We start from the raw sequence: 230686 nt of genomic DNA, 5'->3' as shown, positions 1-230686 counted from the left end.
AACCTGACCACGTCGAACGCGATGACGATAGGTTCAGGCAGGACGGCTTTCATCGACACGAGCGGTAATAGCGCGACGCTTTCCGGTGTGCTGTCGGGCAGTGGCGCGCTTAACAAGACTGGCAGCGGTACGCTCATTCTTTCCGGCACGAACACCTATACTGGCGGCACCACCATTGCGGGTGGCACGCTCCAGATCGCGGCGAACAGCGGCCTTGGAGGCATCGGGTCGCTCACGCTTTCTGGGGGCACGCTGGCGGTTACGGGAACCTTCACCACTTCGCGCGTCACCACCCTGTCCGGAAGCGGCGGTGCCTTCGCGCCGGCATCGGGTGCCACCCTGACATGGAACGGAAAAATCAGCGGATCCGGCGGTCTGACCATGTCAGGGGCCGGGACCCTGGTTCTCGGCGGGGTCAATGACTATACCGGCGGCACGACCATCAATTCCGGCACCGTAAGCATCAACGCAGAATCTCGCCTGGGCAATACGAGCGGCGTCCTGACCATGGCAGGCGGCACGCTGGTCACTTCTTCGATAACAATTGCGCGCGCCATCTCCCTCACCGGCGCCGCGACCATCAGTCCTTCGGGGACGACGACCATTTCGAGCGGGATGACTGGATCGGGCGGGCTCACCAAGAGCGGCGCCGGCACTTTGATCCTCACGGGCGCCAACACCCATTCGGGCGGCACGACCATATCGTCAGGCACGCTCCAGATCGGGAATGCCGGAGCGACCGGCAGCTTGACCGGTAACGTCACGAACAACGCGATGCTCACCTTCTCCCGCAGTGATGCCCTCACCTTTGGCGGCACCATATCCGGCAGCGGTGTCGTCTCCAAGGTGGGCGGCGGCACCCTCACACTGTCGGGGAACAACACCTATAGTGGAGGGACTACCGTCTCGGCAGGAACCCTTGCGGTGTCCGCCGACGCTAATCTCGGCGACACCTCGGGAAGCCTCACCATCAGTGGGACCAGCACCAGCCTCGCCACTACGGCGAGCTTTAGTTCCGGCCGTGCCGTCAACCTCGCAAACGGCTTCATCAGGCCAGCCGCAGGCACCACGCTCACGCTGTCGGGGGTGCTCTCCGGTACCCTTCTCAGAATGGGCGGCGGCGGCACGCTTATTTTGTCCGGGAGCAACAACTATACCGGAGGCACTACGATATCCAACGGCACGCTTGAGGTCTCCGCCGAAACCAACCTCGGTACAGGCACCGCCATCTCCTTCACGAACGGCACGCTGGCGACCACTGGAACGTTCTCGTCTGCCCGCACCGTATTTCTGAACGGCGCCGGCACTTTCGCTCCGTCCGCCGGTACCACGCTCACCCTCTCCGGCGTGATCTCGGGCAGCGAAGCGCTGACGCAAGCGGGGGCCGGCACACTGGTGCTATCCGGCACAAATACCAATACGGGCGGCACGACGGTTTCCGCCGGTACACTCGATGTCACCGGTAGCCTGGTCGGCACTGTCGACGTGCGGGATGGTGCGACGCTCAAGGGTTCGGGCAGCATTGCAGGTGTGGTGACGGTGCGCGATGGCGGCTCGCTGTCGGGGACACAGGGCGCCGGGCTCACCATGGGTGGGCTCACCCTTTCGTCGGGTTCCGGTCTCAATATAACTTTGGGGGCAAGCGCGGCAGGCGGCGTTTTCACCGTGAACGGCGATCTCACGCTCGATGGGACGCTGAACGTAAGCAAGGGCACCGATTTCGGCGCCGGCGTCTACAGCATCATCGGGTATACGGGCACGCTCACCAATAATGGCCTGGCGCTGACTTCACTTGGAAGTGGCTTCACAGGCCTGGTGCAAACGTCACAATCGGGCATTGTCAACCTTGTCGTGGATGGATCCGATAGCTCGATACAGTTCTGGAACGGCGTTACCACCGAGCCCACGCAGGCGGTCGAAGGCGGCGACGGCACCTGGACGGCAGGCCTGGACAATACCAACTGGACGACGATGTCGGGAACGATCCCGCTGGCTGCACAAGGCGGGTTCGCCATTTTCCAGGGAACAGCGGGCACGGTCAGCGTCGACAATGACGCCGGCGACGTCACGGCCACAGGCCTGCAATTCGTCACCTCCGGCTACAGCGTGACCGGCGATGCGCTGACATTCACCGGTGCGGATCCCGCGACCATCCGTGTTGGTGACGGTACAGCGGCGAGCGCTACGATGGTCGCGACGATTTCGAGCATGCTGGCCGGCACGGCGGGCATCGAAAAGACCGACTACGGCACGCTCGTGCTTTCGGGCGCCAACGCTTATAGCGGCGGCACGACGATCTCGGGCGGCACGCTGAAAATCGGTGCGGACAGCGCGCTTGGCGCCACCGGCGGCGGCCTCACCATAGCAACGGGCGTGCTTGCGACGACGGCATCCTTCACCTCCTCCCGCTCGGTCAGCCTCACCGGCAATGCCGCCATCGACACGGCAGATGCCACGACCCTGACCCTTGCAGGGGTCATCTCCGGCGACGGCAGCCTTACCAAGGCCGGTAACGGCACGCTGATCCTCACCGGAAACAACAGCTTTTCGGGCACCACGACCATCTCGGCCGGCACGCTGCAGATCGGCAATGGCGGCACCACGGGCTCGCTCAGCGGCAACATCATCAACAATGCCAACCTTGTATACAGCCGCTCCGATGCCTATACGGTCCCAGGCTCGATTACCGGAAGCGGCATGCTGACTCTGAGCGGTGGCGGCACTGCGACGTTCACATCATCGGTCGCGGCAGACGTGACGCTCGAGCACACGAAAGCCGTGCTGGCGCAGGGCTCCAGTTCCGCGGTCGAGTTTGTCGTCGGCAATGGCGGCGTGCTGGGTGGCTCGGCCACAATCGGCGGGCTGGTCGTCAACGCCGGTGGTACGGTTGCGCCGGGCTATTCGCCCGGCACCTTGACCGTCAACGGCCCGGTGACCTTCAATACCGGCTCGGTTTATTCGGTGGATGTGATGCCTGACGGCAGGCATGACCGGATCATCGCTTCGGGCGATGTGACGATTTCCTCGGGCGCGCGGGTCGAGATTGTCGCAGGCGGTGGCCTCTATGATCGCAACAGCCGCCTCACCATCCTTACCACCACAGGCAACCGGTCGGGCACGTTTGGCGGCGTGGTGTCGAACTTAGCCTTCCTGCTGCCCACCCTGCGCTATGACGACAAGAACGTCTTTCTCGACCTCGTCTATTCCGGCACCAGTATCGCTACCTATGCCCAGACGCGTAACCAGGCCAGTGTCGCGACCGCGATACAGGCGCTGGGCGGCGGCAACGCGCTCTTTGACGCCATGACGCGGCTGTCCGAAGATGCCGTGGCCCCGGCGCTCGACCTGCTCTCCGGTGAGATCTATCCGAGCATTAATTCCCTGATCGGGCAGCAAGGCTCCAATCTGCGTCAGACGATCGGTGCGCGTCTCGACCAGGACGGCAGCGGTGCCCTCGCTTCGGCGGCCGGTTCGACGGGTCCCGCAACGGTGTCGCTTGGTCAGGCCTCTTCCTCGTCGGTGTGGGTGCAGGGCTATGGCGGCTGGGACCAGATTCGCGGCAATGGCAATGCGTCGCCCCTGTCATCGACGGTAGGGGGGATCTTCGTCGGCGTCGATACCGCCATCACCGACAGCCTGCGCGCGGGTGTGGTCGGCGGCTACAGCAGCGCGCAGCTCAAGGTGGACGAACGGTCATCGTTCGGAACCATGGCCAGTGTCGATCTGGGTGCCTATCTCGATGCGCAGTTCGGCGCTCTCGGCTTGCGCGGTGGTGCCGCCTATGGCTGGCACGACATCGATGTGGAGCGCCGTATCGACTTCCCCGGCTTTTCCGACCAGCAGAGCGCCGGCTACGGCCTCAATGCCCTGCAGATTTTTGGCGAAGCCGGCTTCCGTCTCGATTTCGACGGCTACGAGCTCGAGCCGTTCGGGGGTCTGGCCTATGTCAACGTCTCCAGCGGGTCGGCCATCGAGAGTGGGGGCGGGGCGGCCGGCCTCAGTGTCGATATCGCGGGGCAGCAGACGGTCTACACGACCCTGGGCACGCGTTTTGCGACGACCATCGATCTGGACGGCGCCACCTTGACGCCGAGCCTCACCGTGGGCTGGCAGCATGTCGTTGGCGACACTGCACCCTCGGCAACCATGCAATCGGGCTCTAATCAATTCACCATCGAAGGTGTGCCGGCCGCCAAGGACATGCTGATCCTCGGCACGGGGCTTTCGCTCGGCTTCTCCGACGGCCTGTCGCTCGACGTCAATTATGCCGGCAGGTTCGCCGAGGGAGCCAGCCAGAACGCGGTCACTGCCCGGCTGCGGGGTGAATTCTGACGTTATGGGCAGGCAGGTCTTCAGTTGCGCCGACGCAGCCGTCGCAGAATGCTCCCTTCGGGCCCATGAGTTTTCTACAAACACGAAAGTACTGGAACTATGTCCGTAAGTTTGAAGCGGTTCTGCACGCTCTTTCTGAGCGTGGTGCTGGCCGGAAGCGGTGCACCGTCCCTGGCGCAGGACGCTACAATCGTGCAGCCGGGCGAAACCACCGCCAGCTATCAGGACTGGCTGATGCGCTGCGTCGCACAGGCTGACCAGAACCGTGCTTGCGAGGTGGTGCAGACGCTCCAGATCGAGGGGCAGGGCGTGGTGGCAACCATCTCGGTCGGCCGAGCGACGACGGATTCTCCCATGCTCATCGTTATCCAGGTCCCTCAGGGGGTCTGGCTACCCAGCGATATCACGCTCAAAATTGCGGAGGACAGCGAGCCGCTGCTGCTCGAATACCGGCGGTGTCTCCAAGTCTGCATTGCCCAGGCAACGCTCGACGCCACCGTGCTGGACAGCATGAAGGCAGCCGTGGAAGCGGGCAGCTTCACCTTCCAGGACGGTGCGCAACGCGAGGTATCGCTGCCCATTTCCTTCAGCGGCTTCAGCGCCGCACTCGACGCCAGTATCCAACCCTGAAGCCAAGCCCGCAATAGTTGCGTCAAGGCACGGTCATTGTCCAGTTGACCGCTCCTGAGGGCGACAAACACCAGCATGGAACAATTGCGGACCGGACTGACAAGCAGCATATCAGGCAGGTTTACGGTTGAAGATCAGCGGCTTGAGCCCCCAGAGCAAGACCAGCAGCGCAATGGCCAGCACCGTGGCGCTGATCGGGCGGCTGAGGAAGGTGCCGAAATCGCCGCGTGACAGCAGCATGGCGCGGCGGAAATGCTCTTCCATCATCGGCCCGAGGACAAAGCCGAGCAGCATCGGCGCGGCTGGATAGCCTCCGACGCGCAGGGCATAGCCGAGGGCGCCGAACATGACGACAAGCATGACGTCGAAAGAAGAATTGCTCACCGTATAGGTCCCGATGCAGATGAACATCAGAACGGCCGGGAACAGCCAGTTATAGGGGACCATCAGCAGGCGCACCCACACCCCGATCAGCGGCACGTTGAGGATGACGAGCAGGACATTGCCGATCCAGAAGCTCATGACGAGCCCCCAGAACAAGGACGGCTGTTCGGTCATCAGCTGCGGACCCGGCGCGATGCCATGGATCATCAGCGCACCCAGCATCAGAGCCATGGTGGCGCTGCCGGGAATGCCGAGGGCGAGCGTGGGAATGAACGAGGTCTGGTCGGCGGCATTGTTGGCCGCCTCGGGCGCCATTATGCCTTCGATCTCACCGGTGCCGAATTTCTCCGGCGTCTTGGACACGCGCTTTTCGACGGCATAGGCCATGAAGGCGGCAATGGACGAGCCCGTGCCCGGCAGGGTGCCGAAGAAGGCGCCGATCGACGAGCCCCGGATCATCGGCAGCCATGAGCGACGCACATCTTCCCTGGTCGGTTTCATGGCCGAGAACTTGACCGAGTTGGGATCGACCTGCTTGCCATCGACCTTGCCGACGCTGGCAATGACTTCGGATACGCCGAACAGGCCCATGGCCAGGGCAACGAGATTGATGCCGTCGGCAAGGTCGAGAATGCCGAAATCGAAGCGTCGTGTGCCGGTATAGATGTCGCTGCCGACAAGGCCGAACAGGATGCCGAGCGCCACCATGATCAGGCCCTTGATGATCGAGCCGTTGGACACATTGCAGGCCGCGATGAGCCCGAGCAGCATCAGGGAGAAATATTCCGCCGACGAAAAGCTGAGCGCATAGGCGCTGATGGTTCCGGCAAAGCCCATGAGCAGGATGATGCCGAACGAGCCGCCGAAGAACGAGGCCACTGTGGTCATCAGCAGGGCAATGCCGCCGCGCCCCTGCTTGGTCATCGGATAACCATCGAGGCAGGTCACGGCATTGGTGGCAGAACCCGGCACATTGAGCAGGATCGAGGCGGTGCTGCCACCATAGGAAGTGCCGTACCAGATGCCGGCGAGCATGATCAGCGCAGCTGTCGGCTCCAGCTGAAAGGTCAGCGGAAAGAGCATGGAAATGGCGGCGACCACGCCGATGCCGGGAATGACGCCGAGCAGCGTGCCGAGAAACACACCGACAAAGCACCAGAGCAAATTGTACCAGGAGAGCGCTGTCTGCAGCCCGAGGAAGATGTTGTCGAAATAGGACATCAGAAGGGCCAGTCGATGATCTTGAAGTGCATACCCAGCCCAACCCGGAAGATCAGGAAGGCAATGGCGCACAGGACGATGCTGAGGATGACCGCCGTCAGCGGCCGCGCGCCTTTGTCGGCAAAGGCGGAAATACCCACCACGCCGATGACGGCGGGGATGAAGCCTGCGGTACGGATCAGCAGGGAGAAGACAATGACCGCCAGGAGACTGAAAAGCGCCGCACGCCACTGGATTTGAGAGAGATCGATGCGCGGCAGATCCGACTTGAACCAGCCGGTCAGCGCTTGTGCAAAGCCGAGGCCGACGATCAGGATGCCGAGCGCCATCGGGAACATGCCCGGGCCCATGCGTTGCAAGGTGCCGATTGTGTAATTCTGGGAGGCATAAAACGCCACGATCGCGCCGAAGATGGCGATCAGGAGACCGGGCACGATTTCCGAATAATTGCGGTCTACCATGCCGCTCTCCTTAGAAATTGCTTGGGGCGCAGATGCGCTGAGGGCCGCGCGGGATAGCGCGGCCCTGCAAAAGTTCAATCAGTCGACAGTGGCGCCCGAGGCCTCGATCACCGCAGCCCAGGTTTCGAGTTCTTCGGCATGATACTGCGCGAACTCTTCGCTGGTGCCGCCCAGGGGCGTGCTGCCGTCAGCCATCAGCAGCTGGCGCAGCGTCTCGTCCTCGAGCGCTTCGTTGAGGGCTGCGTTCAGCGCCGTGACGATTTCCTCCGGCATTCCAGCCGGACCGACAACAGCCTTCCAGTCGGCCGCATTGAAGCCGTCAAAGCCGAACGAGGCGACGGTGGGAACATCGGGAAGCACTGCGTTTGGCTCCGCTGAAGTAACGGCAAGCGGGCGCACGCTGCCGGCACGCACATGCGGCAGAACGCTTGGCACACTGCCGATATAGATATCGACGACGCCACTCATCACGTCAGAAATTGCCTGTGCAATGCCTGGGTAAGGAACGTGGGTGAGCTCCAGTTCACCTTCGGTGGCAAGCAGTTCGAGCGACAAATGCGCGACCGTACCGGCACCTGGCGTTCCATAGAGGATGGCGCCAGGATTTTCGCGCGCGGCTTCGATGACCTCGCCCAGGCTCTGGTAAGGCGAGCCGGGAAACGTGACGATCGCCATTGGCTGAGTGGTGTAAAGACCAATGTGGGTGAAATCGTTGAGCGCGTCGTAGGGAATATCCGCATAAAGGGATGGATTGACGGCCAGGTTCGAAGTCTGGCCCATGCCGATATTCAGACCATCCGGGGCCGATCTGGCGACTTGTGCCATGCCGATATTGCCGCCGGCACCGGGCTGATTCTGGACGATGATCGACAACCCCGTATTGGCGATTATCTTATCAACCAACTGGCGCGCCGGAATATCTGTGCCGCCGCCGGGTGGGAAAGGCACGGTGAATGTAATCGTATCGGTGGTGTAGTTCTGCGCCAGCGCAATGCCGGGCACCGCGAACGCGCCTGCAAGCGCCAGGGACGCCAGGGCCGGCCTTGAAAAGAGCTTCATGTGATCTTCCTCCTATGATGATTTGGTGTTTTGGCCTTGGTTTCAGCGCCGAACCGACTGCCCTTCCGAGCCGAGAATTTTCGAAATCGCATCGGCCGCCGCAAAAAGGCGTGGCAGATGGGTCTGCGCGGCTTCGTCGGTGAAGCGGACGAGAGGGCCGGTCAGCGCCAGTGAACCGAACAGCGTGTTGCCGGCACCGAAAAGTGGCACGGCAATGCTGGCCACGTCGGGGGTGCGTTCGCCCCGGGTCAGGTGGTAGCCGCGCTCGCGGATGGATTGACATAGCTCGCCCACATGGCCGCCGAAGGCCATGATCACCCATCCGGCCGCGCCCTTGTCCAGAGACATGGCGTCACCGGGCCGGGCGCTGTGACGGATGGACTGAGCCGAGTCCTTGCGCACCAGGCACACGCGGGTGTCGCCTTCGCGGACATAGATGGCGGCACTTTCGCCCGTATCGTCGCTGAGCTTGATCAGCTCCGGCGCAACGAATTTTTCTGGAACGAAGGACGCCGTATAACGCGCGCCGAGCTGGGCGAGCTTGGGGCCCAGGCGCCAGGACGAGTCCTCGCATTGCACGAGCATGCGGTTGCCGGCCAGCGTGCGGGCGATCCGCAGCGCCGTCGACTTGTCCAGCGATGTGCGCCGCGCCAACTCGGTCAGGGTCAAGCTTGCGTCTTCCTCTCCGAATGCACTGAGCAGGGCGACGGCGCGATCAACGGCCGCTACCGCAGTGGAATTGCCAGGCATTTACATCCTCCCGAAAAGCGTAGTCGTTGTACTTAGTACAATCACTTTTCATATAGTACAATACACGCTAGATGGTGCTCGTCAACACGACGGCATGGACAGGAGGACGGCGTGACGGAACAGCAGCCGCAAATTGGAACACGATGGACAGTGTTGGTCACCGGCGCAAAGCTGGTGGACGAAGCCGAAAATCTATTGGCGGCAAAGGGTTGCTTGACGGTCTATGTCGACGGTTATGCGGGCCCCGAGGCGCTGCGCGAGGCTGCCCGAACTCATCAGGTCGACGCAATTCTTGTCCGTCAGGGCAAGATTGACCGCAGCGTGATCGAGGCTTCCGACAGTCTCAAGGTCATCGCCAAGCATGGCTCGGGCGTCGACAATATCGATCTGGCTGCAGCCGGTGACAGATCGATTCCCGTCCTCCGCGCGCTCTCGGCCAATGCCCAATCTGTGGCTGAACTGGCGGTGTCGCTTACGGTGTCGCTGCTCAAGGATGTCACGGTTCTCGACCGCGCGGTGAAGGGCGGTCGCTGGCCCAAGACCAGTTATGTCGGCCGCGATCTCGCCGGCACCTCGTTCGGTGTCGTCGGCTATGGCGATATCGGCCGGCGTGCCGCTGGCCTTGCCCGTGCACTCGGCATGAAGGCCATGGCTTTCGAGCCCGGCGGCCATGCTGTCGGAGAGGGCGTGGAGCGGGTGGACGCTCTCGATGCACTGCTCGAACGGGCCGATGTCGTCAGCCTGCACTGTCCGCTGACCGAGCGCACACGCAATCTTATCGGCCAGCGCGAGCTGGACCTCATCGGTCCAGCTGGTTTCCTCGTCAACACGGCGCGCGGCGGCCTCATCGACGAAATGGCGCTGCACCATGCCCTGAGCAATGGGCATATTACAGGCGCGGCGCTCGATAGCTTCTCGCAGGAGCCGCCGCCTCCCGATCACCCCCTTTTCGGCCTTACGAACCTGATCGCGACGCCCCATGTCGGCGGCGCCAGCCGTTCGGCGCTGCGTAACATGGCGGTCCAGAGCGCGACCAACATCATCACCATGCTCGAGCAGGGCACCTTTGACAGCGCCGCGCAGGCCAAGCCCTCGCTGGCCAGCACGTCCGTCAACGCCTGACCCAACCCGGAAAGTTAGCCATGACCCAGTTTCGCGTTCTCAATCGCACCCGCCAAGCCTCCGCCGAATGGACAGAGCGCTTCCGCACCCTGCCGGTCGCCAATATCAGCGACGTCATGCAGCGCATGGTGGCCGGCGGACCCAACCTGCGTCCGTACTATGCCGGCGAGCGTCTCTGTGGGCCGGCCATTACCGTGAAGTCCCGGCCGGGCGACAACCTCATGGTGCACGCCGCGCTCGACCTGGCCCAGCCGGGCGACGTCATCGTGGTCGATGCCGGCGGCGACCTCACCAATGCCATTATCGGCGAGCTGATGGTGGCCTATGCCGCGTACAAGAAGCTGGGCGGCATTGTCATCTACGGGGCCATTCGCGACAGCGCCGAACTCAGTGCCGGCAGCTTTCCGGTCTTTGCCTCGGGCGTCACCCACCGCGGCCCCTATAAGGACGGCCCCGGTGAGGTCAACGCGCCAATCGCCCTCGAAGGCATGGTTATCGCTCCCGGAGACCTTATCTGTGGCGATCCCGATGGCGTCGTGTCGGTGCCATTCGAAGACCTCGATCGCGTTCATGCCGCCGCAAAGGCAAAGCACGAGGCCGAAACCAGCCAGATGGAGGCCATCCGCGAAGGCCGCAATGACCGCACCTGGGTTGCAGCTCAACTGCAGAAAATGGGATGCGCGATGCCCTAATTGAGCTCGCTACCCCTGGAGCGACCGTATTGGAAAGGATGTGCTGGGCGGTACTCTGGCGCAGCCCGGCCAGTCAGCGCGCGCTTGTCCTGAGCACCAAGGCTGCCGTCGGAATCTTCGACCGCCTAGACCCCCATATTGCGCGTATCGGAATATGGCGGCAATCGGGTTTTTGATTTGTCTTGGCGAAGATATCTGTGCCTGTGCTTTAGAGTTTTCGGTTTTCGGATGCAGGCGGGATAATTTTATCCCGCCTTAAATCACTGAATAATATAATTAAAATCTGAAGCCGTGCGTTGGCACGGGAACGAGTCCATTAGCCATGGGTTGTGAATTTAGTTCATACAAGCTAAATAACATCCCATGATTTATGGCAATTCAGTGCTTTACGATGCCGACGCTCTTCGCCGCAGCGCCGCCAGGTCTTCTGTCGTCCGCCTTCGCGCTCCACACGCTTCCGATGGCGCGGCAATCTGGTCGCTGATCCAGGCTCAGTCTTCGCTGGACGACAATTCTCTCTACTGCAATTTGCTGCAGGCCACGCACTTTGCCGGCACCTGCGCGCTGGCGGAACAGGACGACAGGATTGTCGGTTGGGTCTCCGGCTATATCCCGCCGAAACAGCCGGACACGCTATTCATCTGGCAGGTCTGCGTCGATCCCGCAGCTCAGGGGCAGGGTCTGGGGCGCAAGTTGGTCGCCGACATATTGTCCCGCCCCGACTGCCGCCACGTGACGATGCTGGAATGCACCATTACCGAGGACAACGAGGCCTCCTGGGCCCTGTTCAGCTCGATTGCCCGGCGCCTTGGCGCGCAATTGCAGCAAGTCGAGCATTTCTCCCGCGACGATCACTTTGCCGGGCAGCACGACAGTGAATTCGCTGTCCGCATCGGCCCCTTTGATCCGGAGAGCTTCACCCGCCTGACCGGCCGCTGAACGCCTCACCCCCCAATTTCGACCGCAGCTTTCGAGGAGATAATCCGTGACCATTCAAGCCACGATCACGCCCTTTAACACGTTTGAGCGCGTCGAAAGCCGTGTGCGGTCCTATTCGCGCAGCTTTCCAAAACTGTTCGACAAAGCCAAGGGCGCAACCATCTACGACATGCAGGGCAAGGCCTATACCGACTTCCTGGCTGGATGTTCGACGCTCAATTACGGGCACAATGACAAGGACCTCAAAGCCGCGCTGATCGAATATATTTCCAACGACGGCATCGCGCATGGCCTCGACATGTTCACCGACGCCAAGGAGCATTTCCTTGCGACATTCGAGCGGCTGATCCTGCGGCCGCGCGGCATGAAGCATCAGCTCCAGTTTACCGGACCAACCGGCGCCAACGCCGTCGAAGCCGCCATGAAGCTGGCGCGCAAGGTCACCGGCCGCACCAATATCATCGCCTTCACCAATGGCTTTCATGGCGTGACCCTTGGGGCGCTGGCCGCAACCGGCAATGGCAAGCATCGGGGCGGCGCTGCGACACCGCTGACGGGCGTTACCCGCGCGGCCTATGACGGCTATCATGGTGCCGACATCAATACGGCCGACCTGCTCGACCGTCAGCTGTCTGACCCCTCCAGCGGGGTCGATGCCCCGGCAGCCATTATCGTGGAAACCGTGCAGGGAGAGGGCGGGCTCAATGCTGCGTCGCCCGGCTGGTTGAAGCAGATCGAGGCCATTGCCAAAAAGCACGGCGCGCTCTTCATCATCGACGATATCCAGGCTGGCTGCGGCCGGACGGGCGGGTTCTTCTCCTTCGACGGCATGGGCCTGTCGCCAGATATCGTCACGATGGCCAAGTCACTCTCCGGCATGGGCCTGCCGCTCGCCGTGACGCTGATCAAGCCCGAGCATGATATCTGGAAGCCGGCCGAGCATAACGGCACGTTCCGCGGCAATAATCATGCCTTCGTTACGGCTGCTGCGGCGCTCGAAAAGTTCTGGTCCGACGACCGTTTCGCCGGCGATGTCGCCGACAAGGCGAACTATCTGGGCCAGCGTCTCGCCGCGATTGCCGACGACCACGGCCTCACCACCAAAGGCCGGGGCATGATGGTTGGCATCGATGCCGGATCGGGTGAAAGAGCCGCCGCGATCTGCAAGATCTGCTTTTCCAAGGGTCTCATCATCGAGACATCGGGCAGCTTCGACGAAGTCGTCAAGGTGCTGTGCCCGCTCACCATTTCTCTCGACCAGCTGACGGCCGGCATCGACATCATGGAGACCGCCTTCGAGGCGGTCTTGGGGTCGCACCGCGCCGCAGCCGAATAGGAGCTTCACAATGATTGTACGCGACCTTGAATCCTCACGCCTGGGCGACCGTCTCGTCAGGTCCAATGGCTGGGACAGCACAAGGCTGCTGCTGGCTGGCGACGATATGGGCTTTTCCTTCCACATCACGCGCATCCATGAGGGTACGAGCCACGAGTTTCACTACAAGCATCACTTCGAGAGCGTCTACTGCATCTCGGGCGAAGGCGAGATCGAGGAACTCGACACCGGCAAAGTGCACCAGATCCGCCCGGGCGTCATGTATGCGCTCAACCTCAACGACCGGCATCGCCTCTCCGCCAGGAGCGAGATGGTGATGGCCTGCTGCTTCAACCCGCCGGTCACCGGAACGGAAGTGCACCGCGAGGACGGCTCCTACGCGCCGATCTCCGAAGACGCTTAAAGCGCGTCCCCATACCCACCAAACTGAAAGGCGAGCATCATGACTCTGTCAGCATTCGACACCGCCAATCACGACGATTATCCCACCCGTCTGCCGGCTGAAAAGTGGCAGGACCGCAAGGATCCGGTAGTCTGGGGTAATTGGACGCCCGAGGCGCCCCTGACCCGGGCGCAGACCGAGAGCTTTGAAAAAAACGGCTATCTGGTTCTCTCCAATGTTTTCTCGGCTGCGGAGGTCTCCGCTCTTCAGGCCGAATCCGCCCGGATGCGGTCGGGTGAGGCGGAGATTTCTGCCGAGAATGTCATCACCGAGCCCGGCTCGGACGAGGTCCGCACCGTATTCCGGCTGGATGAGGAAAATGCCCTGTTCGACCGTCTGGCGCGGGACCGCCGCGTGGCCGGTGCGGTGAGCTTTCTGCTCGATGACGACGTTTATCTCCATCAGTCGCGGCTCAACTACAAGCCGGGCTTTACGGGCAAGGAATTCTACTGGCATTCTGATTTCGAGACTTGGCACGCCGAGGACGGCATGCCGCGCATGCGCGCGATTTCGGCCTCGATCCTGCTCACGGATAATGACGCGCTCAATGGTCCGCTGATGCTGATGCCGGGCACGCACAAGAAGTTCGTCGCCTGCGCCGGCGAAACGCCCGAGGACAATCACAAGACTTCGCTCAAGAAGCAGGAAATCGGCGTGCCCTCGCATGACAGCCTGACCCGCATGGCTCAGGAACATGGTATCGATTACGCCTCGGGTAAGGCAGGCACTGTGGTGCTGTTCGACTGCAACACCGTGCACGGCTCGAACGGCAACATAACCCCGTTCCCGCGGTCGAACGCCTTTTTCGTCTACAATGCCTGGTCGAACCGGGTGGGGCAGCCTTTTGCGGCCAAGAACCCGCGCCCGGCTTTCCTCAGTGCGCGCAATCCCAAGGCGCCGATCGCCATCGAGGCCGGCCCGATCCGCTGAGCCGATATTTCGCCCTGACGAAAAGACTGACGCCGCTCCCTTTGGGGGCGGCTGGAGACCCCATGACGAACGAGACCCCGCGCCACACCGTCGAAAAGATCGGCGGCACATCCATGGCCCGCAGCCAGGAGCTGCTCGATACCGTGCTGATCGGTGATCGCAAGGGTGCTGACCTCTATAACCGCATTTTTGTCGTTTCGGCCTATGGCGGCATGACAGACGAGCTGCTCGAGCACAAGAAATCCGGCAAGCCGGGTGTCTATGCCCTTTTTGCCAGCGCCGAGGGCGGCTGGGTCTGGGGCGATGCGCTGACCGCCGTTGCCGACAAGATGTATGAGCACAATGCCCGCATCTTTGCCGATGAAGGCGCGCGCCAGAGCGCCAATCGTTTTGCCCGCGAGCGGATCGAAGGCGTGCGATCCTGTCTCATCGACCTGTCGCGACTTTGTTCTTTCGGCCATTTCCAGCTTCAGCAGCACTTGCTGACGGTGCGCGAAATGCTTGCCTCCCTGGGCGAAGCGCATTCGGCATTCAATACGAGCCTCCTGCTCAATATTCATGGCGTGCGGGCCCGCATGGTCGATTTGACAGGCTGGCGCGACGAGGGCCAGTTCACCCTCGACGAGGCCATCGAGCGGGCCTTGGCCGATGTGGACCTCGCGACGGAATTGCCCATCGTCACCGGCTATGCGCAGTGCAGCGAAGCGCTGATGGGTACCTATGATCGCGGCTACAGCGAAGTGACGCTGTCGCGCCTGGCGGTGGTCAGCCATGCCCGCGAGGCGGTTATACATAAGGAATTTCACCTTTCGACCGCCGATCCGCGCGTGGTCCCGGCAGAAGCCGTGCGCGTCATCGGGGAAACCAATTACGACGTGGCCGACCAGCTGTCCAATATGGGCATGGAGGCCATCCATCCCCGCGCCGCCAAGAGCCTGCGTCAAGCCGGCATCCCCCTGCGGGTCAAGAATGCCTTCGAGCCGGATCATCCGGGCACTGTCATTCGCTCCGATCTGACCGCGACCGCGCCACAGGTCGAGATCGTCACCGGCCTCAAAAGCGTCTTCGCCTTCGAATTCCACGATCAGGACATGGTGGGGGTCAAGGGCTATGACAGCGAGATCCTTGAGGCGCTCAAGCGCCACAAGGTCTGGATCATTTCCAAAACCTCCAATGCCAATACGATCACCCATTTTCTCAAGGGGTCGATGAAGGCGATCAAGCGGGTCGAAACCGACCTCGCGACGGCTTTCCCCAGCGCGGAGATAACCCTGCGCAAGGTGTCGCTGGTCTCGGCCATCGGTCGCGATATCGGGCACGCCAACATCCTGATGCAGGCCATGCGCGTCCTGTCGGACGCGGGCATTGCCCCGCTGGGCGTGCACGACCTGATGCGCAAGGTGGACCTGCAGGTTGTGGTCGAGCCGGACGATTTCGACGCGACGATCAAGGCCCTCCATCTCGGCCTGATCGAGAACCGGGCGCCTGTAAGCCAGGAGCGCTTGCACGCGGCAGCCTGATTGCTGGGCGTCGGCGTCCTATCGGTTCACAAAGCTCTTGATTGACGAACCGGATCGACCCGGCCAAAGGAGGTCGCGCTCGCCCATGAGGCGATGCTGCCGCCTTTCCCTCGCCGCCTAATGACAGGAGCTGTTGGTGACCGCCATTGCCAAGCCCGCGCCCATACTGGCCGCTTTCTCGATCCTGCTCAGCGTCGCTTTCCTGATCATGGGCAATGGCCTGCAGCTGATGCTGCTGCCGATCCGTGGCGGCATCGAGGGCTTCAGTGCCTTTCAGATCGGCCTGCTCGGGTCGGGCTATTTCTTCGGCTTCGTGCTGGGCTGCACCTTCACGCCCTCCATGATCATGCGCGTCGGCCACATCCGCACCTTCGCCGCGCTCGTGGCCATCGCTTCCGCTGCGGCGCTGGGCTATCCGATGGCTGTGGATGCCAGTATCTGGATCGTCCTGCGCCTGATCACCGGCTTCTGCCTGGCAGGGCTTTATCTCGTGGTGGAAAGCTGGCTCAATGACCAGGCCACCAATGAAACGCGCGGCGCGCTGATCTCCACTTACGTCACGGTGAACTTCACCGTCATCACCGTGGGCCAGATGATGGTGACGTTGTTCCAGCCATCCTCCTTCATCCTCTTTTCCATCGCCTCGGTGCTGGTGTCGCTGGCCGCCGTTCCGATCGTCATGACCCGCTCGAGCCAGCCTCCGCCCATCACGGTGGTGCGTTTCCGGCCCCGGCGCATGTTCCGCCTGTCGCCCACGGGCACCGTGGCAATTTTTCTCATTGGCCTCGCGACCGGCTCGTTCTGGGCGCTGGCGCCTGCCTATGCCAACAGCGTCAGCGGCAATGTCAGCGACGCGGCCTGGTTCATGAGTGCTGCCGTCATCGGCGGCGCGCTGGCGCAGCTCCCGGCCGGCAAAGTGTCCGACCGTATCGATCGCCGCAAGGTTCTAATCGGTCTTGCCCTGCTGTGTTCGGTGGTTGGCGCCGCGCTCTGGGCGACCACGCAGACCAGTCTATCCTGGTTCGCCCTCGGTGCCGCTTTCGGCGCAGGCCTGCTGCCGGCCTATGCCATTGCCGCCGCGCATGTCTTCGACTTTGCCGACCGTTCCGATTATGTGGAAATTTCCGCCGGCCTCCTGCTGCTCAATGGCATCGGCTCGACCATCGGACCGCTCCTGTCCTCGCTCAGCATCGAATTGCTGGGCCAGCCGGGCTTCTTCCTGGCCAATGCGCTGATCCAGATCGCGCTCATGGCCTATGTCGGCTTCAGGCTCAGTCGTCGCGAAGGCCTTCCCGTCGAGGAGAAGCAGACCTTCGATCTGGGCACCAGCGCGGCCGTGTCCGTGGTCGGTGACGAAGATGCGGTGCAACTCAGCGATCTCGTCGTGCAGGAGACCGCCTGACAGTCCGCCCCAATGCGACCCGGGCAGCCCAGTCGCATGCGCCCCAAAGGCATTTGCCGGCAAACGATGGGCAAGGTCATTTCAGTCGTGCTAAGGGGCCCGGATACGGGGAGAGGTGGACGCGCATGGGCAGAGCCAGGATTGCCGTGATCGGCGGTGGACCCGCGGGGTTGATGGCCGCAGAGACCGCTGCCGATGAAGGCGCCGAGGTCGTGGTCTTCGAGGCCATGCCCAGCGTGGGCCGCAAATTATTGATGGCCGGCAAGTCCGGGCTCAACATCACCCATTCCGAGGCGACCGACACCTTGCTGGGCCGCTATGGCCGGGCCAGCGAAAGGCTCGACCAGGCGGTACGGGCATTCGACGGCGCGGCTTTGCGCGACTGGTGCGCAGGGCTGGGCGTCGAAACATTCATAGGCTCGTCCGGTCGGGTCTTTCCAAGGGAAATGAAGGCTTCGCCCTTGCTGCGCGCCTGGCTGGCGCGCCTCGCCGACCAAGGCGTGGCGCTGCGCACTCGACATCGCTGGATCGGGCGTGAGGGCAGCCTTCATGTCTTTGATACCCCTGGTGGCCGTGTGGCCGAGCCGTTCGATGCTGCCGTCCTGGCTCTGGGTGGGGCCAGCTGGCCAAGGCTCGGTTCGGACGGAAAGTGGGTCGGACTGCTGACAGGAGAGGGCGTGCCGGTCTTGCCGTTCCGACCCGCCAATTGTGGTTTCGAAATTGCCTGGAGCCCCGTCTTCGTCGAACGCCATGCGGGCGAACCGGTCAAGGCGGTGCTGGCGACAAGCGATGCAGGGGCGCTTGCCGGGGAATTCGTGGTCACCCGGTGGGGGATTGAGGGAAGCCTGGTCTATGCCCATGCCGCGGCCTTGCGGGACCGGCTGGAGCGCGACGGTCAGGCCGTGCTGATGCTCGATCTGGCGCCGGGGCGGGAGCATGAGCGGCTGGCGCGGGATTTTGCCCGGCAGCCACCCAAGGCCAGTTTTTCCAATCGCCTGCGCAAAGGCGCAGGGCTCGATGGTGTCAAGGTGGGACTGATCCGCGAGTGCGTGCCCGATGCGCCGAGCCTTGATGCCGGCGCCCTGGCGCGCACCGTAAAGGCTCTGCCCCTGAAGGTGACACGGACGCGGCCGATCGAGGAGGCTATTTCGGTGGCTGGCGGCGTCAGCTGGGATGGCGTCGACGACAGGCTAGGCCTGGTCGCTGCGCCGGGCCTTTTCGTGGCCGGTGAGATGCTCGATTGGGAAGCCCCGACAGGGGGATATCTGTTGACTGCCTGCTTTGCGACGGGCCGGGTGGCGGGGCGCGCCGCCGCCGCCTTCGCCGCCCGCCGCTAGGCGAGCGCCGCAGGGCAGGCCGCGTTTCTGCCGCGCCAGTCGATTTCGATAGTGGCATGGGTGATGCCATGGTCGTCAAGCAGAGCATGGCGAACCGCCTCGGTCACGGCGGCGGGGTCGGCGCCCTGCTGCAGGCCAAGATCGAGCGTCGCCATGGTGCGGCCCGAGCTCAGCGACCAGACATGGAGATGGCTGACGTCGGCCAGCCCGGGAATTTTTGCGACAAGGTCGCGTCGCAGCGCTTCGGGTTCGAAGCCGTCGGGCGCGCCTTCCATGAGAATGTTGAAGGTGCGCGTCAGAAGGGCCCAAGCGCTGCGCAGGATCAGCAGGCTTACCAGAACCGACAGGATCGGATCGATCGGCATCCAGCCGGTCAGCCAGATGACCAGCGCCGCCGCAATGGCCCCGACCGATCCCAGGAGATCGCCGAGCACATGCAGCAGCGCGCCCTTGATGTTGACGTGATCGGCATCGGCCGAGGACAGCAGGCGGAACACCACAAGGTTCACCACCAGTCCCAGGATGGCCACGACGAGCATGGGGCCGGCCAGCACCTCATGGGGCGTCAGCAAGCGCTGGACGGCTTCGTAGCCGATCCAGCCTACCAACGCGAACAGGGTCAGCGCATTGATCAGCCCGGCGAGGACTTCGAGCCTGGAATAACCGAAAGAGCGTCGCGCATCCGCCGGACGCCGGCCGAGCCGGAAACCGAGCCAGGCGAGGAAGAGGGCGATTGTGTCCGTCAGCATGTGGCCGGCATCGGCGATCAGTGCCAGCGATCCGGAAAGATACCCGCCCACGAGCTCGGCCAGCATGAAGCCGCCGGTGAGCATGAGCCCGATCAGTACGGCCCGTTCATTGGCCGTGCTGATCTCGGGTGCATGGCTGTCAGCAGGATGGTCATGGCCATGGTCATGCCGATGGTGGGTGTGGTCGTGCTGATGAGCAGGCATGGCGGTCTCGCATTCGACGAAACATATGAACATATATTCATATGTTGTGTCAATCAGCCAGCAGGAAGCCGCTCTTCCCGAGCCCGGACCGGAACGGAGCTGATTGGATCAGCGATGTGGAGAGGGCAGGCCGCTTGTATCGGCACGCGCGTCAGCTCTTGGCATCACCCTCGGACACCGGATCGGTGTCGCTCGTGTCCGGATCTTCCATCGCATGGTCCAGCATGTCGGTGAGCATATTGGCGATGTGCGCGTCGGCGGTTTCGTAGAAGACCTGCTTGTTGCGGCGGGTGCCGCGCACCAGGCGGGCGGCCCGAAGCAGCCGCAGATGGTGGCTGACAAGGGACGGGCTGGCGCCGGTGGCCCTGGCGATGTCGCCGACGGCGATGGGGCCCTCGAGGCAGGTAAGCACGATGCGCAGCCGCGTGGGGTCGCCCAGAAGGCGATAGGTCTCGGCGAGAACCCCTACGATGTCGTCTTCGGGCAGAGGCACGATTGGCGTCCCGTGGCTTGCGTGAGGGTCCTAGGTAAGTGGGTTCGAAGCGGTTGACCAGTCTCAGCGATAGCCTGCTGCCTGCAATTCGAACAGCTCGGCATAGCGGCCCTTGCGCGCCAGGAGCTCCTCATGGGTGCCGGCTTCGAGAATGGCGCCATTGTCGAGCACGAGGATGCGGTCGGCCATGCGCACGGTGGAAAAGCGGTGCGAGATGATCACGGCGCTCTTGCCCTGCGCCAGGCTCTTGAAGCGGGCAAAGACTTCTGCTTCGGCCTTGGCATCGAGGGCGGCGGTCGGCTCGTCCAGGATGATCAGCTCGGCGTCGCGCATATAGGCGCGGGCAATGGCCACCTTCTGCCATTCCCCCCCGGAAAGATCGCGACCCTTCTTGAACAGGCGGCCCAATTGCTGGTCGTAGCCCTGGGGCAGTTTGGCGATCACGCCGTCGGCAAGGCTCTGCTCGGCGGCCTGGTCGATGCGCGCCTGATCCTGACGGGCTTCGATGCGCCCGACCCCGATATTGTCGCGGGCGGTGAAGGAATAGCGGATGAAATCCTGGAAGATGACCCCGACATGGGCATGGATATCGCGCGGGTCCATGTTGCGCAGGTCAATGCCGTCAATGGTGATGCGGCCCTCGCTGGGGTCGTAGAGCCGGGTCAGCAGCTTGGCGATGGTGGTCTTGCCCGCGCCGTTCTCGCCCACCAGGGCCAGGGTTTCGCCGGCCGGCAGGGTGAAGGACAGGTTGCGCACCACCCAGTGATCGGTTTCCGGATAGCGGAAGCCCACATTCTCGAACGCGATGGCTTGCTGCAGGGGCACCGGAAAGGGTTTGGGCGCGGCCGGCGCCAGGATGGTCGGCGCGATTTCGAAGAAGGAGAACAGGTCGTCCAGATACATCGACTGGCCCGCAATCTGGGTGAAGCCGAGCAGGATGCGCTGGAAAAGCCCGTTGAGCCGCAGGAACGAGCCGGAGAGAAAGGCCAGGTCGCCCAGCGTGAAGGCGCCGGTAATGGTACGCCAGACGATATAGGCATAGGCGGCGTAATAGGCGAGGCTGGCGATGGTGGCAAAAAGCGCGCCCCAGCTGGCCCGCAACAGGGCGAGGCGCCGATTTTCGAGGAAAATCTGGTGGGCAAGGGTCCGGAAGCGGGTGATGAGGTAATCGCCCAGCCCGAAGAGCTTGACCTCCTTGGCGGTTTCCGCGCTGGCGCCGATATGGCGGAGATATTCGATCTCGCGCCGCTCCGGCGTGCGCCAGCGGCTGAGCATATAGGCCAGGGTGTTGAACCGGGTCTCGCCCCAGATGGCGGGGATGAAGCTGAGCGGCAGCAGCAGGATCAGCCAGGGCGCGTAGAAGAAGAGGCCGGCAGCAAGCGTCAGGACCGTCAGGATATCCTGGGCCTGCCCGAAGATCTGGCTGAGCAGCGCATTGCGTCCGGCGGCCTGGCGACGGGCGCGTTCCAGCCGGTCCTGATATTCGGCGCTTTCGAAATGCTGCAGGTCGAGCCGTGCGGCATGGGCCATGAGTTCGATGCTGACCTGGTTGGAATGAAGCTCCGACAGGACCGAATCCACCAGCCCGGTGGCGCGGGAGATCACGTCATTGGCCAGCACCAGCGCGAATTCGAGCAGCAGGAGCAGGATGATCGGGGTCAGCAGGCCCGCATTGAACCAGTCCGTGATCTCCGGGCCGGGCGCTGCTATGCCGGTGAGGCGCACGACCTCGTCGACGATCAGCTTGGCCGCATAGAGCACCGCGACCGGCTGCAGCGCGGCCAGAATGCGTAATCCCAGGCTGGCCAGCGTCAGCCAGCGGCTTGTGCGCCATATCTGCGCGACGAGCCGCCCCAGATGCTTGAGGTTCTCGAGGCGCTGCCGCAGGGTCGGGTTTTCGTCGGGGAGGGGCGGTGGGCGGCGCCCGGGGAGATCGGTCATGAGGACCAATGTAGTGCGCCGGGGGCGCGGCGGGAATAGGGCCGATCAGGGCAAGTTGCGCAGGAAGCCGGCAAGATCGCCGGTGATGTGGTGCACGTGCGGGCCGGTGGTGCGCCCCAGCTCCCAGGCATCGACCTGGTCATGGGCAAAGCCTTCGCCTGGCACAACCTGTACGGTTGCCATGCCCAAATCATGGGGCACGACCAGGTTCTTTTCGAGATCGTCGAACATGATGGCGCGTCTGGGGTCGATGTTGTGCAGCGCGAGAAATCCGTCATAGGCGGCCCGGTGGGGCTTGGGCACGAAGGTCATGGCGCGGATGTCGTGCACGTGCTCGAACAGCTCGCTGCCGCCCAGCCGGGCCAGCACGGCGCGGGCATGGCCGGTATCGCCATTGGTGAGGATGAACTTGCGGCCCGGCAGGGCGCGGATGGCCTCGACCAGCGCAGGGTGCGGATCGACCGGTGCATAGTCGATGGCATGTACATCGGTGAGGAAGTGGTCGGGGTTGATCTCGTGCTTGTGCATGAGCCCGTTCAGCGTGGTGCCGAAATCCCGGTAATAGTCCTTCTGCAACGCCCGGGCAGCGGCGAAGTCCAGCCGCGTTATGTCCATCACGTAATTGGTGATGCGGATATCGATCTGCGCGAAGAGGTTGCATTCGCGCGGATAAAGGGTGTTGTCGAGGTCGAACACCCAGTCGGTGATGTGGCTGAGGGAAGTCATGTGCCGATCATGCCCGAAAACTATGAAGGCTTCATCAGCAAAGCGCGGGAGCCGGGGCACGGCTCCCGCACAGGCGCGTTACTGGTTTGCCGTGATGGTCAGGCCAAGCGCCGTGATCAGGCCGGCCGGGTTGGCGCCGGCAGCAGCCAGGACCAGCAGGCTCGTCGGGCTGGGCGGGGCGACATTGACCTCGAAGCTCTGCGGATCGTCGAGGAAGGCGTTGACCGCCGGCACGACCATCTCGGTCAGCTGGGGTATGCCGGCCTGGCCGACCATGGCGGGCACGGCAGGCTTGATCGATTCCACGAACTGGGCACGCTCGACGCCCGACTGGGCGGCAAACATGTCGAGCAGGCGCGGCGCCAGGCCCGCATCGTCATAACGCACATTGGCGCTGACGATGGACAGGGCCTGGGCGAGCTGCATGCCCATCATCATCTGTTCGGCCTGGCCTTCCTCGCTCTCGGGATCGAGGTCGCTGGACTGCATGGCGTAGATCTTGTCCAGAACGTCCAGCGTAAAGCCGCTGATGTCGAAGGTGATGTTGAGCGCGCCGATATCGGCAAAGTCCATCAGGCCTTCATCGATGGTCATGCGGCCATCGGCCATGGTCCAGGTCAGCGACTGGCTGATATTGCCGCTGATATTGGTGAGACCGAGCGCCTCGATGACCGCGCCGGCTTCGGGCTCTTCCTCGCCCACGGTGGACAGGTCGGCCCAGATATTGGCGATCGAGACGCTCGAGACGATGGATTCGAGCGAGTCGTCCTCGGCATAGGTGAAGTCGGAAACAGCTTCCATGCTGTCGATCTTGATGACTTCGGCGCCATCGCGGGAGATGACCAAGGGGCCGGACGCCATGCGACCCACCGTCTGCATCATGGCCTCGGCGCTGGTATCGCCCTCGGGCGGCAGCCAGAGGTCCTGCAGGACCATGCCGGTGACGCTGATATGGCCCACCGGATCGCTGGCGAATTCGGTATCGATGTCCGGGATGGTAAGCTCTTCGGCAGTGAAGGAGCCGTCTTCGAATTCCTCGACGCCGGTGAAAGTGAGGGTGGTGTCGAGCTCGAAAGGCTCTTCGCTCATGCCCTCGAACGAAACGGTCACGCCATCCACGGTGATCGTGGTGCCCTCGGCGGTGGCTGGACCGAAGTCGAACTGGTAGCCCATGGCGCCATAAACCGCCTCGATGCGATTGACGAAGGCCTCGGCGTCGAGCGCCATTGCCGGTTGCATCATGGCCAGGGTTGCCAGGCCGGTTGCCAGCATCAGGCCTTTTGTCTTCGTCTTTCCAAGCATGTCCGTGGTCCCTCAGGATTGAATAATCGTGGCTGGTGCGCCCGCGCCTTCACCAGCAATTTGCGCCTTGTCCAAGCAATTGCAATGGGTTCGCGGCCAAATTGCGTCCCTCGACGATAGAGAGCGTCTATTTCAGCCTAATGTCGGACCGGCTTCAGCGGTTGCGAGGCAATTCGAGAAACTGTCGATAGGCCGGATTTTCCGTTTCGTCCCAATAGGGAAAGCCGATGGCCTCGATATGGGCGAAGAAGTCCGCGCGCGTCGGTTCGGGCACCTCGACGCCCACCAGGACCCGGCCGTAATCGGCGCCGTGATTGCGGTAGTGGAACAGCGAAATGTTCCAGGCATCGTTGAGCCCTTCGAGAAACTTGAGCAGCGCGCCGGGTCGTTCGGGAAACTGGAAACGGAACACCCGCTCGTCATCCATGCCCGCGACCCGACCGCCCACCATGTGGCGGACATGGAGCTTGGCGACCTCGTTGTCGGTCATGTCGGTGACGCTCAGCCCGTTGCCCTCGAGCAGGGTAATGATCTCGTGCTTTTCGGCATCGCCGCGCGCCAGTTTCACACCCACGAAGATATTGGCGCTGCCCCCCGGGGCGTAGCGATAATTGAACTCGGTGATGGCGCGGTTGCCGATGAGCCGGATGAAGGCCCGGTAGGAGCCGGGTTTTTCGGGAATGGTCACGGCCAGCAGCGCCTCCGCCCGCTCGCCGATCTCGGCGCGTTCGGCGACATAGCGCAGCCGGTCGAAATTGACATTGGCGCCTGAATTGATGGCAATGAGGGCGCCTTGTGGCGCATTGCCGGTCTCGATATCACGGCGCAGCCCGGCCAGGGCGAGCGCTCCAGCCGGTTCGGTAATGGCGCGATGATCGTCGAAGATATCCTTGATGGCGGCGCAGATTTCGTCGGCCGTGACGGTCACGATATCGTCCAGCAACTCGCGGCAGAGACGGAAGGTTTCCTCGCCGACCTGGCGCACGGCGACGCCGTCGGCAAATAGACCCACCTGGTCGAGCGGCACCGGCTTTCCGGCTGCGATGGCAGCCTTCATGCTTGCCGCTTCTTCCGGTTCGACACCGATAACGCGGATTTCGGGGCGGAGGAACTTGACGAAGCTGGCAATCCCTGCGGCCAGGCCGCCACCGCCCACCGGCACATAGATGGCTCCGATGGGCTCGGGGTGCTGGCGCATCAGTTCAAGGCCCACCGTGCCTTGGCCGGCAATCACGTCGGGGTCGTCGAAGGGGTGGACGAAGACATAGCCGTGGCGCTCGGCCAGGCCGGCAGCATGGGCGCGGGCAGCGTCGAACCCGTCGCCGAACAGCACCACCTCGCCCCCCAGCCGGCGCACCGCATTGACCTTGATCACCGGGGTGGTCGTGGGCATCACCACCACCGCGCGAATGCCCAGCCGCGTGGCGGAGAGGGCGACGCCCTGGGCATGATTGCCGGCGGATGCGCAGATCACGCCGCGGGCGCGCTCTTCGGCGCTGAGGTGCACGATGCGGTTATGGGCGCCGCGAATCTTGAAGGAGAAGACCGGTTGCAGGTCTTCGCGCTTGACCAGGATGTCCCGACCCAGCCGCTCGGAGAGCAGCGCCATTTTCTCGAGCGGGGTCTGCTCGGCCACTTCATAGACGGAAGAGGTCAGGATCTTGCGGACATAATCGGTCATTGGCACGTCTTCCGGCGGGTATCTTGATCGGTGATGGACGCCGGACGGCTCAAAAAGTCAACCGCAGGGCAGTCTGCAAGACCTCTGGAGAGCAAACCATTTTGTCTCAATCAAGTGATTGATTAAGCCAGGGGCGAGGCGTAAAGGATCGCGCCATGGAACAGGATAGCCAGAAGCGGGAAAGCAGCGACGAGCGGCGCCACGCCATTGCCGATGCCGCCCGGGCGCTCATTGTCGAAAAGGGTCTCGAAGGCCTGCGCATGCGCGACATCGCAGCGCGGGTCGGCATCAATATCGCTACCCTGCATTATCACGTGCCGAGCAAGGAGGCCCTCGTGGCGCTCGTCGCCCAGAGACTCAAGGCCGAATTTGTTGCTCAGGACATGAGCCATCCCCGCGAGGGCAAGAGCGGGCTCGACTTGCTGCGTATGGAGTTCGACGATGCGCTCGAATCCTGGGAGCAGGCGCCCGAGCGGCTGGCCGTCATGGCCGAGCTGACCGAACGGGCGCGGCGCGACCCCGCCATCGCCGCGATCATCCAGCCCATGCGCAGCGGCTGGCTGGCCGACCTGGCCGGTCTGTTTCGCAAGGGCGCCGCCGATGGCTCGCTGCGCGCCGATATCGACGCCTACGCCGCCGCCCGCATCTATGCGGGCATGGTGGCAAGCTGGCGTATTTCCCGACCCGATCGGGAGGACGTGCGGACCGTCTTCGCCGAATTCGAACGTGCCTTCATTGCCCGCCAGATATGATCCCCGGAGACCTCTGATGTCCCAGACTTTTGCGGCCGAAACGGCCAGTCCTCCCGATCCGCGCCGCTGGCTGTCGCTGGCCATCCTGCTGATCGCCAATTTCATGAACTTGATTGACGTCACCATCGTCAATGTGGCGCTGCCGTCGATGCGCGAAAATCTTGGCGCCACCGATAGCCAGATCGAATGGGTGGTGGCCGCCTATGTCCTGGCCTTCGCGCTGGGTCTGCTGCCTTTCGGCCGACTGGGCGACATTTTGGGGCGCACCCGCATGTTCCTCTGGGGCGTTGGTGCGTTCACCGCAGCGTCGGCGCTTTGCGGCCTCGCCCCCAATATCGAGATGCTGATCGCCGCGCGCATCCTGCAGGGCATTGGCGGGGCGATGATGACCCCGCAAGTGCTGGCGATCGCAACGGTGACGTTTCCACCCAATGAGCGCGGACAGGCCTTTTCGCTGTTCGGGCTATCGGCAGGCCTCGCCTCGGTGTGCGGTCCGATCCTGGGTGGCGTGCTCATCGATGCGCAATTGTTCGGCCTCGACTGGCAACCGATCTTTCTCGTCAATATTCCCATCGGCATTGCCGCCATCGTGGCCGGCTCGATGCTGATCCCGCGCCTGCCGGGTCATAAGGATCTCAGCAACGATTACGTGGGGATCGCGCTTTTCGGTCTTGGTATCGTCGCGCTGGTCTTTCCGATCATCGAAGGCCGGGCCTTTGGCTGGCCGGCCTGGAGCTTTGCCATGATGGCGGCGGGCGTGGCGCTGCTCGGTGTCTTTACCGTCTGGCAGAAGCGGCGGGCGCAGGCAGGGCTGCCGCAATTGCTCAATTATGTCCTTCTGGCCAATCGCGACTACATGTTCGGTGCTTTCGTGATCACGGTCTTTGCCTCGGGCATTCCGGGCATGTTCCTCGTCATCTCGCTGCTGCTGCAATCGGGCTTCGGCTTCTCGCCGCTGCATTCGGGGCTGACCAATACCCCGTTCTCGATCGGCGTGCTGATCGCCTCCGTCATCGCCGGGCGGTTCGGCGCCCATTACCTGCGCAGCCGCCTGGCCATGGCCGGGGCCCTTCTGGTGATCGGTATCGGCTGGTTGCACTTTGTCATCGCCGGCGCCGGCGACACCATCGATTCCTGGAGCTTCCTGCCGCCGCTCCTCGCGGCCGGGGTGGGGCTCGGCACCGGCTTCTCGTCGCTGTTCCAGCTGGTTCTGCGCAATGTGCCGCCGCGCGATGCAGGGGCCGGTTCGGGCGCCCTGCAGGCGTTCCAGCAGGTGGGCGGCGCGCTCGGCATCGCGCTTGTGGGGCAGATCTTCTTTTCTCAGCTGGCCGGCAATTTCGCCCATGGCCAGGCGCCCAATGCCGCCTTTGCCGATGCTGCCGCCCTGGCGCTCTGGTATCAGGTGGTCGCCTTCGGCGTTGTCCTGGCCATGGCCTTTTTGTTCAAGCCATCGGGCAGGGCGCCGCAAGGGCAGGGCGCACCAGTCGTGGTGGAAGCCTGATTGTGGACGGGCCGCCCCTTGGGGCGGCCTTGTTCATTGTGCCAGCAATTGCCAGGTCTGAAACACGGCGAGGGAGATGACGAGCCCGCCCACCAGCACCATCAGGCGCTTGGGCGGAATGATCCGCACCACGAAACCGGCCAGCGGAGCAGCCAGAACGCCCCCGACCACCAGGCCCGCCACCGACCAGATGTGGTTGTCGATCCCCTCGGCATCGGCCCAGTGGCCGGTGAGCAGTGCAGTGATGAAGGCGACGGACACGGCCGTCGTCACGAAAAACTCCACCGTATTGACCGTGCCCACGATATAGCGCGGCGCGCCGCCCGAGCCGATCAGGCTGGACGTGACGATGGGTCCCCAGCCGCCGCCGCCTGCCGCATCGACGAACCCGCCGGCCACGCCCAGCGGCAGGACCAGGCCCGTCTTGGGTTCGCGATAGGCACCGCGCATGCGGAAGGCGCGATAGAGAATATAGACGCCGAGCAGCCCGAGATAAATCGTCACGAAGGGGCGCAGCACGGCCCCGTCTATGGCGGTCAGCACATAGGTGCCGAGCACGCCGCCCACGATCCCGGCGGGGGCAAGCCGCCAGAACAGGCGCCAATTGACGTTGCGATGGCTGACATGGCTGGTGGCCGAGGCGGCCGTGGTGAACATTTCGGCGGCGTGCACACTGGCCGACGCGGCTGCCGGGGGGACGCCGAAGGCCAGAAGCATGGTCGAACTGACCACGCCATAGGCCATGCCCAGCGCGCCATCGACGATCTGGGCCAGAAAACCCACCGCCGCGAAGATGAAGAACTCGGTTCCCAAGCGGGGATGTCTCCAGGGTGTACGGCGAGGTCGGCGAGGGCGCGCTCAGCGCTTCAGCGCACGATCAGCGTACCGGCGCCATGTTCGGTGAAGAGCTCGACCAGCACGACATGCGGGGTCTTGCCGTTGAGGATCACGACGCCCTCCACGCCATTGTCGAGCGCTTCGAGGCAGGTTTCCACTTTGGGGATCATGCCGCCCGAAATCGTGCCGTCGGCAATCAGCGCCTTGGCTTCGCGCACGGTCAGTTCGGGCATGAGCTTGCCGTCCTTGTCGAGCACGCCGGGCACGTCGGTGAGGAACAGCAGCCGCTTGGCGCCAAGCGAGCCGGCAATGGCGCCGGCAAAGGTGTCGGCATTGATATTGTAGGTATTGCCGTCATGACCGGGCGCGACCGGGGCGATGACCGGGATCAGCTCGGAGCGGGCCAGAAGGTCGAGAAGGGTGCGGTCGACCTCGACCGGTTCGCCCACAAAGCCCAGATCGAGCACGCGCTCGATATTGGAGCCGGGATCCTTGACGGTCTTTTCGGCCTTCTTGGCGAAGACCATGTTGCCATCCTTGCCGCACAGGCCGATGGCCCATTCGCCCTCGGCATTGATCAGCGCGACGATTTCCTTGTTGATCGAGCCGGCCAGGACCATCTCGACAATTTCCATGGTCCGTTTGTCGGTCACGCGCAGCCCGCCTTCGAACTTGGACTCGATGCCGAGGTTCTTCAGCATCGAGGCGATCTGCGGCCCGCCGCCATGCACCACGATCGGGTTGACCTTGGACTGCTTCAACAGAGCGATGTCGCGGGCAAAGGCCTGGCCGAGCTTGGCGTCGCCCATGGCGTGGCCACCATATTTCACCACGACGGTCTTGCCCTCGTAGCGCTGCATATAGGGCAGGGCCTGGGCCAGGATGCCGGCGTCGTGGCTGAACCGGTCGGTGTTCGGATTGTCATTGGACATGGGTTCGGCGGCTCCTGGTCACGGCATTCGGAGAAAGGGTCTAATCGATTTTGCCGGGGGTTTAAATCGGCATGGCGGAGAAATTTCTGTCCCGGTGCGGCTGTGGCCGGATCAATCGATCAGCAATTCGACCTGGATGCGTTCGTCGAACGACCAGCCGCCCAGCGCCAGAACGCCCCCCTCGGCGTCGCGGACGAGCGGGGCGGTGCGGATGGCTTCGGCAGGTGTGGTGACCTTGAAGCCGAGCACTTCCTCGAGCCGGTGGCGCGGCATGAAATCGGTGGCGCCGGCGACCAGGCCCGTGGCATCGGACAGATTGGCGATGCGGAAGCGCTCGTCCCAGATCAGTGCGCAATTGGGCGGCAGGCCCTGTTCACCCGGCAGCGCCCGTCCCGGCTCGCGCGAAATGCTGAGCGCCTCGCCCTTGATGCGGATGACCGCACCCATCAGCGTGGCGGCACGGGGCAGGCCAGTCTCGGCGATCTGGTCGTAGAGCCGCTCGACCTGACCCAGGGCGCGGGGTTTCTGCCGCCCTCCCACGATATTGAGCACCCTGCCGAGCACGCGCCGGCCGATCGCGGGACTGAGGCCGAGCAGCGCTGCCGAGGGCATGCTGGCCGCACCGAAACCGTCGAGCCGCACCCATTCCTCAAAGGCGGCGTCGGCCATTTGCGAAAGGGCCATGTCCGCTTCCGCCATGCGCGTGGCGAAACGGGCAAGCGTGGCGCTGTCGAGCCCTTCTTCGGCCAGTGTCGGCAAAAGCCGACGCCAGCGCACCCGTTCATAGCCCATGTCGTGATTGGAGGGGTCCTGTGCCGGCGTGAGGCCGGCTCCGGGAAGGAGCGCGGCGAGGCTCGCAGGCTCGACGTCGAGCAGCGGCCGCAGAATCGGAACACCCTTCACCTGCGTCAGGGGCGCCATGGCCCTGAGGCCTTCGACGCCGCTGCCATGGGCGAGGCGCATGAGCACGGTTTCGGCCTGGTCGGCGCGGTGGTGGGCGGTCAGCAGCAGGGTCGCCCGGTCGGCGCGCATGGCTTCCCCGATCAGGCGATAGCGCGCGATGCGCGCCGCCTCCTGGATGCCCGATTGCGGTTTTTCGCCCGCCCAGGCCAGGGCGCGGGCCTCGAGGCCAAGGCTCTTGGCTGCCGCAATCACCATGGCGACTTCCGCCGCGGCTTCTGCACGCAGGCCATGGTCGAGGCTATAGACAATGAGCTGCGGGGGGTCTTGCAGGCCTGTGGCCCAGCGCTGCGCCAAGAGCATGAGCGCCAGGCTGTCGGGCCCGCCGGATACGGCAAGTCCGATGACCTTGTGCCCCGAAGCTGGCGCGAACAGACGCGCCAGAATTTCGGGATCGGTCAGGTCCGGGGTCAGGCCGGTGGACATTCGGCCTTCGTCTTCTCCTCGGCCAGGCGCGCCTGGAAGGCGGGGATCGTCTCGCTATAGCGCCGGTCGATTTCGCCAAAGGTGCGGCAGGCGGTTTCCCGTTCGCCGACGCCAGCCAGCGAAATGCCCAGTTTGAGCAGCAGATCGGGCGCGCGCGGATGATCCTGATATTGCTGATAGGCTTCGACCAGCACATCGGCTGCCTCGGCATAGGCGGATCGCGCCATCAGCGCTTCGCCCAGCCAGTTGGCTGCGTCCGGCACTTGGGGATTGTCCGGATAGAGCTCGATGAACTGTCCGAATTGCTCTTCGGCGAAGTCGTAATCGCCGGACAGCATGGCCTCGTATCCGGCGCGGAACTGCGCGTCGGCATCGGCATTGCCGCTATTGGCGGCGCGCGGATCGTAGCTCAGGTTGATGGGCTGGCCGGTGACGAGGTCGATGCCGCCGCCCTGTCCGGTTCCCACCAGGGGGTCGGACGAGGGGCCCAATGACCCATCGTCGAAGGAAGGGTCGAATTCCTGTTCGCCGGGCAGGGGCTGCACGCCCTGTTCGGGAATGATGGTGGGACGGACGAAATCCTCGTCGGAAAGGGCCGGGTCCTGCGGCAACGCCTCAGGCTGCGTCGCGCCGCCTGGTTGGGTTGCCGCTTCAGTTTTTCCCCCAGCACCGCCTTCCAGCTGCTGGAAGCGGAATTCGCTGTCCTCGGAGAGACGGTTGAGAATTTCCTGCAATTGGGTGAGCTGGAAGGTCAGGCCCTCGACCTGGCCGTTGAGCACGCGGATCTGCTCTTCGAGCTGCTGGATACGCACCATGAGCTGGGCGCTGTCGGCCTGCGCGACAAGAATGCGGCCACCGGTATTGTTGAAGCCGAGCCCGCTCAATTCGCCTGGCGGCATGACGGACTGTGCCTGTGCAGCGCCCACACCGGCACTCAGCCCGAGGCCAAGCGCGCAGAACGCAGCCCGGCTCCACTTTGAAAAACGTCCTAACGTCAACGCATCAACTCCAATGCTGCCTGCCGGCCAAGATGGGTACTTTCCTGTCGGCAATAAAGAGCAATTTTGGTGAAAAGAAAGCGCCCGGGCCATTTTACTGGCTCCGGGCGCTCTGGCCTCCGGATTTACCCGAAGGGATGCCTGCCCGAAGGCAGGCCATGATTGTTACTGGACCACCGTGACCGCGCGGCGGTTCTGGCTCCAGCAGGAGATGTCGTTACAGATCGCCACCGGGCGCTCCTTGCCGAAGGACTGGCTCTGGATGCGCTGGGCATTGACGCCGCGGGAAACGAGATAGTTCACCACCACCGAGGCGCGGCGGGCGCCCAGGGCGATGTTGTATTCACGGGTGCCGCGTTCGTCGGCGTGGCCTTCGATCATGATGCGGTAATTGGCGTACTGGTTCAGCCACTGGGCCTGCTTGTCGAGGGTGGCCTGGGCTTCGCTGGTCAGCGAGCTGGAATCGGTTTCGAAGAAGACGCGGTCGCCGACGGTGACGATGAATTCCTGCTGGCTGCCGGGGGCGCCGCCGCCGGGGCCGGTATTGCCGACGCCGGTAAGACCGACATTATCGCCGGTGGCGCTGCGGGAACAGGCGGCGATGACCACGACGAAAAGCATCATCGCGGCAGCGCGCATAACAGTGTTGATGGGTGCGGGGATGACCACTTGCGGCTCCTGAAAGCTATAATCTTAGGCGCAGCATTTACCGCGCTTAATCTTAAAAGCCGGTTTGCCAACGTGGTTAATCTTTGCCTATTGGGGCGGCCATGTGGCGGAAATCCGGGCTTTTCTGCGACGTTGCCGAATGGTCACACACATTGTGATCGGCCGCGTTAACGTTAAGGAGCCCGCCCCTCGAACTCCTCCCCCTGCGGGCCAGCACATGCCGCGGCGCCACAACAGACAGTCTGGATCGACAATCGGCCCTGCCTGTCGACGAAAGGAGAAGGCGCGGCCTGGCTGCGCCTAGCCTTCGGTCAACTTGAACTCGATGCGTCGATTGCGCCGATAGGCTTCGTCGGTTTCAGCCGGGTCGAGCGGAGCGAATTCGCCGAAACCGGCGGCCACCAGCCGTGCCGGGGGCACGCCCCGCGAGACCAGATACTGCGCCACGGAAATGGCGCGGGCGGCCGACAATTCCCAGTTGGAGGGGAATCGCGCATTGGAAATGGGCCGGCTGTCCGTATGGCCGTCGATGCGCAGCACCCAATTGATATCGGGCGGAATTTCCTGCTCCAGCTGAAGGATGGCCTCGGCCAGCGCGTCGAGCTCGGGCAGGCCGGCCGTGGCGATATCGGCCTGGCCGGGGGCGAAGAGCACTTCGGACTGGAAAACGAAACGGTCGCCCACGACGCGGACATCGGCACGCGTCTCCAGAATCTGGCGGAGCCGGCCGAAGAAGTCGGAGCGGTAGCGCGCAAGATCCTGGACGCGCTGGGCCAGCGCAAGGTTGAGCCGGCGGCCGAGATCGGCAATCTGCGTGCGGCTTTCGCTGTCGCGGGCTTCCGAGGCTTCGAGTGCGGCTTCGAGGGCGCCGATCTGGGTCCGCAGGGCGGCCAATTGCTGGTTCAGCAGCGCGACCTGGGCATTGGCTTCATCGGAAAGCCGTTCGGCGTCGAGCAGATCCGATTGCAGGCCCGCAATGGTGGAATCCCGATCGCCCAGGCCCGCGCCGATTCCGGCCAGCTGGTCCTGCAGACTGGCATTCTCCGCTTCTGCGCCGGCGAGAGTTGCCGTGATATTGGCCAATTGGGCGACAAGGTCGTCCGAACCGGCGCGCTCGAGCTGCAGCAATTCCGTCAATTCGGCAATCTGGCTGTTGAGACGCGCCAGGGCGGTGTCGCGGCCCTGGATTTCCTGGCCGAGGAAGAACTGGGTCAGCATGAACAGCGACAGCATGAAGATGATGACGAGCAACAGGCTCGACAGCGCATCGACGAAGCCAGGCCAGTAATTGGCCTCCTGTCTGCGGCGGGAACGGGCGCCCGGCATGGATCAGTTCCGCCGCTCGTTGTCGGCTTCGTTGAGCATGGCTTCGATCAGGTCGCGCAGCTTCTTGTTGGTCTCGCCCTGTTCGTTAATATGTTTTCGCAGATCGTCCTGCTCGGTGCGGATGTGCTTGACCAGGCCATCGATTCCCCGGGCCAGTTCGGCCATGGCGCGGATGGCGTTCTGGGAGGAATTGATGTTCTGGTTGTTGGCGCCCAGCTTGTCGACCAGCGCCTGGATATCGGGGCCGCCGGCATTTGCCTGCATGGCAGTGACGGGGTGGTCGAGCTCGGTCATGGAGGTCATCCAGTCTTCGAGATCGGTATAGAAGGCATTCTGGGCCTGGCTGGTCTGCAGGTCGAGAAAGCCCAGGACCAGCGAGCCCGAAAGACCGAAGAGCGAGGACGAAAAGGCCGTACCCATGCCGCCCAGCGGAGCCACGAGACCCTCACGCAGATTGGTGAACAGGGTGGTGGTGTCGCCTTGGGTCACGTCCAGCGCGTTGATCACCTGGCTGACCGACGTCACGGTCTCGAGCAGACCATAGAACGTGCCGAGCAGGCCCAGGAACACCAGCAGCCCAGTGAGATAGCGCGAGGTATCCTTGGCCTCATCGAGCCGGTTGCCCACCGAATCGAGGATCGAGCGCATCGAGGATGGGGTGATGATCGCTTCCCCGATCCGTTCGCGCAGCAGGCCCGCGACAGGGGCGAGCAGCACGGGCGGCTGGGAATTGGAGAGCGTTCCGTCCTGGAGCGAATTGACCCATTTGACTTCCGGGAACAGCCGGAAAATCTGCCGGAAGCTGAGGAAGATGCCGATCGCCAGGGTGAAGAAGATCAGCGAATTGATGAAGGGGTTGGCCCAGAAAAAGGTAACGATCGTGGAAAACAGGATTGCCCCGACCAGCGCCACAAGCACCAGAAAGATCAGGATCTTGACGAGATACACCGTGGGGCTGGCGAGGTGATAGGGATCGTAGCCTTGCGTCATCTTTGCCGAACCTTGCCCCTTTGCCACAAATCAACCGCGCGGAGTCTAGAGGCGGCACCAAGGCGTGACAATGGAAAAGGTTAACGCATGGCTGTGACGTGAATGCGGCGATGGCGGACCGAGCGGTCCGCCCCCAAGGCTTGCGTTGCCGCGTCCCCTACTGGATCGGCTTGAGCGTCTTGAGCAGGGCGCCGTGCAGGGCTTCGTTGCCGGCAACGATCTGCCCGTTCCAGATCGAGCCTGGCTGGCCGGCATAGTCGGAGACGAGACCGCCTGCTTCTTTGACCATCAGGAAGCCCGGTGCCACGTCCCAGGGCTTGAGGCCCGCTTCCCAAAGGCCGTCATAGCGGCCAGCGGCGAGCCAGGCCATGTCGAGGCAGATCGAGCCGGAGCGGCGGATGCCGGCCACGGCGGGCGTCACGGCCGCAAGCTGGCGCAATTGCAGGGCGTCGTTGGACGTGCCCTGCGTCTTGATACCGGTGCAGATGACGGCCTCGGACAGGTGGCGGCGATTGGCGACGCGCAGGCGCTTGCGATCGGCCAGCCAGGTGCCGCCGCCCTTTTCGGCGGTGTAGAGCTCATCCATGATCGGATTGTAGATCACCGAGGCCACGATTTCGTCGCCGCGCTGCAGCGCGATGGCCACGGCAAAGAGCGGAATGGAATGGAGGAAATTGGTGGTGCCATCGAGCGGGTCGACGATCCAGGTGTGCTGGCCGTCCGTGCCGGCGACTTCGCCGCCCTCTTCCATCAGGAAGGCATAGGTCGGGCGGGCCTTGCGCAATTCGTCATAGACGATCTGCTCGGCGCGCAGGTCGGCCTTGGAAACGAAATCGGCCGGCCCCTTGCGCGACACCTGCAGGTTCTCGACCTCGTTGAAATCGCGGCTCAGCGACTTGCCGGCCTTGATGGCGGCATTGACCATGACGTTGAGAAGGGCGGAACGCGCCATTGGGAAGTGCTCGCTGGATCATGCGGCCCGCTCGGCGCCGGAACCCGAAGGCCGCCGCCGAAAAGCCCGAGGGCTTGCCGCTAGTTTCAATTGTGGCGGGCTTATTGCCCCAGAAAGGCCCCCGGTTCAAGGGGTTCGCTTCACGGCGCCTCGCTCGATGCGTCGGTCTGGGCGGATGGCTCAGGCTCCTCATCGGGAGCAGACGGGGCATTTTCGGCACTCACCGGGCTGGGCAGGATGTCTGCGCCTGCGGTCGGAGCGGCCTCGTCCGCCGGTGCTGCAGCCACCGTGCTCGGCGGCGCCGATGGCCAGAAGCGGGCGCGTTCCTCGGCGCGGGCCAGCGCATCGGCCGGTATGGACACCAGCAGGCGATCGAGCGCGGCATCGCTCATGCCCTGCCGCCGCGCCAGCGCCCGCCACATGGCTGCGTCTTCGAGGTTGAGCGTCACGCCCTCGCCCACGGCGAGCAGTTTGGCATAGCGGTTCTGCGCCACGGCATTGCCCGCTTCGGCGGCGCGACGATACCATTCGACTGCCGCGCTCAGGTCACGGGTCACGCCCTGTCCCAGATAGAAAAGAGTGGCGTAGTCGATCTGGGCATCGACCAGCCCCTGGTCGGCGGCCAGTGCTATGTAGCGTGCCCCTGCCGCCGGGTCGGGGGAGACACCGGCGCCTTCGAGCAGCATGACGCCGTAATCGTATTGCGCCTCGGGCAGCTCCGCCTCGGCCGCCTCGCGCATCAGGTCGGCGGCGCGGGTCAGGCTGGGCTCGGCATAGATGCCTTCGACATGGAGCAGGGCCATGTTGTACTTGGCCGGGGCATATCCGGCATCGGCGGCGCTGCGGAACAGTTCGGCCGCCCGCTCCCGGCTTTTGGTGACGCCCAGCCCGTTCTGGTAGAGCATGCCCAGTTCGAACGTGGCGAGGCGATCCCCGTTGCGCGAGGCCAGCTGGTACCAGCCGGCAGCGCGCTCGGCATTCTGCCCGACGCCCAGGCCCTTGGCATAAATCTCGGCGATCAGGGTCTGCGCGGCGGCGTCACCCTGCTCGGCGCGGGGCAGGGCCAGTTCCAGCGCCGTCAGGTAATAGCCCATCTGGAAGGCGCCATAGGCATAGTCGACCGGATTGCGCGGCCCGAAAATATCGGCGCTCACCTGGTCGGCGGGTGTCGCCGGATTGACCGGGGCGTCCTGTGCCTGTGTTGGCGCCACGCACAGCAGCAGGGCGGCGAGCCAATATCCCTTGCGGATCATGAGGTCTCCCGTTGGGCGCCGCCGAATGCCCGCAGGGCCTCGGCAGGGTCGGGGCGCGACCAGATGCCGTCCGACAGCGCCAGGAATTCGGCGACGCTGGTGGTCATCAGGCCCGGATCGGCTTCGGGCACGGAATGAACGGCTGGGACTTCGAAGGTTTCGGCCCACCACAGGGCGAGGTCCGCCGCGTCAGCATCGGCCTTGCCACCGAGGGGCCCGAACAGCACGTAGTCGACGTCCAGTTCGCCAAAGCTCATGGCGTCGTGGCGGGAGCGGATATTGCCCACCCCGACGATCCCGTCGGGCTTGAGCGCAGCCACGGCGGCGCGGATCGCTTTAGTACCGCCCTGGGTGACATGCACGCCATCGGCCGAAAGCCGCTGGGCCAGCGCGACATCGTCCTCGATGAGAACGGCGGCGCCGGCGGCCTGGCCGATCTGGACGACGCGCTCGGCAAGGCTGGCATAGCTGGCCTCGTCCATGGTGCCCCGCCGCACCAGCAGGGCCGAGATTTCCGGCCCGCTGAGCACGGCCATGAGCTGGCGCGGAAATTGCGCCGGATCAGGATCGGCAGGAGTAATGAGATAGAGAAGCGGTGCCATGTCGGTCCCGGATTGAAGGCCATGCTCCCTAGGCGACCATTTTGGCAACAAAGGGACAGACCCAAATAGGGCCTGCGTCCGGGCGACGCAATGGTGACATATCACCGAAACGGGCGGCCTCTGCGAACAGATGCGCGCCCGGTTGGATGTCGGATGAGCTAAAGCGACCCTCTCAGGCGGCCCGGTCCACTCCATTGGACCATTCCCCCAGCGCCGCCAGGGAATTCATGTGGGCGCGATGCGCGAAGGCCTCGCGGGCGATCGAGAAGTTCTCGCGCCGCCCGGCCCAGGCGCGCAACGCCACGTTCTGCAGCGCCCGGCCATAGGAGAAGGTGAGCGGCCAGGGCTTGCCGGAAATCTGGTTCATCGCCGACAGGTGCGCCGTCGCCTCTTCGTCGGTCTGCCCGCCGGAGAGGAAGGCGATGCCGGGCACGGCTGCCGGCACGTGCTCCTTGAGCACGGCGACGGTGCGGCGGGCGACTTCGTCGACGCTGGGCCGCTCGCGCGAGTTGAGGCCGGGCAGAACCATGTTAGGCTTGAGCAGCATGCCGGCAAGATCGACGCCGGCCAGGCGCAATTCCTTGAAGACGTTTTCGAGCACGTCCCCGGTTACTTGGGCGCAGCGTTCCATCGAATGGTTGCCCGGCTCGCCGTCACCGACCACTTCCGGCTCGACGATGGGTACGATGCCGGCTTCCTGGCAGAGCATGGCATAGCGCGCCAGGGAATGGGCATTGGCGCGGATATTGTTGCGGGTAGGGGCGATGTCGTTGATGGTGATGACGGCCCGCCACTTGGCAAAGCCAGCGCCGAGTTCTGCATAAGAAGCGAGGCGCTGGCGCAGCCCGTCGAGCCCTTCGGTGATCTTTTCGCCGGCTTCCCCCGGCATGGGGAAGGCGCCGCGATCGACCTTGATGCCGGGGATGACGTCCGCATCGGCGAGGATGGCGCGGAACGGGGTGCCGCTGGCCGCTTCCTGCTTGAGCGTTTCCTCGGTCAGGATCACGCCGGAAATGTATTTCTGCATGGCCTGGGTCGCGCCGAACAGCATTTCGCGGTAATCGCGGCGCAATTCGAGGGTATTGGGCAGGTTGATCTTGTCGAAGCGCTTGCCGATCGTGCCTTCCGACTCATCGGCGGCAAGGATGCCCTGGCCGGGCGTCATCAGCTTCTGGGCAATTGCATTGAGCGACTTGGGCATTGGTCTGGCCTTCGGAAATGAATTGCGCCCAGACTAGACTTTCGTCAGCCCCATTTCGATTAGACGTGCGTTTATGCGACCAAAGACGGGTGCCCGGATCGCCTTTCAGGCGGGAACCTTACCCATCTGGCGGATGCGGACAGAAAAAGGCCGGGTCGCCCCGGCCTTTCCTTTAGTTCTTGAGGGCCTCGACACCCGGCAGCGGCTTGCCTTCCATCCATTCGAGGAAGGCGCCGCCGGCGGTGGAAACATAGGTGAGCTGGTCCTTGACCCCGGCATGGGCGAGGGCGCTCACCGTGTCGCCACCGCCGGCCACCGACACCAGATGGCCGTCATGGGTGCGCTTGGCCACATGCTTGGCGATGGCGACGGTGCCCGCATCGAAGGGCTCCATTTCAAAGGCGCCGACCGGGCCGTTCCAGACCAGGGTATGGGCATCGTCGATGGCGGCGTTGACGCGCTCGATCGAAGACGGACCCATGTCGAGGATCATGCCGTCGGGGTCCACGGCATCCACGCCATAGAGCCGCGTGGGCGAATTGGCCTTGAAGTGCCAGGAAACCACCGCGTCGATCGGCAGGATGATGGCGCAATTGGCCTTTTCGGCCTTGTCCATGATGCGGCGAGCAGTGTCGGCCAGGTCCTTTTCGCACAGCGACTTGCCGACGCCGTGACCTTGCGCGAACAGGAACGTATTGGCCATGCCTCCGCCGATGACGAGGCCATCCACCTTGGTGACAAGATTTTCCAACAGGTCGATCTTGGAGGAGACCTTGGCGCCGCCGACAATGGCCACCACCGGCTTTTTGGGCTTGCCGAGGCCGGCCTCGAGCGCCTTGAGCTCGGCTTCCATGGCCAGGCCGGCCGCGGCGGGCAGCAGGCGCGCCAGCGCCTCGGTCGAGGCATGGGCGCGGTGGGCGGCCGAAAAGGCGTCATTCACATAACAATCGCCCAGGCTTGCCATGCGCTTGGCCAGTTCGATGTCGTTCTCTTCCTCGCCGGGATGGAAACGGGTGTTTTCCAGCACCAGAACCGAGCCGGCAGGCGCGGCGTCGATGGCCTTCTGCGCATCGGAAACATCGACCCAGTCCGTGGCGACGAAGCCGACCGGGTGGCCGGTTTCGTTGGCCACGGCCTCGCAGACCTGCTCGAGCGAAAATTCGGGATCGACCTTGCCCTTGGGCCGGCCGAAATGGCTGAGAAGGATGGCCTTGCCGTCCTTCTTGACGATCTCGCGGATGGTGGGCACCAGGCGTTCGATGCGGGTCGCGTCCGTCACCTTGCCGTCGGCGACAGGCACATTGAGGTCGGCGCGCAGCAGCACGCGCTTATTGGTCAGGTCGAGTTGGTCGAGGGTCTTGAAGCCGTCGCTCATGGTGCTGCCTCCGGGCGTGTCCTTGTGGCCGTGGGGTAGCAGAGTGCCACGACGGGCGGAAGCGGGGGAGCAAAAAATCTCTTTGCCGCCGCGGACCGGGCAAAGTCGATTGGGGAGGCCCGCGCCTTTGCCATGGCGAAAATGTGGCCGTCCGCATGCCCTGGAGGGGGTCGACCATGCCCGAGCCGCCCGACTGAAGGGGCTTAGGGCGGTGGCGGTTTACATTGGGGCCGAGGCGCCTAGACTGGGTTCTCGCCGTCGCGCGCCCATCCCGATGCCGTCCTGCGGCTCCAGGCGCGGCTGATGTTGCCTGCTGTCTTGCGATAGCGGGCGAAACCAAAATCCCTGAAAGGTCTGCCCAAATGGCTATTGCCCAAACCGGCGACATCGTTCGTATCAATTATTCCGGCCGCCTCACTGACGGCACGCAGTTCGACAGTTCCGAAGGCCGCGCACCGCTCGAGGTCACCTTGGGCGCCGGCCAGGTCATTACCGGGCTCGAAAAGCACCTCATCGGCATCGAGCAGGGCACCAAGAGCACGGTGACCATTCCCGCCGATGAGGCCTATGGCCAGCATCGTCCCGAAGCTATCCAGCAACTGGACCGCGCCAAGCTGCCCTCAGGCGTCGACGTCAAGGTCGGCACGCAATTGCAGGCGCGCACCAGCGATGGCGGCATGATCCCCATCACGGTGATCGATCTCGACGAGGCGCGGGTGACGGTGGATGCCAACCATCCGCTGGCTGGGCGCGATCTGGTTTTCGAGGTCGAGGTCCTCGAGATCGTCAAGGCCGCCTGACCCGGGCGGCCGATAGCGGCCGACCCTGCAAGCGAGGGCTTGACCCGGCCCCCGGGACAGGCCCGCATAGGAGAGCGACACGCAATCATGAGGTGAGTCGTGACCCGCTCCGAACTTCTGCTCAATCCCAGCCGCGCGGCCCAGGCGCTTGGTGTTTCCGCCAAGGCCCTGCGCCTTTACGAAGACCACGATCTGATCTGCCCGGTCCGCAACCAGGCCGGATGGCGGTTCTACGGTGCTGCGGAAATGGAGCGAGCCCGGCGGATCGTCGACCTGCGGGGGCTGGGCCTCAGCCTCGGCGATATCGGTCGGGTTCTTGCCGGCGATGCGTTGCCGCTCGATCCGATATTTGCCGCCCACCAGAACCGCCTCGAGGCGCAGATCGTGACCGCGCGGGCCCAGCTCGCCGCGCTCCGGCACTGGCGCGCGCATCTCGTCAGCGGTCGGGAGCCGAACGATCTCGATTACAGCCCGCTTCAGGACCAGAGCCTCTCCGTTTCGCTCGATCTGCCCTGGCCCTGGGCAGGAGAACGGTTCATCATCCCGGCGCTGCCCGCGCTCATATTTCTGACCGGCCCCCTGGGGAGCGGCAAGACCCGGTTGGCGCGGGCGCTGGCCGCCCATATTCCCGGCGCCCGCTTCTGCGGTCTCGATCGGCTGGACGCGGGCGCGACAGAAACCCAGCCCCTTTCAGGACCGGGCCGGGATGCGCTGGACTGGCTTGTGTCCGACGGTGCGCGCGATTGCGCCGCCCTGCGCGCCCTCGTCATTGCTCTCAGCGATCCCCAGCCGACAGCCATCGTGGTTGACTATGTCGAGGATGGGCTGGATGCGGCCAGCCAGGCGGCCCTGGGGGCCTGGCTGCGGCGTTACGACAATGCCGCGCGGCCGGTGATCGCCATGACGCGTTCCAGCGCCGTGTTCGATCCGGACCTGGCGACCGGTCGCGAACTCATCCTCTACTGCCCGGCCAATCACGCGCCGCCTCTTCAGGTCCTGCCGGTGCCCGGCGCGGCCGGATACGAGGCCGTCGCCACGTGCCTCGGCGCGCCCGACGTTCGCGCCCGCAGCGCCGGCATGGCTGTGGTGATGGGCTAGGCGATGCGGGCGAAAAGCCCCGGATAATCGGTCACCAGACCCTCGGCATCGACGCTGATGACCCGTTCGAAATCGGCGGACTGGAAGCGGTACTGGTTCTCATCGAGCCGTGTATAGACCTGTTCGGACCGCCTGAGGCTCAAGTCGGTGGCGTCGATCCAGGCCATGGCGAAGCGGATAGGCTGGTCGGTCCATTCTGCGCGCCAGATGGGCAGGGAATTGGTCATCGGCGTGGGCCAGATATCGACGTCCACGCAGCCGCGCAGCGCCGCGATGGGCTCGGCACGATCATCGGACCAGCCGCCCGCGCCATCGGAAAACAGTTCCAGCACCTTGCCATCCGTCCGTTCGATCCTGACTGTGCGCGTATGGCCGTTCTCGTCGAGCTTGAGCCGGTAGAAAAGCCCGAAATCGGGCCCGACCACAGCGCCGCGAATGCGGGTGTCGCGGCCATTGGCGATGACGTGGCAGTGCTCGATGGTGGCAAGCTCGAGGCCCTGCCAGCGGATGGATCGGTTCATGATCACGACTGCGCTCCCAGACCTGCCACGACAACCCGGGTCCTTCCCGCGAAAGCAGGCCTGCCAATTTATCCCGATCCCCGGGCGCGGAACAGGGGGGCGTCTACACGCCGCCGACGCCCTGGAGAAAGCCGTCAACCGAACAAAAAGGGCGCCCCGCGGGACGCCCTTTTCCAAAAGACATTGATCGCGTCTAGAGCGTCTTGGCCAGGGCCACGGCGGTGTCCGCCATGCGGTTGGAAAAGCCCCATTCATTGTCGTACCAGGACAGGACCGAGACGAAATTGCCGTCCATCACCTTGGTCTGGTCGAGCGCCATGGTGGAGGAATGCGGATCATGGTTGAAGTCGATCGAGACGTTGGGCTGGGTCGTGTAGCCCAGCACGCCCTTGAGCTCGCCATCGGCATATTTGCGAACGGCGGCGTTGATCTCTTCGGCCGTCACGTCGCGCTTGGCGATGAACTTGAAATCGACGCAGGAGACGTTGGGGGTCGGCACGCGGATCGAGACGCCATCCAGCTTGCCCTTGAGCTCGGGGAGCACCAGGCCGATGGCCTTGGCAGCGCCGGTCGAGGTCGGGATCTGGCTGAGCGCAGCCGCGCGGCCGCGATAGAGATCCTTGTGCATGGTGTCGAGCGTCGGCTGGTCACCGGTATAGGAATGGATGGTGGTCATCATTCCCTTTTCGATGCCGAATTCCTTGTGCAGCACATAGGCGAGCGGCGCCAGGCAATTGGTGGTGCACGAAGCGTTCGAGATCACCACGTCGTCCTTGGTCAGGCTCTGGTGATTGATGCCGAAGACGATGGTCTTGTCCGCGCCATCGCCAGGGGCCGAGATGATCACCTTCTTGGCGCCGGCCTTGAGGTGGGCCGAGGCCTTTTCCTTGGACGTGAAGATGCCCGTGCATTCGAGCGCGATGTCGATGTTCATGGCGGCATGCGGCAGGTTGGCCGGGTCGCGCTCGGCGGTCACCTTGATGGGGCCGCGGCCCACATCGATGGTGTCGCCATCGACCGTCACATTGTGCGGAAAACGGCCATGCACGCTGTCGAAGCGCAACAGGTGCGCATTGGTTTCGACCGGGCCGAGATCGTTGATGGCCACGACCTCGATATCGGTGCGGCCGGATTCGATGATGGCGCGCAGGATATTGCGACCGATGCGGCCGAAGCCATTGATGGCGACGCGAACTGCCATGTTAGACGCTCCTAGGAGGGGAGTTACGTAAAGGGAGGCGCGGCTCTCTTACAACTGAGTGGTGACGGCTTCAACAACGGCCTTGGGCGTAATGCCAAAGTGGGCATAGAGCGCGTCGATCGGGCCCGACGCGCCGAAGGAATGCATGCCCACGAAACGCCCCTTGTCGCCCAGAAGCTTGTTCCAGCTCATTTCGATGCCGGCTTCGACCGCAACGCGGGCCTTGGCCGAGCCGATGATCTCGGCCTTGTAGGCGTCGGACTGCTTGGCGAAGAGTTCCATGGACGGCACCGAGACGACGCGGGCTGAAATGCCCTTCTCCGTCAATTCCTTGTGCGCCTCGACGGCAATGGCCACTTCCGAACCGGTGGCGAAGATCACCGCATCGGCATCGGCAGGGCCGACCAGGGTATAGGCGCCCTTGGCGGATCTGTTCTCTGCCGAATAGTCGGTGCGGACGGCCGGCAGGTTCTGGCGGGAAAGCGCCAGGATCGAGGGGTGCTTGGCTTCCATGGCCAATTCCCAGCATTCGGCGGTTTCCATGGCGTCGGCCGGGCGGAAGACCAGAAGGTTGGGAATGGCGCGCAGCGCGGTCAGATGCTCGACAGGCTGGTGGGTCGGCCCGTCTTCGCCCAGACCGATGGAATCGTGGGTCATCACGAAGATCGAGCGCACTTCCATCAGGGCGGCGAGGCGGATGGCCGGGCGGGCATAGTCGGTAAACACCATGAAGGTGCCGCCATAGGGAATGAGGCCCCCATGCAGCGCCACGCCGTTCATCGCCGCGCCCATCTCATGCTCGCGAATGCCGTACATCATGTAGCGGCCCAGGCGATTATCGGCCTGGAAGGGCACGGTTTCGGGCGTGTTGGTGAGGTTCGAATGGGTCAGGTCAGCCGACCCGGCGAGGGTTTCGGGCACGGCCTTGTTGATCACTTCGAGCGCCATCTGGCTTGCCTTGCGGCTCGCGACCTTGGGCTTGTCCTCGGCGAGCTTCTGCTTGTACTCGGCCATGGCCTTGGCGAAATCGGCCGGCAGCTTGCCCGACATGCGGCGGGTGAATTCGTCGCGTTTGTCGGACTTGGCGAGGCGGGCTTCCCATTCGCCGCGTACATTCTGGCTGCGCGTGCCGGCAGCGCGCCAGCTTTCAAGGATATGCGCGGGGATTTCAAAGGCCGGATAGTCGATGCCAAGGGCCTGCTTGGCGCCGGCCAGTTCCTCGGCCCCCAGCGGAGCGCCATGGACCTTTTCGGTACCGGATTTCTTGGGCGCGCCGAAGCCGATCGTCGTCTTGGCGGCGATCAGGGTCGGCTTGTCGGTCGACTTCTTGGCGTCGTTGAGGGCCTTTTCGATGGCGTCCTGGTCATGGCCGTCGATCTCGATCGTGTTCCAGCCGACCGCCTTGAAGCGGGCGATCTGGTCGGTCGAGTCGGCATTGGAGACCTTGCCGTCGATGGTGATGTTGTTGTTGTCCCAGATGACGATCAGCTTGTTGAGCTTGAGGTGACCGGCCAGGGAAATGGCCTCCTGGGAAATGCCTTCCATCAGGCATCCGTCGCCGGCCAGCACATAGGTGTAGTGATCGACGAGGTCAGCGCCGAATTCGGCGGCCAGCTTGGCTTCGGCAACGGCAAAGCCCACCGAATTGCCCAGGCCTGCACCCAGCGGACCGGTCGTGGTCTCGATGCCGGTGGCATGGCCGTATTCGGGGTGGCCGGCGGTCTTGGAGCCGATCTGGCGGAAATTCTTGACCTGGTCGATGGTCATGTCCTCGTAGCCCAGCAAATAGAGCGAGGAATAGAGCAGCATCGAGCCGTGGCCGGCCGAAAGGATGAAGCGGTCGCGATCGGCCCAATGGGGATTGGCGGGATCGAACTTCATTACCTTGGTGAAGAGCACGGTGGCGATGTCGGCGCAGCCCATGGGCAGGCCCGGATGGCCGGAATTGGCTTTTTCCACCGCGTCCATTGACAGGGACCGGATCGCATTGGCCAATTCGTTCTGCTGGGCTGTATTCGTCATGGAGACCGCTCTTTCGGAAAGGCTGGGATTTCAGGGGGAGCAGCGCCGCGTGGCCTCCTCCCAAAGGCGGTTTCGAGGCATAACAGGTTCGGCTTTCCTGTCAATGTCACCCCACCGGTTTGGCGTTCGGTCCGATGCAGGATTTCCGGGGGTTTGCGAGCGGACATGGTTGCATTGGGGCGCAGGCTGGGGCAGGCTGTCGCAGCTGGAATCGATGCGTCTTGAGGACGATAGCGGTCATGAGTGAGACGGAACTTGAAGAGGGGCTGGTTGCTGCCTCTGCCCGCTTCGACCGCGCCCTGGCGCGGCTCGAGACCAGCACCCGCGAATTGTCGGGCCGCCTGTCGCGCCTGCAGCGCATCGAAGTGGATACCCAGCGCCTCGTGCATGAGCGGGCTCGCCTGGCCACCGAGCTCGACAAGACCTCGGCGCGGGCCAAAAGGCTCGACGATAGCGCCCACGAAGTGTCGCGACGCCTGGTCGAGGCCATGGAGACCGTCCGTTCGGTCCTGCAGAAGGCGGAGTAACGAAGTGCCGGAAGTCAATGTCGAGATCAATGGCCGCAAATATCGCATGGCCTGCGAAGAGGGCCAACAGCGGCACCTGATCGGGCTGGCCGATCGGTTCAATGGCCAGGTCGAAGCGCTCAAGGGCGCCGTCGGCGAGATCGGCGACAATCGCCTCACCGTCATGGCCGGCATCGCCGTACTGGACGAACTGAGCGAGGCCGAGCGCCGCATCGCTGCCCTCGAACAGGAAGTCGCAACGCTCACTCAGGCCGGCCAGGAAATTGCCGACGAGCTCGAACAGACCGAGTCGCAGTTTGCCCGCCGGCTGACGGCCGCAGCCAAGGCGCTGGACAGCGTGGCCGACAATCTGGACGATACCGCTCCCTTGCCCTGAGGAGCCACGCCGCGCCTCATCGGATGCCATGAGTCGCATCAACCTTCGGCGACGCTATCCATGAATGCCTGTTCGAGATCGAGCTTTTCGAGCATGTCGCGCACGATGGTGTCGTCGAGTTCGAAATTGTCGCGTGCCGTGACGAGGCGGGTGCGGCGGGTTTCGAGCAGCAGCTTTCCGATCGCCAAGGCTTCGTTCGTCGCCACGCCGGCGGGCTTTTCCATCTTCTGCTCGGCGCGGAAGCGCTGGCGCATGATGGTCACCAGCCGCGCCGATTCCGGGCCGGGATGGCTCTTCGCATAGGCGGCAAGGGCCTCGTCGGTGGCGATCCGCGTCAGTTCCTCGGCGTGAGCGCGCTGTGCTCTGACGAAATGGTCGTGGTCGGGGTCGTCGAGCTTCAGCCAGCCAATCAGCAATGGCAGGGTCAGTCCCTGCACGAGAAGGCTGGTAATGGTGACGAGAAAGGCGATGGAGACGATGGCCTCGCGTCCGGGAAAACCGGCGCCTCCCGCAATGATCAGCGGCGTGCCCGCTGCCGCCGCCAGCGTGACCACGCCGCGCATGCCGGTCCAGCCGAGGACGATATTTTCCTTCCAGCTCAGCGGCGGCTGGATGCGTCTTTGCCCCGCCACGCCTCGCCCCGACTGCGTGAGGCGGCGATGGCGCCAGCGCGCCAGGAGTGCCGAACCGAAAATCCAGGCATAGCGCGTTGCGACCATGGCAGCAAAGATCGCAGCGGTCGCCAGCGCCAGTTCGCCGGCATCGAAGCCGGCTTCGTTGGCGTCGGCGATCACGAAGCGCAATTGCAGGCCGATATAGGCAAAGACAAAGGTTTCGAGCAGCGTATCGACAGTGCGCCAGAAACTGGTTTCCTGCATGCGCTCCTTGTAGCCGGCCTGCACGCCGTGATGACCCATGGCGAAACCTGCCGCCACGACCGCGAGGACTCCCGAGGCATGCAATTCCTCCGCGCTGAGATAGGCCGCGAACGGGATGATCACCGAAAGCGCCGTGGTCAGCGAAGGGCTGGACAGCAGGTGCCGCGCCGCCTGGGCCAGATTGCCGATCAGCAGGCCGATGGCGATGCCCAGCCCGGCGGCATAAAGGAAATAGAGCGGGATGTTGTCGATAAAGGCATGCGTGCCCGAGGCGATGGCCACGAGCACCGCGAAGATGGTGAGGGCGGCGGCGTCGTTGATGAGGCTTTCGCCCTTGAGCACAGTCATCAGCCCCACCGGCAGACCGGCGCGGCGGCCGATGGAGATAGCGGCCACCGCATCGGGCGGGGCGACCACCACCCCCAGGATCAGGGCGGCGATGGGCAACAGGTCGGGCAGGACGCCCAGCGTCGCGCCGCCCACCACGAGGGTGGTGGCAAAGACCAGAAACACGCCCAGGTTGACGATCGAGCCCATGCGCCGGCGGAAATCGGCAAAGGAAAAGTCCCGCGCCGCCGAGAACAGCATAGGCGGCAATACGATGGTGAGGAGGAAGTGCGGGTCGAGCTCGAGCAGCGGAATGCCCGGAATGTAGGAAGCTGCAAGACCCACCATGACAACGACAAGCGCGGGCTGGAAGGCTCGCCGCTCGGCCAGGGCGCTCAGCACCAGGGCAAGTGTCACCACGATCAGGACATAGGCGAACATGGCGATCTACTCGACAAGGCGACCCTGTGGGTCAAAGGGTTGTGCAATCCGCTCATAAGTTGCGCCGGGCTCTTTGCATGGCAAGAGGGAAGTGCCTATATCTGGCGGGCTGCCCGGCGCGTGAGGACTTCACATATCCCCGGGGCCTTAATCGATCCTAAGGGAGCTGTCCCTGACCGGGCCCGTGGGCTCGGACATACGGCGCCCACCTACGTGAGTAGGTTCCCGGGATCGCATGTCCCACGGCCAGGGCGGCACCTGAATTCTGTTTGGCACGAGGGCGCATGGCGGACCTTTCCATCGAAGACGCCAAGGCCGGTTTGCGCAGGCAGGCCCATGCGGCGCGCGCGGCGCTGACGCAAAGCGAGCGCGAGGACGCCGCAGAGGCCGTCGCCGCAGCCTTCTTCGAGAACATCGCCTTTGCCCCCGAGGATGTGATTGCCGGCTATTGGCGCATCCGGGACGAGCTCGATTGCCAGCCTATCCTGATCCGGCTGATGGATGGCGGCCAGACCGTGCTGCTGCCGGTGGTGCAGGGGGAGGATGCCCCGCTCGACCTGCGGGTCTGGGAAGCAGACCAGCCCCTCTACGAAGCCGGTTTCGGCACGCTGGCGCCCTCCGATCTCGCACCCCGGGCAGAGCCCGATCTCGTGCTCGTGCCGCTTCTGGGCTTTGACAGCGCTGGTACCCGCCTCGGCTATGGCGGCGGTTATTACGACCGCACCCTGGCCACGCTCGCGCGCAAGCCGCTTCTGGTCGGGCTGGCCTTTGCCGCCCAGGAACTGGAGCAGGTCCCGCGCGCGCCCCATGACATGCCCCTCGATGCAGTGATCACCGAGCAAGGCGTGCGCTTTTTCGGGACATCTCAATGAGATTGCTGTTTCTGGGCGACGTGATGGGCCGCTCCGGCCGCGATGGCGTGACCGAGCGCCTGCCGGGCCTGATCGCCCAGCATCGGTTCGACTTCGTGGTGGTCAACGGCGAAAATGCCAGCCATGGCAAGGGGCTGATCGAGAGCCACTTCCAGGCATTGCGCGATGCCGGCGCCGATATCGTGACGCTTGGCGACCATGCCTTCGACCAGCGCGAGGCGCTGACCTATATCGAGCGCGAGCCTACCCTCATCCGCCCGATCAATTATCCCCCCGGCACGCCCGGGCGCGGCGCCATGATGGTAGAGGGACGCAACGGGCATCGCGTCCTCGTCGTCAATGCGCTGGGCCGGGTATTCATGCCGCCGATCGACGATCCGTTCCGGGCGGTGGAAGCGGCCATCGCCGATGCACCGCTCGGCGAGGTGGCCGATGCCGTCATCGTCGATTTCCACACCGAGGCGACGTCGGAAATCCAGGCCATGGGCCATTTCCTCGACGGCCGGGCGAGCCTGGTCGTGGGCACCCATACCCATTTGCCCACCGCCGATCATCGCGTGCTCAAAGGCGGTACCGCCTTCATGGCCGATGCCGGCATGTGCGGGGATTTCGACAGTATCATCGGCACCGATACCGACGAGCCGCTCAATCGCTTCCTCACCGGCATTCCCAATGGCCGCTTCAGCCCCGCCGAGGGCGAGGCGACCTTGTGCGGGGTGGCCGTCGAGACCGATCCGCGCACCGGCCTTGCCCTCTACGTGGCCCCGCTGCGCCTCGGCGGGGTCCTGGCCCAGGCCATGCCGGATTTTCCGACGCGCTGATTTTCCGCTTGCTGGCCTGACCGATCTGGGGTCCGATCGCGATGCGGCATCGGCGGCCCTCGTGACCGCTTCGTGCCAACCCGATCCGTTCATCAATCGCCGAGGCGAGAGGGCCCCATGCTCGATCCGATCATCAATTTTCTCAACGAGATCTTCTGGGGCTATGTGCTCATCTATGGCCTTCTGGCCGTCGGCCTGTTCTTCACCATCCGGCTGGGATTCATCCAGTTCGTGCAGTTCGGCGAGATGTTCCGCGCCGTCATCGGCTCCAAGAAAAACGACAGCGCCGGCATCACCCCGTTCCAGGCGCTGTGCACCTCGCTGGCCTCGCGCGTGGGCACCGGCAATCTGGCAGGGGTGGCCGTCGCGCTCTATCTGGGCGGGCCCGGCGCCATCTTCTGGATGTGGATGGTTGCTCTGGTCGGCATGGCCACGGCCTATTCGGAATCGACCCTTGCCCAGCTCTACAAGACGCGCAACGAGAACGGTGAATATCGCGGCGGGCCGGCCTTCTATATCGCGCGTGGACTGGGTGCGCCCTGGGCCGGCGCGGTGTTTTCCGTCTGCCTGATCCTGGCCTTCGGCCTCGTCTTCAACGCGGTGCAGGCCAATTCCATCGCCGATGCCTTTCAGGGCGCGTTCGGCGTCGACAAGCTCTGGGTCGGGCTCGCGCTGGCTGCACTCACGGGCATCGTCATCTTCGGGGGCATTCGCCAGATCGCCCGGGTGGCCGAGATCATCGTGCCCTTCATGGCGGTGGTCTATCTGCTTGTCGCGCTCTATGTCGTCGTCATCAATATCGGCGAGGTGCCGGGCATGCTTGGCCATATCGTGCAGAGCGCCTTCGGGCTCGATGCGGCGGGCGGCGGCATTGCCGGTGCGCTGCTGAACGGGGTCAAGCGCGGTCTGTTTTCCAACGAAGCCGGCATGGGCTCCGCCCCCAATATCGCCGCGGTCGCGACCCCCGATCCGCACCATCCCTCTTCGCAGGGCTTCGTTCAGGCCCTGGGCGTCTTCATCGACACCATCCTGATCTGCACCGCCACCGCGTTGATGATCCTTCTGTCCGGGGTCATGGTGCCGGGCAGCGAATTGACCGGAACCCCGCTGACGCAGGCGGCGATGAGCGTCCATATCGGGGGCGCCGGCCAGTATTTCATCGCCATCGCGATCCTGTTCTTCGCCTTCACCTCGATCATCGGCAATTACTCGTACGCCGAGAACGCCATGGTCTTCCTGCGCCTGGGCAATCGCACCGGCCTGGCGGTGCTGCGCGTGGGGGTCCTGGCCATGGTGGTCTGGGGCGCGTTCGAGAGCGTGGCGACCGTCTTCAACGCGGCCGACGCCTCCATGGGCCTGATGGCCAGCGTCAACCTGATCGCCATCGTGCTGCTTTCGGGCACGGTGGTGAAGCTGACGCGCGACTACCGGGCCCAGCGCAAGGCGGGCAAGGAACCGCTGTTCCATGCCGCCGACTATCCCGAACTTTCCGGCAAGATCGACCAGTCGATCTGGAACAGGCACGATCCGGGTTGATCGCTTGGGGCACGGGGCGAGCCTTGCTCCCGTACCCCGCCCCGGCGGGCGGGGGAGGCCGCCACAGCTTCACAAGCTGCCCTTCTCCCCCTATAAGGCCCCACCATATCCAGAATTCACTAATATCGGAGTGCGCGAATGGCCGGCCATTCACACGCCAAGAACATCATGCACCGCAAGGGCAAGTCGGACGCGATCCGTTCGAAGATCTTCTCCAAGCTCGCCCGCGAAATCACCGTGGCGGCCAAGATGGGCCAGCCCGATCCCGCCTTCAATCCGCGTTTGCGCCTCGCCATCACCAATGCGCGCTCCCAGTCCATGCCCAAGGACAATATCGAGCGGGCCGTGAAGAAGGCCTCGGGCGGCGATGCAGAGAACTATGACGAGATCCGCTACGAGGGCTATGGCCCCGGTGGCGTGGCGGTCATCGTCGAGGCTCTGACCGACAACCGCAACCGCACCGCCTCCAATGTGCGCTCCTATTTCTCCAAGAATGGCGGCGCCCTGGGTGAAACCGGTTCGGTCGGCTTCATGTTCGACCGCGTCGGCGAAATCACCTATCCGGCCAGCGCCGGTACCGAGGACAAGGTGATGGAAGCGGCCATCGAAGCGGGCGCCGACGACGTCGAAAGCGACGAAGACGGCCATTACATCTATACCTCTTTCGAGAGCATGGCCGAAGTCGCCTCCGCGCTCGAAGCGGTGCTGGGCGAAGCGGAATCGGTCAAGGCGATCTGGAAGCCGCAGAACTCGACTCCCATCGACGCCGAAAAAGGCGCGACGCTGATGAAGCTGATCAACACGCTCGAAGAAGACGACGACGTCCAGAATGTCTATTCGAACTTCGACATGAGCGATGAAGACGCGGCCAAGCTGGCCTGATCGCGGCCTTCTGCCGGAAAAAACGACGCAAGGCGGTCCCAACGGGCCGCCTTTTTTGTATCCGCGACGGTTTGGAGAGCGCGGCTCACCCGCACAGCCGGGGTCTCCGGCCAGGGTGTGGTCTAGGCCGCCTCGATGAGGCTGACGCGGTCCCGGCCGGCAGCCTTGGCCTCATAGAGCTGCATATCGGCAAGCCGATAAAGCGCGCGAAAATCGCTTTTGCCGCGAACGATGGTGCCACCGATGCTGATCGAGAGCGGGCAGCCCACCCCGTCGGTAACGAAGGCCAGGCGCGCTACGGCCGCCCGCAAGCGCTCGGCAATGCGGGCAAGGTCCGCCGGGCTTATGGAGGTAAGGAAAATGCCGAATTCCTCGCCACCCAGCCGCCCCACCAGCGCGCGATCGCCCATCGTCTCCCGCAGGGTCCCCGCGATCAATCGCAGCGCATCGTCGCCCCGGTCATGGCCATGATTATCGTTGATGGATTTGAAATGGTCGACGTCCACGACCAGCAGGGCGGCGCTCAACGTCGTGGTTTCGAGGATCCTGGTGACCTTGTGGGTAAAGGCGCCGCGATTGAGGCAGGAGGTCATCCAGTCATAGGTGGCCAGCGTCTGCAATTGCTCATTGGCCACGCGCAATTGCTCGTTGCGGAAGGTGAAGAGGGCAATGGAGGGGCCGCCCAAAAGGATCGGCATTACGATCGAGACCATCAGGCCCTGGATATTGATGCCTTGTGAAAACGTCTCCATGATCACATTGGTGACGATGATCGACATGATGACGGCAATGGCGGTGAGCAGGCTCGTGATGCGGTAGACCCGCATCCATGCCCGTCGGCCGAGCGTCGTGCGCGCTCCATGCATTCTCGATAATTCCCCCGCGTCCAGGAGCAAGCCTAGAGGCGCGTGATGAATAGAGCGTTCCGCAATTGGGTAAATTTTGGGATACTGAGCGTTGTTTCTGCTTTGTTCACTTTGGCCTTGGTAGGTTGCGGCGGGACGGATAGAGGTAGGGCCATGACACAGGCGGTACGAATCATCGGGATCGATCCGGGGCTGCGGCGCTGCGGCTGGGGCATTATCGAAGCCCTGGACAACCGGCTGCGCTTTGTGGCCGGAGGCACGCTGACCCCGCCCGTGGACGGGCCCTTGTCCGATCGTCTGGCGGCCTTGGCCGAGGGGCTCAATGGGGTGCTCGATGCCCATCGCCCGGATGAGGCCGCCGTCGAAGAAACCTTCGTCAATGCCGGGGTTCGGTCGGCACTGATCCTGGGCCAGGCCCGGGGGGTGGTGCTGGTCACCCCGGCCCTGCGCGGCCTGCCGGTGGCCGAATATGCGGCCAATCTGGTCAAGAAATCTGTGGTGGGCACCGGCCACGCAGCCAAGGACCAGGTGGGTTTGATGGTTCGCACGCTCTTGCCGGGTGCGCAGGTCAAGGGCGCCGATGCGGCTGACGCGCTGGCCATCGCCATCTGCCATGCCCACCATCGCATTTCCGCCCGTCGTATGGGAGTTCCGGCATGATCGGCAAGCTCAAGGGCCTCGTGGATTCCTTTGGGGATGACTGGGTTCTGATCGATTGCGGCGGCGTCTGCTACCAGGTGTTCTGTTCCTCGCGCACGTTGCAAAGCCTGCCTCGCGTCGGGGAAGCCGCCGTGGTGTTCATCGAAACCATCGTGCGCGAAGACCTGATCCGCCTTTATGGCTTTTCCGGCGAAGCGGAAAAGAGCTGGTTCACTCTTCTGACCAGCGTGCAGGGCGTCGGTTCGCGCGTGGCGCTGGCCATTCTCTCGGTCATGTCGCCGGCTGAATTGTCGAGCGCAGTGGCGCTTCAGGATAAGGCGATGATCGGCCGGGCCAATGGCGTCGGGCCGAAACTGGCGCTGAGGGTTGTGACCGAGCTCAAGGGCAAGGTGCCGGCGATCGGCGCGGTCGATGCGGGCACGCTCGGCCTCCAGGCCGCGCTGGGCGACGGTGTCGCGGCCGGCAATGTGGCCGATGCGGTTTCCGCACTCACTAATCTGGGCTATTCCAGCGCTCAGGCCTCGGCCGCGGTGGCGCGGGTCGTGGCGCGCGAAGGCGACGATACGGCCACTGAAAAACTCATCCGCCTGGGCCTGAGGGAATTGAGCGCTTGACCGACCTGACTTCCGCTTCCGCCGGCCGTGACGACAATCTCGATGTGTCGCTGCGTCCATCCGGCTTTTCGGACTTCGTGGGCCAGGCTGCAGCGCGGGCCAATCTGGAGGTCTTCATCCAGGCAGCCCGACAGCGCGGCTCGGCGCTGGACCATGTGCTGTTCGTCGGCCCGCCCGGCCTGGGCAAGACCACCCTGGCCCAGATCATCGCCAAGGAACTGGGCGTCGGCTTTCGTGCCACGTCCGGCCCGGTCATTGCCAAGGCGGGTGATCTTGCGGCGCTGCTCACCAATCTCGAAGAGCGCGACGTGCTCTTCATCGATGAAATCCACCGCCTCAACCCGGCCATCGAGGAAGTGCTCTATCCGGCAATGGAGGATTTTCAGCTTGATCTGATCATCGGCGAGGGGCCCGCGGCCCGCTCCGTGCGCATCGATCTGGCCAAGTTCACTCTTGTGGGCGCCACGACCCGTGCGGGCCTTCTGACTACGCCGCTGCGCGACCGCTTTGGCATTCCGGTGCGGCTCAATTTCTACACGCCCGAGGAACTGGTGCAGATCGTGACGCGCGGTGCAAGGCTCCTGGGCATGCCGATGGCGCCCGATGGCGCCATGGAAATCGCCCGGCGGTCGCGTGGCACGCCGCGCATTGCTGGCCGGCTTTTGCGCCGGGTCATCGACTTCGCCATGGTCGATGGTGCCTCCGAGGTCAATCGCGCCGTGGCCGACAAGGCGCTGATCCGGCTCGATGTCGATGCGCGCGGGCTCGACCAGCTCGACCGGCGCTATCTCACCACCATCGCCGATTTCTACAATGGCGGTCCGGTGGGCATCGAGACCATCGCCGCTGCCCTCAGCGAGCCGCGGGACGCGATCGAGGAAATCGTCGAGCCCTATCTCTTGCAGCAGGGCTTCATCCAGCGCACGCCGCGTGGTCGCATGCTCACCGCCATCGCCTTCCAGCATATGGGCAAAAGCGTGCCGCAGGGCTTTGTCGGCATTCAGTCGAGCCTGTTCGAAGAGGGCGAAGAATGAGCCGCCACGTCATCAGCTTTCCCATCGAGGGGCAGCGCTTCAACTACCGCGTGGCCGGTATCGTCATTGTCGACGATCATGTGCTGGTCTGCCGCGAGGATGACGACAACTATACCATGCTGCCCGGCGGCCGGGTCGAGCTGGGCGAGCGGAGCCGTCTGAGCCTGGCGCGGGAAATCGAGGAGGAACTGGCCATGCCCGCCAGCGTGGGTCGCCTGATCGCCACGTCCGAAAGTTTCTACCGGCGCGAGGATCAGGACTTCCACGAGCTGGGCTTTTTCTACACGGTCGAACTTGTCGGGCAGGGGCCCAACGGGCAGTCGCCGTGGCTCGTCCGGCAGGACGAGGGACATGATCTCTCCTTCCACTGGGTGCCGCTGGCCGGGTCGGCGCTCGAGGATGTCAACCTGCTCCCGGCCTGGCTGCCGGATTTCCTGCGCAACATCCCCGACGCGCCCACCCACATCGTCGGCGACACCAGATGAGCGCCCATCGTTTCCCCGTCCGGATCTATTACGAAGACACCGATTTTTCCGGCAATGTCTATCACGCGGCCTATCTCAAGTTCTTCGAACGGGCCCGCACCGAATTCCTGCGCGACGCCGGCATCCATCATTCCGAACTTGCCAGGGACGGCATCGCTTTTGCGGTCCGATCGATGAATATCGACTTCGTCGCCCCGGCCCATATCGACGATATGCTGACCGTCCTCACCGAGCCGCTCGATGCCAGCGGCGCCCGCCTCACCTTGCGGCAGACAATTCTGCGTGAGGAGGTTCTGCTGACCAAGGCTGAGCTGGTCGTGGTTTCCATCAAGACCAGCGGCGGCCCGGCTCGCCTTCCCTTGGCCATAAGGGATCTGGTGCGACACTCAACGCTAACAGTCTGCTAGCGAAGTCCCCGTTTCGGATTCGGTTTGTTAACTCTTTGGTGACCATAAAGGGCACAAAGGGAGATTTGCATCGTGCCGGCCGGTCAACGGCCCGGAATACGGGGCATTTCTCTTAATTTTGACAGATTTGGTCCCCATCGCACCGACGCTGGGGCCACGCATGTAAGCCGGGCCGAGAAGGAATTTTCATGGAAGCCATGGATGCAGTAGGAGCCGCCGCTCCCCATACCGATCTGTCCATCTGGGGCCTGTTTATGATGGCCGACATCGTCGTTAAGTCGGTGATGATCGGGCTGCTCGTCGCATCGGTCTGGTGCTGGGCGATCATCATCGACAAGACGATCAGCTATCGCCGCATGAAGGCGGAGATGAACCGCTTCGAGCGCACGTTCTGGTCCGGCCAGTCGCTGGAAGAGCTTTATCAGCAACAATCGGAAAAGCCATCGGGCGGCCTGGGATCGGTCTTCGTGGCCGCCATGAAGGAATGGAAGCGGAGCCACGAGCAGAACGCCGCGAGCTTTGTGGGCATGCAGCAACGCCTCGACAAGGTGCTCGACGTCGCCATCGCCCGGGAAAGCGAGTTCCTCGAAAAGCGCCTGGGCTTCCTTGCCACGGTGGGCTCGGCAGGTCCGTTTATCGGGCTTTTCGGCACGGTCTGGGGCATCATGAATGCCTTCACCAACATAGCGGCGTCCTCCGACACCAATCTTGCCGTGGTCGCCGGGCCGATCGCCGAAGCCCTGTTCGCGACCGCCATCGGCCTCGTGGCCGCTATTCCAGCGGTTATCGCCTACAACAAGCTCTCTTCCGACGCGAGCAAGATGATCGGCCGGCTCGAAGGCTTCGCGGACGAATTCTCCACCATCCTGTCTCGTCAGCTCGAAGCGCGGAGCCGCTGACATGGGCATGGGTGGTGCAGCGGGCGGAGGAGGCGGTGGCGGTCGTCGCGGCCGTCGACGCAAAAAATCGGGCGTCATAAGCGAAATCAACATCACGCCCATGGTGGACGTCATGCTGGTTCTGCTCATCATCATGATGGTGGCAGCGCCGATGATGACGGCCGGGGTCAGTGTCGACCTGCCGCGCACGGCGGCGGGCGAAATGCCAAGCCAGACGCGGCCGATCACCGTTGCCGTCACGCCCGAAGGCGCGATTTTCGTGGACGAGAATCCGGTGTCGGAAGCCCAGCTGCTGACCAGCGTGTCCGAACTGGCGACCCCCGAGGATCGTATTTTCCTGCGCGGCGACACCACCGCCAATTACGGTACGGTCATGCGCGTCATGGGCATGCTTTCCGCCGCCGGGTATTCCAAGATCGGGCTCGTCACCGAGCGCGAGAGATAGGCCGGGCTGATGCGTACGGGCCTGACGGTTTCGATCTCCGCACACGTTCTGCTGCTGGTTCTGGGTCTGATCAATCTTGGATCGACCGAGCCGCTGCAGACGAGCGTGCAATCCATTTCTGTCGACCTCGTGCCCATCGAGGAATATTCCAATATCCGCATGGGCCAGCTCGACAGCGATGTCGTCGAGACCAATACGCCCTCGGTGGTCGACACGGATACGCCTGCGGAACTGGCCCAGCCTACGGGCAATACGCAAGAGAACCAGGTCACCCCGTCGCCTGCGGATGTCCCCACACCGGCCCCGGTGACGCAAACGGCACCGGCCCCCGAACAGCAACCCGAGCCTGAGCCCGAGCCGACCCCGGAACCAGAGCCTGAACCCGCCCCCGCACCGGAACCCGAGCCGGCGCCGGAGCCCGAGCCTACGCCGGCCCCCACGCCGACACCGATCGCTCCGACCCTGCCCCAGACCCGGCCGGCCGATCTCGTGCCGACACCCGCCCCTGCGCCAGAACCGGAACCTGCGCCGGCCCCGGAACCGGAGCCGACACCCGAGCCGACCCCCGAGCCCACACCGGCCCCGACCCCCGAGCCGGCGGCGGCGCCGCAGGTCAATGTCGCTCTGCCGACAGCGCGTCCAACCGACCTCGCTCAGGTTCGCGAGCAGGCTTTGGCCGCCGAAAGGCGTCGTCGAGAGGAAGCCGAACGCCAGCGTCAGGCGGCGGCTGCTGCGCAACAGACGCGGCCGACGCCGCCGTCGACCGCGCCAAGCGATACGGCTGCCGATCAGATCAACAATATCATCAACAATGCACCCACGACCGGGGGCACGACGGGGCAGGGGGGATCGACCACCCTGGGCGACACTACCGGCACGTCGGCGCGCCTCAGCCAGACCGCGATCGATGGATTGGTGGCGCGGATCAAGAATTGCTGGAACCTCTTGCCCAGCGATTTCAACAGCGGCCTCAACGTGACCCTGCGCGTATCGATGAACCCCGATGGCAGCGTCAACGGCACGCCGCAGGTTGTTTCCGCCGATTCCTCGCCCGCGGGACAGGGCATTGCCCGTGCCGCCCAGCGCGCGGTGATGCAGTGCGGCCCTTATTCGATGCTTTCCGCTGACGCCTATGACCAATGGCGCCAGATCGAAGTGGAACTTAGACCCTGACCTTGAATTTGCCTGTTTGGTGGCCAAGAAACGGCCCGAACGGCGAAACTGGAGACCGAACCGAGATGACTCTTGTGAACCGGCGCACTGCGTTGAAACTGGGACTGGCCGGCAGTGCGCTGCTGGCAACCGCTCCCATGACCCTGGCGCAATTGCGGATCGTGGTGGAGGGCGCCAATTTCCAGCCTCTGCCCATCGCCATTCCCGACTTCGCCTCGTCCGATCCCACTTTTGGGCGGGAAATTGCCGATATCGTGCGCAACAATCTGCGGCGCTCTGGGCTGTTCCTGCCACTTGATCCGGCATCGCTTCCGGTGCGCGTCGGCGATGTGAACGCCACGCCGGACTTCAATGTGTGGCGTACGGCCAATGTCGATGGCGTTGTCATGGGCTCGGTCGAGCGCGGTGGGCAGATTTCCGCTTCGGTGCGCGTCTGGGACACCCAACAGGCCGCGCAAGTGGTCGGCAATAGCTACGCGACCGATCCCAGTTCGGCCCGCCGGATTGCGCACATGGTGTCGGACGCCATTTATTCGCAGCTTTCCGGCGGCTCGGGCTATTTCGACACCCAGGTTATCTATGTGGCCGAAAGCGGCCCCAAGGCGAACCGGACACGGCGACTGGCAATCATGGATCAGGACGGTGCCAATGCGCGCTACCTGACGGATGGCGCCAATATGGCGCTGACTCCCCGCTTTTCTCCGGGTGGCGACCTCGTCACCTATATGAATTTTGCCGACGGCAATCCTCAGGTCTATCTGCTGCAGCTTTCTACTGGTCGTCAGCAGCGCCTGGCAGCGGTTGGCGCCATGACCTTCGCCCCGCGTTTCTCTCCCGATGGCGGCACTGTCGCTTTCTCGGTCGAGCAGGGCGGGGCGACCAATATCTATGCCGTATCGACCAATGGCGGTCAGCCCATGCAGCTGACATCGGGCGCTGCGATCGACACCGGGCCATCCTATTCCTCCGATGGCAGCCGGATCGTGTTCGAAAGCGATCGGGGTGGGTCTCCGCAGATCTATATGATGGGTGCCGGCGGCGGGAACGCCCAGCGGATCAGCTATGGCCAGGGCAGCTATTCTACGCCTGTCTGGTCGCCCACAGGGGACCTGATCGCATTCACCCGCCAGTCCGGCGGCCAGTTTCATATCGGCATCATGAACCCGGATGGATCAGGCGAACGACTGCTGTACTCGGGCTATCATGCAGAGGGCCCGAGCTGGGCGCCAAATGGCCGCGTGATCATGTTCTTCCAAGATCCGGGTGGCAATGACGGCCCGCGTTTGATGAGCGTGGACATCTGGGGACGCAGCGTGCAGACGATCGGCACCGAGACCTATGCATCCGATCCGTCATGGTCGGGTCTGCGGACCTGATTTCATCTGACAGATGCTTTCCTTCACCCCGGCCTCGTCCGGGGTGTTTTTTTTCAGGAACTGCTTCGCTGACGTGGAACTCCCTTCTCGAAAGCGACTTCTTACGTCCTGGTTTCCAGATCGGATCACTGCATCTTTTTGTCGCCACAATCGGTGTTCGCAGAGGTCTCGCGCGGGTTAAGTCATTGGTATATATTGTTAAAATATTTTTTTTGATCTCTTTTTCGTCTTGGTGATCCGAAAAAAGGCCAACCAAACCAGTTTTCGATCCAGCGCGTAATTGCTGTATCCCGCTCTGAACGGGACGAGAATTCAACAGGAAGGAAATTCCAATGACTATTTCTCTTCGCGCACTTTCCGTCGCCGCTGTGCTCGCCTTTGGTTCGATGTCCGGCGCTGCCGTCATCGCTCAGGATGCTCCCATGGTGGGCGGCGCTGCCATGCCCGCAACCAACAACATCATCGAAAATGCCGTGAACTCTGCCGACCACACTACGCTGGTCGCTGCCGTTCAGGCCGCTGACCTGGTCGAGACCCTGTCCGGCCCGGGCCCCTTCACCGTCTTCGCGCCCGTCAACGCTGCCTTTGACGCGCTTCCGGCCGGTACTGTCGACACGCTGCTGCTGCCCGAAAACAAGGACCAGCTCACTGGCGTCCTGACATATCACGTGATTGCTGGTGACATTCACTCGGCCGATCTGGTTCAGATGATCAACGACAATGGCGGCGAGTACAAGGCCGCGACCGTCCAGGGCGGCGAGCTGACCTTCAGCCTCGACGGCGATGCAGTCAAGATCACCGACGCTACCGGCGGCGTTGCCACCGTGACGATCGCTGACGTCGACCAGTCCAACGGCGTCATCCACGTCATCGACAAGGTCCTGCTGCCCTCTTCGTAAGCAGCACTTTTCCGAGGGTCGCAGCTTATCGTTGCACCGAGCGATCCTCACTACGACGTGACCCCATAGACGGTCCCTTGCACTTGTGGTCACGTCGCCTTCCCCAGCGCCGTCCGGTTCTCCCTCCCCGGACGGCGCCGGGTCCTCGTCCAAAGGATAAGGTCCCACCATCATGTACCGTCGCACCCTCATGTTCTCCGCCGCCGCAGCTGGCCTTATGGCAGCCCTTGGCTTTAATCGCCCACAGGCGACAGAAGGCGATTTTCCTTTTACCCTCACAGATGCTGAATGGCAGGCGCGGCTGGAGCCAGCGGCTTACCAGGTGCTGCGTCATGAGGACACGGAACGCCCCTTTACCTCTCCCCTCAATGACGAAAAGCGCCCCGGCATGTTTCATTGTGCAGGGTGCGAAGTTGCCCTGTTCGATGCCGCCACCAAATATGACAGCGGAACGGGGTGGCCGAGTTTCTGGGATTTTGTCCCCGGGGCGATCGGCACCAAGGTCGATACTGCGCTGTTCATGACGCGCATCGAAGTGCATTGCGCCAATTGTGGGGGCCATCAGGGGCACGTATTCGAAGACGGCCCGCAGCCGACCGGTCTGCGCTACTGCATCAATGGTGTCGCTCTTCGTTTCGCTCCGGCTGCCTAGGCCGGTTCGTCGACAGGCAGGCATGCATTGGCAGGCGGTTGCCTGCGTCTAATGTCCTCCGCTAGAAGCTATGCGGAGGTAATCGCCCATGAAGATCACCATCATCGAAGTAGGCCGCGTTCCTGACGCCCTACGCGACCGGTTCGTCCCCTACAGCGATATGTTTCCGCTGATTTTCGAGGGGGATGGCCATAGCTTCACCCACGACGTCGTGAGCGTTGTCAGTGGGCAGCAATTACCCGATCCGACGACCCTGGAAGGTATTGTGATCACCGGCTCATCCGCAGGCGTCTATGAGGATCACGGGTGGCTCGAGCCTCTGCGCACGTTCATTCGCGAAGCTTACGCGGCGCGTGTCCCTATGCTCGGCATTTGCTTTGGTCATCAAATCATGGCCGACGCGCTGGGCGGGCAGGTGCGCAAATCGGAAAAGGGTTGGGGCCTCGGGCGACATACCTATCGTGTCGTCGAGCGCCCCGATTTCATGGTGGATGCACCCCAGACATTGTCCATCGCGTGCTCGCATCAGGATCAGGTGATCGAGCCGCCTGCCGAGGCGGAGGTGATTCTCGCGTCTGACTTCACGCCCAATGCCGGCCTTGCCTATAAATCCGGGCGTGCGCTCAGCTTCCAGCCGCATCCGGAATTTGCCGATGCTTACAGCCTGGCCTTGGCAGAGCTGCGGCGCGGTATTGCCGCCGATGACGTAGTGGAAAAGGCGTTGTCCTCCTTCGACACCAAATCCGACAGCGCCCTCGTCAATTCCTATATAAGGCGGTTCTTCGCCGGCTGAGACGGTTCAGCTCTCGAGCAGAAGCGCGATCTCCGTACGCAATTGCGTTAGGCCAGTCCCTTTCTCACTCGAGGTCTGAATGACGTCGGGATGGGCAGCCGGGCGCTTGGCAATGGTGGCTATGGTGCGAGCGATATTGGTCTCGAGATCCTTGGCGGATGGCTTGTCCACCTTGGTCAGGACAACCTGATAACTGACCGCAGCGCGGTCCAGCTCGTTCATGACGCTGATGTCATTGTCCTTGGGACCATGGCGGCTATCCACCAGTACATAGACGCGGCGCAAGGTGGAGCGGCCGGTCAGATATTGATGGATGAGGTGCGTCCAGGCCTTCACCTTCGGCTCGGGTGCCTTGGCGTAGCCGTAGCCGGGCATGTCGACGATGCGCAGGCTCTCGCTCTGGCTTTCAAAGATATTGAGTTCCTGGGTGCGTCCCGGCGTGTTTGACGTCCGCGCCAGGCCCGACGTACCGCACAGGGCGTTGATCAGGCTGGATTTGCCGACATTGGACCGCCCTGCAAAGGCGATCTCGATCCGGTCCATGGGGGGCAGGTCCGCAATGCGCACGCAGCCCTTCACGAAAACGAAGGGCCGCGCAAAGAGCAAGCGGCCGCGTTCGATGATGTCGGGTGAATAATCCGGCTGGCTCATGTCCTACCCCATAAAGTTGAGGCCCGCCGGGGTGAGCGGCGGGCCCTGAATTTCGCGTATCCGGCTCAGCTCTTGCTGGCGTCGCCCGCTGGCTTGGGCTTGCGGCGGAAGCTGCTGACGATGTTGCCGAACAGGTTCACCTCGACGCCATGGCGCTTCATGATGAACCATTGCTGGGCGATCGAGAGCGTGTTGTTCCATGCCCAGTAGATCACCAGACCCGCCGGGAAAGTGCCCAGCATGAAGGTGAAGATCACCGGCATCCAGTTGAAGATCATCGCCTGGGTCGGATCCGGCGGCGGCGGGTTGAGACGCATCTGGACCCACATCGTGATGCCCATGATGACCGGCCAAATGCCCAGATGCAGGAACGAACCGATGATCGGAACCGCCATCGGGTTCCATGGGATCAGGCCGAACAGGGTGAAGATATTGGTCGGATCGGGCGCGGCCAGATCCTGGATCCATCCGAAGAAGGGCGCATGGCGCATTTCGAGGGAGATGAAGATGACGGTGTAGAGTGCGAAGAACACCGGGATCTGGATAAGGATGGGCCAGCAACCGGAGAGCGGGTTGATCTTCTCCTTGCGGTAGAGCTCCATCATGGCCTGCTGCTGGGCCGGACGGTCGTCCTTGAGCCGCTCCTGAATTGCCTTCATTTCCGGCTGTACGCGACGCATCGCGGCCATGGAGGCATAGGATCGATTGGCCAGGGGGAAGAAAATCGCCTTGACGATGACGGTCACCGCCAAAACGGCCAGGCCGAAATTGCCCAGGATGCCGTAGAGCGTGACCAGCAGCCAGTGCATGGGCTTGGTCAGGAAATGGAACCAGCCCCAGTCAATCAGCAGTTCGAGCCGATCGAAACCATATTGTTCCTGATAGGCGCTGATGACGCGGTCTTCCTTGGCGCCTGCAAAAACATAGGCTTCATGGCTGACCGAACCGCCGGCCGGGACGATGACCGGCTGGGTTTCGACGTAATTGGACTGATAGACGTGAGTGCCCGCAGGAGCGCTGTAGCCGAAGCGCGCATTGATGGCCGTGCCGGCCTTGGGCAGAACAGCGGTTGCCCAGTATTTGTCGGCCATACCAAGCCAGCCGGTGGTCGAGGCGAAATCGACCTGCCGTTCGTTCTGGAGGTCATGATATTTGCGGGCGACGTAATTGTTTGAGCCGAGGACGCCAATCGGACCCTCGTGCTGGATGAAGAAATTCTGTACCCGCGGATCGCCGTGACGCACGACACGCGCATAGGGGAACAGCGCGATATCGCCGGAGCCGCTGTTTTCCACGGTCTGAGTGACGGTGAACATATAGAAGTCATCGACCGCAAAGGTGCGGCGGAAAACAAGGCCCTGACCATTGTCATAGCGCAGTGTCACGGGCGTATCGGCCGTCAGAGTGCCGGCGTCACCCTCGAGCGTCCAGACCGTATTGCTGTCGGGCAGGGCGACTGTGGAGCCAGCGGCGGCCACCCAGCCCTGTTCGATGAAATAGGCATCAGGAAGTCCTGCAGGCTTAAGCAGGGCAATAATGGGCGAGTCAGGCTCTACGGTCTCGCGATATTGCTTGAGTTCGAGATCGTCGATCCGCGCGCCGGTCAGGTTGATCGAGCCTTCCAGGTCGAGCGTCGAAATCTCGACGCGGTCACTGGCGGCAATTGCCGTCTCGCGGTCGGCAAAAGTCTGCGGGCCGGTTGTGGCAGGGGCGGCGGCCCCGTCCTCCGTTCCGGCCTGCGGCACGGCCAACTGCTCGGTTTCGGCCTGCTGGGCCGCGCGCAACTCGGCCTGTCGCTGGGCCTGTTCGAGCTGCGGGCCGGCAACGAAAAACTGCCAGCCAAACAGCACGAGCATGCTGAGCACGACGGCCAGGATCACATTGCGATTGTCAGAATTCATGGTCTTGAGTTCCGTTGGCCGTGGCCGGGACTTTTGCGTTTGTCTTGCGCGTTCTGGTCGTGCACGCGGGCGATGAGGCCGCCGAGATCTGCGACCATTCTGGCGAAGGGCTGGCTCAGGGCCTCCCGTCGCGCCAGAAGGACATAGTCATGTCCGGGCTGAAAGTCACGCGCACAAGCTGCCGCAGCCGCCCGAAGACGCCGTTTCATGCGATTGCGCTCGGGCGAGTTGCCGACTTTCTTGGTGACGGTGAAGCCGATTCCGGGCTCGGGTTCCGCGGAGGGAGCAGCCTGCAGCCCAAACGCAGAGCGCCCGGCGCGATTGCCCCGGGCGGCTCTCAAAAATTGCGAGCGCCGCTTGAGGCGGCGCAATGTCGCTTGAGGCTTGGAAGGATCGGCCGTCATCCGGCCCGCAATCCTTAGGCCGACAGCTTCTTGCGGCCCAGGGCGCGGCGACGGTTCAGGATCGCGCGGCCGTCCTTGGTGGCCATGCGAGCGCGGAAACCGTGACGACGGGCACGCACGAGCTTGGAGGGCTGGTATGTACGCTTCATAACATCAGACCGCGCTTCAGCACGGTTCCTCTTTTTGATACTGCTTACGCAGGAAATGATTGTTGAGGCGCACAAAGTCGTGCCGCCTTCGGGTTGGGGCGTCTATAGGGAAAAGCGCGGTCCAAGTCAACGCGCCATGGCGCCTGAACCTGCCGGTGCACAAAGGTTGTCAAGAACCGCGTTCCCCAGCATAAGTGCTCAACTTCTCCCGGCCCAGGCGAACATGGCTGAGCAATCTCGAACCGATTTGTGCATCATCGGCGCCGGCGCGCTGGGAATCGCTTTGGCGCAGCACGCCAGACGCCTGGGAGCACGCGTCGTTCTGGTCGATCGTGGACCGCCTGAAGCCGGAGACGGTCCCCAGCATGCCATGCGCATGGCAGCGCTACAGGCCAGCGCGTCGCGGGCTCATGCGGTGCGCCAGGCCGTTCAGTTCGGCATGGCCGGCCTTGATCCCAAGGTCAGCATGAAGAACGTTCAGGAGCGCGCCGCGATATTGGCCGATGAGCTGGCGCCGTTGGCGTCGGCCGAGCATCTGGCGGCGTCCGGCATCGAGGTGGTCAGCGGAGCTGCGCGCTTTGCAGACCCGCAAACGCTGATCGTCGGCGACCGACAGATCCGGCCCCGCGCCGTGGTGATCGCGACTGGCGCCGATTGCAAAGTTCCGCCTGTCCCCGGTCTCGACCAGATCGACTATTTCACGCCTGAGACAATTCTGGGCAATAGCCGAAAACTGACTCATCTTCTGGTGGTCGGTGGTGACAGCGATGCTCTCTGCCTGGCGCAGGCCTTTGCCCGGCTTGGGTCACAGGTTACGCTGGTGCCGCAAGGTCCGATTCTCCCAGAACACGACCCTGAGGCGGTCGCCATCCTCCTGTCCATCCTGCGCCAGGAGGGCGTAGTGGTGGAGGAAGGTGCCAATGTCTCACAGTTTCAGCCGCGGACGCAGGGCACAGGCGTGGTGGTCGAGGCCAATAATGGCGCACCGCACAATCTCGATGTCTCGCACGTGCTGATCGCCAATGGCCGGCATGTCAATCTGGACACCCTTTCGCCACAGGCAGCGCGATTGCGGCGCGGCCCGGACGGTCATTATGCGGTCGGCCCGCACGGAGAAACGGGCAACAGGCGGATTCGGGTCGTCGGTGCCGCTGCAGGGGTCGCGCCATTCCACACGGCGCTCCTGCATGGTCGCGCCGTCGTAGAGTTGCTTCTGGCCGGCCGCACGCGGCAATCGTTGCAGTTCAGCCCGCTTGTGGTGATGACCGACCCTCCTATCGCCCAGATCGGTCGCAATCTTCTGCCCGCGCGAGCCAAGGCGCGCGGGCAGCGGCTTTTGCGCGCCAGCATGGCCGAAAACGAGCAGGTTCGAGCCCAAGGCGCGGTGCCTGGTCTGGCCAAGGTTGCTCTTGCCCCCGCCGGGCAGGTCCTGTCGGCAGCCTTCATCGGCTCGGGAGCCTCCGACCTGGCATCGGTCATGGCCTTTGCCATGGAGAGAGACATTCCTTTGGCCGCGCTGTCGCGGCTGACCGTGGTTCGCCCCAGCCTTCTGGCTAGTCTTGTCCAGCTCGCCGACGAGGCAGCGGACGACGAGACGGTCCCCCGCTGGACACAGAGATTTGCCCATCTCGCCCGCAAGCTTTCGTTCACCAGACGGTGATCTGACGGCGCCCGGCCGCGTATCTCTTTCATAGGCGAACTGGATTTGTGCAACCGTATGTTTCTGCGCGGTTTATCCAGTCAGGGGCTGGTGCATCGGGCCCGCCTGATTATGATCGAGGCGAGATGAACCTTCCGTCCCCCGACATCAATACCCGGTTTTCCGGGCTGTCCAGCAAGTTGATCGCGACCATCATCGCAGTCATCATGCTCGTGGAAATCATCATCTATCTCCCGTCCCTTGCCAGTTTTCGCACCACTTGGCTCGAGGACCGGTTGCGCGTGGGTATCGTGGCGGCGCGCGTGCTCGATGCCGTCCCCGATGTCATGGCGCTGCCGCGCGATCTGACCGATCGCCTCCTGCTCTCGGCGGGTGCCGATGCGATCGTCTATCGTCGCGATGGGCAGAGCCAGTTGATCGAGCTGACCGAGCCAGTAACCCCCGAGCGTGCCGTAACCGCAGATCTTCGCCAGCGCGATCTGCCCAGCCAGATTGCGGGCGCCCTCGACACCTTGTTTGCCGGCCCGGGACGCACCTTGCGTATTGTGGGGGAGGGCGACTCGAACGAAAGCCTTGTCGAGCTGCTTATGCCCGAAGATCCGCTCCGTCGGGACATGCTCGACTATTCCCGCAGCATCGTTCTGGTGTCTCTGGGCATCGCAGCGGTCACTGCCTTTGCGCTCTACATGCTGGTCAGCACCTTATTCATCGATCCCGTGCTGCGACTGACGGCCAACATGCTGGCCTTTCGCAAGGCGCCGGAAAATGGTGCCCTGATTCTCAACCCATCGACACGCCGGGACGAAATCGGCATCCTCGAGCGCGAACTGGCCGCCATGGAGAGCGAGCTCTTTGCCTTGCTGCGTCAGCGGCGCCACCTGGCCGACCTCGGGCTGGCCGTCGCCAAGATCAACCACGACCTGCGCAATACGCTCACGGCAGCGCAATTGCTGTCGGACCAGGTGGCCACGCTGGACGATCCCAAGGTCCAGCGTCTGGCGCCGAGATTGGTTCTGACCCTGGACAAGGCCATCGGCTTTGCCCAGTCGGTGCTGGATTACGGGCGCGAATCGGTGTTGCCGCCGCAGATGACACCCGTCCCGCTGCGGGCATTGGTCACCGATGCTGCCTTCGAGGCGAGGGTCACGGACAATCCCTCGCTTGTCTTTGACAATAATGTTGCCGAGGATTTCCAGATCTATGCTGATGCCGGGCAGATCGGGCGGCTTTTGGTAAATCTGCTCAAGAACGGTCGGGAAGCGCTTGAAGGCCTCAATGGCGATGCACCGGACCGTCGCATTACCGTGCAGGCCGAGGCGAAAGGCGGGGAGGCCATGATCTCGGTCATCGACAACGGACCGGGATTGCCGCCGCGCGCGCGCGAAAACCTCTTTGTCGCCTTTGAGGGGTCGGTGCGCTCGGGCGGTACGGGCCTGGGGCTCGCCATTGCCCGCGAGATTGCCGAGGCGCATGGCGGCCGTATCGCCCTCGCCACTGTGGAAAAAGGCACGCGCTTCGACGTGGTGCTGCCGCTTGGTCAGCCTGGTGCATGAGCTTTCTCCGAAAAACGTTCGGCCCCCGCTTGCAATGACCCAAGCACCCATGTATGGGTTGCCGCGCTTTCGGAGATGACGGTCTCACGCCACCCGAAACGCCCGCCGCACAGTCGGCATGCGCGCCCGTAGCTCAGCTGGATAGAGCACCAGACTACGAATCTGGGGGTCAGGAGTTCGAATCTCTTCGGGCGCGCCATTTCCCTTTTTTGACCTTAAAAAACGCGACCCGCTGTTTGTCATTGCGGCTTGAGGCCGAGACAGCCCGACGCAGTGGTCAGTGCTTGCGAATGTTGAACATCTTCAGCGATGATGCGTTATGAGGGGCGGTGCGGATGTGCAGGTCCGCACTTTGCCTTGGAGACATGCGTGGCTGACCGTTCCGTATCGAGCGAACTAACACACTACATCGAGGGTGCGCGTGTCGCACTAGCGCTGGCCGATGTGAGTGAGGACAACAAGCTGCTTTTGGTCAACGACGCCTTTTGCACATTGACCGGTTATGGCCTTGATGAAATTGCCGGTCAGAATTGCCGTTTTCTCCAGGTTTCCCCCCGATATGGGCGCGTGGACAACCGTGAGGCGCGCAACGATCTGCGCCAGTTTCTAGACAATCGCAATCAGCAGTCGGTGCGGACGCCGATCGTCAATTTCACCAAGGAAGACAAGCCGTTCGTCAATTTGCTGTTCATGTCGCGCCTGCGTGACCACAAAGGCGACCAGTGCTTCATATTCGCCTCCCAGTTTGACGTGAGCCGTTCGCATCCGGCGTTACTCGCTCAGTATGACGACGGGCTATCGGGCGCTCTTGCGGGCCTTTCTCCCGTGTTGCAGGAAAGCGGCCTTGTGATCGAGGGATCCCTGGCAACGCTGAGCAATTCTGCGGCCATCATCGCCCAAGCCAAAATGATCCTTGCCCAGTTCGAGGATGTGCGATCTTGAACACCGCCCCGAAGGAGCCTGAGGCAACGTTCCCGAGTCGGGCACGGGTGCCGGTGGTCGGCATCGGCGCATCGGCCGGCGGGCTCGAGGCGCTACGCGACATGTTTGCGGCGGCCGGGGCCACGACAGGGATTTGCTTCGTGGTGGTTCAGCATCTCGACCCCAACCACGAAAGCATGATGGCGCAGCTCATCGACCGGCATACGGATCTGGTCGTCAAGCAATGCGAGGGTGGGGAGAAGGTTGAGGCCGACACGGTCTATATCATTCCTCCCGGCCATGGCCTCGCTATCGAGCAGGGCCGTCTTATTCTCACCGATTTCGAGCAGCCGCGCGGGTTGCGTCGGCCAATCGACGACTTCTTCATCTCGCTGGCCAACGATCAATTGGCCAATGCGGCCTGCGTCATTCTCTCGGGGACCGGTGCCGACGGCACGACTGGCCTGCGCGCCATCAAGGAGCATGGCGGCATCAGCGTGGTGCAGGACCCGTCCACAGCCAAATACGACGGAATGCCGGTATCCGCGGTCGGCACGGGCCTCGTGGATTTCGTTGCGCCCCCCGGCGAGATCATCGATCGTCTTCATGCTTTCTTCAACCGTTATTCGGGAGCCGAGCGACAGGAAGCCTCGGTGGTCGCCGATCATGTCGATGATCTGTGCCAGGTGTTGCGCGCCGCGGTCGGGCACGATTTTTCGGGATATAAGCGCTCTACCCTGGTGCGTCGGGTGGAACGGCGCATGCATGTACTCGGCCTGACCAGTGGCCGGGATTATCTTGAGCGCGCGCGGGCCGACAGAACAGAGTGCGAGGCGTTGTTCCGCGACCTGCTCATCAACGTCACGCGTTTCTTTCGTGACGAGGCTATCTTCAAGGAAGTCGCCGAGCGGGTCATCGGTCCTCTCGTGGAAGAAGACAGCGATGAGGATGGCATTCGCGTCTGGATTCCGGGCTGTTCATCCGGCGAAGAGGCCTATTCCTACGCCATGCTGTTTGCCAACGCGGCCGAGCGGCTCCGCCGCCCGCTGTCATTGCAGATTTTTGCAACCGATATCGATGAGCAGATGCTCCAGATCGCGCGAAATGGGGCCTATCCCATTTCGGCCATGGCCGACATTCCCCTTGCCATGCGGGAGAAATATACGATCCCGCACAATGATCATTTCACGATCGCCCCCCAGATTCGCGACCGCATCCGCTTTTCCAATCACAGCGTGGTCAAGGATCCGCCTTTCTCCAAGATCGACCTGATCTCCTGCCGCAACCTGTTGATCTACTTCAACGACAAGCTGCAGCAATCGGTGCTGCCGCTTCTGCATTATGCGCTGAAGCCGGGTGGGGTCCTCGTGCTCGGGCCGTCCGAAAGCGTCGGGCGGTTCGATCATCTCTTCAACGCCATCAATGCTCCAGCGCGCATCTTCCATCGGTCCAGTACCTCTCCCAGCTATCCGATGGAGCTTCCCGGAGGGCGCAGCGATGCCACAATGCGTCGCTCGGCACGCGAGACGGAGCCCGGACGTCGTGCGGAGAGACAAGAATCGGCCGGGCGACAACGGCTTATGGAGCGCTACCTCCCGGCGAGCCTGGTGGTGGACGGAGAGGGGTTGATCCTTTCGGCTTATGGCCGACTTGGGCGGTTTTTCGACTTTCCCGTCAGCCCCATGGACAGCGTCAGCGCCATGTCGCTGGCCCGACCCGGGCTGCGTCAGGTCATTACGCCGCTTTTGCGACAGGCGAAGGAGACGCGGCGGCGCGTGGTCTCGCGCGATGTCAAGATTCAGGCCGATTTCGGCATCGTCACCGCCGAGGTGGTGTGTGATCCGCTGCCCGACAGAACTTTTCTTTTCGTGTTTCAGGAATCGGCGCCCTTTGCCACGTTCAGCGACGACGAGGCCATGCAGGCCAGCGCCGGGGACGAGCAGCTCGAGGCCATGGAAAGCGAGTTGCGCCAGACGCGGCATCGCCTGCGCGCCGCGGTGGAAGAGCTCGAGACCGCCAATGAGGAACTGAAAAGTTCCAACGAAGAAATGATGTCGATGAACGAGGAGCTCCAGTCCACCAACGAGGAACTGTCCACGGTCAACGACGAACTCAAGACGAAGGTGGATCAGGTCTCGGTCGCAAATGCCGACCTGCGGAATTTCTTCGATTCCACCGATCTGGCGGTGGTGGTGCTTGATCGCGATCTCAACGTTCGCAGCTTCACCAATGCGGCAACGAGCATCTTTCCACTCAAGGACGGCGATAAGGGGCGTGCCTTTGCCGAAGTCGCGAGCCGGCTGTCTTCATCGCAGTATCTTACCGATGCGCAGGAGGTGGCCAAAACGGGCAAACCGGTTCAGCGCCGTGTTTACACCCAGGATCGCTCCCGCACCTTTGCGTTGCGCATCCATCCCTATCGACTGACGGCAACCGAGAACGATGGCGCGATCCTGGTGCTGACAGAGATCAGCGACCTGCTGTCGATGGAGCGCGAACTCGAAAGGGGCCGCGAACGGTTGGACATGGCTGTGCGTACGGCCGGGATCGGGGTATGGGAATATAGTCCGGCTTCTGGCCGTGCCTTTCTCGACAGTGGCGAACAAGCCATTTTCGGAACTGCTGAAGCCGATGCAGAGCTCGACGACCTCATGGCCCGTATCGTGCCTGAGGATCGGCCTATGGTCATCGGCAAGCTCGAGATTGCTGCCGAAGGAAGATCGGACTTCGAGGCGACGTTCCGGCTCAAGGCCGGTGACGGCGCCTATCGCTGGATCCGAGGCTTTGGTCGGCTGGTGGAGGAAGCGGGCACCAGCCGCATGGTGGGTGTCTCGATCGACGTTACCCCTGAATACCAATTGGCCGAAACACGCGACGTGATGTTGCGTGAAATGAACCATAGGGTGAAGAACCTCTTCGCGCTGATCGCGGGCATGGTGCGCATCGCCGCCCGAAATTACGACACCGTCGACTCGATGGCCCAGGATATTGGTTCGCGCATCGCTGCTCTGGGACGCGCCCATTCCCTGTCCACATCAGCCCAAGGCGAACACGCGTCCGGCCTCCAGGAACTGATCGAAGCCACCTTGGCCCCCTATGACGGACATGCCCATGTGGAAGTTTCAGGATCCAAGATCCTCCTGCGCGCAGCCTGCATCTCGTCTTTCGCTTTGATTGTGCATGAATGGGCGACCAATTCGGTGAAATATGGCGTCCTAGGGCCTGAAGCGGGGAACCTTTCCGTGCGATGGGAGGTTATGGGCAATCGACTGGTGATCGTGTGGACGGAACATCGCGCGACGCCTGTACCAAATGTCGAGAATGCCGGGTTTGGGACCATTCTGGTCAGGACATCTGCGCGGCAACTCGCTGGGGATCTGCACACACATGTCGACGGCAATCGGCTTCACCACGAATTGTCCGTCCCGCTAGCGGTTATTGAATTCAATGGATAAACACATTCTGCTGGTCGAAGATGAACTTCTGACCGCAATGGACGTCGAGGACAGCCTTCGAGAAGCGGGCTGGGACGTAGACGGGCCCTTCACCAGTGTCCGCTCGACTTTGTCCTATCTGGAACAGAACCGGCCGGCCTGTGCCGTGCTCGATGTTCGCCTTGATGACGGCGAAGTCTTTCCAGCGGCGGATGTTCTGGTCGAAGCGGGCGTTCCGATCATCTTCCACTCCGGTCATGCAGGCCGGCATAGTCTGTCGTCACGCTATCCAAACGCAGCCTTCTGCGATAAGCCCAGCCTGCCAGAAGCGCTCGTGCGTGCTGTCCGCCGTGCACTGGAGACGGGGAACGAGAACTACGTCGCCGAGGAGCACAAGGTGGCGTCCTCCGCATAAGGCCGCCGCGCCGGAACTAGTCGTGCTGGCTGCACCCGAGCAGAAGTGCATCGTCGAACTCACCGGTGTGCAGAATGGCCTCGATGCGTGCCTGGGCAGGCGCGATGTCGATCTGCTGCCGGGCCAGCCAGGCATCATCGTAATAGGTTCGGACATAACGTTCGCCACTGTCGCAGATCAGCGTCACCACCGAGCCGGCCTGTCCCTGTCGACGCATCTGGCAGGCTGCCCAGAGCACCCCGATGAAGTTCGTACCGGTGGAGGCGCCGACCCGCCGTCCGAGCAGGCGCGACAGCACGCGGCTAGCGGCAATGGATGCGGTGTCGGGCACTTTGAGCATGGCGTCAACGACGTGAGGCATGAAGGAAGCCTCCATGCGGGGCCTGCCGATCCCCTCTATGCCGCTGCCGCGGTCACAGGTGGCGTCTGGATCATTACCGATCCAACCCTCATAGAAGGCCGAGAATTCCGGATCGGGAACGCACAGGCTGGTGTCGAGACCTCGATAAAGGATATAGCGACCGATGGTGGCAGAAGTCCCACCCGTGCCGGGGCTCATTATCACCCATGCGGGCACCGGGTGCCGCTCGAGTGTCATCTGCTGAAAGATAGATTCGGCAATATTGTTATTGCCGCGCCAGTCGGTGGCACGTTCGGCATAGGTGAACTGGTCGAGGTAATGCCCGCCCAGGCTTTTGGCGAGACGCTGGGCCTCTGCGTAGATCGCACCGGGCGCATCGACGAAATGGCAGGTTCCGCCTTGCTGCTCGATGGCATCGATCTTGCTGCGCGTGGTCGAGGACGGCAGCACGGCATAGAACCTGAGACCAAGCAGGCGGGCATAATAGGCCTCGCTTACGGCAGTCGAGCCGGACGAGGCCTCGACCAGGGCGGTCTCTGGACCGATCAGGCCGTTGCAGATCCCGTAGAGAATGAGCGAACGCGCCAGACGATGCTTGAGGCTGCCAGTGGGGTGGCTCGATTCATCCTTGAAATAGAGGTCTACATCGGTGAATGCAGGCAGCGGCAGAGGAAAGAGGTGGGAATCCCCGGAGCGATGCGCGTCAGCCTCCATGGCCTTTATCGCGCGGCAGTGCCATGAGGCTGCCTGTCCTAAAATAGTCCCTTCAATGAGCATCTCATACCCTAAATCTTTTACACTAGGGTACTTCCTTCTAAATTTTCCGTCAAATGGAGAATAATAAGCGCCAGAGCTAGGGTGCTCGCATCCGCAGGGCGCTGCGTGCTGCTTCCAGTCCGCCGACGGCGTCGCCATAGCCTGTCGCCGCGACGGCGGAGAAAATCCGCTCGGCTTCTGCGAAGCGCCTCAGATGATAATAGCTCCAGGCTCGAAGCGTCAGCAGGTCGTTGCGCTCGGCGGCGAAGCGGGCTCTGGCATCGAGCAGGTCGATGGCGCGGGCGTAGTCGCCGATGCCGTAGGCGCTTGTGGCCTTCTGCGTCAGAATGGCAATTTCGAGTTCGGCAGCACGTTGCTGGCTGATCGGTGCCGCTGCGGCAGCCACCGCTGCCTCATTGCCCAGGCCGAGGCGGATAAAGGCAAGGGATTGGCCATAGGCGGCATCCGAGCGGGTGTTTTCGGAGCCCGATTGCAGCGCGCGTGCAAAGTGATCGACGGCTTGGGCAGGGCGGTTGAGGCCCATGAGGCACCAGGCGTGGTTGAGGGCAGCACCGGGCGACAGGCTCGCGGCGGGAACATAGTTCTGACAGGACCGCGCCCCGGAGGATGTCCGGGGCGCCTGAGCAGCGGCTACCGTTTCGGTTTGCGGCGCTGTGGCGGGCCGGCTCGCGGCCTGCACGGGCCTTGCCTCCGCCGGAGTGGGCATGGCCACAGGCGGCGCAGTCGACGTTGTCGCGCGACCAAATTCGGCGATGCGCGCTGATCGCCCGCTCCATTGCGTTCGGATCGTCTCGACGGTTGCGGTGTCGCCCAGAGCGTTGGCGGCGACCATTCGGCCATAGGCAGCCGGTTCCAGGTCGGCCTGCCAGGTCAGCGCCAGCGCGAACCACTCCGAGGCGGTCTGCACCTGCTGGAAGGCGTAGGCGTACCAGCCCAATTCCTGGGCCACATTGGCACTGCGCGCGGCCATGGTTGCATCGACGATCCGCCCCAGAGGCGCCTGTCCGATGTCAATGCGGGGCTCCTGCGATAGCATGGCGGCGGCAACGGCCAAATAGAGTTCGCCGATCGTGTCGTTCTCGCTGCGATAGTCGGCAATGGCCGCCTCGGCAGCCACAGGATCGCGCAATTGCAGTAAGGCGACACCAAGGGCCTCCGCGGACTGCGCCGAACGGTCCGAATCCAGCGCGCTCTGGAACAGGCGTCGGGCTTCGTTGGGCCGGTTGCGGGCCAGCTCGTAATAGCCAAGCAGCCGCAAATCCTCTGCATTGCCGCTGCTGGTGGCATCCTGGCTCAGCAGCGTCACGTCGGCGGGAAGCGGCTGTGCGCCATTTTCCTCGAGAGAAGCGGCGATGGCCCGTCGGGCCAGGTCGACGCGCAAGTCGGCGAATTCATGCACACCTGCCGCGTCGGTCCGCTCCAGCGCCAGAAGAGGCTCAAGATCGGCACGATCGAGAAGTTCGATGGCCTTTTGCAGCGTGGCAAAGCGCTCGGCCTGATCGGTGCAATTGGTCAGAATATAGGTGTAGGCGTCTATAGCCCGCGCCTTGGCGTCGGTGCGAGCGAAGGCTTCGGCCAAGGTCCAGAGATTATCGATGCTCGCGCAAACCAGCAATTGCGGGTTGTTGGCCGCAATTGAGATGACAGTGGCATGTTCACCGACGGAGGCGGCGTTGCGCATGCGGGCAGCTGCCTCTCCCAAAGCCAGGCTCTGGAGAAGATCCGGGGAGGGCACAAAGCCGGGATCGCGCTGCTGGCGTTCGGCAATCAGTGCCCGGGCACCGGCAAAGTCGCCGGCGCTGTAGAGTTCCCACAAGCGGATGATGTCCTCGTCGGGCGCATAATCGTCCGCCAGCGGATCGGCAGGAGGTTGCCAACCCGGATGGAGGGCCTGCAGGCGCTCGATCTCGCGCTGCAGGCGCTCTGTATCGCCTTGGCGAGCAAAATAGCGCAAGGCTGTTTCGTCAACCGCATTGGCCTGTGCCGCTTGTGGCGCGGGAGTGGCGGTCGATGTGTTGGCTGGTGCCGCGGGTTGTTGCTCGGCAGGCGTATCGATCGTTGTCTGGATGGGCATAGGCGCCTGGGCGACCAGCGGCGAGGACCGCTCGGTGGCCTCGATCCGAGCGGTATGGGACGAGCCGGCCACGAAAACGTAGAGAAAACCGCCGATGCCAGCCAGGGCGATAAGAAACGCAATCCGGCTCATGGCTCCTCAACTCCCAGGCATGCGGGCTCGTGCCGACGCAGGTGGTCGAGCAGCAGCAGGTGCAGCGTGGCCGAGTAATAGCTGGTCGCCGCCATCACCCTCAGGTCCTCGGGAATTTCAGTCCCGTCGATCACGCAATCCATGGTCGCCGCGATCAGGCGGTAGCCGGGCTCGGTGATTGGCTCTATGGCTTCGTTCGTCGTCACGTCGATCTTGGCAAGGCCCTCCGGCCCAGCATGGCGCCGAAACGGTTCGAGCAGTTCGAGCGCCAGGTCGGCCCGCATCAAATAGACCGGCACCCGAATACCGTTATAGCCGAATTCTGGCGGAAAACCTTCTGCGGGGCCTTCGCTATCTGCGCCGTCGAGCTGGATCCAGTCGGCAGGAATGCCGGCGGCAGAATTCTGGGCCCGCCGGAGGATATCGAGCCCGGTATCGCTGACCGCCATCCAATCGATCACCGGATCGATTTCTGCGAAGACGGGAAAGGTCTCGAAAATCCAATAGGACGGGTTGAGCACCGGCCCGCCTGCATCAGCGTCGCGCACGAAACCTTCGGCACCCGGCAGGATGGCGGGCATGCCCTCCGCTTCGATCAGCATGGTGCGCCCAATGGTGCGGATAATGGGCAGCGCCAGGTCAGAATAGTGGCCGTCATTCCATGCCCGTGCGCCCAGCAGCAGGCCATAGGCGATGAGCATGTCACCATCGGTGGCATTGTTGCTGTCGGTGACGCGGGGCCGCTTGTCCGGCTCCCAGCGCCAGGCCGACAGGCCATCGGCACGCACCAGCATTTCGGTGGCGGTAAAGCTCCAGATGCGTTCAAAGGTGGGGCGGTCACCCGCGAGGGCAGCGAGCATCAGGCCATAACCTTGGCCTTCGCTATGACTGATATCACCGTTGCCGGTATCGATTACCCTGCCTTCTGCGGACACATAGGCCTCGACATAGCTCCGCCATTCTTCGGGCGTGATGACGGATTGCGCCATTGCCGGCATGGCCCCCAGCAGCCCGATGAAAACAAGTGCGGCCTTGAGCGGCTTCATTGGCGTCGCCCCAATTGTGAAAGCACCGCGGAGGAAGCCAATGTCAAAAGGACAGCTGCTGCGATGATGGCCAACGTGAAGTAGACAATATTGCCCGAGAACCAATTGGCTGCAATCAGGCGCGCATTGGCAAAGGAAAAAGGCTGAGTTTCGGCCAGCATCACCTGCGAAGCGGGCACGACGGTGAGCGCATCGCCGCCGCTTGAGATCGCGCTGATCCGCCCGCCGATTTCTCGCCAGCGCTGGGTGATGATCAATTGCTCGGTGCCGCTGCGCAGGCTGCGCGCATCGTTGGCGGTCAGAATGGTCCAGATGCCGCCTTCGCCCTGGCGCATTTGCGATAGCACGGTCGTATTGGCGGACACCTCGAACAGCGGTTCGGGGCCAGCAAACAGGCGCAGGTCTGAGCGTTGCAGGCCAAAGTAACCCAGCACCGCGTCGACCTGTTCGGCAAACGGCACGTCCTGACGCTCGCCGCTGAAGCGGTCGAGAGCGCTGGTATCGCTCGCGGTCATCGCCGTGGCGATGCCGGTGCGGGTGCTGATCGGCGGGGGCATCTCGCCCAGTGGCATGATCACAAGGCCATCTCGGTCCGGCGTGAGTTCAGTAGCGGGCACGATATCGAGCGGCAGAATCCGGCCCGAGGCAGCGGTAATACGGGCGACGAACATCATGGCTGAAAGCACTGAATCAGCGCTGCCACCAACGACGAGCGGCACGGATTGGGCATCGGCATAAGGCCAGCCCGAGCCTGCAAGGACCTGAAGGTCCGGCACCTGGGCCACCCGCGCATAGTCGGGGAAGCGCAGCTGGGAACTGTTGGACAATACGAAGCGCACCGGCGCCTGGCCGGTCCAGCCGGGGCTGCAGACCGCGTCCGAGGCCGATTGCAGATTGATCGCGATAACCCCTTCGTTGCGTCCGGGGCGCAGGCTGGTCATGGGGATGCGGATGACCGTGTCCCGCAATTGCCCGCCATCGGTCCGCAGCAAGGGCGTTGCCGAAGCGATCTGGCCATTGGTGTAGATGTCGATCTCGCTGTTGGGCAGGATGTCGGACGAATAGGCGGCGTCCAGCACCAGATCGAGCGCACCATAGCGATTGGCGTAGAAGTCTGCCGGCAATTCGAACTGGAAATCAGCGGTGAGCCGGCGCCCGTTGAATTCGGCGGTCTCGGTGCCAAGGGCTGCGAGGGAAACCGTCTGGCTGCCGAGCATGACGGGATGGGGATAGACGAGATCTATGCGTGGCACCGAGGCCAGTGCCGTCTCGCCCGGATGCAGGGCTTCGCTGGCGCGGGTGATCGAGGCCCAGTCCGGGCCGCTGATGACCAGCGTACTGGCGCCGCTTGCCAGGGTCGTCAGCACAGCGATCGGGCCGGCCGAGGCTTGGCCGCGCATGGCATCCAACCCAGCCGGCAGGTCGTCGGCCGGCAGCAGGATCACATCGAGCGTGCCGCTCTGAAAGCCTTCGGACAGCGTCTCGGCTTCTTCGAGCACCAGTTCGGGTACCCGCATGGCCAGCGCCAGATATTGCGCCAGCTTGACGGCGGCTTCCGCTGTTTCCGGATTGGTCAGAGGCGCGCTGATCAGCCGGATATGGGTCTCGCCATCGGCATCGACGCCGATGGCCGGCAAATCGGACAGGCGGGAGAGGCGGGAGAGGTTGTCGCCTTCGAAAAGCAGGCGCACAGCGTTGCTTTCGATCTGGGTCCACAATTCATATGTGGAGTCGATCGAGCAATCGGTGCGGTGCCGCTCGGTCGCGCGGAACTCGATGACATTCGGCCCGGCTTTGAGAATGCCGGCAGGCACCTGGATGGACCGACTGGCCGGTTCGGAGGAGGCGGCGAGCGGCGAACTTGAAATCTCGGTATTGTTGAAGCGCACGCGCAAACTAGAATATTCCGGCGCCACAACCAAGGAGTTGAGAAAGCTGAATTCGAAACGCGCAGGGGCGGCAGCCTGGGCCTCGGTCAGATAGACGATCACCGATTCCCGGCTCTCCTCTCCCTCGAGGCGAATGGCGGAACTGTCGTTGATGTAGCGCGAAAACGGCTGGGACGGCGCTGCGACAATGGCCGGGGTGGGAACCGGACTGGGCGCCGGCGCAGGCTCGGGCGTCGGGATACGCAGGTCGCTTTCCGGCGTCATGTCGAAGGGGGCCGGCTGGGCATGGGCCGAAGCCATGAGTCCGGCCAGGAAAAGCAGCGACAGGCTGGCGCGCTTATTCATGTTCGACAGCCTTTCCGCGACCAAAGCGCAGTAGGTAGCTCAGCCCGCGGGCCGTCTGGTAGGAGGCTATAGCCAGGAAACGCACTGTGCCGCGGATAATGCCGATATTGATCTGGCGACTGCGCTGGCGCTGTTGCCATGTCGCCGAGTTGGCGTAGAGCAGATCCGCGATGAGGCGGTAATCCTGTCCGCGCTCGGGCATATAGCGGCAGCCCAGGACCGCACCTTTGGTTTCGGGGGAAACCGAGCGGATGAAGATGGCCAGTTCGTTGGCACCCGTATCGGAAAGGGGATTGAAGCGCAGCGTGGTGGGTGCACCGCGCGCCAACCCGGCCGAGCCGGCGGCCAGCCGAACGCCCAGTCCCCCGCTCGACACATTGGTGATCGTGCCACGGACCCAAGCGCCGTCCGCTCCGCGCACCTCGCAGCGCCGCTCGATATTCACACGGCGGCTGGCGCGGATTTCGCGCCGTTCGGACACAACACCCAGGGCGCAACCGGCCAGGATCAGGTTGAAGATGTTCCAGCCCCCGACCACCATGGTCACTTCAGCCCGGTACGGCTCGGCCCCGATCTTGTAGATCGTCATGGCCACGGCGAGCAGCAAAAGGAGAAAGATCAGGTAGAATGGCCGGGCCAGTTCGGACAGGCGTGACTTGTCAACGCTTTCATCCTTGGCCGTCACCTTGAAGGTCGGCTTGCTGGGATTGCGCAGCACCGAGAGCAACGCGCCCAAGAGGTGCACGGACTGGATATATTCGTAGAGCTCCGAGATCCACGGCCAACGCCAGCGCCCGAACAACGAATTCTGCAACACCAGGTTCACGAGCACATAGGTGAGCGTATAGGCGGCGAACTCGCCACCCGAAGCGGTGAAGATCTGCAGGTCAAGGAAGAGGTAGCAGAAGGGGGCGAAGAGGAAGATCATCCGCGGCAGCGGAAACAGCCAGAACATGGTGCTGGACATGTAACTCAGCCGCTGCACCAGTTTGAGCCCAGGCTTGAACAGAGGGAAGCTGAACAGCATGATCTGCATCATGCCCTGGGCCCAGCGGGTCCGCTGGCCGATAAAGCTGGCAAAGGTCGCCGGCTGCAATCCGGCCACCAGCGGTTTATCGACATAGATCGAGTTCCAGCCGCGGCTATGCAGTTCGATGGCGGTCTCGCAGTCCTCGGTGATGGACCGGCCAGCAAAGCCCTGGGTGACCTCGAGCGCCTCGCGGCGTAACAGCGCTGCCGACCCGCAGAAGAATGCGGCGTTCCAGCGGTCGAGGCCACGCTGGATAACGCCATAGAACATCTCGTTTTCCGAGGGCATCACCTCGAATGTGCGCAGATTGCGTTCCAGCGGATCTGGATTGAGGAAGAAGTGCGGCGTCTGCACCAGGAACAGCCGTGCGTCGCGGCCGAAATAGGGGACGGTTTCCTGAAGAAAGTCGCGGGCCGGAGCGTGGTCGGCGTCGAAGACGGCGATGAATTCGCCGCTTGAATGGGCAAGTCCGTTGTTGAGATTGCCCGCTTTGGCGTGCTTGTTCTCAGCGCGAGTGAGGTACCGACAGCCTAGTTCGTCGCACAATTGCCGCAGCTGGTTATAGCGATCGAGGGCCTCGGCTGCGTTGTCCGGATCCGGATCGTTGCGCTTGGCCTCGGTGCCCCCATCATCGAGCAGCCAAACGGTGAAGCGATCGGCGGGATAATCCATGGCCTTTGCGGCGGCTAATGTGCCGGCCAGCAAAGCGTAATCCTCGTTATAGGTCGGGATGAAGACGTCAACATGGGGGACCGCTTCATCCGGAGCGAGTCTCATGGAGGGGCGCGGAGGAATGGGTTTGATCACGACGAAGAGGCTGAGGAACAACATCAGGATGCAGTACATCTCGGCGAGGTAGAGGATCAGACCGGGAATGAAGTCAGCCAGCTGGGTGACCGGGGGCAGGGTGCTCGTGGTGCGCCAATAGGCATAGCGCAGCACGATAATGGTGCCCAGCGCGAGCAGCAGCAGGCGCCAATTGCCTTCGAGGCGCAGTAGCTTGATCACCGCCATGAGCAGGATCAGCAGCGCCGCCATCACCAGGTGCACCTGCAGGCTGACCGGGATGGTCAGCAGCACAAAGGTCGTTGCCGACACCAGGAGCCAGATCAGAATGGAAAATGCTTTGGTCAACTTGAACTTCCGCGGCGCGAGCAGCCTAGTTTGATCCACCCGGGGGCGAAGGGACGATGACGGAGCCGGACGACGGGGCGGGAACCTGAGTTCCGCTGCCTGCTGAGCCCGATGCAGTGGGTGACGGGACGATCGGCGCGCCCGGCGGTGGTGCCGCGATGACGGGCGCAGGCGCGGGTGTACTCACCTGCGGCGCTGGGCGAGCCGGGGTCTGATTGCGGACGACTGGCCTGGCGCTGGGAATGACTTCCTCGAAACCAAGCACGCCCACCGGCACGATCGGCGCGGTCAGCGCCCCGACCCGTGCGGCGCCCCGGCCGGGCGGGAAGACACTGACGTCGAGGCGTAGCTGGTACATGATTTCGAGCAATTGCCGCTCGCTGGAATTCTGGCGGCACAATTGCAAACGGATAACGATAGTGCCGCGCTCGGTGGCGCCGGAGGGGCGTAAGGTCGGCTCGATCCGCTGCCAGGCATAAATGCAGGTATCACCATTGGCCGGCTTGCCGATGGCGTAACCGAAGGGACCATAGGCATTCTGGACGTAGTAGGGCGAAACGGCCATCCCGGTATCGGGCCAGGCGGTCAGCGCTTCCTGGGTCAGGTTCACATTGGTGAAGGGGATATCGCGCAGGCGCGCGTCGCTGCCGTCGCCGCCGCGGTCCTGGAACAGGATGACCGAAATCTTGTTCTCCCCGGCCGTGCGGGCCTGGGTCACGAGCGAGATGTCCTGCCGGATGGCATTGGGGAAGGTGGTCGACACGACCTTGGCAATGCCTGGTCCGCCCGGTGGGGGAATGATCACGGCGGCGGCCGGGTTGATGATGCTGGCCTCACGCGTCGGCAAATCACGCGTCGAGGCGCAGCCGGAAAGGAGGCATGCAAAGGCGAGGGCCAATGCAAGGCCCTTTCCCAGCCGTTGGGCCGATGCCGCCGATAAAGTCCTGCCGTGCATGTGACGAGGATCCGGTTACTGCATTAAACTGCTGCAACAACGGCGTTCTGCCTGCTGATTTGCACGTTTTAACCTTGGGTAACGAAAGTAAACCAAAGGCTAATTTTTGTACAAGATACGGTTTAGCACTGATCACAAAGTGGCTCAGTTGATGCCGCGACGACCCGGGCCTCTTCCGACCGCAGTCAGCGGAAGGCCGGGATGACGTGGCGCCCGTAATTGGCGATGATTTCTTCTTCGTCACCACTGTCGAGATAGATGTTGAACTGGGTAACGCCCGCAGCTTTGAGCTGGCGCACCTTGGTGATGTGGTCTTCCGGCTCTCCCAGGACGCAAAAGCTCTCCACGACATCGTCGGTGATGAAGTCGAGATAGGGGTTATCGGCCTGGCCGTGTTTGGAATAATCGTAGCCGCGGCGCTTCTCGATATAGGACGTCAGGCTTGCGGGAACCTTATCACTGTCAGAGCCATACTTCTCGACGATATCGGCAACGTGGTTGCCGACCATGGCGGGAAACCATTTCACCTTTTCGATGGCGCGTTTCTTGTCACCGAAATAGGCGGGCGCTGCAGCCATTGAGCGATAAGCGGACATGTCCCTGCCAGCGGCCGTGCCGGCTTCAATACATTGGTCGGTGAACCATTTGCATAGACCCGGATCGGCGATCTGGAGAACAACGCCGTCCGCACTTTCGCCCGCCGTCTTGAGAGCAAGCGGCCCATAGGCGGCAATCCAGCTGGGCATGTCATGGCCCACGGCCCAGGGGAACTGCACGGCGGCAGGAATTTCGCCATAGGTCACTTCTTCGCCGCGCACCATGGCTTTGGTCTTGTCGATAAATTCGGCGACGCGCTTCAACGTCGCTGGCTTCTTGCCCATGACGCGCATCGAACTGTCGCCACGACCGACGGCAAGATCAAAGCGCCCGCCCGATTGCTTGGACAGCGAGCCGAAAATGGAGGCCGCGACGGACCAGTCGCGCACGTCGGGATTGGTCACGAGCGGTCCGAACCGCATGTCGGTGGTGTGTTCCATGCACATGGCAATGGCGGAATAGCAGTCGCGCCAGAGAATATGGCTGTCATAGAACCAGCAATAGGAGAAGCCGGCAAATTCGGCGGCCCGCACCAGATAGCGCGCCCGTTCGTGCTCGATGAAACCCTTGAAGGTGATACCGAATTCCATGTGTTCCCGCGCTCCCTTGACGGCCAATAAATTTGACCAGCTGATCAAATTTTTAGGGGCGTGGTGAAGATTGTCAATCCGGTTTCGCAGCCGCAGCCTCGTCATAGACGAGGATCGGCCGGCCGGTGATCGGGTCTGCGACCGTCCGGGCGCGGACATTATACGCCGATTCCAGCCAATGCGGCGTCAGGATCTCTTGGGAAGATCCGGAGGCCGCGATTGTGCCACCGGACACAAGGACAAGATGGTCGCAGAAGCGCAATGCCAGGTTGAGATCATGGAGTGCAATAATCACCGTCATCCCGCTTCGCGCCTTCCGTTGCAGCAGGGCGAAAAGCTGGAGCTGGGCACTGATGTCGAGGTGGCTAGTTGGTTCATCGAGCATCAGCAGGCGCGGCTGCTGCGCAAGGGCCCGTGCCAGATGAACGCGCTGCTGTTCGCCTCCGGAAAGCATGTCGAACCGCCTTGACGAGAATGACAAGAGGTCAGTTTGGGCGAGGGCGTCATCGATGATCGCGGCGCCCTCGCCATCCTCCAGCAGAGAGAGGGCCGATTGATGGGGGATGCGCCCCAATCCCACCACGTCCCGTACGCTGAGGCGCTCTTCTGTGAAGGAGGATTGCTCGACCAGGGCCGCGAGGCGGGCCCGGTCGCGCCTGGGCATCGCGAGCAGGTCCTGCCCATCGAACCGAACCGACCCACTGGCAGGAAGCAACCCAAGCAGAGCACCCAGCAAGGTGGACTTGCCCGCGCCGTTAGGCCCGATCAGCCCGGTGATCGCTGCCGATGGAGCTGAAAAGGTGGCTCTTGAAAGGATGGCCCTCCCGCTGCGGGTTATCTCGAGCCCTTCCACTTCCACGCTCATGTTACCCTCCGGTAGCGCAGCAGAACCAGGAGGAAAACCGGAGCCCCCACAAGAGCCGTGATGATGCCGACCGGCAATTCGCGTGGGTCGAACAGGGTGCGGGCGGCTGTATCGGCCCACAGCATGAATATTGCTCCGACCAACATGACATGCGGTAGCAGGCGCCGGTGCTGTGACCCGATCGCCAGCCGCACGGCGTGCGGAACGACCAGTCCGACGAAGCCGATTGCCCCGCCGATCGCGACCATAAGTCCGGTCAGCAAAGCGGTGATGCCCAGCAGCGTCCAGCGCAGCCGAGGCACGTCAATGCCCAGAGCTGCCGCGGCCCTGTCACCGAAAGCGAAGGCGTCAAGCGCCCTGCCGCACACAAGGATGATCGGCGCGCAAACCAGGAGCGCTGCACCAACCAGTGCTGCGTCTCCCCAAAGCGACCCGGATAGCGATCCCAGCAGCCAGGAGAGAATTTCGCGGTAGCTGTCGCCCGTCGCCGACCAGAAGATCAGAAATGAGGTCGCCGCAGAAGCGAGCGCCGAAATGCAGATGCCGGCCAAGATAGCCCGGGACGGAGTTGCGCCGCCAAGTAGGCCTGCAACCAGAAGCGCCAGGCCCAATGCCACCAAGCTGCCCAGAAAGGCGCCAAACGGCATGAAGAGTGTAAAGCCCGCCAGCAGGAACAGCACGGCGCCGAGAGCGGCTCCCGATGACAGACCGAGGAGGTAGGGGTCGGCCAGGGGATTGCGGGTCAATGCCTGCATCACCGTGCCCGATAGTCCAAGTCCTGCGCCCACGGCCATTGCCGTCAGCACCCGAGGAAGGCGCAGTTCCCAGACGATGGCATCGCGCAGCCGCGACACCGGGCTCTCAGCAAGCAAGCCCAGATGATGCAGGATAACCATGCCCACTTCCTGCGGGGTAAGGCTTGCCGGGCCCATCGTCACCGCAGCGACGGCGCTGAGCAGCAGCAGGACACCAAGCCCGGGCAGGACGAGATGCTTCACGATTGAGCGGTGCCGATTGGCATGCGTCTCGGCGCGATTATCTGCCCGTTCCGGCCCCTATTGAAAATACGGTCTTGAATAGAGTCGAACCATGTTTTTTGGTTCGCCCCGCCTTTGCCAATAGACGCGAGCGACCAGATCCTGACGCTTGCCGCTGCGAAACACATCGATACCCAGGACCCTGCGGGCTGCCTCCTCTGGAGATGCTGCGCCCTCGACCATTTCAGACGCGCAGATAAGGTCGGTCCGAAGATCGACCACCTCGAATTGCAAACCCATGCCCCATCCTTCCGAATCGGCGGCCATAAGACACGATCCGGGCCAATGGGACATTTAACTAGTTTAACTCGAGGCTCAGCGCTCAAAGGACAGCTTGGCCAGTTGCGCGGCCATGTCGAGCACTGCCGGGACATTGCGAATGCCTGCTTCCGATGCCGGGAAGGGTATGATGAGGTAGCGCTCGTTGACGACGGCATCGAGCTTGTTGGTGATCGGGTTTTCAGCGAGCAGAGTCTTCTTTTGTTCTGCCGGGTTCCAAGCGGCGTCGACCAACACGATCACGTCGGGATTTTCATCGACGATTGCCTCCCAGCTGGCCGAAGTCCACCCCTCGCCCACCGCGCCATAGATGTTTTCCAGTCCCAGCGCCGACATGATCATATCGGGCGCATTCGTGCCCGCCCCGACGTAAGGCGTCTTGGTGCCCGAAGAATACCAGAGAGCGGTGAGCCCTCGCGGGTCTCGTGTCACACCGTCGAGCAGCGCCTGCTGTTCGGCGATCAGCGCGTTGGCCGTGTCCTCGATGTCGAAGATGGCGCCCATCTCTGCGATCTGCGCAAAGAGGCCGTCAAATGTGAGCTTCGGGGGGGCAATGGAGCGACAGGCGGCCGGCGCGACGTATGTGTCGACGCCCAGTTCGGCCAGGATCGGGCGTTCGCCTGCTCCGTCGGCGGCAAAATTGCTTTCCCAACCGCCATAGATGAAGTCCGGTTCGCTTTCGAGAACCACTTCCTGGCTCGGAAGCTTGTCGGATAGAATTTTCAGGCCTTCACCGGCAGAGGCCAAACTCTCGGGGAGGGGGCCGTCCTGAAAGCCGATGCCGACGATGCGATTGGCGAGCCCGAGGGCTAGAAGCAATTCGGTTGCCGTAGACTTGAGGGTGACGACCCGTTGCGGTGGACCGTCGAATTCGACAACTGTCCCGCAATTGTCCAAAACCAGCGGATAGGGTGTAGCCGCATGGGTGGGCGAGGCTGTCAAAGCCAGCACAAGGGGAATAAAAGCCGCGTATCTCATGGCATCTCATCCTGTTTGACGCTCTTGGCCTTGATCTCGGCCATCGCCGCCTCATAGCCGAGGCGGTAGGCTTCGGCACTGCCGAAACGGAACATGTCATCATCGCCGGTGCGGGTGAGGCTGCGGGCGCCGGGCGCGTCCAGGTCGCGAACAAAGCGCCCCATGCCGCGTACGACCGCCACCGGAATGCCGGTGGTCTTGCCCTTGACCAGATCAGCGGCCCCGGCAATCTCGTCGGCAATCACGGCCTGGGTTACGTGCAGGGGGCGGCCATTGGCGTCATTGGCGCCGCGCAGGTCGTCGGTCAATTGCAACCCGGCCGCGCCAATCGCCATGTCCGTCTGCCCCACGCGCCAGGCGCGACCGATCGTATCGGTAATGATGACGCCGATATTCATGCCAAGCCTTTGCCGAAGGCCGGCGCACAGGGCTCGGGCCGAGGCATCGGGGTCGGCTGGAAGGCGCAGGGCCACGCCTTCGGGAACATTCGACATATCGATGCCGGCGGCCGCCATGACGAGGCCCTGGCGGGTTTCCACGATCTTGAAGTTGCCACCAGGATGGACGCGCTCGGCTACGACGCGGACAGTATCAGCGGCTATTGCCTGCTCGCGCTCGGCGGCCGGCACCTGCATGCCTTCGGATTTGGAGACGATTTTCGAGGTAACGACGAGGATGTCGCCCGATTGCAGGGCCAGATCGGGGTCGGTGGCGGCCTGGGTAGTAACCGCGCCAGCAATTATGGCAACAAGGTCATCACGGGGAGCGATTTCTGGAAGCCCCGTAATGCCCCATACGGAGATGCGAGGGGTCACGGCCTGCACCCCCAGCTATCCCCCCCCTGCCAAGGGGGGAATGGGTCGCGGTATTGGCAAATTCGGGGCGTCGTCATCTATCCCACCAGCTTCCGAAGCCGGGGCAGAATTTCCTGGGCATAGAGGCCCAAGAACCGGCTCTGGTCCGTCCCTGGTGCATGGAAGACCAGATGGTCGAAGCCGTAGTCGATATAGGTCTTGATTGCCGCAACGTGCTCATCGGGATCGGAGGACACGATCCAGCGTTTGGCCACGCGCTCAATCGGCAAGGCGTCGGCCAGGCGTTCCATTTCCTCGGCATCCTGAACAGAGTGCTTTTCTTCTGCAGAAAGGGAAAGCGCCGCCCAATTGCGCGTGTCGTTCAGCGCTCGCTCCGGGTCGGTGTCAAAGGATACCTTGACCTCGATCATGCGCTCGAAGGGCTTGTCCCTGAGGTCGCTTTCGGCCCGGCCGGTTTCGACATTGGGCAGGAGCTGATCCACATAAAGCTCTGCGCCCTTGCCGGACGTGCAGATGAAGCCGTCACCGGCGCGGCCGGCATATTTTGCGTTCAGGGGACCACCGGCGGCAATGTAGATCGGCACGGGCTCGACGGGCTTGTCGTAGATGGTGGCGTTGACCGTCTTGTAATATTGCCCCTCGAAGGAAACGCGGTCCTCTGTCCAGAGCTGGCGAATGAGTTTAACCGCTTCGCGAAGGCGCGCCGATCTCTCCTTGAGCTCAGGCCAATCCATACCGGTGGCCGGGACTTCATTGAGACCTTCGCCCGTGCCGACGCCGAGGATGACACGACCGGGAAACATCGCGCCCATGGTGCCGAAGGCATGGGCGACCACCGTAGGATGAAGGCGGAAGGTAGGGGTGAGAACCGAGGTGCCAAGAATGATCTTTTCGGTACGGGCGAGGACCGCAGACATCCAGCCCGGGGCGAAAGGCGCGTGGCCGTCAGTATGTTTCCAAGGCTGGAAATGGTCGGACACGAAGACCGAGTCGAAGCCGGCCTCTTCGGCCTCGACGGCGAACCGCAGGAGGTCGTTGGGGGCAAACTGCTCCGCCGATGCCTTGTATCCGAAGCGCATGGTTTCCCTCCCGAATGCCGACGATCTATTTTTGATCGTTTGGTCAAAAAACGTCGATAGTCAAGCGGCTTGATGCTAGAAGAGCAAACAGACAATAAGACGAGACCGGGATAAAGCCTATTCCCGACCAAAGACGGCGATGTGAATGAAAGTTATTTTTGATACCGACCCCGGCATCGATGATGCCATGGCTTTGCTCTACCTGAGCAAGCTCCCTGAAATCGAGCTTCTCGGCATCACCACCGTCGTGGGCAATGCGAGCATTGCGGACACTACGCGCAATGCCCTGTTCCTGCGACAGAAATTCGGCCTTGTGGCGCCGGTGGTCAGGGGTGCGGAATTTACCCTCGATGAGGTGGTCAAGGAGGAACCCGCTGCCGTCCATGGTCACAACGGCCTAGGCGACATCGATATTCCTCCAGTCGACGAAGCTGGTCTGCATGCCGGCACGGCCAGCCAGTTCATCATCGATACGGTCAGGGCGCATCCAGGCGAGGTCACGATCATCGCAGTGGGTCGCATGACCAATCTGGCTCTTGCCCTTCGCCAGGCACCGGACGTGGCGACGCTGACCAAGCAGGTCATCATCATGGGTGGCGCCTTCGGCTATCAGGGGCGCAGCGGCAACATCACCCCGCTGGCAGAAGCCAATATTCATGGCGACCCAGTGGGCGCCGATGAGATTTTCATGGCCGAGTGGCCGGTGACCGTGGTGGGGCTCGACGTCACGCACGATATCATCCTCGACAGTGATTATCTCGCGCGCCTGGCGGACGAGGCCGGCGAAAATGCCGAACTGCTGCGCCAGATGTGTGGTCACTACGCCAAGTTCTATATGAACGTTATGGGTCTCTCCGGCGTGGTCGGTCATGATCTTCTGGCGGTGACCTACGCGCTCCACCCAGAATGGTTCGAGGTCCGTCGTGGCGCCATCGCGGTGGTGCGGGAGGGTCTGGCCGTAGGGCAGACAGCGCTCTGGCCCGCCGAGCGCGGAGGCGTGCATTCAGCCTGGGAGGGCCGTCCGCATCACACGATCTGTGTCGGCGTGGATGGGGCGAAAGTGCTGGAGCACTACCATTCTGCTGTGACTCGCGGCTGAGCAAAACCTTCGCTCTTACAGACGCTAGGGGCATTTCGAGGACCTTCGGAATGCCCCATTTTACGCCTAAACAATCCTACTTTACATATAATAGTACTTTATGTAGCGTCCCTTTACCGCCTGAAGCGCAAACGCCGGGCGGCTTTTGGGAGGATTCATCGTGAGCATCATTACCAAGCTCGCCATCGCGGCGAGCCTCGCTACCGCCTTGTCTTCTGTTGCCTTGGCGCAGGACATTTCCGGCAAGGTTGTCGGCTTTTCGCAGATCGGTTCCGAATCGGGCTGGCGTGCCGCTGAAACGTCCGTGACCCGCCAGCAGGCAGAGGAGCGCGGCGTCGATCTCAAATTCGCCGACGCGCAGCAAAAGCAGGAAAACCAGATCAAGGCGATCCGCGGCTTCATTGCTCAGGGCGTCGATGCCATCCTCGTGGCTCCGGTGGTGGCCACGGGCTGGGATGACGTGCTGACAGAGGCCAAGGAAGCTGAAATTCCCGTCGTGCTGCTCGACCGCGGTGTCGATGCGCCGGAAGAACTTTACCTCGCCTCCGTCGCTTCGGACCAGGTGGAAGAGGGTCGCGTGGCCGGCCAGTGGCTGGTGGACAATGTTGCCGGCGCCGACTGCAAGGTGGTCGAATTGCAGGGCACCGTGGGTTCGACCCCGGCGATCAACCGCAAGCAGGGCTTCGAGGAGGCCATTGCCGGCGCCAGTAATATTACCATTGCCCGCAGCCAGACCGGCGATTTCACCCGCTCCAAGGGCAAGGAAGTGATGGAAGGCTTCATCAAGGCGGAGAATGGTGGCGCAGATATCTGCGCGGTCTATGCCCATAATGACGACATGGCCGTTGGCGCCATCCAGGCAATCAAGGATGCCGGCCTCAAGCCCGGTACGGATATCCTCGTGGTCTCGATCGACGCCGTGCCCGATATCTTCACCGCCATTGCCGCTGGCGAAGCCAATGCCACGGTCGAACTGACCCCCAACATGGCCGGTCCGGCATTCGATGTCCTGGCCGCCTACTGGGCCGATGGCACCGAGCCGGAAAAGTTCATCATCACCGAGTCCAAGCTCTATACCTCTGCCGACGATCCGGCCGGTGAATACGAGCGCCGCAAGGACCTGGGGTACTAAGACCGCCCCGTCCGGCTGAACGCCGGATCCGCAACAACGTCACCACCCGGCCTGTCCGGGTGGTCCACCTTCGCAAGTTGGATTGCCGTGAAAACCAGGCAATGACGACGCCTAAAGACTGGTGCAGACTGCTCACAGGCAGGGAGGGGCACATGCCTGACGACGATTATGCACTCGAAGCCCGCGGGATCATCAAGGTCTTCGGCAATCATGTCGCGCTCGACTCCGTCGATTTCGGCCTGCGAGCCGGCGAGGTCCATGCTCTTCTTGGTGAGAATGGCGCAGGCAAGTCGACGCTGATCAAGATCCTGACCGGCGCCTACCAGCCGACGACCGGCCAGGTTCTGGTCGATGGCATCCCGGTGACATTCGACAATCCTCAGGACGCCCAGAAATACGGCATCGGGACGGTCTATCAGGAGGTCAACCTGCTGCCCAACAGGTCGGTGGCGGAAAACCTCTTTCTGGGTCATCAGCCGACGCGGTTCGGTCTGGTCGATCGGCGTCGGATGCAGCGGGAGTCCCGTGTCATTCTCGAGCGCTATGGGCTCGATATCGACCCAGCCAGCGAGCTGGGCGCCTATTCCGTCGCAGTGCAGCAGATCGTCGCGATAGCGAGGGCCGTGGAGCTTTCAGGCAAGGTGCTGATCCTCGATGAACCCACGGCCAGCCTCGATCGCAAGGAAGTCGAGCGCCTCTTCGAGATCATCCGCGGCCTTCGGGCGAAAGGTCTGGCCATCGTCTTCATTACCCATTTCCTGGACCAGGTCTTCGCGTTGGCCGACCGGGTCACCATCCTGCGCAATGGCAGGCTGATCGAGACCCGCGCGCTGGACAATGTCACCCGTACGGATGTGGTCAGGCTGATGCTGGGCAAGGATGTGGCATTTTCCGGCGCCACCGGCGTGCAGGACGCCCGGCCGTTGGGCGAGGTCCTGCTGGATTTCAAAAATTATGGTCGCAAGCGCGGCGTGCAGCCGTTCAACCTCACCATCCACAAGGGCGAAGTGATCGGCGTGGCGGGCCTGCTGGGCTCGGGGCGAACGGAAATGGCCCGCATCATGTTCGGAGCCGATGTCGCCGATGAGGGCGAGGTGACCTTCGCTGGCAAGCCGATCAGCATCACCAGTCCTACCGACGCCATCGCCAGGGGCTTCGGCTTCTGCCCCGAGGATCGCAAGGCCGAGGGCATTTTTGGCGATCTTTCGGTGCGCGAAAACATCATCATCGCCCTCCAGGGCAAACTGGGCTGGTTCAGCGCCCTCAATCGCGACGAGCAGATGGAAATTGCCGGCAAGTTCGGTGAGGCGATGGATATTCGCGCTGCCTCACTCGACATGCCCATCAAGCTTCTCTCGGGCGGAAACCAGCAGAAGGTCATCCTGTCCCGATGGTTGGCCACCGACCCCGCCTTTCTCATTCTCGATGAACCGACGCGGGGGATAGACGTGGGCGCGCACGCCGAAATCGTCAGGACCATCAATCGCCTGCGTGACGAAGGACTGGCGCTTGTGGTGATCTCGTCCGAACTCGACGAGGTCGTGGCCTATTCCACGCGTATCGTCGTGATGCGCGAGCGGGAACTCGTGGCCGAGCTTTCCGGCAAGGACATCAATCCCGGCGTCATCGTGCAGGCGATCGCCAACCACAAAGAGGGCACAGCGTGATGACGCGGCGTGTTCTGGCCCGCATGGCCAATCCTCAGGTCCTGGCCCTAGCCGGCATCCTGCTGATCAACTGGCTGCTTTTTCCGAACTTCTTTCGCATTACCTGGCAGGATGGCCGCCTTTTCGGCAGCCTGATCGACGTGCTCAACAGGGGCGCGCCCGTGGCGATCCTCGCCATCGGCATGGTGGGTGTCATTGCCACAAAGGGTGTCGATCTTTCCGTCGGCGCCGTCATGGCCATGGCCGGCGCCGTGGCCGCGACTCTTGTCGTTGCCGGCTATCCGGCGCCGATCGCCGTCGCGGCCGCCCTTGCCGTCGGGCTGCTCTGCGGCTTGTGGAACGGCTTCCTTGTGGCGGTGCTCGACATTCAGCCCATTGTAGCCACGCTGGTGCTGATGGTGGCCGGGCGCGGCATCGCCCAGCTCATCACCCAAGGCTTCATTGTCACTTTCAACGATCCCTTGCTGATCTTTATCGGCACCGGTTCCTTCCTTGGCCTGCCCATGGCCGCAGTCATCGCCATCGTGCTGCTGATCCTGGTGACGCTCCTGGTGCGCCGCACGGCTTTGGGCCTGTTCATCGAGGCTGTGGGCGTCAATCGCGCCGCGGCGAGCCTGGCCGGCATCCGCAGCCGCATGCTGCTGATCATGGTCTATGGGCTCTCCGGGTTCTGCGCTGCGGTGGCCGGCATCATCGTGGCGGGCGACATTCGGGGGGCCGACGCCAATAATGCCGGGCTCTGGCTCGAGCTCGACGCCATCCTCGCCGTGGTCATCGGCGGCACCTCGCTGCTTGGCGGGCGGTTTTCCGTTCCCCTTGCGGTGATCGGCGCGATCATTATCCAGGCCATGAATACCGGCATCCTGGTTTCGGGGTTTCCTCCCGAGTTCAATCTCATCGTCAAGGCGGCGCTGATCTTCCTTGTGCTCATCATCCAGTCGCCGCTGGCGGGCAGATTGTTCCCCACTCGTCTCCGCCCTGTGGCGCAGGAGGCCCGCAAATGAGCCGCTCGCTCCGTCCGCTTGTGGCGACCGCCATCATTTTCGTCATCGCCTATTCCCTGGCGGTGTTGCAGTTCCCCGGAATGTTCTCGACACGCGTGCTCGGAAACTTCCTCACCGACAATGCCTTTTTGGGAATTGCGGCCGTCGGCATGACTTTTGTGATCCTCTCGGGAGGTATCGATCTTTCCGTCGGAGCAGTGATCGGCTTCACCGGCGTGTTGGTAGCAGTGCTGATCTCCTGGGCGGGTTTTCATCCGCTAGCGGCCTTTGCGATCGCCCTGCTGGTCGCGGCTATCTTTGGCGGTGTCATGGGGTTGGCCATCCATTACCTCCAGGTGCCAGCCTTTATCGTCACCCTGGCCGGCATGTTCCTGGCGCGAGGCGGCGCATCCGTCATCACCCAGGATTCGGTGCCGATCAGCCACGATTTCTATGGCTGGATTTCGAGCCTCATCATTCGCCTTCCCGGGGGCGGGCGGTTGAGCTTCATCGGCCTCACCATGGTGGCTATATTCATCATTGGCGCCTTTGTTGCCCACCGCACCAAGTTTGGCTCCTATGTCTATGCGCTGGGCGGCAACCCTGTCTCGGCTTCGCTCATGGGCGTACCGGTTGCCCGAACAACGGTAGGCGTCTATGTGCTCTCCAGCGTTCTGGCCGCGTTGGCGGGAATCGTCTTTTCGCTTTATACTTCCGCCGGATATCCGCTGGCGGCCGTAGGTGTCGAGCTCGATGCCATCAGCGCCGTAGTCATCGGGGGTACATTGCTGACGGGCGGCTATGGCTTCGTGCTGGGTACGTTCATCGGCGTGATGCTGTTGGGTCTGGTCCAGACGTACATAATATTCGACGGGACCTTGTCGAGCTGGTGGACCAAGATCGTCATCGGCATCCTGCTGTTCCTGTTCATCGTGTTGCAGCGCCTGATCTTTGCAGCGTCGGCGCCCGGAGAAAAGGTGGCCGAGAAGGGCTAGGATGATCGAAACAGGCAGCCTTATCCGGTCCTTGTCCGGGCGGCGTGCTGCGCGGAATTTCCACACCTTCGTCATCAACGAGATCGGCCAGTCCATCGTCGCTGGCCGGTTTCCAATTGGGTCGGTGCTCGCCAGCGATGCGGTGATGATGGAGCAATACGGCGTTTCCCGTACGGTGCTGCGCGAGGCGTTAAAGACTCTCGAAGCAAAGGGCCTCGTCGAAGCCCGGCCAAAAGTGGGAACCAGAGTGTCACCGCGTGGGCGATGGAATTTCTTCGACCCCCAGGTGCTGGCCTGGCATTTTGACGCTCCTGTCGATGCCGAATTCCTGGAGAGCCTGTTTCGCGCACGGGCCGTGCTCGAAGCGCCCATGATCGAACGGGCGGCTCGGCACCGGACGGCCGAGCATGTGCGCCTGCTGAAATATTGGTGCCACCAGATGGAGACGGCCGGTGAATCCATCGAGCAGTTCGGCTTGGCCTGTCTCGAAGTGCACGGCATCCTTGCCGACAGCGCACAGGACATGCTGCTGCGCTCGGTGATCGGGGTGGTCGAATTGACCCTGGCCCTGGCGCTGACGAAAGATGTCGCCATGGCAGGGCCGACCTATCGCACGCGCTCGACTGCGCTTTTCGTCGAGCTCATTACCCTGATCGAAGCCGGCAAGGTTGCCGAGGCGGCAGACGTTTTCACGCAGTGCCGTGAGCTGGATCGCCTCCAGGTCTGTCTGGATACCAAAAACGGTTGAGCCAACGGGGTAATTTTTCCGCACGGCTGGAAAGAGAGCCGGGCTCGTGCTGGAATGGTCCGTCACTTCTGACATGGAACGATCCCTTGCCTTTTCCCGATCTTGTTCATCCCCTTCTTGATGCTTATGAAAGCTCGGTGACTCTGCCCGAGGATTTTTCCGCCTTCTGGGCGTCCACCCTTGCAGAAGCACGTACCTTTTCCACAGAAGTCAGCCTGGTTCCGGCCGATACGACACTGCGGCTGGTGGAGGTCTTTGACGTGACCTTCCCCGGTTTTGGCGGACATCCTGTCAAGGGCTGGCTGGTCCTGCCTCGCGACCATGCGGCGGCCTTGCCCTTGGTAGTGCAGTATGTAGGCTATGGGGGTGGCCGGGGCTTTCCGCATGAGGGTCTGCATTGGGCGGCATCGGGATTTGCCTATTTCCGCATGGATACCCGTGGGCAGGGTTCGGGCTGGAGCACCGGGGCGACACCCGACCCTGTGGGGTCAGCCAGCCAGATCCCCGGTGTGATGACCAAGGGAATTCTCGACCGTCATGACTACTATTACCGCCGGGTGTTTACCGATGGCGTGCGCGCCATCGATGCCCTCGTCGACCTCGACGCCGTCGATGCCGACAGGATCGCCGTTTGCGGCGGCAGCCAGGGCGGCGGTATCGCCCTTGCCGTGGCCGGCATCGACAATCGGGTAAAAGCCGTTATGCCCGACGTGCCGTTCCTGTGCGACTTCCCGCGCGCCGTCCGCGTTGCGGGGCGCGACCCCTATCTCGAGATCGTCCGCTTCCTGGCCCAGCACAGGGAGAAGTCCGAAACGGTCTTTGAGACCCTGCGCTATTTCGATGGCGTCAACTTTGCTCGCCTCTCCAAGGCCGCGGCGCTGTTCTCTGTCGCGCTGATGGACGACATCTGCCCGCCTTCTACCGTTATGGGTGCATTCAAGGCTTTCGCTGGCCAGGAGAAGAGCATGGTGGAATATGAGTTCAACAACCACGAAGGGGGCGGGCCCTTTCAGGAGCAAGAGCAGATGCGCTGGCTGTCGGCGCGCTTTTCTTAACCTATGCATGTGATCGGTGCGGGCGGAACCTCGCACCAACTTCACCGTTTCCCGGCCAGCGTCATCAACCCATTCCGATACCGGAGCTGAGACAATGGCTGACAAGCAACTGGACGATCTTTTCCTCGATACGCTCAAGGACATCTATTACGCCGAGCGCCAGATCCTCAAAGCCCTGCCGAAAATGGCCAAGGCGGCACAGTCGGAAGAACTGAAAGCCGGCTTCGAGCAGCATCGCGCCGAAACCGAAGTCCATGTCGAGCGCCTTGAGCAGGTGTTCGAGATGCTCGGCAAAGCCCCGCGCGGAAAGACTTGTGACGCCATCCTCGGCATCATCGAGGAAGGCAAGGAGATCATGGACGAGTTCAAGGGAACGTCCGCCCTCGATGCAGGCCTCGTTTCCGCAGCGCAGGCCGTAGAGCACTACGAAATGGCCCGTTATGGCACCCTTGCAACGTGGGCCAAGCAGCTTGGGCACAAGGACGCCATGAACCTTTTCCTCGAGACGCTTAAGGAAGAACAGGCGACCGACGAAAAGCTCTCTGGCCTCGCCAAGTCGTCCGTCAATCTCAAGGCCGCCTGATCGGCTTTAGGGCTGCCAGCTCATGCTCAAGAACTCGGCCGTCGCGGAACGCATTAGGGAAACTGCCTATTTCCTTTCGGAACAGGATGGTCACCCTGAGGGCAAGGCCATGGAATATTGGCTACGCGCAAAGGAAATGCATCAGCGCCAGATCGCCTATGACAGTTGGTTGGCCGATGGCGCGCCGGCCGACCGGTCCAATCTGCACTGGATTCAGGCGGAACAAGACCTGGAATGAAAAAACGGGCCCTCGCGGGCCCGTTTTTCACTAAACGAAAGGCTCGGTCAGTCCTTGGCGCGCTCGACGTAGGAATTGTCATCGGTCAGGATGACGATCCGGGTGCCGGCATCGATATGCGGGGGCACCATGACGCGCAGGCCGTTATTCAGCACGGCAGGCTTGTAGGACGACGAGGCCGTCTGACCCTTCACCACAGGCTCGGTCTCGACGATTTCGAAAGTCATGCGCTGGGGCAGCTCCATCGAAAGCGCGATGCCTTCATGGGTCATCAGATGCACCTTCATGCCATCGGCAAGATAAGCCTTCTGGTCGCCGATCACGTCGTCGCCGACGGTGATCTGCTCATAGGTGGCCGGTTCCATGAAATGGTGGCCTTCGCCATCGGAATAGAGATAGTCGTATTCACGATCATCCACGTCGGCCTTTTCGACCATCTCCACGGTGCGCCAGCGACCAATGACTTTCACGCCATCGGAAATGCGGCGCATCGTGACGTTCGTCACCGAATTGCCCTTACCGGGATGGACGTTTTCAGCGGTGAGCACCACGTGGAGGTTGCCGTCCTGCTCGACCACATGGCCTTTGCGCAGCGACGAGGCGATGACCTTGACCATAATTCTTCCTTGTTCGTATCGGCGGCGCGGTTTAGAGGCTGGGCCGTCGTGGCGCCGCAAAATGTACTGTCGAGCGCCCGATAACCTATTCCGCGCCATTTCGCCAGACCGGACCGCAAGAAACCCGCTATGACGGCTCTCCAGACATCGCCCTGGTGGACACCCGATCGCCATGCCGACCGCAGGCCCGCGCTGCTGGCGCGCGCGCGGATCGATGCGGCCATGCGCGTCTGGCTGGCCGAACGGGACTTCATCGTGGTCGACCCTCCCGGTTTGCAGCGTTCGCCGGGCAATGAAACCCACCTTCATGCCTTCGGTACCACGATGATCGGTAACGATGGTCTGGGGCAGGGCATGTATCTGCACACATCGCCTGAATTCACGATGAAGAAACTGCTGGCCGCCGGCGAAGAGCGCATCGCCAGCTTCCAGCATGTGTGGCGCAATCGGGAGCGCAGCGCGCTGCATCATCCCGAATTCACCATGCTCGAGTGGTACCGGGCAAACGAGGCCTACGACGCCGTCATTGCCGACACCTTGGCTCTGATCCGCCTGGCCGCCGAAACGAGCGGCGCCGGAATGTTTTCCTTCCGCGGCCGCGACTGCGATCCCTGTGCGGAGGCGCAAAGGCTCAGCGTCGCCGAAGCGTTCGCCGAATATGCCGACATCGATCTGCTTTCCACCCTCGATGGGGAGGGAATCCCAAACGACGCCGCGCTTGCCGCGCAGATGGCTCGTATCGGCATGGCAGTGCCCTCCGAAACGACCTGGAGCTATCTCTTCACGCAGATCCTCGTGGATAAGGTGGAGCCGCGCCTGGGCAATGGCCGGGTGACGGTGCTCGACCATTATCCGGCCTGCGAGGCAGCTCTGGCCAGAAGGGTCCCTGGCGACCCCAAGGTGTCGGAGCGTTTCGAGGTCTATGCCTGCGGCGTCGAGCTGGCCAATGGCTTTGGTGAACTCACCGATGCTGGTGAACAGCGCAGGCGCTTCGAGGCCGAAATGGCCGAAAAGGCGCGCATCTATAATGAGCGATATCCGATCGACGAGGATTTCCTGGCAGCCCTTGCCCATATGCCGCAAGCGAGCGGGGTGGCCTTGGGTTTTGACCGCCTGGTGATGCTGGCAACCGGCGCGCAACGGATCGAGGCGGTGCTCTGGGCGCCGGTTGCGGAATGAGTGCCATCAAGTCGGTATCCGGCCTGCTCGATGCCGGTCTTATCCAGGAGGCGGCGGGGCTCGACGCCGTCGCTGCCAAATACGCCATTTCCATCACGCCCGCTGTGCTGGCGCTGATCGATCCCAGCGATCCCGACGATCGAATTGCCCGCCAATATGTGCCCACCATCGCCGAACTCGACACCACCCCGGACGAGCGCGCAGACCCCATCGGCGACCTGACACACGCGCCGGTCGAAGGCATAGTGCATCGCTATCCGGACCGGGTGCTGCTCAAGGCGGTCCATGTGTGCCCGGTCTATTGCCGCTTTTGTTTCCGACGCGAAATGGTTGGGCCGCAGGGGCTGGGCACGCTAAGTGCAGCCGAGCTCGACGCCGCAATCGCCTATATCGCGGCACACGCAGAAATCTGGGAGGTTATCCTCACCGGCGGTGATCCGTTGGTCCTGTCGCCGCGGCGTCTGCGGACGATCATGGAGAAGCTGGCCACTATCGACCATGTGAAGGTCTTACGCTTCCATACCCGCGTGCCTGTCGTCGAGCCTGAACGTGTGGATCACGCGATGGTGGATGCCTTGAAGGCCAGCGGCAAGATTACCTATCTTGCAGTTCACGCCAATCATCCGCGGGAACTGACGCCGGTGGCCCGAGCGGGGTTCGATCGATTGATCGCTGGTGGCATCATGCTCATCAGCCAGACTGTCCTCCTCAGGGGCGTCAATGACGATGTGGAGACCCTCGCGACGCTCATGCGCACCTTCGTCGAAAACCGTATCCGTCCCTATTACCTGCACCATCCCGATCTGGCGCCCGGCACCCGCCATTTTCGCGTTTCCATCGAAGAAGGCCAGGCGCTGGTGGGTGCCCTGCGCGGGCGTATTTCCGGTCTCTGCCAGCCGACCTATGTGCTCGACATTCCCGGTGGACACGGCAAGGCCGATATAGGCTCGGCCGCCATTTCAGGAACGGACGGGTGCTTTACGGTGCGGGACTGGCAAGGTGGCGCACACGCCTATCCGCCGAAATGAAGAAGGGCGCCTGAGGCGCCCTTTTCGTCTACTCGACCACCCGCGGATCGACATCTTTCGAATAATCGACGCCGCCGACATTGAAGCCGAAAAGCTTGAGAAATTCCTCGCGATATTTCGTCAGGTCAGCCAGTTCCGAAAGGTTCTGGGTGTCGAGCACGGCCCAGCGCCTTGCAAGTTCGGCCTGCATCGGTGCGGACAATTCCCAGTCGTCGACACGGATGCGGCTCTGCTCATCGAGCGCGATTTCACCCCGCAGCTTCTCGCGGAACAAGCGGTCGATCTGGTGGATCGGGCCCTCGCTCAATCCCATCTCATCCTCGACCTTGATGAGCACCGTCCCGTAAAGCGGCACGACTGGAATAGCTGAGCTTGCCTGGGTAACGACCGCCTTGAGCGCCACGACATTGGCGGCTGCCTCGCCATGAGCGGCGCGAATGGCAGCAGCGGCCCGGTCGAGATCGCCCTTGGCCTTGCCGAGCGTGCCCTTGTGATAGATGGGCCAGGTCAGTTCCGAGCCCAGATAGGTGTAGTTGAGCGTCAGGAAATCATCCGCCAGCACGCCCGCATCGGCCAGAGCGGCGATCCACAATTCCCAATCTTCGCCGCCCATGACCTTCACGGTGGCCTGTGCCTCTTCCTCGGTTGCTGGCTCGACGGTGATTTCGGACACTTCGCCGGTGCCGGTATTGAGCGTCTTGGAGGTGACCTGGCTGCCATAGGGCTTGATGGCCGAGCGATAGGTCACACCATCCTTGGGGTCGGTCCGAACAGGGGAGGCGAGCGAATAGACCACTAGGTCCACCTGGCCCAGATTGTCCTTGATGGCGGCGATGGTTTCGGCCTTGACCGCGTCGGAAAACGCATCGCCTTCAATGGTTATGGCCTTGCGACCGGCAGCGCGGGCGCGGTTTTCAAAGGCACGATTGTTGTACCAGCCTGCCGATGCCGGCTTGGTTTCCCCCGGCTCGCGCTCGAACGACACACCAATCGTGTCGGCGTCAGAACCGAAGGTGGTCACGATACGCGATGCCAAGCCGTAGCCGGTCGAGCACCCCAACACCAGTACACGCTTGCGCGCAGAGGGGATCGCCCCCTTGATCACCACATGGTCGATCTGGCGCTGAACGTTGGTCGCGCAGCCGGTTGGATGGGCGGTGGTGCAGATGAAGCCACGAATCTTTGGCTCGATGATCATGGGATTTTCTCCTCGTGTTCTTTTTGCCAATAGCCCGGATGCCCGCCAAATTCCAGCGCGCAGCATTTCTTTCGTCGCGGACTTGACGCGTTCTGTTTCTAGCTTATATGGTTCGTTGGTCAAGTAATGAACCATTGAGGCCGAGAGTGTTTGGCGATCATGCTCCAATCTATCGGCAAATCGGGGACCGGATCCGAGCCGATATCGTGACGGGAACGCTCGCGGCGGATCAGCAGGTCATGTCGACCAATCAATATGCCGCCTTTTACGGCATCAATCCGGCGACGGCGGCCAAGGCCTTCCAGGACCTGATCGAGGAGGGGCTGCTGTACAAGCGGCGGGGGATCGGAATGTTCGTTACCGCCGATGCCCGGGAGCGGCTCCTTATGCAAAGGCGCGAGCGCTTCTTTGCCGAGCATGTCGCGCCCCTGATCGCCGAGGCAAAGGCGCTCGGGATTTCGCTCGATCAGGTTGTCGACGACATCCGCAACGCCGTTGGAAAATACGACCAGAACCCGGAGAAGGATACACAATGAGCCCTCTTCTCACGATTAGCGACCTCGCCGTCCGCTATGGAAACGACGTCGCCATTGATGGCCTTTCCTTGACGTTGGAAGGTCATGGCATTCACGGCCTGTTGGGCCGAAATGGGTCGGGTAAGTCGTCGCTTCTGTCGGTTATCGCCGGTTTGCGCAAGGCAACCGCCGGCACGGTCATGCTCGATGGGCAGCCGGTTTTCGAGAATGAGGCCGCCACGACACGGATTTGTCTCATTCGCGAAAGCGGCGATACGGTCGAGGATAGTGAAACCATCGCCACGGCGCTGCGCTATGCTGCCGATATGCGCCCTCACTGGGATCAGGCTTATGCAGAGCGTCTTCTGGGCACATTCGGTCTTGAACGCAAAAGTCGTGTCGGCAAGCTCTCGCGCGGGCAAAGATCGGCGCTCGGCTGCGTGCTTGGTCTGGCCGCCAGATCGCCAGTCACCTTGTTCGACGAGGTTTATCTCGGTCTCGATGCCCCCTCGCGCTACGCCTTCTACGAGGCATTGCTTGCCGATTACCTCGAGCATCCACGGCTCATCGTGCTGTCCACCCATCTCATCGAGGAGGTAGCAAGGCTCTTTTCCGACGTCATCATCATTCATTGCGGCAAGCTGGTGTTGCGCGAGGATGCCGAAACGATGACTACGCGCGGGGCCAGCCTGATCGGGCCGGCGGATGCCATTGGCCGCGCCACCTTGGGCATGAACGTGCTGGCCGAGCGTTCGCTCGGACCGACCCGGTCGGTCGCTGTTTATGGTGCGACCGAAACGCTTCTGGATCGGGCACGGGACGAAGGGCTCGAAATCGGCCCTCTCTCGCTCCAGGACCTTTTTGTCCATCTCACAGCCCAAGGAGATCGCAAATGACCTTCGCCCCTTTGAACCAAGCCAAATCGCGCCGGTTTCCGCATTTCCCCAAGCGCATGTTTAGTGATTACGCCATCTTTGCCCTGATGGTCGCTGGGGGTGCGATTGTTGGCAGTATGGTGCTGACGCTTATCGTTTCCCAGTTCCGGCCCATCGAAGCCAGCGGCTGGGATCTGGCGCAGCAATTGCCGAACTGGTTCGCGCTGGGCGTAGGTGCACCTGTCGGCATGCGGGAATTCTGGCTCTATGTCACCCATGGCCAGACCCGCCGCAATTTTTTTGGCGAAGCGTGTCTCTGGTTGATCGCCTTTGCGCTTCTGCTCGGGGTGCTTTACGCGGCGGGGTTCTGGATCGAGATGCCCCTGTATGCTCTCATGGGATGGCCGCAGACTGTGCATACGGCCGGCCTTTACAGCCATGTTCTGGATGTTCCGATGGTGTTACTCGAGAGTGGGCTGCGATGCTTGCTCTGGGGGGCGGCGGGCCTGTGTCTCGGTGCTGCCTTCTACCGCGGCACCTTTATCGGTCTGGCTGCGATCGGGCTCTGCCTCTTCGTCGCGCAGATCGTGTCGCTGAGCATGGGCGAGGATGCCGGGCCAGTGGGATCTCTGGTGCGCGTCGGCGCCTTGCCGGCCGAGCCGCAACTGGGCCCGGCCGTTCTAGCGCACTTGTGCGGAACCGCAATTCTGCTCGCCGTCACCTGGCTGGCGATGCGCGATGCGCCGATCCTCGCCCGCAAGTAGCCTAGCGGGCGGGGCCAGCCGGGAAGATGCCCGACATGACGGTGAAACCGGGCACGCGCCGCACGCGGTCGGTCCAGCGGCGCAGGGCAGGGTAGTCCTGCCGGCTGATCCCGCCTTCCTCGCTCAGCATCACATAGGGAAAACAGGCTATGTCGGCCGTAGTGGGATGGGCAGGCGAACAGAGCCAGTCCCGTCCTTGCTTTTCACCGAACCAGAGGTGCTCGTCTATGATCCGGAAGATGCGATGGGCACCCTTCTGCGTCTTGTCGATATCAAAATCGTAGTCATAGCCCAGCGCCAGACGCGCGGCCGAGGCGGTGGCCGTGATATCGTCGGCGATGGCGTGCCAGCGCAGGATTTCCGCGGTCACCGCTGCATCCTTGGGAAACCACAGGCCCGAGGCGTCGTATTTGCGCGCTAGATAGGCCAGGATGGCGCCTGAATCCGAGAGCGTCAGCCCATCATCCTGCAGCACCGGCAGTTGGCCGAATGGATTGAGCCGCAGGAACCAGTCCGACTTGTGCTCGCGCCCGGGAAAGAAATCGACCGGGACGACCTCGTAGGCGAGGTTGAGGATATTCATCATTAGGCGCAGCTTGTAACAATTGCCCGAAAGCTCGAAGTCGTAAAGCGTGATTGTCATAGCTCAGATATCCAGCACCAGGCGGCCGCTTTTCGCCCGGCTCACACAGGTCATCATGCAGCTGTTGGAGGCCTTCTCGGTCTTGTTGAGATAGACATCCTGGTGGTCCACCTCGCCCTCGATCACCGTCGTAAGGCAGGTTCCGCAAGCGCCCTGTTCGCACGAGGATGGCACGGTCAGTCCGGCGTCACGCATGGTTTCGAGAATAGTCTTGCCGGCAGGAACATGCAGCGTCATGGCCGAACGGGCCAGTTCTATGTCGAACGCCGAGGACTGATCGATGATCTTGTCGTTCTGGAAATACTCGAAATGCACCGCCTCGTCAGGCCATCCCAGGCCTGACGCCACTTCCTGCACCATTTCCAGCATGGCGCCGGGTCCGCAAATATAGACGTGGTGGGCGAATTCATAGGGCCCGAGCGCCTGGGAAACCCGTGCGCGAATGGCGTCGCGCGCCAGCCCCACATGCCTTTCGACCCGCCCGTGCAGCGCCGTCAACTCGCTGCTGAAAGCCGCGCTTTCGCCCGACCGGGTGAAGTAATGCAGCTCGTAGGGCAGGCGGGACTGATCGAGAAAACGGCTCATCGACAAAAGCGGGGTGATGCCGATGCCTCCGGCGATCAACACGGTTCGGGCGGCATCGCGGCGCAGGGGGAAGTTGTTCCGCGGCTCGGAAATCGCCATGACATCACCGGCGCGCACGCTCTCCACCAGCACTTTCGACCCGCCCTTGCTCGCATTTTCCTGTTTGACCCCGATGACATAACTCATCAGGTCGCCTGGGCCATTTGTCAGCGAATATTGTCGCACCAGCCCATTGGGCAGATGGAGGTCGATATGGGCGCCGGGCTGGAAGGTCGGCAGGTGCCTGCCGTCGCGATCGGCCAGCTCGAAGCTGACGACGCCATCGGCATTCTGCCACTTGCGCTTGACCACCACCGGCAGCGTCGCGCCGCGCGGAATGGCGATGTCGGGCATGGAAGCCAGGTCGGCGGAGACCTTCTCGAATATGGGGCTCAGCTTTTCAGGTACGGGCTTGCGGGCTGCTGCTTTTTCCAGCCGGTCGCGTAGCTTGGTCAGGCCCTCATTGTAGTGGCGCAGCGTTGCGATGGGGTCGGCAGGCTTGCCCGCCAGCAATCCGCGAATGACCGCGCGATCCGCATCGACCGGCTGGACGAAGTAAACGATGTTGCCCAGCCGCACGGAGAGGCCTTGCATGACATCGGCTGGCTGGTCGTCCGGCGCAAGACCGGCGAGGCCGGCCACGACGTCGCCGGGACGGGCATTGACCGGCATGGGGCGCAGGGCAAACCAGTCCCCACCTTCGGCGCCCGGAAAGCCGGTGAACGGCAGATCGTCATTGGCGGCCGACCAGATCAGGCCATAGGCCTCGCGCACGGGATATTTCCGGTTTTCGATGCGCCGCGCCGGGGCGTCGGCCGGGTGAGCCGGGATATAGGTGCAGCCTGCCGAGCGGTTTGCATAGCGCCAGCCATGGTACTGGCATTTCAGCTCCTGGCCCTCATTGATGCCGATCGACAGACGGACGCCGCGATGCAGGCACCGATTTTCCCAAGCATTGACGTTGCCGTCATCGGCGCGCCAAACGGCAAGTTCTCGGCCCAGCAACTGGCCCTGATAGACGTGGCGAAACGGTAAGTCCTCGCTGGAGGCGATGGGATACCAGGTGGGATCTGAGACGGACAGGGGCATGGTTCATCCGAGGTTTGATCGCGCCACGATCGGATGAGGTCGCTTGCGATTGCCCTGGCGTACGAGGCAATCGGTTGGAAGGCTAGCTCGCCTGGGGAATGACCCCGTAGGTGATGCCCTTCTGGCTCAGCCAGCGGCGATAGGCGATGGCGCTCTTGTCGGCGCGGATCGGGGTCTCGGCACGCGGGTCGAGCGGCAGCTTCTTGGGAAACTGATTCTCGAGGATGGGTTTGTCCTGCCCGAAAATCGTCTGCTGGAAGCGGCGCATGTCCTTGATGGACGACTGGGAGTCGATCATCGATTGCAGAAGATGTGCGCGGCAGCTTTCTTCGGTCATGGGCTGCAGGAAAATCCCGATGACGTCCTGCCGGCTTTCGTCTTCTGGGCAGGATTTGTAGAGCACCGAGCAGAAGGGGTGGGGAACCCGATAGATGTATTCCACTTCCATGGCATGCGTTGCCGATTTGGCTGCACGCGGCTGGACGAAGCGACAGCGGGTCGCCAGCACTTCGTCTCGCTCCTCGGACACCTCGACATCATATTCCTTCACCTCGGTATGCGGCTCGGCTCCCAGGATGTCGGTGTGGACATAGGGGAAATGCCCCATATCGAGAAAATTCTCGACGGCACGAGGGGCCGAGACATGGATGCCGATCGAGCCGCAGCTCATGTTCCGACGGTCTTGCTCGGCAAATTCGGGAATGGGAAACAGATCAGCACTGGGCGTCCCCAGACAGGTCCAGGCATAGCCATAGGCATTTTTGACCGGAAGGCGGTCGAGGATGCTCTCGGGGTCAATGTCGTCGCCCTTCTGCTCATCGCTGCGCAGCCAGACGACCGGTTCTCCATCCTGCCCCCGTGTCATGGCGAGCCGCGTATCGAGCAAGAGAGTCGTGTCCACCTGGCCGATGGGCAATTCATCCGTCGCGGCAACGACATACCAGAGGTTTTTGGTCACGGGGTCGGGTGTTTTGGGCATGGTCGGAGGTCTCAACTTTGCGCGTCACAATAAGCCCGAATACGCTGAGTGCCAGCACAAAGTTGACGACAGGGCCATGCGTCCATGTCATGCAATGCATTCGGGGGAGGGGGTTCATGATGGACAGCAGAGGCAGCCGATTTAAGCGGAATGTGCTGGAAGAGCGGGCGGCGGCTCGGCTTTCCGACGCTGGAGCCAGCTCTGAATCGGGGGCGGCCGCCGTCAGGGCGATGATGCACGCGTCCCTTGTGGGCGTCGATAGTCATGGCATCCGTCTCACCGGGCATTACTGCCGCATGCTCGAAGGCGGGCGGCTCAAGCGTCGGCCCGAATTGGACGTGGAACGCCGCGGCGCGGGAAGCGCCATGGTGAGTGGCGATGATGGTCTGGGCCATTACGCGGCCTATCGGGCGGTCGAAGTCGGTATGGAAATGGCGCGTGAGGCCGGCATAGGTGCGGTCGGGGTGCGCCATTCGTCCCATTTCGGCGCTGCCGGTGCCTATGCACTGGCAGGGGCTGAACAGGGTTTTGTCACCTTTGCCACCACCAACACGGATTCGATGGTCGCTCTGTTCGATGGCGCGCGCAAATTCCACGGGACCAATCCCCTTACCTTTGCCGCACCTGTCCCCGGCAGCCGACCGTGGCTGCTCGACATGGCTACGTCCTCCATTCCGCTCAACCGCGTGCTGCTGCATCGCTCTCTCGACGAACCGCTGCCGCCCGGTACGGCAGCGACTCCAGAGGGCAATGCGACCACCGATCCTCACGCTGCCGACATGCTCCTGCCGCTCGGGGGTGTCGACTACGGCTACAAGGGCGCGGCGCTGGCGGGGGTGGCAACTTTGTTTTCCGCGCTTCTGACCGGCACCACGCTCGATCCGGACTTCATCCCCATGTATGGCACGGCCGATATTTCGACGCCGCGAAACATGGGGCACTTCATCCTTGTCATCGATCCGGACAAGTTTGCGGGCAGGGCGGCCTTTGCCCATGCCATCACCCATTACCTTTCGAGCCTGCGCGCCTCTCCCGCCCGACCCGGGGGCGGTCCGGTCATGGCTCCGGGCGATCGTGAATGGCAGGTCATGGCCGAGCGGGAGCGCGATGGCGTCCCGCTCGATCCCGACACGATTGCCTTTCTCGGACTTTAGGGTCGTTCTGGAACGGCCTAGTTCTGGCGGTAGATATCGAAAGGACCGATGGCCTGAGTGGTCGCCATGAGCTGGATCTTGTTGACGTTCACATGCTCGGGCAGTGACGTGGCCCAAAAGATCGACTCGGCGATGTCGTCCGCAGTCATGGCCTTCGTCCCCGAATAGACATTGCCGGCCTTGCTTTCATCGCCCTTGAACCGAACGATGGAAAATTCGGTCTCGGTCAGGCCCGGTTCGATGTCGGTGACGCGGATGTTCTTGCCTTGCAGGTCCGAGCGGATGGCGAGGGCAAAATGTTTCACAAACGCCTTGGAGGCGGCATAGACCGATCCGCCGGGATAGGCGAACTCACCTGCGACCGATCCCATCGTCACCACATGTCCGCCACCGCGCGCCACCATGCCGGGCAGGAGCAGACGTACCGTATAGACCAGGCCTGACACATTGGTGTCGATCATGGTTTGCCAGTCGTCGAGGTCCGCTTCGGCGGCTGGCTGCAAGCCCAGCGCCAGACCGGCATTGGCGAGGACGACATTGATCGCGTCGAACGGCGCGGGGATGGCAGCGATGGCGGCCTGCAGGGCTGTACGGTCGCGAACGTCCAAGGCGATGATGTGACATTTGTCGGCGCCCAGTTCGTCGCGCAGTTCGAGCAGGCGATCCTCCCGTCGCCCCGTTGCAATCACCTTGCCGCCGGCCGCAACATAGCGGCGCGCTGCTGCCGCGCCGAAGCCTGAAGTGGCACCGGTGATGAAGACGACGAAGCGGCTGGGATCGAGCAAGGAATACATGGGGCGTCCTGAAAAACCGGCATTGGCAATTTTTGCAAGGTGAACGCCGGTGCCAGCAGCGTCAACCATTCGAGATCTTTCTTGCAGGTCTGCAACGCAGGTAACGGACATCGAGATTCCCGATCGACGCCGCCTTTACGTCTCGCTGCGCTGGGCCGACGCGTTGCGCATCGGCCACGGCTGGCCGCTCAATAAGATCAATTTGGCCAATAAGGGTGGTCCTCGCGGGTTGCCCGCCTTAAACTTGCCGTCAATTCTCCGCCGATTGGGCGACGAATTCGACGGGCTTCGAAAGGTTTAACGGAATCTTTCCGCCCCTCATGCAAATTTCGGCTTTGGCCCGGTTTGGTTGAAGCGTAAAAGGGCGGATAGAACACTGCGAAGCGCGCGTATTGTAACGAGTTTCGGCGCCTTGTGCCTTGCCATGGCGGTTTCGGCCATGCCGGGGCATCCCGTGCATGCGTTTGAACTCTTCGGTATAAAGTTTTTCGAGGATCAGTCGGAGATCGACGCCGAGGCGGTGATCGTGGATCCCCAGCCCTATTTCGTGGCCTTCAGCGTTACCGAAGGGAGTACAGTCGAGGCGACCCTGCGGAATGCCTCGGCGCTTTTGGCCGATGAAAACGAACCGGCCTCCGGAGCGGCTGGGCTCATCGCCAAGGCGCGGGGAGATTATCGGCGCCTGCTCGCGGCACTTTATGGCGAGGGCTATTACGGAGGCTCCGTCAGTATCCGCATCGGCGGGGTGGAGGCGGCCAATCTCGCGCCCGATACCAACCTGCCTGATCCAGTCGACGTCACCATCGCAATCACGGCTGGCCCAATCTTCCGCTTTGCCAACGTCACGATCGTCAATCAGGCCCCGCCAACGAACGATCCTGATGATCAGGTTGATCTGCCGGTAATGCGCGGTTTCGGGGCTGGCGAGGTAGCCCGCTCATCGGTAGTGCTCAGGGCAGAAGAACTGGCGCTCGAAGCCTGGCGCGAACTGGGCTACGCCAAGGCAGAAATTGTCTCACGAGACGTCGTGGCCGATCATGCGACCAATTCGGTCGATGCAACCATCACCGTGAATCCGGGGCGGCAGGCGTTTTTCGGGCCGATCGCCGTCAGCGGTACGCGCGACATGAACCCTGATTTCGTCGCACAGCAGACCGGCCTTGCCGTCGGACAGGAATATGATCCGGACGATGTGCGCCGGGCCCAAAAACGCCTCGATCGTCTTGAGGTCTTTCGTTCGGCCCGTCTCGAGGCCGCACAGTCCATCGGGGCGGACGGTCTTTTGCCCTATGACCTGATCGTCGAAGAACTGCCCGGCCGTCGCTTTGGCCTCGGCGCTACCTATTCCACGATCGACGGGCTGGGGTTGGAAGGATACCATCTCTGGCGCAATCTGTTCGGCCAGGCCGAGCGCTTGCGCCTCGATGCACGCATTGCCAGCATTGCCTGGCCCATCGACACTGCACAATTCGACTATTTTGTCGGCGGTACCTTCACCAAGCCGGGGTTCTACCATCCGGACGTAGACCTGGTGGCGGCGGTCTCGGCGGAACGCACCATCTACCCGACCTATACGGAAACATCGGCCAGCGGTCGGCTGGGGCTGACCTGGTTTTTTTCGGACGAATTGACCTTCAACGGTGGGGCCAACTTCAAGCGCGCCCAGTTTGAGGACAATTTCGGAACGCGCGACTTCGCCACGGCCGGCGTTTATGCGGGTGTCATCTTCGACAGTCGCGATTCCAGCGTCGATCCGACCGAAGGCTGGTATGCGGCGGGCAATGTCGAGCCCTATTACGACTTCATCTATGGCAATACCGGGCTGCGGGTAGAGGCGGAAGCGCGCACCTATTTTGGCTTCGGCGAAGACGATCCCTTCGTGGTGGCCGGTCGCATCAAGGGCGGCGCCCTGATCGGGCCGGACCTCAGCGAAATCCCGCCGGACAAGCTTTTCTTTGCCGGCGGCGGTGGTTCGGTGCGCGGCTACGGCTTCAAGTCGATCGGGGTCGATGACGGCACGGGCATCGTGACGGGCGGGCGGTACCTGCTCGAGGCCTCGCTCGAGGCGCGAGCCAAGGTTACGGAGGATATCGGGGTCGTGGGCTTTGTGGACGGCGGCTATGTCGCGGCGGACGTGTTCCCCGGTATCGAGGACCTGCGCCTGGGTGCCGGTGTCGGCCTGCGCTATTATACTGGCCTGGGGCCCTTGCGCCTTGATGTGGCCGTACCGCTCAACAAGCGTGCGAGCGATTCCGACTATGCCATCTATGCCGGCATCGGGCAGGCCTTCTGATGGCCGTTTTCTCCCGAAAGACCTTGTTCGTCGCTGCGTTGCTGCTTGCGCCTGCTGCCATTCCGGTGGCGCTGGTCGCCCAGGACATGAACAATGAAGAACAGAAGGACTGGCTCACCAGCTTTGTGGAGGGCCAGCTCTCGACACCAGAGCGGCAGATCCGGCTTTCCAATATCGATGGCCTGCTCGGCTCGGACGTGTCGATCCGCGAGATCACCATTTCCGATGCCGAAGGTGTCTGGCTTCGAGTCAACAATGCCAGCCTGAACTGGAACCAGGCGGCACTGTTCACCGGTCGTCTGGATGTGCGCTCGCTGCGGGCAGAGTCCATCCAATATGTTCGCAATGCCATTCCCGTAGAAGGCGCAGTCGACCTGCCGCCACCCGAAGCGGGCAGTTTCGAAGTTCCGGAATTTCCCGTGGCGATCCAGCTCGGCGAGCTGGCCGTGCCCAGTGTCACGTTCGGCGAAGGCGTGTTCGGCCTGGGGTCGGAAATTTCCCTCGCCGGCTCGATGACGCTCGAGGGCGGCAATCTCGATGCCGTGCTCGACATCGAACGACTGGATGGCCCGGGTGGCACGCTCGACCTCGACATCGCCTATCGCAATGCCGAGAATTCCATCGATCTCAATCTGGCATTGGTCGAGCCGCCCAATGGCGTGATCGCCAACCTGCTCAACATCGAGGGAAGGCCAGCGGTGACGCTGACCCTGGCCGGGGCAGGGCCGGTCTCCGACCTCACGGCGCAACTCGAGCTTTTGGCCAACGACCGGCAGGCGCTGGCCGGTACGGCGGCGCTTGCGCAAGGCGCCGAGGGCCTCTCGATCAACGTTGATCTAGGCGGTCCGCTTTCGACCCTGATCGCCGAGCCCTACCGGGACTTCTTCGGTACCGAAACCCGGCTGACCGCCAATGCGCTGCTGCGCGAAGGTGGTGGGCTCGACATTTCCGGGATCAGCCTGAGCGGTGGACAGCTCGACCTCGCCGCTACTGCACGTACCACGCCCGACAATTTCCTTTCGCGCCTGGGTCTGTCCGCGCGCATCGCCGATCCGGCCGGCGGCATGGTGACGCTGCCTGTCGCGGGCAATGCCACGCGGGTGCAGTCGGCGGATCTGTCCATCGCGTTCGGGACCGACGCCTCCGACCAATGGCAGGCGGGTTTCGACATCGTCGATTTTGAGACAGACGGCTTTGCCGCCGAAACCTTTGGTCTGACCATTGGCGGAGCGGCCCGCAATCTCGAGGACGCGGCGACGCGCATGGTAACCTTCAACGGCGATGGCACCCTCGCCGGTATCACATCCGACCCGGGGGTCGAGGCTGCGCTGGGGGACAGCGTCGGATTGGGCATTGCCGGGCTGTGGAATGCCGGCGAGCCGATTCAGCTGGCCGAATTGCGTGTCGTGGGTGAGGCGCTTACGGCTGGCATGACCGGGATGATCGACGGCACCGATTTCGATGGTCGCCTCCAGATCCAGACCGACAATATCGCCCCATTCTCGGCGCTGGCGGGGCGAGACCTCTCCGGCGCGCTCGATCTTGCCGCCGAAGGACGCATCATGCCCGTCAGCGGCGGGTTCGACCTGAGCTTCGATGGCTCCGGCACCGATCTTTCGGTTGACGATGCGGTGGCCGACACCCTGCTCGAAGGGCGCGTCACGCTTTCTGGCGAACTCGCGCGCACGACGTCCGGCATCAGCGCGAACGCCTTCTCTATTGCAAATAACCAAGTGCAGTTCAGAGCCGATGGCAGCTTTGCCAGCGATGTTTCCGATTTCGCGATCGTCCTTGATCTGGCCGATCTGGCGCTGGTGTCGGAAGACGCTAGCGGCGCACTCAACGTGTCCGGCTCGGCTCGCTCCACCGGCCCGGAATCCCCGCTCGTGCTGTCGCTGGTCGGCACGGTTCCCAGCGGCAGGCTCAACGACTATGCCCTGCGCGACGCCGAAGTCAGCGTGGCAGCCAATCTGCTCGATGGTACCATCGCAGGGAACGTTAATGGCTCGGCCATGCTGGATGGTCACCGGGCCAGCCTCAGCACAGCCTTCCGCGCCGATGCGGACAGCCAGGTTCTGCCCGATATCGGCTTCGAGATCGCCGGCGCACGTCTTTCGGGCAATGTGACCCGCATGGTGGAGTCCGGCCTGCTGAACGGTCGAATCGATGTCGCGGCCCCGGACGTGTCGTTGGCTGCGGCGCTGCTGCTTACCGATGCCTCGGGCGCTCTCAATGCGGCGGTCGAGCTGACACCGCAGGACGGCACCCAGTCGGCCGCCATTACCGCAAATGCCAGCAATCTCCGGATCGACGACATACGTGTCGGCCGGGCAGAGATCGCTGCCGGCCTGACCGATCTTTTCGGCGTGCCTGTGGCCAATGGCACCGTGACCGCAGAACGCATCGCGGCGGCCGGCATCGTGGTCAATACTCTTGAGGCGCAAGCCAGCCAGAGTGGCACGACGACCACTTTCGACGCCCGGGCCGCACTCGCCACAGGCACCGATGTCTCTCTGGCTGGAGCGCTGAGCCCAGTCGATGGAGGCTATAGGCTGGCTCTGGACCGAGCTGACCTGGTGCAGAACACGCTCTCGGCGCGTCTGGCCAGCCCCGCCTCCATTGCCGTGCAAGGCGATAATGTGACCCTGGATGCACTCCGCTTCCTCGTTGGGTCGGGCAGCATCACGGCCACCGGCACTGCGGGCAATGCTCTCAACATGGTGGTGGAGATCGCCGACCTGCCGCTCAACATCGCCAATGCGGTCGTGCCGGATCTCGGCCTGTCCGGCACGGTGAACGGCAGGGCCACAATTACCGGCGCTGCGTCCGATCCCCAGGTGAGCTTCCAGGCACAGGGCAGCGGCATCAGTGCCAGCGCCATTGCGCCTTTCGGCATCACTCCGCTTAGCCTTTCGGCCCGTGGCTCCTATCGCGGCCAGACGGTCGTGCTGGACAGTTTGACGGCCAATGGCAATGGTGGCCTCTCGGTATCCGGGTCGGGCCGCGTGCCGCTGACCGGGTCCGGGGTGGCGTTGTCTCTGACTGGATCGGCGCCTCTGGCGCTGGCCAACCAGTTCGTCGCCGATCGCGGCGGCCAGGTGTCGGGAACCGCCACCTTCGGCGCGCGCATCAGCGGATCGCTGGACAATCCCCAATTTGCTGGATCCGTCGCCACCAGCGGAGCGGGCTATGTCGATCCCGAGCTCAATCTTCGCCTGACCAACATCACCGGTCGCGTGGCGCTGAACGGCACGAGCGCCAATGTGGAAAGCCTGACCGCCAATCTGGCCACCGGCGGGGCTGTCTCGGCCTCCGGCACCATTGGATTGACCGGTGGCATGCCCGCCAACCTGTCGGTCAGCATCAATTCGGCGCGCTATGCCGATGGCAGCATCTTTGTTGCTACGCTTTCAGGTGGCCTGACGCTGACCGGCAATCTCACCGGCTCTCCGGTTCTGGCCGGCAATGTGCTGATCGAACAGGCCAACATTACGGTGCCGGAAAGCCTGGGTGGGGCCGCGCAATTGATCGATGTCGAACATCGGCGCATTCCCGGTCCTGTGCAGCAAACCCTCGACCGGGCCCGCATCGACGAGCGCACAGGCATGTCCACGAGCGCTTCAGGGCCCAATCTGCTGCTCGACATCAATGTCAACGCGCCCAACCAGATCTTCATCCGCGGCCGCGGCCTCGATGCGGAAGTGGGCGGCTCCGTGCGCCTGACCGGCCCGATTGCCGCGATAGAGCCCGTGGGTGCCTTCGCGTTGACGCGCGGTCGCCTCGATATCCTTGGCCGCCGGGTGATTTTCGAGACGGGCACCGTGACCCTGGTGGGCGATCTCGACCCCCAGATCAATCTGGTGGCCCGTACCGAAGGCGACGGCATCACGGTCTTCGTCATCGTTTCGGGACGCGCGTCCGATCCCCAGATCACCTTCAGCTCTAATCCGGCCCTGCCGCAGGACGAAGTGCTGAGCCGGCTGATCTTCAACCGCGCCATGGGAGAACTTTCACCGCTGCAATTGGCACAATTGGCCGCTGCGGCTGCCGAGCTTGTCGGTGGCGGCGGTGGTGGGGGGCTGGTTGAAAGCCTGCGCGGAGCGGCGGGCCTGGCTGATCTCGACATCGTCACCGATGCTTCGGGCAATGTCGGCGTGCAGGCCGGGACCTATATCCAGGACAATGTCTATCTGGGTGTGACAGCCGGGGCCAATGGCCAGTCGCGCGTCACCATCAATCTCGATGTCACTGATGATTTGACCATCAAGGGTGCGGCCGGCCAGAACGGAGATTCCAGCCTGGGCGTCTTCTACGAGCGGGATTACTAAGGCGCAGGACCGGCTCCACTCCCTGTAAAAAAGGCGCCCTTCAGGGCGCCTTTTGCTGTCCGGAGCTTGTTCTGGCGGCAAGGCAGGGGGCCCGGCTGGAACCTCTGCCAGCGCCGCCTTGACGTTATTGCCCGCTGGCTCCGCCGGTTTTGGCTGCCTTGTCGGCATCCCACCACCAGATTGTCGGGAAGCCGTTGGAGAATTCTGGCAAAGTTTCCGGCCGGCTGAAGCGATCCCAGCGGGCGGTCCGCGAATAGGTCAGCGCATAGCCGGGTATGACGAAGTGGTGATGCAGCAGCACCCGATCCAGCGCCGCCGTAATGGCCAATTGGGTGTCCCGATCGGGGGCGATGACCAATTGCTCGATCAGCGCGTCGATACCTGGATCGGCAATGCCGGCATAATTGCGCGAACCCTCGTCATCTGCCGAAGACGAGCCGAAGAAGAAGCGCTGCTCGTTGCCGGGCGAGAAGGATTGCGCCCAGCTGGAATAGATCATGTCATAATCGAAGCTGCGCAGCCGGTTTATATATTGTGGCGTGTCCACCAGCCGCAGCGTTACAGCGACGCCGATCTGGCCCAGATTTGTGATGAGATTTTGAGCTATGGGTTCGAGCGAAGCCTGATGCATCAGGATTTCGAACGAGAGCTGGGTTCCGCTGGCATCAACGAGCCGGTTGCCGTCCAGAGTGTAGCCGGCCTCGGTCAAAAGACCCAGTGCGGTCCGCAGATTGGCGCGCAGTTTGGTCGGGTCGCCCGCAACGGGATTGGTATAGGGCTCGGTGAAGACCGATGCGGGAACCAGGTCGCGCACACTCTCGAGCACTTCGAGCTCCTTGCCTTCGGGCAGACCAGAGGAGGCAAAGGGCAGGCCGTAGAAATAGCTGTCGATGCGATCGTACTGCTCGTAGAACACCGTCGCGTTCAGTTCCTCGAAATCGAAGGCGTAATTGAGTGCCTCGCGAACACGTTCGTCCTGGAACTTGTCGCGGCGCAAATTGGGAATAAACGCCGTCATCTGGCCATTGCCATTATAATCCTGCGGGAATTCCTCTCGGATCACGCGCCCTTCGGCCACGGCGGGGAAGTCGAAGCCCGTGGCCCAGCGCCGGGCGGTATATTCACTCCACCAGTCGAACTGGTCACCCTTGAAGGCTTCGAACCACACCGATTCATCGAGGAAGTATTCGATCTGGTAGGTCTCGAAATTGTTGGTGCCCACCTGGGTGGGATGGTCCTTGGCCCAATAATCCTCGACCCGTCGATAGGTGATGGTGCGGCCGGCGTCGAAGCTATCCAGCTCATAGGGGCCGGAGCCGACAGGGGCTTCCAGCGTTGAGGCGGCGATGTTGCGTGTCTCGCCGCGAGCATTTGTGCCTTCCCACCAATGCTGGGGCAGAACCAGCAGCTGACCCAGAATATGGGGCAATTCACGATTGCCGGTCTGATCGAAGGTAAAGGTCACCTCACCGGGCGCGGTAACCGATGCATCGGTGATGTTGGCGTAATATTGCGCGGAGGTGGGGCTGAGCTCGATCACCTTGTCGAAGGACCAGACGACGTCTTCGGCAGTGACAGGCTCGCCATCGTGCCAGCGGGCTTCGGGGTCCATACGGAAAGTCACCGAGCCGTAATCGGCGGCGATCATCATCGCTTCGGCGAGAAGCCCGTAGGACGTGTTTACCTCGTCCAGGGAAGGGGTCAGCAGCGTCTGGTACACCAGGCCCAGGCCACTGGCAGGCTCGCCTTGCGGCAGAATCGGATTGAAGGTGTCGAAGCCGCCTCGTGTGCCGACACGCACCGTTCCCACTTTTGGGGCATCAGGATTGACGTAATCGAAATGCTCGAACCCTTCTGGATATTTTGGGCTTTCGGTCAGCGAGTCCGCATGTAGCCAGACGCCGGTCGGCGATTGGGCCAGTGCATGGGAGGGCAGGGCGAGCAGGCCCGTCAGGGCGAGGGCTGCGAGCTTAGTCGAGAGCGTCATGGTGCGGCTCCGCAAAGGTGTTGTGACAAAAGCTTAGTCGTTCGGGTCGGTGCTGGGCAATGGCTGGGCGTATGCTGGGTCGGTGGGTGCTAATCCGAAGGCGGCGCGCATCAATTGTCTCGTATAGTCTTCGCGCGGCGCAGCGATGATGTCAGCGGTGACGCCTTCCTCGACGACCACGCCATTGCGCATGACGATCAGACGATGGGTGAGAGCACGCACGACCCTCAGGTCGTGGCTGATGAACAGGTAGCTTAGCTGGCGGCGCTGCTGGATGGACCTAAGGAGATCGATAACCTGCGCCTGGATGGAAACGTCGAGGGCCGATGTCGGCTCGTCGAGCACCAGCAGGTCGGGCTCCAGCACCAACGCCCGGGCGATGGCGATGCGCTGGCGCTGGCCGCCGGAAAATTCATGCGGGTAGCGGTCAGCCGTTGCCGGATCGAGCCCGACCTCCCGAAGCGCATCGATGACCCTGGCTTTGCGTTGCCCCTCGCTCAGCTTGGGCATGTGCACGCTCAGTCCTTCCTCGACGATCTGGCTGACCGAAAGGCGGGGGCTGAGCGAACCGAAGGGGTCCTGAAACACGATCTGCATCTTGCTGCGCAACGGGCGCAGCGCGCGCCAGGAGCGATTGTCGATCCTTTCGCCCAGCACGGCGATGCGCCCCTGGGATGGGATGAGGCGCAGCACGGCATAGCCGAGCGAGGACTTGCCCGAGCCGCTTTCCCCCACCACGCCCAGCGTCTCGCCCTTGCGCAGCACCAGGCTGACCCCGTCGACGGCCCTGATATGCCCGACGGTGCGGCGCAGCAGGCCGCGCTTGATCGGGAACCACACCTTGAGGTCCTGGGTCTCAAGCACGATCGGGGCATCGGGCGTCGGCTCGGGCGGCAGACCGCGCGGCTCGGTGGCCAGAAGATGCCGGGTATAGGGATGTTGCGGATTGGCAAACAAGGTTTCGACCGACCCGGTTTCGACAATTTCGCCGTTCTTCATCACACAGACCTTGTCTGCGATGGCGCGCACGATGGACAGGTCATGGGTGATGAACAGCATTGCCATGCCATTGTGTTGCTGCAGCCGCTTGAGCAGGGCGAGGATCTGCGCCTGGACCGTGACGTCCAAGGCCGTGGTCGGCTCGTCGGCGATCAAGAGCTTGGGATCGTTGGCCAGCGCCATGGCGATCATGACGCGCTGTCTCTGCCCGCCCGATAGCTGGTGCGGATAATCGTCGAGCCGCCGGCTGGGATCGGGTAGTCCCACGGCGGTCAACAATTCGACGACTTTCTGCCGGGCCTCATTCTGACGTAGCCCGGCATGCAGCGTGAGCACTTCGGCCACCTGCCGACCGATGGTCTGCACCGGATTGAGCGAACTCATCGGCTCCTGAAAGATCATGCCGACCTTGTTGCCACGGATGGCGCGCAAGGCCGGTTCTGCGGCGCCCACCATTTCGGCGCCATCGAAACGTATGGACCCCGAAAGGCTGGCGGAAGGCGGCAGGAGCTTGAGCACCGAGAGCGCCGTCACCGATTTGCCCGATCCGCTTTCCCCCACCAGGGCCACAGTCTCGCCCGGGGCGATGTCGAAGCCGACCTTGCGGGTCGCCGGCGTGGCGCCGAAGCTCACGTCGAGGTCGCGAACGGACAGGAGCGCACTCATCGGAAGGTCTTTCGCGGATCGAACGCATCCCGCACGGCTTCCCCGATGAAGACCAGCAAAGTCATCAGGATGGCGATGGTGAAAAAGCCCGTCAGCCCCAGCCAGGGCGCCTGAAGGTTGTTCTTGCCCTGGGCCAGCAATTCCCCCAGCGACGGCGAGCCAGGTGGGAGCCCAAAGCCGAGGAAATCCAGCGAGGTCAGCGTTGCAACCGAGCCCGAGAGGATAAAGGGCATGAAGGTCAGTGTCGCCACCATGGCATTGGGCAGAAGGTGGCGCCACATTATGGTTCGGTTGGAGACGCCCAATGCCCGCGCGGCGTTGACATATTCGAAGTTGCGGGCGCGCAGGAATTCGGCCCGCACGATACCCACCAGCGCCACCCAGGAAAAGAGCAACAGGATGCCCAGCAGCACCCAGAAGCTGGGCGCGATCACCGAGGAGATGATCAGCAGCAGATAGAGCGAGGGCACCGATGTCCAGATTTCGATCAGGCGTTGGGCGATGAGATCGACCCAGCCGCCGAAATAGCCCTGGACGGCACCCGCTGCGACCCCGATCACCGAGGAGGCGACGGTGAGGACCAAGCCGAAAAGGATAGAGATGCGGAATCCGTAGATCAGCCGGGCCAGCACGTCGCGGCCACGATCGTCGGTGCCCAGGTAATGGTAATTGCCCGGGACGCAGGCCGGGTCCTCGATACCGAGGGGATAGCGCTGGCAGATCTGCTCGCGGGTCAGCATCCAGCTGGGCGGATTGGCGCCGGAAAAAGCGACGAAGGAATCTACCGTCGCATAGGAAAAGCGTACGGGCGGCCAGATCATGAAGCCATTGGCCTCGATTTCCTCGACGATGAAGGGATCGCGAAAATTGGTGGTGGCAAAGAAGCCGCCGAATGTCGACTCCGGATAATCGATCAGCGCCGGCACCATGAGTTCACCCTTGTAGGAAACGAGGATCGGCCGGTCATTGGCGATGAATTCGGCACCCAACGTCAGGATGAACAGGACCAGGAAGATCCAGAAGCTCCACCAGCCACGACGGTTGGCGCGGAAATTGGCAAGGCGTCGCTGGTTGATCGGCGACAGGCGCGATGGGGTGGCCGGCACCGCACTCATACGTTGCGGCTTTCGAAATCGAGCCGGGGATCGACCCACATATAGGCCAGGTCCGAAACCAGCCCGATGACAAGGCCCAGCAGCGAGAAGATGTAGAGCGTGGCAAAGACCACCGGATAGTCTCGTGTCACGACGGATTGAAAGCCCAGAAGCCCCAGTCCGTCGAGCGAGAAGATGGTTTCGATCAGTAGCGATCCACCGAAGAATACGCCGATGAACGCACCGGGAAATCCTGCGATGATCAGCATCATGGCATTGCGAAAGACGTGACCATAAAGAACCCGGCGTTCGCTGAGCCCCTTGGCGCGGGCTGTCGTCACGTATTGCTTGCCGATCTCGTCGAGGAAGGAATTCTTGGTCAGCATGGTCGCCGTGGCGAAGGCGCCCAGGCCCATCGCGGTAATGGGCAGGACCAGGTGCCAGAAATAATCGATCACCTGTCGCCACCATGGAAAGCTGGCAAAGCCGGGCGAGGTCAGACCGCGCAACGGGAAGATCGACCAGAACGAGCCACCGGCGAACAGCACGATGAGGGCGATGGCGACGAGGAATCCGGGGACAGCATATCCGATGATGATGATCGTCGAGGTCCAGACGTCGAAACGCGATCCGTCCCGCATGGCCTTGGCAATGCCGAGCGGTATCGAGACGCCATAGGCGATGAGCGTCATCCACAGGCCTAGGGAAATGGACACCGGCATCTTTTCGAGAACCAGGTCGATCACCGAGATGTCGCGGTAATAGCTCTGACCGAAGTCGAAGCGCAGGTAATTTCCGATCATGCTGAAGAAGCGTTCGATCGGTGGCTTGTCGAAACCGAACTGCCGCTCGATCCGCTCCACCAGTTCAGGTGGCAGGCCCTGGCTGCCGCGATAGCCGGATGCGTTGCCCTGTCCGGACTGCTGGGTGGCGAAGTCGCCTGTGCCGCTGCCGGTCAGGCGTTCCTCGACTCCGCCGCTCACTCCCGAAAGATTGGCCAGTGCCTGTTCGACGGGACCGCCGGGCGCGAACTGAGTGATGAGGAAAGACACGGCCATGATCCCGAAAACGGTAGGGATCATCAGCAAGAGTCGGCGAATGATATAGGCGCTCATTGCCGCTCCGGCTGGCAAGTCGTTCTGTGCGGATTGTCGCTCCTGAAAGAAAGCGCGCAAATCACCTTGCGGTGAGACCGTTTTGACACTGCATCATTTCGATGCCGGCTTGGCAACGGTAATAAAGCCGGTCTGCCTTGCTCGCGTCCTCCCGATGGGTCACCATGGCGCGAACCGGAGAGCATAATGAAATTTCAGCCTATCGCGCAGGTCAAGGATCAGTCTCAGGCCCGCATCTTGCTGGTCGCGCTGCGAGCGCACGGTTTTCATCCGCTCGACCCGCGCGAAGGCGGTTTGCCGGGCGTGCCGAACCTTTTTGGTGCTGGGGGGTTCATTCTGGAAGTGCCCGAGGAGGAGGCGGCCGATGCCACCCTGCTCGCGGGCGAATTGCTCAAGGATATGGATGCACAGACCCCCTAAATTGGCCACAATGGCGTGAGATCGGGGACAGTGCGGGTTGGGCGATTGAACCGGGTGGGCGCTTTGAGTTATAAGCCGCCACAAGTGTTAACACGCATTAAGCCTTTGCGGCAGGAGTGATCAATGCAGGATTGGAAGCGCGGTGCTTCGTCCATGGTCGGCCTGGCGGCCGTTGCCTTTCTTGTGGCAGCGTGCTCGCCGACGAGCCGGACCAATACCGCCAATCTCAACGTCGTCGGTCAGCCCCAGCAGCTGCAGCCGGTACAGTCTTCGACCGTGCAGCAGAACGCGCTGCCCCCTATCGGTGCCACCGGCACTCCGGCGCCGGGTCTGTCCGGACAGCCGGTTCTGGGCGGTCAGCCCGCGGCGATGCCGTCCACCCAGGTCGCTTCGACCGGTGCGGGGTCCATCACCACGCTGGGCCAGCCCATGTCGAGCGGTGTTTCCGTTGGTCCTGAGGGCGCCTGGAATGTGGCTGCTGCAGGCCAGAGCTGCCGGCTCAACCTGCCGCTGACCTCAAAGACCGGGACAAATTATTACCGCGCCTCGGCACCCGGCTGTACCGTGCCACAGATCGCTTCGGTTACCGGCTGGCAGCAGGTTGGCAGCCAGCTCCAGCTTTATGATGACAACGGCAATATCGCAGCCTTCCTCGCCCCCAGCTCCGGCCGCTATATCGGCACGATGAGCGGCGGCCAGGCCGTGTCGATGTCGCGCTAATCAACAAAGCCGGCCCTTGCGGGCCGGCTTTTTTGTTTGACCTGCGCGCGCGCCTGCTCCTACACAGCAAACCGTCACCTCCGTGCCAGCGGAGGCCTCTGTTTGATCGGCAGATGCCGAGGTTCCCGCCCCGGCAGGAATGACGCCGTGATGGATCGCTGCCGGCGAAATAAGCGATGTCCTATTCTGTTTCAGCCCCGGTCAAGTCTGCCTACGACGCCCTTGTCGCCCGAGGTGCGCTGACGCCTGATCCCGCGCAGGTCGAGGCGGTCGAGGCGCTTGATCGTGTGCTCGCCGATCTCCTGGCTGCCCGCCCGCGTGGCTTGCGCGCCTTGTTCGAAAAGCCGCAACCGGTTCGCGGGCTTTACCTCTACGGGGATGTCGGACGCGGCAAGACCATGCTCATGGATCTGTTTTTTGCCGCCGTGCCCTTTGCGGAAAAGCGGCGGCTGCACTTTCATGAGTTCATGGACGACGTCCATTCCGGGGTTTCGGCGTTTCGAAAATCTGCCCGGGGCAGGAATGAAGATGCCGATCCGATCGAGGCGGTGGTCAGGCCCATGCTCAAGTCCGGCTTGCGGGTCCTGTGCCTTGATGAATTTCATGTGCACGACATCACCAATGCCATGCTGCTTGACCGGCTGTTCGGCAAGCTCTTCGCGGGTGGCGTGACATTGGTTGCCACCTCCAACGTGACCCCGGACGGTCTCTATAAGGACGGTCTCAATCGGCAGCTGTTCCTGCCCTTCATCGCCCTGCTCAAGGAAAGAACCCTGGTTGCGGCACTGCCCTCGCAACAGGATTACCGACGACTGAAATTTTCCGGCCAACAGGTCTACGCCTTTGGCTCCGGGCCCGAGGTCGATGCGGTCATGGACCGTCTGTGGTTGCGGATAACCGGGGGAGTGCCGGGCGCGCCCGGCAGTGTCGAAAGCATCGGCCGTCAGATCCCGGTGCCGCTTATGGCCATGGGAGCGGCGCGGTTTGGTTTTGCCGATCTGTGCGAGAAGCCGCTGGGCACACGCGATTTTGTCCGCATCGCCCATCAGTTCGATTCGCTGGTGCTGGACAATGTCCCCCAGATGGACCGCACCCGATCGGATGCCGCCAAGCGGTTCATCCTTCTTATCGACTCGCTCTACGATCGCGGCGTTAAGCTGGCGGCCAGCTTCGCTGTTCCGCTTGAGCATTTGGGCGCCGACGACAAGACGGCCTTCGAGTTTCAGCGGACCCTGTCCAGGCTGACCGAAATGCAATCAGAAGAATATCTGGGCAAGGGACTGCGGGACGCCGTACCCTTGGAGGAACCTGCCTCTTCGTGAATCACCATCAAGGGGCGGGTGCCGCATCGTGTCTTGTTGCGTCGGGTTGCCCATCCGGCATACCCCCATCGCCCATGAGCAAGGCAGTTTTCCCGTTTACGACGAAGGGTTCACTTGCCCGGCCTTGCCGCTAGGGTTAAGACGTGCGCCAATTCAACGCAGTCTGGGATGAGGACTTATGGCGCGCAAGAAGATTGCCCTTATCGGTGCAGGACAGATCGGCGGTACGCTGGCTCTGCTGTCGGCGCAAAAGGAACTCGGTGACGTCGTGCTGTTCGACGTGGTCGATGGCGTGGGTGCCGGCAAGGCGCTCGACATCGCCCAGTCTGCCCCGAGCCAGGGCTTCGACGTTTCGCTTAAGGGGACGTCCGAATATAAGGACATCGAAGGCGCGGACGTGATCATCGTTACCGCCGGTGTGCCGCGCAAGCCCGGCATGAGCCGCGACGACCTGCTCGAAATCAACCTCAAGGTGATGGAGCAGGTGGGCGCCGGCATTTCCAAATATGCCAAGGATGCCTTCGTCATCTGCATCACCAACCCGCTCGATGCCATGGTCTGGGCGCTGCAGAAATTCTCCGGCCTTCCCGCCCATAAGGTGATCGGCATGGCCGGCGTGCTCGACAGCTCGCGCTTCGTGCATTTCATTGCCGAAGAGCTGGGCGTCTCGGTGCAGGACGTCAATGCATTCGTGCTTGGTGGTCACGGCGATACCATGGTGCCGCTGACCCGGTATTCGACCGTCGCCGGCATTCCGCTCACCGACATCGTCAAGATGGGCTGGATGAGCAAGGAGAAGCTCGACGAGATCGTGCAGCGCACCCGTGATGGGGGGGCCGAGATCGTGGGTCTCCTCAAGACCGGTTCGGCCTTCTATGCGCCTGCCGCTTCAGCCATTGCCATGGCCGAGAGCTATCTCAAGGATAAGAAGCGCGTCCTGCCTTCCGCCGTGCAGCTCAACGGCGAATATGGCGTCAAGGGCACCTATGTCGGCGTGCCCGTGATCATCGGCGCCGGTGGTGCCGAAAAGGTCGTCGAGATCGCGCTCAACTCGGCCGAGCAGAAGGCCTTCGACAAGTCGGTGGCGGCCGTTGAAGGCCTCATCGAGGCCTGCAAGAAGATCGCGCCCAAGCTGGCGTAACGCATTCAAAGCCGCTGGTTCGCCGGCGGCTTTTGGCTTTCCGGCTCCAGAAATGCCGGATTACTGACTGCCCACCCAAGGGGAACACGATGAATATCCATGAACATCAGGCCAAGGCGCTGCTGAAAGAATATGGTGCACCGGTCGCGGCCGGCGTCGCCATCTTCTCGGCCGACGAGGCTGAAGCCGCTGCAAAGTCGCTGCCAGGCCCGCTTTATGTGGTCAAGAGCCAGATCCATGCCGGCGGTCGCGGCAAGGGCAACTTCAAGGAACTGGGCCCCGATGCCAAGGGCGGCGTGCGCCTCGCCAAGACCGTCGACGACGTCGTGGCCTTTTCCAAGGAAATGCTCGGCAATACGCTGGTGACCAAGCAGACCGGCGACAATGGCAAGCAGGTCAATCGCCTCTATATCGAAGACGGCGCCGACATTGCCCGCGAACTTTATTGCTCGCTCCTGGTTGATCGCGCATCGAGCCGCGTCTCCTTCGTGGTCTCCACCGAAGGCGGCATGGACATTGAGGCCGTCGCCGAGCATACGCCCGAAAAGATCATCACCGTCGCCATCGATCCGGTGGCAGGCGTCACCGATGCCGACGTGGCCAAGATCAATGCGGCGCTCGAACTCGACGGCGACGCCGCCGCCGACGCCAAGAGCCTGTTCCCCATTCTCTACAAGGCCTTCACCGAGAAGGACATGAGCCTGCTCGAAGTGAACCCGCTGATCGTCATGACCGATGGTCACCTGCGCGTTCTGGATGCCAAGGTCAGCTTCGACAACAACGCCGCCTTCCGTCATGAAGAGCTCAAGCCGCTCCGCGACCTGACCGAAGAAGACGCCAAGGAAATCGAAGCCAGCAAGTACGACCTCGCCTATGTGGCGCTCGACGGCAATATCGGCTGCATGGTCAATGGTGCGGGCCTGGCCATGTCCACCATGGACATCATCAAGCTCTACGGCGCCGAGCCGGCGAACTTCCTCGACGTTGGTGGCGGCGCTTCCAAGGAGAAGGTGACGGCAGCGTTCAAGATCATCACGGCCGATCCGGCGGTGAAGGGGATTCTCGTCAACATCTTCGGCGGTATCATGCGCTGCGACGTGATCGCCGAAGGCGTGATCGCTGCGGTCAAGGAAGTCGGCCTCAAGGTGCCGCTGGTGGTTCGCCTCGAAGGCACCAATGTCAAGGAAGGCAAGGCCATCCTCGACAATTCGGGCCTCGACGTCATCTCTGCCGACGATCTCGACGACGCCGCGCAGAAGATCGTCAAGGCAGTTCAGGGCTGATCAGCATGCGCAAGGGCCTCGCGATCGTGGTGATCCTTGCCCTGGCGGCGCACCCTGCGCTGGCCCAGGGTAAGACCAAGGTCGCCCCGAATGCGGGAGCCCTTTCTGCCTTGCAAACGTGCCAGACCTTTGCCAATGGCGACGAGACTGCCGTGGATGCGGCCATCTCGGCCGGCTGGGATGCCTACGAACAGGACGCGGAAAGCCCGTTCGTTCACTCCTATGGTGCGGAACGAGAGGTCGATGGGCTGGGATGGGGTGACCTGTTCGCGCTGGTCGAAACCTATCCGGACCGCATCTTCGGCTATTGCCGCATCGATTTTGTCGAAGCCAGGGGCAATGGCAAGGCCGTGATCGACGCCATTGCCGGTCTCGATGGCTTCGAGGGCGAGGTCAAGGCGATGGATGGCGGTCATTATGCCAGCCTCGTCGGCGGGGACAGCCTGCTGCTCGCCCATTGGGACGATGCAGGTTTCGTCATCCAGCTCACAACGATAACGCCCAAGCTCCAGCCTGCGGACGGCGACTAACCCTTTCGCCCCGGCGGGGCACCAAGACAAGGCGCACAGCGCCCCAGACGGAAGAGAAACAACATGTCCATTCTCGTCAACAAAGACACCAAGGTCCTCGTGCAGGGCCTGACCGGCAAGACCGGCACCTTCCACACCGAACAGGCCCTCGCCTATTTCGGCACCCAGATGGTGGGTGGCGTCAATCCCAAGAAGGCCGGCGAAACCTGGACCTCCTCGCTCGATGCGTCGGCGCAGCTGCCCGTTTACGCCAGCGTTGCCGAAGGCAAGGAAAAGTCCGGGGCCAATGCCTCGGTCATCTATGTGCCCCCCGCAGGCGCGGCTGCGGCCATCGAAGAAGCGATCGACGCCGAAATCGAACTGATCGTCTGCATCACCGAAGGCGTGCCGGTCATGGACATGGTCCGCGTCAAGGCCAAGCTCGAAAAGTCCAAGTCGCGCCTGATCGGGCCGAATTGTCCCGGCGTCCTCACCCCCGAGGAATGCAAGATTGGCATCATGCCGGGCTCGATCTTCTCCAAGGGTTCGGTGGGTATTGTTTCGCGCTCCGGTACGCTTACCTATGAAGCGGTGTTCCAGACCACCAATGAAGGCCTGGGCCAGACCACGGCCGTCGGCATTGGCGGCGACCCGGTCAAGGGCACCGAATTCATCGATGTCCTGGAGATGTTCCTGGCCGACGAAGCGACCAAGTCGATCATCATGATCGGCGAGATCGGCGGTTCGGCCGAAGAGGAAGCGGCCCAGTTCCTGATCGATGAAGCCAAGAAGGGCCGCAAGAAGCCCATGGCCGGTTTCATTGCTGGCCGCACCGCCCCTCCGGGCCGCACCATGGGCCATGCCGGCGCGGTGATTTCGGGCGGCAAGGGTGGCGCCGAAGAAAAGATCGCGGCGATGGAAGCGGCAGGCATCAAGGTCTCCGCCTCTCCCGCCCGTATCGGCGTGACGCTGGCGGAAGTGCTCAAGGGCTAAGTCCTGCTCACACCTCTCGGCTTCGCCGTAGCCCGGCGAAGCCGTCGTGGGCGCCAGAGCCCTTTTGGTTTTGTGCCGTCGGGTTCTGGCTGACGGTTCGGAGACGGGCATCCGGGCCGCTGCTACAACTGGACGCACTTGGTAGAAAACGTCCAATTGCGACCAATGTCGGTCGCGCTTCGGACACGGTTCGGTGCTAAGCGGTGACCCGAACCATCAAGTGAGTCGCGGCGTGCTTTCGGGCGCCGCAAGTCTTAACAAGATACAAAGGAAAAGCGGTCAATATTCGCCCCACGTTTGACCGCAAATTCGATCGACCAATGGTCGGTCCGTTGAGAAGGATGGCAGGGCGAGAGGTCCTGCGACAAAAGCGATGACACGACAGGAAAAGAACGACACGTTCTTGCTGACCTCGTTCCTCTATGGGGGGAACGCCGACTACATCGAACAATTGTATTCTCGATTCAAAACCGATCCTTCCAGCGTGGACGAGACCTGGTCGAGCTTCTTTTCGCGGCTCGACGACAGTCAGCTCGAAGTCCAGAAGAATGCCGAGGGTCCGAGCTGGGGCCGCAAGGACTGGCCGCAGGCCGAGGCCGGCGACCTGGTCAACGCGCTGGATGGCAATTGGGGCGAGATCGCCGTCAAGACCGAGAAGGCGGCCACAAAGAAGGCCGCAGCCGAAGGCAAGCCCGCTCCGAGCGCCGGGGATGTCCTGCAGGCGACGCGCGACTCCATCCGCGCCATCATGATGATCCGTGCCTATCGCATGCGCGGGCATTTGCATGCCGATCTCGATCCGCTGCGCCTCAAGGCCGACGAGCCGGCCCCCGAACTCGATCCCAAGAGCTATGGCTTCACCGAAGCCGATATGAGCCGCAAGATCTTCATCGATAACGTCCTGGGTCTGGAATACGCCACCATTCCCGAGATGCTTGCCATTCTCGAGCGCACCTATTGCGGCACGGTCGGCATCGAATTCATGCACATCTCCGATCCGGATGAGAAGCAGTGGATTCAGGAGCGCATCGAAGGCCCGGACAAGGAAATCACCTTCACCCCCGAGGGGAAGAAGGCCATCCTCAACAAGCTGGTCGAGGCCGAGGGCTTCGAGAAGTTTCTCGACGTCAAATATACCGGCACCAAGCGCTTTGGCCTCGACGGCGCGGAAGCCACGATCCCCGCGCTCGAGCAGATCATCAAGCGCGGCGGCGCCTTGGGCATCAAGGACATTGTCCTGGGCATGGCCCATCGCGGTCGCCTCAACGTCCTCACTCAGGTTCTGAGCAAGCCGCATCGCGCGCTGTTCCATGAATTCAAGGGCGGCGCCTTCTATCCCGACGACGTCGAGGGTTCGGGCGACGTGAAGTACCATCTGGGTGCCTCTTCCGACCGTGAGTTCGACAATAACCGGGTGCATCTGTCGCTCACCGCCAATCCCTCGCACCTCGAAATCGTCGACCCTGTCGTTCTGGGCAAGGCGCGCGCCAAGCAGGACCTGCACATTTCGCCCGAAGGCAAGCTGGTCAATATCGAGAAGTCCGGCAAGCCTGATCGCTCTATGGTGCTGCCGTTGCTGATCCACGGCGACGCCGCCTTCGCAGGCCAGGGCGTGGTGGCTGAATGCTTCGGCCTTTCGGGGCTCAAGGGCCATCGGACCGGCGGCTCGATCCACTTCGTGATCAACAACCAGATCGGCTTTACGACCTCGCCGATCTATTCGCGGTCCTCGCCCTATCCAACGGACGTCGCCAAGATGATCGAGGCGCCGGTCCTGCATGTGAACGGCGACGATCCGGAAGCGGTGGTGTTTGCCGCCAAGGTCGCGGTCGAATACCGGCAGAAGTTCGGCAAGCCTGTCGTCATCGACATGTTCTGCTATCGCCGCTTCGGCCATAACGAAGGCGACGAGCCCAGCTTCACCCAGCCGCTGATGTACTCCAAGATCCGCTCGCACAAGACGACGCTGGAGCTTTATTCGGAGAAGCTGATTGCCGAGGGCCATGTCAGCCAGGCCGATATCGATGGTCTCAAGGCGGACTGGAGGGCCAAGCTCGAAGCCGAGTTCGAGGCCGGCCAGGACTACCGGCCGAACAAGGCCGATTGGCTCGATGGTCAGTGGAAGAGCTTCAAGCCCGCCCATGACGAAGGTCCCCGGCGTGGCGAGACCGGTGTGGCGCTCGACCGTCTGGTCGAAATCGGCACCAAGCTTGCCAAGGTGCCGGCGGACTTCAATGTCCATCGCACCGTCAAGCGTTTCATGGACAATCGCCTTTCGGTGATCGAAAGCGGCGAAGGTATCGACTGGGCAACGGCCGAGGCGCTGGCTTTCGGCACGCTCGTCACCGAAGGCCATCCGGTGCGCCTCTCCGGGCAGGATTGCGAACGCGGAACGTTCAGCCAGCGTCATTCGGTGCTCAACGACCAGCAGGTCGAGAACAAGAGCTATACCCCGCTCAACAATCTGACGCCCGAACAGTCCCGCTACGAGGTCATCAACTCGATGCTCTCGGAAGAAGCAGTGCTTGGCTTCGAATATGGCTACTCGCTGTCCGAACCCAAGGCGCTGACCTTGTGGGAAGCCCAGTTCGGCGATTTCGTGAATGGTGCACAGGTCGTCATCGACCAGTTCATTTCCTCGGGCGAGCGCAAGTGGTTCCGTATGTCGGGCCTCGTGATGCTGCTGCCGCACGGCTATGAAGGGCAGGGCCCGGAGCATTCCTCCGCGCGTCCCGAGCGTTTCCTCCAGCTTTGCGCCGAAGACAACATGCAGGTCGCCAATTGCACGACCCCGGCCAATTACTTCCACATCCTGCGTCGCCAGCTCAAGCGTGACTTCCGCAAGCCGCTGATCCTGATGACGCCCAAGAGCCTGCTGCGCCACAAGCGCGCTGTCTCGGGGCTGGTGGAACTGGGCCCCGACAGCGTCTTCCATCGCCTGCTCTGGGACGATGCCGAAGCGCCCGGCCTGCCCAAGACCACCATCCGTCTGCAGAAGGACGAGAAGATCCGCCGCGTCGTCCTGTGTACCGGCAAGGTCTATTACGACCTGCTCGAGGATCGTGAAAAGAAGGGCATCGACGATGTCTATCTGCTGCGTATCGAGCAGCTCTATCCGTTCCCGGCCAAGGCTCTCCTGGACGAACTCAGCCGCTTCCCCAATGCGGAAGTGATCTGGTGTCAGGAAGAGCCGCGCAACATGGGCGCCTGGGCCTTCATCCAGCCTTATGTGGAATGGGTGTTCGACCAGATGGGTCGTGGCAATCAGCGCGTGCGCTATACCGGTCGCGCCGCTGCCGCTTCCCCTGCAACCGGCCGCATGGCGGTTCATCTGGAACAGCTGCAGGCGTTCCTGGACGACGCCCTCGGTTCTTAAGCCTTGTGACAAGACATAAAGAGCGCCACATTCGTCCTTAGGACGCGTGGCGCTCTGGCCCGAAATAGAAGGACAAACTCCATGTCGACAGAAATCCGGGTTCCGACCCTAGGCGAAAGCGTGACCGAGGCCACCATCGGCCAGTGGTACAAGAAGGTCGGTGACACCGTTGCCGCCGACGAGCCTCTGGTCGAGCTCGAAACCGACAAGGTGACTATCGAAGTGCCGGCGCCAGCTGCCGGGGTGCTTGAAGCCATTGCCGCAAATCCCGGTGACACCGTCGATGTGGGCGCCTTGCTTGGCGCTATCGCAGCCGGCGGCGCCGCTGCCGCATCGGCGCCCAAGGCCGAAGCCAAGTCCGAGGCGCCGGCCAACAATGCTGCCGGTCCCGAAGAGATCAAGTCCGAACCCGCCCCGCAGCCCGTCACTGCCACCGATCGTGCGCCTGCGCCTTCCGCTCAGAAGCTGATCAACGAGAACGGCCTTGATGCCGGCACGATCGCCGGTTCGGGCAAGTCGGGCCAGGTGCTCAAGGAAGACGTCCTGGCGTCGCTGGCGCGGCCGCAGCAAGCTGCGGCGCCGGCCGTGGCACAGGCGGCACCCGCTTCCGCACCTGCTGCAAAGCCGGCTCCTGCTGCCGCTCCGCGTGCACCGGTCGCTGCCGACGATGCCGGCAGGGAAGAGCGTGTGAAGATGACGCGCCTGCGTCAGACTATTGCCCGCCGCCTAAAGGACGCGCAGAACACAGCCGCCATGCTGACCACCTTCAACGAGGTGGACATGAAGCCGGTGATGGACCTGCGCAACCAGTACAAGGACCTCTTCGAGAAGAAGCATGGCGTCAAGCTCGGCTTCATGGGCTTTTTCACCAAGGCCGTCGTCCATGCCCTCAAGGAAATCCCGGCCGTCAATGCCGAGATCGATGGCGATGACCTGATCTACAAGCAATACGCGCATATCGGCGTCGCCGTCGGCACCGATAAGGGCCTCGTGGTGCCGGTCGTGCGCAATGCCGACCAGATGAGCATTGCCGAGATCGAGAAGGAGATCGGTAATCTCGGTCGCAAGGCCCGTGACGGGGCGCTGTCCATGGCCGACATGCAGGGCGGCACCTTCACCATCTCCAACGGTGGTGTCTATGGTTCGCTGATGTCGACGCCGATCCTCAATGCTCCGCAGTCGGGCATTCTGGGCATGCACAAGATCCAGGAGCGCCCGGTCGTCGTGGGCGGACAGATCGTCATCCGCCCGATGATGTATCTGGCACTCAGCTATGACCACCGCATCGTCGATGGCAAGGAAGCGGTGACCTTCCTCGTTCGCGTCAAGGAAAGCCTCGAGGCTCCTGAACGCCTGGTGCTCGACCTCTAGGTCTTGCCACTATTGCCAGCTAGAAGGGCTCGCTGAGGCGGGCCCTTTTTGTTGCCTCACCAAAAGGTGTGCCCTGCAACGCTCAGCGCTAACAGTCTGTTAGCGAATTGGCGATTTATGCAGGTGAAACATGCGCTCTCCTGCGGCGCTGAACGGAGAATATGTTGCGACGGAATCTGCTTCTCGCCGCTGCCCTGACGGCCTCCATCCTGCCCGCACAAGCGCAGGACACCGCCTCCGACACCGCTCTTATCGGTGAACTCATGGCCTTTCACGGCTCCAAGGCCATCGTTGAGGCAATGAGTACCCATTGCTACGAGAATACCGGCCTCGATGGCGCCTATCACGATGCCGCCGCGAACTGGTACCTGCGCAATGTCGGCTATCTCGACCTGGCCGACCGGGTCATCAACCGGTTGGGCGGGGGCAGCGAGGGACAGCAGCGAACGGCGGAGACCTATGGCGGCAGTCAGATCATGAGCGCCTATAACCAGGCTCCTGACAAGACCGTGTTCTGCCGTACCTTCCTCGAACAGGTCGAGGGCGGCACGCTGGACATCGACAAGCAATTGCCCGAGATCCTCAAGCGGGCGCAGGAAATTTCGGCGTCCTGAGCGGCGGGCGACTATCGGGGATGATCCAATCGGCGGCCCGGGGCGTTGCAGTGTGAACGCAACAGTCTGGAGCCCGCCATGAGCATAGAACTCACCCTTTTGATCTGGAGCGCCGCGTTGGCGTTCGCCTATCTCCTCGTGCAATCGACGGCTTATCGCCTCGACTATGGGTTGATGCATGCCGGCAGCCAGCGCGATAACGAGCGCAAGCCCAACAAGTGGGCGGCGCGGGGCAATCGGGCGCTCCGCAATTTTCTCGAAACCTACGGCGTCTTCATCGCGCTGGCGGTGGCGACGGAAGTGTCTGGCCGCTCGGACTGGCTGACACAATGGGGCACGCAGATCTGGTTCTGGTCCCGCTGGGTCTACCTGCCGGCTTATTTCATCGACATTCCTTTCCTGCGCTCGGCAGTCTGGTCGGTCTCACTTGTCGGTCTCTTCCTGCTGTTCGTGGGCGTCGCCTTTTAAGTCATGATGTCGTGCCAATAGGGCAGGGGACCGGGCGTTGCCCCACGGGCACGCCTGGTGTAACCCTTGCCGCACCATGATGTCGGTGCAGGTGGCCGGATCGATGACTTTTCCCTGGGTGGAATTTGCCGGCTTGATGCTTGCATTCGGGATCAACGCCATCATACCGGGCGCCGACTTTGCCATGGTGCTGCGCCAAGCCGTGGTGCATGGGAGGCGTGCCGCCGTGTTGACCTCGCTGGGCATAGCCTGCGCCATTCTAGTCCATGGCACCTATACGCTTTTGGGTGTTGGGGTGATTGTCGGGCAATCCTTGCTTCTGTTCAATATTCTCAAGTGGGCCGGTGCGGCGTATCTCGTCTGGCTGGCCGTTGCCGCCTTTCGCAGTCCGCCGCCCGAACCGCCGCTGCTCGAGCCGGGCAGCATGGCGCGCACGGGCGACATGGCCGCTTTTGCGCTGGGTTTCCTCACCAACCTGCTCAATCCCAAGGCCGTGTTGTTTTTTCTGGCGCTCTTCACCTCGCTGGTCTCGGTGCGCACCGGTGGCGACGCCAAGGTGGTGTATGTGGGCAGCATGAGCCTTATGCTTTTTGCCTGGTTTGCATTGGTGTCGGTCTTCTTTACGACCCCATCTGTGAGACAGGGCTTTTTCCGAGCCGGCCGGTGGTTTAATCGGGTCACCGGCATTACATTCCTGGCGCTTGCTCTCCGTGTCGCCCTGGCACAGCAGCGCTGATCATCTTTCGAGGCTAGAACATGGCAGACCAATTCGACCTTACCATCATCGGCTCGGGCCCCGGCGGCTATGTGTGCGCCATCCGCGCGGCTCAATTGGGCATGAAGGTAGCCGTTGTCGAAAAGTGGGCGACCCTGGGCGGCACTTGCCTCAATATCGGCTGCATTCCGTCCAAGGCCCTGCTGCATGCCTCCGAGCTCTTCGAGGAGGCCAATCACGGCTTCAAAGCGCTGGGCATCGATATTCCCACCCCGCAGCTCAACCTGCCGCAGATGCTGAACCACAAGTCCGAAACGGTGGCGTCCAATGTCGGCGGCGTCGATTATCTGTTCAAGAAGAACAAGATCACCGTGTTCCGCGGCATCGGCTCGATCCCGAGCGCCGGCAAGGTGCTGGTGACGCCGCAGAGCGGCCCGCAGACCGAAATCGCGACCAAGAATATCGTGGTGGCGACCGGTTCGGTTTCGGCGAACCTGCCGGGGATCGAGATCGACGAAAAGCAGGTGGTGACCTCGACCGGTGCGCTCAGCCTCGAGAAGGTGCCCGCCAAGATGGTCGTCATCGGTGCCGGTGTGATCGGGCTCGAGCTCGGTTCGGTCTGGATGCGCCTGGGCGCACAGGTCACGGTCGTCGAATATCTGGACCGCATCCTGCCGGGCATGGATAGCGAGGTGGCACGCCAGTTCCAGCGCATGCTGCAAAAGCAGGGCATGGAGTTCAAGCTGTCGAGCAAGGTTGCCGGTGTGGATCGCACCGACCAGAACGGCCTGCAGGTGCGTGTCGAGCCGGCCAAGGGCGGCGATGCCGAGATCATCGATGCCGATGTCGCGCTGGTGGCCATCGGACGCAAGCCGTTTACAGAAGGCCTGGGCCTCGACATTGCCGGCGTGGCGCTGGATGAGCGCGGCCGCATCCGCGTCGACGGCCATTTCAAGAGCTCGGTCGACGGCATCTACGCCATCGGTGACGTCATTGCCGGCCCGATGCTGGCGCACAAGGCCGAGGATGAAGGCATTGCCGTGGCCGAAATCCTTGCCGGACAGGCGGGGCACGTCAATTACGCGGCCATTCCCGCCGTGGTCTATACCAATCCGGAAGTGGCGTCGGTCGGCAAGACCGAGGACGAACTGAAGGCCGATGGCGTCAATTACAAGATCGGCAAATTTCCCTTTACGGCCAATGGTCGCGCCAAGGCGATGCTGGCCACGCAGGGCTTCGTCAAGATCCTTGCCGATGCCGATACCGACCGCGTTCTCGGCGCCCATATCGTGGGCAAGAATGCCGGCGAGATGATCCATGAATTGGTGACGCTGATGGAATTCTCCGGGGCCTCCGAAGACCTGGCGCGCACCACGCATGCCCATCCGACGCTGTCCGAGGCCATCCGTGAAGCCGCGTTGGCGCTCGGTGACGGCGCTATTCACATCTGATCGTTTCGATCCGTCCAATGTCTGATCCCCGGCGCCGATGCGCCGGGGATTTTTTCATTTTGCCATTCGCTTCCGGGCCCAAATTGGACCCAAGTCATCATACAAGTGCAGTGCAATTGTATGTTGACTTGTTCTTTTGTCTTCCATACCAGTTTGAGCGGGGCGGACTTTCTAGGAGGAGGGGCCGTTTCAAGCGGGTTGGCCCGCTATTGCGACCGGCATCCTGAGGAGGCGCCGGTCCCTTAAAATCCTTGGGAGGACAGACATGTTTCATTTTACGCGGATGGCAGCACTTGCCGTCATCGCTTCGAGCCTGATGGTGTCGGCCGCTAGTGCCCAGACGGTCCTGCGCTCGTCCGATACGCATCCCGATGGCTACCCCACTGTGGAGGCGGTGAAGCGCTTCGGCGAATTGCTGAGCGAGAAGACCGAGGGTCGCTATTCGGTGGAAGTCTTCCATTCCGCCCAATTGGGCGGTGAAGCCGATACGATCGAGCAGACCCAGTTCGGGGTGATCGACCTCAACCGTATTTCCATCGGGGCCTTCGGAACGCAAGTGCCCGAGGCCACTGTCACGCAGCTGCCCTATATCTTCCGCTCCGCCGATCACTTCCATAATGTTCTCGATGGCCCGATCGGCGAGGAAATCCTGGCCGCCTTCGACGCCGTCGACGTGGTGGCGCTGGCCTATTATGACGGTGGGGCGCGCTCTTTCTATAACAGCACAAAGCCTATCGAGACTCCCGAGGACATGGCGGGCATGAAGTTCCGCGTCATGCAGTCCGACATCTTCGTCGACATGGTCGGCGCGCTGGGCGGCAATGCGACGCCCATGCCCTATGGCGAAGTCTATTCCGGCATCCAGACCGGGGTGATCGATGGTGCCGAGAACAATTATCCAAGCTACGACACGGCCGGTCATGCCGAGGTCGCCAAGTTCTATTCGCTGGACGAGCACCTGATGGTGCCAGAAGTGCTGGTCGTGTCCAAGGTCATCTGGGACGGGCTGTCGCCGGAGGATCAGTCGGCCATGCGCGAAGCGGCCAAGGAATCGGTGGCTTATCAGCGCGAGCTCTGGGCCGCCAAGGAAGTGGAGTCCAAGGCTGCGGTCGAGGCCCTGGGCGCCACGATCAACACGGTGGACAAGCAGCCCTTCATCGATGCCATGAAGCCGGTCTACGACAAGTACGTCACCGATCCGGCCCTGCAGGATCTGGTCGCCCGCATCCAGGCAACCGAAGGCTGATCGAGACCGCCAGGCCGGCGGCAGCCGGCCTGGCCCCGTTGCGGAGGATTTGGCCGTGAAGTCTTGGCTTTTGTCGTTCAGCGCCATGCTGCGTGCGGTGTCAACGCTGGTGCTCTGGTTGGCTGGACTGGGGCTGGTGACGATGACCATCATCGTCGCCTACCAGGTGTTCATGCGCTTTGTGATGAACAATTCCCCGTCCTGGACGGAAGGGGCGGCCATCATGCTGATGAGCTGGTTCATTTTCCTGGGGGCGGCCGTGGGTGTGCGGGAGAAATTCCATATGGGTTTCGACGTCCTGCTCTATGCATTGCCACCCAGCGCGAAGCCCTGGCTGCGTGGCTTCAGCGACATGGCCATCTTCGCCTTTGCGTTCGGCATGGTCTGGTATGGCGGTGAGCTTGCCCTGCGCGGCTGGAGCGTGCGCATACCGGTTCTGGGCCTGCCACAGACCTTCACCTATCTGCCCATCGTCGTCTCCGGCGCCCTTATGTGCCTGTTCGCGACCGAACGCTTCCTGTTGCGGCTGGCCGGCGAGCGGGTCGACGACGATGCGCTTGAACCTTCCGTTTCCGAGGCCTGACCCATCATGGAATATTGGCTCCTCTTCGGTGTTTTCGGCTTGCTGATGGTGGTGGGTACGCCCATCGCCTTCTCGCTGGGCATCGCCAGCTTTGCGACCATCGTCTATCTCGGGCGACCGCCCATCGTCGTGTTTCAGCAGCTCAATTCCGGTGTTTCGGCCTTTACGCTCCTGGCCATTCCCTTCTTCATCTTCGCCGGTGACCTGATGATGCGGGGCGGCATTGCCGCCAGGATCATTGCCTTTGCCGGCTCGGTGATCGGCCATGTGCGCGGCGGGCTGGGCCAGGTCAACGTGCTGGCCTCCACCCTTTTCGGCGGCATTTCCGGCTCGGCCGTGGCCGAAGCCGCCGCCGTGGGCGGCATCATGATCCCGCAGATGAAGGCGCGCGGCTATGGCGCCGATTATGCGGTAAACGTCACGTCCATGGCCGCGCTCATCGCCCTTCTGCTTCCTCCCAGCCATAACATGATCATCTATTCGCTCTCCGGGGGCGGGCGCATTTCCATTGCCGACCTGTTCACCGCGGGCGTCATTCCGGGCCTCCTGCTGGCCGTGTCGCTGATGATCACAGCCTATATCGTGGCGCGGCACCGGGGATATCCGACCGAGCCTTTCCCCGGCTTTGCCCGCGCCTTCCAGTATTTCCTGGTCTCCATCCCCGGGCTCCTGCTGATCGCGATTATTTTCGGCGGCGTGCGCTCGGGCGTGTTCACGGCCACGGAAAGCTCCTGCATCGCCGTGCTCTACGCCTTCCTCGTGACGCTCGTTGTCTATCGCAGCATGACCTGGTCGGACTTCGTCCATTGCGTCACGGGGGCGGTCCGCACCACGGCAATGGTCCTGTTCATCATCGGCGCAGCCGCGTCGTTCGGCTGGCTCATGGCCTATCTGCGCGTGGCCCCCATCCTGACCGAGGCCGTGGCGCAGCTGACCAGCGATCCGCTGATGGTATTGCTGCTGATCAACGTGCTGCTGCTGCTCCTCGGCACCTTCATGGACATGGGGCCGCTGATCATCATCACCACGCCGATCTTCTTGCCCATGGTGCAGCGGTTCGGCGTCGATCCTGTGCATTTCGGGGTGATCATGATCCTCAATCTGGGTATCGGACTCAACACGCCGCCCCTGGGGCCGGTGCAGTTCGTCGCCGCCGCGGTGGGCAAGATCTCGATCTGGACGGCAATGCGCAGCGTTTGGCCGTTCTATCTTGCCGGACTGATTGTGCTGGGTCTGGTGACCTATATCCCGGCGCTATCGCTCTGGCTTCCCAGCCTCTTCCGGTGATGCCATGTCCCTGATCCAAGCCACGCCGCCACCAGCCCGGAGGCCCAAACTTGCCGACATGGTGGTCGACACCCTGCGCAAGCAGATCGGTGGCGGCGAAATCGGGCCGGGCGATAAATTGCCGACCGAGAGCCAGCTCTCGACCCATTTCGGGGTGAGCCGCACCGTGGTGCGCGAAGCCATTGCGGCGCTCGCCGCCGATGGCATGGTGCAATCCCGACAAGGCGCGGGGGTCTTCGTCATGGCCCGGGCCACATCGCCGTTCAGCGCCATCGGGGGTGAGCGCTCCAACAAGATCTCGGTGGCGCTCAATGTGCTCGAAGTGCGCATGGGCATTGAGATCGAGGCTGCGGGGCTCGCCGCGCAACGGCGCAGTGCCAGTCAGGAAGCTGCGATCCATGAGGCCTGGAACGAGTTCGGGCGGCTGCTCGATACGGGCGGGCTCACGGGCAAGACCGACTTCGCCTTTCACCGCGCGATCGCCGCAGCCACCAACAATCCGTTTTATGTCGAGGTGCTGGATGCCTTGGGCAGCCGCACTATTCCCTGCGACGTCGCTTCGCCCTGGGGTACGGAAAGCGTGCTGACCTACGAGTACCAGGCGGGATTGCACGAGGAACACAAACGCATCCTCGCCGCCATTTCCACCGCCGACGAAACACGAGCCCGCGAGGCGATGCGCGATCACCTGTCGCGCAGCCAGACCCGTTATCGCGACCGCCTCGCCGAACAGAGCCGAAACCCTTAGGACCTGCCCATGACAACCCAATTCGATATCCGCTTCGCCATCGATCCCAACAGTGCCGCAATGATGGGGACCGGGGAATTGCGGGAGAACTTCCTCATCGACGACCTCTTCGTCGAAGGACAGGTGCGCTGGACCTATAGCCATTACGACCGGATGGCGGTTGGCGGCGCCGTGCCGGGCCAAGATGGGCTGGCGCTAGAGGCCATCAAGCCGACGGGGACGGTCACGTTCCTCGAGCGCCGCGAACTGATCGCCGTCAATATCGGGGCGGCAGGCACGATCAGCGTCGATGGCGTGGACCATGCGGTGGGGTCCAGGGACATGCTCTATATCGGCATGGGGTCGCAGGACGTGCGCTTCTCCGGCGCCGGGGCGAAGTATTATCTGCTCAGCGCGCCGGCGCATGCGCGGCACCCGACGACGCTGTTGCAGCAGAGCGGCGCCAAGCGGCTCGACCTGGGCAGCAATGCGACTGCCAATGAGCGTTCGATCTTTCAGTATGTGAATGCCGACAGCGTCAAGACCTGCCAGCTGGTGGTGGGGCTCACCCAGTTTGCGCCCGGTTCGGTGTGGAACACCATGCCCGCCCATGTCCACGACCGGCGGATGGAGGCCTATCTCTATTTCGACCTCCAGCCCGATGCCTTTGTCATGCACCTGATGGGTGAACCCGATGAAACGCGCCATCTGATCGTGCGCAATGAACAGGCGGTTCTCTCCCCACCCTGGTCCATTCATTCGGGGGCGGGAACCGGGGCCTATACTTTCATATGGGCGATGGCCGGGGATAATGTCGACTATACCGATGTCGAGAAGGTCGGCATGGACGAGCTGCTCTGATGGACCTGTCGGCTTTCGGACTTGCCGGCAAGACGGTGCTGGTCACCGGCGCCAATACCGGCATCGGGCAGGGAATAGCGCTTTCCATCGGCCGGGCCGGTGGCAAGGTGATCGGGGTCGGCCGCTCCAGCATGGCGGATACGGCGGCGCTGATGGCGGAGCAGGGCGCCGACTTTGCGGAAGTGCGCGCCGATCTGGGCTCGACCAGGGACGCGCAGGCCATGTTCGACGCGGCCTGGGCAGAACATGGACCCATCGATGGGCTCGTCAACAATGCGGGGATCATCAAGCGCGTCGATGCGGTGGACTTCACTGAGGCCGACTGGGACGCGGTGATGGACATCAATCTCAAGACGATGTTCTTCCTCAGCCAGTCCATTGGCCGCAAGGCGCTGGCGGAAGGGCGGCAGGCGCGGATCGTCAATATTGCCTCGATGCTGAGCTTTCAGGGCGGCATCAGGGTGGCAAGCTATACCGCCTCCAAGAGCGGCGTGCTGGGGATCACCCGGCTCCTGGCCAATGAATGGGCAGCCCGGGGAATCAACGTGAATGCCGTTGCCCCGGGCTATATCGAGACCAACAACACCGAAGCGCTGCGCAGCGACCCGGATCGTTCGAGCGCGATCCTTGGACGCATTCCGGCGGGCCGCTGGGGCGTGCCGTCCGATATCGGAGACGCTGCGGTTTTCCTTCTGGCGCCGGCATCCAGGTACATGCATGGCGCCGTCATTCCGGTCGATGGCGGCTGGCTTGCGAGGTAGATGATGAGTGACCAGAAATTCTTTGCCCAACCCGATGAGACCGCATGGACCGAGCTGGCACCCGGCAATACGCGCCGGGTGCTGATCCACACGCCCGAATTGATGCAGGTGGAATTCGGCTTCGAGAAGGGGGCGGTGGGGGCGCTGCACAGCCATCCGCATGTCCAGGTGAGCTATGTCGCCGAAGGCCGTTTCGAGGTGACCATCGACGGGGTGACCGAAGTGGTGGGGCAAGGGGGCAGCTTCATCGTGCCGTCCGGGCTGGTTCATGGTGTGGTGGCGCTCGAAAGGGGGCGGCTTATCGACGTCTTCACGCCGCATCGCGCCGACTTTCTCTAGGCTGGCGCCGCGTGCTCCGGTTCGTGCTAGGAAGACGAGCCGGACCCGGGGACGCATCATGCTGCTCATCGCCTTCTACATTGCCATTACCGCCGAAGCGATGACCGCTGCACTGGCGGCGGGACGGCGCAACATGGACTGGTTCGGGGTCTGCCTGATCGCCTGCGTCACGGCGCTGGGCGGAGGAACGCTGCGCGATATCCTGCTCGATCATTACCCGCTGGTCTGGGTCGAAAATCCCTATGTCCTGCTTCTGGTCTGCGGCGCGGCGCTGCTGACCATTCCGCTGGCGCGGCTGGTGGATCGGCTCAAATGGCCCTTTCTGTTGCTCGATGCACTGGGCCTCGTGGTCTTTACGGTAATCGGCTGCAATATCGGCATCGAGGCGGGCGTGCATCCGATCATCGTCATCGTCGCCGGAATGGTCACGGGGACGGCGGGCGGCATCTTACGCGACGTATTGTGCAACGACATTCCGCTGATCTTCCAGGGCGAGCTCTATGCCACCGTGTCGATGATCACCGGTATCATCTATTTTGCGGGGCTCGGCGCAGGCGTGCCGATCGACCTGATGGTTATTGCATCCATCATCATCGGATTTGGCCTGCGCTCGCTGGCGCTGGTGCTGAAGTGGGAAATGCCCAAATTCGTCTATGACCGGGACATGCGCAAATGAGACCGGCCCGCATCGTGCTGTCGCGTCGGGCCGGGTTCGACCTGCAAGCGAGCTCGAGGGCGCTGAACGGGCTGCCGGCGCAATCGGTGGCGCGGCCCGGGCCATGGGGCAATCCGTTTTCGATAGACGGGGTGATGGCCGAAACGGGGCTGGCGCGGGACGCCGCGCAGGCCGAGGCTGTGGCGCGTCACAGGTTGTGGATCGAGGGTCGGCTGGACGCCGGGCGCCCGGCACCGCCACTGGCCGACATCCGCGCGCGACTGGGGGGCAAGAACCTTGCCTGCTGGTGCCGTGCGGGGACGCCATGCCATGTCGACACCCTGATCGCTTTTGCCAACGATTAGGCTTTTGAGACTCCGCCGGATGTGGCATTGAGCTTCCATACAAGGACGGAGTTTTGACGTGCGACAGACATGGCGTTGGTTCGGCCCCAAGGACCTCACCAGCATCGACGATATCACTCAGGCCGGCGCCGCCGGCATTGTGAGCGCCCTGCACCATGTGCCCAATGGCGTGGTCTGGACGCCCGAGGAGATCGCCAAACGCCATCGCGAGATCGGCACCCGCAAGGACGGTACGGCTTCGGGGCTGACCTGGGACGTGGTGGAGAGCCTGCCCGTCAGCGAGGACGTCAAGAAGCAGAAGGGCGACTGGCGAACCCATATCGCCAATTACAAGGTGTCGATGCAGCATCTGGCGGATTCGGGCATCGAGACGATCTGCTACAATTTCATGCCGGTGCTGGACTGGACACGCACCGACCTGCGCTGGACGGTGGCGCATGGCGGCTCGTGCATGCGGTTCGACATCAATGATTTTGCCGCCTTCGACATCCATATCCTGCAGCGGCCCGGCGCGGCCGCCGACTTCACCAATGCCATTGCGGACGAAGCGGGACGACGCTTCGAGGCGATGAGCGAGGATGACAAGAAGCAACTGGCGCGCAATGTGACCATGGGCCTGCCGGGCTCGACCGAGTCCATGACGCTGACCGACGTGCAGGCCCACCTGGACGAATATGGCGCGATCAGCGCTGACCAATTGCGCAAGCACTTCATCGATTTTCTCGAGGAAGTGGTGCCGGTGGCCGAGGATCTGGGGCTGCGACTCTGCTGTCACCCGGACGATCCCCCGTTTGCGCTGCTCGGGCTGCCGCGCATCATGTCGACGGAAGCCGATTATCGAACCATTCTGGATGCCGTGGACAGTCCTGCCAATGGCATGACGTTCTGCACCGGTTCGCTGGGTGCACGGCCCGACAATGACCTGCCGGGGATCGTCGAGCGGTTCGGGCCCAAGATCCACTTTCTGCATCTGCGCAACGTCAAGCGCGACAATGACGACATTGCCGGCTCGTTCTACGAAGCCGAGCACCTGGGCGGGGATACCGACATGGTGGCGGTGATCGCTGCCGTGATCCGCGAGGAACGCCGCCGCAAGGCGGAGGGACGCAAGGATTGGGAAATCCCGATGCGGCCGGACCATGGCCAGGACATTCTCGATGATCTCGGTCGTCGCTCGCAGCCAGGCTATCCGACCATTGGGCGCATGAAGGGCCTTGCCGAATTGCGGGGCGTGATGACGGCGCTGGAACATGCCGAGTGGGGACTGGCCGGGCGCTGACGCCACCGTGACGTGCTGCAGCGCCGGACGGCCATGAGCCTCCGGGTTGCGATGGAAGAGACCGCCATTCGAGCATAGCTCTCAATGGCCTTCTCGGCTAAAATCCTTCCACCGGAAGGATTTAGCGTGCCGCCGCATCGAAGGGCTGCGGCATGGGGCGAGGTTCGCCTCGGTGCCGGTCGTCCGGCAAAAATAGAAGGTGAGGAAAACCTCGCCCCATGCACCGGAGACTCGTTGCTGCGCGCTGGACGGGCGGCACTGCGTCCGCGTTCCACCCTGCCGGACTGCTTCGTCTTCGCCCTGCTGGCGACGTGGCAGCTGCCGCTCCGGTGCAGCCGGAACGGCCCGGCAAGGTCCCCCGGAATAGCATCAGGGGGCCTGCCATACGCGCGAACGGAAGATGGGCGACCCCATCTCCATCCGGTCCCCCGCACCGATTGTTCGTCGCGACCGCGCAGCCTGTGCCGAGGTAAGGCCAGTGTGCCCGAGCCTTCAGGGGGCGGGGATAAGTCTTTTGATGACGTCACACTCGGCCATCGGGGGCCTCGTACCCTCTCCCAGCCTCCCCCTTCAGGGGGCGGGGCAGCCGGTGCCGTATTGACCACCCGGGATGGGGTGGCACCGGTGCTTTTTAGCCGGCCATTAATCTTCCAGCAGGTAGCCGCCAGCGCGTGTGGGCAGGATTTGGGTGCCGACGATCTTTGCAACGGATGAACCCGTCACGGCATATTTGGCGCTGGCGCGGGAGAGGATGAAGCCATCGGTGCCGGCACGGAGGGGCGTGCGGGCGAGGAAGGCTTCGGGGCCGTCCATGGCGATGATGTCGGCAACGACGTCGCCCTTGCGCACCCTATCGCCGAGTCCGACGCGATAGGCGAGGAGGCCGGGGCGGTCGGCGCGGAGGACTTCGGTTGCCTCGAAGGGCGTGGCGGCAGGCATGGGCTGTGCTGGGGGAGGGGTAGCGGCGATGAGACTGCGGCCGGCGAAGAAGTTGAACAGGCGCTCTGCGTCCTTGATGCCGGTTTCGTCATGGACATCGGCCTGGCCGCGATATTCGAGTGTGGCGGTTTCGGCACCCATGGGAATGGGGTGATCCGGATGGGCGCGCTGGGCCTTGCGATAGAGGGCGGGCAAGACTTCGTCGAAGGAGCCGCCGCCGCTGTCCTCGGCGGTGAGGGTTGCGGCCGAGCCCATGCGATCGGCCAGATCCTGCAGGCCCGGCATCAACTCGGGCGAGGTGAAGATGTGGACGAGGCTCTCGTCATCGCAGTGCAGGTCGAGCACGATATCGGCGTCGTGGGCGGATTTCAGAACGGCCAGGCGCAACTTCTGGGCAGCTGTGGCGGGCTGCTGGCTCTCAAGCCAGGTGCCGACGGCGGTGCGGATCAGGGCAATATTAGTCTTCGCGTCGGCGGTCAGCTTACCGGCTATGGCTTCGGCGATCTGCGGGTAGAGATCGGGCCAGCGGCGGTTGAAATTTCCCCCAGTCTCGAGATCGTAGCGGCCGATATGGCGGCGCAGGACGCGGGTGGCGAGGCCCAGCGGATTAACCGAGGGGAAGACAATGAAGCGGGCGGAGAGTTTGCCGGCCGCATCGGCCTCGCGCAGCATGGGGAGAAGGTGATGCAGCACCATGGTGCCCGGCTGCTCGTCGGCATGGAGCGCGGCCTGGAGATGAACCTTGGTACCGGCCGTGTCGGGACCGATTTCGTACCAGTGGAGCGTGGTTGACTGGCCGGGAGCATCGCCGGGCAGGGTCAGGGTATGCTGCTGAAAGGTCATGGAAGTTGCACCTGCAAGGGCGACGTGAGGGCGGAACAGTTATAGCGGGCGATTGATCGGCGTAGGTCCCCTCGCCCAGAAGGGCTAAGGGGAGGGCGGTGGCCCCCGGGTTCAGCGAAACCATTTTGGGGCGTAGCGCAGGCGCGGAGGCACGGGCAGGTGGCGCATCAGCCGCTTATGAACAAGGCCGAAGAGGAAGAAGATGACCAGCGAAACGCCGAGGAAATAGAGCGCGGCAACGGGGAAATGCAGGAAGGCATTGAAGTCGCGCTCGAAAAGGTTCTTGGCGGTGCTCATCAGGTCGCGCTGGGCGCCTACTACCGGCAGGGCGAAATAGACGATGGCCGTGGCGTGGAACAGAAACACCACTTCATTGGTATAGGCCGGCCAGGCGAGGCGAATAAGATTTGGCCAGACGACCCGGCGGAATTGCTGGGACCGGCTCATGCCATAGGCGCGAGCAGCCTCGATGGCGCCGCGCGGCACGGCACGCAGGGCGCCGTAGAAAATTTCGGCCGTGTAGGCGGCGGTGTTGAGGACCAGGACCAACGGCCCCATGAAGAGCGGGTGAAGCACGAAGCCGGAAATGCCCAGCGGCCGCCAGACGCTGATATTGAGCGAGAGGGCCAGCGAATAGAACATGAAAAACTGGATGAAGAGCGGGGAGCCGCGGAAGGCGTAGATATAGCCGCGCGACAGCCGGTTGATCAGCGGGTTGGACGAGGCCTTGCCCAAGGCCAGGAAAATGGCCAGCAAGAAGCCGATGGGGATAGAGGCGGCGGCAAAGTAGATGTTGAACAGCACCGCGGGGGCCATGATGGCCAGATCGTCGAACAAGCCCTGCATCAGCCCTGCGCCTCGCTCAGAATACCGCGGCCGGCACGGCGCATGATGGCCTCGAAGGCGCGCTCGGACAGCCAGGTGACGAGAATGTAAAAAATGAAGAGCACGAGATAGTAGCGCCAGCGCCAATCATCGTGCACGAGGCCCACGGCGGGCAAATAATTGGGAGCGCCCAGTCGGTCGGCCCAGAGCACGATGTCGGCAATCTGCAGCAGCGAGAGCAAGGAGGTCGCCTTGATGATGAGCATCCAGACATTGGAGAGCCCGGGCAGGGCATAGACCCACATCTGGCGGATATGGACCCGCCAGAGCACCTGGCGGGCGCTCATGCCATAGGCGCGTGCGGCTTCGAGCTGGCCCTGGGGCACCGAGCGCATGGCGCCGTGAATGACATTGCTGGCAAAGGCGCCATAGACGAGGCCGAGCGAGACGCTGGCCAAAAGGAGGTATTCCCAGGTGCCCAGGAACCAGTTCGCTTCGCGACAGGGCGGCCAGGGGGCGGTCTGGGCGGCGATGGCCTCGGGGGAACAGACCTGGGTGGCAATGACCCATTCGACGGCCTGCTCGAAGGCGAGCGGGAAGAACAGGAAGAACAGCACATCCGGCACGCCCCGCACGATGGCCGAATAGAACGTGCCGATGAGACGCAGGGGCAGGAAGCGCGAATTCTTCAGTGTGGCGCCGGTCAGCCCAAAGACGACAGCCAGCGCGCCACCCATGAGGGCCGCGAAGATCGTGAACTGAAAGCTGGCATACCAGGTCAGGTGCTTCCCATTGGTAAGGTAGCCGACCCAGAAGGCGATGTCGTCGAGCATGGCGTCTCGTATCTTGAGGCTGCGTGCCCTCCCTCAAGGGGAGCGTTCACTTCGGTCTACCACCGGGCATTCCGGCAAAAGGCGGGAACCCCTGTTCAAAGAGCGGTTCCCGCGTTCACCGGGATGGCACTGCGCAGAAACGCGTCCGCGCAGTGCGATTGCCCCTTAGGGCGCGACGGGCCGATTACTCGCTGAAGAAGGGGCCCTGGCCTTCGAACCACTGGGCGATCAGGGCGTCGACGGTGCCGTCGGCCTTGAGCGCGGTGATCGCGTCGTCGATCTTGGTCTTGAGCTCGGCTTCGTCCTTGCGCAGGCCGGCGCCGACGCCGCCGCCGATCAGGATTTCCTCGCCAACGAACTCGATGGCGCCACCGGCTGCGGTAACGATGGGCTCAAGATAGGCGCCATCGGCCAGGATGGTATCGACATTGCCGGCCATCAGATCGGCCATGTTCTGGTCGGCGGTGGCAAAGGAGACGATGGTGTTGCCATCGGCCAGGTTTTCTTCGGCATAGGCGGCCTGGATGGTGCCGCTCTGAACGCCGATGCGGGCGCCGGACAGGGCTGCGAAGTCAAACTCGGATCCCGGAGCGGCAACGAACTTGGACGGATCGGGCGGGAAATAATTCTGGGTGAAGTCGATGGTGGCGAGGCGTTCCTCGGTGATCGACATGCCGGCCATGATCAGGTCGTAATTGCCGGCGAGCAGGTTCGGGATGATCGAATCCCAGTCGTTGAGTATCCATTCGCAGGTGAGGCCGGCCTTTTCGCAGATGGCATTGCCCAGATCGATCTCGAAGCCGGCCGGTTCGCCGCTGTCGTTGAGGAAGTTCCAGGGGGCATAGGCGCCTTCGGTGGCGATGCGGACCGTTTCCTGGGCATAGGAGGGGGTCGCGAGCGCCAGGAGGGCGGCGGCTGCCAGCATAGTCTTCTTCATGGTGTTTCTCCGTTCGGTTGATCGTGTGTCGGTGCGCCCGGGATTCCGGGTCGATTGCTGTCGCTCAGTCATGGCTGGCGGCATTGAGAAACTGCTTGAGGCGGGCTGAGCGGGTGGCGCCGAACACCTCATCGGGGCTGCCTTCTTCCTCGATCAGGCCCTGATGCAGGAAAATGACCCGATCGGACACCGAGCGGGCAAATTCCATGTCATGGGTCACCAGGATCATGGTGCGGCCTTCATCGGCGAGCAGCTTGATGACGCGCAGCACTTCCACTTCAAGCTCCGGATCGAGCGCGGAAGTGGGCTCGTCGAACAGCATGACGCGCGGATTGATGCAAAGGGCGCGGGCAATGGCGGCGCGCTGCTGCTGGCCGCCCGACAATTGCGCCGGGTAGGCGTCGGCCTTGGCGCCGATGCCCACCTTGTCGAGCATGGCGCGGGCCTCGGCCTCGACCTCGCTGCGCTGCCGCTTCTGCACGATGAGGGGGGCTTCCATGACGTTTTCGAGCACGGTCATATGGGCCCAGAGATTGAAGGACTGGAACACCATGCCCAGCTCGGACCGGATGCGGCGGATCTGGTTTTCGTCGCCGATCTGGCGATGCGGGCCGCTGCCCTTGAGCGCTATGGCCTCGCCGTCGATCAGGACGTCGCCCTGATCGGGAATTTCGAGCATGTTGATGCAGCGCAGAAGCGTCGACTTGCCGGAGCCGGACGAGCCGATGAGCGAGATGACCTGACCTTCGCGGGCCGTGAAAGAGATGCCCTTGAGGACCTCCAGCGCGCCGAAGGACTTGTGCAGATTGCGCAGTTCAACGACCAGAGATGCCCCCGCGACCGCGGGTTCAGTTTGCGTCATGCTCACCATGGACCCGGAGGCGGGCCTTCCTGACTGGCGATTGCCTTATTGTGAGGCTGGCAATCTTGACCGTTTGGTAGAAAACCAGAAGCCAGTGAGATAGCAAGCGAAAAAGCTTTCCCATCGAACCGGCCAAGAGAGAGTGCCCCATGTTTTTTGCCGCATCCAAAGTGTTCTGGCTGATGGTGCAGCCGACGAGCCTTGTTCTGCTGCTGGTTCTGGCCGGTATCGGCCTGCTTATCGGGCGACGGCGGCGACTGGCGGTGACGGTTCTGGGCCTCGGGGCTCTAGTGCAGTTTCTCGTGGGCTTCACCAGTCTGGGCTATGTGCTGATCCAGCCGCTCGAGAACCGGTTCAGCGTGCCGGCGACGCCGCCCGAGAGGGTGGGCGCCATCATCATGCTGGGCGGCGCGACCATGGCACGGCCCAGCACGGCAAGGCAGGTGAGCGAACTCAACCAGGCGGGCGACCGGCTGACCACGACGCTGTGGCTGGCGCAGACCTATCCGCAGGCACGGATCGTGCTCAGCGGCGGTGGCGGCTTCCTGATGGGGGAGACCGAGAGCGAAGCCGAGACCATGCGACGTTTCCTGCGCAGCTTCGGGGTGTCCGAGGAGCGGCTGCTGCTGGAGGGGGAATCGCGCAACACGGCGGAAAATGCGAGCTTCACCCGGGATATGCTTGAAAGTGTCGAGGGCGATATCCTGCTGGTGACGTCGGCTTTTCACATGCCGCGTTCGGTCGGCATCTATCGCGAGCAGGGGATCGACGTGATCGCCTGGCCGACCGATTATCGCAGCGCGGGGGACCAGGGGTTCGGGATCGACATCGCCAATCCCAACCAGAACCTTGAAACCGCAACAGTGGCGATCCGCGAATGGGTCGGGCTTGTCGCCTATCACTGGACGGGCCGATCGACCGCGTTATTGCCAGCGCCTTGATGCAAATAAAAACGGCGCCCGAAGGCGCCGCTTTTATATAATTCGGGGCTGAATCTTAGGTGCGGCGGAAGAAGCCGACGACCAGCGAAATGACCAGGAAGGCCAAAAAGAGGAAGAACAGAATCTGGGCGATGCCTGCCGAAGCGCCGGCAATACCGCCGAAGCCAAGAACACCTGCGATCAGCGCGATGACCAGAAAGACGAGAGCATAGTACAGCATGGGAAGCTCCATGAATTTATCTTGTCTTGTAAACGGTTGGCCCGATCCGGAGTTCCAGCGCAAAACAAAAAGGCCGGCGTGACGCCGGCCTTTGTTCGTATTGTGGTTAAGCCCGATCAGGCGGCAGCGCGGGAGCCGTCGTCGAAGAAGAGAGCCTGGCTGATCAGTGCCTTGACCATGTCCGGGTTGAACGGCTTGGTCACGAGGAAGGTCGGCTCCGGGCGCTCGCCAGTCAGGAGGCGCTCAGGGAAAGCGGTAATGAAGATCACCGGAACCGCGTGGGTATTGAGGATATCGTTGACCGCGTCGATGCCCGAGCTGCCATCGGCGAGCTGAATATCGGCAAGGATCATGCGCGGCTGGGTCTGGTTGAACAGATCCACCGCTTCCTTGTGGGTGCGGGCGATGCTCACGACCTTATGGCCGAGGCTCTCCACCATCTGCTCGATGTCCATCGCGATCAGCGGCTCATCCTCGATGATCATGATCTCGGTGGCGACCTGACGGGAAATTTCGGTAGATGCCTGGTCGAGAAGACCGGCAAATTCCTGATCGGACACCGACAGGATCTCGGCGGCCTGGGCATGTGTGAAGCCCTCGACGGCAACGAGCAGGAAAGCCTGTCGCGGACGGGGGGCGAGATTGGCGAGGTTGGCGGCGGCGCGCTGTTCCCAAACGAAGCTCGAAGCCGGCTGCGGAACGGTCACAGCGGAGGACGAGAACAGAGCCGAGAAGAGCTTATAGAGCGCGATGCGATCGCTGGACGCTTCAGGGAAGAGCGAAATATCGGCAATCAGGGTTTCGAGCGTGGCTGCCACATAGGCATCGCCCGATGTCTGCGATCCTGTGACGGCTCGGGAGAACCGGCGCAGATAGGGCAGGTGCGGAGCAATCCGCGTGGACAAAGACATAGACGCAATCTCCCAGGTGACGCTTTGTGATCTTACCTCACAGCATCCGAAAACGAACCAGGCAAAGAAAAGTTCCAAAGGTTTGGAACTTTTTCGTCTGGGGCCCATTTTGTGGTGCAGAATGCCAAGACTGATCGGTCGAATTGCATATGAAGAAGGAAAATTGGGTGAGCCAGGAACGTGGGCGAACGCGGCCGGGGCAGGCTGACGACGGACTCGGGCCGACCTCCGATATCGGGTCGCGCCTGCGCGCGCTCTATGGAGCGGTGCAGGAAGAGGGGGTGCCGGACCAGCTTCTGGACCTGCTCGAAAAGCTGGACAGCGCCGAGAATGCCCAAAAGGGCGGTGCGAACAAGCGGGACGGGGAGTAACGGCATGGCCGCCGAAGGAACTTCCTTCAAGCGCGAGATGCTGGCAACGCTGCCAAGTCTCCGCGCCTTCGCCGTTTCCCTGACGGGTAAGCACGACAAGGCAGACGATCTTGTCCAGGACACCGTGATGAAAGCCTGGGCAAAACAGTCCAGCTTCCAGATGGGCACCAATATCAAGGCCTGGCTCTTCACCATCCTGCGCAATGAATTCTACAGCCAGATGCGCAAGCGCGGACGCGAAGTTCAGGACAGCGACGGTGTGTTCACCGAGCGCCTGTCGGTGCATCCGTCGCAATATGGCTCGATGGATCTCGAGGATTTCAAGAAGGCATTGTCGCAATTGCCGGACGATCAGCGCGAAGCGGTCATCCTGATCGGCGCTTCGGGCTTTTCCTATGAAGAGGCTGCCGCCATCTGCGAATGCGCGGTGGGGACGATGAAAAGCCGGGTGAGCCGCGCACGATCGCGACTGGGGGAATTGCTGCAGATCAGCGGCGAGGCCGATTACGGCCCAGATGCCCTTTCGGCACAGGTGACCTCAGGCAACCATTCCTATTGACCGTTTCGCTTGAGCAGGTCGATCACGGCCTGCTCGAGCGTTTCGTCCGGAACGGGTTTGACCACCATCGGTATATCCGGCAGTTCCGCCAGACCCTTTGCGGCCTGGCTGTCGGCTGTAACGCCGAGCACCAGCACCCCTGCCTCGAGGGCCGATTTCGCCAGACTAAGATTTTCCGGTCGCCGGGTTTCGAGCTCGAGGATGACCATGGCGATGGGCCCCCAATCGCGCGTGTGACGCAACGCTTCTGCGGGGCTGGTGGCAATAAGCACATCTTCTGCGCCAAGGCCGCGCAACACTGCATCCATGCTCAGCGCAATGATGATTTCCGTCTCGACAACGAGCACGGTCTTGCTGGCGAGCATGGTGGAGCCTTCGGCGAGTTGAGCCCTACCTGGACCGCATGCGCCTGATTTGTCATTTAACTTTGACATACGGAACGCGATGAGGTGACGCTGCGTTGAAGGCATGATTGGGTCGCGTTGGGGCATTTGGTGAGTCTGATCATTCCGCATACCGGCCGGCGCGTGCCGTGCGAACAGTGCCCCTTGCGTCCCCTCGAGACGTTTCGGGACTTCACCGCGCCCGAGATCAAATTCGTGTCACACTTCAAGACCGGCGAGATGATGGCCGAGCCGGGTGCCGTGATCGTGTCGGAAGGGGCTCATAGCGCGCATCTCTACACGCTCCTCTCGGGCTGGGCATTTCGCTTCAAGACGCTGCCGGATGGGCGGCGCCAGGTGCTCAATTATCTTTTGCCCGGTGACCTCGTGGGCTTGCAGGGCTCGGTTATCGGCGAAATGGATCATTCGGTTGAGGCGCTGTCCTCGGTGGTGCTCTGCGTGTTCCAGAGGGATCGGCTCGACGAATTGTTCGGGGCACATCCGGGATTGGGGTTTGACGTGACGTGGCTGGCGGCGCAGGAAGAGCGCATGCTGGACAATCATCTGCTGAGCCTGGGCCGACGCACCGCATTGGAGCGAACCGCTTATCTCTTGTCGTTCCTGCACGAGCGGGCGCTGGCACTGGAAATGGGCAAGCGCGTTCAGATCCCCATCAACCAGCAGCATGTGGCCGACACGCTCGGCCTTTCGATCGTCCATACCAACAAGACGTTGCGCAAACTGACCAATATGGAACTGATCCGCTGGCTGGGTGGCGCCTGCGAGGTGCTGGACCTCGACGGCTTGATGGACGTGGCCGGATGGGAAGGGTTGTCGCGACGCAAGCGGCCGCTGATCTGATGGTAGATGGCCTCAATCCTGCCACGGCACTTGCGCAAAGCTGAATTTTCCCCTGGGCGGACAGCGCGGCCCCTCGAACGGTGTTGGACGGAATGAGTGTGGTGGACCAAGCGGCCGAAAGCACATCCGATCGACCGGCGAGGCGTCCCGGCTTGCGGCGCGTTGCCATATGGGTTTCGCTGGCGCTGGTCTGCCTGGCGGCGCTGGGCTCGTTGCTGCAGATGCGCTTTATCGAGCAACAGATTGCCGACATCACCCAGTCGCATGCGCTTAGAACGAGTGCGCGCGAACTCTCCCATGCGGTGAGCCAGGCCGAAGCCAATCAGCGGGGCTTCCTGCTCACGGGGAATGCGCAATTCCTCGAGCTCTACAACACGGCTCGGCTGACGGTGAACCAGCGGGTCGAGGGCCTGAGCATGCTCAGCCAGAACGAGCCGGAGCAGGGCGCGCCCATGCGGATTATCGTCGAGGACATCGGCGCCAAGATGAGCGAAATGGCCCGGGCGGTCACAGCTGCCGAAGAGGCCAATGCCGGGCCCGGCCCATGGCAGGCCGAGACTATCCTTGCAGCGCCGATGATGGGCGAGGTCAGCCAGACGCTCGAGCGCTTCATTGCCGAAGAGGACGCCAAGCTCGTCGCGCGCAATGCGGCCATCGACGGGGGACGCAAGGCGCTGGTGGCTGCGCTGATCTTTGCGCTGGGCGCCTCGGTCACGCTTGCCTGGGCGCTGATGTCGCGTTCGCAGCGACAGATCAGCGTGCTGGCGAAAAACCAGATGGGGCTGAGAACGCAGAACGAGGCGCTCGAAGTGCAGGTGGCCGACCGCATCCGCGATCTGGAGGAGGCCCGGGCCAACGCGGAGCGCGAGCAATTGCGGGTGGAGGCGCTGTTGCAGGACACCAATCACCGGGTCGGCAATTCGCTGACCACGGTGTCTTCGCTGCTGGCGCTGCAGGCCATGCGCAGCCCGTCGCAGGATGTTCAGGACGCGCTGGAGGCAGCGCGATTGCGTATTCATGCCATTGCCTCGGCGCATCGCCGGCTGCGGCTGACAGACGATCTCGAAACCGCCAGTGCACAGGATTTCCTGGGCAATGTCATCGAGGACCTTGCCACCACCCAGCCGGACAACAAGCGCCTGACGCTGCACAGCGAGATCGAGCCGATCAATGTCAGCGCGCGGGACGCCACGACGCTGGGCATCCTGGTGGGCGAATTGGTCACCAATGCCATCAAGCACGGGTTTCCCGACCGGCGGGCCGGCACGATCTCGGTTCGCCTGTTTCGCGCCGAGAACGGCATTCCACACCTAAGAGTGCGTGATGACGGGGTTGGGCTCGGGCAGGACCCGTCCGGTGAGGGCGGCCTCGGCTCGGTCATCGTGCGGCAATTGGCGAGCCAGTTCGGTGGCGAGCCTCATTACGACACGTCGTTGTCGGGCGGTGTCGAGGTCAATATTTCCCTGCCAGGCCTGATGCAGACCTCGCACCCTTCGCTGGAGCCGTGACATGTATTTTCGGGCCATTCTGAACAAGGACGGGGGCACATTGCGCTCCATGGACCTCGACGACTTCTGCAGCAAGGCGAAAGTCGTGTTTGCCGCGGCGGGGCACGACCTCGACTGCCGGGTGATCAGTGGCGGCGATGTCGAGGCCGCTCTGGCCGAAGCGGCCAAGGATGAGAAGGTGGACGTGATGCTGGCCGGGGGCGGCGACGGAACGATCTCCGCCGCTGCTGCCGCAGCTTTTGCGAGCGGCAAGCCGCTGGCCGTCCTGCCGGCGGGTACGATGAACCTTTTCGCCCGGGCGCTCGACATGCCGCTCGACCTCGACGATGCGCTGGAGGCCATTGCCCGGGGCCAGCTCGACCAGATCGACATCGCGACGGCCAATGGCCGGCCATTCGTGCATCAGTTCGGGGTTGGCATTCATGCGCGGCTCGTGCGCATTCGCAATGAGATGACCTATCGCGACCGGGTGGGGAAAATCCTCGCCAATCTCAAGGCGGTGCTGGCCGCAGCGATCAATCCGCCACGCTTTGAGGTGGAGCTCGTGGGGACCGATGGTCCGCGACGGCAGACGGTCACCGGCATTGCCGTGTCGAACAATCCTCTAGGCGATGGGACGATCCCGGTCGCAGGGCGGCTCGATAGCGGGCTGTTGGGGGTCTATGTAGCCGCCGGAACGACGAGCCGTGAATTGCTGGCGCTGGCGATCGACGTCTTTACCGGCCGCTGGCGCGACAATGCGCTGGTGAGCGAGGCCGAAGTGCCCGAGCTGGTCCTGCGCTTTCCGAAACGCAAGCGTGGCAATCATGCGGTTGTCGATGGGGAATTGATAGCGCTCGATCCGAGCGTGACGCTCAAGATCCATCCCGGCGCGTTGAGCGTGGTCAGGCCCGGAAACGTCCAGGCCTGACCAAGGATCAATCGTCGTCGCGAGATTCGCGCAGCAAAGCCACGGCGGCAATGGCTGCGGCGGGCAGGCCAAGCTTGACCACGAGGGGCGAGCGCAGCAGCATGGGCAGAGCGGTCAATGCTGCGGTGGTCACGAACGCCCCCGATTCACTGGATCTGCGACGCTGGATGGCCTTGCGACGCTGGTTGCCATGGGCGATTGCGGCGCCGGCATAGACGGCCAGAGCCAGCAAAAGAAACGTCCCGCACATTACCAGAGCGGCGATGAAGGGGCTGAACAGATCGGCCAAGGCCAGGTAGCCGGCGACCGTAAGAAAGATGGCGGCCGTCAGAAGGAAAAGCGCGATCAATCCATAGATGATCGCCGCAGCCCGAACGCGGGCTGCGACATTTTCGAGCTCGAGGCCGAACAGGGCCGCCAGCGGCGCGATCAGCCCCATGGTCAGTGCCGGGTGAGCAGGGCGAACAGGAAGCCGATGCCGGCAGCGGTGGCCACGGCGGTCAGCGGCTTCTTGCGGATGGAGTCCTTGAGCTGCTGTTCTACTTCCTCGGCCTGATCCTGCGCATCGCTCAGCATGGCTTCGCCCTTGCGCTTGAGATGACGCAGCTCTGTGGAAGCCACTTCGCGCGCTTCGCCGACCTTGTCGTTGGTCAGCTTGCCGAGCGTCTCGGTGATCGACTTGAGATCGTCCTGCAGCTGCTTGACCTGCAATTCGAGTTCCTGCTCGCGGGTTTCAGCGGATGCGCTGCGGGCGCTCTTGCGGGCCGCGGAGGCCATGTCGGTGGTGCTTGCCATTAAAGGGCTCCTTTTCAATTACGGGTGAAATGCCCCAGCCGGGCGCTGGTTCCCGGAAATATTCAAAACCAAACCCGGCAGGCTTGCACCTGCCGGGACATGGTTGCGGCCGGAGAGGGGGCGTCTCCGGTCCGCGCCGGCATGAACGTCTAGGGAGAGTTCATGCCTTGTTGGAGAGGGGCTAGATGCGTCCCATCAGCACGAGGATGAGCACCACCACCAGAACCACGCCCAGGATACCGGACGGGAAGTAGCCGAAGCCGCGCGAGTATCCCCAGTTCGGCAGCGCGCCGATCAGAAGAAGAATGAGAATGATGATGAGAATTGTGCCGAGCGTCATGTAACCCTCCTAAAAAGCTGGGCGAACCGTGTGGTCGCCGACTAGAGCAGCGCGACCAGAAGGGCAGTGGCGGCAACCAGGATCAGCGTGGCCGGCAGGAGCGCCATGGCGACATCTGCAAAGCGCGGCTGGTGATCGAAAACGTCCGATGCCCACACAGCGGTGGAGCGACCTGCATCTTCAAGATTTCTGATCTGGTACTGGTTCATTTTCCGTCTCCTGCGGCCTTGCCGTTGGCTGCGTGGCAGAAGAACGGGGAAAGGGGAATTTTGGTTCCCGCGCCCTCAAAGGGCATTATTCAACCCGCAGCACATCCACAGACTGACGGGTTTCATGAGAGCCATGTGTCCGCAGGACGCCGACGATGGGCGATACATCGGCATAGTCGCGGCCATGGGCGATGGAGATGTGGTCGCTCCCGGCGATCATGGCATTGGTAGGGTCGAATTCCACCCAGCCCACATGCTGTCCGCACCAGGCACGGACCCAGGCATGCATGGCATCGGCCCCCTCGAGCCGAGCCTTGCCGGGCGGCGGATTGGTGCGCAGGAAACCCGAGACATAGCCGGCGGGAATGCCGATGCCGCGCAAGCCCGCAATCATCACATGGGCAAAATCCTGGCACACCCCCTTGCGCAGGGCGAAGGCCTCGGCGGGCCGGGTTTCCACATCCGTGGCCTTGGGGTCGTATTCGAAATCGCGGTTGATCGCCATGCAGAGCGCGGTGGCGATCGAGAGGACCGATTGATGGCCCTGCGTGACCTCATCGACATAATCGGTAATGGCCGGCACCAGCTGGGCGCGCGGCGAGGCGGCCAGGAAATGTTGCGGGGAGTTGGGCTCGATGGACCAATAGCGCTCGACTTCCTGGGCCAGCCTGTCGCGCGTCGGCGAAAGGTCGGCCGGGGGTGTCAGGTCCTCGACCTGCACGCGGGCGCTGAGGCGGATTTCCAGCTTGTCATGCGGCTCGACCATGGTGATGGCCGTCACCGGATTGCCGAAGAAGTCGATGAAGCTCGTCTGCCGGTGTGGACGGGGCGAAATGGTCAGCGAGGAGGCCACGACGCGCTGAACGTTGCGCATGTTGGCGGGCACCACGCGGATATGGTGAGCGCCGCCATGGACGGGTGCGTCATAATCATATTCGAGCGTCAGGCGGACGTCATAAAGCATGGCGATCAGGTGAAATAGGCGGCAGCAATGAGGCTGGCCAGCATGGCGATGTCGTCGGCGAGCCGTTCGAGCCGTTCCGGCGTCATGTCACGCGGCTCGGCGATGACAAGGTCGGTATGCAGCTGCAAGGCGGCCCGCGCCACCGGCGACAGCTGCCCGTCCTCGATGCCGCCGGGCAGGGTCTCGACCTGGGCGCGCAGCTCGGTGAGCTGAAACAGCACCGAGCGTGGATTGAGCGGGTCGAGGATGAGGAGGTCGATGGCGCTTTGCGGGCCGGCACTGACCGAATAGCGGCGGCGATGCGACATGACGCTGTCGCCGATTTCGAGCAGGATTTCGAGAGAGCCATCGGGCGCATCGGGTCCGGAGAGCCAGCCGGTGACCCGCGCCATCTGCACGGCGCGCTCGAGCCGGCGGCCGAGTTCGAGGAAGCGCCAGCCGGCAAAGCGATACATGTTCTCGTGCACAAGGCCGGAGAACCCGGCAAGCTTGCGCAGGATGACGGTCATGGCGCGCGTGGCATCGTCGCCGGGGCTGACGCGTTCGGCAAAGCGACGGGCGGACTTCTGGAGATCGTTGAGCGCCAGCCAGCCATCGGGGGAAAACCGATCGCGAATCTGGCCTGCGCTGTGCACGGCACTGTCGATGGAGGCCAGCAGGCCATGGGGCATGGCCTCGGTGGCATCGACATCGATGCTTTCGAGAAATTTAGCGCAATGGGTCAGAATGGGCAGGTCGGGCTTGGACAGTTCGGCGAGGCGCGCATTATAGGCGCGCAGGATGCGGACGGTGGCTTCGCAGCGTTCGGCGTAACGGCCCAGCCAGATAAGATTGTCGGCCGCGCGGCTGGGCAGGCTGCCAGGCGAATTGCGCACTAGTTTTTCGTCTTCACGCGGCAGCAGCGACACCACTTCGACGGGGCGGGAGGACAGGACCCAGACGTCGGCTGCCTGACCGCCGCGCTGCATGGCGATGGCGCTGGTATCGTTGGTGGAGCCGACGCGGGCGAAGCCTCCCGGCATGATGGTCCAGCCGGTCTCGGTACGCGCCGCATAGACGCGCAGGGTAATGGGGCGTGGTTCGAGCCGCCCATCGACATAAACGGGGGCGGTAGAGAGCTGCACCGGCTCCTGGCCGACATAATCCTTGCCGTTGCGCGCGATGCGGTCCTTGAGCTGGGCTTTCTGATCGGGCGTCATCCCGGCGCCCAAGGCGGTGCCGCGCAAATCGTCGAAAGGCAGGGCGGTGGAGAAGGCGGGACCGATCATCAGCCGATCGAAATTGTCGAGGACATAGTCGCGCTCGGCGGGCTGGCCGCACCACCAGGTGGCGATTTCGGGCAATTGCAGTTCGGAGCCGAGCAGGTGCTTGCTGACGCGCGGCATGAAGGCGGCCAAGGACCGGGTCTCGAGAATGCCGGTGCCCAGCGCATTGATCATGGCGATGGAGCCGCTGCGCAGGGCCTCGACCATGCCGGGCGTGCCGATATGGCTGTCATAGCGCAACTCGAGCGGATCGACGAAGCTGGCATCCATGCGCCGCCAGAGCACGCTGACCGGCTTGAGCCCGGCCACGGTGCGCACCATGACCTGACCATCGGAAACCACCAGATCCTCGCCTTCGAGCAGCATGAGCCCGAGATAGCGGGCGATATAGGCATGCTCGAAATAGGTCTCGTTGAGCTGGCCGGGCGTCAGAATGCCGACGCGGCCGCCATCGCGGCGGGCCTGAGCAAAGAGCGTGTTGCGGAAATCACGGAAGAAACCGGCCAGCCGGTTGATGTTCATGTCACCATAGATGTCCGAAAGGGCGCGGGTGGTGGCGACGCGGTTTTCGAGCGCAAAGCCGGCACCCGAGGGGGCCTGCGTCCGGTCGCCCAAAACCCACCATGCGCCATCGGGGCCGCGCCCCAGCTCGAAGGCGCAGAAGTGCAGGAAATGGCCGTTGACCGGGCGAATGCCGACCATTGGGCGCAGGAATTCGCCATTCTGTGCCACCAGTTCGGGTGGCAGCAAGCCCTCCTGGACCAGGCGGTTGTCGCCATAGATGTCGGCCACGATACGTTCGAGCAGATCGGCACGCTGGGTAAGGCCACTGGAAATGGCGGTCCAGTCGGTTTCGTCGATCAACAGCGGAATATGGGCGAGCGGCCAGGCCCGCTCCTTGCCTTCGGCGCCGTCATATTTGCGATAGAACACGCCGGCATCGCGCAGGTATTGATCGGCGCGCTCGAAGCGGGCGGCCAGCTCGGTGGGGCCCAGAGCATCGAAGGCCGACATCAGCTTGTCCCAGCCCGGCCTGATGGCGCCGGACGGGTCGATCATCTCGTCCGGCACGCCCGGCATCAGCCGGTAATCAGCAATGATGCTGGGTCCGGCCGGGGGCTTGCCGCGGGTTTCCTGATTCCGCGAAGTCATGGCTTACGTGAACCGTGGCGGGCGCCGCAGGTCAAGCGTCAGCGGGAAATCGTCCGCAGGCTTTTCGGGGCGCAGGGCATAGGTGCCGGGCGTGTAATTGTGCGGCACGAAGCGGGCGAGGCGACGGGCCTCGGCCTCGTTGCCATTGACAGGGAAGGTTTCGTAATTGCGGCCGCCCGGATGGGCGACATGATAGGTGCAGCCACCGATGGCCCGACCGGTCCAGGTGTCATAGATGTCGAAGACCAGCGGGGCATTGACCGGAAGCGCCGGATGCATGCCCGAGGCAGGCTGCCAGGCCTTGAACCGTACCCCGGCGACGGCAGTGCCCGCTGCGCCGGCGGCCCTGAGCGGCACCGGACGCTGGTTGCAGGTGACGGTGTAGCGAGCGGGATTAGCGGTTTCGAGGGTGACTTCGAGGCGTTCGAGCGACGAGTCCACGAAGCGCACAGTGCCGCCGATGGCACCTTGTTCGCCCATGACGTGCCAGGGCTCGAGCGCCTGGCGCAGTTCGAGCCGGACGTCTTCGACGCTGACCTCGCCGCAGAAGGGAAAGCGGAATTCGCGCTGGGCGGCGAACCATTGCGGATCGAAGTCGAAACCATGTTCGCGCAGATCGGCGAGCACGCCGAGGAAATCCTGCCAGACATGGGTGCCGAGCATGAAGCGATCATGCAGGCTCGTACCCCAGCGGGTAAAGTCGCCCGAAAACGGGCGTTCCCAATAGCGGGCGATGAGCGCGCGGATCAGCAATTGCTGGGCCAGGCTCATGCGGGCATTGGGCGGCATCTCGAACCCGCGGAACTCGACAAGTCCCAGCCGGCCGGTGGGGCCATCGGGCGAGAAGAGCTTGTCGATGCAGATTTCGGAGCGATGGGTATTGCCGGTGACGTCGGTGAGAAGGTTGCGGAACAGGCGATCGACCAGCCAGGGCAAAGGCGCTTCGCCCTCGCCCGGCCCAGGAACCTGGGCCATGGCGATTTCGAGCTCGTAGAGGCTATCGTGACGGGCCTCGTCGAAGCGTGGCGCCTGGCTGGTGGGGCCGATAAACAGCCCCGAGAACAGGTAGCTCATCGAAGGGTGGCGCTGCCAGTGCAGCACCAGCGACTTCAAAAGGTCGGGGCGCCGCAGGAACGGACTGTCCTGCGGGGTGGCGCCGCCGACGACGACATGATTGCCGCCGCCAGTGCCGACATGCTTGCCATCGATCATGAACTTGTCGGCACCCAGGCGTGACTGACGTGCTTCCTCATAGACGGCGTTGGTGGTGGCGACGCAATCATCCCAACTGGAGGCGGGGTGGATATTGACCTCGATGACGCCCGGATCGGGCGCGACGCGGATGACGTTGAGGCGCGGATCAGACGGCGGGGCATAGCCTTCGAGATGGATCGGCTGGCCGATCTCGCGGGCGGCGGCCTCGGTGGCGGCGATCAGTTCCAGATAATCCTCGAGCTTTTCGACCGGGGGCAGGAAGACGCAAAGGCGATGATCGCGCAATTCGGCGGTGACGGCGGTGCGGACCTGCCCTTCGATTTCACTGATGACCTGCTCGGTGATATCCTGCTGCTCGGTAGCGGCGGTGAAGGCCGCGGTGTTCTGCGCGCGAGGATCGATCTCGAGCCCGGTGCTGCGGCGGGCGAGCATTTCCTCCGGATCGGGCAGGGCGGCGCGCGGTGCCGCCGGATCGAGCGGCACCACATGAGGATAGTCGGTGGCCTTGAGGTGCTTGAGGGAACTGAGCGGCAGGCGATAGCCGGCCGGGCTGTCGCCGGGGGCCAGGAAGAGCTTACCGCGCCGCGTCTTCCATTTTTCGGTGAGCCAGGGGCTGGAGGCGGCGGCGTTCCAGCGCTGCACCGGCAATACATAGCCGGTGGGATTGGTCAGGCCGCGCGCAAAGACGGTGGCGATGCGGGCCCGCGCCTCGGGATCGGCAAGCTCGGAATTGGCCGGATCGACATTGGCGGGAAGGTTGGCTTCCTTGAGCAGCCATTCGCCGGGATCTTCATAGGCCTCGGCAATGGTGTCGCCGGTCAGGCCGAGATTGCGGGCGAAGGCATCAAGGAAGCGCCGTGCATCCTCGTGGGTGGCGCTGGTCTTGACGCCTTCGCGGGCGATGAGACTTTCGTCCGTCCAGAGCGGCTTGCCGTCATGGCGCCAATAGAGCGAGAAGGTCCAGCGGGGGAGCGTTTCGCCCGGATACCACTTGCCCTGTCCGTAATGGAGCATGCCTTTGGGCGCGAAGCGTTGGCGGAGGCGGCGGATGAGGTCATCGGCCAAGGCGCGCTTGGTGGGGCCGACGGCGCCGGCATTCCATTCGTCTGCCTCGAAATCGTCGATGGAAACGAAAGTGGGCTCGCCGCCCATGGTGAGGCGCACGTCCTGCTGCGCCAGCCTGGCATCGACTTGCTTGCCCAAAGCATCGAGGCGCTGCCAGCTTGCATCGGAAAAGGGCTTGGTGATGCGCGGATGCTCGGCAACGCGGGTGACCTGCATGTCGAAGGCGAAGTCGACTTCGGCATAGGAGGCGAAACCGGAAATGGGCGCGGCGTTGCGATAATGTGGCGTGGCGGCGAGGGGGACGTGACTTTCGCCGGTGAGCAGACCGGATGTCGGGTCGAGCCCGATCCAGCCGGCGCCGGGCAGGTAGACCTCGCACCAGGCATGCAGATCGGTGAAATCGCGATCGGTGCCGGCGGGGCCGTCGAGGGAGACAAGGTCCGGCTTGAGCTGGATGAGATAGCCGGAGACGAAGCGGGCGGCAAAGCCGAGATGGCGCAGGATATTGACCAGGAGCCAGCTTGAATCGCGGCATGAGCCCTTGGCATTGGCAAGGGTTTCCTCGGGCGACCAGACGCCGGTTTCCATGCGCACGATGTAATTCGTCATCTGCTGGAGGCGCGCATTGAGCCCGGTGACGAAGGTGACGGTGTTTTGCGGCGATCGGTCGATGGAGGCCAGAAATTGGGCCAGCAGCGGGCCGGCGGGCTCGGCGCGGCGATAGATGGCCAGGTCTTCGCGCAGCTCCTCGGGATAATCGAAGGGCCAGGTTTCGGCGCTTTCCTCGACGAAGAAATCGAAGGGATTATAGACCGTCATGTCGGCGACGAGGTCGACTTCGATCTTGAGCTCGGTGACCGGCTCGGGAAAGACGAAGCGCGTCAGGAAATTGCCATAGGGGTCCTGCTGCACATTGACGAAGTGCAGGCTCGGGCTGACGCGCAGCGAATGGCTGAGAACCTTGGTCTTGGAATGAGGCGCCGGCTGCAGACGAATGACCTGCGGCTGCAGGACCACCGGTCGATCATATTTGTAGTGCGTGAGATGATAGATGGCGGCTTTGATCGACATGCAGCTACTGTCGCTCGCTATAAGGCCACGAAAATGACTTCCCGACGCGGACCTTAGCGGTGTTTGCGGCGGCTGGATAGCGGGCTAGTGCATCGTGTCGATGGCCTGACGCTGGCGCAGCATTTCGAGGAAGATGCGGTAGTCGCGGTCATAATGCGCCCGCGCCGCCGGATTGGGTGCGTGCAAGACGCCGCCCTGATGCATGGCACGGCAGGCCTCTTCCAGGGTGGGGTAGAGGTCGGCGGCATTGGCGGCGATCATGGCCATGCCCAAAAGCGTGGCATCGGGCGTCGTCGGCTCGACGACGGTGCAGCCCGTGGCGTCGGCATAAAGCTCCATCAGCAGCGGGTTCTTGGTGTGCCCGCCAATGATGTGGAGGTGGTCGATGTCGTAATTGCCCTCGTGCATGGCGTCCAGGATGTGACGGATGCCCAGGACGATGCCGACACAGGTGCGCCAGTAAAGCCGGCAGAGACTGTCGAAATCGCTGTCGAGGGTCAGCCCCGAAATGACGCCCAGAGCGTTGGGCGCGGCGAGCGGGGAGCGATTGCCGTGAAAATCGGGGAGGACGTGGAGCCGGCTGGCGAGCGCCAGCCCTTCGGTCGCGCGCAATTCCACGACCCGCGCGCAGATGGCGCGATGGCGTTCCGGCGTCGGATCGCCGCCCGCTGAATGCCAGCGCACGATATGATCGAGCAAGGCGCCCGAAGCGGACTGGCCGCCCTCCAATTGCCAGAAATCGCCGAGAATGGTGCCCTGATGGGGGCCCCAGATACCGCGGATCGCCTTGGTTTCGCCGGACATGGCCATGACGCAGCTGGACGTGCCGGCGATAAGGGCACAATGGCGGTGCATGCGGCCCGGATCGGTGGCGATGGGCCCCAGTTCCGCCAGGGCACCGGCATAGGCATCGACGACACCTGCGCCGACGCGGCAGGAAATGGTAAGGCCCAGCTGGTCGGCGGCATGGGGCGTCAACGGACCCAGATCCGCGCCGACAGGAGAGGCCTTTTGCGGCAGAGCGGCCTTGTCGATGAGATCGGAGAGGCCGACCTGGGCCAGGAAATCGGCCTTCCAGCTTTCGGCGTGGTGGGGAATATAGGTCCACTTGGTGGCCAGCGTGCATTGTGACCGGGCCAGCGAGCCGGTGGCTTTCCAGGACAGGAAGTCGGCGAGATCGAAGATCATGCCGGCGCGGTCCCAGCTCCCCGGCAGGTGGCGCTTGAGCCACATGAGCTTGGGCACTTCCATCTCCGGTGACATGACGCCGCCGATGTAGTTGAGCACTTCATGGCCAGTGGCGGTGCATTGCTCGGCCTCGGCCAGGGCCCTGTGGTCCATCCACACCACAGTATCCCAGCGATCCTCGCCATTGCGGGCGACGCTGACCGGCTCGCCCTGAGCGTCGAGCAGGACGAGGGAGCAGGTGGCGTCGAAGGCGATGCCGGAAACATCGCCGGGGGCGGCGCCGGCCTTCGCCATGGCGCCGCGCACGGCCGCACAGACGGCAGACCAGATCTGGGTGCTGTCATGCTCAGCAAAATTGGCGTCTTCGCGCCGCATCAGGATTGGATTTTCCTGCCGCCCCAGCATCTTGCCGGAGCGCGTGAAAACGCCAGCCCGAGCACTGCCCGTTCCGACATCCACTCCCACCAGGAGGTCTTGCGCCACGCCGGCCTCTCTTCTTGGTCCGGCGCGGACCATAGCGGATGGTATCGAAGCGGGCTAGAGGCGGTCTGCCAGATAGGCTTCGAGCGTAGCGGTGGTGCCATTGGCCCAGAGGGCGGTCAGGCAATGCGTGAAGGCCGCGACAAAGGCCGGATCGCCGGCCAGTGCCCCATAGATGTCGCCCATTTCGAGCCAGGCCGCCGGATTGTCCCTGGCCTTGCGGGCCTGGGCGGTGAGGCGGTCCCAATTCGGGTCATTGGGCTCGATGACCGCGCCGCTTTCGGTGGTTCCGTAGCAATAGCGGCACCAGAGGGCCGAGACCAAAGCCAGCCCCATGACCCCGTCGCCAGCACTGACCCGGTCGAGAGCGCTGGGAATGATGAACTTGGGCTGCCGGTTGGAGCCATCGAGCGCCAGGCGGCGGATGGTGTCGCCGATCTTGGGATTAGCGAAGCGCTGTTCGCAGAGCGCGAAATAATCGTTGAGATCGGTATCGGGCACCGGGGGAACGATGGGGATGATTTCTTCGCTCTCAACCTTCTTGAGGAAAGCGGAAACCAGGGGATGCTCCATTGCCTCATGAACGAAGTGAATATCCAGAAGGCCCGCGGGATAGGCTATGGTAGCGTGGCCACCATTGAGGATGCGGATCTTCATATGCTCGTAGGGCGCAACATCGGCAACGAACTGGACGCCCACTTTTTCGAGCGCCGGCCGCCCTGACGGGAAGTGATCTTCCAGCACCCATTGCTTGAAGTTTTCACAAAAGACCGGCCAGGCATCCTCAATGCCGTATTGTTCGGCGAGGATGGCTTTTTCGCGGTCCGAAGTGGCGGGCGTGATGCGGTCGACCATGCCATTGGGGAAGGCGACAGCGGTGTGGACCCATTCGGCCAGGGCCGGATCGATCAGGTTGGCAAGGCCGGCAATGGCGTTCTGGGTGACGTGACCATTCCCCGGAATGTTGTCGCAGGACATGATGGTGAAGGGAGCAATGCCGGCTTCGCGGCGCTTCACCAGTCCGGCTAGGATCAGCCCGAAAGCGGTTTTCGGCGCGGCGAAATTGGCAGCGTCATAGGCGATGTCCGGGTGGGTCGGGTCGAATTTCTGGCTGGCCGGATCGATGTAGTAGCCGCCTTCGGTAATGGTCAGGGAAACGATGCGGATCGCCGGATCGGTCAGGGCGGCGATGACGGCCTGGCTGTCGCCGGGTTCAAGATAATCGAGCATGACAGCGGTCACGTGCGCTTTGGAGCTGTCAGCTTCCTGCTCGACAACGCTGGTCAGCCAATCCTGGGCGGAGAGCGCATCGCGCATGGCAGCGTCGGACGCGCGGGTGCCGGCGCCGATAATGGCCCAGTCATGTCCTTCGCCGGAATTGAAGAGGGCATCGAGATAGACGGCCTGGTGGGCGCGATGGAAATTGCCCACCCCGAAATGGACGATGCCGGGCGAGAGGTCAGCCCGACTATATGTCGGTTTTGCAGCCGTGGTGATCGCGGGAAGGGAGGCGAGCGAGAGTTTGGTGGTCATGGCTTAAGTCCCGAAGTCATTGCCGGGCTGGCGGCAAGCTCCGTTGAGGGAAAACAGGGGTTCCCGCCTCTGCGGGAATGACGCTGCGCTAATGGAACAGCACGACGGCCTGCCGCCTGACGGATTACCGGACCGGTAATGACCAGAAGCGGAAGATCGCCGTGCATGATCAGATCGCCTTGCCGGCCGCATCGAACTTATAGATGCGGTTGGGGTCGGGCGTGAGGTGGATTTCGTCGCCATGCCTGAAGGTCTGGTCACCATCGGTGCGGACGGTCATGAGGCCAAGGCCTTCCACATCGACATGCAGGAAAGTATCCGAGCCGAGCTGTTCGGCGACGTTGACCTTGCCTTTCCACTGCCCGGCGCCCGGCGTGGTCGAGAGGGCGAAATGCTCGGGGCGAACACCAATGGAATGGGCATTGTGCCGGGCCGCTTCCGCGCCATCGATGAAGTTCATCTTCGGAGAGCCAATGAAGCCGGCGACGAAGCGATTGGCGGGCTTTTTGTAAAGTTCGAGCGGCGAGCCGAATTGCTCGACATTGCCCGCGTTGAGCACGACGATGCGGTCGGCCATGGTCATGGCCTCGACCTGATCATGGGTGACATAGACCATGGTGGTCTTGAGCTGCTGATGCAATTCGGTGATCTCGAGGCGCATGTTGACGCGCAGCGCGGCATCGAGATTGGACAGGGGTTCGTCAAAAAGGAAAGCCTTGGGTTCGCGCACGATGGCACGGCCGATGGCAACGCGCTGACGCTGTCCCCCCGAAAGGGCGCGCGGCTTGCGATCGAGATAGGACCCCAGATTGAGGGTGCGGGCGGCATATTCGACCTTGCGGTCGATTTCGGCCTGCGGAACCTTTGCCATCTTGAGCGGGAAGGCGATGTTGTCGCGCACGCTCATATGCGGATAGAGCGCGTAGGACTGGAACACCATGGCGAGGCCCCGGCGGGCCGGCGGCGCATCGGTGACATCCTGCCCGTCGAGGCGGATCTTGCCGGACGTGGTGTCCTCGAGGCCGGCAATGAGCCGCAGAAGCGTGGACTTGCCGCAGCCGGAGGGACCGACAAAGACGACGAATTCACCGTCCTTGATGTCGAGCGAGATGTCGGGAATGATTTCGACTTCGCCGAAGGACTTGTTGACGTTTTCGAGGGTGATGGAGCCCATTTTTAGTCCCTTTACTTCACTGCGCCGAAGGTCAGGCCACGCACGAGCTGCTTCTGGCTGAACCAGCCGAGCAGCAGGATGGGGGCGATGGCCAGAAGCGAGGCGGCGGAGAGCTTGGCGAGGAAAAGACCTTGCGGCGAGGAGAACGAGGAGATGAAGGCGGTGAGCGTGCCAGAGCGGCCCGAGGTCAACGTGATGGTCCAGAACGCTTCGTTCCAGGCGAGGATGACGTTGAGCAGCAAGGTCGAGGCGATGCCGGGCACGGCCATGGGCACAAGCACATGGGTGATCTCGTTCCAGAGTTCGGCCCCGTCCATGCGGGCGGCTTCGAGGATATCGACCGGGATTTCCTTGAAGTAGGTGTAGAGCATCCAGATGATGATCGGCAGGTTGATCAGCGTCATGATCAGCGTCAGGCCATGCAGGGTGTCGAGCAGGCGCAGGTCGCGGAAGATGAGATAGATCGGGATCAGCACGCCAACGGCCGGCATCATCTTGGTGGAAAGCATCCACATCAGGATGTCCTTGGTGCGCTTGGTGGGCGCGAAGGCCATGGACCAGGCCGCCGGAATGGCGATCAGCAGGCCCAGAAGCGTCGAACCGAAGGAGACGATGATCGAATTGGTCGCGTGCTTGATGTAGTCGGAGCGATCCTGCACGGCGCCGAAATTTTCGAGCGTAAAGGTTTGTGGCAGGAAAGTGGGGGGAGAAGCGATGGCCTCCGCCTCGGTCTTGAAGGCCGTGACGATCGTCCACAGGATGGGCGAGAACAGCAGGAGCGCGATGGCCCAGGCCAGGATGGTAAAGCCGATGCGGGTTTGAACGGGAACGCGGCGAGCCATTGTGTTTCTCCTACGCGTCGAGGTTCTTGCCGACGGCGCGCATCAGGAAGATGGCGACGATGTTGGCGATGATGACGGCCACGACACCGCCGGCGGACCCCGCCCCGATATCGTTGCTGAGAATACCGGTGCGGAACACCAGGAAGGCGATGTTGGTGGAGGCGTAGCCCGGGCCGCCGCCGGTGGTGACGCGAATCTCCGCGAAGATGCCGAGCAGGAAAATGGTCTGGATCAGGATCACGATGGTGATCGCCCGCGCCATGTGCGGCAGGATGATGAAGCGGAAGCGGTTGACGGCGTTGGCGCCATCCATCTCGGCTGCCTCGCGCTGCTCTTCGGAGAGCGATTGCAGGGCCGTCAACAGGATCAATGTCGCGAAGGGCAGCCATTGCCAGGCGACGATGACGATGACGGAAAAAAGCGGATATTGGTTGAACCAGTCCACCGGCTGCAGGCCAAAGGCCTTCCAGAGATGGCCGAGCATGCCATAGCCGGGATGCATGAAGCCGTTTTTCCAGATCAGGGCTGCAACCGGCGGCATGACGAAAAACGGGGAAATGACGAGTATGCGCAGGATGCCCTGGCCCCAGATGGGCTGATCGAGCAGAAGCGCAAGAAACGTGCCGCCGATAATGGTGATCAGCAAGACCCCACCGACCAGAATGAGAGTATTGACCAGCGCCTGGGTGAAACTGGGATCGCCGATGACATAGGCATAATTGGCCCAGCCGGCGAAACCGGTCAGCATCGGGTTGATGAGGCTGTAGTTCTGGAAGCTGAACCACAGGGTCATGGCCAGCGGAACGGCCATCCAGATCAGCAGCACGATGACGGCGGGGGCCATCATGGTGCGGGCGAGAATGCGGGTTTGTCTGGTGGCCATTGTTGCGCTTTCCCTTAAAGGGCAGGCCCCTCACCCCAGCCCTCTCCCCAGCGGGACGAGGGGTAGGTCGGTGATCGAGGCGGAATCTCGCCAAACTCTGGATGCAGTTCCCTTGCCCCTCTGGAGAGGGGGCAGGAGGATGGGCGGCCGGCACAGAATGCGCCGACCGCTGCACGGGAGGAGGCCTTATTTGATGTAGCCGGCGCGGGTCATGTCGCGCAGGGTGGCTTCCTGGGCCTGAGCCAGGGCGTCGTCAGCAGACATCTGTCCAGCCAGCGCAGCCGAGAACAGCTGGCCGACATTGGTGCCGATGCCGGCGAACTCGGGAATGGCCACGAACTGCACGCCGACATAGGGCACGGGCTCGACGGTCGGTGCGTTGGGATCAGCCGAGTCGATCGATGCCAGGGTCATGGCAGCGAAGGGGGCGGCAGCCTGGTAATCCGGGTTCTCGTACAGCGAGGTGCGGGTGCCAGGAGGCACGTTGGCCCAGCCTTCGTTTTCAGCAACGAGGGCAAGATAGTCCTTGGACGTTGCCCAGTTGATGAAGGTTTCGGCGGCTTCGGCATTCTGCGAGGAAGCCGGGATCGCCAGCGACCAGGCCCAGAGCCAGTTGCCGCGCTTGCCGAGGCCGTTATCGGGAGCCTGGGCGAAGCCGACCTTGTCGGCAACGGTGGAATCCTCGGGATTGGTCACGAAGGACGCGGCAACCGTGGCGTCGATCCACATGCCGCACTTGCCCTGCTGGAACAGGGTCAGGTTTTCGTTGAAGCCGTTCGAGGAGGCGCCGGAGGGGCCGGCATCGGCCATCAGCGAAAGATAGGTGTCGAGCGTATTCTTCCACTCGGGCTGATCGAACTGGGGCTGCCAGTTCTCGTCGAACCAGCGGGCGCCGAACGAATTGGACATCGCGGTGAGGAAGGCCATGTTCTCGCCCCAACCGGCCTTGCCGCGCAGGCAGATGCCGTTGATGTCGTTGTCGCGATCGGTCATGGCGCGTGCAGCTTCGCCGATGAATTCCCAGGTCGGCGCTTCGGGCATTTCGAGGCCGGCTTTTTCCATCAGATCGGTGCGATACATGATGAAGGAGCTTTCGCCGTAGAAGGGCGCTGCATAGAGCGTGCCATCCACCGAGAGGCCGCCGCGAATAGCGGGTAGCAGGTCGTCGACGTCGTAATCGGCATCGGCGGAAAGCGCATCGAGCGGCTTGAGCCAGCCCTGCTTGGCCCAGATCGGCGCTTCGTAGGTGCCGATGGTCATGATGTCATACTGACCGCCATTGGTGGCGATGTCAGTGGTGACGTTCTGGCGCAGGGTGTTTTCTTCGAGCACGACCCAGTTGAGGGCGATGCCGGTTTCCTCGGTGAACTGGCTCGACAGACCCTGCATGCGGATCATGTCGCCATTGTTCACGGTGGCGATGGTGAGCGTCTGTGCCGATGCGGAGCCGGTGAGTGCGAGCAAGGTCGCGCCCACGAAAAGGGGTGTCAGTTTCATCAATGTTCCTCCCAAGAACCAAAGCGAGCATTTGCTTTGCTTGTGGGCATATGTTCATCAGGTGCGTGTCGCGAGTCAAGCGGGTTGCCCCGAGATTTTCGCTGCTAAGCTTGTTTCGGTTGATGCTTGCGCAAAGAATTGCCGCGCGGACGGGCGATTGCCCGGCGCGAGCGCGTCAGGATGGCACGCGAAGATCAGGCCAGCAGGTGCTGGGCCGTGCGCTCATCGGTGATGAGGCCATTGGCAAGACGGCGGATCAACGCAGCGCGGATCGCCGGTGCCTTGCGATCGCCCATGGCGATGGCTACGACCCGGCCGGCTTCGCGGCTGGGTATGGGGGCGGAGGCGACGCGGTCATTGATCGGCAGGTCGAGAAGGCGTCCCTCGGCGTCAAAGCACCAGCCGCAGATCTCGCCGACAGCGCCGGCCTTCTGCAATGACCGCTGCTCGGTTTCGGTGAGGAACCCATCGAGGATCAGCGGCGCATCGGGGTCGAGATGGCCGATGCCCACAAAGCTGATATTGGCCTTGGCGGCCAGTTCGAGCGTGGAGCGGATCATGGGCTGGGCATGGAGCAGCTCGCGCTCGCGCGCCGAGGAGGCGATGACCGGCAGGGGCATGGGGAAGGAGCGCGCCTTGACGGTGTCGGCCACGTTGAAAATCACGTTGTAGAAGGCCGCGGACCCGTCGGGCGCGATATTGCCGGTGAGCGACACCACCTTGTGGTGGGGGCAGTCCATCGGCTGGAGTTGCTCGACGGCGGCCTTGAGTGTGCGGCCGGTGCCGATGGCAATGATCTGGGGATCGGCAAGGCGCAGACTGCGCTCGATTTCGGCGGCGCCAGCCTCGGCGATGCCAATCGTGGTGGCAGTGCTGCCGGGGTCGGAGGGGACGATCTCGCAATGGTCGAGGGCGAATCGCTGGCGCAATTGCTCGGCAAGATCGAGACAACGCCCGATGGGATGATCGAGGCGCACCTTGATCAGGCCTTCGCTCACTGAAAGCGAGACGAGGCGCTGCGCCGATTGACGGGAAATCCCCATCTTGGCGGCGATCTCTTCCTGGGTATTGCCGGCGACGTAATAGAGCCAGCCGGCGCGAGCTGCGTCGTCCAAGCGGGTCGCTGAATTGTCCTGTCGCGCGGCCATGAAGCCCCCTTGCGGTTTCATGCGATTATTCGGATCGCGCGGCGCATCGCAAGGGAATTTACCGGTCTGGACGCTGTGGGGCCGTGGTTCCGATGTTGGTGACGGCATTGCCGATGTCGCGTTCGGTGTCCTTGAGGTGGACGCGCATGGCCTCGGCGGCGGCGCGGGCATTGCCGGCCCGGACGGCATCGAGAATGCGCTGGTGATGCGCAATCGTATCGAGGAGGGTGTGGCCGCGATTGGCGTGGCCCTGCCGGCTGATCTGGATGCCCTTGCGCAGGGGGCCGGCCATGGCCTCGAACAGATAGCCCAGAATCCGGTTGCCGCTGGCCAGGGCTACGGCTTCATGAAAGGCCACGTCGCAATCGTGAAAGCGTCCTTCCGCCCCCGGGTCGGTATCGGCGGCGGCGTCACGCATGCCCTGAAGGGCGTTTTCGATGGCGGCAAGACCGGCGCGGCTGGCGCGCTTGGCAGCCAGCGTAGCGGACTGCACTTCGAGCGACATGCGGACTTCGACCAGATCGAAAAGGCCCTTCGAATCATTACGAAGCACCGAGACGAGAAAATCGGCGAAGGCGGTGCCGTCCGGCTCGCGGACGGTGGCGCGTCGACCGCGTGCCAGGTCGAGCAGTCCGCGACCGGCGAGAAGCTTGACCGCCTCGCGTATGGTCAGGCGACTGACGGCGTAGCGCTCGGCCAGCTCAGCCTCGCTGGGCAGTTTGCTGCCGGGTGCCATGCTCGTCAGAATCATGTCTGCCAGATCGTCGGCCACGGCGCGGGCGGCGCTGGGCTGATCGGGCCGGTTTTCGCCGGTCTGAATGATGTCTCTCCCTCAAAGGTATCAGATACCTTTTCGTTTCCGGCGCCTGTTGTCCAGCGCTTGGCGGCAACGATACTCTTTCGGGCAGCGACCATAACGTTCTCTTAACCGCCCATGCAACGGGGGTTACAGTTTTATTAGAGAATCGAAAAAATAACGTGCAGCCGCGTTATGCCGCTTTACAGACCTATCTGATTATTTTAGCGTCACCGGCAATGGGCTGGGAGGGTCCAAGGCGGCGCAATGCCGTTCGTACCGGAGGATTTCATGCAGTTCGGACTGGTGTTGAGGCGCGCTGCGCCGAGCCGTCGCGACGCGGCCGCGGCCGCCACTGCGTGAGCTGAGCTACGCCCCCTGACCAGAAAATCATCTCGAATATCAAAGGGAGTCGAGACGTGAAGCTTTTCAAATCGATCATGACCGTTATCACCGCCGGCGCGCTCATGACCACCGCGGCGACCGCCGTGCTGGCCCAGGACAAGGGTCTCATCGGCGTTGCTATGCCGACCTCGTCGTCGCTGCGCTGGATCTCGGACGGTAACGAGCTCAAGACTGCCCTCGAGGGCATGGGCTACACCGTCGACCTGCAGTTCGCCGAAGACGAAATCCCGAACCAGCTGGCCCAGGTCGAAAACATGGTCACCAAGGGCGCCAAGGCCCTCGTGATCGGCTCCATCGACGGCACCACGCTCAGCGCCGTGCTGCAGCAGGCCGCCGACCAGGACGTCAAGGTCATTGCCTATGACCGCCTGATCCGCGACAGCGGCAATGTCGACTACTACACCACGTTCGACAATTTCCAGGTCGGCGTGCTGCAGGCCAATTCGCTGGTGAAGGGCCTCAACGAGCGCTTCCCCGACGACAAGCCGTGGAATGTCGAGCTCTTCGGCGGTTCGCCCGACGACAACAATGCCTTCTTCTTCTACGACGGCGCCATGGCTGTGCTGCAGCCGATGATCGATGCCGGCGATGTGGTGATCAAGTCCGGCCAGCAGGGCATGGAACAGGTCGGCACGCTGCGTTGGGACGGTGCAGTCGCCCAGGCTCGCATGGACAACATCCTGTCGGCCAACTACTCGGATGGCAGCCGCGTCCATGGCGTCCTGGCTCCCTATGACGGGCTTTCGCGCGGCATCATCTCGTCGCTGCGCGGCGTTGGCTACGGCTCGGGCGACCTGTCCTGGCCGATCATCACCGGCCAGGATGCCGAAGTGCCCTCGATCAAGGCGATCATCGCCGGCGAGCAGTACTCGACCGTGTTCAAGGATACCCGCGAACTGGCTCAGTACACCGCCCAGCTGCTCGACACCGTGCTTTCGGGTGAAGAGCCCGGCGGCCTGGACACCACCACCTATGACAATGGCGTCAAGGTCGTGCCGTCGATCCTGCTGACCCCCTACGAAGTCGACGCGACCAATTACGAAGAACGCGTCATCGCTTCGGGCTACATCAAGGAAGAAGAACTGCAGTAAGCGGTTCCGACCATCAGGAAGGGCCCCGCGACGCGCGGGGCCCTTTCAGAATTTTCCGGAGATGCCTGGCGGCGTGACCGCCTGATGTCCGGCTGAGCCGGACACGGTGCCGGAGCGAAAAACGAAGGGGGGTGAGCCTTGGCGCGCCCTCCCGACGAGCCAAGAACAGGGTCCTTCATGACCAAGACCATTCTGGAGATGCGCGGCATCACCAAGACCTTCCCGGGCGTCAAGGCCTTGTCCGACGTGAACCTCGATGTGCGCGAAGGCGAAATCCACGCCATCTGCGGGGAGAACGGGGCCGGCAAGTCGACGCTGATGAAGGTGCTGAGCGGGGTCTATCCGCATGGCTCCTACGACGGCCAGATCATTTATCAGGGTGAAGAGCAGCACTTCCGCTCCATCCGCGACAGCGAACACAAGGGCATCGTCATCATCCACCAGGAACTCGCCCTGGTGCCGCTGCTGTCGATCGCGGAAAATATCTTCCTGGGCAATGAACAGGCCAAAAACGGCGTCATCGACTGGGACGAAACCCGCGACGGCGCGCGCAAGCTGCTGTCCATGGTCGGTCTTAACGAAGATCCAGATACGCTGATCACCAATATCGGGGTGGGCAAGCAGCAACTGGTCGAAATCGCCAAGGCATTGTCCAAGCAGGTGCAATTGCTGATCCTGGACGAGCCGACGGCATCGCTGTCGGAAAAGGACAGCCAGGCGCTGCTCGACCTGCTGCTCGAATTCAAGAAGCAGGGCATTACCTCGATCATCATCAGCCACAAGCTGAACGAAATTTCCCGCATCGCCGACCGCGTGACGGTGATCCGCGACGGCCGTACCATCGAGACGATGGACACCGACCAGATTACCGAGGACCGCATTATCACCTCCATGGTGGGGCGCTCGCTCGAGGACCGCTATCCGGCGCGCCAGCCCAAGGTGGGCGAAGTGGTGCTGGAGGTGAAGAACTGGAACGTCTTCCATCCGCAGCACCGCGAACGGCAGGTGATCAAGGATGTCAGCATCACCCTGCGCAAGGGCGAGGTGGTGGGCATTGCCGGGCTGATGGGATCGGGCCGGACCGAGTTCGCCATGAGCCTCTTCGGCAAGTCCTATGGCCAGAAGATTTCCGGCGAGGTTCACCTCAACGGGCAGAAGGTGGATACCGGCACGGTGGACCGGGCGATCCGGCACGGGATTGCCTATGCCACCGAAGACCGCAAGACCTATGGTCTCAACCTCATCGACCACATCAAGCACAATACGACGATCGCCAATCTGATGGGCGTATCGCGCATGGGCGTGATCGACGACCTGGCCGAAATGGACGTGGCCAACGATTATCGCAAGAAGACCAATATCCGCTCTTCGAGCATCTACCAGGCGACCGGCAATCTCTCGGGCGGCAACCAGCAGAAGGTCGTTTTGTCCAAATGGCTCTTCGCCAATCCGGACGTGCTGATCCTGGACGAGCCGACACGCGGCATCGATGTCGGCGCGAAATATGAAATCTACACGATCATTAACCAGCTCGCCGCCCAGGGAAAGGCGATCCTGGTGATCTCTTCGGAAATGCCGGAACTGCTCGGCATCACCGACCGACTTTACGTAATGAACGAAGGCCGCATCGTGGGCGAAATGCCGACCAGCGAGGCGAGCCAGGAAAAGATCATGCGCTCCATCGTGCGCGCTGAAGGAAAGGCATCATGACAACCGAAACTGTACCGACCGGAGCCCCGGCCGATCAGGCCAAGCCCCAGGAACTGTCGCTGATCGGGGCCCTGCGCGCCAATATGCGCGATTACGGGCTGCTGCTGGCGCTCATCCTCATCATGCTGTTCTTCCAGTATTTCACCAATGGCGTGCTGTTCAAGCCGGTGAACCTGACCAATATCATCCTGCAGAACAGCTATATCATCGTGATGGCGCTGGGCATGCTGCTGGTGATCGTGGCCGGACATATCGACCTTTCGGTGGGCTCGGTGTCTGGTTTCATCGGCGCGCTGGCCGCCATGCTGATGGTGGGCTGGCGCTTTCCTCCCGAACTGGCTTTCCTTGCGAACCCCATCGTCGCCGGCGCCATCTGCCTGGTCGCGGGCGCGGCCATCGGCGCGGCGCAGGGCTATCTCATCGCCTATCACCGCATCCCGGCCTTCATCGTGACGCTGGCCGGTATGCTGATCTTCAAGGGCCTGTCGCTCGCGATCCTGGCCGGCAAGTCCGTGGGACCATTCCCGGCCGAATTCCAGTTGCTCTCGGCCGGCTTCATCCCCGACGTCATCGGGCCGACGACCATGCCCTGGCTGGCCGAAAACGGGCAGAACGTGGTGCTGCACACGACCACGATGGTCATCGCCATCGCAGCGCTCGTGGCCATGGTGTTCCTCTCGATCCGCACCCGCGCCCGCCGCATGGCACGCGGCTACACGGTCGAGCCGTTCAGCCTGTTCATCATCAAGAACGTGGTCATCGCGGTCCTCGTGATGTTCTTCGCCTATATGCTGGCCTCCTATCGCGGCCTGCCCAATGTCCTCGTTGTCATGGGCATCCTGATCGCGGGCTTCGTCTTCCTCACCAAGAAGCTGACCTTCGGTCGTCGCATCTATGCGCTGGGTGGCAATCTCAAGGCGGCGGCGCTGTCCGGCATCAAGACCGAACGCACCACCTTTTACATTTTCGCCATCATGGGTGCGCTGGCCGCTCTTGCGGGCATGATCTATGCCGCCCGTCTCAATTCGGCGACGCCGAAGGCAGGCCAGGGCTTGGAACTCGACGTGATCGCGGCCGTGTTCATCGGCGGCGCCTCGGCGCTGGGCGGTGTGGGCCAGGTCGCCGGCGCGGTGATCGGCGCCTTCATCATGGGTGTGATGAACAATGGCATGTCGATCATGGGCGTCAACATCGACTGGCAGCAGATGATCAAGGGTGTGGTGCTGCTCGCGGCCGTGTTCTTCGATCTCTACAACAAGAACAAGTCGGCCTGATCCTTAGGGCCTATGAGAACGAGGCCGCCGGAGCGATCCGGCGGCCTTTTTTCTTGGTCTCAATAGGCAGCGGCAATATCGAGGACGAACGTGATGCCGAAGCGGTCGGTGAGCATGCCGAACAGCGGCGCCCAGCCGGACGGGGCCAATGGCTGAATGATGGTCGCGCCTTCTGCGAGCGCGGACCATATGGCGGTCAGCTCCTGCGTATCGGTGCCACGAATGGAAACGAAGACCGGTGCGATTCCGGCGTCATAGGCGCGGGCTGCAGGGACGTCGTAGGCCATGATGCGGAAGCCGTTGGCGCTTTCCACCTGTCCGAAGGCGACGAGATCGGCTTCCTCCTCAGGGAAGGAGGGATAGGCCTGGGCGTGGGTGGCAATTATCAGCTCGCCGCCAAAAACGGATTGGTAGAAGCCGAGGGCCTCCCGGGCATTGCCGCGGAAATTAAGGTGAGTGGTGGTCTGGATGGTCATGGCGAGCTCCTTGCCGTTTCTGATGACAGCTTTATAAGCGCGCTCAACTGACAATTCGGGGCAGTTGAAAATGGGCCGACCAGACCGGTTATTGCGACTGTTGCAGGCCATGCGTGTCATGGCACCGCCCATTACGGCAGCGCGACTGGCGGAAGAGACTGGTGTGTCGTTGCGCTCGCTCTATCGCGATATCGACAGCCTGCGGGCGGCCGGCGCCCGGATCGAGGGGGAACGCGGCTATGGATATCGGCTGATCGAGGATTTCGCCCTGCCGCCGCAGACCTTCGACCGGCTGGAAATCGAAGCGCTAGTGCTTGGCCTGGGCGAGGTGCAGCATATGGGCGACGGGGAACTGGCGGCAGCGGCGCGCTCGGCTCTGGCCAAGGTGGCGGCAACCTTGCCCGATGGACGGGAACAGCAGATGCTGCATGCCGTGTCGCAAGTCTATCGTCCGCAGGCGCGGTATCGCCTGGCGCTCGACATGGGGCTGGTCCGGCAAGCCTGCTGGCATGAGCAGGCTTTGGCGATCCGCTATGCGGACGCTGACGGCAGCGTTACCGAGAGGACGATCCGACCGCTGGCACTGGCCTATCACCAGAATGTGCTGGCAGTGCTGGCCTGGTGCTGCCTGCGCGCGGACTTCCGGATTTTCCGCGCCGACCGGATTGCGGCAGCCGTGCGGACCGGGGAGAGCTTCCGGCCGCAGCGGGCGAGCCTGTTGCGCAGCTATCTTAAAAGGCTCAATGCGCAGACTTGACGCCGCGCCATGGCTCATGTGTAACTATATGTGTTACATTATGGCGGGATCGGCAATGGCTAACAATCATTTTGGGGCACAGGCGGCCCGCGGGTATGCCGAGCGGCCAAAGCGGCAGGTGCCGGGGTTGGAAAGCCTGCACCAGATGACGGGGATGCTTCTGGGGGAGCGCGTATCGGAACAGGGCAGCGTTCTGGTACTCGGGGCCGGAGGCGGGCTGGAGTTGAAGGCGCTGTCGCATGCGCATCCAGGCTGGGAATTCGACGGCGTCGATCCCTCACCGGACATGCTGGCGCTGGCGCGTGAGGTCGTGGGCCCAAACCAGCGCGTTCGCCTGCACGAGGGCTATGTCGGCTCGGCGCCCGAAGGGCCGTTCGATGGCGCCGTGTGCTTGCTGACATTTCATTTCATCGCCCGTGAGGATCGCATGGAAACCTTGCGCCAATTGCGGGGGCGGTTGCAGCCCGGCGCGCCTCTGGTGCTGGCCCATATCAGCTTTTCTCAGCAAGAGCCGGTGCGGAGCCAGTGGATTGCCCGCCATGCCGGTTATGCCGAAGGCGTCACGGCCAGCGGCGCCGCGCTGGACACTGCGCTCACGGCCATGGGCGCTCACCTGACCATTCTGGCCCCGGAAGAAGAGGAAGCCATGCTGGCCCAGGCGGGGTTCAGCGACGTCAGCCTCTTCTATGCCGGTTTGAGTTTTCGCGGCTGGGTGGCTTATGCAGCATGAACGCCCGGTGCTCCTTAACCGCGCGGCTTCGAAGTCTGGAATAGAGGCAGCCGGACTGCGCTGAACACGAGGTCTCAGACCAAGACCCTAGCTTTCCACTTCGGCATCGGGGCGGGCTCCCCACTCGGCCCAGGAGCCATCATAAACGGCGACATTGGCGGCACCGGCCTGTTCGAGGGCGAGGGCCAACACCACCGCCGTGATCCCGGAGCCGCATGAGGTGATGATGGGGCGGTCGAGATCGATGCCGCGCTCGGCAAAGAGATCGCGCAGCGCCCCGGCAGACTTGAGGACGCCATTGTCGCTGAGCAGGGCTACCGGCACATTAAGGCTGTTGGGGATGTGGCCCGACCGAAGACCGGGGCGGGGCTCTGAGACCTCGGCGTGAAAGCGCGGCGCCGGGCGGGCATCGACGATCTGCGCTTCGCCGTCTCTGGAGCGGGCTGCCACCCGGCCGAAATCGGCGGCGGCCTCGGCATCAAAATGCGTGCGGAAAAGGGCCGGCTGACGCTCGACGAGCCCGGTTTCCGTCGGATGCTTGCCGGCGCGCCAGGCCGGGCCGCCTCCCTCAAGGATCAGCACATTGCTTGCGCCGAAGGTGCGGAAGGTCCACCAGGCGCGGGGGGCACTGAACAGGCCGACCTCGTCATAGACGACGATCGTCATGTCCTCGGAAATGCCGAGTGCGCCGACGGCGCGAGCGAAATCGGCAGGCGCTGGCAGCATGTGCGGCAAATCGGTGCTGGTGTCGGCAATGGCGTCGATGTCGAAGAATACCGCGCCGGGAATATGACCGCTCAGATATTCGGCCTGGGCGTTGCGCTTGGCATTGGGCATGTGCCAGCTCGCATCGACGACAACCAAGTTGGGATCGCTAAGGCGCTTGGCGAGCCAGGCAGGCGTGACGAAGGGAGAGGTCATGGTCTAGCTCCTTGCCGCGACGCTGACTTTGGTACGCCCCGTCGAAAGAGCCTGCAAGAATTATTGCGGCAATACCAGCACGTCACGCCCGCACAGATGCACGCTGACCGTCTCGCCCCGACCCGGCAGCGGTGCGGTGCGATCATTGAATGTATCGATATGAAGCGGTGTCCCCGCCACATCGACATGGACCCGAATGACTGAACCCAGGAAACTGATGTCGCGGATCGTGCCGAGGAGGGTCACGTCCTGGTGGGGCCGCTGGACCAGGGTCATCATCTCGGGGCGGAGGGCGAGGGCGATGCTGTCGCCGCTGGGGAGATGAGCCGGCAGGGCGGGCAGAGTGACCTGCTTGTCCCCGACCCGGACCTGTCCGGCCCGGGCATCCATAATCAAGGCGGGGAGGCGGTTGAGCTGACCGATGAAGGCAGCCGCGAAAGGCGTTGTCGGCTGGTCGTAAATCTCCTGAGGCCCGCCGATCTGCTCGATACGGCCGGCATTCATTACCACGATGCGGTCGGAGATGGAGAGCGCCTCTTCCTGATCGTGGGTGACGAATAGTGTCGTGATGCCCATTTCGCGCTGGATCGCACGGATTTCCTGGCGCAGGGAAATGCGAATCTTGGCGTCGAGCGCTGACAAGGGCTCGTCGAGCAGAAGCAGGCGCGGCCTGGGAGCGAGCGCGCGGGCCAGTGCGACGCGCTGCTGCTGGCCGCCGCTCATTTCGTAGGGATATCGCTTTGCATAGCCGGGCAGGCCGATAAGCTGGAGCATATCGGCGACCCGGGCATGGCGTTCGTCCCGACCCATGCCGGCGACCTTGAGCCCAAAAGCGATGTTGTCGGCGACCGTGAGGTTGGGGAAGAGCGCATAGGCCTGGAAGACCATGCCCAAACGGCGTTGGTTGGGGCGCAGATGAGTGATGTCGTGGCCATCGACGTGAATAGTGCCGCTGGTGGGCGTTTCGAAGCCGGCGATCATGCGCAGAATGGTGGTCTTACCGCAGCCGGATGGGCCCAGCAGCGAAATGAACTCGCCCCGGGCGAAGCCAAAGCCGACGCCCTTGACCACCTGGCTGGCGCCGTAATTCTTGGTCAGTGCATCGACGCGGAGGAAGCTTTCGTCGGTCATGGTCAGTCCGTCCGGGCGGAAGTGCGGGGCGCGAAGCGGCCGAGCAGGCTGATCATGCCCATGGCGCCCCAGGTGATGATGAAGGAGAGGATTGCAAGCGCAGACGGCTCATAGGCTCGGTTGGCGCCGATATTTTGCAGATAGGGACCAAAGGCCGGCCGATTGAGCAGGCTCGCAATGGTGAATTCGCCAATGACGATGGCAAAGGTGAGGAAGGCGCCGGACAGAACGGCGACCAGAATATTGGGCAGAATGATGCGGGCGATGATGGTGGCGGTAGAGGCGCCCATGATTTGCGCCGCTTCGGTGAGTGTCTTGATGTCGATGGTGCGCATGCCGGTGTCGACGGCCCGATACATGTAGGGCAGGGCGAGCGTCACATAGCCAAAAACAAGCAGGATGTCGGTGCCCAGGGCCGAGCCGGTGAAAGGGATCAGCGCGGAAGAATTGTAGAGCCGGATATAGCCATAGACCAGGACGATGGCCGGTATGATGAGCGGCAACAGCGTGATGAACTCCATCAGCGGCCGCAGATGGGGCAAACGCAGGCGGACGAAATAGACTGCCGGCACGACGATCAACACGCCGGCAAGGACCGCGCAAAGGCCGATGAGGGCGGAATAGCCGAACGTCGCCTGAAAAGCGGGATCGGAAAATACCGAGGCGTAGGCATCGAAGCTGTAATAGCCCCGCCGCATCCGCAGCGAAAATTCGAAGGTGGCGATGAGGGGCACGAGGAAATAGGCGGCGCCGAGGCTGAAAATCAACCAGGCCCAAGCCCTGGAGGTCTTCACCGCAACCACCTTTCGGCCCGGGCGGAAATGACGAGGTAGATGATATTGGCCAGGGCGGTTATGGCGATCATGCCCAAAGCGAGGGCAGCCCCGAGGCCGGGGTTCTGCAGCGCATCGCCGCGGATCTGCGCATAAAGCAGGATGGGCACGATGTTGAGCGAGGATCCGGTGAGCGCATAGGCGGTGGCGATGGCGCCGAAGGCGTTGGCAAAAAGCAGCGATAGCGTGCCGAGGATGCTGGGAAAGATTATGGGCAGGCCGACATAGAGCCAGAACTGACCGGTCGAGGCGCCGAGCGTCTGGGCGGCTTCGCTCCATTCCTTCTTGAGCCCGTCGATAGCGGGCGCGATCAGCAGGACCATGAGCGGGATCTGGAAATAGAGATAAGTGAGCGTGAGGCCCCAGAAGCTGAGGAGATTGAAGCCGGCGCGGTAGATGTCGATATCGAAGACGGTCTTGAGGATGATGGTGACAAGGCCCAGTCGCCCCAGTGTCGAGATGAAGGCGAAGGCGAGGGGTACGCCGGCAAAGTTCGACGTGACCCCGGAAAAGGTCATGACGGCGGAGCGCAGGGGCGCGGGCAGGCGGCCGCGAATGAGAGCCAACGCTATGGCAAGCCCGATCAGCGCGCCGATCAGGGCGGAGGCGCCGGAAATGCGGATGGAAATCCAGTAGGCGGCCAGGATCTGTTCGCTGAAGAGACCGGCGATGTTGTCGAACGTAAATTGCCCATCGCGACTAATAAAGGCCGCCCCCAAGAGGTAGAGCATGGGCAGGATGAGGAACATCACCGCAAAGATGACAAAGGGCGCAATGCCGAGCCATTCAAAGGAAAGGCGGCGGCTGGGCGGCGGTGCGGTGGTTAGGCTCATGGCAATCCAGAGATGCGGTGCGAGACCGATTACCCACCGGCGGTCATCCCGGCGCGGAGCCAGGTTAGGTTGCAGCTCGTGGCAGGCGTGTCGGGAAAAGGAGAGGCCGGAGCCTCTCCTCTCAAGTCTTACTGAACGTTGGCGCCCACTGTCGCATCCCAGCCGGAGGTGATGACGTCCTTGGCCGCGTTCTGCTGCTCGATAGTGGGGAAGACAGCCTTGGCATAAGCTTCGGCCGGCGGCAGCGCGTCGAGCATGTCCTGCGGGATGAGCCCCGCTTCGGACATGGCGTTGAAGCGGATCGGGTGGCAATAGCCCTTGAGCCAGCCGAGCTGGCCTTCGTCAGAATAGAGATATTCCATCCAGAGCTTGGCTGCATTGGGGTGCGGTGCATAGGCGGAAATAGCCTGCACATAGACACCGGCTACGACGCCGGTTTCCGGCACGACGATCTCGGCCTCAGGATTGCCTTCAAAGCTGTCGCGCCAGGCGAGCAGATTGTAGTCCCAGGCAACGAGGATTGGAGTGGTGCCTTGTGCGACAGAGGCGGCCTTGCCGATCACCGGGACGAAATTGCCTGCATCATTGACGGACTTGAAGAAGTCGAGGCCGGCCTGGGCCGCGCCTTCGTCGGCGCCGGTCTGGGCGAGGCCAGCGGCATAGACGGACTGAATGGCCTGGGCCGAGGCGCGCGGGTCACCGGCGAGGGCAACGCCATTGGCATATTCGGCGCTGGTCAGATCAGACCAGTCGGCCGGCATGGTGGAGACCAGGTCCTTGTTCACGAGGAACGCCATGACGCCGTAATAATCGCCATACCAATAGCCTTCGGCATCCTTGGCGTCGTCGGGGATCTCATCCCAGGTCGAGACCTTATAGGGCTGAAGCAGGCCCTCTTCCTTGGCCTGCGGGCCGAAGGCGAGGCCGATATCGAGCACGTCGGGCGCCTGGGGGCCGGTATTGCCCTGATTGGCGCGCACGGCTTCGAGCTCGTCGGCGGAGCCGGCGTCGGGATTGAGCTCGTTGACGGTGATGCCCGGATATTTGGCTTTGAAGCCGGCGATCACTTCGCCATAGCCGCACCAATTGTGGGGCAGGGCGATCGTGGTGAGCTGGCCCTCGGCCTTGGCGGCTTCATAGAGCGCGTCGAGGTCGGTCTGGGCAAAAACGGGTGCGGCAAGGCCAAGTGCGGTCAGTACGCTGACCGAGGCGGACAGCAGATATTTCGTGGTCATTGGGAACTCCCTGGACGATTCCGCGCAGGCGCCAATGCTGATGGCAGCCCCGGAACACGGCGAGGGAGTAGAGCGACCCGATGACGGTGCAATGACGGAAAAATGACAGGACGATTACACCAGAACCGACCGGTCGCTGGGCCTGTAAGGCTTAGCGGACCGGGGCGGAGCTTTCGCGAAGGACCAGTTCGACTGGCCACAATTCATGCACGTCAGCGACGGGTTTGCCGGCGAGAACCTGGGTGATCAGCTCGGCGATGCGCGTGCCGGCCTGGCGTATCGAGGACCGGGTGGTGGACATGGTCGGATACATGTTGTCGGCATTGAGATAGGGGAACACATCGTCATGGGCGATCATGGAAATGTCTCGGCCCAGCTCCAGCCCTGCCTGACGGATAGCCCGGAATATGCCCAGCGCCGTCATCATCGAGCCGGCAAGGAAGGCGGTGGGGCGGGGTCGACGCTCAAGCATGGCCTGAGCCGTGCGGAATGCGGCTTCGTCGGTAAAGACGCCATTGGCCATGAGCGCACGCTCGACCGGTGTGCCGCTTGCGGCGTGAGCAGCCAGATAACCCTGTTCCCGATGTTCGGCAAAAGTCTGCCCCTTAAGACCGTTGAGCAGCGCGATGTGCTGGTGGCCGAGATCGAGCAGGTGGCCGGTTGCACGCTGGAGGGCGCCCTTGTTGTCGATGTCCAGCCAGGCGACAGGATGGCCGATTTCGGTGCGGCCATGCAGCACGAAGGGAATGTTGAGATCGAGCAGCAGTTCGGCACGCTCATCGCGCGTTGTGGGCGAATGCAGGATTACCGCATCGACCTTCTGGCTGGCCGCAAGGCGCCGATAGGCCGACAGCTCCTCGGCATGGGTTGCGACGGTGGTGACCAGCATGTCGATCTCGCGGCTGGCCATGTGCGAGCCGACGCCGGACAGGAATTCGGACATGTGAGGCCCCAGCTCGTCAGCGCCCCGCAGGACGAGGCCAACGGCACCGGCCCGGCCCGTGGCCAGGCGCAAGGCACTGGCATTGGGGCGATAGCCCAGCAGGTCCGCTGCGTCCGAAACGCGACGGCGCGTGGCTTCGTTGACTTCCGGATAGCCGTTCAGGGCCCGGGATACCGTGGTTTGCGACAGGCCGAGATGCTCGGCGAGATCTTTCAGTCTCATTGCGGCATTTGGTTCCGGCGCAATACCTTGGGCTGTCCGGAACCCGGGGCGCCCCATCGACATTGCAACCGGAACAGGCGGCTTCCCATTGTTCGGGATCAGCGCGCACCCTCCTCCATTGCGTGCATTCAAAGCGATTTCAAATTTTCGCGCAAGGGGTGAGATCGTGTGCAAATTTCTGAGGTGCGTACCTCATTGCCGCGCCGTAAAAATTAACGACAATTCGATGTGCTTATCGTCAAGTTATTGATATCATTATGTATTTATAGCCTTGCGCAGAAAATGTCTTAAATTCAACTGCGTGGCCGCTTGACAGAAAATCTGGGCTCTGGTTCTTTTTCATTCAAAGCGCTTTAAAAAACTGAAGCTTCAAGAGCTTCGACAGGCGCTTTGATGGGGGAGGGGTCAGGCCATGCACCGGTTCGTGCTGGCCATTGAGGCATGCCTCTCCCAACTATTGTTCACCGGGAGGTTCTAGATGAATTTGAAGAAACTAGCCTTGGGCATGCTGGCAAGTGTGACCCTGGTCAGCGTGGCGCAGGCTGCTGACCTGTCCATCGTTTCGGGCGACACCGGCACCGGCCTGCAGTTCCTGCAGTCCGAGCTTGATCTTTTCGCCCAGGAGAGCGGCCACACCGTCACCATCGTGCCGATGCCGTCGTCGACCAGCGACCAGTTCGGCCAATATCGCCTGTGGCTCGCTGCCGGCAATTCCGACATCGACGTCTACAATACCGACGTGATCTGGGCTCCCCAGCTGGCCGACCAGTTCATCGACCTGACCGATGCCTTTGCTCCCTATGCCGGCGAACACTTCCCCTCTGTGATCGAGTCGCAGACCGTGAACGGCAAGCTCGTCGCCGTCCCGGCCTTCACCGACGCTCCGGCCCTTTACTACCGCAAGGATCTCCTCGAAAAGTACAACAAGGAAGTCCCCACCACCTGGGTCGAGCTGCGCCAGACCGCTCAGGAAATCATGGATGCCGAACGCGCCGAAGGCAATTCGGAACTGTGGGGCTTCGTGTTCCAGGGCAACGCTTATGAAGGCCTGACCTGTAACGCCCTGGAATGGGTCAATTCTTACGGCGGCGGCCAGATCATCGAAGCCGACGGCACGATCTCGATCAATAACGAGAATGCCGTTGCCGCTCTCGAAGAAGCCGCAAGCTGGGTCGGCACCATCGCGCCCGAAGGCGTCCTCGCTTATGGCGAAGAAGAAGCCCGTGGCGTCTGGCAGCTGGGCAATGCGGTGTTCATGCGCAACTGGCCCTATGCCTACGCGCTGAGCAATAACGACGACGCTGCCGTCAAGGGCAAGTTCGACGTGGCTCCGCTCCCGGCCGGTGAAGGCGAAGGCGCCAAGTCCTCGGCAACGCTGGGCGGCTGGAACTGGGCTGTGTCGAGCTACTCGACCGAACCGGAAGCGGCAACCGAGCTGGCCCTGTTCCTGGCTTCGCCCGAATCGCAGAAGCGTCGTGCGATCGCGCAGAACAACCTGCCGACCGTCCAGTCGCTCTATACGGATGAAGAAGTACTGGCCGCCGCTCCCTTCATGGGCGCCTGGGAAGCCATCTTCCAGAACGCCGTGCCGCGGCCGTCTGCCCCGACCCAGGCCAATTACAACGAGGCTTCCTCGTTGTTCTGGAGCGCCGTGCACAACACGCTCTCCGGTAATGGCTCGGCCGCCGAGAACCTCGAAGTTCTCGAGATCGACCTCGAAGACCTGCTGCAGTAAGCAGATCGACGCGAATGCGGGCCTTCGGGCCCGCATTTTCTTACTTTTCCAAAATGGGGGGAGCGCATGACAAGCGAAACGCTTGGCGCGCCGGTAGCGGTGGCAAAAGCGCAGCCGCGATCGGAATTGATGCAGCAGCGCGTGCGCGCGGCTCGGTTGTTCCTGCTGCCGATGATGATCGCCTTGGCGATCGTGGCAGGATGGCCGCTGGCCCGTTCGATCTACTTCTCCTTTACCGACGCGACGCTCAACGATCTCTACGGGGCCGAATGGATCGGCTTCGGCAATTACCTGCAGATCCGCGTGCTCGAAAGCGGTCGCACCATTTATCGCGGCGTGCTGGCAGACCCCAGCTGGTGGAACGCGGTCTGGAACACGGTGCGCTTCGCATTCTGGTCGGTGCTCTGGGAGACCATCCTGGGGATGATCGTTGCGCTGGTGCTCAACGCCGAGTTCAAGGGCCGCGGCATTGTCCGCGCGGCTATCCTGATCCCCTGGGCGATCCCAACCATTGTTTCGGCCCGCATGTGGAGCTGGATGCTGAACGATCAGTTCGGCATTCTCAACGACCTGGGCATGCGCCTGGGCCTGCTCGATCGCGCCGTGGCCTGGACTGCGACGCCCGATACGGCAATGTTCGCCGTTCTGGTGGTCGATATCTGGAAGACAACTCCGTTCATGGCGCTCTTGATCCTTGCCGGCCTGCAGATGATCCCAAAGGATATCTATGAAGCCGCCGATATCGACGGGGTGCATCCGGTAAAGCAGTTCTTCCGCATCACCCTGCCGCTGGTGCGGCCGGCGCTGATGGTGGCGATCATCTTCCGCGTGCTCGACGCGCTGCGCATCTTCGACCTCATCTATGTGCTGACGCCCAATTCGGCTGCGACCAAGACGATGTCGGTGATGAGCCAGGAGAACCTTTTCCAGTTCAACAAGTTCGCAGAGGGCTCCGCGCAATCAACGCTGCTCTTCCTTTTGATCGCGATTTTCACCATCCTCTATATCTGGCTGGGCAAGGTCAATTTTGATGGGGGAGACCGCTGATGACCGCCAGTTTCGATCTCTGGAAACTCACCAAGCGAGTGCTGTTCTACGCTCTGGTGGTGGTTATCGTCGTGGTGTCGGTGTTTCCGTTCTACTACGCGATCCTGACCAGCTTCAAAGCGGGCACGGACCTGTTCCGTATCAATTACTGGCCGACCTCGTTCAGCCTGGCCAATTATCAGTCGGTGTTTTCGCAGGGCGCATTCCCCCGCAATCTGCTGAATTCGGTGTTCGTGGCGACGGTCACGGTGTTGCTGGCACTGTTCCTGGCGGTGACGGCGTCGTTCGCTCTCAGCCGGGTGCGGTTCCGTGGCCGAAGCCTCTTGCTGATGACGATCCTGGCCGTCTCCATGTTCCCCCAGATCGCCGTTCTGGCAGGGCTCTTCGAGGTGATCCGGTTCCTGGGCATCTACAACACCCCCTGGGCGCTGATTTTCTCCTATACGATCTTCACGCTGCCCTTCACCGTCTGGGTCCTGACCACCTTCATGCGCGACCTCCCGGTGGAAATCGAAGAAGCCGCGATCGTCGATGGCGCTTCGCCCTGGGTCATCATCACCCGCGTGTTCATGCCACTGATGTGGCCGGCCTTGGTGACCACAGGCCTGCTGGCCTTCATCTCGGCCTGGAACGAGTTCCTGTTCGCGCTGACCTTTACGGTGTCGAACCAGACGCGCACCGTGCCAGTGGCCATCGCACTGCTCTCGGGCGGCTCGCAATATGAAATCCCCTGGGGCATCATCATGGCCGCTTCGGTGATCGTCACCGTGCCGCTCGTTGCCCTCGTCCTCATTTTCCAGCGCAAGATTGTGTCGGGCCTCACCGCCGGCGGCGTGAAAGGATAATCACAAATGGCTTCTATTGAGCTCCGCAACGTTCGAAAGTCCTTCGGTGCCGTCAACGTCATCAAGGGCGTCGACCTCGAAGTCAAAAAGGGCGAGTTCATGGTATTCGTCGGCCCCTCGGGCTGCGGAAAGTCCACGCTCCTGCGCCTGATCTCTGGCCTCGAGGACATCACATCGGGTGAGATGCTGTTCGATGGGCAAGTGGTCAATGCGCTGGCGCCATCCAAGCGCGGCATCGCCATGGTGTTCCAGTCCTATGCGCTTTACCCGCATATGACGGTCTACGAAAACATGGCCTTCGGCCTGACGCTCGAAAAGGGCAAGGGCAAGGAAGAGATCCGCCAGCGCGTCGAGCGCGCTGCCGACATGCTGCAGATCCGGCAATATCTCGACCGCCTGCCAAAGCAGCTATCAGGCGGCCAACGCCAGCGCGTGGCCATTGGCCGCGCCATCACCCGCGATCCCAAGGTGTTCCTCTTCGACGAGCCCTTGTCCAACCTCGACGCCGCATTGCGCGTGGCCACGCGTATCGAGATCGCCAAGCTGCACGAGGAAATGCATGACGTCACGATGATCTACGTGACGCACGATCAGGTGGAAGCCATGACGCTGGCCGACCGCATCTGCGTGCTGCGCGATGGCCTGGTCGAGCAGGTGGGTACGCCGATGGAGCTTTATGAAAGCCCCAATTCGGTGTTCGTGGCCGGCTTTATCGGTTCGCCCAAGATGAACTTCATTTCCGGCGACAAGGCATCCGCCTTCAACGCCGACACCGTGGGCATCCGTGGCGAACATCTCACGATCGTTCCGGATAACGGGGTGTGGAGTGGCACGGTGATCCATACGGAAAACCTGGGCGCCGATTCCTATGTGTACCTCGAAATGGGTACCGAAGAGCCGGTCGTAGTGCGTCTCGATGGCACATCGACCTACAAGAGCGGCGACGTCGTCCATATTTCCCCCATGGAAGACAAGGTCCATCGCTTCGACGCCGCGGGCAAACCCATTCGCTAGGCCCAATTTGCGACGGTCCATCGGATCGTCACTTTCTTGAACGAGGGTGCATTGATCGGGACGGGCGGGACCCTCTGTTGCAAGACAGGGAGTTCCGCCTTCTCAGGATTGACCCGGACGATTACTGCGGCTCCTCCCAACTGGCCGCAACACTAGGAGAAAAGACAATGCCGATCCGTACCCTGGTCTGGGGTGAAAACGTTCACGAGCAGAAGAACAAGGTCGTTGCCGAGAACTATCCCAACGGCATGCACAACCAGATTGCCTCGCTGCTGCAGCAGGACGCCAATCTTTCGGTCAAGACCACGACGCTGCAGGAGCCCGAGCACGGCCTGACCGACGCCGTTCTGGCCGAGACCGACGTGCTGCTCTGGTGGGGTCATGCCGCCCACGACAAGGTCGATGACGCCGTCGTCAAGCGCGTCATGGAACATGTCTGGCAGGGCATGGGGCTGATCGTCTTGCATTCGGGGCACCATTCCAAAGTGTTCAAGGGCCTGATGGGCTCGCCGGCCAATCTTCACTGGCGCGAGGCCGGTGAGCGCGAGCGTCTTTGGGTCGTCAATCCGGGCCACCCGATCGCCAAGGGCCTGCCGCCCTATTTCGAGCTCGAATACGAAGAGATGTACGGCGAGCCCTTCACCGTGCCAGAGCCGCTGGAAACCGTGTTCGTTTCCTGGTTCCAGGGTGGTGAAGTGTTCCGCAGCGGTCTGACCTATCGTCGCGGCGCCGGCAACATCTTCTATTTCCGTCCCGGCCACGAAACTTATCCGACCTATCACGACGCCAATGTCGGCACGGTGCTGCGCAATGCGGTGAACTGGGCCTATAACGGCGACCGTCACGCCCATCTGATGAAGGCTCCGAATACGCCGGTCGGCGAAGCGATCGAAAAGATCGAGGAACGCGGCGCCAAGCTCTCGGCCGCAGACCATGCCGGCGAAGTGAAGGCCTGAACCGGGCCCCGGGTGCATCCGGAACACAGGATGCACCCCTAGCAAATTCGTCCGGGCCGGCTTCGTTCGGTTGCGCCCGGATAACAGACATTCGTCTTCATTCGGCTCCAGCGCTGGCGGGGGCCGTTGCGAAATCAAGCGGGCTGGGTGCCCAGGGAATCAGACTATGCGGATCCTCATCCTAGGAACCGGCGGCATGGCCAATACGCATGCCAAGCATTTTGCAGCCATCGAAGGGGTAACCCTTGCCGGCGGGGTCGACGTCGAGCCCGCGCGGGTGGAGGCCTTCAATGCCATGCATGGCATCGAACGCGGCTTCGGCTCGCTGGATGCGGCGCTGGCCTGGGGCGAGTTCGACGCCGTCGCCAACGTGACCCCGGACAGCATCCATCACCCGACCACCATGGCGGCCCTGGCCGGCGGCAAGCACGTCTTCTGCGAGAAGCCGCTGGCGACCGACCATGCCAAGGCCATGGAAATGACCGAGACCGCCGAGCGGCTCGGCCTGGTCAACATGGTGAACCTGACCTACCGCAACGTCGCCCAATTGCAGAAGGCGCGCGACATCGTACAGTCCGGGCAGGTCGGTACGGTCAAGCATTTCGAGGCAAGCTATCTGCAGAGCTGGCTCGTGTCCAAGGCCTGGGGCGATTGGCGTACCGAGAGCCAGTGGCTGTGGCGACTGTCCAAGAAGCACGGCTCCAACGGCGTCCTGGGTGACATCGGGGTGCATATCCTCGACTTTGCCGCCTATGGCGCCGGCAGCGATTTCTCCAAGGTGTTCTGTCGCCTCGAAACTTTCGACAAGGCCCCTGGAAATGTCATCGGCGAATATGATCTCGATGCCAATGACAGCTTTGCCATGACCGCACAGCTCGAGAATGGCGCGCTGGGCGTCATCCATGCGACGCGTTGGGCGACCGGGCATTTCAACGAGCTGCGCCTGCGTGTCTATGGCGAAAAGGGCTCGGTGGAAGTGCAGCACCGCCATGACTGGTCCAAGCTCTTCACCTGCCTGGGTGACGATGTGGAAACCGGAACATGGACCGAGGTCGAGGTCGACCCGGTACCGACCAATTATCAGCGCTTCGTCGATGCCGTGCGCACTGGCAAGAACCTCGAGCCCAGCTTCCGCCACGCGACCAATATCCAGAAAGTGCTCGATCTGGGCACGCTGACGGACCGGGACCGGAGCGAACATTCGGTTTGAGAAAAGGGCGCCACGCGGCGCCCTTTTACATGGGTCAGTCCAGATATCTGTTGGTGTACCATTCCGAGATGTCCGGGCGTTGCGCCAGGGCGGCGCCATCGCGATCGACCAGGGCGCCTGCGTCGAAGAGGAAGTCGGCAAGCTGCTCCATGCGGCGGCCATCGAACTCTCCGATCGTGCCATCCTCGGCCATGAGGTAGTGCCCATCGACCATGAGCCTGCTGGAGGCAAGTACGAGTTCCGGGTCGAGCTCGGGTGCAGCGGCCATGAGAATTTCGGCGGCCTGGGCAGGGTTCTCGACGGCCAGACGATAGCCAGCGCGCGTGGCCTCGACGAAGGCTAAAGCTGTCTCCGGACGCTCGGCGAGGAAGGCGGCATCAGCTGCCAGCAGGATTGTATGCTGTTCGGGAACGCCATAATCGGCATAGCGGAAGGCACCGATATCCCGACCGGCCAAGTCGTTCTCGACACCTTGCCAGGTCAGGACTTCGAGGGTGAAGTCGATCTGGCCTGCGCGCAAGGCATCATAGAGAGAGCCGTCATAGGTGGCGATCTCGTAGTCCGGCACGCCGTTGTCGGCCATGATCATCGCATCCACCACTGCTTTTTCCCAAGTGGTGCCGAAGCCGCCATAGCGCTTGCCGACCAAATCGCGGGGGCGGTGAATGTCGTGGCCTTGATAGGCCAGCCGCCCGGTTTCGGTCTGGGTAACTGCATAAACGCCGACCGCGTCGAGCCCGGCGGCGCGCGCGGTGTAGAAATCGAGAATGCCGAAGGCGGCTACATCACCATGGGCCTGCCCGAAAACAAATGGTTCTATGGTGACCGAGAGGCCGGCGTCTTCGTAAAGGCCCAGCGCCTGAGCAATATAGAGGCCGACGAAATTGGTATTCGGGGTCCAGTCCAGCGTGACCGAAACCGGTTCGGCGGCTTGAAGCGGCGTGGTGAGCGCGCAGGCCAGGCTGGCGGCGCAAAGGCTGTGCTTGAAAGACATGCTCTATCCTGAAAATCGATGCAGTCGAAATCGATCCGGATAGAGTCGGGTCTCTCTTTCCTGTCGCAAGACAAGGCAAAGAGCAGGATTTGGCGATGCGCATCGTGCATTCCATCTCGCTCCGCTGGCATTATCCAGATCAGCTTGAAGGGTTCGCAGCCTGCGCCGCATCTCAGCTTCCGAGCGGAAGCACCCCTGTGGACGAGCAAAGCTTAAGCCAACCCGCGCTCATAAGGCAAGGCTGCATCCTTCGGACGTCGCAGATGCGGTGCAACCCGGTTGGGGCCTGCCGAATTATTTGGGCACCAAACAACGGAGCGTCACATGTCCATTCTCGGAGCCATCATCATCGGCTTTTTTGCCGGTCTTATCGCCAAGTGGGTCACACCTGGCGACAACAAGCCCAGCGGGTTCATCCTCACGACCGTTCTGGGGATCGTCGGCTCGGTAGTGGCGACCTGGCTCGGGCAGCAGATCGGCTGGTATGGGCCCGGAGACGGGGCCGGCTTCATCGCCTCGATTGTTGGTGCGGTGATCGTGCTGCTGATCTGGGGACAATTGGCGCGTCGCCGCTAAAGCTCTGCAACTTCTCAAATCCTTCCGCGTTTAGCAAAAATGAGCCCAGATCCTGTCAAACGTGCTTTTCTTGTCGTCGATGATGAACCCTTCGTCAGGATGGACCTTGCGGAGCTGGTGCGGGAATGCGGCCTGGAGGCCTATGAGGCCGGCAGCACGTCAGAAGCGCTCGCCGTGCTGGAACGGGCGGCAGAGAGCTTTTCAGGGCTCATCACCGATGTGAACATGCCGGGCTCGCGCAGCGGCTTCGTCCTGGCCAATCATGTGAGGGTCGTCTGGCCGCATATCCGCATCATCGTCGTTTCTGCAGGGCGCAAGCCGCTGACCGGTGAATTGCCAGCTGACACGGCCTTTATCGCCAAACCCTGGAACCAGGATGCGCTTTCGGCCGCCATCGGCGGCATCTGATGCAGAGCTGAACAGATGATAAAGAAAGGGCGCCTCGAGGGCGCCCTTCCTGTTTCAACCTATTCGACCACGGTGATGCGGCCGTCGGTATAGGGCGTATAGGTGCCGCCCTGCTTGGCGATATAGTCGGCAACGACCTGTTCCAGCGGCGGGCCGAAATCATAGGCATTGTCGCCTTCGGCAAAAGTGCCGTAACCATCGCCGCCACCGCGTACGTAGTTATTGGTGACGATCTTGTAGGTGGCCTCTTCGTCGATCGGCACCCATTCGTCGCCCTCGCCACGCACCATGACATCGCTGATGCGCTCGCCAGCAGGATTGGCCAGCGTGTAGGAATATTTCAGCCCGGCGACCTGAGCGAAGCGGCCAGCGCCGTTTTCGATGTCGCTCACGCCGTTTTCCAGAGCGTCGATGACGTCAGCGCCCGAGATTTCAACGGTTGCCAGCGTGTTGGAGAAAGGCAGGACGGTGAGGACTTCACCCATGGTGATGTCGCCTGCATCGATGGAGGAGCGAATGCCGCCGCCGTTCTGGAAGGCGATGGTCGCACCCTGGTCGGCGACGCGATCCAGAATCGCGTCGGCCAGCAGGTTGCCCATGGAGCACTCCTGGACGCGGCAGACTTCGCGGCTGCCTTCGAGTGGCTCGGTTGTGGTGCCGATGACTTCAGCCATCAATGCCTGGATCGGCTCCTCGAGTTCGGCGAGGCGGGTGACATAGGCTTCATAAGGCTCGACCGAGGCGTCCATGATGATGGGTGCGCCCTCGGCGGAGATGACATTGCCCTCATCGTCCCAAGTGACGACCAGGTCGCCCAGATATTTGGCATAGGCGCCCGCGGTCACGACCGGGACTTCCGCGCCATCCGGATTGTTGACCATCGTCGGATAGGGGCCAGCCGCGGCCTCGTCGGTGTTGGACAGAAGCGTGTGGGAATGGCCGCCAACGACAACGTCGATGCCCGGCACATTGGCCGCGATCTGCAGGTCCTGGGTATAGCCAACATGGGTCAGCGCGATGATCTTGTTGACGCCGGCAGCGGTCAGGGCGTCGACCTGGGTGCGCAGGCTTGTGATGGTGTCATCGAATTCAACGCCATCGCCTGGCGAAGAGGTTTCATCGGTGTCTTCGGCAAGGGCGGACACGAAGCCGATCTTCTCGCCGCCAACGTCGAGCACGTAGGTGCCCTCGAGTTTTCCGGCCAGCAGCGGCTCATTCTCGACATTGGTATTGCCCGAGATGATCGGGAAGTTTGCGGCCTCGAGGAAGGCGGCAAGTTCCTCGGGACCGTCATCGAACTCGTGATTGCCGACCGCCATGACCTCGATCCCGAGGTCATTGGCGAACTCGGCGATGATCTCGCTGCGATATTGGGTGTAGAACAGCGACCCCTGGAACTGATCGCCAGCGTCAACCAGAACAACGTTCTGGCCGTCGAGCTCGGCGCGCTTCGTGTCGATCGCCGTCTTCAGGCGGGCGATGCCGCCAAAGCATTCGCCGGCGGCGTCGGTCTCGACATCACAATTGGAATCGGTGCCGGTGATGGGCCCGAAGCGGGAATGGAAATCATTGATGTGCAGGATGTTGAGCGTGAACTCAGCATAGGCCGCGCTGGAGAAGCCGGCACAGAGTGTGAGCGCGGTGGCGCCCAACAGTATTTTTTTCATCCCTGTTATCCCTTTGCTTTTTGTGTTCGACGTCGCAGCAATGCCGCACCAGACGTTAGGCGTCCGCGTCGAGAAGCAGTTAAGCAGCTATTTATGACAGGCGAAAGTGGACCTTTTGGTCAAATTTTGACCTGTGAAGCCTCCTGCACACGATGGCGGCGATGGGGTTTCAATACCGAACCAGTAGGGTATTCTCCGCGCGTTTGATTTGCGGGGTATCCAGATGCGCAGTGCTTTGATCGTCTATGGTGGCTGGGAAGGTCATGACCCGGAGGAGTGTGCCTCTATCTATCGCCGCTGGCTGCATGAAGATGGATTCTCGGTGCGCACCGCAACGGAAACCAGCGCCTTTGCCGATCCGTCCATTCATGAGCTGTCGCTGATCATCCCGATCTACACCATGAGCAAGATCGCCAAAGAAGAGGTCGAGAACCTTACCAAGGCCGTGCAGAGCGGTGTGGGGCTCGCCGGCCATCATGGCGGCATGAGCGATGCGTTCCGCGATGCGGTGGATTATCAGTTCATGGTCGGTGGCCAATGGGTCGCCCATCCGGGCAATATCATCGACTATACGGTGGACGTCGCCAAGCCCGACGATCCGATCATGGCGGGGATCAAGTCGTTCCCCTACACGTCCGAGCAATATTACATGCATGTCGATCCGTCGATCGAAGTGCTGGCGACCACGACCTTTACCGGCGAGCATGCCGACTGGATCGACGGTGTGGTGATGCCGGTCGCCTGGAAGCGCCAGCACGGCAAAGGGCGCGTGTTCCATATGACGCTGGGGCACAGCGCCAAGGAATTCGAGAACGCCAATATGGCCACGATCCTGCGTCGCGGCATGAACTGGGCTGCCCGCGACGAGCAATAGGCGGCACCGCGAACACGAAAGTCTTATCGCCTCGCGAAAATTGCCGGGGAACTTGATGTGCAGGGGGCAGGTTTGCTCCCTGTATCGTCAAAGGAACCCAAACGATGAATTTCATGCCCGCTACCGGCGCCGCGATCGCCGTCCTCGCCCTTTCCATGCCGGCCATGGCCCAGGAAAGTGCAGCCTTCAGCCTGCCGGAGCTCGGCTACGATTATGACGCGCTCGAACCAGTGATCGACGCGCAAACGATGGAGCTGCATCACAGCAAGCACCATCAGAGCTTTGTCGACAACCTCAACAATGCTGTCGAAGACGGCACCATCCCTGCTGACGCCAATGTCGAGGACTTGGTCGCATCGGCGAGCGAATATCCTACGGGGATCCGCAATAGCGCCGGCGGCCATTGGAACCATACCTTCTTCTGGCAGATCATCGGGCCGGTCGAAGAAGCCGGTGAGCCCAGCGATGACTTTGCGGCGGCGATCGATGCGGTCTATGGCTCAATGGACGAGTTCAAGGCGGCCTTCGAGGAAGCCGGTGCTGGTCGGTTCGGTTCGGGCTGGGTATGGCTGGTGGTAACCGATGCCGGTGAACTCGAAATCACCACGACGCCAAACCAGGATAATCCGCTGATGGACCTGGCCGAAGTGCAGGGCACGCCCGTTTTGGGCAATGACGTGTGGGAACACGCCTACTATCTCACCTACAACAACCGCCGCGCGGAATATCTGAGCAATTGGTGGGATGTGGTGAACTGGGATGAAGTGTCCGACCGTTACGCCCAGGCACTCGCCGAGTAAGCATGCCGGCCTTTTAACCTGTGGACGCTGCGGCCTTGGCTGCGGCGTCGTTCTCATTGGCAGGCCGGTTACCAGCGCAGAAGCAGGCGCCCCAGGATGGCCCCGAGCAGGGCCGTCATCAGAATCCCGAGAGTGTACCAGACAGCCATGAACATCAGGCCGGTTTCCCCGCAATAGAAGGCATAGGCCCAGGCGCCAAACCCTCCGGCGACAAGCCCGGCGGCAAAGCCTGCCAACGTCGCTGACCGAGGGGCGGCCGTGCGCAGAGCTGCGAGCAGGGCACAAAGGATCGGCGCGCCGGTGAGGGTGATCAGCCAGGGGCAAACCATGGCCGTGCCGCCCATTAGCGCTGGCCGGGCCCAATCGTCAGCCATCCATGATATCGTGCCTAGCGAGAGCGCGAGCACGACAAGCAGGGCGGCGCCGGCCAGCGGCCAGATTATGCGCCCATCGGGCCGAGCCAGAACGGGCGTGGCGGCGAGGCCGAGCATGCCGAAGGCGAGCGTATAGCCGGCCTTTACCCAGAACATCGGGCTGCCGAAAGCCGCACCGAAAGGTCGTCCGATGGCGGTGAGCAGGATGGCGCCGCCGATGCAGGCCATGATGAGGCCGATGGTGAATGCAAATGCCAAACGCCGTTCCATGGCGCGCGGCGGGGTGGGCTTGAGATCGGAGGCGAGGCGATCAATGAGATCGTTTGTCATGTGTCGCCTCCGGCAAAGCGTTGCATCAGGGATTTGAGGCCACGGTGAATGCTCACCTTGGCGGCGGTCTCGCTCATGTTATGGCGTGCGGCAGCTTCGGCGATGCTGGCGCCCTCAATGCGAGTCTGGCGGATGAGGTCGGCGGTGCGATCAGGAATGTGCGCCAAGGCGATTTCCACGTCGTGCCGATCTGCGCTCTGGCCGCTTTCATCCACTGCAAAAACAGACGCGTCGTCTTCCAGAGCGATGGTTGGGCGGATGGAATAGCGGCGGATATGATCGACGAATTTGTGGTGCGCCACGGCATGAAGCCAGGCGGTGAAAGGGCGGTTCCTGTCATAGGTCGCGCGACGCGAATGTATCGCGAGCAGGGTCTCTTGCACGAGGTCCTCCGCATGGGCGGCATGGGCAGGGCTCAGGCGGCGGGCAAACCAAGGCTTAAGATAGCGGGTGAGCTCGGACAAAAGCTTCCTGTATGCCACCGCGTCGCCATCCAGCGCCGCGAGCATGAGTGTGCGCATCCGTTCTTCAATGGCATCTGCCTGCATCACCAGCCCATTCGCTTGCGGCATGGGAGAGGTTACATGGCTGGATAAAAAAGCGATCACAGAACACGGCTGCGTGAAGCCGTAACCAAGTTTGGGAGGCGCACGAATGGGCTTGCATGAATCGCTGGCAATGGGCTGCGGTCGTTCAAGGGAGCCTGATCATGTCCACCAAATTTCTTGCAATCTCTGTATTGTCTGCTCTGCTGATGACGCTGGCTAGCGCAGCCCAGGCGCAGGATGCCGTGGCCACCGATCCGATGATGGACAGTATGGGTGGCGACAGCATGATGGCCACGATGAGCGAGGAAGACTTCGCCACCTGCATAGCGCAGGCCAAGGCCATCACCTTTTCGGATGTCGCCATGGTGGCCGAGACAGCGTGCCAGGACTTTCACAAGGGACACGATGCCATGGGCGGCGACTCAATGACGTCCGCGCAGTAAAGTTGTCGTGACGGCGGCCATCTGCGCAATATGATGCAACGTTATGAGTGCAGGTGGTCGCCACGTTTTTGGTGGGAGGGAATGATGACAGAGCCGGAAATTGCGCCGCCGCAACGTGGCCCACTGGTCTATCGCCAGTCCATCTGGACGCGGCTGACCCATTGGACATGGGCGCTTTGCCTGTTCTTCCTTTTGCTGTCGGGGTTGCAGATCTTCAACGCCCATCCAGCACTGTATATAGGGCAGCAGAGCGGGTTCGAATTCGACAACGCCGTCTTGCGGATCGGGGCCATCAACACGCCCGAAGGACCGCGCGGGCAAACGACCGTTTTCGGGCAGACCTATGATACAAGCGGCATCCTGGGGATGAGCGGACCGGAGGGCAATCCTGTCTATACGGCTTTTCCAGGCAGCGTTACCATTCCTTCGTTTCGTGATCTTGCGACAGGGCGCGTCGTACACTTTTTCTTCGGCTGGATCTTCGTTGCGGCATTGTTCGTCTGGTTCCTGGCGAGCTTCATCAACGGGCATCTGCGGCGGGACATCCTCCCCAAGCCAAGCGATGTCGGCGGCCTGCCACGGGATGTTCTCGACCACGCACGCTTCCGCTTCCATCATGGGCGGGTCTATTCGCCGTTGCAGAAGCTGAGCTATTTCACCGTTTTCTTCGTCCTCTTTCCGCTGATCATCCTCACCGGCCTGACCATGAGCCCTGGCATGGATGCTGCCTGGCCGTGGCTTCTCGACGTGTTCGGGGGGCGTCAGACGGCACGCACCATCCATTTCGTCGTCATGGTGCTCCTCGTGGCGTTCTTCATCGTCCATATCGCCATGGTCTTGCTGGCCGGGCCGATTAACGAGCTGCGCTCGATGATTACCGGCTGGTATCGGACCAGTCCCGGTACACAAAGCCAAGAGGGAGATCGCTCATGAGCCGGCTGATCATCAATCGCCGCCGCTTCCTGCTCGGTTCGGCCGCACTGGGCTCGGGCCTTGCCGTGTCGGGCTGCGACCAGTTCGATTTCCTCGCTCAACGCGACAATAGGGTGCGCGCAGTCATGGAGCGCGCCAATGTGCTGACCTATTCCGCGCAGCGTGCGCTGATTGGCGATCAGGTGCTGGCGCGGGAATATGCGCAAAGCGAAATCCGGCAGGGGATGAAGCCGAATGGTTCGACCGAGCCGACAACGCCCGAATACATGTTCCTGCGCGAAGCCAATTTCGAGCCCTATCGGCTGACCATCAAGGGCATGGTCGACCGCGAGGTCAGCTTTTCGCTGGCCGAATTGCGCAACATGCCCAGCCGCACCCAGATCACGCGCCATGATTGCGTCGAGGGATGGAGCTGTATTGCCAAATGGACGGGGACGCCGCTCGGCCCGGTGCTGGATCAGGCGGGGGTGAGGCCTGGCGCTCGCTATGCCGTCTATCACTGCTTCGACAATATCCAGCGGACACTGAGCGGGGACGTGCTCTATTACACGAGCTCGGATCTCGTCGACGCCTATCACCCGCAGAGTATTCTCAGCTATGGGCTCAATGACCAGGCATTGCCGGTGAGCAATGGTGCGCCAATCCGCCTGCGGATAGAGCGGGCGCTGGGTTACAAGCAGCCCAAATATCTGCACACGATCGAGCTGGTGGATGACCTCGCGCCGTTCGGTCGCGGCAAGGGCGGCTATTGGGAGGACAATGGCTATGACTGGTACGGCGGCATCTAGCCCCGTACCCGTCTGACATGAGCCCGCGTCATGCGGGGTGATCTTGCCGCTGCAGTTCACCCATGCGCAGCCAAAGCTTGCTATTTTCGGGCAGTTCCCCCATATGTGCCCTGCGTCGCGGCCTAGGGCCGTCGATGGACTTCTCTTCTTACTCATGCGGTGAGCGGCGAAGTCGGCCCGATGATCTCATACCGGGTTTGAGCCAGCACCCGCGCGATATTTCCTATCGCCCGATTGCATTTTGAAGAAGCGTCACGCTGCGTGCAGCATGGCGCCTGCGCGGCATCGCGCACCATGAAAGACAAAAGTTTGACCGATTTCATTTCGCTCGGCCTGCCGACCCTGATCACCGACAGCCTTACGGCCGGCGGCTTCACCGAGCCCACCAAAATCCAGAGCCAAGCCATTCCCAAGCTTCTCGAAGGCCGGGACATGCTGGGCATTGCCCAGACCGGTTCGGGCAAGACGGCGGCCTTCGGCCTGCCGATCCTGGCCGGCCTGCTTGGCCTTACCGGGCGGCCGCGCCCCATGACGACGCGCGCGCTGATCCTGGCGCCGACGCGTGAACTGGCCGTGCAGATCGACGAAAATATCCGCAAGTTTGCCGGCTCCAAGATGAAGCTCGACACGGTGCTCGTGCTGGGTGGCGTGTCGCGCTACCATCAGGTCCAGAAGATCGCCAAGGGCGTGGACGTGGTCGTGGCGACGCCGGGCCGGCTCAAGGACCTGCTCGACGACAACAAGATCCGCCTCAACGAGACGCGCTGGCTGGTGCTGGACGAAGCCGATCGCATGCTCGACATGGGCTTCATCGCCCCGGTGCGCGCCATTGCCAAGGCCATCGGCCTGCGCCGCCAGACGATGCTGTTCTCGGCCACCATGGCCACCGAAATCGAAGACCTGGCAAAGACGCTGCTGAAAGAACCGATCAAGGTCGAGGCGGCGCCGCAGGGCTCCACCGTGGTCAAGATCGACCAGCGCGTGATCATGTCCGGTTCGAAGGCCAAGCGTGGCGTGCTCAACGGCCTGCTCGACGACGAGAAGGAAGGCATGGACCGCGTGATCATCTTCTCGCGCACAAAGCACGGTGCCGATCGCGTCGCCAAGAACCTCGCCATCGATGGGCATGAAGCAGCGGCCATTCACGGCAACAAGAGCCAGAATGCCCGCCAGGCGGCGCTCAAGGGTTTTGCCAATGGCACGGTGCGCATCCTTGTCGCGACCGATATCGCGGCGCGTGGCATCGACGTGCAGGGTATTACCCATGTGGTCAATTACGAACTGCCCGACGATCCGGAAAACTATGTGCACCGCATCGGGCGCACGGGGCGCAACGGCGCATCCGGTATTGCGATCACCCTTTGCGACGGCACCGAAAAGAGCAAGCTGCGCGATGTCGAACGCCTGATCCGCCGCACACTGCCGGTCTCGGGCGATGTGAATCTGGTCGAGGAAGCGCCAGCCCCGCGTGCCGCACGGAACGCGCCTGGTGCTCCGGCTGGTGCTCGCACGGCGCGCAATCCCAAGCAGAACGCCCGCAAGTTCAATACGCCCCGTCCTGGCGGCGAGCGGACCAAGAATGCAGCAGCCAATGGGCAGCGCCCCAATGGTGAGACAAAGATGGTGCGGCGCGATGCCGAGACCGGCAAGGTCATCGGCACCAATCCCGGCGCCGCCAAGAGCGGCAAGCCGCGCTGGACCAAGGGTCAGCGCGATGCCGGCAGGGCCCGGCGCTCGGCAGCCAATTAACAAATTAAGGGCGGTCCCGATGGACCGCCCTTTTTTTGTTCTGAAGCGTTCTCGCCTCTGTCGTCAGGCGACGGAGGCGAGGTAAAGAATGTCGCGGGTGCCGCTCTGCGGCATCGACCCTGGGGCAAGGCGGTCAAGAAAGCTTGCGGCCCAGTTATCGACATTGTGGTGCTTGGCCGCGTTCATCAGGGCCTGCCAGCGCTGCTGGCGTTCCTCGATCGGCATGTCGAGAGCGATGCGCAGTGCTTCGGCAGTCTCGTCGGTATCGAACGGGTTGACGAGAAGCGCCTCGGGAAAGATTTCCGCAGCACCGGCAAAACGGGACAGGACCAGCACGCCTGGATCGGCCGGATTCTGCGACCCCACATATTCGTGGGCCACAAGGTTCATGCCATCGCGAAGCGGTGTCACCAGGCCCACCTTGGCCAAGCGATAAAGCCCGGCCAGGCTCGGCTGGCCGTAGGCGCGCTTCACATAGGTCAGAGGCTGCCAGTCAGGTTCGGCGAAATGCCCCATGACGCGTCCGCACATAGCGTCGAGCGTATCGCTCGTTTCCTGATATTCCTTGATGCTGTCGCGCGAGGGCGGCGCTACCTGAAGCAGGTGCACGGAGCGACGCAAGCGGGCATTGTTGGCCAGGAGCTTTTCATAGGCCTCGACCCGTTGCGGCAGGCCCTTGGAATAATCGAGCCTATCCACGCCAAGAATAAGCCGCTGATCCCCCAAGGCCCGCTTCATCCGATGCACCATCTTGGTTCCCGCCGGGCTGACAGAAAGCCGCGCGAAGGCATCCGGGTCCGAGCCGATCGGGAAGGCATCGACTTCCGTGCGGCTGAAATCGATGGTTTCGCTGCGATGGCCGCCAAAAGTGGAGGGCATCTGATGCTCGGCGAATTCCGTGAAGGCGGCCACGTCGCGGCGGGCCTGCATGCCCACGAGATCATAGCGCGAGAGATCGCGCATCAATTCCTCATGGTGCGGAATTGCATAGAGCGCATCCGCCGTGGGAAAGGGGATGTGCAGATAGAAGCCGATGCGATTGCGCGCACCGAGCGCGCGCAGTTCGGAAGCCAGCGGGATGAGATGGTAGTCATGCACCCAGATGACGTCATCCGGCTTGAGCAGGGGCAGCAAAGCGCGGGCGAACTGGTGGTTCACCCGGCGATAACCTTCGTACCAATGGCTTTCTATGGTTGCGAGGTCGAGGCGGAGGTGAAAACTCGGCCAGAGGATAGAATTGGAAAATCCCGCATAATAGGCGTGGTGATCATCGCGGGTGAGATCGATCTGGCCCACCTGCAGGCCATCGATATCCTCGAAGCGGGCCTCTCGCGCCGGCTGCTCGGTCAACTTTCCCGACCAGCCGAACCAGAACCCTTCGCGTTCGCTCAGTACCTTGCGCAATGCCACTGCCAGGCCGCCAGCGACCGGGCCTTTGCCGGGAGTGCGGTTCGATACGATGACAATGCGGCTCATGAGGGTTCTGGCTCCTTTTCGGCTCTCTTCAGCAACAACCGGAACAATCCGGCCGGTCGATCAGTGTGTGGCGTCCGACAAAAGCGGCTCAGCTTCAGGATCGCGATGGGCGAGGTCGCCGAGCCCGCGAAGCAAGGCGTAGACCGAGTCCACGTCGGCTATGCGCATGCGGGCAACAGTATCCCCCGAACCCAGCTTGATGCCGATGCCGCCCAGTTCCTGCGCGGCCCGAAAGGCGTCCTCGTCGGTTCGGTCATCGCCGATAAAGATCGGGGTCCGGCCGGCAAAAGGCTCTTCCTGCATGAAGGCGCGCAGGGCGGCGCCCTTGTCGAAGCCTACAGGGCGAGCCTCGAGCACCATCTTGCCCGGAACGAGCGTGAATTGCGGATGCTCGACCAGCGCTTCCTGCATCGCCTGGTGCACCTCGCCCTCCAGCTCCGGGGCCTGGCGAAAATGCATAGCCACCGCGCCGTCCTTGGCCTCGACCAGCAGGCCGGGATTGGCAATGGCAAGCGGCTGAAGCGATTGCGCTATGGCGTCGGCGCCGGAAATGACGGCATCGTCGATTGCTTCGAGTGTGCCGTCGGCGCGACGGCGCTGTGCTCCGTGCGCACCTGCGACGGGCAATTGCAATGGTGCCAGATAATGGTCGATCTCAGCAATTTCGCGGCCGGTCAAAACCGCAAAGGCATGGTCGAAATCCTGCAAAGCGCGGTCGATGCGCTCGGTCAGCTCGGACGGCACATCAATGGCATCAGGCGTTTCGGCAATTTCGACCAGCGTGCCGTCGAAATCGGTAAAAACGGCGAGCCGCGGGACCGCGCCGCCGCCGTTTTGTATCATCGGGTCGGACATGGGTGTTCCCCTGGTTGCACAAGTCGTCATCAAGTGAAACGCCGCTGCCCGGAAAAGGTTCGGTCAGCATGGCTGACATGCGTCCGGCAGGATTTACGCAGGACCCCAAGACGGCATAGTCACAGCGCTTCGAGCAATTGCTTGAGACCCGGACGCGAGGGGTGGACTATGCCGACACGGAAAGCCTTGATGCAATTCCTGGCAGGGGCGATTTTTGCCCTCGGTCTTAGTGCCCTTACCTTTGTCGCGTCGCAGGCCGAGGTGCCGCAAAGCAGCTTCGTGCCTGCCGATCTGGCCATCAAATAGGCTCAAGCCAGCGGAATGTTCCGCTGCCCCTTATCCTTCTGATAGGTGGCGGACAATTCGCCATAATATGCTGCGATGTCGTCGAACCGCTCGAGCAGGGCTTCGCGGCTGCTTCTGTCGAGGCCTGCCAGCATGTCCTGGATGCCATGGCTGGTCCAGAAGGCATTGCTGCGATTGTAGAGATCGCGGTCCGGCGCCACGCTTCCGGTTTGTGGATCGGGCACAGCGTAAACCGCCTTGAGAATTTCGATATCGTAGGGAATGGCGAAGCTGTCGCGGCTGTCGGCATGGCTGAAGAGATAATAGAAATTGTCGAAGCCTGACCAGGTGATGCCAGAAAGGCAGAGCGAACAGGGCTCATGCGTTGCGAGGAACAGGCATTCGGCGGGTTTCGGGCGCTGGTCTTCGGGAAGTTCGAAGAAGCGCTTGATGGCATGCATTTCGCCGTGCCAGAGCGGATTTTCGATCTCGTTATTGGTTTCGGCCACGACCAGGGACAAGTCCGACTTGCGCAGGATAGCGGCGCCGAAGAGCTTGTTGCCCTTGCGCACACCCTCTGCCGTGCGCGGCGCGATGTCGTTTTCGATCACGTCGAAAAAGCGCGAAACGAGTGCGGCGCGGTCCATGCTCATTCTCCTTCTCGCACGAGGCCGATGAGCGGAATGCCGGCCGCATCGAGCAGGCGCAGGCGCGTACCATCGAGATCGAATTCGGCCACGGCTTCGAGCGCGGCGAAGAAACCGGCCTCCTGTGCCATGACGTCTGGAGCACAGGCCATGCGTGTGGCAGCGGCTGGCCCGAACGTGATGGCGCCTTCTGAGATGCTGGCTTCAGAAAAATAGTCGTTGCACCCGCTCTTGCCGCCCGCGCGCAGGTCGGCTGCAATGAGCAACGTCACGGGGCGTCCATTCAGTGTGGGGCGGCCGCCGATGCTGGTTACGGTCCATTCGGTGTCGATAAGGGCAGCGGGAAAGGTGGGCGCGGGAGGCCGCGCCAGTTGGCGCGGCTGGGACTGGACAACGATCTCGACCGGCTCGCTCGAAGTCGGATCGACCGGAGCCGGCGCCGCATTCCGGAACAGGACGGCGTCGCCGGCCTGGATTTCGGCGACAAGGCCATAGATGCCGTTCCCAAGAGGTCGATGCACGTTCAGGGAATAGGAGAGGGGTACCTGTCCCTTTGCCGGAATTCGGGCGGTTGCCCCAGCGAGGGATTGGCCCTCCGGCAGCGTCACAAGAGTAACGCGCAATTGGGCGCCGGACGGGAGGGCAATCCGCTCTCTATAGGTCACGGTGCCGGAAATGGTAACGGGCTGGGCCCAGGCCGGGACTATCATGGCCAGAAACACCAGGACGATTTGGAGCAGTCTGAACATGGTCTGGCCTTCTCCCCGTTTCACGACCCCAAACTATAGCAGCGCCGCAAGAGATGCGAGGCGAAGCACAAATCAGGGTTACGACGCGCTCAGCCTACAATGCGCCAAGGCCGGTCGAAGACGTGCTCTTCGAGGTTGTTGCCCTCGCCGCCCCGGTCCACGACGAGAAAGTCCGCGGGGCTGCCCAGAGGCGTCAGCACCCCATGCCAGGTATTCATGGCAATGTTGACGCCTTGCCCGCGCGCCGGGCGGAAGGCCCGAATGCGCACCGGCAGGCCGGCTTTGTCCTCGGCGACGATCACCAGCCATTCGGTGTCGGCGAGAGGGTAGAATGCCTGGCTGCCCAGGGGATGACGTTCCACCATGCGCAGATCCAGCGGGAGCGGATAGGGCTGACCGCGAAAGATGGAAATGAGGGGGCGGGGATGGACGCCCCCGAGCTCGACCCGCGCCAGGTCATGGTAGCGTTCAGTCATACCGGCATTGATCGGGTAATGATGGGCGCCATCGGTCGTTATGACCTGGCCGAATGGCGCGAAGGCTTCGACGGAAAGCGGCTTGATGGGCAGGAGACGATCGCTCATGGCTCAGAATGGCAGCTTGGCATGGCGGTTGACGTCCTTGTAGAGCAGATAGCGAAACCGTTGCGGGCCGGCATAACAGGCCTGCGGACAGAAGGCGCGCAGCCACATGAAGTCGCCTGGCTCCACTTCCACCCAATCGCGGTTCAGCCGGTAGACGGCCTTGCCCTCAAGCACATAAAGTCCGTGCTCCATGACATGGGTTTCCTCGAACGGAATTACCGCGCCAGGCTCGAGCGTGACGATGTTGACATGCATGTCGTGGCGAAGGTCAGTCGGCTCGACAAAGCGCGTCGTGCCCCATGTGTCCGAGGTGCCGGGCATCCAGCGGATCGGCTGGTCCTGCTCGTTGGTGACAAAGGCGTCGGGCAGGGCGATGCCCTCGGCGGCCTCGTAGCGCTTGCGCACCCAGTGAAAACGCACTGGTTCGGTGGACTTGTTGACAAGGCTCCAGGCCGCCCCAGGCGGAACGAAGGCGTAGCCGCCCTCGCGGAGATGATGGGTCTGGCCCGCAAGGGTCAGGGTCATTTCCCCTGCAACGACAAAAAGGACGCCTTCAGCTTCCGGGTTGGGCTCCGGCCGTTCGCTGCCACCGCCGGGCAGGACTTCCACGACATATTGCGAGAACGTCTCGGCGAAGCCGCTCATCGGACGGGCGATGATCCATGCGCGCGTATCGCGCCAATTGGGAAGATAGGAGGTGACAATATCGCGCATCACGCCGGCCGGGATAAGCGCATAGGCCTCGGTGAATACGGCGCGGCCGGTGTGAAGGGTCATCTGGCCGGGCAGGCCGGCTGGGGGAGAGGCGTAGGAGGAGGCCATGACTCACAATCAATAGTTGGGCAGCGGCCTTGAGGCCACCACCCAATGAGTAACGGCAAGTCGGGGCGCTTGGCTAGACCGGGTAGCGCAGGATTGCCGCCAGATCGCCGCCGCGGGGAATATCGTCACGGCGCACGGCCAGAACGCTTGCACCGGAAGCGAGGGCGCGGCCGGCGATTTCATCGACAATGCCATAGTCGAAGGCATCGGGCGTATCGGAGAACGTGACCGCACCGGTTTCTTCATCGACTTGCCCGTGCACCGTATGGTCGATGTCCACAAGCAAAGTGTCCACGGCGCCGAACGTGGCGGCGCGGGCGGCGTCCGATAGATCGCCGGTGGCGCGGTTCTGTCCTGCCCGGGTCTCGAATAGTTCTGCGAAGTCTTCGAGTTTACGGGCATAGCGGGCGTCGAGCACCGCTCTTGCCGCATCCGCCAGTTCGGTCTCGCTGAGGCGATCAGGGCTGCCGGCGATGATATCGGGCTCGAAGTCAAAGCCGCTCACTGAGCGCACAAGGGAGGCCACCGGTTCGGTTGCTGCCAGGATAAGCGGCAGGTCCTGCGCACCGATTACCGGCCGCAGCGCCGCGTCAATGCGCCGAACATATTTGGTGAGCTGAACCTTTTCGCCCTCGGAGCCATGAATGCGGCGCGCATGCGAGCGATCGTTGATGGTGGACTTGTTGACCGCGTCGGCGGCCCCATCGGGGAAATCGGGTACGTTCACCACAGTCGCCGGCAGGTCCGCTGCGATCTCAATCAGTCTCACCGAGTTTTCTGAAACAGCCAGAACATGGGCGGCATTGCGGAAGGTCACGGCGCGCAGGAGCGGTTTGAGGTGAAAGCGGTCTGAAACCTCGACCAGGTCGGTCAGCCGATTGGCAAGCCGGAAGGTGCGGATGGATTCCGGGGTCGCGAAGATGGCAAGACTATGAGCCTGATGGCGCCAGAAATCCTCGTCTTCGCCCAGATCGTCCAGGTGTTCGCCAAGGGCGGCGAGACGACGCTTGTCAAGACCGGCATCGGAAAGCTGGGCAAGAGCCTGCTTGCCGAGATTGCCTAGGGCAATCCTGCTTTTTTCGATATCCTGGGTGATCGGAGTGGTTTCGAGGTAGATCGAAACACTGGCCTCGTTCCGGGCGGCGCGAAGGGCGTCAAGGTCCTTATGCGTCGGGATATCGACATAAAGCATGCGGCATTTCCTTTCATCACGATGGTGTGCTGAAAAGCGAACGACGCAGAAACGCGAGGGTTTCGATCCGCGCCGCGAAAAGCCCTGACAATGGCGTGATCAATCAGCGGGCATATCCACCGCCCTAGAGAGACGGGACAACATTGCCGCAGCGTAGGCGGCGTAGGGACCAATCCAGCGCTCGTGAATTGCGTGCACGGGGAGGGCGTCCAGATGGTTCCAGCGCTTTCGGCCACGCTTTTCGGCATGCACGAGGCCTGCCCCTTCCAGCACGCCGAGATGCTGCATGATGGTGCAGCGATCCAGATCCGGGAACATCGCAACAAGGGCGCCAGTGGTCTGGGGGGCCTGCTTAAGATGATCGAGAAGGCGGCGGCGCACGCGGTGGCTCAACGCCTTGAAAACGAGGTCGTCTTTATCGTCATTTGACATGTTATGATATTATAACATATTGTGTGAGCGTTCAAGATGGAGCGTTGCGATGGCCTACGAATTCACCATCAGCGGTCGTATTTCCAAGCCGGTCCACGACGTTTTCGAAGCCGTTGCCGACCCAGCCAAGCTCTCGGGGTACTTCACCACAGGTGGCGCGCAGGGGCGGCTGGAAACCGGTGCGGTGGTCCAATGGGATTTCCATGATTTTCCCGGCGCGTTCCCCGTGCACGTGACAGAGGTCGTTCAAGACGAACGTATTGTGCTCAAATGGGAAGCGCCGGAGGATGGCGACGCCGCAGGCACCTACGACACTACCGTCACCATGACTTTCGAGGCCATTGCGCCGGACCGTACGCTGGTAAAGATCCATGAGGCAGGATGGCGAGAAAACGCGGCTGGCCAAAAGGCATCCTACGGCAATTGTGAAGGCTGGACCGGTATGCTGGCGGCGATGAAAGTCTATCTCGAGCACGGGATCAATCTGCGTCAGGACTTCTACAAGTAAGGCTTCGGTAGGGTTACCGATTGTTCAAACTTGGCTGCCACACTCATTGCCATGCGTGAGGTGTTCTGGATCTATGAGGGACTTTCCGGGGTGTGGATGCGGCACAATCTGCCGTGGCTTACCGCGTTCGCGCTGCTGTTTCGCCCCGAGCCGGTCGATATGGACCGGCCCGCCTTGCTGAAACGGGAAGACGGCTAGGGCAAGATGGCGCTCAGCCGCAGAAGGGCGATGCGCTCCACCTGCGCGCAGGCGGTGGCAAACTCGGTTTCCACCGTATTGGATAAGCGCCGCTCGAAATTCTCGAGGATGGAGGCCTTGTCGTGGTCCCGCACGGCAATGATGAAGGGAAACCCAAACTTTTCGACATAGGCATCGTTGAGGGCGGTAAAGCGGGCGCGTTCTGCATCGGTCAGTGCATCGAGGCCTGCAGAAGCCTGTTCGGCGGTGGATTCGGCGGTGAGCCGTTTTGCGGCGGCGAGCTTTCCGGCCAGATCGGGGTGGGCCTTGAGGACATCCAAGCGCTCCGCATCGCTGGCCATGCGGAACTGGCTGCGTAGAGCGAAATGAAGTCCGATGGCCGTGTCGTTTGCCGGCCCCATCTCCGCCTCCCAGGCGCGCTCGGCGATCCAGGGCGAATGTTCAAAGATCGAACCGTAGCGGGCAACGAACTCCCCCCTCTCAAGCATGCTGGGAAAGGTCTCGGGTGGCACATAGGGGTGCTCGCGCGCCCAGTGCTCGGCAATCTGTAGTCGCGTCGGTACCCAGACCCGGTCGAAAAGCTTGATGTAGTCGATGAATTTTCGGAGCCCCTGGACGCGACCGGGCTGTCCGACAAGGCGGCAATGCAGGCCGATCGACATCATCTTGGGCTGACCGGCCTGTCCCTCTGCGTAGAGGCAGTCGAAACTGTCCTTGAGGAAGGTGAAATATTCCTCGCCATTGTCAAAGCCGGGGCCGGTGACGAAGCGCATATCGTTGGTGGACAGGGAATAGGGAATGATCAGCTGCGGCTTGCCGCCAACACGTTTCCAATAGGGCAGGTCGTCGTCGTAGGTGTCCGAAATGTAGGCGAAACCGCCGTAATCGGCCACGAGGTCAACCGTGTTAAGACTCGAGCGGCCCGTGTACCATCCGCGTGGCCGGCTGCCAGTGGCGATGGTATGAAGCCGCACCGCTTCGGCGATCTGCGCGCTTTCCTCGGCTGGCGGCATGTCCTTGTGCTGCACCCACTTGAGACCGTGACTGGCGATCTCCCAGCCCGCCTCCTGCATGGCAGCCACCTGTGCGGGGGCGCGCATCAGGGCGGTGGCAACACCATAGACAGTGAGGGGCAGGCCGGCATCGGTGAACAGGCGATGCAGGCGCCAGAAGCCGGCGCGGGCGCCGTATTCATACATGGATTCGACATTGGCATGCCGCTGGTTCGGCCAAGGCTGCGCGCCCAGAACGTCCACGAGGAAGGCTTCTGAAGCGCCGTCGCCATGCAGGATGTTGTTTTCCCCACCCTCTTCGTAGTTGAGCACGAATTGCACAGCCACCAGCGCCTTGCCGGGCCAGTTGGCATCTGGCGGGTTGGCTCCGTAGCCGTGCATGTCGCGAGGATAGCGGTTCATGGCAGAATCTCTTTGGGCGGGATGGGCAGAGTTTAATGTCGATGGCGCTGCACACAAGATGCACAAAAGTGGACCACTTGGTAAAAAATGTGCATTGCGCATCGTTCCGGTTGCGATAGTCTTGCCGGAGGGGAATATCCAGGAGCAGCAAGCATGGCGGGCGGAAGCCTCACCACCCATGTCCTCGACACGATGCACGGGAAGCCGGCACGGGGCATGCGTCTCGAACTGCATTATGTGCACGGCGACCACACGCACCACTTGTTGGACAGCTATACAAATGAGGACGGCCGCGTGGATCGGCCCCTGCTGGACGAGGATTTCCAGCAGGGCGAATTCGAAATCCGCTTTCACGTCGGGCAATATTTCGAGCGACTGGGTGTCGAGATCGAAACGCCGTTCCTCGACGTGGTGCCGCTGCGCTTCACCATCTCCGAAGACAAGCATTATCATGTGCCGTTGCTGGTCAGCCCGTTCTCCTATTCCACCTATCGGGGGAGCTGAGGCATGGTCGAGGTCACCAACGCGATCCGCTTTCTGCTCAACGGCGAGGAAATCACCCTCGTCGATGTGGCGCCGGACCTGACGCTGCTCGACTGGTTGCGCCTCGAGCGTCGCCTGCGCGGCTCCAAGGAGGGCTGCGCGGAAGGCGATTGCGGCGCCTGCACCGTTCTGGTGGGCAGGCTTATGGGTGACGAGATCATCTACGATTCGGTGACCGCCTGTATCCGCTTCGTCGCCAGCCTGCACGGCACCCATGTGGTGACTATCGAGCATCTGCGCGGGGAGAACGGCAATCTGCACCCGGTGCAGCAGGCGATGGTGGACCATCACGGATCGCAATGTGGCTTCTGCACGCCGGGCTTCGTCATGAGCCTCTACGGGTTGTGGATGCGCGACCCCAATCCGTCCCGGCCGGCCATCGAGAAGGCTCTTCAAGGCAATCTTTGTCGCTGCACGGGCTATGCACCGATCATTCGTGCCGCCCAGGCCATCTCCACCTATGGCATGCCGCAGGGTGATCCGCTCTGGGCGGAGCGTATTGCCGTCAAGGACAAGATCGGGGCGATCGTCGACGGGCGTCGGGTCGAGATCGGATCAGGCGAAAACAAGATTTTCATTCCCGCGAACCTCGACGATTTCGCAGCGCTCTACGAAGAGCATCCCGAGGCGAGGGTCGTGGCGGGATCCACCGATGTGGGCCTCTGGGTCACCAAGTTCATGCGTCCGATCGGGCCGGTCATTTTCATCGGCCATCTCCAGGAATTGAAACGCATCGCCGAGAATGCCAGCGAGGTCCGCTTTTATGCAGGCGTGAGCTATTCGGAGGCCCTACCGGTCATCACCAGCAGCTTTCCGCAACTGGGCGAGCTATGGAACCGGTTCGCCGGCGAGCAGGTGCGCAACATGGGTACGATCGGCGGCAATATTGCCAATGGCTCGCCCATCGGCGATACGCCGCCGCCCTTCATCGCACTTGGGGCCAGGCTCAGCCTGCGGCGCGGCGAGCATCGGCGCGAGATCAAGCTCGAGGATTATTTCCTCGCCTATGGCAAGCAGGACCGGCAGCCCGGCGAGTTCGTCGAGAGCGTCACCGTGCCGCTCCTGCCCGCTGGCGAACATTTCGCGACCTACAAGATTTCCAAGCGCCGCGAGGAAGATATCTCGGCGCTGTGCGGGGCCTTCCGGGTATTTGTCAGCGACGGTGGCCGTGTCGGCATGGCCCGTATCGCCTTTGGCGGCATGGCGGCGACGCCCAAGCGGGCCAAGGCCGTGGAGGCCGCTCTCGTCGGCAAGCCGTGGACCATCGAGACCATCGAGGCGGCGGTCTCTGCCTTTGGCGAGGATTATCAGCCCATAAGCGACATGCGGGCCTCGGCAGACTATCGCCTGCTGGCAGCGCAGAACCTGCTCAAGCGTTTCTTCCTCGACACGCAGGGCCGCGGCGAGCGGCTGAGGCGGGAGGTAGCATGAACAAGCACGACACCCCGATTTCCCTTTCGGTGCTTCACACCAATACCCGCCATGACAGCGGGCCCAAGCATGTTGCCGGAACCGCCGAATACATCGACGACATGATCGAACCAGTCGGAACGATGCACGCCTATCTGGGCCTTTCGACCAAGGCGCACGCGGACATTGTCGCGATGGATTTTTCTGCTGTCGAGGCCTTTCCTGGCGTCATCGGCGTGCTGACGGCAGACGATATTCCCGGCGAAAACGACGTCTCTCCAAGCCACAAGCATGACGAGCCCATCTTTGCGGTGGGCAAGGTGCAGTTCTGGGGGCAGCCGGTTTTTGCGGTGATCGCTGAAACGCGCGATGCGGCACGGCGGGCGGCGCAATTGGCGAAGATCGATTATGCCGATCTCGACTGGATTGCGGATGTGCGCTCGGCACAGGCGGCCGGTGGGAAGTTGGTCACCGAACCGCTCAAGCTTGAGCGTGGCGACGTCGAGGCCGGCCTGTCCGGCGCGCCACGCCGGGCAAAAGGCGCCATCGCTATCGGCGGCCAGGATCACTTCTATCTCGAAGGCCAGATCGCTTTTGCCATTCCCGGCGAGGACGAGGATATCGTCATCCATTCCTCGACCCAGCATCCGAGCGAAGTGCAGCTGATGGTGGCGCAGGTCCTGGGCATCCGCCACAATGCGGTGACCATCAATGTCCGCCGGATGGGTGGCGGCTTTGGGGGCAAGGAAACGCAGGGCAACTTGTTTGCGGCGGTGGCTGCTGTCGCGGCGAAGAAATGGAACCGCGCCTGCAAGATCCGGCCCGACCGCGATGACGACATGCAGGCCACCGGCAAGCGCCATGACTTCGTGGTCGATTACGATGTCGGCTATGACGACAATGGCAAGATCCTCGCCGTTGACGCCGTCTATGGCACCCGGGCCGGGTTCTCGTCCGACCTCAGCGGTCCGGTATCGGACCGGGCGCTGTTCCATTGCGACAATGCCTATTGGTACCCTGCCGTGCGCGCCCGGTCTGAGCCGCTCTATACCAATACCGTCTCCAATACGGCGTTTCGCGGTTTTGGCGGACCTCAGGGCATGATGGGCGCCGAGCGCTGGATCGAGGACATTGCCTATGCGCTGGGCAAGGATCCGCTCGATATCCGCAAGGCCAATTTTTACGGCACCGACACCAACAATGTAACGCCCTATCACCAGACGGTGCAGGACAATGTCATCCATCGCGTGGTGGACGAGCTTGAAGCATCGTCCGATTACCAGGCGCGACGCGCGGCGATCATTGCGTTCAACCGGACAAGCACGGTGCTCAAGAAGGGCATCGCGCTGACGCCGGTCAAGTTCGGCATTTCCTTCACCGCGACCTGGTACAATCAGGCCGGCGCTCTGGTGCATGTCTACAAAGATGGCTCGATCCATCTCAGCCATGGCGGCACCGAGATGGGCCAGGGGCTTTATATCAAGGTAGCCCAGGTGGTTGCCGAAGCCTTCGGCGTCAATCTCGACACAGTCAAGATCATGGCGACCTCGACTGGCAAGGTGCCGAATACTTCGGCAACTGCTGCGTCTTCCGGCTCGGACCTGAATGGCATGGCCGCCTGGGATGCCTGCGAGCAGATCAAGAGGCGTCTGGTCGCCCACGCGGCCAAGCTCTATCAGGCCGACGAGAGCGATTGTCGGTGGATAGAGGGCGGCCTGCAGGTTGGCCGCGAGTTCGTGCCCTTCGCCGAACTTGCGGCTTCGGCCTATCTCAATCGGGTGCAATTGTCGGCGGCCGGGTTTTACAAGACCCCCGACATCCATTGGGATCGAGCGACCGGACGGGGTCATCCCTTCTACTACTTTGCCTATGGCGCCTCGGTGAGCGAGGTCACGATCGATACCCTGACGGGAGAATATGTCGTCGATCGCGTCGATATCCTGCATGATGTCGGCAAGTCGCTGAACCCTGCCATCGATATCGGCCAGGTCGAGGGCGGTTTCATCCAGGGCATGGGGTGGCTGACAACCGAAGAGCTGGTGTGGGACGCTAAGGGGCAGCTGCGGACGCATGCCCCATCGACCTACAAGATCCCGCTCGCGTCGGACGTGCCGCCCGTTTTCAACGTCAGGCTGGCCGAGTGGTCGGTAAACCGCGAGCCGACGATTGGCCGGTCCAAGGCCGTGGGAGAGCCCCCCTTCATGCTGGCGATCTCGGTGGTCGAGGCGCTGGGCATGGCGGTGGCAAGCGTGGCGGATTACAGGATCGCCCCCCAACTCGATACGCCCGTCACGCCGGAGCGGGTGCTGATGGGCGTCGAGCGGATGCGCGGGGCGAAGGCCAGCTGAAATGAACCAGTCCTCTGCGCTCGAAGTCTTTTTCGCTAACAATCCTGACGCGATTGCGTGCGAACTGACCTCGGTGCGTGGCTCTTCGCCTCGCGAGCAGGGCACGTTCATGCTGGTTGGACGGGAGACGACTTTCGGAACGATCGGAGGTGGCGCTCTCGAATATATGGTGATCGACCATGCCCGCCGGCTGATTGCCGAAGGCCGAGCCGAAGCGGCGATGGATGTGCCATTGGGGCCGGAAATTGGGCAATGTTGCGGGGGGCGGGTGGCGGTCTCGCTGCGCGTTGCGGACAAGAACCTGCGGTTAGCGCTGGCCGACATCATCCGGGCGGAAACGGAAAGAGCGCCTTATATTGCTGTCTTCGGTGCCGGGCATGTGGGTCGTGTCCTGGCGCAGATCCTGGCACTGTTACCGGTACGGGTCGAGGTGATCGACACTCGACGCGAGGAATTGTCGCTGCTGGCGCCAGGCATTTCACAGCGGCTGGTGGCGATGCCCGAAATGGTGGTGCGCGCGGCGCCCGCCGGAAGCGCCTTCGTGATCATGACGCACGACCATGCGCTCGATTTTCTTATCGTCGCGGAGGCGTTGGGCCGGACGGATGCGGCCTATGTCGGCATGGTTGGATCGCAGACGAAGCGTGCCAAGTTCGCCAGCTGGTTCATCGACCAGGGCGGGGACGCCAAAGCCTTGGAACGACTGGTTTTACCGATTGGCGCGCAAGGGCTTGGGGATAAACGGCCAGCGGTGATCGCAGCACTGGCGGCGGCGGAAATTATGGTCCACATTGGCGGCCGGGAAGCATCTGTCGGGCGCGTGTCCGCCCCTGCGAAAGAGGGGGCGACCAGTGGGTTCTGACATGGTCAATCGGCTCGAATTGAGCGGCATCACCAAGCAGTTCCCCGGCGTCCTGGCCAATGACAACGTTTCCTTTGCGGTCAAACCGGGAGAAATCCATGCCCTGCTGGGGGAAAACGGGGCAGGCAAGTCGACGCTGGTGAAGATGATCTACGGGATCATGCAGCCCGATGCCGGCGATATTTTCTGGAACGGCCTGAAGGTCAACGTGCCCAATCCCAAGGCAGCGCGGAGGCTGGGTATCGGTATGGTATTCCAGCACTTTTCGCTGTTCGAGGCGCTGACGGTGCTGGAGAATATCGCGCTGGGCATGGATGCCAAGATCCCGTCCCGGGAGCTGGAAGCGCGGATCCGGGAGGTCATGGCGACCTATGGGCTGGCGCTGGACCCGCACCGGACGGTGGCGACGCTCTCCGTCGGTGAGCGCCAACGTATTGAAATCGTTAGAGCTTTGCTGCTCAACCCGCAATTGCTGATCATGGATGAGCCGACTTCGGTGCTGACGCCGCAGGAGGTGGAGCAGCTGTTCACCGTGCTGCGCAAGCTGGCGGCGGAAGGGTGCTCGATCCTCTACATCTCGCATAAGCTCCACGAAATCAAAGCCTTATGCGACACGGCGACGATTTTGCGCGGCGGCAAGCTGGTGGATACCTGCGACCCGAAAGCGGAAACCAGCCGCTCGATGGCAGAGAAAATGATCGGCACGAACCTGCGCGACATCGTCAAGGACGAGGGTCGCACTTTCGGTCAGCCGAAGCTTGTCGTTAACAGACTGTCAACGTTGAAGACCGGCCATTTTGACGTTCCGGCCGATAATGTCACGTTCACGGTAAGGGCCGGGGAAATCCTGGGCATTGCCGGTGTGGCGGGCAACGGACAAAACGCCTTGCTCGATGCGCTGAGCGGAGAAATGCCGGGCGATGACCGCGAGGCGGTCACGATCGACGGGCTCGGGATCGGCACGATGAACACCACCGAGCGGCGCCGGCACGGGCTCTGCGCCGTGCCCGAGGAGCGCAATGGACACGCGGCAGTCGGCGACTTCTCGCTGGCCGACAATTCCGTGCTGACGGCGCGCGACCGGCTGGGCATGGTGGTCATGGGGCTGATCAATTCAGGCGCGGCCCGGACCTATACGGGCAAGGTGATCGCCGACTTCGCGGTCAAGGCCCTGGGGCCCGGTTCGACGGCGGGATCGCTGTCGGGCGGGAACTTGCAGAAATACATCATGGGGCGGGAAATCCTTCAAAAGCCCAGCGTGCTCGTGGTCAGCCAGCCCACCTGGGGCGTGGATGCGGGCGCGGCTGCGGCGATCCACCAGGCGCTGGTGGATCTGGCGGCGGCCGGTTCCGCCATCGTCGTCATCAGCCAGGACCTCGACGAACTGCGCGCTTTGGCGGACAGCCTGGCGGTGATCAATATGGGGCGGCTGAGCCCGGTACGGCCGGTGGAGAATTTCAGCGTGGACGAAATCGGCCTGCTGATGGGCGGCGTGCACAATTCGGTGGAGGCGGCATGATGCAGTTCCGTCTCGAAAAGCGCCGCGAGCCGTCCAAGGCGGTTCTCTATGCCGCGCCGCTGATCGCGGTGCTGCTGACCATGTTTTTCGGCGCCATCATTTTTTCCGCCATCGGCTATGATGGCGTTGGCGCGGTGCGGGAGATTTTCCTGACGCCGCTGACCAATTCGCTCAAATGGCAGGACCTGGCGGTCAAGGCATCGCCGCTGATCATCATCGGGGTGGGGCTTTCCATCGCCTACCGGGCCAATGTCTGGAACATCGGGGCGGAAGGCCAGTATATCATGGGCGCGCTCGCGGCGACCTGGGTGGCGCTCTCGACCCATGGCATGACAGGCTTCTGGATCCTGCCGGCCATGATGATTGCCGGCGTGCTGGGCGGCGCCGCCTTTGCAGCCATTCCGGCCTTCTTCAAGACACGGCTCAACGTCAACGAAATCCTGACCTCGCTGATGCTGACCTATGCGTCGGTGCAGTTGATCTATTACCTCGTCCGCGCGCCCTGGAAAGACCCGATGGGCATGGGCTTCCCGCAGACGCGGCGCTTTGCAGCCGATGCGCTGCTGCCCAATATCATTCCGCAGACCATCGTGCATGCGGGCATACCGATCGCCATCATCGTGGCGCTGGTGGCCTGGTTCATCATGTCCCGCTCGGTTTTCGGCTACCAGATGAAAGTGGTGGGCGCGGCTCCGCATGCGGCGCGCTATGGCGGGTTTTCCGAAAAGAAAACGATCTGGCTGGCGCTGCTGGTGAGCGGCGGGCTGGCGGGCTTTGCCGGCATGCTTGAAGTGGCGGGACCCTTCCAGCGCATGGTGCCCGGTTTTCCAACCAATTACGGCTTCACCGCCATCATCGTGGCGTTCCTCGGCCGGCTCAATCCGCTCGGCGTGATCTTTGCGGGCATCATCATGGCGATCACCTTTGTGGGCGGCGAGATTGCGCAGACCACGATCGGCCTGCCATCGGCGGCGAGCGGCATCTTCCAGTCGATGATGCTGTTCTTCCTGCTCGCCGGCGATATCCTGGTGCGATACCGTCTCAGGCGGGTCGCGTCCCAGGAGGAGGCGCGGGCATGACCACAGAATTGCTGATCGCGATCATCGTCACCGTGGTCGGCGCCTCGACGCCGATCCTCATTGCCGCGCTGGGCGAACTGGTGGTGGAAAAGTCGGGCGTGCTCAACCTGGGCGTCGAAGGCATGATGCTGATCGGAGCGATCACTGCCTTTGTCGTGACCTTCACGACCGGCAATCATTACCTTGCCATCCTCTGCGCAGCCGGGGCCGGTATTGCGGCCTCGATGATCTTCGGCTTCCTCACGCTCAGCCTTTCGGCGAACCAGACCGCCACAGGCCTGGCGCTGACCATTTTCGGCACCGGCTTTTCAGCGCTGGCGGGGCAGGGTTATTCGGCCCGGCCGGTGACCCTCCTGGGACCGCTGTTCCCCGGCGAAATGGCGACCCATCCGATCTGGCGCGTGCTGTTCGGCTATTCGGCGCTGGTCTATTTCTCGCTGATCATGGTGGTCGTGGTGTGGTTCTTCCTCAAGAAGACGCGGGCGGGGCTGATCCTGCGTGCGGTCGGTGAGAACGATCATTCCGCCCATTCCATCGGCTATTCGGTAATCGGGGTGCGCTTTGCCGCGGTGGCATTCGGCGGTGCCATGGCGGGGATCGCCGGCGCATGCTTCCCCTTGCTGCTGACCCCGCAATGGGCCGAGCGGATGACCGCGGGCCGCGGCTGGATCGCGGTGGCGCTGGTGGTCTTTGCCAGCTGGAAACCCTTCCGGCTGCTTGCGGGCGCCTATCTCTTCGGCCTCGTCATGACCATGGAACTCTATTCCAAGGCCGGCGGCGGTCCGCTGGCGGCCATCCCGGCCGAACTCTGGGCCGCCATGCCCTATCTCGCCACCATCGTGGTCCTGGTGCTGATCTCGATCCGCCGCGATGCGTCCTCCAATGCTCCGGCCTGTCTCGGCAGGCCGTTCTTGCCCTCCAATTAGGCCAGCGGACAATGACTGACCTGATCAACAAGCCCGTCACTCAGGAGAAACCCATGACGCTCAATCGTCGTAACCTGCTCAAGGCCGGCGCCGTCGCCGCGGCATTGCCGCTGCTTGGCTCGCGCGCCTTCGCCCAGACCGAACCGCTCAAGGTCGGCTTCGTGCTCGTCGGCACGATCAACGACAATGGCTGGAACTATGCGCATAACCAGGCTCGTCTCTATCTTGAAGAGCAGCTGGGCGATGCGGTCGAAACCGTCTATGTCGAGAACGTGCCGGAAGGCCCAGACTGCGAGCGCGTGCTGCGCGAGCTGGCCCAGCAGGGCTGCAAGCTGATCTTCGCCACCAGCTTCGGCTTCGGTGACTCGGTGATCAAGGTTGCCGAGCAGTTCCCCGACATTACCTTCGAGCACGCCACCGGCTATATGCGCGCGGCCAATGTGGGCACCTATAATGCCCGCTTCCATGAAGGCCGTGCCGTTTGCGGCACCATTGCCGGCCATCTCAGCCAGACCGGCAAGGCAGGCTATATCGGTTCGTTCCCGATCCCCGAAGTGGTCATGGGCATCAATGCCTTCGTGCTGGCCGCCCGCAAGGTGAACCCTGACTTCACCATCACTCCGGTGTTCATCTCGAGCTGGAACGACCCGGCCAGGGAGGCCGACGCGGCCCGCGCCATGATCGACCAGGGCATCGACGTGATTGCCCAGCACACCGACGGCCCGGCTGCCCTGCAGGTTGCCGAGGAACGCGGCATCGTGGGCGGTTTCGGCCAGGGCGCCGACATGAGCGCCTTTGCACCGCAGGCCCAGCTGACCTCGATCATCGACAATTGGGGCCCCCACTATGTCAAGACCGCCCAGGCCGTGATCGACGGCACCTGGGAGAGCAAGGACAGCTGGCCGGGCCTGGCCGAAGGCGAAGTCGAGATCGGGCCCTATGGCCCCAAGGTCACCGAAGAGGTCGCTGCCGCCGCTGAAGCGGTCAAGCAGGGCCAGATCGATGGCTCGTTCAATATCTTCACCGGCCCGATCAACGATCATACCGGTGTCGAGCGCGTTGCCGCCGGCGTCACCATGACCGATGAAGAGCTTCTGGGCATGGACTGGTATGTCGAAGGCGTGAACCCGCCGGCATAAGACAGGCTTTCGGACGGGCGGTCTCTGGCCGCCCTTCCATTCAACCCCTCACCCCAGCCCTTTCCCCAGAGGGGCGAGGGAGCCGCATCGCGTTCGAGGCACCATCCTGCTCCGACCGCTGCGTCAGTCCTCTCGCTCCACGGGAGAGGGTTTGGGTGAGGGGTCTTCCAAACGAGGACGAAATGCCCGAATACGCTATCTTTTACGAATGGGCGATGTTTGCCGTGCGCTGGTTGCACGTCGTGACCGCCATTGCCTGGATCGGGTCGTCCTTTTATTTCATTGCGCTGGATTTGGGCCTGCGCAAGACGCCGAGCCTGCCGCCCCTGGCGCATGGCGAGGAATGGCAGGTGCATGGGGGCGGCTTCTACCACATCCAGAAATACCTGGTGGCGCCCGAATTTCTCCCCGAGCACCTCACCTGGTTCAAGTGGGAGAGCTACGCGACCTGGCTGAGCGGCGCTATGCTGCTGGTGCTGCTCTATTACGTGGGCGCGGACCTGTTCCTGGTCGACCGCAATGTGTTCGACGTGCCCAGCTGGGTGGCGATCCTGATCTCCGCCGGCTCGATCGTGCTGGGCTGGCTGCTTTACGACACGCTCTGCAAATCCCCGATCGGGCAATCGACGACCGGGCTGATGCTGGTGCTGTTCGCCATTCTCGTCGCCATGAGCTGGGGCTATACCCAGCTCTTCACCGGGCGGGCCGCCCTGCTGCACATGGGGGCGTTCACCGCGACCATCATGACGGCGAACGTGGCGATGATCATCATCCCCAACCAGAAGATCGTGGTGGCCGACCTCAAGGCCGGGCGGGTGCCGGACGCCAAATATGGCAAGATTGCCAAGCAGCGCAGCCTGCACAACAATTACCTCACGCTGCCGGTGATCTTCTTCATGCTGTCCAGCCATTATCCGCTGGCGTTCGCGACGCAGTGGAACTGGATCATTGCCTCGCTGATCTTTCTTGTCGGCGTGGTCATCCGGCACTATTTCAATACCCGGCATGCCCGGAAGGGCAATCCGCACTGGACCTGGCTCGCTGCCACGGTGCTGATGCTGATCATCGCCTGGCTGTCCACCTCGCCCAAGCTGCCGGGCGTCGACACGCCCAGCCTGGCGTCGGCCACCGGCGAGCGGTTCATGGCGACGGAGCATTTCGCCGCCGCCAGCCTTGCGGTGCAGACGCGCTGCGCCATGTGCCACACGGCCGAACCGGTCTATGAAGGCGTCTACGAGGCGCCCAAGAATGTCATTCTCGACAATGATGTCGCCATCGCCAATCAAGCCCACCAGATCGCCATCCAGGCCGGATGGAGCCATGCCATGCCACCGGGCAATGTCACCGAAATGACCGCGGCGGAGCGGGCGCTGCTGGTGGAATGGTATCGCGAGGGCACCGGCTCATGAGCCGGACAATCCTGCGGGGCCGGGTGCTGAGCTTCACGCGCGCGCCGCAGGCGATCGACGATCACGAGAGCTATCTCTATCTCGAGGACGGCGCCGTCGGCATCGCGGATGGGATCGTGGTCTGGGTGGGGGACTTCGCCGAGGCCGACCTGGCGGGGGCCATGGTGATCGACCACCGGCCCAACCTGATCCTGCCCGGCTTCATCGACCTGCACCTGCATTACGTGCAGAGCAACATGATGGCTGCCTATGCCGGGTCGCTGCTCGAATGGCTCAACACCTATACCTTCATCGAGGAGCAGAAATTCGCCCAGCAGGGTCACGCCGATGCGGTGGCGGTCGATTTCTATGACGCCCTGATCCGCCATGGCACGACGAGCGCGGTGGCCTATTGCTCGAGCCATCCGCGTTCGGTCGACGCCTTTTTTGCCGAGGCACAGAGGCGGAACATGCTGATGGTGGGCGGCAAGGTGATGATGGACCGCAATGCGCCCGAGGGGCTCTGCGACACCGCCCAATCGGGTTATGACGACACCAAGGCGCTGATTGCGCGCTGGCATGGGCGCGGGCGGGGGCTCTATGCGATCTCGCCGCGCTTTGCCATCACCTCGACGCCGGAGCAGATGGAGGCGGCGCGGGCGCTGGTCGCCGAGCATCCCGATGCTTACGTGCAGACCCATCTCAGCGAGAACGACGCCGAGATTTCCTATTCGATGGCGCTTTATCCCGATAGTCCGGACTATACCGGGATTTACGAAGATTATGGGCTATTGGGACGCAAGACGCTGCTGGGCCATTGCATCCATCTCAACCATCGCGAAACGGCCGTCCTGGCGGAAACGGGAGCGGTGGCGGTGTTTTGCCCGACGTCCAACCTGTTCCTGGGCTCGGGGCTGTTCGACCGCGAACGGCTGATGAAGGCGGGGGTGCGGGTTGGGGTTGCGACCGATATCGGCGGGGGCACGAGCGTCTCGATGCTGCGCACGCTCGACGAGGGTTACAAGGTGCTGCAATTGCGCGGGCAAAGGCTCAATCCGCTGGCCTCGTTCGACATGGCGACGCGCGGCAATGCCGAGGCTCTGGGGCTGGACGACACGATCGGCTCGATCGCGCCGGGGCGGGCGGCAGACCTCGTGGTGCTCGATGCACGGGCCACACCGCTGATGCGGATGCGCATGGGCAATGTCGAAACTTTGGTGGAAGAATTGTTTGTACTCCAGACTTTGGGCGACGACCGGGCCGTGGCGGAAGTCTATGTTGCTGGTGCAAGGGCGAAGTCTACTTTAGGCGGGTTGTGAGGGGTCGCCCGATGTCCTAATGCTGTCGCAAAGCTGTTTTGCGAGGCTCCCCCATGACTGAATACCTGACGAAATCCGGCCTTTCCGTGCATCCGCTGCTGGCGGATTTCGTCGAGACGGAAGCATTGCCCGGGACGTCGGTTTCGCCGGAGCAGTTCTGGTCTGGGTTTGCGGCACTGCTGGCCGAGCATGTGCCGACCAATGCGCGGCTGCTGGCGCGGCGCGATGCGCTGCAGGGCCAGATCGATGACTGGCATCGCCAGAACGGGCCGGTGTCCAACAATCCCGCCGGCTATGAGAGCTTCCTGCGCGAGATCGGCTATCTTGTCGAAGAGCCGGGTGATTTCACTATCGAAACCGAGGGGCTCGATCCCGAAATCGCCACGACCTGCGGGCCGCAGCTGGTGGTGCCGGTGTCCAATGCGCGGTATGCGCTCAATGCCGCCAATGCGCGCTGGGGTTCGCTTTATGACGCGCTTTATGGCACGGACGTGATCGGGCGCGAGGGCGAGCTGGCGCCGGGCAAGGGCTACAATGCGTCACGCGGCGCGGCCGTGGTGGCACGGGTGGCCGAGTTCCTCGATGCCACGTTTCCGCTGGCCGGGGGCAGCCACAAGGATGCGAGCGGGTACCATATCGTCAAGGACGGCGACACGCGGGTGCTGGTGGTGGATACCGCCATCGGGCGGACGGGCCTGCGCGACCCCGATGCCTTCGTGGGCTATGGCGGCACGGAGACCGAAGGCGAGATCGTGCTCAAGCACAATGGCCTGCATGTCGTGCTGGTCATCGCCCCGCAGACAGAAATCGGCGCGGCCCATGCGGCCGGGTTGAGCGATGTGATCGTGGAAGCGGCGCTGACCACGATCCAGGATTGCGAGGATTCGGTGGCCGCCGTCGATGCCGAGGACAAGGTCGGCGTCTATCGCAACTGGCTGGGCCTGATGACGGGATCGCTGGCGGACACATTCGAAAAAGGCGGCAAGCAGGTGACGCGCACGCTCAAGGCGGACCGCACCTACAAGGACATCCAGGGCAAGCCGCTGGTGCTCAAGGGTCGCTCGTTGCTGCTGGTGCGCAATGTGGGGCACCTGATGAATACCGACGCCGTGCTGCTCGACGGCAAGCCGGTGGGCGAGGGCCTAATGGATGCGGCCATCACCGCGCTATGCGCCCTGCACGACCAGGGCCGCAATGCGCGCCATGGCGCCATCTATGTCGTCAAGCCCAAGATGCATGGCCCCGAGGAAGTGGCCTTTGCCTGCGCCATCTTCGCGTCCGTCGAAGCCATGCTGGGCCTCAAGCCCAACCAGATCAAGCTCGGCATCATGGACGAGGAGCGCCGGACTTCGGCCAATCTCAAGGCGGCCATCTACGAGGCCCGCGCCCGGGTGTTCTTCATCAATACCGGCTTCCTCGACCGGACCGGGGACGAGATTCACACCTCGATGGAAGCGGGCGCCGTGCTGCGCAAGGACGAGATCAAGAGCGAAAAGTGGATTGCCTCCTACGAGGATCGCAATGTGCTGATCGGGCTCAAGGCCGGGTTCTCGGGCAAGGCGCAGATCGGCAAGGGCATGTGGGCCCGGCCCGATGATATGGCGGCGATGATGGAGGCCAAGATCGGCCATCCCAATGCCGGCGCCAATACGGCCTGGGTGCCCTCGCCGACAGCCGCGACGCTGCATGCGCTGCATTATCATCAGGTCGACGTGTTCGAAGCCCAGACGCGCCGCCATAACCAGCCTCTGCCGAGCCTCACCGACCTGTTCTCCATGCCGGCGCAGGCGCCATATTCGCTCAGCCGCGAGGAGATCACCCGCGAACTCGAGAACAATGCCCAGGGTATATTGGGCTATGTGGTGCGCTGGGTGCAGCAGGGCGTGGGGTGTTCGAAGGTTCCGGACATCAACAATGTCGGACTGATGGAAGACCGCGCCACATGCCGGATTTCATCGCAGGCGGTTGCCAACTGGCTGCGCCACGGCCTTGTCAGTCGCGACGAGGTAACCTCGGTGTTCGAGCGCATGGCCAAGGTGGTGGACGAGCAGAATGCAGGCGATCCGATCTATCGGCCAATGAGCGAGAACTTCCAGTCGGTGGCGTTCACGGCGGCCCTGGACCTGGCCCTGCACGGAGCCGACCAGCCCAGCGGCTATACCGAGCCGCTGCTGCATGCCGCCCGGCGCAAGGTCAAGGCGCGCGACAAGGCGCGCGCCTGAGGGTTTCGGACGGTGCTCAGCTGACGAAGTCGAAAAGATCGACGTCGAACAGGCCGCGGTCGGTCATTTTCAGATGGGGAATGACCGGCAGCGCCAGGAACGCGACCTGAAGGAACGGCTCGGGCAGGACGCAACCGAGCGCCCTGGCGGCGTCGCGCAAGTGATGCAGGTCTGCCGAAACCTGCTCGAAGGGCTCAAGGCTCATGAGGCCCGCAAGGGGCAAGGCCAGTTCAGCGGTAATCCGCCCGTCCTCGGCCACGGCAAAGCCACCGCCCAACTGGATGAGGCGGTTTACCGCCAAGGCCATGTCGGCATCGTCGGCGCCCACCACCGTGATGTTGTGGCTGTCATGACCGACCGATGAGGCAATCGCGCCGCGCTTGAGGCCGAAGCCCTTGACGAAGGATCGGCCGATATTGCCGTTCTTGCCGTGCCGCTCGATGACGGCCACCTTGATGACATCGGCGTCGAGATCGGGCTGAAGCCCGCTGGCGCCCGAGGCGAGGGTCGCCTCCTCGCGGAAGGTGAGGATGAGGCCCGGCTTGACCCCGATGACGGGAACGCTGTTCTGGCCAGGCCTCGCCTCGGTGACAAAGGCTTCGGCGGTGACGGGGCTGGCCTTCATGGAGGAAAGACCCACCGGAGCGACAGCCTCGCGGGCCTCGAAGAGGGAAGAAGTCACAAGGCGCCCGGCCGCGATGACGTTCGACACCGTGCAGTCCTGGAGACTATCGACAAGCGCTAGGTCGGCGCGCCAGCCGGGCGCCAAGAGGCCCCGGTCGCGCAGGCCGAATATGCGGGCGGCCGAATGGCTGGCCGCGCGATAGACGTGATGGAGCGGGCGACCCATGGCGATGAGGCGCCGGATCGAGCTGTCGAGATGGCCTTCCTCGGCAATGTCGAGCGGATTGCGGTCATCGGTGCAGAGGGCGACGAAGCTGGAGGTGTTCTCGTCGAGAATCTCTGCCAGGGCCTCGAGGTCCTTGGAAACAGAGCCTTCGCGAATGAGAATGGCCATGCCCTTGGCGAGCTTTTCGCGTGCCTCGGCCGCAGAGGTCGCCTCATGATCGGTGCGGATGCCGGCGGCAAGGTAGCCGTTGAGGTCCTGGCCGCGCAGCAGCGGGGCGTGGCCATCGATGTGGCCATCCTGAAAGGCAACGAGCTTGGCAAGAATGCCCGGATCGGCATTGAGCACGCCGGGGAAGTTCATCATTTCGGCGAGACCGACGACCTTAGGGTGATCGCGGAAGGGCAGCAGGTCCTCGATTTCGAGCCGGGCGCCTGCGGTTTCGAAGGGGGTAGCGGGCACGCAGGAGGAGAGATTGACCCGGATATCCATGATGGCGCGCTCGGCGCTGTCGAGGAAATAGCGGATGCCCTCGGCGCCCAGGACATTGGCGATCTCATGGGGGTCGCAAAGGACGGTGGTGACGCCGTGTGGCAGCACGCAGCGATCGAATTCGAGCGGGGTGACGAGCGAGGATTCGATATGCAGGTGTGTGTCGATAAAGCCAGGCACGGCAAAGCGCCCGGTGCCATCGATCTCCTCACGTCCTTCGTAGCGCGCATGGGTCCCCACGATGCGGTCACCGACAATGGCAATGTCCGTCTGTGTGACGGCACCCGTGATGACGTCGAGCAGGCCGACATTGCGAATGACGAGATCGGCCGGCGCCAAGCCTCGGCCCGCCATGATCATGGCGGAGAGGGCTTCGGAGCCGGGAGCGGACGTTGAGAGCGTGCGGGTCATGCCGGAGCCTTCAACGGCCCGGGGGCAGGCGTCAAGCCCCGTGAGCGCGGGGCAGGGAACCGCGCCCGGTTCCGAACGTTGGCTGTTGTGAAGTGAACCGGGAGATTTTTATGGAAACCTACGACCCCAACAAGAATACGACGGAAGTGCGCCAGGCCAATCCGCGCAAGATGAACCTGCGGGTTCTGATTATCTCCATGTCGGTGGTCGTCATTGCGTTTGCCCTCATCTTCCTCGTCTTTTCCATGATGCAGCCGAGCACCTGATCGCCGCCTCCTCTGGCGAATGCCCAGCCGATGCGCTAATGCTCGGGCAAGCCGAAATGGAGGATGTCATGGCGATGGTTCGGGCCCTGGTTCTGGAGCGGCAGCATGAGCTGGCGCTGCGCGATATCGATCTTCCGCTGGAGGTTGGACCGGGTCAGGTCCGCATCGCAATCCACACTGTCGGCGTGTGCGGCTCGGACGTTCACTATTACACGCATGGGCGGATCGGCCCCTTCGTGGTCAACGCGCCCATGGTGCTCGGCCACGAGGCGGCCGGGACTATCGTCGCCCTTGGAGAGGGTGTCACGCATCTCAAGGTCGGCGACCGCGTCTGCATGGAGCCGGGCATT

General features: G+C 62.6%; 216 protein-coding genes, 1 tRNA gene, 1 other RNA gene and 1 riboswitch (2 of these 219 cut by a window edge). Of the genes, 120 read left to right on the top strand and 98 right to left on the bottom strand.

Features of this window, described 5'->3' with window-relative positions; all coding sequences use genetic code 11:
- Both VE26_RS11740 and VE26_RS11735 read left to right on the top strand, forming a co-directional pair.
- Positions 1-4332: the 3' portion of an autotransporter-associated beta strand repeat-containing protein gene (locus tag VE26_RS11740; protein WP_152658830.1), read on the top strand. Its footprint begins 1344 nt before the window's first position; 4332 of the gene's 5676 nt are visible here — the last part of the coding sequence; its start codon lies off the left edge, out of view; its stop codon occupies positions 4330-4332.
- 99 nt (positions 4333-4431) lie between these two features.
- Positions 4432-4962 carry an invasion associated locus B family protein gene (locus VE26_RS11735; protein WP_046105463.1) on the top strand — a complete coding sequence of 177 codons (531 nt, stop codon included), beginning with the start codon at positions 4432-4434 and terminating at the stop codon, positions 4960-4962.
- Between the two features lie 111 nt (positions 4963-5073).
- Here the strand turns inward: VE26_RS11735 and VE26_RS11730 are convergent, their stop codons facing one another.
- The 4 genes from VE26_RS11730 to VE26_RS11715 all read right to left on the bottom strand — a co-directional run bounded on the left by VE26_RS11730 (position 5074) and on the right by VE26_RS11715 (position 8837).
- Entirely contained in the window at positions 5074-6567 is a 1494-nt protein-coding gene (locus tag VE26_RS11730) for a tripartite tricarboxylate transporter permease (protein WP_046105462.1), read from the bottom strand.
- Positions 6567-7028 carry a tripartite tricarboxylate transporter TctB family protein gene (locus VE26_RS11725; protein ID WP_046105461.1) on the bottom strand — a complete coding sequence of 154 codons (462 nt, stop codon included), beginning with the start codon at positions 7026-7028 and terminating at the stop codon, positions 6567-6569. The genes VE26_RS11730 and VE26_RS11725 overlap by 1 nt, the downstream gene beginning before the upstream one ends.
- A 78-nt stretch (positions 7029-7106) precedes the next feature.
- Positions 7107-8087, bottom strand: coding sequence for a Bug family tripartite tricarboxylate transporter substrate binding protein (locus tag VE26_RS11720; RefSeq protein ID WP_046105460.1), 981 nt, complete (start codon positions 8085-8087; stop codon positions 7107-7109).
- Between the two features lie 42 nt (positions 8088-8129).
- A complete protein-coding gene (locus VE26_RS11715; protein ID WP_046105459.1) occupies positions 8130-8837 on the bottom strand; it encodes an IclR family transcriptional regulator in 708 nt (235 codons plus the stop codon).
- A 111-nt stretch (positions 8838-8948) separates the two neighbouring features.
- Here VE26_RS11715 and VE26_RS11710 point away from each other — a divergent pair, with 111 nt between their 5' ends.
- From VE26_RS11710 to VE26_RS11670, 9 genes are all read left to right on the top strand, one after another.
- The gene (locus VE26_RS11710; protein WP_046105458.1) at positions 8949-9959 is read left to right on the top strand and encodes a hydroxyacid dehydrogenase; all 1011 of its coding nucleotides are present in this window, start codon (positions 8949-8951) and stop codon (positions 9957-9959) included.
- Positions 9960-9979: 20 nt separating this feature from the next.
- The gene (locus VE26_RS11705; RefSeq protein ID WP_046105457.1) at positions 9980-10651 is read left to right on the top strand and encodes an RraA family protein; all 672 of its coding nucleotides are present in this window, start codon (positions 9980-9982) and stop codon (positions 10649-10651) included.
- Between the two features lie 363 nt (positions 10652-11014).
- Positions 11015-11590: a diaminobutyrate acetyltransferase gene (gene ectA / locus VE26_RS11700; RefSeq protein WP_046105456.1), complete on the top strand. Its 576-nt coding sequence runs from the start codon at positions 11015-11017 to the stop codon at positions 11588-11590.
- Positions 11591-11636: 46 nt separating this feature from the next.
- Positions 11637-12926 (top strand): diaminobutyrate--2-oxoglutarate transaminase, encoded by a 1290-nt coding sequence (gene ectB / locus VE26_RS11695; RefSeq protein WP_046105455.1) that lies wholly within the window; start codon positions 11637-11639, stop codon positions 12924-12926.
- Between the two features lie 10 nt (positions 12927-12936).
- Complete coding sequence (locus tag VE26_RS11690; protein ID WP_046105454.1) at positions 12937-13329, top strand: ectoine synthase; 393 nt, start codon at positions 12937-12939, stop codon at positions 13327-13329.
- Between the two features lie 39 nt (positions 13330-13368).
- Positions 13369-14298: an ectoine hydroxylase gene (thpD, locus tag VE26_RS11685; RefSeq protein ID WP_046105453.1), complete on the top strand. Its 930-nt coding sequence runs from the start codon at positions 13369-13371 to the stop codon at positions 14296-14298.
- Between the two features lie 62 nt (positions 14299-14360).
- On the top strand, positions 14361-15818 hold the full coding sequence (locus tag VE26_RS11680; RefSeq protein WP_046105452.1) for an aspartate kinase: 1458 nt from the start codon (positions 14361-14363) through the stop codon (positions 15816-15818).
- A gap of 136 nt (positions 15819-15954) precedes the next feature.
- Positions 15955-17220, top strand: a complete 1266-nt coding sequence (locus tag VE26_RS11675; protein WP_152658829.1) for an MFS transporter — start codon at positions 15955-15957, stop codon at positions 17218-17220.
- A 125-nt stretch (positions 17221-17345) separates the two neighbouring features.
- A complete protein-coding gene (locus VE26_RS11670) occupies positions 17346-18557 on the top strand; it encodes a TIGR03862 family flavoprotein (RefSeq protein WP_046105450.1) in 1212 nt (403 codons plus the stop codon).
- Here VE26_RS11670 and VE26_RS11665 read toward each other — a convergent pair.
- The 6 genes from VE26_RS11665 to ilvA form a co-directional block, all read right to left on the bottom strand.
- Positions 18554-19510, bottom strand: a complete 957-nt coding sequence (locus tag VE26_RS11665; protein WP_046106275.1) for a cation diffusion facilitator family transporter — start codon at positions 19508-19510, stop codon at positions 18554-18556. The genes VE26_RS11670 and VE26_RS11665 overlap by 4 nt on opposite strands.
- Positions 19511-19661: 151 nt before the next feature.
- Complete coding sequence (locus VE26_RS11660) at positions 19662-20003, bottom strand: ArsR/SmtB family transcription factor (protein WP_152658828.1); 342 nt, start codon at positions 20001-20003, stop codon at positions 19662-19664.
- 63 nt (positions 20004-20066) lie between these two features.
- A complete protein-coding gene (locus VE26_RS11655) occupies positions 20067-21944 on the bottom strand; it encodes an ABC transporter ATP-binding protein (protein WP_046105448.1) in 1878 nt (625 codons plus the stop codon).
- Between the two features lie 45 nt (positions 21945-21989).
- Positions 21990-22670, bottom strand: coding sequence for a pyrimidine 5'-nucleotidase (locus tag VE26_RS11650; protein ID WP_046105447.1), 681 nt, complete (start codon positions 22668-22670; stop codon positions 21990-21992).
- A 78-nt stretch (positions 22671-22748) separates the two neighbouring features.
- Positions 22749-23972: a hypothetical protein gene (locus VE26_RS11645; protein ID WP_046105446.1), complete on the bottom strand. Its 1224-nt coding sequence runs from the start codon at positions 23970-23972 to the stop codon at positions 22749-22751.
- Between the two features lie 154 nt (positions 23973-24126).
- Positions 24127-25653, bottom strand: coding sequence for a threonine ammonia-lyase, biosynthetic (gene ilvA / locus VE26_RS11640; RefSeq protein ID WP_046105445.1), 1527 nt, complete (start codon positions 25651-25653; stop codon positions 24127-24129).
- A 155-nt stretch (positions 25654-25808) separates the two neighbouring features.
- Here ilvA and VE26_RS17180 point away from each other — a divergent pair, with 155 nt between their 5' ends.
- On the top strand, positions 25809-26405 hold the full coding sequence (locus VE26_RS17180) for a TetR/AcrR family transcriptional regulator (RefSeq protein ID WP_052715864.1): 597 nt from the start codon (positions 25809-25811) through the stop codon (positions 26403-26405).
- A 16-nt stretch (positions 26406-26421) separates the two neighbouring features.
- Positions 26422-27906 carry a DHA2 family efflux MFS transporter permease subunit gene (locus VE26_RS11630; protein ID WP_046105444.1) on the top strand — a complete coding sequence of 495 codons (1485 nt, stop codon included), beginning with the start codon at positions 26422-26424 and terminating at the stop codon, positions 27904-27906.
- 33 nt (positions 27907-27939) lie between these two features.
- On the opposite strand, the gene VE26_RS11625 is transcribed toward VE26_RS11630, so the two are convergent.
- The 12 genes from VE26_RS11625 to VE26_RS11570 form a co-directional block, all read right to left on the bottom strand.
- Positions 27940-28719, bottom strand: a complete 780-nt coding sequence (locus VE26_RS11625; protein ID WP_046105443.1) for a sulfite exporter TauE/SafE family protein — start codon at positions 28717-28719, stop codon at positions 27940-27942.
- 53 nt (positions 28720-28772) lie between these two features.
- On the bottom strand, positions 28773-29675 hold the full coding sequence (argB, locus tag VE26_RS11620) for an acetylglutamate kinase (RefSeq protein WP_046105442.1): 903 nt from the start codon (positions 29673-29675) through the stop codon (positions 28773-28775).
- A 111-nt stretch (positions 29676-29786) separates the two neighbouring features.
- On the bottom strand, positions 29787-31061 hold the full coding sequence (gene tilS, locus VE26_RS11615) for a tRNA lysidine(34) synthetase TilS (protein ID WP_052715863.1): 1275 nt from the start codon (positions 31059-31061) through the stop codon (positions 29787-29789).
- Complete coding sequence (gene ybgF / locus VE26_RS11610; protein ID WP_160297843.1) at positions 31046-32059, bottom strand: tol-pal system protein YbgF; 1014 nt, start codon at positions 32057-32059, stop codon at positions 31046-31048. The genes tilS and ybgF overlap by 16 nt, the downstream gene beginning before the upstream one ends.
- Before the next feature lie 165 nt (positions 32060-32224).
- A complete protein-coding gene (gene pal, locus VE26_RS11605) occupies positions 32225-32698 on the bottom strand; it encodes a peptidoglycan-associated lipoprotein Pal (RefSeq protein WP_046105440.1) in 474 nt (157 codons plus the stop codon).
- A gap of 330 nt (positions 32699-33028) precedes the next feature.
- Complete coding sequence (locus VE26_RS11600; protein ID WP_046105439.1) at positions 33029-34054, bottom strand: peptidoglycan -binding protein; 1026 nt, start codon at positions 34052-34054, stop codon at positions 33029-33031.
- 3 nt (positions 34055-34057) lie between these two features.
- Positions 34058-35044, bottom strand: a complete 987-nt coding sequence (locus VE26_RS11595) for a hypothetical protein (RefSeq protein WP_046105438.1) — start codon at positions 35042-35044, stop codon at positions 34058-34060.
- 157 nt (positions 35045-35201) lie between these two features.
- Positions 35202-35996: an inositol monophosphatase family protein gene (locus VE26_RS11590; RefSeq protein WP_046105437.1), complete on the bottom strand. Its 795-nt coding sequence runs from the start codon at positions 35994-35996 to the stop codon at positions 35202-35204.
- A gap of 140 nt (positions 35997-36136) precedes the next feature.
- Complete coding sequence (locus VE26_RS11585) at positions 36137-37249, bottom strand: tetratricopeptide repeat protein (RefSeq protein ID WP_052715862.1); 1113 nt, start codon at positions 37247-37249, stop codon at positions 36137-36139.
- The gene (locus VE26_RS11580) at positions 37246-37851 is read right to left on the bottom strand and encodes a thiamine phosphate synthase (RefSeq protein ID WP_046106271.1); all 606 of its coding nucleotides are present in this window, start codon (positions 37849-37851) and stop codon (positions 37246-37248) included. The genes VE26_RS11585 and VE26_RS11580 overlap by 4 nt, the downstream gene beginning before the upstream one ends.
- 172 nt (positions 37852-38023) lie before the next feature.
- Positions 38024-39052, bottom strand: coding sequence for a class I fructose-bisphosphate aldolase (locus tag VE26_RS11575; protein WP_046105436.1), 1029 nt, complete (start codon positions 39050-39052; stop codon positions 38024-38026).
- Between the two features lie 172 nt (positions 39053-39224).
- A complete protein-coding gene (locus VE26_RS11570; RefSeq protein ID WP_046105435.1) occupies positions 39225-40427 on the bottom strand; it encodes a phosphoglycerate kinase in 1203 nt (400 codons plus the stop codon).
- Between the two features lie 362 nt (positions 40428-40789).
- Here VE26_RS11570 and VE26_RS11565 point away from each other — a divergent pair, with 362 nt between their 5' ends.
- Both VE26_RS11565 and VE26_RS11560 read left to right on the top strand, forming a co-directional pair.
- Positions 40790-41227: an FKBP-type peptidyl-prolyl cis-trans isomerase gene (locus VE26_RS11565; RefSeq protein WP_046105434.1), complete on the top strand. Its 438-nt coding sequence runs from the start codon at positions 40790-40792 to the stop codon at positions 41225-41227.
- A 99-nt stretch (positions 41228-41326) separates the two neighbouring features.
- Entirely contained in the window at positions 41327-42325 is a 999-nt protein-coding gene (locus VE26_RS11560) for a MerR family transcriptional regulator (RefSeq protein WP_046105433.1), read from the top strand.
- Here the strand turns inward: VE26_RS11560 and VE26_RS11555 are convergent.
- From VE26_RS11555 to tkt, 3 genes are all read right to left on the bottom strand, one after another.
- A complete protein-coding gene (locus VE26_RS11555; RefSeq protein ID WP_052715861.1) occupies positions 42322-42846 on the bottom strand; it encodes a putative glycolipid-binding domain-containing protein in 525 nt (174 codons plus the stop codon). The genes VE26_RS11560 and VE26_RS11555 overlap by 4 nt on opposite strands.
- A gap of 193 nt (positions 42847-43039) precedes the next feature.
- Complete coding sequence (gene gap / locus VE26_RS11550) at positions 43040-44047, bottom strand: type I glyceraldehyde-3-phosphate dehydrogenase (protein ID WP_046105432.1); 1008 nt, start codon at positions 44045-44047, stop codon at positions 43040-43042.
- A 48-nt stretch (positions 44048-44095) separates the two neighbouring features.
- Positions 44096-46069 (bottom strand): transketolase, encoded by a 1974-nt coding sequence (gene tkt / locus VE26_RS11545; protein ID WP_046105431.1) that lies wholly within the window; start codon positions 46067-46069, stop codon positions 44096-44098.
- A 239-nt stretch (positions 46070-46308) separates the two neighbouring features.
- Between tkt and VE26_RS11540 the strand changes: the two genes are divergently transcribed.
- Together VE26_RS11540 and VE26_RS11535 are read left to right on the top strand one after the other, a co-directional pair.
- Entirely contained in the window at positions 46309-46596 is a 288-nt protein-coding gene (locus VE26_RS11540) for a DUF4164 family protein (protein ID WP_046105430.1), read from the top strand.
- A 4-nt stretch (positions 46597-46600) separates the two neighbouring features.
- The gene (locus VE26_RS11535; RefSeq protein WP_046105429.1) at positions 46601-46972 is read left to right on the top strand and encodes a cell division protein ZapA; all 372 of its coding nucleotides are present in this window, start codon (positions 46601-46603) and stop codon (positions 46970-46972) included.
- A 38-nt stretch (positions 46973-47010) separates the two neighbouring features.
- Here the strand turns inward: VE26_RS11535 and VE26_RS11530 are convergent, their stop codons facing one another.
- Complete coding sequence (locus VE26_RS11530) at positions 47011-48618, bottom strand: cation:proton antiporter (protein WP_046105428.1); 1608 nt, start codon at positions 48616-48618, stop codon at positions 47011-47013.
- A 103-nt stretch (positions 48619-48721) separates the two neighbouring features.
- Between VE26_RS11530 and ssrS the strand changes: the two genes are divergently transcribed.
- From ssrS to VE26_RS11510, 5 genes are all read left to right on the top strand, one after another.
- Positions 48722-48880: non-coding RNA, 6S RNA (ssrS, locus tag VE26_RS17495), on the top strand.
- Positions 48881-48902: 22 nt separating this feature from the next.
- A complete protein-coding gene (locus tag VE26_RS11525) occupies positions 48903-49490 on the top strand; it encodes a 5-formyltetrahydrofolate cyclo-ligase (RefSeq protein WP_046105427.1) in 588 nt (195 codons plus the stop codon).
- Positions 49487-50311 (top strand): TIGR00282 family metallophosphoesterase, encoded by an 825-nt coding sequence (locus VE26_RS11520; protein WP_046105426.1) that lies wholly within the window; start codon positions 49487-49489, stop codon positions 50309-50311. Before VE26_RS11525 ends, VE26_RS11520 begins: the two co-directional genes overlap by 4 nt.
- Positions 50312-50428: 117 nt before the next feature.
- Entirely contained in the window at positions 50429-51847 is a 1419-nt protein-coding gene (locus VE26_RS11515) for an alanine/glycine:cation symporter family protein (RefSeq protein WP_046105425.1), read from the top strand.
- Between the two features lie 138 nt (positions 51848-51985).
- Positions 51986-52729, top strand: a complete 744-nt coding sequence (locus tag VE26_RS11510; protein ID WP_046105424.1) for a YebC/PmpR family DNA-binding transcriptional regulator — start codon at positions 51986-51988, stop codon at positions 52727-52729.
- A 122-nt stretch (positions 52730-52851) separates the two neighbouring features.
- Here the strand turns inward: VE26_RS11510 and VE26_RS11505 are convergent, their stop codons facing one another.
- A complete protein-coding gene (locus tag VE26_RS11505) occupies positions 52852-53595 on the bottom strand; it encodes a GGDEF domain-containing protein (RefSeq protein WP_084620385.1) in 744 nt (247 codons plus the stop codon).
- A 153-nt stretch (positions 53596-53748) separates the two neighbouring features.
- Here VE26_RS11505 and ruvC point away from each other — a divergent pair, with 153 nt between their 5' ends.
- The 12 genes from ruvC (at position 53749) to VE26_RS11445 (ending at position 63032) form a co-directional block, all read left to right on the top strand.
- Positions 53749-54255 carry a crossover junction endodeoxyribonuclease RuvC gene (gene ruvC, locus VE26_RS11500; protein ID WP_046105423.1) on the top strand — a complete coding sequence of 169 codons (507 nt, stop codon included), beginning with the start codon at positions 53749-53751 and terminating at the stop codon, positions 54253-54255.
- Entirely contained in the window at positions 54252-54869 is a 618-nt protein-coding gene (gene ruvA / locus VE26_RS11495) for a Holliday junction branch migration protein RuvA (RefSeq protein WP_046105422.1), read from the top strand. Before ruvC ends, ruvA begins: the two co-directional genes overlap by 4 nt.
- Positions 54866-55903, top strand: coding sequence for a Holliday junction branch migration DNA helicase RuvB (ruvB, locus tag VE26_RS11490; protein WP_046105421.1), 1038 nt, complete (start codon positions 54866-54868; stop codon positions 55901-55903). The genes ruvA and ruvB overlap by 4 nt, the downstream gene beginning before the upstream one ends.
- Complete coding sequence (locus tag VE26_RS11485; RefSeq protein WP_046105420.1) at positions 55900-56388, top strand: NUDIX hydrolase; 489 nt, start codon at positions 55900-55902, stop codon at positions 56386-56388. Before ruvB ends, VE26_RS11485 begins: the two co-directional genes overlap by 4 nt.
- Positions 56385-56795 carry a tol-pal system-associated acyl-CoA thioesterase gene (gene ybgC, locus VE26_RS11480; RefSeq protein WP_046105419.1) on the top strand — a complete coding sequence of 137 codons (411 nt, stop codon included), beginning with the start codon at positions 56385-56387 and terminating at the stop codon, positions 56793-56795. Before VE26_RS11485 ends, ybgC begins: the two co-directional genes overlap by 4 nt.
- Positions 56796-56992: 197 nt before the next feature.
- Entirely contained in the window at positions 56993-57694 is a 702-nt protein-coding gene (tolQ, locus tag VE26_RS11475; RefSeq protein WP_046106268.1) for a protein TolQ, read from the top strand.
- A gap of 1 nt (position 57695) precedes the next feature.
- Complete coding sequence (locus tag VE26_RS11470) at positions 57696-58139, top strand: ExbD/TolR family protein (protein WP_046105418.1); 444 nt, start codon at positions 57696-57698, stop codon at positions 58137-58139.
- Positions 58140-58148: 9 nt separating this feature from the next.
- On the top strand, positions 58149-59312 hold the full coding sequence (locus VE26_RS17175; protein ID WP_052715859.1) for a cell envelope integrity TolA family protein: 1164 nt from the start codon (positions 58149-58151) through the stop codon (positions 59310-59312).
- A gap of 65 nt (positions 59313-59377) precedes the next feature.
- Positions 59378-60688: a Tol-Pal system beta propeller repeat protein TolB gene (tolB, locus tag VE26_RS11460; protein ID WP_046105417.1), complete on the top strand. Its 1311-nt coding sequence runs from the start codon at positions 59378-59380 to the stop codon at positions 60686-60688.
- A 332-nt stretch (positions 60689-61020) separates the two neighbouring features.
- Positions 61021-61587, top strand: a complete 567-nt coding sequence (locus VE26_RS11455) for a fasciclin domain-containing protein (RefSeq protein WP_046105416.1) — start codon at positions 61021-61023, stop codon at positions 61585-61587.
- Between the two features lie 217 nt (positions 61588-61804).
- On the top strand, positions 61805-62239 hold the full coding sequence (gene msrB / locus VE26_RS11450; RefSeq protein ID WP_244465690.1) for a peptide-methionine (R)-S-oxide reductase MsrB: 435 nt from the start codon (positions 61805-61807) through the stop codon (positions 62237-62239).
- A gap of 88 nt (positions 62240-62327) precedes the next feature.
- Positions 62328-63032 carry a glutamine amidotransferase-related protein gene (locus VE26_RS11445; protein ID WP_046105414.1) on the top strand — a complete coding sequence of 235 codons (705 nt, stop codon included), beginning with the start codon at positions 62328-62330 and terminating at the stop codon, positions 63030-63032.
- Between the two features lie 6 nt (positions 63033-63038).
- On the opposite strand, the gene yihA is transcribed toward VE26_RS11445, so the two are convergent.
- The 4 genes from yihA to rpmH form a co-directional block, all read right to left on the bottom strand.
- Positions 63039-63683, bottom strand: a complete 645-nt coding sequence (gene yihA, locus VE26_RS11440; RefSeq protein ID WP_046105413.1) for a ribosome biogenesis GTP-binding protein YihA/YsxC — start codon at positions 63681-63683, stop codon at positions 63039-63041.
- A gap of 65 nt (positions 63684-63748) precedes the next feature.
- Entirely contained in the window at positions 63749-65584 is a 1836-nt protein-coding gene (gene yidC / locus VE26_RS11435; RefSeq protein WP_046105412.1) for a membrane protein insertase YidC, read from the bottom strand.
- Positions 65581-65988: a ribonuclease P protein component gene (gene rnpA / locus VE26_RS17490; protein WP_084620382.1), complete on the bottom strand. Its 408-nt coding sequence runs from the start codon at positions 65986-65988 to the stop codon at positions 65581-65583. The genes yidC and rnpA overlap by 4 nt, the downstream gene beginning before the upstream one ends.
- A gap of 14 nt (positions 65989-66002) precedes the next feature.
- Positions 66003-66137, bottom strand: coding sequence for a 50S ribosomal protein L34 (rpmH, locus tag VE26_RS11425; RefSeq protein ID WP_046105410.1), 135 nt, complete (start codon positions 66135-66137; stop codon positions 66003-66005).
- A gap of 223 nt (positions 66138-66360) precedes the next feature.
- Here rpmH and VE26_RS11420 point away from each other — a divergent pair, with 223 nt between their 5' ends.
- From VE26_RS11420 to VE26_RS11395, 6 genes are all read left to right on the top strand, one after another.
- Positions 66361-67797: an FAD-dependent oxidoreductase gene (locus tag VE26_RS11420; protein WP_160297842.1), complete on the top strand. Its 1437-nt coding sequence runs from the start codon at positions 66361-66363 to the stop codon at positions 67795-67797.
- A 125-nt stretch (positions 67798-67922) separates the two neighbouring features.
- Complete coding sequence (locus VE26_RS11415) at positions 67923-69350, top strand: sensor histidine kinase (protein WP_046105408.1); 1428 nt, start codon at positions 67923-67925, stop codon at positions 69348-69350.
- Positions 69351-69472: 122 nt separating this feature from the next.
- A tRNA-Arg gene (locus tag VE26_RS11410) sits at positions 69473-69549 on the top strand.
- Positions 69550-69719: 170 nt separating this feature from the next.
- Positions 69720-70292: a PAS domain-containing protein gene (locus tag VE26_RS11405; RefSeq protein ID WP_046105407.1), complete on the top strand. Its 573-nt coding sequence runs from the start codon at positions 69720-69722 to the stop codon at positions 70290-70292.
- Positions 70289-73726, top strand: a complete 3438-nt coding sequence (locus VE26_RS11400; RefSeq protein ID WP_244465689.1) for a chemotaxis protein CheB — start codon at positions 70289-70291, stop codon at positions 73724-73726. The genes VE26_RS11405 and VE26_RS11400 overlap by 4 nt, the downstream gene beginning before the upstream one ends.
- A complete protein-coding gene (locus tag VE26_RS11395; protein WP_046105405.1) occupies positions 73719-74120 on the top strand; it encodes a response regulator in 402 nt (133 codons plus the stop codon). The genes VE26_RS11400 and VE26_RS11395 overlap by 8 nt, the downstream gene beginning before the upstream one ends.
- 16 nt (positions 74121-74136) lie before the next feature.
- On the opposite strand, the gene VE26_RS11390 is transcribed toward VE26_RS11395, so the two are convergent.
- The 13 genes from VE26_RS11390 to fgd all read right to left on the bottom strand — a co-directional run bounded on the left by VE26_RS11390 (position 74137) and on the right by fgd (position 90103).
- A complete protein-coding gene (locus VE26_RS11390) occupies positions 74137-75195 on the bottom strand; it encodes a PLP-dependent cysteine synthase family protein (protein ID WP_342018413.1) in 1059 nt (352 codons plus the stop codon).
- A 139-nt stretch (positions 75196-75334) separates the two neighbouring features.
- Positions 75335-77464, bottom strand: coding sequence for a hypothetical protein (locus VE26_RS11385; protein WP_052715858.1), 2130 nt, complete (start codon positions 77462-77464; stop codon positions 75335-75337).
- The gene (locus VE26_RS11380) at positions 77461-78510 is read right to left on the bottom strand and encodes a family 8 glycosyl hydrolase (RefSeq protein WP_046105403.1); all 1050 of its coding nucleotides are present in this window, start codon (positions 78508-78510) and stop codon (positions 77461-77463) included. The genes VE26_RS11385 and VE26_RS11380 overlap by 4 nt, the downstream gene beginning before the upstream one ends.
- Positions 78507-80744, bottom strand: coding sequence for a cellulose biosynthesis cyclic di-GMP-binding regulatory protein BcsB (locus tag VE26_RS11375; protein WP_046105402.1), 2238 nt, complete (start codon positions 80742-80744; stop codon positions 78507-78509). The genes VE26_RS11380 and VE26_RS11375 overlap by 4 nt, the downstream gene beginning before the upstream one ends.
- Positions 80737-82908 carry a UDP-forming cellulose synthase catalytic subunit gene (gene bcsA, locus VE26_RS11370; RefSeq protein ID WP_046105401.1) on the bottom strand — a complete coding sequence of 724 codons (2172 nt, stop codon included), beginning with the start codon at positions 82906-82908 and terminating at the stop codon, positions 80737-80739. The genes VE26_RS11375 and bcsA overlap by 8 nt, the downstream gene beginning before the upstream one ends.
- A gap of 25 nt (positions 82909-82933) precedes the next feature.
- The gene (gene bcsN, locus VE26_RS17170) at positions 82934-83755 is read right to left on the bottom strand and encodes a cellulose biosynthesis protein BcsN (RefSeq protein ID WP_160297841.1); all 822 of its coding nucleotides are present in this window, start codon (positions 83753-83755) and stop codon (positions 82934-82936) included.
- A gap of 293 nt (positions 83756-84048) precedes the next feature.
- Positions 84049-85050 (bottom strand): TIGR03842 family LLM class F420-dependent oxidoreductase, encoded by a 1002-nt coding sequence (locus VE26_RS11360; protein WP_046105400.1) that lies wholly within the window; start codon positions 85048-85050, stop codon positions 84049-84051.
- 73 nt (positions 85051-85123) lie between these two features.
- Positions 85124-85915, bottom strand: a complete 792-nt coding sequence (locus VE26_RS11355; RefSeq protein WP_046105399.1) for an ABC transporter ATP-binding protein — start codon at positions 85913-85915, stop codon at positions 85124-85126.
- Entirely contained in the window at positions 85912-86913 is a 1002-nt protein-coding gene (locus VE26_RS11350; RefSeq protein ID WP_244465688.1) for an iron chelate uptake ABC transporter family permease subunit, read from the bottom strand. Before VE26_RS11350 ends, VE26_RS11355 begins: the two co-directional genes overlap by 4 nt.
- A 57-nt stretch (positions 86914-86970) precedes the next feature.
- Positions 86971-87219: a hypothetical protein gene (locus tag VE26_RS11345; RefSeq protein WP_046105397.1), complete on the bottom strand. Its 249-nt coding sequence runs from the start codon at positions 87217-87219 to the stop codon at positions 86971-86973.
- Between the two features lie 48 nt (positions 87220-87267).
- The gene (locus VE26_RS11340; protein WP_046105396.1) at positions 87268-88209 is read right to left on the bottom strand and encodes a putative F420-0 ABC transporter substrate-binding protein; all 942 of its coding nucleotides are present in this window, start codon (positions 88207-88209) and stop codon (positions 87268-87270) included.
- Complete coding sequence (gene cofE, locus VE26_RS11335; protein WP_152658825.1) at positions 88206-89024, bottom strand: coenzyme F420-0:L-glutamate ligase; 819 nt, start codon at positions 89022-89024, stop codon at positions 88206-88208. The genes VE26_RS11340 and cofE overlap by 4 nt, the downstream gene beginning before the upstream one ends.
- Positions 89025-89101: 77 nt before the next feature.
- Positions 89102-90103 carry a glucose-6-phosphate dehydrogenase (coenzyme-F420) gene (fgd, locus tag VE26_RS11330; RefSeq protein ID WP_046105395.1) on the bottom strand — a complete coding sequence of 334 codons (1002 nt, stop codon included), beginning with the start codon at positions 90101-90103 and terminating at the stop codon, positions 89102-89104.
- 145 nt (positions 90104-90248) lie between these two features.
- Here fgd and VE26_RS11325 point away from each other — a divergent pair, with 145 nt between their 5' ends.
- The 9 genes from VE26_RS11325 to VE26_RS11285 all read left to right on the top strand — a co-directional run bounded on the left by VE26_RS11325 (position 90249) and on the right by VE26_RS11285 (position 98603).
- The gene (locus VE26_RS11325; RefSeq protein ID WP_046105394.1) at positions 90249-91202 is read left to right on the top strand and encodes a nucleoside hydrolase; all 954 of its coding nucleotides are present in this window, start codon (positions 90249-90251) and stop codon (positions 91200-91202) included.
- Positions 91203-91362: 160 nt separating this feature from the next.
- Positions 91363-92334 (top strand): galactofuranose ABC transporter, galactofuranose-binding protein YtfQ, encoded by a 972-nt coding sequence (gene ytfQ / locus VE26_RS11320; protein WP_046106263.1) that lies wholly within the window; start codon positions 91363-91365, stop codon positions 92332-92334.
- A gap of 152 nt (positions 92335-92486) precedes the next feature.
- The gene (locus VE26_RS11315) at positions 92487-94001 is read left to right on the top strand and encodes a sugar ABC transporter ATP-binding protein (protein WP_046105393.1); all 1515 of its coding nucleotides are present in this window, start codon (positions 92487-92489) and stop codon (positions 93999-94001) included.
- Positions 94001-95005, top strand: a complete 1005-nt coding sequence (locus tag VE26_RS11310) for an ABC transporter permease (RefSeq protein ID WP_046105392.1) — start codon at positions 94001-94003, stop codon at positions 95003-95005. Before VE26_RS11315 ends, VE26_RS11310 begins: the two co-directional genes overlap by 1 nt.
- On the top strand, positions 95002-95979 hold the full coding sequence (gene yjfF, locus VE26_RS11305; RefSeq protein ID WP_046105391.1) for a galactofuranose ABC transporter, permease protein YjfF: 978 nt from the start codon (positions 95002-95004) through the stop codon (positions 95977-95979). Before VE26_RS11310 ends, yjfF begins: the two co-directional genes overlap by 4 nt.
- A 1-nt stretch (position 95980) precedes the next feature.
- Complete coding sequence (locus VE26_RS11300; RefSeq protein ID WP_052715856.1) at positions 95981-96727, top strand: FadR/GntR family transcriptional regulator; 747 nt, start codon at positions 95981-95983, stop codon at positions 96725-96727.
- An 86-nt stretch (positions 96728-96813) separates the two neighbouring features.
- Positions 96814-97782 (top strand): acetylxylan esterase, encoded by a 969-nt coding sequence (locus VE26_RS11295; protein ID WP_046105390.1) that lies wholly within the window; start codon positions 96814-96816, stop codon positions 97780-97782.
- A gap of 94 nt (positions 97783-97876) precedes the next feature.
- Positions 97877-98365, top strand: coding sequence for a YciE/YciF ferroxidase family protein (locus tag VE26_RS11290; RefSeq protein ID WP_046105389.1), 489 nt, complete (start codon positions 97877-97879; stop codon positions 98363-98365).
- Positions 98366-98387: 22 nt separating this feature from the next.
- Positions 98388-98603 carry a DUF2934 domain-containing protein gene (locus VE26_RS11285; RefSeq protein ID WP_052715855.1) on the top strand — a complete coding sequence of 72 codons (216 nt, stop codon included), beginning with the start codon at positions 98388-98390 and terminating at the stop codon, positions 98601-98603.
- Positions 98604-98650: 47 nt separating this feature from the next.
- Here the strand turns inward: VE26_RS11285 and efp are convergent, their stop codons facing one another.
- Positions 98651-99220, bottom strand: a complete 570-nt coding sequence (efp, locus tag VE26_RS11280; RefSeq protein WP_046105388.1) for an elongation factor P — start codon at positions 99218-99220, stop codon at positions 98651-98653.
- A 129-nt stretch (positions 99221-99349) separates the two neighbouring features.
- Here efp and epmA point away from each other — a divergent pair, with 129 nt between their 5' ends.
- Together epmA and VE26_RS11270 are read left to right on the top strand one after the other, a co-directional pair.
- Positions 99350-100399, top strand: coding sequence for an EF-P lysine aminoacylase EpmA (epmA, locus tag VE26_RS11275; RefSeq protein ID WP_046105387.1), 1050 nt, complete (start codon positions 99350-99352; stop codon positions 100397-100399).
- Positions 100396-101427, top strand: coding sequence for a lysine-2,3-aminomutase-like protein (locus tag VE26_RS11270; RefSeq protein WP_046105386.1), 1032 nt, complete (start codon positions 100396-100398; stop codon positions 101425-101427). Before epmA ends, VE26_RS11270 begins: the two co-directional genes overlap by 4 nt.
- Positions 101428-101455: 28 nt before the next feature.
- Here the strand turns inward: VE26_RS11270 and fabV are convergent, their stop codons facing one another.
- Positions 101456-102625: an enoyl-ACP reductase FabV gene (gene fabV / locus VE26_RS11265; protein ID WP_046105385.1), complete on the bottom strand. Its 1170-nt coding sequence runs from the start codon at positions 102623-102625 to the stop codon at positions 101456-101458.
- A gap of 107 nt (positions 102626-102732) precedes the next feature.
- Here fabV and VE26_RS11260 point away from each other — a divergent pair, with 107 nt between their 5' ends.
- Genes VE26_RS11260 through VE26_RS11250 form a run of 3 tightly spaced genes read left to right on the top strand, consistent with a single transcriptional unit; the run spans position 102733 to position 104779 of the window.
- Positions 102733-103161 carry a GntR family transcriptional regulator gene (locus tag VE26_RS11260; protein ID WP_280136888.1) on the top strand — a complete coding sequence of 143 codons (429 nt, stop codon included), beginning with the start codon at positions 102733-102735 and terminating at the stop codon, positions 103159-103161.
- Entirely contained in the window at positions 103158-104036 is an 879-nt protein-coding gene (locus tag VE26_RS11255; RefSeq protein ID WP_046105383.1) for an ATP-binding cassette domain-containing protein, read from the top strand. Before VE26_RS11260 ends, VE26_RS11255 begins: the two co-directional genes overlap by 4 nt.
- Positions 104033-104779 carry a hypothetical protein gene (locus VE26_RS11250; protein WP_046105382.1) on the top strand — a complete coding sequence of 249 codons (747 nt, stop codon included), beginning with the start codon at positions 104033-104035 and terminating at the stop codon, positions 104777-104779. The genes VE26_RS11255 and VE26_RS11250 overlap by 4 nt, the downstream gene beginning before the upstream one ends.
- Position 104780: 1 nt before the next feature.
- On the opposite strand, the gene VE26_RS11245 is transcribed toward VE26_RS11250, so the two are convergent.
- The 3 genes from VE26_RS11245 to VE26_RS11235 all read right to left on the bottom strand — a co-directional run bounded on the left by VE26_RS11245 (position 104781) and on the right by VE26_RS11235 (position 108114).
- Positions 104781-105422 (bottom strand): glutathione S-transferase family protein, encoded by a 642-nt coding sequence (locus VE26_RS11245; RefSeq protein ID WP_046105381.1) that lies wholly within the window; start codon positions 105420-105422, stop codon positions 104781-104783.
- A gap of 3 nt (positions 105423-105425) precedes the next feature.
- Positions 105426-107135: a Rieske 2Fe-2S domain-containing protein gene (locus VE26_RS11240; protein WP_046105380.1), complete on the bottom strand. Its 1710-nt coding sequence runs from the start codon at positions 107133-107135 to the stop codon at positions 105426-105428.
- A gap of 82 nt (positions 107136-107217) precedes the next feature.
- Complete coding sequence (locus tag VE26_RS11235) at positions 107218-108114, bottom strand: aromatic ring-hydroxylating oxygenase subunit alpha (RefSeq protein WP_046105379.1); 897 nt, start codon at positions 108112-108114, stop codon at positions 107218-107220.
- Between the two features lie 119 nt (positions 108115-108233).
- On the opposite strand from VE26_RS11235, the gene VE26_RS11230 reads away from it, so the two are divergent.
- Positions 108234-109268, top strand: coding sequence for an Ldh family oxidoreductase (locus tag VE26_RS11230; RefSeq protein WP_046106260.1), 1035 nt, complete (start codon positions 108234-108236; stop codon positions 109266-109268).
- 17 nt (positions 109269-109285) lie between these two features.
- Here the strand turns inward: VE26_RS11230 and VE26_RS11225 are convergent, their stop codons facing one another.
- Positions 109286-110131: an SDR family NAD(P)-dependent oxidoreductase gene (locus VE26_RS11225; RefSeq protein WP_342018412.1), complete on the bottom strand. Its 846-nt coding sequence runs from the start codon at positions 110129-110131 to the stop codon at positions 109286-109288.
- A 370-nt stretch (positions 110132-110501) separates the two neighbouring features.
- Between VE26_RS11225 and VE26_RS11220 the strand changes: the two genes are divergently transcribed.
- Positions 110502-112355: an autotransporter assembly complex protein TamA gene (locus VE26_RS11220; RefSeq protein ID WP_046106258.1), complete on the top strand. Its 1854-nt coding sequence runs from the start codon at positions 110502-110504 to the stop codon at positions 112353-112355.
- Positions 112355-116683 (top strand): translocation/assembly module TamB domain-containing protein, encoded by a 4329-nt coding sequence (locus VE26_RS11215; protein ID WP_052715854.1) that lies wholly within the window; start codon positions 112355-112357, stop codon positions 116681-116683. The genes VE26_RS11220 and VE26_RS11215 overlap by 1 nt, the downstream gene beginning before the upstream one ends.
- 124 nt (positions 116684-116807) lie before the next feature.
- Here the strand turns inward: VE26_RS11215 and VE26_RS11210 are convergent, their stop codons facing one another.
- The 4 genes from VE26_RS11210 to VE26_RS11195 are packed head-to-tail and all read right to left on the bottom strand — an operon-like array spanning position 116808 to position 122544.
- Positions 116808-118670 carry an extracellular solute-binding protein gene (locus tag VE26_RS11210; RefSeq protein WP_046105378.1) on the bottom strand — a complete coding sequence of 621 codons (1863 nt, stop codon included), beginning with the start codon at positions 118668-118670 and terminating at the stop codon, positions 116808-116810.
- A gap of 33 nt (positions 118671-118703) precedes the next feature.
- Entirely contained in the window at positions 118704-120335 is a 1632-nt protein-coding gene (locus VE26_RS11205) for an ABC transporter ATP-binding protein (protein WP_046105377.1), read from the bottom strand.
- Positions 120332-121450: an ABC transporter permease gene (locus VE26_RS11200; RefSeq protein ID WP_046105376.1), complete on the bottom strand. Its 1119-nt coding sequence runs from the start codon at positions 121448-121450 to the stop codon at positions 120332-120334. The genes VE26_RS11205 and VE26_RS11200 overlap by 4 nt, the downstream gene beginning before the upstream one ends.
- The gene (locus VE26_RS11195; protein ID WP_046105375.1) at positions 121447-122544 is read right to left on the bottom strand and encodes a microcin C ABC transporter permease YejB; all 1098 of its coding nucleotides are present in this window, start codon (positions 122542-122544) and stop codon (positions 121447-121449) included. The genes VE26_RS11200 and VE26_RS11195 overlap by 4 nt, the downstream gene beginning before the upstream one ends.
- Positions 122545-122730: 186 nt before the next feature.
- Between VE26_RS11195 and VE26_RS11190 the strand changes: the two genes are divergently transcribed.
- From VE26_RS11190 to uxuA, 23 genes are all read left to right on the top strand, one after another.
- Positions 122731-122964: a hypothetical protein gene (locus VE26_RS11190; protein ID WP_046105374.1), complete on the top strand. Its 234-nt coding sequence runs from the start codon at positions 122731-122733 to the stop codon at positions 122962-122964.
- 123 nt (positions 122965-123087) lie between these two features.
- Positions 123088-123684, top strand: a complete 597-nt coding sequence (locus VE26_RS17165) for an AprI/Inh family metalloprotease inhibitor (protein WP_052715853.1) — start codon at positions 123088-123090, stop codon at positions 123682-123684.
- Positions 123685-123860: 176 nt separating this feature from the next.
- Positions 123861-125006, top strand: a complete 1146-nt coding sequence (gene zapE, locus VE26_RS11180; RefSeq protein WP_046105373.1) for a cell division protein ZapE — start codon at positions 123861-123863, stop codon at positions 125004-125006.
- A gap of 178 nt (positions 125007-125184) precedes the next feature.
- Positions 125185-126147: a malate dehydrogenase gene (mdh, locus tag VE26_RS11175; RefSeq protein ID WP_046105372.1), complete on the top strand. Its 963-nt coding sequence runs from the start codon at positions 125185-125187 to the stop codon at positions 126145-126147.
- A gap of 89 nt (positions 126148-126236) precedes the next feature.
- Positions 126237-127430 carry an ADP-forming succinate--CoA ligase subunit beta gene (gene sucC / locus VE26_RS11170; protein ID WP_046105371.1) on the top strand — a complete coding sequence of 398 codons (1194 nt, stop codon included), beginning with the start codon at positions 126237-126239 and terminating at the stop codon, positions 127428-127430.
- A gap of 5 nt (positions 127431-127435) precedes the next feature.
- Positions 127436-127960: a hypothetical protein gene (locus tag VE26_RS11165; RefSeq protein WP_046105370.1), complete on the top strand. Its 525-nt coding sequence runs from the start codon at positions 127436-127438 to the stop codon at positions 127958-127960.
- 63 nt (positions 127961-128023) lie between these two features.
- Positions 128024-128932 (top strand): succinate--CoA ligase subunit alpha, encoded by a 909-nt coding sequence (gene sucD / locus VE26_RS11160; protein ID WP_046105369.1) that lies wholly within the window; start codon positions 128024-128026, stop codon positions 128930-128932.
- A 373-nt stretch (positions 128933-129305) separates the two neighbouring features.
- Positions 129306-132308 (top strand): 2-oxoglutarate dehydrogenase E1 component, encoded by a 3003-nt coding sequence (locus VE26_RS11155; RefSeq protein WP_046105368.1) that lies wholly within the window; start codon positions 129306-129308, stop codon positions 132306-132308.
- Positions 132309-132389: 81 nt separating this feature from the next.
- The gene (gene odhB / locus VE26_RS11150) at positions 132390-133679 is read left to right on the top strand and encodes a 2-oxoglutarate dehydrogenase complex dihydrolipoyllysine-residue succinyltransferase (protein WP_046105367.1); all 1290 of its coding nucleotides are present in this window, start codon (positions 132390-132392) and stop codon (positions 133677-133679) included.
- Between the two features lie 164 nt (positions 133680-133843).
- Complete coding sequence (locus tag VE26_RS11145; RefSeq protein WP_160297840.1) at positions 133844-134293, top strand: hypothetical protein; 450 nt, start codon at positions 133844-133846, stop codon at positions 134291-134293.
- A gap of 78 nt (positions 134294-134371) precedes the next feature.
- Complete coding sequence (locus VE26_RS11140; RefSeq protein ID WP_046105365.1) at positions 134372-134761, top strand: MAPEG family protein; 390 nt, start codon at positions 134372-134374, stop codon at positions 134759-134761.
- Positions 134762-134864: 103 nt separating this feature from the next.
- Complete coding sequence (locus tag VE26_RS11135) at positions 134865-135497, top strand: LysE family transporter (RefSeq protein WP_046106255.1); 633 nt, start codon at positions 134865-134867, stop codon at positions 135495-135497.
- Positions 135498-135517: 20 nt separating this feature from the next.
- Entirely contained in the window at positions 135518-136927 is a 1410-nt protein-coding gene (gene lpdA, locus VE26_RS11130; protein WP_046105364.1) for a dihydrolipoyl dehydrogenase, read from the top strand.
- 265 nt (positions 136928-137192) lie between these two features.
- Positions 137193-138173, top strand: coding sequence for a TRAP transporter substrate-binding protein (locus VE26_RS11125; RefSeq protein ID WP_046105363.1), 981 nt, complete (start codon positions 137193-137195; stop codon positions 138171-138173).
- Between the two features lie 55 nt (positions 138174-138228).
- Positions 138229-138756, top strand: coding sequence for a TRAP transporter small permease (locus tag VE26_RS11120; protein ID WP_244465684.1), 528 nt, complete (start codon positions 138229-138231; stop codon positions 138754-138756).
- 6 nt (positions 138757-138762) lie between these two features.
- A complete protein-coding gene (locus VE26_RS11115; RefSeq protein ID WP_046105361.1) occupies positions 138763-140043 on the top strand; it encodes a TRAP transporter large permease in 1281 nt (426 codons plus the stop codon).
- Positions 140044-140047: 4 nt separating this feature from the next.
- Positions 140048-140791 (top strand): FadR/GntR family transcriptional regulator, encoded by a 744-nt coding sequence (locus VE26_RS11110; protein ID WP_046105360.1) that lies wholly within the window; start codon positions 140048-140050, stop codon positions 140789-140791.
- 9 nt (positions 140792-140800) lie between these two features.
- The gene (kduI, locus tag VE26_RS11105; protein ID WP_046105359.1) at positions 140801-141631 is read left to right on the top strand and encodes a 5-dehydro-4-deoxy-D-glucuronate isomerase; all 831 of its coding nucleotides are present in this window, start codon (positions 140801-140803) and stop codon (positions 141629-141631) included.
- Positions 141631-142392, top strand: a complete 762-nt coding sequence (gene kduD, locus VE26_RS11100) for a 2-dehydro-3-deoxy-D-gluconate 5-dehydrogenase KduD (protein WP_046105358.1) — start codon at positions 141631-141633, stop codon at positions 142390-142392. Before kduI ends, kduD begins: the two co-directional genes overlap by 1 nt.
- Before the next feature lie 3 nt (positions 142393-142395).
- Positions 142396-142731: a cupin domain-containing protein gene (locus VE26_RS11095; RefSeq protein WP_046106254.1), complete on the top strand. Its 336-nt coding sequence runs from the start codon at positions 142396-142398 to the stop codon at positions 142729-142731.
- 58 nt (positions 142732-142789) lie between these two features.
- On the top strand, positions 142790-143407 hold the full coding sequence (locus tag VE26_RS11090; RefSeq protein WP_046105357.1) for a trimeric intracellular cation channel family protein: 618 nt from the start codon (positions 142790-142792) through the stop codon (positions 143405-143407).
- Complete coding sequence (locus VE26_RS11085) at positions 143404-143751, top strand: DUF4326 domain-containing protein (RefSeq protein WP_046105356.1); 348 nt, start codon at positions 143404-143406, stop codon at positions 143749-143751. Before VE26_RS11090 ends, VE26_RS11085 begins: the two co-directional genes overlap by 4 nt.
- Before the next feature lie 58 nt (positions 143752-143809).
- Positions 143810-145030 (top strand): mannonate dehydratase, encoded by a 1221-nt coding sequence (uxuA, locus tag VE26_RS11080; protein WP_046105355.1) that lies wholly within the window; start codon positions 143810-143812, stop codon positions 145028-145030.
- 642 nt (positions 145031-145672) lie between these two features.
- Here the strand turns inward: uxuA and VE26_RS11075 are convergent.
- The 5 genes from VE26_RS11075 to VE26_RS11055 all read right to left on the bottom strand — a co-directional run bounded on the left by VE26_RS11075 (position 145673) and on the right by VE26_RS11055 (position 150269).
- Entirely contained in the window at positions 145673-146812 is a 1140-nt protein-coding gene (locus VE26_RS11075) for a succinylglutamate desuccinylase/aspartoacylase family protein (RefSeq protein ID WP_046105354.1), read from the bottom strand.
- A gap of 111 nt (positions 146813-146923) precedes the next feature.
- Complete coding sequence (locus VE26_RS11070; RefSeq protein WP_046105353.1) at positions 146924-147658, bottom strand: ABC transporter permease; 735 nt, start codon at positions 147656-147658, stop codon at positions 146924-146926.
- Positions 147658-148470 carry an ABC transporter permease subunit gene (locus VE26_RS11065; protein WP_046105352.1) on the bottom strand — a complete coding sequence of 271 codons (813 nt, stop codon included), beginning with the start codon at positions 148468-148470 and terminating at the stop codon, positions 147658-147660. The genes VE26_RS11070 and VE26_RS11065 overlap by 1 nt, the downstream gene beginning before the upstream one ends.
- Before the next feature lie 184 nt (positions 148471-148654).
- A complete protein-coding gene (locus tag VE26_RS11060) occupies positions 148655-149407 on the bottom strand; it encodes a transporter substrate-binding domain-containing protein (RefSeq protein WP_046105351.1) in 753 nt (250 codons plus the stop codon).
- A gap of 64 nt (positions 149408-149471) precedes the next feature.
- Complete coding sequence (locus tag VE26_RS11055; RefSeq protein WP_046106253.1) at positions 149472-150269, bottom strand: ABC transporter ATP-binding protein; 798 nt, start codon at positions 150267-150269, stop codon at positions 149472-149474.
- 149 nt (positions 150270-150418) lie between these two features.
- Between VE26_RS11055 and VE26_RS11050 the strand changes: the two genes are divergently transcribed.
- The gene (locus VE26_RS11050) at positions 150419-151210 is read left to right on the top strand and encodes a YdcF family protein (protein ID WP_046105350.1); all 792 of its coding nucleotides are present in this window, start codon (positions 150419-150421) and stop codon (positions 151208-151210) included.
- 55 nt (positions 151211-151265) lie between these two features.
- Here VE26_RS11050 and VE26_RS17485 read toward each other — a convergent pair whose 3' ends face one another.
- Positions 151266-151430, bottom strand: a complete 165-nt coding sequence (locus tag VE26_RS17485) for a DUF1328 domain-containing protein (RefSeq protein ID WP_046106252.1) — start codon at positions 151428-151430, stop codon at positions 151266-151268.
- A 116-nt stretch (positions 151431-151546) separates the two neighbouring features.
- Positions 151547-152341, bottom strand: a complete 795-nt coding sequence (locus VE26_RS11040) for a response regulator (protein ID WP_046105349.1) — start codon at positions 152339-152341, stop codon at positions 151547-151549.
- Between the two features lie 167 nt (positions 152342-152508).
- Here VE26_RS11040 and VE26_RS18720 point away from each other — a divergent pair, with 167 nt between their 5' ends.
- The gene (locus VE26_RS18720; protein ID WP_425283858.1) at positions 152509-152712 is read left to right on the top strand and encodes a NepR family anti-sigma factor; all 204 of its coding nucleotides are present in this window, start codon (positions 152509-152511) and stop codon (positions 152710-152712) included.
- Positions 152713-152716: 4 nt separating this feature from the next.
- On the top strand, positions 152717-153271 hold the full coding sequence (locus VE26_RS11030) for an RNA polymerase sigma factor (protein ID WP_046105347.1): 555 nt from the start codon (positions 152717-152719) through the stop codon (positions 153269-153271).
- Here VE26_RS11030 and VE26_RS11025 read toward each other — a convergent pair.
- The gene (locus tag VE26_RS11025; RefSeq protein ID WP_046105346.1) at positions 153265-153636 is read right to left on the bottom strand and encodes a response regulator; all 372 of its coding nucleotides are present in this window, start codon (positions 153634-153636) and stop codon (positions 153265-153267) included. The genes VE26_RS11030 and VE26_RS11025 overlap by 7 nt on opposite strands.
- Before the next feature lie 129 nt (positions 153637-153765).
- On the opposite strand from VE26_RS11025, the gene VE26_RS11020 reads away from it, so the two are divergent.
- The 3 genes from VE26_RS11020 to VE26_RS11010 all read left to right on the top strand — a co-directional run bounded on the left by VE26_RS11020 (position 153766) and on the right by VE26_RS11010 (position 156933).
- The gene (locus VE26_RS11020; RefSeq protein WP_046105345.1) at positions 153766-154515 is read left to right on the top strand and encodes a Crp/Fnr family transcriptional regulator; all 750 of its coding nucleotides are present in this window, start codon (positions 153766-153768) and stop codon (positions 154513-154515) included.
- 152 nt (positions 154516-154667) lie between these two features.
- Positions 154668-156023: a sensor histidine kinase gene (locus VE26_RS11015; RefSeq protein ID WP_160297839.1), complete on the top strand. Its 1356-nt coding sequence runs from the start codon at positions 154668-154670 to the stop codon at positions 156021-156023.
- Position 156024: 1 nt separating this feature from the next.
- Positions 156025-156933 (top strand): diacylglycerol/lipid kinase family protein, encoded by a 909-nt coding sequence (locus VE26_RS11010; protein WP_046105343.1) that lies wholly within the window; start codon positions 156025-156027, stop codon positions 156931-156933.
- A 7-nt stretch (positions 156934-156940) separates the two neighbouring features.
- Here VE26_RS11010 and VE26_RS11005 read toward each other — a convergent pair whose 3' ends face one another.
- From VE26_RS11005 to VE26_RS10945, 15 genes are all read right to left on the bottom strand, one after another.
- The gene (locus tag VE26_RS11005; protein WP_046105342.1) at positions 156941-157372 is read right to left on the bottom strand and encodes a hypothetical protein; all 432 of its coding nucleotides are present in this window, start codon (positions 157370-157372) and stop codon (positions 156941-156943) included.
- A gap of 2 nt (positions 157373-157374) precedes the next feature.
- Positions 157375-157728, bottom strand: coding sequence for an ElaB/YgaM/YqjD family protein (locus VE26_RS11000; protein ID WP_052715852.1), 354 nt, complete (start codon positions 157726-157728; stop codon positions 157375-157377).
- Between the two features lie 181 nt (positions 157729-157909).
- Positions 157910-158068, bottom strand: a complete 159-nt coding sequence (locus tag VE26_RS17480; RefSeq protein WP_084620373.1) for a DUF3309 family protein — start codon at positions 158066-158068, stop codon at positions 157910-157912.
- A 41-nt stretch (positions 158069-158109) separates the two neighbouring features.
- Positions 158110-158277, bottom strand: a complete 168-nt coding sequence (locus VE26_RS18100; protein WP_160297838.1) for a hypothetical protein — start codon at positions 158275-158277, stop codon at positions 158110-158112.
- 85 nt (positions 158278-158362) lie between these two features.
- Positions 158363-159241 carry a transglutaminase family protein gene (locus VE26_RS10995; protein ID WP_046105341.1) on the bottom strand — a complete coding sequence of 293 codons (879 nt, stop codon included), beginning with the start codon at positions 159239-159241 and terminating at the stop codon, positions 158363-158365.
- A 5-nt stretch (positions 159242-159246) separates the two neighbouring features.
- Entirely contained in the window at positions 159247-161658 is a 2412-nt protein-coding gene (locus VE26_RS10990) for a circularly permuted type 2 ATP-grasp protein (RefSeq protein ID WP_046105340.1), read from the bottom strand.
- Positions 161659-161661: 3 nt separating this feature from the next.
- The gene (locus VE26_RS10985) at positions 161662-165009 is read right to left on the bottom strand and encodes a transglutaminase family protein (RefSeq protein ID WP_046105339.1); all 3348 of its coding nucleotides are present in this window, start codon (positions 165007-165009) and stop codon (positions 161662-161664) included.
- Between the two features lie 84 nt (positions 165010-165093).
- The gene (locus tag VE26_RS10980) at positions 165094-166680 is read right to left on the bottom strand and encodes an FGGY-family carbohydrate kinase (protein ID WP_244465683.1); all 1587 of its coding nucleotides are present in this window, start codon (positions 166678-166680) and stop codon (positions 165094-165096) included.
- Between the two features lie 54 nt (positions 166681-166734).
- Positions 166735-168210 carry a mannitol dehydrogenase family protein gene (locus VE26_RS10975; protein ID WP_046105337.1) on the bottom strand — a complete coding sequence of 492 codons (1476 nt, stop codon included), beginning with the start codon at positions 168208-168210 and terminating at the stop codon, positions 166735-166737.
- 169 nt (positions 168211-168379) lie between these two features.
- Complete coding sequence (locus VE26_RS10970; RefSeq protein WP_046105336.1) at positions 168380-169384, bottom strand: ABC transporter ATP-binding protein; 1005 nt, start codon at positions 169382-169384, stop codon at positions 168380-168382.
- An 11-nt stretch (positions 169385-169395) separates the two neighbouring features.
- A complete protein-coding gene (locus tag VE26_RS10965; RefSeq protein WP_046105335.1) occupies positions 169396-170226 on the bottom strand; it encodes a carbohydrate ABC transporter permease in 831 nt (276 codons plus the stop codon).
- A 10-nt stretch (positions 170227-170236) separates the two neighbouring features.
- Positions 170237-171109, bottom strand: coding sequence for a carbohydrate ABC transporter permease (locus VE26_RS10960; protein ID WP_046105334.1), 873 nt, complete (start codon positions 171107-171109; stop codon positions 170237-170239).
- Between the two features lie 186 nt (positions 171110-171295).
- The gene (locus tag VE26_RS10955; RefSeq protein ID WP_046105333.1) at positions 171296-172606 is read right to left on the bottom strand and encodes an ABC transporter substrate-binding protein; all 1311 of its coding nucleotides are present in this window, start codon (positions 172604-172606) and stop codon (positions 171296-171298) included.
- 194 nt (positions 172607-172800) lie between these two features.
- Positions 172801-173754: a sugar-binding transcriptional regulator gene (locus tag VE26_RS10950; RefSeq protein ID WP_046106250.1), complete on the bottom strand. Its 954-nt coding sequence runs from the start codon at positions 173752-173754 to the stop codon at positions 172801-172803.
- 58 nt (positions 173755-173812) lie between these two features.
- Complete coding sequence (locus VE26_RS10945; RefSeq protein ID WP_052715851.1) at positions 173813-174526, bottom strand: FadR/GntR family transcriptional regulator; 714 nt, start codon at positions 174524-174526, stop codon at positions 173813-173815.
- 464 nt (positions 174527-174990) lie between these two features.
- Between VE26_RS10945 and chvE the strand changes: the two genes are divergently transcribed.
- The 3 genes from chvE to mmsB all read left to right on the top strand — a co-directional run bounded on the left by chvE (position 174991) and on the right by mmsB (position 179030).
- Positions 174991-176046 carry a multiple monosaccharide ABC transporter substrate-binding protein gene (gene chvE, locus VE26_RS10940; RefSeq protein WP_046106249.1) on the top strand — a complete coding sequence of 352 codons (1056 nt, stop codon included), beginning with the start codon at positions 174991-174993 and terminating at the stop codon, positions 176044-176046.
- Positions 176047-176223: 177 nt separating this feature from the next.
- Positions 176224-177756: a multiple monosaccharide ABC transporter ATP-binding protein gene (mmsA, locus tag VE26_RS10935; RefSeq protein WP_046105331.1), complete on the top strand. Its 1533-nt coding sequence runs from the start codon at positions 176224-176226 to the stop codon at positions 177754-177756.
- Positions 177753-179030: a multiple monosaccharide ABC transporter permease gene (gene mmsB / locus VE26_RS10930; protein WP_046105330.1), complete on the top strand. Its 1278-nt coding sequence runs from the start codon at positions 177753-177755 to the stop codon at positions 179028-179030. The genes mmsA and mmsB overlap by 4 nt, the downstream gene beginning before the upstream one ends.
- A 59-nt stretch (positions 179031-179089) precedes the next feature.
- Here mmsB and VE26_RS10925 read toward each other — a convergent pair whose 3' ends face one another.
- Complete coding sequence (locus tag VE26_RS10925; protein WP_046105329.1) at positions 179090-179506, bottom strand: VOC family protein; 417 nt, start codon at positions 179504-179506, stop codon at positions 179090-179092.
- Between the two features lie 70 nt (positions 179507-179576).
- On the opposite strand from VE26_RS10925, the gene VE26_RS10920 reads away from it, so the two are divergent.
- Together VE26_RS10920 and VE26_RS10915 are read left to right on the top strand one after the other, a co-directional pair.
- Positions 179577-180263, top strand: a complete 687-nt coding sequence (locus VE26_RS10920; RefSeq protein ID WP_046105328.1) for a helix-turn-helix transcriptional regulator — start codon at positions 179577-179579, stop codon at positions 180261-180263.
- Positions 180264-180318: 55 nt separating this feature from the next.
- A complete protein-coding gene (locus VE26_RS10915) occupies positions 180319-180993 on the top strand; it encodes a class I SAM-dependent methyltransferase (protein WP_046106248.1) in 675 nt (224 codons plus the stop codon).
- An 87-nt stretch (positions 180994-181080) separates the two neighbouring features.
- Here the strand turns inward: VE26_RS10915 and sseA are convergent, their stop codons facing one another.
- From sseA to VE26_RS10885, 6 genes are all read right to left on the bottom strand, one after another.
- On the bottom strand, positions 181081-181914 hold the full coding sequence (gene sseA, locus VE26_RS10910) for a 3-mercaptopyruvate sulfurtransferase (protein ID WP_046105327.1): 834 nt from the start codon (positions 181912-181914) through the stop codon (positions 181081-181083).
- Positions 181915-181974: 60 nt separating this feature from the next.
- A complete protein-coding gene (locus tag VE26_RS10905) occupies positions 181975-183045 on the bottom strand; it encodes an ABC transporter ATP-binding protein (RefSeq protein ID WP_046105326.1) in 1071 nt (356 codons plus the stop codon).
- A gap of 2 nt (positions 183046-183047) precedes the next feature.
- On the bottom strand, positions 183048-183839 hold the full coding sequence (locus VE26_RS10900; protein WP_046106247.1) for an ABC transporter permease: 792 nt from the start codon (positions 183837-183839) through the stop codon (positions 183048-183050).
- Complete coding sequence (locus tag VE26_RS10895; protein WP_046105325.1) at positions 183836-184711, bottom strand: ABC transporter permease; 876 nt, start codon at positions 184709-184711, stop codon at positions 183836-183838. Before VE26_RS10895 ends, VE26_RS10900 begins: the two co-directional genes overlap by 4 nt.
- Positions 184712-184839: 128 nt before the next feature.
- Entirely contained in the window at positions 184840-185946 is a 1107-nt protein-coding gene (locus VE26_RS10890) for an ABC transporter substrate-binding protein (protein ID WP_046105324.1), read from the bottom strand.
- 151 nt (positions 185947-186097) lie between these two features.
- Positions 186098-187111 carry a substrate-binding domain-containing protein gene (locus VE26_RS10885; RefSeq protein WP_046105323.1) on the bottom strand — a complete coding sequence of 338 codons (1014 nt, stop codon included), beginning with the start codon at positions 187109-187111 and terminating at the stop codon, positions 186098-186100.
- 478 nt (positions 187112-187589) lie between these two features.
- Between VE26_RS10885 and VE26_RS10880 the strand changes: the two genes are divergently transcribed.
- The 6 genes from VE26_RS10880 (at position 187590) to VE26_RS10855 (ending at position 193918) form a co-directional block, all read left to right on the top strand.
- Positions 187590-188846: an ABC transporter substrate-binding protein gene (locus tag VE26_RS10880; RefSeq protein ID WP_046105322.1), complete on the top strand. Its 1257-nt coding sequence runs from the start codon at positions 187590-187592 to the stop codon at positions 188844-188846.
- Positions 188847-188912: 66 nt separating this feature from the next.
- Positions 188913-189893 carry a carbohydrate ABC transporter permease gene (locus tag VE26_RS10875; protein ID WP_046105321.1) on the top strand — a complete coding sequence of 327 codons (981 nt, stop codon included), beginning with the start codon at positions 188913-188915 and terminating at the stop codon, positions 189891-189893.
- Positions 189893-190738 carry a carbohydrate ABC transporter permease gene (locus VE26_RS10870; RefSeq protein WP_046105320.1) on the top strand — a complete coding sequence of 282 codons (846 nt, stop codon included), beginning with the start codon at positions 189893-189895 and terminating at the stop codon, positions 190736-190738. The genes VE26_RS10875 and VE26_RS10870 overlap by 1 nt, the downstream gene beginning before the upstream one ends.
- Positions 190739-190744: 6 nt before the next feature.
- Positions 190745-191752, top strand: coding sequence for an ABC transporter ATP-binding protein (locus tag VE26_RS10865; protein WP_046105319.1), 1008 nt, complete (start codon positions 190745-190747; stop codon positions 191750-191752).
- Positions 191753-191919: 167 nt separating this feature from the next.
- Positions 191920-192708, top strand: a complete 789-nt coding sequence (locus VE26_RS10860; RefSeq protein ID WP_046105318.1) for a ThuA domain-containing protein — start codon at positions 191920-191922, stop codon at positions 192706-192708.
- A 166-nt stretch (positions 192709-192874) separates the two neighbouring features.
- Positions 192875-193918: a Gfo/Idh/MocA family protein gene (locus tag VE26_RS10855; protein ID WP_046105317.1), complete on the top strand. Its 1044-nt coding sequence runs from the start codon at positions 192875-192877 to the stop codon at positions 193916-193918.
- Positions 193919-193952: 34 nt separating this feature from the next.
- Here VE26_RS10855 and VE26_RS10850 read toward each other — a convergent pair whose 3' ends face one another.
- Complete coding sequence (locus VE26_RS10850) at positions 193953-194912, bottom strand: ABC transporter substrate-binding protein (RefSeq protein WP_052715849.1); 960 nt, start codon at positions 194910-194912, stop codon at positions 193953-193955.
- Positions 194913-195010: 98 nt separating this feature from the next.
- A riboswitch (TPP riboswitch) is annotated at positions 195011-195119 on the bottom strand.
- A gap of 117 nt (positions 195120-195236) precedes the next feature.
- On the opposite strand from VE26_RS10850, the gene VE26_RS10845 reads away from it, so the two are divergent.
- Complete coding sequence (locus VE26_RS10845) at positions 195237-195488, top strand: GlsB/YeaQ/YmgE family stress response membrane protein (protein ID WP_046105316.1); 252 nt, start codon at positions 195237-195239, stop codon at positions 195486-195488.
- Positions 195489-195527: 39 nt separating this feature from the next.
- Positions 195528-195896, top strand: a complete 369-nt coding sequence (locus VE26_RS10840) for a response regulator (RefSeq protein ID WP_046105315.1) — start codon at positions 195528-195530, stop codon at positions 195894-195896.
- A 59-nt stretch (positions 195897-195955) separates the two neighbouring features.
- Here VE26_RS10840 and VE26_RS10835 read toward each other — a convergent pair whose 3' ends face one another.
- Positions 195956-197563 carry a bifunctional metallophosphatase/5'-nucleotidase gene (locus VE26_RS10835; protein ID WP_046105314.1) on the bottom strand — a complete coding sequence of 536 codons (1608 nt, stop codon included), beginning with the start codon at positions 197561-197563 and terminating at the stop codon, positions 195956-195958.
- 223 nt (positions 197564-197786) lie between these two features.
- Here VE26_RS10835 and VE26_RS10830 point away from each other — a divergent pair, with 223 nt between their 5' ends.
- Together VE26_RS10830 and VE26_RS10825 are read left to right on the top strand one after the other, a co-directional pair.
- The gene (locus VE26_RS10830; protein ID WP_046105313.1) at positions 197787-198437 is read left to right on the top strand and encodes a ThuA domain-containing protein; all 651 of its coding nucleotides are present in this window, start codon (positions 197787-197789) and stop codon (positions 198435-198437) included.
- 104 nt (positions 198438-198541) lie between these two features.
- Positions 198542-199237: a superoxide dismutase gene (locus VE26_RS10825; protein ID WP_280136885.1), complete on the top strand. Its 696-nt coding sequence runs from the start codon at positions 198542-198544 to the stop codon at positions 199235-199237.
- Between the two features lie 68 nt (positions 199238-199305).
- Here the strand turns inward: VE26_RS10825 and VE26_RS10820 are convergent, their stop codons facing one another.
- On the bottom strand, positions 199306-199941 hold the full coding sequence (locus VE26_RS10820) for an NrsF family protein (protein ID WP_046105312.1): 636 nt from the start codon (positions 199939-199941) through the stop codon (positions 199306-199308).
- Positions 199938-200462 carry a sigma-70 family RNA polymerase sigma factor gene (locus VE26_RS10815; protein ID WP_046106244.1) on the bottom strand — a complete coding sequence of 175 codons (525 nt, stop codon included), beginning with the start codon at positions 200460-200462 and terminating at the stop codon, positions 199938-199940. The genes VE26_RS10820 and VE26_RS10815 overlap by 4 nt, the downstream gene beginning before the upstream one ends.
- 188 nt (positions 200463-200650) lie before the next feature.
- Between VE26_RS10815 and VE26_RS10810 the strand changes: the two genes are divergently transcribed.
- From VE26_RS10810 to VE26_RS10795, 4 genes are all read left to right on the top strand, one after another.
- The gene (locus tag VE26_RS10810) at positions 200651-200932 is read left to right on the top strand and encodes a hypothetical protein (RefSeq protein ID WP_152658823.1); all 282 of its coding nucleotides are present in this window, start codon (positions 200651-200653) and stop codon (positions 200930-200932) included.
- A gap of 84 nt (positions 200933-201016) precedes the next feature.
- On the top strand, positions 201017-201865 hold the full coding sequence (locus VE26_RS10805; protein ID WP_052715983.1) for a cytochrome b/b6 domain-containing protein: 849 nt from the start codon (positions 201017-201019) through the stop codon (positions 201863-201865).
- The gene (locus VE26_RS10800; RefSeq protein WP_046105309.1) at positions 201862-202653 is read left to right on the top strand and encodes a molybdopterin-dependent oxidoreductase; all 792 of its coding nucleotides are present in this window, start codon (positions 201862-201864) and stop codon (positions 202651-202653) included. Before VE26_RS10805 ends, VE26_RS10800 begins: the two co-directional genes overlap by 4 nt.
- Before the next feature lie 309 nt (positions 202654-202962).
- Complete coding sequence (locus VE26_RS10795) at positions 202963-204402, top strand: DEAD/DEAH box helicase (protein ID WP_425283857.1); 1440 nt, start codon at positions 202963-202965, stop codon at positions 204400-204402.
- A 63-nt stretch (positions 204403-204465) separates the two neighbouring features.
- Here VE26_RS10795 and VE26_RS10790 read toward each other — a convergent pair whose 3' ends face one another.
- From VE26_RS10790 to VE26_RS17475, 8 genes are all read right to left on the bottom strand, one after another.
- Positions 204466-205878 carry an alpha,alpha-trehalose-phosphate synthase (UDP-forming) gene (locus VE26_RS10790; RefSeq protein WP_046105308.1) on the bottom strand — a complete coding sequence of 471 codons (1413 nt, stop codon included), beginning with the start codon at positions 205876-205878 and terminating at the stop codon, positions 204466-204468.
- 60 nt (positions 205879-205938) lie between these two features.
- Positions 205939-206733 (bottom strand): trehalose-phosphatase, encoded by a 795-nt coding sequence (otsB, locus tag VE26_RS10785; RefSeq protein WP_052715847.1) that lies wholly within the window; start codon positions 206731-206733, stop codon positions 205939-205941.
- A 308-nt stretch (positions 206734-207041) separates the two neighbouring features.
- Positions 207042-207671: a cytidine/deoxycytidylate deaminase family protein gene (locus tag VE26_RS10780; protein ID WP_046105307.1), complete on the bottom strand. Its 630-nt coding sequence runs from the start codon at positions 207669-207671 to the stop codon at positions 207042-207044.
- Positions 207668-208414 carry an META domain-containing protein gene (locus VE26_RS10775; RefSeq protein WP_046105306.1) on the bottom strand — a complete coding sequence of 249 codons (747 nt, stop codon included), beginning with the start codon at positions 208412-208414 and terminating at the stop codon, positions 207668-207670. Before VE26_RS10775 ends, VE26_RS10780 begins: the two co-directional genes overlap by 4 nt.
- Before the next feature lie 89 nt (positions 208415-208503).
- A complete protein-coding gene (locus VE26_RS10770; RefSeq protein ID WP_046105305.1) occupies positions 208504-208998 on the bottom strand; it encodes an ureidoglycolate lyase in 495 nt (164 codons plus the stop codon).
- Positions 208999-209001: 3 nt separating this feature from the next.
- Positions 209002-209820, bottom strand: coding sequence for a bifunctional allantoicase/(S)-ureidoglycine aminohydrolase (locus tag VE26_RS10765; RefSeq protein ID WP_046105304.1), 819 nt, complete (start codon positions 209818-209820; stop codon positions 209002-209004).
- A 73-nt stretch (positions 209821-209893) separates the two neighbouring features.
- On the bottom strand, positions 209894-211012 hold the full coding sequence (locus VE26_RS10760) for a baeRF8 domain-containing protein (RefSeq protein ID WP_046105303.1): 1119 nt from the start codon (positions 211010-211012) through the stop codon (positions 209894-209896).
- A 99-nt stretch (positions 211013-211111) separates the two neighbouring features.
- Positions 211112-211444, bottom strand: coding sequence for an ArsR/SmtB family transcription factor (locus VE26_RS17475; protein ID WP_084620367.1), 333 nt, complete (start codon positions 211442-211444; stop codon positions 211112-211114).
- A 49-nt stretch (positions 211445-211493) separates the two neighbouring features.
- Here VE26_RS17475 and VE26_RS10750 point away from each other — a divergent pair, with 49 nt between their 5' ends.
- Both VE26_RS10750 and VE26_RS18095 read left to right on the top strand, forming a co-directional pair.
- Positions 211494-211952 (top strand): SRPBCC family protein, encoded by a 459-nt coding sequence (locus VE26_RS10750; RefSeq protein WP_046105301.1) that lies wholly within the window; start codon positions 211494-211496, stop codon positions 211950-211952.
- 30 nt (positions 211953-211982) lie between these two features.
- Positions 211983-212150: a hypothetical protein gene (locus VE26_RS18095; protein WP_160297837.1), complete on the top strand. Its 168-nt coding sequence runs from the start codon at positions 211983-211985 to the stop codon at positions 212148-212150.
- Here VE26_RS18095 and puuE read toward each other — a convergent pair.
- Complete coding sequence (gene puuE / locus VE26_RS10745) at positions 212147-213565, bottom strand: allantoinase PuuE (RefSeq protein WP_046105300.1); 1419 nt, start codon at positions 213563-213565, stop codon at positions 212147-212149. The genes VE26_RS18095 and puuE overlap by 4 nt on opposite strands.
- Before the next feature lie 153 nt (positions 213566-213718).
- On the opposite strand from puuE, the gene uraH reads away from it, so the two are divergent.
- The 11 genes from uraH (at position 213719) to VE26_RS10690 (ending at position 228320) form a co-directional block, all read left to right on the top strand.
- The gene (gene uraH / locus VE26_RS10740; protein ID WP_046105299.1) at positions 213719-214069 is read left to right on the top strand and encodes a hydroxyisourate hydrolase; all 351 of its coding nucleotides are present in this window, start codon (positions 213719-213721) and stop codon (positions 214067-214069) included.
- Positions 214070-214072: 3 nt separating this feature from the next.
- Positions 214073-215539 carry a xanthine dehydrogenase small subunit gene (xdhA, locus tag VE26_RS10735; protein WP_046105298.1) on the top strand — a complete coding sequence of 489 codons (1467 nt, stop codon included), beginning with the start codon at positions 214073-214075 and terminating at the stop codon, positions 215537-215539.
- Positions 215536-217866: a xanthine dehydrogenase molybdopterin binding subunit gene (xdhB, locus tag VE26_RS10730; RefSeq protein ID WP_046105297.1), complete on the top strand. Its 2331-nt coding sequence runs from the start codon at positions 215536-215538 to the stop codon at positions 217864-217866. The genes xdhA and xdhB overlap by 4 nt, the downstream gene beginning before the upstream one ends.
- Before the next feature lies 1 nt (position 217867).
- On the top strand, positions 217868-218728 hold the full coding sequence (gene xdhC / locus VE26_RS10725; protein ID WP_046105296.1) for a xanthine dehydrogenase accessory protein XdhC: 861 nt from the start codon (positions 217868-217870) through the stop codon (positions 218726-218728).
- Position 218729: 1 nt separating this feature from the next.
- Positions 218730-220247: an ABC transporter ATP-binding protein gene (locus VE26_RS10720; RefSeq protein ID WP_046105295.1), complete on the top strand. Its 1518-nt coding sequence runs from the start codon at positions 218730-218732 to the stop codon at positions 220245-220247.
- Entirely contained in the window at positions 220244-221326 is a 1083-nt protein-coding gene (locus tag VE26_RS10715) for an ABC transporter permease (protein WP_046105294.1), read from the top strand. Before VE26_RS10720 ends, VE26_RS10715 begins: the two co-directional genes overlap by 4 nt.
- Positions 221323-222252: an ABC transporter permease gene (locus VE26_RS10710; protein WP_200897241.1), complete on the top strand. Its 930-nt coding sequence runs from the start codon at positions 221323-221325 to the stop codon at positions 222250-222252. The genes VE26_RS10715 and VE26_RS10710 overlap by 4 nt, the downstream gene beginning before the upstream one ends.
- A gap of 11 nt (positions 222253-222263) precedes the next feature.
- Positions 222264-223391: a BMP family ABC transporter substrate-binding protein gene (locus VE26_RS10705; protein ID WP_244465682.1), complete on the top strand. Its 1128-nt coding sequence runs from the start codon at positions 222264-222266 to the stop codon at positions 223389-223391.
- Positions 223392-223573: 182 nt separating this feature from the next.
- Positions 223574-224800: a urate hydroxylase PuuD gene (locus VE26_RS10700; RefSeq protein ID WP_046105293.1), complete on the top strand. Its 1227-nt coding sequence runs from the start codon at positions 223574-223576 to the stop codon at positions 224798-224800.
- The gene (gene guaD, locus VE26_RS10695; RefSeq protein WP_046105292.1) at positions 224797-226098 is read left to right on the top strand and encodes a guanine deaminase; all 1302 of its coding nucleotides are present in this window, start codon (positions 224797-224799) and stop codon (positions 226096-226098) included. Before VE26_RS10700 ends, guaD begins: the two co-directional genes overlap by 4 nt.
- 53 nt (positions 226099-226151) lie before the next feature.
- On the top strand, positions 226152-228320 hold the full coding sequence (locus VE26_RS10690; protein ID WP_046105291.1) for a malate synthase G: 2169 nt from the start codon (positions 226152-226154) through the stop codon (positions 228318-228320).
- 16 nt (positions 228321-228336) lie between these two features.
- Here the strand turns inward: VE26_RS10690 and ade are convergent, their stop codons facing one another.
- Positions 228337-230070 carry an adenine deaminase gene (gene ade / locus VE26_RS10685; protein WP_046105290.1) on the bottom strand — a complete coding sequence of 578 codons (1734 nt, stop codon included), beginning with the start codon at positions 230068-230070 and terminating at the stop codon, positions 228337-228339.
- A gap of 110 nt (positions 230071-230180) precedes the next feature.
- Here ade and VE26_RS18090 point away from each other — a divergent pair, with 110 nt between their 5' ends.
- Positions 230181-230336 carry a hypothetical protein gene (locus VE26_RS18090; RefSeq protein WP_160297836.1) on the top strand — a complete coding sequence of 52 codons (156 nt, stop codon included), beginning with the start codon at positions 230181-230183 and terminating at the stop codon, positions 230334-230336.
- A gap of 68 nt (positions 230337-230404) precedes the next feature.
- Positions 230405-230686, top strand: partial view of an NAD(P)-dependent alcohol dehydrogenase gene (locus VE26_RS10680; RefSeq protein WP_046106239.1) — the start only. 765 nt of this gene lie beyond the right edge of the window; only the first 282 of its 1047 coding nucleotides appear in the window; its start codon is at positions 230405-230407; its stop codon lies beyond the right edge, outside the window.

The sequence above is a fragment of the Devosia chinhatensis genome (assembly GCF_000969445.1).
Classification (GTDB): Bacteria; Pseudomonadota; Alphaproteobacteria; order Rhizobiales; family Devosiaceae; genus Devosia; species Devosia chinhatensis.
Note: the sequence above shows the minus strand (reverse complement) of the source record. Positions and strands in the feature narration are given on the sequence as shown.

Bases quoted from the DNA above. Each gene is read 5' to 3' on its own strand.
- VE26_RS17180 (WP_052715864.1), top strand. From the start codon at position 25,809: ATGGAACAGGATAGCCAGAAGCGGGAAAGCAGCGACGAGCGGCGCCAC.
- VE26_RS17175 (WP_052715859.1), top strand. From the start codon at position 58,149: ATGCGTACGGGCCTGACGGTTTCGATCTCCGCACACGTTCTGCTGCTG.
- tolB (WP_046105417.1), top strand. From the start codon at position 59,378: ATGACTCTTGTGAACCGGCGCACTGCGTTGAAACTGGGACTGGCCGGC.
- VE26_RS11595 (WP_046105438.1), bottom strand. From the start codon at position 35,044: ATGACGCAAGGCTACGATCCCTATCACCTCGCCAGCCCCACGGTGTAT.
- sucD (WP_046105369.1), top strand. From the start codon at position 128,024: ATGTCCATTCTCGTCAACAAAGACACCAAGGTCCTCGTGCAGGGCCTG.
- guaD (WP_046105292.1), top strand. From the start codon at position 224,797: ATGAGCCGGACAATCCTGCGGGGCCGGGTGCTGAGCTTCACGCGCGCG.
- VE26_RS10870 (WP_046105320.1), top strand. From the start codon at position 189,893: ATGACCGCCAGTTTCGATCTCTGGAAACTCACCAAGCGAGTGCTGTTC.
- VE26_RS11445 (WP_046105414.1), top strand. From the start codon at position 62,328: ATGAAGATCACCATCATCGAAGTAGGCCGCGTTCCTGACGCCCTACGC.
- yjfF (WP_046105391.1), top strand. From the start codon at position 95,002: ATGAGCCGCTCGCTCCGTCCGCTTGTGGCGACCGCCATCATTTTCGTC.
- VE26_RS11125 (WP_046105363.1), top strand. From the start codon at position 137,193: ATGTTTCATTTTACGCGGATGGCAGCACTTGCCGTCATCGCTTCGAGC.
- VE26_RS11210 (WP_046105378.1), bottom strand. From the start codon at position 118,670: ATGACGCTCTCGACTAAGCTCGCAGCCCTCGCCCTGACGGGCCTGCTC.
- VE26_RS11530 (WP_046105428.1), bottom strand. From the start codon at position 48,618: ATGTTCGCCTATGTCCTGATCGTGGTGACACTTGCCCTGGTGCTGAGC.
- VE26_RS11190 (WP_046105374.1), top strand. From the start codon at position 122,731: ATGAAATTTCAGCCTATCGCGCAGGTCAAGGATCAGTCTCAGGCCCGC.
- tilS (WP_052715863.1), bottom strand. From the start codon at position 31,061: ATGTCCACCGGCCTGACCCCGGACCTGACCGATCCCGAAATTCTGGCG.
- VE26_RS11090 (WP_046105357.1), top strand. From the start codon at position 142,790: ATGCTGCTCATCGCCTTCTACATTGCCATTACCGCCGAAGCGATGACC.
- sseA (WP_046105327.1), bottom strand. From the start codon at position 181,914: ATGACCTCTCCCTTCGTCACGCCTGCCTGGCTCGCCAAGCGCCTTAGC.
- chvE (WP_046106249.1), top strand. From the start codon at position 174,991: ATGACCGTTATCACCGCCGGCGCGCTCATGACCACCGCGGCGACCGCC.
- VE26_RS11515 (WP_046105425.1), top strand. From the start codon at position 50,429: ATGCTCGATCCGATCATCAATTTTCTCAACGAGATCTTCTGGGGCTAT.
- ilvA (WP_046105445.1), bottom strand. From the start codon at position 25,653: ATGACCGATTATGTCCGCAAGATCCTGACCTCTTCCGTCTATGAAGTG.
- VE26_RS11470 (WP_046105418.1), top strand. From the start codon at position 57,696: ATGGGCATGGGTGGTGCAGCGGGCGGAGGAGGCGGTGGCGGTCGTCGC.
- VE26_RS11215 (WP_052715854.1), top strand. From the start codon at position 112,355: ATGGCCGTTTTCTCCCGAAAGACCTTGTTCGTCGCTGCGTTGCTGCTT.
- VE26_RS11650 (WP_046105447.1), bottom strand. From the start codon at position 22,670: ATGACTTCCCTCAGCCACATCACCGACTGGGTGTTCGACCTCGACAAC.
- tkt (WP_046105431.1), bottom strand. From the start codon at position 46,069: ATGACGAATACAGCCCAGCAGAACGAATTGGCCAATGCGATCCGGTCC.
- VE26_RS10840 (WP_046105315.1), top strand. From the start codon at position 195,528: ATGAGCCCAGATCCTGTCAAACGTGCTTTTCTTGTCGTCGATGATGAA.
- VE26_RS10705 (WP_244465682.1), top strand. From the start codon at position 222,264: ATGACTGACCTGATCAACAAGCCCGTCACTCAGGAGAAACCCATGACG.
- VE26_RS17480 (WP_084620373.1), bottom strand. From the start codon at position 158,068: ATGACGCTCGGCACAATTCTCATCATCATTCTCATTCTTCTTCTGATC.
- VE26_RS10830 (WP_046105313.1), top strand. From the start codon at position 197,787: ATGCGCAGTGCTTTGATCGTCTATGGTGGCTGGGAAGGTCATGACCCG.
- VE26_RS11510 (WP_046105424.1), top strand. From the start codon at position 51,986: ATGGCCGGCCATTCACACGCCAAGAACATCATGCACCGCAAGGGCAAG.
- VE26_RS10805 (WP_052715983.1), top strand. From the start codon at position 201,017: ATGACAGAGCCGGAAATTGCGCCGCCGCAACGTGGCCCACTGGTCTAT.
- kduD (WP_046105358.1), top strand. From the start codon at position 141,631: ATGGACCTGTCGGCTTTCGGACTTGCCGGCAAGACGGTGCTGGTCACC.
- VE26_RS11680 (WP_046105452.1), top strand. From the start codon at position 14,361: ATGACGAACGAGACCCCGCGCCACACCGTCGAAAAGATCGGCGGCACA.
- VE26_RS11060 (WP_046105351.1), bottom strand. From the start codon at position 149,407: ATGAAGAAGACTATGCTGGCAGCCGCCGCCCTCCTGGCGCTCGCGACC.
- VE26_RS11485 (WP_046105420.1), top strand. From the start codon at position 55,900: ATGAGCCGCCACGTCATCAGCTTTCCCATCGAGGGGCAGCGCTTCAAC.
- VE26_RS11205 (WP_046105377.1), bottom strand. From the start codon at position 120,335: ATGAGTGCGCTCCTGTCCGTTCGCGACCTCGACGTGAGCTTCGGCGCC.
- VE26_RS18090 (WP_160297836.1), top strand. From the start codon at position 230,181: ATGGAAACCTACGACCCCAACAAGAATACGACGGAAGTGCGCCAGGCC.
- xdhB (WP_046105297.1), top strand. From the start codon at position 215,536: ATGAACAAGCACGACACCCCGATTTCCCTTTCGGTGCTTCACACCAAT.
- VE26_RS11095 (WP_046106254.1), top strand. From the start codon at position 142,396: ATGAGTGACCAGAAATTCTTTGCCCAACCCGATGAGACCGCATGGACC.
- epmA (WP_046105387.1), top strand. From the start codon at position 99,350: ATGACGGCTCTCCAGACATCGCCCTGGTGGACACCCGATCGCCATGCC.
- VE26_RS11395 (WP_046105405.1), top strand. From the start codon at position 73,719: ATGGATAAACACATTCTGCTGGTCGAAGATGAACTTCTGACCGCAATG.
- rpmH (WP_046105410.1), bottom strand. From the start codon at position 66,137: ATGAAGCGTACATACCAGCCCTCCAAGCTCGTGCGTGCCCGTCGTCAC.
- VE26_RS17485 (WP_046106252.1), bottom strand. From the start codon at position 151,430: ATGCTGTACTATGCTCTCGTCTTTCTGGTCATCGCGCTGATCGCAGGT.
- VE26_RS11235 (WP_046105379.1), bottom strand. From the start codon at position 108,114: ATGCCCAAAACACCCGACCCCGTGACCAAAAACCTCTGGTATGTCGTT.
- VE26_RS11505 (WP_084620385.1), bottom strand. From the start codon at position 53,595: ATGCATGGAGCGCGCACGACGCTCGGCCGACGGGCATGGATGCGGGTC.
- VE26_RS11030 (WP_046105347.1), top strand. From the start codon at position 152,717: ATGGCCGCCGAAGGAACTTCCTTCAAGCGCGAGATGCTGGCAACGCTG.
- VE26_RS10780 (WP_046105307.1), bottom strand. From the start codon at position 207,671: ATGAGCATGGACCGCGCCGCACTCGTTTCGCGCTTTTTCGACGTGATC.
- VE26_RS11290 (WP_046105389.1), top strand. From the start codon at position 97,877: ATGGCTGACAAGCAACTGGACGATCTTTTCCTCGATACGCTCAAGGAC.
- VE26_RS10895 (WP_046105325.1), bottom strand. From the start codon at position 184,711: ATGAGCCTAACCACCGCACCGCCGCCCAGCCGCCGCCTTTCCTTTGAA.
- VE26_RS10915 (WP_046106248.1), top strand. From the start codon at position 180,319: ATGGCTAACAATCATTTTGGGGCACAGGCGGCCCGCGGGTATGCCGAG.
- VE26_RS11380 (WP_046105403.1), bottom strand. From the start codon at position 78,510: ATGAAGCCGCTCAAGGCCGCACTTGTTTTCATCGGGCTGCTGGGGGCC.
- VE26_RS10875 (WP_046105321.1), top strand. From the start codon at position 188,913: ATGACAAGCGAAACGCTTGGCGCGCCGGTAGCGGTGGCAAAAGCGCAG.
- sucC (WP_046105371.1), top strand. From the start codon at position 126,237: ATGAATATCCATGAACATCAGGCCAAGGCGCTGCTGAAAGAATATGGT.
- VE26_RS11140 (WP_046105365.1), top strand. From the start codon at position 134,372: ATGAGCATAGAACTCACCCTTTTGATCTGGAGCGCCGCGTTGGCGTTC.
- VE26_RS11345 (WP_046105397.1), bottom strand. From the start codon at position 87,219: ATGGCCGCCGATTCGGAAGGATGGGGCATGGGTTTGCAATTCGAGGTG.
- VE26_RS11270 (WP_046105386.1), top strand. From the start codon at position 100,396: ATGAGTGCCATCAAGTCGGTATCCGGCCTGCTCGATGCCGGTCTTATC.
- efp (WP_046105388.1), bottom strand. From the start codon at position 99,220: ATGGTCAAGGTCATCGCCTCGTCGCTGCGCAAAGGCCATGTGGTCGAG.
- otsB (WP_052715847.1), bottom strand. From the start codon at position 206,733: ATGTCCGACCCGATGATACAAAACGGCGGCGGCGCGGTCCCGCGGCTC.
- VE26_RS10765 (WP_046105304.1), bottom strand. From the start codon at position 209,820: ATGGCCTCCTCCTACGCCTCTCCCCCAGCCGGCCTGCCCGGCCAGATG.
- lpdA (WP_046105364.1), top strand. From the start codon at position 135,518: ATGGCAGACCAATTCGACCTTACCATCATCGGCTCGGGCCCCGGCGGC.
- VE26_RS11240 (WP_046105380.1), bottom strand. From the start codon at position 107,135: ATGCCCCTGTCCGTCTCAGATCCCACCTGGTATCCCATCGCCTCCAGC.
- VE26_RS11285 (WP_052715855.1), top strand. From the start codon at position 98,388: ATGCTCAAGAACTCGGCCGTCGCGGAACGCATTAGGGAAACTGCCTAT.
- VE26_RS10690 (WP_046105291.1), top strand. From the start codon at position 226,152: ATGACTGAATACCTGACGAAATCCGGCCTTTCCGTGCATCCGCTGCTG.
- VE26_RS11310 (WP_046105392.1), top strand. From the start codon at position 94,001: ATGACGCGGCGTGTTCTGGCCCGCATGGCCAATCCTCAGGTCCTGGCC.
- mmsB (WP_046105330.1), top strand. From the start codon at position 177,753: ATGACAACCGAAACTGTACCGACCGGAGCCCCGGCCGATCAGGCCAAG.
- VE26_RS10855 (WP_046105317.1), top strand. From the start codon at position 192,875: ATGCGGATCCTCATCCTAGGAACCGGCGGCATGGCCAATACGCATGCC.
- VE26_RS11725 (WP_046105461.1), bottom strand. From the start codon at position 7,028: ATGGTAGACCGCAATTATTCGGAAATCGTGCCCGGTCTCCTGATCGCC.
- VE26_RS11245 (WP_046105381.1), bottom strand. From the start codon at position 105,422: ATGACAATCACGCTTTACGACTTCGAGCTTTCGGGCAATTGTTACAAG.
- VE26_RS11655 (WP_046105448.1), bottom strand. From the start codon at position 21,944: ATGACCGATCTCCCCGGGCGCCGCCCACCGCCCCTCCCCGACGAAAAC.
- VE26_RS11555 (WP_052715861.1), bottom strand. From the start codon at position 42,846: ATGAACCGATCCATCCGCTGGCAGGGCCTCGAGCTTGCCACCATCGAG.
- VE26_RS11325 (WP_046105394.1), top strand. From the start codon at position 90,249: ATGAAAGTTATTTTTGATACCGACCCCGGCATCGATGATGCCATGGCT.
- VE26_RS11715 (WP_046105459.1), bottom strand. From the start codon at position 8,837: ATGCCTGGCAATTCCACTGCGGTAGCGGCCGTTGATCGCGCCGTCGCC.
- VE26_RS11375 (WP_046105402.1), bottom strand. From the start codon at position 80,744: ATGAATAAGCGCGCCAGCCTGTCGCTGCTTTTCCTGGCCGGACTCATG.
- gap (WP_046105432.1), bottom strand. From the start codon at position 44,047: ATGGCAGTTCGCGTCGCCATCAATGGCTTCGGCCGCATCGGTCGCAAT.
- VE26_RS11385 (WP_052715858.1), bottom strand. From the start codon at position 77,464: ATGAGCCGGATTGCGTTTCTTATCGCCCTGGCTGGCATCGGCGGTTTT.
- VE26_RS11340 (WP_046105396.1), bottom strand. From the start codon at position 88,209: ATGAGATACGCGGCTTTTATTCCCCTTGTGCTGGCTTTGACAGCCTCG.
- VE26_RS11540 (WP_046105430.1), top strand. From the start codon at position 46,309: ATGAGTGAGACGGAACTTGAAGAGGGGCTGGTTGCTGCCTCTGCCCGC.
- VE26_RS11315 (WP_046105393.1), top strand. From the start codon at position 92,487: ATGCCTGACGACGATTATGCACTCGAAGCCCGCGGGATCATCAAGGTC.
- argB (WP_046105442.1), bottom strand. From the start codon at position 29,675: ATGTCCAATGACAATCCGAACACCGACCGGTTCAGCCACGACGCCGGC.
- ybgC (WP_046105419.1), top strand. From the start codon at position 56,385: ATGAGCGCCCATCGTTTCCCCGTCCGGATCTATTACGAAGACACCGAT.
- mmsA (WP_046105331.1), top strand. From the start codon at position 176,224: ATGACCAAGACCATTCTGGAGATGCGCGGCATCACCAAGACCTTCCCG.
- VE26_RS11600 (WP_046105439.1), bottom strand. From the start codon at position 34,054: ATGCCGGGCGCCCGTTCCCGCCGCAGACAGGAGGCCAATTACTGGCCT.
- VE26_RS11155 (WP_046105368.1), top strand. From the start codon at position 129,306: ATGACACGACAGGAAAAGAACGACACGTTCTTGCTGACCTCGTTCCTC.
- thpD (WP_046105453.1), top strand. From the start codon at position 13,369: ATGACTCTGTCAGCATTCGACACCGCCAATCACGACGATTATCCCACC.
- VE26_RS11260 (WP_280136888.1), top strand. From the start codon at position 102,733: ATGGTTCGTTGGTCAAGTAATGAACCATTGAGGCCGAGAGTGTTTGGC.
- VE26_RS11720 (WP_046105460.1), bottom strand. From the start codon at position 8,087: ATGAAGCTCTTTTCAAGGCCGGCCCTGGCGTCCCTGGCGCTTGCAGGC.
- VE26_RS11730 (WP_046105462.1), bottom strand. From the start codon at position 6,567: ATGTCCTATTTCGACAACATCTTCCTCGGGCTGCAGACAGCGCTCTCC.
- VE26_RS11070 (WP_046105353.1), bottom strand. From the start codon at position 147,658: ATGCAGGGCTTGTTCGACGATCTGGCCATCATGGCCCCCGCGGTGCTG.
- VE26_RS11055 (WP_046106253.1), bottom strand. From the start codon at position 150,269: ATGACGCAAACTGAACCCGCGGTCGCGGGGGCATCTCTGGTCGTTGAA.
- VE26_RS11220 (WP_046106258.1), top strand. From the start codon at position 110,502: ATGCCGGGGCATCCCGTGCATGCGTTTGAACTCTTCGGTATAAAGTTT.
- VE26_RS11735 (WP_046105463.1), top strand. From the start codon at position 4,432: ATGTCCGTAAGTTTGAAGCGGTTCTGCACGCTCTTTCTGAGCGTGGTG.
- VE26_RS11050 (WP_046105350.1), top strand. From the start codon at position 150,419: ATGTTTTTTGCCGCATCCAAAGTGTTCTGGCTGATGGTGCAGCCGACG.
- rnpA (WP_084620382.1), bottom strand. From the start codon at position 65,988: ATGACGGCCGATCCTTCCAAGCCTCAAGCGACATTGCGCCGCCTCAAG.
- VE26_RS10775 (WP_046105306.1), bottom strand. From the start codon at position 208,414: ATGTTCAGACTGCTCCAAATCGTCCTGGTGTTTCTGGCCATGATAGTC.
- VE26_RS11455 (WP_046105416.1), top strand. From the start codon at position 61,021: ATGACTATTTCTCTTCGCGCACTTTCCGTCGCCGCTGTGCTCGCCTTT.
- ectA (WP_046105456.1), top strand. From the start codon at position 11,015: ATGATTTATGGCAATTCAGTGCTTTACGATGCCGACGCTCTTCGCCGC.
- VE26_RS11115 (WP_046105361.1), top strand. From the start codon at position 138,763: ATGGAATATTGGCTCCTCTTCGGTGTTTTCGGCTTGCTGATGGTGGTG.
- VE26_RS11705 (WP_046105457.1), top strand. From the start codon at position 9,980: ATGACCCAGTTTCGCGTTCTCAATCGCACCCGCCAAGCCTCCGCCGAA.
- VE26_RS11250 (WP_046105382.1), top strand. From the start codon at position 104,033: ATGACCTTCGCCCCTTTGAACCAAGCCAAATCGCGCCGGTTTCCGCAT.
- VE26_RS11590 (WP_046105437.1), bottom strand. From the start codon at position 35,996: ATGGCGCGTTCCGCCCTTCTCAACGTCATGGTCAATGCCGCCATCAAG.
- ruvA (WP_046105422.1), top strand. From the start codon at position 54,252: ATGATCGGCAAGCTCAAGGGCCTCGTGGATTCCTTTGGGGATGACTGG.
- VE26_RS11000 (WP_052715852.1), bottom strand. From the start codon at position 157,728: ATGGCAAGCACCACCGACATGGCCTCCGCGGCCCGCAAGAGCGCCCGC.
- VE26_RS17475 (WP_084620367.1), bottom strand. From the start codon at position 211,444: ATGTCAAATGACGATAAAGACGACCTCGTTTTCAAGGCGTTGAGCCAC.
- VE26_RS10905 (WP_046105326.1), bottom strand. From the start codon at position 183,045: ATGACCGACGAAAGCTTCCTCCGCGTCGATGCACTGACCAAGAATTAC.
- VE26_RS11360 (WP_046105400.1), bottom strand. From the start codon at position 85,050: ATGGAATTCGGTATCACCTTCAAGGGTTTCATCGAGCACGAACGGGCG.
- VE26_RS10960 (WP_046105334.1), bottom strand. From the start codon at position 171,109: ATGGCCACCAGACAAACCCGCATTCTCGCCCGCACCATGATGGCCCCC.
- puuE (WP_046105300.1), bottom strand. From the start codon at position 213,565: ATGAACCGCTATCCTCGCGACATGCACGGCTACGGAGCCAACCCGCCA.
- pal (WP_046105440.1), bottom strand. From the start codon at position 32,698: ATGCGCGCTGCCGCGATGATGCTTTTCGTCGTGGTCATCGCCGCCTGT.
- VE26_RS10815 (WP_046106244.1), bottom strand. From the start codon at position 200,462: ATGCGCACACTCATGCTCGCGGCGCTGGATGGCGACGCGGTGGCATAC.
- tolQ (WP_046106268.1), top strand. From the start codon at position 56,993: ATGGATGCAGTAGGAGCCGCCGCTCCCCATACCGATCTGTCCATCTGG.
- VE26_RS10965 (WP_046105335.1), bottom strand. From the start codon at position 170,226: ATGGCTCGCCGCGTTCCCGTTCAAACCCGCATCGGCTTTACCATCCTG.
- VE26_RS11570 (WP_046105435.1), bottom strand. From the start codon at position 40,427: ATGAGCGACGGCTTCAAGACCCTCGACCAACTCGACCTGACCAATAAG.
- odhB (WP_046105367.1), top strand. From the start codon at position 132,390: ATGTCGACAGAAATCCGGGTTCCGACCCTAGGCGAAAGCGTGACCGAG.
- VE26_RS10985 (WP_046105339.1), bottom strand. From the start codon at position 165,009: ATGTCGATCAAAGCCGCCATCTATCATCTCACGCACTACAAATATGAT.
- yidC (WP_046105412.1), bottom strand. From the start codon at position 65,584: ATGAATTCTGACAATCGCAATGTGATCCTGGCCGTCGTGCTCAGCATG.
- VE26_RS11040 (WP_046105349.1), bottom strand. From the start codon at position 152,341: ATGTCTTTGTCCACGCGGATTGCTCCGCACCTGCCCTATCTGCGCCGG.
- VE26_RS10835 (WP_046105314.1), bottom strand. From the start codon at position 197,563: ATGAAAAAAATACTGTTGGGCGCCACCGCGCTCACACTCTGTGCCGGC.
- VE26_RS10750 (WP_046105301.1), top strand. From the start codon at position 211,494: ATGGCCTACGAATTCACCATCAGCGGTCGTATTTCCAAGCCGGTCCAC.
- VE26_RS10865 (WP_046105319.1), top strand. From the start codon at position 190,745: ATGGCTTCTATTGAGCTCCGCAACGTTCGAAAGTCCTTCGGTGCCGTC.
- VE26_RS11025 (WP_046105346.1), bottom strand. From the start codon at position 153,636: ATGCTCGCCAGCAAGACCGTGCTCGTTGTCGAGACGGAAATCATCATT.
- VE26_RS11065 (WP_046105352.1), bottom strand. From the start codon at position 148,470: ATGCTCGACGACATCGCCTTCTGGGTCGGCTACCTTACCAATGGGAAG.
- ade (WP_046105290.1), bottom strand. From the start codon at position 230,070: ATGACCCGCACGCTCTCAACGTCCGCTCCCGGCTCCGAAGCCCTCTCC.
- VE26_RS10820 (WP_046105312.1), bottom strand. From the start codon at position 199,941: ATGACAAACGATCTCATTGATCGCCTCGCCTCCGATCTCAAGCCCACC.
- fabV (WP_046105385.1), bottom strand. From the start codon at position 102,625: ATGATCATCGAGCCAAAGATTCGTGGCTTCATCTGCACCACCGCCCAT.
- VE26_RS11575 (WP_046105436.1), bottom strand. From the start codon at position 39,052: ATGCCCAAGTCGCTCAATGCAATTGCCCAGAAGCTGATGACGCCCGGC.
- VE26_RS11195 (WP_046105375.1), bottom strand. From the start codon at position 122,544: ATGAGCGCCTATATCATTCGCCGACTCTTGCTGATGATCCCTACCGTT.
- kduI (WP_046105359.1), top strand. From the start codon at position 140,801: ATGACAACCCAATTCGATATCCGCTTCGCCATCGATCCCAACAGTGCC.
- VE26_RS10925 (WP_046105329.1), bottom strand. From the start codon at position 179,506: ATGACCATCCAGACCACCACTCACCTTAATTTCCGCGGCAATGCCCGG.
- VE26_RS11225 (WP_342018412.1), bottom strand. From the start codon at position 110,131: ATGGTTGACGCTGCTGGCACCGGCGTTCACCTTGCAAAAATTGCCAAT.
- VE26_RS11390 (WP_342018413.1), bottom strand. From the start codon at position 75,195: ATGGAGGCTGACGCGCATCGCTCCGGGGATTCCCACCTCTTTCCTCTG.
- VE26_RS11415 (WP_046105408.1), top strand. From the start codon at position 67,923: ATGAACCTTCCGTCCCCCGACATCAATACCCGGTTTTCCGGGCTGTCC.
- VE26_RS11300 (WP_052715856.1), top strand. From the start codon at position 95,981: ATGATCGAAACAGGCAGCCTTATCCGGTCCTTGTCCGGGCGGCGTGCT.
- VE26_RS10950 (WP_046106250.1), bottom strand. From the start codon at position 173,754: ATGGCCGCGCGACAGGACAATTCAGCGACCCGCTTGGACGACGCAGCT.
- VE26_RS10790 (WP_046105308.1), bottom strand. From the start codon at position 205,878: ATGAGCCGCATTGTCATCGTATCGAACCGCACTCCCGGCAAAGGCCCG.
- VE26_RS10890 (WP_046105324.1), bottom strand. From the start codon at position 185,946: ATGACCACGAAATATCTGCTGTCCGCCTCGGTCAGCGTACTGACCGCA.
- VE26_RS10920 (WP_046105328.1), top strand. From the start codon at position 179,577: ATGGGCCGACCAGACCGGTTATTGCGACTGTTGCAGGCCATGCGTGTC.
- VE26_RS17165 (WP_052715853.1), top strand. From the start codon at position 123,088: ATGCAGGATTGGAAGCGCGGTGCTTCGTCCATGGTCGGCCTGGCGGCC.
- VE26_RS10975 (WP_046105337.1), bottom strand. From the start codon at position 168,210: ATGACCACCAAACTCTCGCTCGCCTCCCTTCCCGCGATCACCACGGCT.
- VE26_RS11670 (WP_046105450.1), top strand. From the start codon at position 17,346: ATGGGCAGAGCCAGGATTGCCGTGATCGGCGGTGGACCCGCGGGGTTG.
- VE26_RS10995 (WP_046105341.1), bottom strand. From the start codon at position 159,241: ATGCTTTATGACGTCCGCCTGACGCTCGAATATGATTATGACGCACCC.
- fgd (WP_046105395.1), bottom strand. From the start codon at position 90,103: ATGCGCTTCGGATACAAGGCATCGGCGGAGCAGTTTGCCCCCAACGAC.
- VE26_RS10720 (WP_046105295.1), top strand. From the start codon at position 218,730: ATGGTCAATCGGCTCGAATTGAGCGGCATCACCAAGCAGTTCCCCGGC.
- VE26_RS10970 (WP_046105336.1), bottom strand. From the start codon at position 169,384: ATGGGCTCCATCACCCTCGAAAACGTCAACAAGTCCTTCGGCGAAGTC.
- VE26_RS10850 (WP_052715849.1), bottom strand. From the start codon at position 194,912: ATGTCTTTCAAGCACAGCCTTTGCGCCGCCAGCCTGGCCTGCGCGCTC.
- VE26_RS11010 (WP_046105343.1), top strand. From the start codon at position 156,025: ATGTATTTTCGGGCCATTCTGAACAAGGACGGGGGCACATTGCGCTCC.
- VE26_RS10715 (WP_046105294.1), top strand. From the start codon at position 220,244: ATGATGCAGTTCCGTCTCGAAAAGCGCCGCGAGCCGTCCAAGGCGGTT.
- VE26_RS10880 (WP_046105322.1), top strand. From the start codon at position 187,590: ATGAATTTGAAGAAACTAGCCTTGGGCATGCTGGCAAGTGTGACCCTG.
- VE26_RS10810 (WP_152658823.1), top strand. From the start codon at position 200,651: ATGTCCACCAAATTTCTTGCAATCTCTGTATTGTCTGCTCTGCTGATG.
- VE26_RS10760 (WP_046105303.1), bottom strand. From the start codon at position 211,012: ATGCTTTATGTCGATATCCCGACGCATAAGGACCTTGACGCCCTTCGC.
- xdhA (WP_046105298.1), top strand. From the start codon at position 214,073: ATGGTCGAGGTCACCAACGCGATCCGCTTTCTGCTCAACGGCGAGGAA.
- VE26_RS11525 (WP_046105427.1), top strand. From the start codon at position 48,903: ATGGCGGACCTTTCCATCGAAGACGCCAAGGCCGGTTTGCGCAGGCAG.
- VE26_RS11085 (WP_046105356.1), top strand. From the start codon at position 143,404: ATGAGACCGGCCCGCATCGTGCTGTCGCGTCGGGCCGGGTTCGACCTG.
- VE26_RS10845 (WP_046105316.1), top strand. From the start codon at position 195,237: ATGTCCATTCTCGGAGCCATCATCATCGGCTTTTTTGCCGGTCTTATC.
- VE26_RS10770 (WP_046105305.1), bottom strand. From the start codon at position 208,998: ATGAGCGATCGTCTCCTGCCCATCAAGCCGCTTTCCGTCGAAGCCTTC.
- msrB (WP_244465690.1), top strand. From the start codon at position 61,805: ATGGCAGCCCTTGGCTTTAATCGCCCACAGGCGACAGAAGGCGATTTT.
- VE26_RS10955 (WP_046105333.1), bottom strand. From the start codon at position 172,606: ATGAAACTGACACCCCTTTTCGTGGGCGCGACCTTGCTCGCACTCACC.
- yihA (WP_046105413.1), bottom strand. From the start codon at position 63,683: ATGAGCCAGCCGGATTATTCACCCGACATCATCGAACGCGGCCGCTTG.
- VE26_RS11200 (WP_046105376.1), bottom strand. From the start codon at position 121,450: ATGAGTGCGGTGCCGGCCACCCCATCGCGCCTGTCGCCGATCAACCAG.
- VE26_RS11420 (WP_160297842.1), top strand. From the start codon at position 66,361: ATGGCTGAGCAATCTCGAACCGATTTGTGCATCATCGGCGCCGGCGCG.
- VE26_RS10885 (WP_046105323.1), bottom strand. From the start codon at position 187,111: ATGAGACTGAAAGATCTCGCCGAGCATCTCGGCCTGTCGCAAACCACG.
- VE26_RS11520 (WP_046105426.1), top strand. From the start codon at position 49,487: ATGAGATTGCTGTTTCTGGGCGACGTGATGGGCCGCTCCGGCCGCGAT.
- mdh (WP_046105372.1), top strand. From the start codon at position 125,185: ATGGCGCGCAAGAAGATTGCCCTTATCGGTGCAGGACAGATCGGCGGT.
- uraH (WP_046105299.1), top strand. From the start codon at position 213,719: ATGGCGGGCGGAAGCCTCACCACCCATGTCCTCGACACGATGCACGGG.
- zapE (WP_046105373.1), top strand. From the start codon at position 123,861: ATGTCCTATTCTGTTTCAGCCCCGGTCAAGTCTGCCTACGACGCCCTT.
- VE26_RS10710 (WP_200897241.1), top strand. From the start codon at position 221,323: ATGACCACAGAATTGCTGATCGCGATCATCGTCACCGTGGTCGGCGCC.
- VE26_RS11110 (WP_046105360.1), top strand. From the start codon at position 140,048: ATGTCCCTGATCCAAGCCACGCCGCCACCAGCCCGGAGGCCCAAACTT.
- VE26_RS11005 (WP_046105342.1), bottom strand. From the start codon at position 157,372: ATGGGGCTGATCGCGCCGCTGGCGGCCCTGTTCGGCCTCGAGCTCGAA.
- VE26_RS11165 (WP_046105370.1), top strand. From the start codon at position 127,436: ATGCGCAAGGGCCTCGCGATCGTGGTGATCCTTGCCCTGGCGGCGCAC.
- VE26_RS11230 (WP_046106260.1), top strand. From the start codon at position 108,234: ATGGACAGCAGAGGCAGCCGATTTAAGCGGAATGTGCTGGAAGAGCGG.
- VE26_RS11075 (WP_046105354.1), bottom strand. From the start codon at position 146,812: ATGACCTTTCAGCAGCATACCCTGACCCTGCCCGGCGATGCTCCCGGC.
- VE26_RS18100 (WP_160297838.1), bottom strand. From the start codon at position 158,277: ATGAACCAGTACCAGATCAGAAATCTTGAAGATGCAGGTCGCTCCACC.
- VE26_RS11690 (WP_046105454.1), top strand. From the start codon at position 12,937: ATGATTGTACGCGACCTTGAATCCTCACGCCTGGGCGACCGTCTCGTC.
- VE26_RS10825 (WP_280136885.1), top strand. From the start codon at position 198,542: ATGAATTTCATGCCCGCTACCGGCGCCGCGATCGCCGTCCTCGCCCTT.
- VE26_RS10700 (WP_046105293.1), top strand. From the start codon at position 223,574: ATGCCCGAATACGCTATCTTTTACGAATGGGCGATGTTTGCCGTGCGC.
- VE26_RS11255 (WP_046105383.1), top strand. From the start codon at position 103,158: ATGAGCCCTCTTCTCACGATTAGCGACCTCGCCGTCCGCTATGGAAAC.
- VE26_RS11135 (WP_046106255.1), top strand. From the start codon at position 134,865: ATGACTTTTCCCTGGGTGGAATTTGCCGGCTTGATGCTTGCATTCGGG.
- VE26_RS11580 (WP_046106271.1), bottom strand. From the start codon at position 37,851: ATGGCACCGCTTCTCTATCTCATTACTCCTGCCGATCCTGATCCGGCG.
- VE26_RS11665 (WP_046106275.1), bottom strand. From the start codon at position 19,510: ATGCCTGCTCATCAGCACGACCACACCCACCATCGGCATGACCATGGC.
- VE26_RS10860 (WP_046105318.1), top strand. From the start codon at position 191,920: ATGCCGATCCGTACCCTGGTCTGGGGTGAAAACGTTCACGAGCAGAAG.
- VE26_RS11565 (WP_046105434.1), top strand. From the start codon at position 40,790: ATGGCTATTGCCCAAACCGGCGACATCGTTCGTATCAATTATTCCGGC.
- VE26_RS11630 (WP_046105444.1), top strand. From the start codon at position 26,422: ATGTCCCAGACTTTTGCGGCCGAAACGGCCAGTCCTCCCGATCCGCGC.
- xdhC (WP_046105296.1), top strand. From the start codon at position 217,868: ATGAACCAGTCCTCTGCGCTCGAAGTCTTTTTCGCTAACAATCCTGAC.
- VE26_RS10800 (WP_046105309.1), top strand. From the start codon at position 201,862: ATGAGCCGGCTGATCATCAATCGCCGCCGCTTCCTGCTCGGTTCGGCC.
- VE26_RS11355 (WP_046105399.1), bottom strand. From the start codon at position 85,915: ATGAGCGTGGAAGTGGAAGGGCTCGAGATAACCCGCAGCGGGAGGGCC.
- ruvC (WP_046105423.1), top strand. From the start codon at position 53,749: ATGACACAGGCGGTACGAATCATCGGGATCGATCCGGGGCTGCGGCGC.
- VE26_RS10990 (WP_046105340.1), bottom strand. From the start codon at position 161,658: ATGACTTCGCGGAATCAGGAAACCCGCGGCAAGCCCCCGGCCGGACCC.
- VE26_RS11585 (WP_052715862.1), bottom strand. From the start codon at position 37,249: ATGATCCGCAAGGGATATTGGCTCGCCGCCCTGCTGCTGTGCGTGGCG.
- VE26_RS11645 (WP_046105446.1), bottom strand. From the start codon at position 23,972: ATGCTTGGAAAGACGAAGACAAAAGGCCTGATGCTGGCAACCGGCCTG.